Raw genomic sequence first — 230,686 nt, 5'->3', positions numbered from 1 at the left:
GTTGAAGCTTCTGTTGGGCCGTTTGAGGTGCCGGGCCTGTTGAAGTAGGCCATGATGTCAGCAGCCCGGCGGTTGAAGGTTCGGCCCAGACTGATCAGCTCATGCAAGCGATGCGGCACCGCCGGCCGCAGTGAGCCGATCACCGCCTGCAGATGCTCCTTGTACTCATTCTTCGAGGGGTTTCGGTAGGCGGCGACGATCTTTTGATAGATCCTCCAGGTCGCTTCGACCTCGACATGTTCATCCTCTGTGAATGCTTTCTTCAGCCGCTGATGCTGCTTCTCGGTGAGTAGATCAACGCCGGTCCGAAGCGTCCTACGGGTCCCTTAGAGCGGCTCACCAGAACGCCCCGGTGCACCAGAGTGTCCTGCTGGACCCACTGCCGGCACCGATCCAGCGCATCACCGGCCAGAGCGACCGCATGGAACGGGTCCATCACCGCAGTTGCCCGCGGGAGCTTTTCGGCGGCGGCGGTCTTGAACTAAGTAAACCCGTCCATGGCCACCACCTCGATCCCGTTCCGGAACTGCTTGTACTGGGCGTCGAGCCAGATCTTGAACACCTGCTTGGAAACGCCCGGAACCATGTCCCTCAGCCGCGCCGTCCCGTGCCGTTGCGGCACGGGGTCAGGTCGATGATCACGGTCACGAAGTGACTGCCCGGACCGGTGTGGCGCCAACAGTGTTCATCAACGCTGAGCACGGTGAGCCCGTTGGAACGGGCCGAGTCATTGATCAACAGCTTCGCTCCGGCAGCGAAGACCGCGGCGTTGACCCTGTGCCAGGCAGCACCGAGTCCGGCGGCGATCGGGGTGATTGACATGCGGTCGATCACCAATGACTTCAGCGCTCAGAGCACCGCGTGGCGGCTGAGGTTCGCTCGTGGTGCCGCGGCGCGGCTGGTGTCTTGGCGCCAGACTCGGGCGCAGTCAGCGCACCGGTAGCGGCGCACCGGAACCAAGAGGGTGGTGGGCCGCCAGCCCAGCGGCACGTGCGCGAGCCGTCGCGCGACGGTGGCGATCGAGACGCACTCGGCGCCACGGTCCCAGCACCACGGGTCGTGGTGGAGGACCTGGCATACCAGGACGGCTCGGCGTTCTTCGAGGTGCTGGCCGGTGGTGGTGAGTCCGAGCTGGTCGACCAGGCAGAAACTATCAATATCGGGGATGGAAAAAGTAGGCTTGGCTAGGTCGAGGTCTTTCAGATGGGCAGTTTGGGAACTTCCATCTTCGGAAGGCCTCGACGTCTATCTGCGCACCACCACGCCAACGGGTTGTACACCCTAATCTGCGAAGAGCCGAATTCGTGCACTGTGACTACCCGGTGAACTCTGACTTCAGTGTAGTCGGCGTGTCCGCCTGTGCACTCGACAATCCAGTTTCCCGCCGGGTTGGGGCAGGCACGGAGGCGTGTGGCTCTTACTTCAGATTCAGGCCGAAATGCCAACGGAAGAGATTCACTGTGTGTTAAAGAACCCACATGCCCTCAGGTTAACCAGCGAGGCTTTGGAGGTCTTCCTCGCTCTAGTAATTGAATTTACCGCCGTTAAACTTCTACTTCTCGCATTAGATTGGTTTGACTGGTGACGGGAGAGTCAACCAATCACCCCAAACGCGATCCCACTCGGGTGTAGAAAAGGAAACGAATCCGCTGACAGGGTAGAAGGTTAGCTCACCGAAGTAGACTTTTCCGTTCACTTCGTACAAGTCGACCCGGACGTGCGGGTGGCCCCGTGATAAGTCACGCGCCATCCGCAGCATGTCAGCGTAACGCTGGGGCTTTGGGGGTGGAGACGCTAGATTCGAGGGTGACTGAATATGATCGATCGCGGAAAAAGTTTCGTCAAAATAGTCAAATTGAACGTCACCGGTACGTCGTTCTGACGCCAAAAGTACCGCTTTAACGTGACCACCGAAACAAAAAAACTTATAGTCAATAAGCTGCCCGGAGGAGTCATCTACAAGGAATGGTTCAGCGATAATTCTCGGCTGGAGATCTCGGTAATGGGGCTCCCGTCCGATATGATAAAAATTCTGTGACAGCGCTCGCTTGAGCCCCTTTCTGATTTCGGGCCTGTCGATGCGGCTCTTGTCCTCCACGACGACCACGCCCTCAGAATCGTGCGTGCACTTGAGCACGAACGCGTCCGGTAGTGCATCAAAGTCAATGTCGTCTTGTGTGTCATACACCGCCAGGGTCGGGATGATATGTGCTTCGCCGATGACGTCTGCCACACGTCGCTTAACTTCATACTTGTCGACTAAGTCAAAATATTCTGGAACGCGATAGTTGATCTTCATCCATTGAAGCTTTTCATTAAATGTTGACGGCTTTCGGAGATTGGCAAACTTTCGAAACTTCGCAAAATAATAGAGCTGGATGTAGGGCTGGTCTGGCACAAAACGCAGAAGTCGCTTGATGGTCTTCAGGTGCCTATTGCTGGTCATGGGCTGGAGTGTCACCTTCCGGTGGAGATCGGCGTGAAGTGGTCGGAGCAATTAGTCGCTACAGAGTGCCAGATTTTCGCTCCTGCCTGCCTCTGCGAAGCACGGTTGCACCGGCGTCGAGTATGACTGTACGCGTGTCAGGGAAGCAGAGACATACCAGAACGTACAGGACGGAGCAGCCTACGATCCCCAGCGTCGAGAAGCCCCAGTGTCCCTCTGATAGGTGGGCAAACCAGGCCGCCGCAACTCCCATGACGCCTGCACATATCAAGGGCGCGTAAAGGTTTCGCAGCACCCGGATAAATCCAAAACCAGCGATTAAGAAGACCATCCACTGGCTGATCGCGATAGCGACTAGACGGACCAATGCGTTCACAATGACCAGCGTCGCGAAGCCGTCGAGTGCGGCAAAGTAAATGGCTGGAATCATGATCATCATATACAAACATTGCGAAAGCAACGAGATACGCGGTTTACCAAGGGATCTGAAGATTTCACTACAGTAGTGGGAGAGGACGATACTGGAACTTGTGGATAGTGCCCAAGCGCCGAACATGAGACTCGCCTCAGCCCAATCTGGACCGAAGAGAAGATCAGTAAAGAAGTCACGGTAGAAGAATGCTCCAACACCAGCTGGGAATACAACTAAGGAAACCAAAAATTGAAAACGGAAGAAGAATTTTCGATAGGCGTCCGGGTCATTTTGTAAGCGAGATAAGGCTGCAAAAAGGATTGGCGTCGTCGCGCTTGTAATAACCGCGAAGGCGGAGGTGACGACCAGCATTGGCTGGCGGTATAGCCCCAGTTCATGTGGACTTAGAATGGTACCCACGACGAAAGTGCCCGCCCACATAGTCGCCCAGATTGAAATGGCTTCTAGGAGCGTCCAGGCGCTGAAACCAAACATCCTTCTCAGGATGCCAAAGGAGAAGTACAAGCGAGGATTCCATGGTGACACCCACGTCATCGCAACCGCATTCACCAGGTGGGCCGCGAGGACCCCAACGATTAGGGACCAGTAGTCCATCCCGTAGATGGCGAGCGGGACGGACACGACAAGGGGAATGAGTCCAACTCCGACACGGATTGGGAGCAGTGCCCTGTAGACGAACGCACGACGGAACAATGCATTCTGTGTGCTGACGACGACCGACATCGGAAGTGACAATGACGCGATTGCAATCGGGACTCCTAGACCGGGATTTCCGACCAACGTTGCCAATTGGTCACGGAGAAGAACTATTAGTAATAGAAGGACGAGTGAGATCGCCATACTCGACCAGAACGCTACGTTGGCTGCACGATACAGGCTGCGTTTGTCGGGGAATTCGTGCTGGATCAGATACTTTTGAAACCCTGCATCGGCGAGCATTTCGGCGAAGCTCGCCACCATTATTACGATTGCGAGCACGCCGAATACTTCGGGTGCGAGGAGCCTGGCCAGGACTAGTTGCGAGACCGGTAGGGTGATCTTTGCAATAGCCTCTGTTATCAATGACCATTTTGCGGCAGATTTAGTCTTGCCAGCTAGATTCTCGGTCACATCGCACCGTTCCGAATCGCCGTTCGATCCACTCGCCGCAAGTCATGCCTGCCAAAATCCATCAATATTGCTCGACGGCTGACAGGTCTAGGAATTGGCCAAGCTCAAACTCGGCGGATCTCGGCTGGATGGGCATCATTCCTGACACTGGGTGAAAGGTCATCTCGGAGAAGAGGACTTGCCCGAAGTGCTCGAATAGGTCGACGCGAACGAACGGAATGTCTCTGGAGAGTTGACGGGCCATGTCGATCATCTTCGCGAAACCCACGGGCTTTTCGGGTAGATCTATGAAGTGCGTGTAGTCGGGTCGCGCAAAATCAGCGAGTTCCCAGTCAAGGGTGAGAAAATCCATCCTCGCAGTGTCGTGATCGTGCAGACCCTGCGACACGTAGAGGAACTTGGGCTCACCGTGGAAGCAATAGAATTTGTAGTCGATAAGGCCGTTCCGACTCACGGACGAGTCAGATATCTCAATGGATCCGGCTGAGGTTGGCAGTAGAGCGTCTTCGGCAGACGCCGATCCTCTCTCTGGTGTCCAGGTAGGCAAATACACCTCCGCGAGAATGCGCGGGACGACATCTTTGTAGGGCCACTCGCGGCCGGAATGGTAGTAATTGCGGGCCATGGCTCTATTAATCTTCGTACGGGATGTTTCAACGTCGAAAGCGGAGGGGTCATCACAGATCACCAGACCTCCCGAGTCATGCGTGCATTTAAGGACAAACTGCTCAGGCAAGGCGCCAAAGTCGATCTCATCAAATGAGCTCCAGACTCCCAACGTTGGCACCACGTGGGACTCGCCCACAAGATTTGTGACCCACGCTTTGACATCGTGCTTATCGACCAGAGTTGTATAGATGGATTGCCTGTCTCTGAGTTTTAGCCACTGAAGCTTCTGACTGAAGGTCTCGGGGGATCTGAGGTCCAGCCGCCCGCCCGTACGCACGCGGAAGAGTAACCTCAAATATCGCTCATCGTCCCAATGCCGCAAACGCTCATTGAGTCGGAGCCTGTAGAAAATCCCACTCTTGATCTTGCGCAGCGTATATGAGCCCATCATCCCTGCATCCTCTCGCTCGCCTATTCCCGGGAGTATGTCTGGCAGATCTGGAAATAGGGTCTTCCGCGCCCCGTGGTTGCCGCGTCATTTTGGTCAGCCCGTCCATGCCGCATCAACATACTAGATCAGAGGGCCTTCGCAGGATGCACGGCTGTGCGGTCTCGGGCGAAGATGCTGCGAGGTACGCTCTACATGGCCCCAATTGCCCTACGCTCTCCTCGAGTGCCACCAAATAGTGTGTTGAAGGCTTGCGTGTACGCAGGTGGATTGTCTCGAGCGTGCCACCACTTGCGGGCACTGCCCTCTCCCGGATTCTCCCCCTCCATTCGGCTCACCTATCGTTGGTTGCCTCCGCGGGGCGGTGTAGCTGTGATCCTAGCGGCGGTCGTAGGGCGTATTCGTAACGTGAAATTCTCGGTGGACCCGGTGCGGATTGAGGCTGTCGCTGCGACTTGGTTTGCGAAAGTTGTACCCAGTCTCTACGCTCACACCGGACCACGCTGCGTTGACTGATGTAACTCGGGACCGCGATGTCAGTGTCGGACGTGTCTTGCTTCTCCCTAACAGCCAACAGAATGTTCTGTTTCTCTTCTATTTACGCCGTCTTGGAAGGCCCTCATGAAAGTTCTAGTTTTCAGCACGAACGGGGCCATCAGGGATGGCATTACTTCGTGGACGATTCAGAATTTTGGTTTGATGGACCGCGACGGTATCGAGGCGGTAGACACCATCGCGTTCGATGGTGTCCCAGATTCAATACTGGAGCAGCTCAACGCGGCGCAAATCCGCACACATATTTTGCCTTCTCGAAGGAGGCGCCCTATCGCCTATATGCACAGTCTGCACCGCTTAGTCCGACAGAATAAGTATGACGTTGTGCACATAAACGGGAACAGTGGGACCGTTGCCATCGACCTGATCTCCTGTCTCGGGACTGGCGCTCGCGCAAGGATCGTTCATTCTCGAAACACTCAAGGGAGGTACGGAACTCTTGACAAGTTGCTCAGTCCCGTGATGCAGAACCTGTGTACGGATCGTGTGGCATGCGGAAGGGATGCAGGCCACTGGCTGTTTGGGACTCGCACCTTTACAGTGATCCCGAACGGCCGAGACTTCGGAGAGTACTCTTACAATTCGGAGACCCGTCGGCTCGTTCGGTGCGAGCTCGGGCTGTCAGAAGAGAACGTCGCTGTCGGCCACGTTGGGAATTTCAACGAGGCGAAGAACCATAAATTCTTGATCGAGACGTTTGCATTAGCCCTAGGACGGAACCCGGACCTTCGGCTGTTCCTCGTGGGGGATGGGGCGCTTCGGACTGATGCTGAAGCCCAGGCTCGAGCCTTGGGTATAGAGCAGGAAGTGGTGTTTCTCGGCCGCAGCGCGCGGGTGCCGGAGTTTATAAACGCCCTCGACATCGCCCTCTTGCCCTCGTTATACGAGGGTTTTCCGAATGTCGTCATCGAATGGCAAATCAGTGGACTACCGTCACTTGTAAGCACGGCAGTGACCGATGAGTGTGCGGTCACGGGACTGGTAGAGGCGATTCCGGCAGGCGACCTCTACGCTTGGGCGGAAAGGATCGCGTGCGCTGTGCCAGTGGATAGGACCTCAGCCTCCCGAGATGCTCAGCAGCTACTCCAAGCTGCGGGTTACGAGGCAAGAGAAGGGGCCGCGAGGCTCCGAGTGCTGTACAGCGCTATCGCGCTACGGGAGGAACTTGCTGCTTCGCCCTCGTAGGACCGCGCGGTAGAAGTCTGAGTTGCCGGCCCTGTCAACATCCAACAAGGGGCTAGCCCTCAGTATCGTGCATGTGAGTTAGCCTATCTACGAGGGAGTGCGGTTGACTTGTGAGTTACCTGCCGTGCGATCGAGCGTGGAAACCGAAGGGGCGAGACTGTTCGTAATGAAGAAGCTCAAGTGGGAGACAGTGCGGCTTGCGATCAGGAATCGCATGCAAATTCCGAGTGTGCGACGTTTTTTTGAACGTAATTTTATGGTCACCGGTTCCACAATCATATCCAGAAATTGCTGGAGCGGTACTGTCTATGAGACGTACGGTTTGCCGAAGCTGAGTCCAACTCTAGGCGTGTTCTTCATGCCCGGTGACTATCTCCAATTCAAGAGCGACTTGGATCGCCGTCTCGCCACTCCCATGAAGTTTGTCAAGCCCAGGCATTCGAAATCGCGTTCAACCCTCAAAAACAAGGGCAACTCGGGCTCATGGCTAATGGCGCGACTCGGAGAAGTTGAGTTACATATGCTCCGTCAACACGATGAGAAGGTCGCTCGGAAGAAATGGGAGTCTCGAGTCAATAGAGTCAACTGGCAGAGGTTGATCATCAAATTCAACGATAAAAATGGCGCAACGAACGACCAGCTGCGTCAGTTCGATCGTCTGGACTTGGAGCACAAGATCACCTTCACAGTGCGTGATTCGGTTGACATTAAGTCTGCAGTCAATGTCCCCAGGCCGTCGAGTCACGCGTATGGGCGTGCGTCCTATGGACCCGCGAGCGACAGAAAATTCGAAGTAGCGAAGTACGAAAACGCCCGATTCGGACCCGAGAAGTGAGGCGTGCGTTGAACATCTCGATGGAGAACCGCGAGGTGATATTTGTCAGCAACGTGCTAGCGAACGGGGGTGCTGGGCGAGTTCTGTCGCTACTCGTAAATAGCTTCTCGTCTCGAGAAAGACGAGTGGGAGTTCTGTCCTTCTTGCCGCATGAAGGCGAGTATCGTCTCGATGATCGTGTCCTTAAGGAATACGCGGGGCCAGGTAATGGGGTCTGGGCCAAAATACGACGCATCTGGTGGATTCGCGGGATTGCCAAACGAAATCCAGGGGCCTCGATCGTTGCCTTCGAGTACTTCGTCAACATGCAGGTGCTGGTCGCCTGTCTAGGCCTTCCCAATCGAGTGATTGTGTCGGAGAGGAACGACCCAGCGCAGGTGGGCAACGACTTTCCGACTGACTTCTTGAGGAAAATATTGTACCAAACAGCAGAGGCGCTTGTCTGCCAAACTGACGAGGCGGCGTCGTACTTCTCAAAAAGAATCACAAAGACAGTCATTCTAAACCCCATCAGTCCTGAACTTCCGGCGCCTGTGACAACAGTAAGACGTAAGACTGTCGTCAGTTTTTGCCGCCTAGAGCCGCAAAAGAACCTAGAAATGTTGATCCGGGCGTTTGCGGCGTTTCACAAGAGCTGCCCGGAGTACACGTTAGAGATCTATGGCGACGGGAAGGAGCGTTGCGCGCTCATTGCGCTGATTGATTCGCTTTCGCTTGGTAGCGTCGCAAGCGTCCTCCCTGCCCGGAGCGACGTCCATGATGTCGTACGAGACTGTGCCGTCTTCGTTCTACCTTCACACTACGAGGGTTTGTCGAACTCGATGATGGAGGCTATGGCGTTGGGTCTGCCGACTGTCTGTACTGACTGTCCCTGCGGGGGTGCTCGCATGGTTATTGAAGATGGAGTAAACGGGCTTCTTGTGCCTGTCGATGACGTGGACGCTCTAGTCGAAGCTCTAAAAAGGCTCGCGGAGGATCAGGACCTGAGTGCCCGTATCGGACGTGCTGCAGAAGAATTGCGTGACCGTTTGTCCTTGGACGCCATTATGGCCGAATGGGAGACCCTAGTTGCACCCACAATGGTTCAGTGATCCCGGTCTCCTTACCAAGGTGCTGGGATCGAGGGCCCTGGCGCGTTCCTCATGGGCCTTTAAGTCTTCAGCCTCAGGAAAAGAGAACCTGTCATTGAATGAACGCCACCAGAAAACATTTTAGGTTAGTGGAATTGAGTCATCATTTATGATTAATTACACGCGAGGAAAAGTCGACAACCGCAACGGGGTTGGCATCTTCAATGTTGGCCCCGGTGAAATAGCTATTGCTGGTTTCATTTTTACGACCATATTCTTTTCCGACGGGCATGCGTTTCATTCCGTCTCAAGGATCGCCATTGTCGGCGTGTTTTTGATAGAGTTTCTTTCCGGAAAAAAGCTGCACTTTAACCCGTTTCTCTGCACTGCCTTAGTTTTCGTCGCTTTGAGTGCAGCATCGTTGGCGTGGACCGCTGCTCCCGAAAGTTCTTCCGCGCGAGTAGGTACGTTAGCCTATCAACTGATTTCGTATATAGCGCTCATTAACCTCGTCTCTTGGCGCAAGAATCGATTGGATTTGTGTCTGACCTGGATAGTCATATCCGCCTTGGCGGCAGGGTCTTACGTAGTTCTAATCCAGGGGATCACATTTCAGGACGATCGCTCCATGGTTGGCGTAATTTCGGCAGGTCAGTTAGCTTTAGCGTGTGCGGCAGGCGTTATGGTTGCAGTATTTAGGTTTTCGGAAACCCGGCGGAGTCGTTACCTTCTAGCAATTGCGATCCTTAGTGTCTTTCTCCTTTTCACCTCTAGTAGACGCGGTTTACTGCTAATTTTATTCTTTCTCGCCATATTTTACTTCTTTGGCGCAAAGGGTCCAGGCCGCAGATTTTTGTCCTTCATTGGGGGGATAATTATGTTTTCTGTTGCTTATGCGCTGGTCATTCGGGTTCCTGTTTTGTATGAATTCGTGGGGCAAAGGCTTGAGGCCTTTGTGAGTTTTCTTCTGCTCGACGCAACGGGCGATGCTAGCGTACAAGGACGCAGTTCACTGGTTGACTTTAGCTTCCGTCTGTTTCAGGACTCGCCGTACCTAGGTCATGGAGTCGATTCCTTTCGAGTGCTTTTTTCTCAGCGGCATGGCTCGTGGTACACAAGCGCTGACAATAACTACCTCGAACTCCTGGCGGGTCTGGGCATTTTGGGGTTTTTCGCCTACTACATTCCTTACTTGATCTTCGTGATTAAGGGTCTTCATGGTGTCACTACGAAGAGTCGCGCAGTCCACTTCGCGTTAGCCGCCGTGCTGTCCATGGCTGTCATTGATTTCGCTACGGTGTGGATTTATTCCAGGGTTGGCCTGGTTTTTTTGGTCTTGTGTTATCAGGTAGTTTACAGGGAAAGTAGGCTGGTTTCTGAATCACTAGGGACCCCAGCAGTGACCCCTGATTCAGGTTCTGCTATACGTCGAGCTGCCCACTAGTTGGTCCAAGCTCGTCATGGCTGTGCGCCAGATCGAGCATGAAGCCCCTGGCCGCGGGCATTACCTGAAAGAGCTGGCGGTGGGAAGGACCCCTCGCGAGGCTTGTACTGTTGTTGGTCGGTGCGTTGTGGACAGGTGAGATTAGCGAGGACCTCCGGGCAGTATTTGGGCGACCACACTCAGCACCCTGACCACAGAAGTCTTTGTGTCCCACGCGTAGGAACCGCTGACCACTCTGGGTGGCATGGACCCGGCCATTCGCAATGCGGAGGATCACGCTCCGTTGCGCCGCGCTGTCGCACGGTTCAAGGTCTCTCCAGCCCGAGCCCCAGCACCTGCATCGAGACGGGCCTCCCGCTCCCGTCAGCGTGAGTTCATGAATGACCGCTTTAGCAGACCCCGGCACTGCCCCACGCCGATCTGGGCCCGCCTCGAGAGACGCATGATCGCACTGTGCTATATCCGCCGATTGGGACCACGCCGCATTGCTTACCGACTCGGAGCGCCCGGCGACGCGCGGTCGACCGAGTGCTGGAGCCATACCTTAAGCCGCCATCGACCCATCTGGATAATGCCACCGGACTCCCAATACGCAGACCTGTCCCGGTGCCTTACGAGCAGTGTCGACCTGGTGAGCTTTTTCACATCGATATCGAGAAGTTGGTTGGCGTCCCGACCGGCGACGGTTGGCGAGTCCACGGGCGTGGATCCGCTCAAGACCGGAGATCCAACTCTTCCCGCGATCAAGCAGCGCGAACTGGTGCCCCAGGATCAGGGGGTGCCTCTATGAAGCTTCTATATCTGTCAAGCAACGATGGGGGCTGCCGCAGAGGCATTGAGCGTTCGGTAGACGCGGCGGGCCAGGTAACGTTTGAGGCAGCGGCGTTCTTCTCTGCCTCCGCCCTTGCTCGCGTCGCATCTGGACATACTGACGGGTCTCGGCATCGTGGGTCATTCTCGATATAGCGACCAGGTGTAGGGCACTGTTCAGACTTCTGTCGCCGCCACGATTCAGGCGATGCCTGACCATGTTTCCGGAGGACGCGGGAATACGGTCCACTCCAGCGAGGGAAGCGAAGGCGGCTCCGCAGTGGGCTGAGTCCAGCGGCGGCCATCGGCCATTGCCAGTCTGGGAGGGGTCGCATCGGAACAGCACTGTGATGAGTCACGCTCGATGAGGAGCGGACAATCTTCTAATCAAGCTACCGACGCGGGCCAGGCGGGTGCCGGCCGACCACTCCGATGAACAGACAAATCTTCTAGAAGACACACGCAGGTCAGCTAACAGGTGAGTCACATCCCCGGAGTGGAACGGGCCAGTCCCACCTGCCAACCGATCCCAGACCAGCCAGCTCAAGTCTCGCAGCTAACGGGGGCTACCGTACTCCCACCACACGGTGGCTGATCATTTTGGTCGTGCCTACTTCGAGATCCTCGATTACAGGTGCACAGACACCGCGACGGGACTCTAGCGCCGAGCGCAGACCTTCCTCCCGGCCGTCGGAATCAGGATCATCGCAGTCATGACCAATACCGGGGCCCGGTACCTATCTCATCAATGCGGTGAGGCGTTGGGGAGCATCAGGCACCAGTTCGCCCAGCCCTATAGGCTCCAGACCCCCGGCATGGAGGAACGCTTCAACATGACCCTGGTCGTTGAATGAGCCTATAGGCTCGCCTATGACTCAGAAGACAATCGAGCATTGACTCATTGAGCCTGGGTCCACGATTACAATCACCATCGGCCCTCGCTGAACTCGGGGGACTGGCGCTTTCGGCTCGTGTTCCCAACCGCACCGACGACTACATCTAGTGAGGGCTGAATGAATCCATCTGCCACACTATTTTCAAGAATCTCGGTAGAGCTCCATCGCCCATCTCTCGACACTGACGCCCTATCTGCAGCTTGTGCTCCGCCGTGACCCGGCTTTGGATCCCGCCCCGGGATCGTAGGTTGCCTTGGGGGCAAGCGATCATGTGCAGAGACCGGTCTGGCCACCGCCACTCATCCTGAATAGAAGACGGTGCCCCAGGAGCCATAGGGGCACCGTTTTGCAACGCGGCTGGTGTCTGCCGGGTGTATCATCATCCAAGCGTGGGGGAGTATCCCTAACACTGTGGTCGTCAGCACGCGGGGCATCGTCGCTCCGCCGGACACAGAGGCCTGGACTCAGGCGGAGAGACTCGCGAAGACATCGCTGTACCCTTCTTCGCGAAAGGCTCCTTCATGGAGATCTCCCCACTGGTCTGGACCGTCACTCTTGCGCTGATCGTCGGCCTGCTGCTGTTCGACTTTGTCTTCCACGTGCGCAAGGCGCACACCCCCACCATCAAAGAGGCCGCCCTCTGGTCTTCCTTCTACGTGGGCGTCGCGCTGCTCTTCGGACTGGGCTTCTTCGTCCTGGGCCACCCGGAGATGGCCACCGAGTACTACGCCGGCTACGTCACCGAGAAGGCGCTCTCGGTGGACAATCTCTTCGTCTTCTTGGTCATCATCGGCAGCTTCAACGTCCCCCGGGAGTACCAGCAGAAGGTGTTGCTCTTCGGCATTGTCTTCGCGCTGATCGCGCGCAGCGGGTTCATCTTCATCGGCGCCGGGTTGATCAACCTCTGGAGCGACGTCTTCTACCTCTTCGGCATCATCCTGCTGATGACCGCCGGCCAGCTGCTGAAGAAGGAGCTCGCTGGGGACACCGGGGGAGACGAGGCGGACAACTTCTTCATCCGCTTCGCACGCCGGCACCTGAACACCACCGAGGAATACCACGGGGACAAGATCACCACCCGGGTCAACGGCAAGCGCATGTTCACCCCGATGCTGCTGGTGATGCTCGCCATCGGCGGCACCGACCTGCTCTTCGCCGTGGACTCGATCCCGGCCATCTACGGGCTCACCCAGGAACCGTTCATCGTCTTCGCCGCCACGGCCTTCTCGCTGATGGGTCTGCGTCAGCTGTACTTCCTCATCGACGGTTTGCTGGACCGGCTCATCTACCTCTCCTACGGCCTGGCGCTGATCCTGGGCTTCATCGGCGTGAAACTGATGATCCACGCCCTGCACGAGAACAACCTCTTCTTCATCAATAACGGCGAAGACGTCTCCGTGGTCGAGATTGAAACCGGACTCTCGCTGTTGGTCATCGTGGGTGTCCTGATCATCACGGTGACCACCTCGCTGCTGGCACCGAAGGGCCGGGCGCTTCGCGCCATCCAGAACGCCGAGAAGTACTCCCAGCGCTACGTGGATCTCCGAGAAATGGCGCCCGCGGACCGAGAGTTCAACCTGATCCAGACAGCCCAGAAGTACGACTACTGGGCCACCAAGGTGGCGAAGGTGCCCGAGAAGTACCAGGAAGACCTGATCGAACATCGCGGCCAGTATCTCGCGCTGCTGGAGAAGGCTCGAGGTCTGCGCAGCGGCGTGCGCTGACTCCAGTTCGGCCGAGCCAGAGTCAGGTGCGCTTCAGCAGCTCCGCGAAGACTCGGGCGCCGTCGTCGCCCAGCCCGTCATGGTGGAACTCGGAGGTCTCCCAGACGCTGATCCCGCCGATGAGGTCCGCGGTCTCCCAGGAGGGCTCCCGCGCCACATACACGTCATCGGTGTAGAGCGCCGCGGCGGTGGGCACCCGGTTGCGGCGCAGCTGGGCCGGGTCATAGAGCGGCTCCCAGTCTTCGACGGCGGCGAGCAGGTCCGCCGCCTCCACCAGGTCCTTGAGCGTCGGGTCCAGGAGCAGGTGTTCGCGCAGGATCATCTCGCCCAGCAGCAGGGGAGAGGTGCCCTCCGCGTCGAACTCCGGGAACTCGGCGCCCACCCGCTGGGCCGCCCAGCCGGTCGCGGCGCGTCCGTCGGTCAGCTTGGCGGGCTGGCCGTAGATGGATTCATGCATCACCGCGTACATCGGGTTCGCGGCGAAGGAGAGCTGCTGACCCACGCCCGCGAGGAAGGTGTCTGAGAGCTCGGTCCGCTCCGGCCCGGTGAACGCTTCTTCGAGCAGGTAGTGCAGCGAATCGGCGCGGGCGTTGCCACCCAGCAGCATCCCGACCAGCTGGAACCGGGCAGGGGTCAGCGGGGATCCGTCGAGCAGCTGCACCTGGTGGGTGCGCAGGTGGGCGAAGACCGCGTCCAGGATCTCGCGGTCCTGCGGGAACCGGTCGAAGTGCTCGTAGTTCCGGGCCCGCATCTTGGCGTAGGTGGCACGGTAGACCCGGTCCGCGTGACCTGTGAGCGGCGCCAGGCCGCCGGTGATCAGCGCCCGGTCCAGCGACTCCGGGACGAAGGAGAGATAGCTCAGCGTGGCGAACCCGCCGAAGCTCTGCCCCAGTACACTCCAGGACGCCAGCCCCAGCGCCCGTCGGAATGCCTCGGCGTCCTTGACGATCGAATCCGCGCGGAAATGGCGCATATATGCGGCCTGAGCCGCGGCGTCGCCTCTTGCGGCGAGGGAGTGCCGGGTGAGCGGGGTGGAGAGTCCGGTGCCGCGCTGGTCCAGCATCAGGATCCGGAACTTGGCTCCGGCCTCGGACATCCAGCCGCCGAGCTTCGCCGGCCGGGTGCCCTTCCCGCCGGGTCCGCCCTGCAGGAAGAGCAGCCAGGGGAGTGACTCCACATGCTCCCGGCCCTGCGCGGCGGCCTCCGCGGCGATGAACTCCCGGGCGTAGATCCGGACCCGCTCACCGTCGGGCGCCCGGTGGTCCAGCGGCGCTTGGTGGTCTAACGGCACATCGAGCCAGTGATCGGTGATCTGGGTGCCGTCGATCAGCGTGGACGTCGCCCCCGCGGTACTGGCCTCAGGTGTTCCTGAACCGGCGGCGCCCAAACCAGCCCTGGTCATCCCAGTTCGCCGACCCGGTCCATGATCACCACGGGGGCCCCGGTCTCATCCGAGGCGGTGAGATCGATCCAGGCGTGGATGCCCCAGTCGTGGTGGGAGTCCGGGTCATCCAGGACCTGCACGGCCCGCCAGTAGCGGCGCTCCGGGTCCGGGGTGTCCTTCGGAGAGACGTCGATCCGCACCAGGCTCGGCCCGCGGGACTGGGCGTCAGTGTAGAGGTCCTCGTAGATGTTGAAGTAGGCGTCCAGCGCCTGACCCCAGCGGTCCTTGTCCCAGCCGTGCTCGGCGTCGAGCTCGGCGAGCTTCGCCTCCTTCTCCTGGGCGAAGAGCTCCGCGCGCAGGAACAGGGCGTTACGCACCATGACCTTGAAGGCCCGCGCGTTGGAGGTGACCCGGTCCGGGTGATCCAGCGCGGAGATGTCAGCCTCCATGGCGGCGAGCTCGGCCAGCTTCTCCGGGTCATCGCCGGCCTGCAGCCGCTCCCATTCCTCCAGCAGCGAGCTGTCGGTCTGCCGGACCACCTCGCCCAGCCAGGCGAGCAGGTCTTCGAGCTCCTCGGTGAGCCGGTTCTCCGGGACCGTCTGCTTCAGCGCCTTATAGGCGTCGCTGAGGTAGCGCAGCAGCACGCCCTCGGAGCGGGCGATCTGGTAGTGGTTCACCATCGTGGTGAAGTCGAAGGCCCGCTCGAGCATGTCGCGGACCACCGATTTCGGCTGCAGCGCATAGTCGGAGACCCAGGGTGCGCCGGTGCGGTAGATCTCGAACTGCTGGGTCAGCAGCTCGGCGAGCGGCTGCGGGTGGGTGAGCTCGTCGAGGATCCGCATCCGGTCCACATACTCCACGCCATCGGCCTTGAGCTCGCCGATCTTCTCCGACTTCAGCTGCTTCACCTGGGCGCCGGTGATCTGGTGCGGGGTCTCCAGGATCGACTCGATCACGCTGATCACATCGTGGGCATAGGACTCGGACTCGGTGTCGAGCAGCTCCACCGCGGCCACCGCGAAGGGTGCCAGCGGCTGGTTCAGCGCGAAGTTGTCCTGCAGGTCCAGGGTGAGGTCCACGGTGCGGCCGTCCTCATCGGGACGCTCCAGGCGTTCCAGCACCCCGGCGGTGAGCAGCTCGCGCAGGATCTGCAGCCCCTGCCGCTGCAGCTGGGCCTTCCGGGCCGGGGTCTCATCGGCGGCGAGGATCATCCGGCGCATCGCCCGGATCGGGTCCTCGGGCCGCTCCAGCAGGTGCAGCACCATCGAGTAGCTGACCTTCATCCGGGAGACCATCGGCTCCGGGGTGGCGGTGATGATCCGCTCGAAGGTCTTGTCGCTCCAGGAGACGAACCCGTCACGGGGCTTCTTCTTCCCGGCCGAGCGGATCGCCTGGGAGACCTTCTTCTCATCGTCACCGTGCTTGGCGCGGGCCTTCTCGATCGAGGCGTTGTTCTCGATCACGTGCTCCGGCGCCTGGACCACCACGGTGCCGTGGGTGTCGAACCCGGCCCGGCCGGCGCGACCGGCGATCTGATGGAACTCGCGCGCGTTGAGCTGCCGGGTGCGGGTGCCGTCGTATTTGCTAAGCGCGGTCAGCAGCACCGTGCGGATCGGCACGTTGATCCCGACCCCGAGGGTGTCGGTGCCGCAGATGACCTTCAGCAGGCCCTGCTGGGCGAGCTGCTCGACCAGCCGGCGGTATTTGGGCAACATGCCGGCGTGGTGGACCCCGATCCCGGCGCGGAGCAGCCGGTTCAGCGTCTTGCCGAAGCCCTTGGCGAAGCGGAAGGTCTCCAGCTTCACCCGGATCGCCTCACGCTCGCCCTTGGAGACCACGTTGAGCGAGGCCAGGCCGACGGCGCGCTCGGCCGCCTCGCGCTGGGAGAAGTGCACCACGTAGACCGGGGCCTGGTGGGTGGTGACCAGCTCCTCGAGCTTGGTCTGCAGCGCGGTGGTGGAGTACTCATAGCTCAGCGGCACCGGACGTTCGGCGCTGGAGACCGTGACGACGTCGCGCCCGGTCCCTGCACTGAGCCGGGCCTCGAACCGGGAGGTGTCGCCCAGGGTGGCGGACATCAGCAGGAACTGCGCCCGGCTGCCGGCGGCGCCGTGTCCCGGGGTGCCGGGCTCGGCGCGGCCGGTGAGCTCCAGCAGCGGGACCTGCCAGGCCCAGCCGCGCTGCGGATCGGCGTAGAAGTGGAACTCGTCCATGATGACCGGGCCGACGTTGGCGTCGCGGCCGTCGCGCAGCGCCTCATTGGCGAGGATCTCCGCGGTGCAGCACACGATCGGGGCGCCGGCGTTGACCGAGGAGTCACCGGTGACCATCCCGACGTTCTCGGCGCCGAAGATCTCCACCAGGGAGAAGAACTTCTCCGAGACCAGCGCCTTGATCGGGGCGGTGTAGACGCTGCGCTCGCCGCGGGAGAGCGCGAAGAAGTGCGCCGCGGTCGCGACCAGGGACTTGCCGGAGCCGGTGGGGGTGGCCATGATGACGTGCTGGCCGTCGGCCAGCTCGAGGATGGCGTCCTGCTGGGCGGGGTAGAGGGTGAGCCCCTGGGTCTGGGTCCAGGCTTCGAAGGCCGCGTAGAGCTCCTCCGGTCCGGCGGGGCCTTCGCCTTCGGCGGAGGTTTCCAGCTTGTGCAGCCGCTTGGCGGCGGTCACGGCGCTCACCAGCCGCGTTCCCGCCATGCGGGGAGCTGGGCGCGTTCGGCGCCCAACGTCGTGGGGTCGCCGTGGCCGGGGTGGATGATCGTGTCGTCCTCGTAGTCGGCGAAGAGCCGGGCCTCGACGTCGTCGAGCAGCGTGGCGAAGTCTTCGGCCGACCAGGTCTTCCCGACGCCGCCGGGGAAGAGCGAGTCCCCGGTGAAGATGTGGGTGGGGCCGTCTTCGACCCGGTAGACGAAGGCCATGGACCCGGGGGTGTGGCCGCGCAGGTGGATCACGTTCAGGTCGACGCCGTCATAGGAGAGCACCTCGCCGTGGCTGAGCCGCCGGTCGATGGTGACGTTCTTCTCGGCCTCGATGGCGGGCGCGTCCTCGGCGCCGGCCGCGGACTCCGGGCCGGAGGTTGCTGCAGCTCCGGCCCCCGGGGCGTTGAGCAGCTCTTCGAGGGCGCGGATGTGATCCCAGTGCGAGTGCGTGGTGAGCACCGCGGTCAGCTCCAGCGGGCAGGGTGTGTCCTGGGCGGCTTCAGCGAGCAGACCGCGGATGGCCCCGCCGTCGTCGGCGGCATCGATGAGCACCTGGACCCCGGACTTCTTCGCGGTGAGCAGATACACGTTGTTGTTCATCTCGGAGACCGAGATGCGGCGAAGCGTGATCGCAGGGAGATCGTAGAGCAGAGAACTGTCAGAGGCCATAGGGCTCAGTCTAAGGTCTGGCGACCTCGCGGAGTCACGAAGCGGACGTCGCCCGGCGCATAGGCCAGCTGCTTGGCCGGGCTCAGGATCCCGGCCGAGATCAGCGCATCTTCGAGACGCTCCGTGGTGCTCACGATCGGGTACGCCCCGGCTTCTTCCAGCTCTCCGGCGGGGGCGTAGCCCCAGCGGACGCCGATGCAGCGCAGGCCGTGGGCTGCGGCGCCGTCCACGTCGAAGATCCGGTCACCGACCATGATCACCCTGGCGTCGGGGGCCGTCTCATTGAGCGGCCCCGCGGCGGGATCCAGGCCGATCGCTTCCAGCGCGGCGCCGAGGATGGGGCCCTTGCCGTCGTGCGGGACGGACTCGTCCTCGGGGGAGCCGTGCACCGCGGCGAAGTGCTCGCGAATGCCCTGGATGCTCAGCAGCCGCTCGGCCAGTCCGGTGGGCTTCGAGGTCGCCACCGCGCAGACCACACCGGCGGCGTTGAGTGTGCGCAGCAGCTCCTCGATCCCCGGGTAGACCCGGCTCGCCTGCATGCCCTCGGCGAGGTAACGCTGCCGGTACTCCTCCACGATCGAGGGGATCAGCGCCTCGGTGACGCCGGGCAGGCTGGCCAGCGAGGTGGCCAGCGGCGGACCGACGAACGAGTCCAGCACCTCCTGATCGGGGATCTCGATCCCGTGCACGCCCAATGCATGGACGACGCCGAGGGTGATCGCCCCGGCCGGATCGACCAGGGTGCCGTCGAGGTCGAAGAGCACCACCCGGATGTCGGAGGTGTCAGCAGCGTCGGCGGGGGAGTCGACGGTGAGGCGGGCGGTGGCAGGGGCGGCGGGGGAGTCAGAGATCACGGCGCCATTCTGACATGGACCGACGCGGCGCCGTCGTCGGGGTGATGAACGCCACCTCGCGCTGAGCGGCGGAATCTCCGAGCACTTGGGCCCGAAAGCCGGGTCGGATGCGCGGAGAATCCGCCTCTCGACGCAGGGAGCGCCCGGTCCCGAACGCGCGAACCGCCCCACCCCGCCCTGGCTTCGAACGTTTGTTCGAACGGGTCAGGGGTTCTACACTGAATCACGTGTCAGAGCGAGCAGCCGAAACAGCCATCATCGAATCCGTGGACGACTACTACGCCGAGGGTGCGCGACGAAAATCCGCCACCAACGGCACGATCGGTCATGCCGAAGCCGACCGGATCGTGGTCCAGGGTGCGCGCGAGCACAACCTCAAAAACGTCACCGTCGAGCTGCCGCGCAACTCGTTCATCGTGTTCACCGGCCTCTCCGGCTCCGGCAAGTCCTCGCTCGCCTTCGACACCATCTTCGCCGAGGGCCAGCGCCGCTACGTCGAGTCGCTCTCCGCCTACGCCCGGCAGTTCCTCGGCCGGGTGGACAAGCCCGACATCGACTTCATCGAAGGCCTCTCCCCGGCGGTCTCCATCGACCAGAAGTCCACCTCCAAGAACCCCCGCTCCACCGTGGGCACGGTCACCGAGATCCACGACTACCTGCGCCTGCTCTGGGCCCGGATCGGGATCCCGCACTGCCCCACCTGCGGGGAGAAGATCGAACGCCAGACCCCGCAGCAGATCGTCGACCAGGTCCTGGGCTTCCCCGAGAAGACCCGCTTCCAGGTCCTGGCCCCGGTGGTCCGCGGCCGCAAGGGCGAGTTCAAGGACCTCTTCCGCGACCTCGCCAGCGAGGGCTTCTCGCGCGCCATCGTCGACGGCGAGATCATCCAGCTCAGCGAACCGCCCACGCTGGAGAAGACCTATAAGCACCAGATCGAAGTGGTCATCGACCGGCTCGTGATCCGCGAGGGCATGCGCCAGCGGCTCACCGACTCGGTGGAGACCGCGCTGAAGCTCGCCGACGGGCGCCTGGTCATCGACCTGGTCGACCTTGACGAGGACGGCGAACCCACCAACGACAAGGTCCCCGAAGGCCTCACCGGCCCCAAGCAGCGGCCCTTCTCCGAGAACCTGGCCTGCCCGAACGAACACCCGCTGGCGCTGGACGAGATCGAGCCGCGCTCCTTCTCCTTCAACAACCCCTTCGGCGCCTGCGAGGTCTGCTCCGGCATCGGCTCCAGCCTCGAGGTGGACATCGACCTGGTCATCCCCGATGACACCCTCTCCCTCGAAGGCGGCGCCATCGCCCCCTGGGCCCTGGGCAAGGCCTCCAAGGACTACTGGCTCCGGCTGATCACCGCGCTCTCCAATGAGCTCGACTTCTCGGTGCGCACCCCGTGGAAGGACCTGCCCAAGAAGGTGCAGAAGGCGCTGCTGCACGGCCGCAACCACAAGGTCGTCGTGCAGTACCGCAACCGCTTCGGCCGCGAACGCACCTACTCCACCGGGTTCGAAGGCGCGCTCTCCTACATCTCGCGCAAGCACCTCGAGGTGGAGTCCGACAACGCCCGGGACCGCTACGCGCAGTACATGCGCCAGATCCCCTGCCCGGCCTGCAACGGCCAGCGGCTGAACCCCGCCGCGCTCGCGGTCACCGTGCAGGGCGCCTCGATCGCTGAGATCGCCCGGCTGCCGCTGGACAAGTGCGCCGAGTTCTTCTCCACCGTGAAGCTCTCCGCCCGCGACGCCACCATCGCCGACCAGGTGCTCAAAGAGATCCTGGCCCGGCTGAACTTCCTGCTCGACGTGGGCCTGAGCTACCTGAACCTGGAGCGCGCCGCCGGCACGCTCTCCGGCGGCGAGGCCCAGCGGATCCGGCTCGCCACCCAGATCGGCTCCGGCCTGGTCGGGGTGCTCTACGTCCTCGACGAGCCCTCCATCGGGCTGCACCAGCGCGACAACGCCCGGCTGATCCAGACCCTCACCCGGCTGCGCGACCTCGGCAACACCCTGATCGTGGTCGAACACGACGAGGACACCATCGCCGAGGCCGACTGGATCGTGGACATCGGACCCGGCGCCGGTGAGCGCGGCGGCGAGATCGTGCACTCCGGCTCCGTGCAGGGGCTGCGCGACAACACCCACTCCATCACCGGGGACTACCTCTCCGGCCGGCGCAGCATCCCGATCCCGGCGCAGCGCCGCCCGGTGGACAAGACCCGGATGCTCAAGGTCATCGAGGCCCAGGAGAACAACCTGGACAAGGTCTCCGTGGAGATCCCGCTCGGGATCTTCCTCTCCGTCACCGGCGTCTCCGGCTCCGGCAAGTCCACGCTGATCAACGAGATCCTCTACAAATCGCTGGCGAACAAGCTCAACGGCGCCAAGCAGGTCCCCGGCCGACACCGCCGGATCGACGGGATCGACGATCACCTGGACAAGGTGATCCACGTGGACCAGTCACCGATCGGGCGCACCCCGCGGTCCAACCCGGCCACCTACACCGGGGTCTTCGACCACGTCCGCAAGCTCTTCGCCCAGGCGCCGGAGTCCAAGACCCGCGGCTACCAGCCCGGCCGGTTCTCCTTCAACATCAAGGGCGGACGCTGCGAGTCCTGCTCCGGCGACGGCACGCTGAAGATCGAGATGAACTTCCTGCCCGACGTCTACGTGCCCTGCGAGGTCTGCCACGGCGCCCGGTACAACCGCGAGACCCTCGAGGTGAAGTACAAGAACAAGAACATCGCCGAGGTGCTCGACATGCCGATCGAGCAGGCCGCGGAGTTCTTCGCCGCCTTCGCCCCGATCGCCCGGCACCTCAACACCCTGGTCGAGGTCGGGCTGGGCTACGTGAGGCTCGGCCAGTCCGCCACCACGCTCTCCGGCGGCGAGGCCCAGCGGGTGAAGCTCGCCTCGGAGCTGCAGCGCCGCTCCAACGGGCGCAGCGTCTACGTGCTGGACGAGCCCACCACCGGGCTGCACTTCGAAGACATCCGCAAACTCCTGCAGGTCCTGCAGGGGCTGGTGGAGAAGGGCAACAGCGTGATCACCATCGAGCACAACCTCGATGTGATCAAGTCCTCCGACTGGGTCATCGACCTCGGCCCCGAAGGGGGCAGCGGCGGCGGGCTCGTCGTCGCGCAGGGCACTCCGGAGAAGGTCGCCGCCACGGCAGAGAAGACAGGATCCCACACGGGCGCATTCCTTGCCGCACTGCTAAAGTGAGTGGGCCAGTTCACAGAGCGGCACCCACGTCACACAGCAGGACTACGTCGCTGATCAGCGAGTAAGCGGAGGCACCAGGTGAGCACCACCCCCGAGGCGCAGGAGTCTGAGCGCGTCGCCACCAATGATGCGGTCCGCAAGACCTTCGAGATCGCCGTGAAGCTGTCCTGCCGGCCCATCATCACGGGGCTGGAGAACACCCCCGCCGAGGGCGGGTTCATCGTCGCGTCCAACCACCTCTCCTTCCTGGACTCGGTGCTGATCCAGGCGCTCTTCCCGCGCACCGTGAGCTTCTTCGCCAAGGCCGAGTACTTCAATCAGACCGGGGTCAAGGGCCGCGCGATGAAGCTGTTCTTCGAATCCGTCGGCTCCGTCCCGGTGGAGCGCCAGCGCCAGTCCGCCTCGGTGGAGGCGCTCTTCGAGCTGGGCGCCATCGCGCAGGCGGGCCACGGCGTCGGGATATACCCCGAGGGCACCCGCAGCCGTGACGGCCGGCTCTACCGCGGCAAGAACGGGGTCGGCTGGCTCGCCGTGGCCACCGGGCTGCCCGTGATCCCGGTCGGGCTGCGCGGCACTGAGGCGCTGCAGAAGCCGGACTCCAGGATGGTCCGACCGCGCAAGTTCGAGATGCACGTGGGGGAGCCGCTGCAGTTCCCGCAGCTGGGCAAGAAACACCCGCTGCCGGCCCGCCGGGCGGCCACCGAGCAGATCATGGACGCCATCGCCGCGCTCAGCGGCCAGGAGCGGGTAGCCAGCTACAACGCGCCGCCCGCCGAGGCCGATGGCTGACCCCACCTCCTACCGACCTCGCACCGGGGAGATCCCCACCAACCCCGGGGTCTACCGCTTCATCGACCCGCACGGCCGGGTGGTCTACGTGGGCAAGGCCAAGAACCTGCGCGCCCGGCTGAACTCCTACTTCGCCCGGGTCGCCACCCTGCACCCGAAGACCTACGCCATGGTGCATGCCGCCTCCAGCGTGGAATGGACCGTGGTCGGCTCCGAGCTCGAGGCGATCCAGCTCGAATACACCTGGATCAAGCAGCACACCCCGCGGTTCAACATCATGTACCGCGACGACAAGTCCTACCCCTACCTCGCGGTCACCATGAACGAGAAGTACCCGCGGGTCCAGGTGATGCGCGGGGACAAGAAGCCCGGGGTGAAGTACTTCGGACCCTTCTACCCGGCCAAGGCGATCCGCGAGACCGTGGACACCATGCTGCGGGTCTTCCCGGTGCGCAGCTGCTCCGCCGGGGTCTTCAAGCGCGCCAAGGCCTCCGGCCGGCCCTGCCTGCTGGGCTACATCGGCAAGTGCGCCGCGCCCTGCGTGGGGGAGATCAGCGAAGAAGACCACCGCAGGCTCGCCGAGGAGTTCTGCGAGGTGATGGCCGGACGCCCCGGCCCGCAGGTCCGCCGGATCACCAACGAGATGAAGGCCGCCGTGGCCGAGCTGCGCTACGAGGACGCCGGAAGGCACCGCGACGACCTCGAAGCCATCCGCCGGGTCTTCGAACGCAACTCCGTGGTGCTCTCGGAGGACACCGAGGCCGACATCTTTGCCTTCGCCGAGGACGAGCTCGAAGCCGCCGCCCAGGTCTTCCACGTCCGGCAGGGCCGGATCCGCGGTCAGCGCGGCTGGGTCGTGGAGAAGGTCGAGGACACCGACGCCGGCGCGATGGTCGAGCAGCTGCTGATGCAGGTCTACGGCTCCATGGCCGACACCGAACGGATCCCGCCCGAGGTGCTGGTCCCCGCGCTGCCTGACAACGCTGAGGAGATGACCGCCTGGCTGCGCCAGCTGCGCAGCGACTCGGGCGAGGGTAAGGCGCAGATCAGCCTGCGCGTGCCCCAGCGCGGCGACAAGGCCGCCCTGCTGGGCACCGTCCAGGAGAACGCCTCCCAGGCGCTGGCCCTGCACAAGGCCCGGCGCAACTCCGACATCACCACCCGCTCCGCCGCGCTGCGCGACCTGCAGGAGGCGCTCGGCGCCGCCGAGCCGCTGCTGCGCATCGAATGCTTCGACATCTCGCACACCTCCGGCACCAACGTGGTCGCCTCGATGGTGGTGCTCGAGGACGGGCTCGCGAAGAAGCGCGACTACCGGCGCTTCTCGATCAAGGGCGACGCCGCCCGCGACGACACCTCCGCGATGTACGACGTGATCACCCGCCGCTTCGCCCGACACCTGAAGGACCAGGCCCAGTCCGACGCCGCGGTGCCGGTGGCCGAGCTCGCGGAGCCTGTGCCAGCGGAGCCTGTGCCAGCGGAACCCGTGACAGCGGAAGCCGTGACTTCTGATGCTGCGGCGGGGGAGCCTGCTGAAGCCGCCGAGGCCAGGGACTCCACGGTGGTCGAGCGCGAGGCCGAACGCTTCGCCTACCCGCCCAGCCTGGTCGTGGTCGACGGCGGCCAGCCGCAGGTCAACGTGGCCCGGCAGGCGCTCGATGACCTCGGGATCACCGACCTGCCCGTCGTCGGGCTGGCCAAGCGGCTCGAAGAGGTCTGGCTGCCCGGGGACGACTTCCCGCTGGTGCTGCCGCGCTCCTCCGAGGCGCTCTACATGCTCCAGCGGATCCGCGACGAGGCCCACCGGTTCGCCATCGCCTACCACCGCTCCAAGCGGTCCAAGGCGATGACCGCCTCTGCGCTGGATGAGGTGCCGGGCCTGGGGCCGAGCCGCCGCGCCGCCGTCGTCGCGCACTTCGGCTCCGTCGCGAACCTGAAGAAGGCCAGCCTGGAGGAGATCATCGAGGTCCCCGGGCTGGGCCGCGACACCGCGCAGAAGATCCTCGACCACCTCACCGCAGAGGCGCCCGCACCGGCGAAGGACCCGGCCTGACGCAGGGCCTCAACAGTGGCCTGAACCGGGGCTTCACCCGATTCGTGCCAGCCAGATAGGCTCTTCAGCATGGATGTTGGTCTGACCCCGGTGAAGCCTCCCGAGAACGAACTGTTGATCGTCACCGGCATGTCCGGTGCCGGCCGAACCACGGCCGCCCACGCCCTGGAGGATCTCGGCTGGTACGTGGTCGAGGGGCTCCCGCCGGAGCTCATCACCACCATGATCGACATCATCTCCCGGCACCCCGGATCCATGGAGAAGCTCGCCGTGGTCATCGACGTGCGCACCCGCGCGCTGTTCTCCGACATGCTCGGCGCCCTGGAGCAGCTCAAGGCCACCGGCGTGACCTACCGGATGCTCTTCCTGGACTCCTCCGACGCGCTGCTGGTCCGCCGCTTCGAACAGGGCCGCCGCCCGCACCCGCTGCAGGGCTCCGGGCGGATCCTCGACGGGATCACCGCCGAGCGTGACCTGCTCAAGGACGTCAAGTCCGCCGCCGAGATCGTGCTCGACACCACCGACCTCAACGTCCACGGCCTGGCCCGGGAGATCACCGAGATCTTCAACGAGGACGGCCCGGTCCAGCTCCGGCTCAACGTGATGAGCTTCGGCTTCAAATACGGGGTCCCCGCCGACGCCAACTTCATCGCCGACATGCGCTTCATCCCCAACCCGCACTGGGTGCCCGAGCTGCGCGCCTTCACCGGCCTGGACTCCCAGGTCAGCGAGTACGTGCTGGGCAACGAGGGCACCGGCGACTTCCTGGCCAACTACGTCGAATCGCTGCGCCCGGTCATCGAGGGCTACCGGCGGGAGAACAAGCACTACGCCAACATCGCGGTGGGCTGCACCGGCGGCAAGCACCGCTCGGTCGCGGTCTCCGAGGAGCTCGCCCGCCGGCTGGACCAGCTGCCCAACGTCACGGTGAACACCATCCACCGTGATCTGGGACGTGAGTAGGGGTGAGCCAGATCGCCCAGCCGCAGCCGCGCGGCTCCTTCCGCGTCTCCGCCCTCGGCGGAGGCCACGGGCTCTCCGCCACGCTCTCGGCGCTGCGCGTCATCGCCGCTGAGCACCTCACCGCCATCGTCACCGTGGCCGACGACGGCGGCTCCTCCGGCCGGCTCCGCGAAGACATGGACGTGCTGCCCCCCGGGGACCTCCGGATGGCGCTGGCCGCGCTGTGCGACGACACCGAATGGGGCCGCACCTGGGCCCAGGTCATGCAGCACCGGTTCCGCTCCCGCGAGGGCGTCACCGGCAGCCTCGACGACCACGCGATGGGCAACCTGCTCATCGTCGCGCTCTGGGAGCTCATCGGCGACTCCGTGGAGGGCCTGCGCTGGGCCGGGACCCTGCTCGGAGCCCGCGGCCAGGTGCTGCCGATGTCCCGACAGCCGCTGACCATGTCCGGGGTGGTGGAACCCATGGAGGGCGAGTCCGGGTCCGAGCCGCCGTTCAACAACGGCGATCGGCTCTCCTCCCAGGTGGCGCTGGCGACGGCGGGCAGCCTGGGCCGGCTGCGCGATGTCCAGCTGCACCCGGCCGAGGCCTCGGCCTGCGCCGAGGCGCTCACCGCCATCGAGCTCAGTGATTGGGTAGTGTTAGGTCCTGGCTCCTGGTACACCTCGGTGCTGCCGCATCTGCTGCTGCCGGAGCTCCGGGACGCTCTCTATGAGACCGAGGCCCGGCGGTGTATCGTGATGAACCTCACACCTCACACCGACGAGACCGCCGGCATGAGTCCCGCAGAACATCTGCGAGTTCTTCATCACTACGCCCCCGGGCTGCGCGTGCACCGCATCATCGCGGACCCCACGTCGGTTCCCCTCCAGGAGCGCGAGGAGTTCGCCGAAGCAGCGGAGCTGCTCGGCGCGGAGGTGAGGTATCACGACGTCGCCAAGGCGGGTCAGCCGGATGTGCATGACCCGCTGCGGCTGGCCATCGCCTTCAGCGAGGTCTTCGGCGACTGAGCCGGAGCGCCCGTGCCGGAGCGGCCGAGCCGGAGCGACTGTGCCGGAGCGACCGTGGACCGAGCGGGAGCGCCTGTGAATTGAGCAAGGGTGGCTCTGAGCGGATTCCCGCTCAGGGGCATTGGGTACGATGACCGATCTGCATCAGACGAAGACCAGAGGACAACACATATGGCGCTGACCGAGTCGGTCAAAGAAGAGCTTTCCCGCCAGCACGTCAAGACGACATCCGAGCGGAAGGCCGAGGTTTCGGCCATGCTCCGCTTCGCCGGGGGACTGCACATCATCTCTGGTCGGATCGTGATCGAGGCCGAGCTGGACCACGCCGCCACCGCGCGGCGGCTCAAGACCACCGTCACCGAGGTCTACGGGCACAACCCCGAGGTCATCGTGGTCTCCGGCAACGGGCTCAAGCGCGGCTCCCGCTATGTGGTGCGCGTGGTCCGCGACGGCGAGGCGCTGGCCCGGCAGACCGGCCTGCTCGACGCCCGCGGCCGCCCCGTGCGCGGCCTGCCCTCCGTCGTCGTCAACGGCTCCATGGCAGACGCCGTCTCCGCCTGGCGCGGCGCCTTCCTGGCCCACGGCTCGCTCACCGAGCCCGGCCGCTCCTCCTCCCTGGAGGTCACCTGCCCCGGCCCCGAGGCCGCCCTGGCCCTGGTGGGCTCCGCCCGCCGACTCGGCATCCCGGCCAAGGCCCGCGAGGTGCGCAACGTGGACCGGGTGGTGATCCGCGACGGCGACTCCATTGCCAAGCTGCTCACCCTCATGGGCGCCCATCAGACCCTGCTGGTCTGGGAGGAGCGCCGGATGCGCAAAGAGGTCCGCGCCACCGCCAACCGGCTGGCGAACTTCGACGACGCCAACCTTCGCCGCTCGGCCCAGGCCGCCGTCGCCGCCGGCGCCCGGGTGCAGCGCGCCCTGGAGATCCTCGGCGACGAGGCCCCGCACCACCTCAAATACGCCGGAGAGCTGCGGCTGGCGCACAAGCAGGCCTCCCTGGACGAGCTGGGCCGGCTCGCGGACCCGCCGATGACCAAGGACGCCATCGCCGGACGCATCCGCCGGCTGCTGGCCATGGCGGACAAGAAGGCCTCTGAGCTGAAGATCCCGGGCACCGAGTCCAGCGTCACCCCGGACATGCTCGAAGGCTGAGGCCCAGCTCACCGCAGTTACTCCAGTGGTGAACACTTCAGGTCATGGGCGTCATCCCCCTTTCTGGTGATGCGACCACGGCATAGGATGAGGACCGAGCCGAGGTGCAGCTGGCCTCGACGAACCCCCGTGTCTAGGAGGACATTTTGACTGACTTCACACTTCCTGAATTGGACTACGACTACTCCGCGCTGGAGCCGCACATCTCGGCCCGCATCATGGAGCTGCACCACTCCAAGCACCACCAGACCTACGTCACCGGCGCCAACACCGCGCTGGAGAAGCTGGCCGAAGCCCGCGAGAAGGGCGACTACGCCACGACTCCGAAGCTTCTCAAGGACCTGCAGTTCAACCTCGGCGGGCACACCAACCACTCGATCTTCTGGAAGAACCTCTCCCCAGAGGGCCAGGAGCGCCCCGAGGGCGAGCTGGCAGCAGCCATCGACGAGTACTTCGGCTCCTTCGAGGCGTTCCAGGCCCAGTTCACCTCCGCCGCGCTGACCATCCAGGGCTCCGGCTGGGCGATCCTCGCCTACGAGCCCATCGGCGGCAACATCGTCATCGAGCAGTTCTACGACCAGCAGAACGGCGTGCCCGTGGGCACCATCCCGCTGCTGATGCTCGACATGTGGGAGCACGCCTTCTACCTGGACTACCAGAACGTCAAGCCCGACTACGTGAAGGCCTTCTGGAACATCATCAACTGGAGCGACGTCGCCGCACGTCTGGAGGCCGCCCGCTCGGGCGCCTCGAAGCTGCTCACTCCCTGATCGCTTCGGCACCGACGGTGTGACTGTCCGGCACGGACGGTGTGACCGTCCTCCCAGGCAGAACCGGCCCCAGGATGTTGGGGCCAGCCATGTCGACATGGTTGAATGATCTACGAGAAAACTGAAAATCACGTTCTGCAGACAGCCTGATGAACAACGATGTTGTTGGGGGTCAGCGGTTCGACTACGGTCGAGCTGCTGATCCCCAACGTGTGTCTAGGGGCCTTTTCGTCCGGAGTGAGAAGCTCCAGGTCTGCCTCTGCAAGAACGGCCCCAAGGCCCGCAGGAACTGCGGTCCCACTGTCAAGAGAGGAACCTCATGGCGACAAAAATCGCGATCAATGGTTTTGGACGTATCGGACGCACCGTGCTGCGCGTGCTGGAGAACACCGGCCGCACCGACCTCGAGCTCGTGGCGATCAACGATCTCACCGACCCCGCCCAGCTGGTGAACCTGACCAAGTACGACTCCGTCATGGGTCGCTTCCCGGCCGATGTCTCCCTCGACGGTGACACCCTCGTCGCCGGTGACCGCCGGATCAAGATCCTCTCCGACAAGGACCCGGCGAACCTGCCCTGGGCCGATCTCGGCGTCGACGTCGTGCTCGAGTGCACCGGCTTCTTCACCACCAAGGAGTCCGCCAGCAAGCACCTCGATGCCGGCGCCAAGAAGGTCGTCCTCTCGGCACCGGGCAAGGGCGTCGATGCGACCCTGGTCATGGGCATCAACGAGGACACCTATGACTCTCAGAACCACACCGTGGTCTCCAACGCCTCCTGCACCACCAACTGCCTGGCTCCGCTGGTCAAGGTGCTCAACGACGAGTTCGGTCTCGTCGAGGGCCTGATGACCACGGTCCACGCCTACACCGGTGACCAGCGCCTGCACGACGCCCCGCACAAGGATCCCCGCCGTGCACGCGCCGCCGCCGTGAACATGGTCCCCACCTCCACCGGTGCGGCCGCCGCCATCGGTCTGGTCATCCCCGAGGTGGACGGCAAGCTTGACGGCTACGCCCTCCGCGTCCCGGTCATCACCGGGTCGGGCACCGACCTCACCATCGCCATCGAAAAGGAGGGCGTGACGGCTGAAGACGTCAACGCCGCCTTCAAGAAGGCCGCCGAGGGCCCGCTCAAGGGCATCCTGCATTACAGCGAGGATCCGCTGGTCTCCTCCGACATCGTCGGCGATCCGCACTCCACGATCTTCGACGCACCGCTGACCAAGGTCATCGGCAAGACCGTCAAGGTCTTCGGCTGGTACGACAACGAGTACGGCTACTCCGCCCGCCTGGTGGACATGACCGCGCACGTCGGCCGCTGATCCAGCTCGCCTGATCGCATGGGCCCCGGCTCGACGAATCCTCGTCGAGACCGGGGCCTCTGCCGTGCGGCGTCTATGTGTGCGGCGCATCTGCGTGCGGCGCATCTGCGTGCGGTGAGCGCGTCGTCGTCGTCTTCTTCTCGCCGATTCCGGCGCCCGCCGCCTCCCTGTTTCTCCCTTCCAGCGATTGGTACCCTGATCCCATGACTGCAGCCACCCTTGACGCCCTGCTCTCCGAAGGCCTGGACGGCCGCCGCGTGCTCGTCCGCTCCGACCTCAACGTGCCGCTCAAAGACGGTGTCGTCACCGACGACGGCCGGATCCGCGCCTCGCTGCCGGTGCTGGAGAAGCTCGCCGCCGCCGGCGCCCGGGTGCTGGTCACCGCCCACCTGGGACGCCCCAAGGGTGAGCCCGAGCCGAAGTACTCCCTCGCTCCGGTGGCCGCCCGGATGGCCGAGCTCACCGAGGTCACCGTGCTGCGCGCCGATGACCTCGTCGGCCCGAGCGCCCAGGAGCAGGCCGCCGCGGTCGAACCGGGTCAGATCCTGCTGCTGGAGAACGTCCGCTTCGACGCGCGCGAGACCTCCAAGGACGACGCCGAGCGGGCCGGCCTCGCCGCCGAGCTCGCCGCCCTGACCGGCACCGACGGCGCCTACGTCAACGACGCCTTCGGCGCGGTGCACCGCCGGCACGCCTCGGTGGCCGACATCACCGCGAAGCTGCCCGCCTACCAGGGCGACCTGGTCCGCGACGAGCTGCTGGTGCTGCAGCGGCTCACCGAGACCCCGCAGCGCCCCTACACGGTGGTCCTCGGCGGCTCCAAGGTCTCCGACAAGCTCGCCGTGATCGAGAACCTGATGAGCCGCGCCGACACGCTCCTGGTGGGCGGCGGCATGGTCTTCACCTTCCTCAAGGCCCAGGGCCACGGCATCGGCAAGTCCCTCGTCGAGGACGACAAGCTCGACACCGTCAAGGGCTTCCTGGAGGCCGCCGAACGGCAGGACTGCCGGATCGTGCTGCCCACCGACATCGTGATGGCCTCGGCCTTCGCCGCCGACGCCGAGGTCGAGGTGCTCCCCGCCGACGCGCTGGAATCCGGCAAGCACGGCGCCGAGGCGCTCGGCCTGGACATCGGGCCCGACACGTCGAAGGCGTTCGCCGCCGAGATCGCCCAGGCCAAGACGGTCTTCTGGAACGGGCCCATGGGCGTGTTCGAGATGGAGGCCTTCGCCAAGGGCACCGCCGCCGTGGCCGAGGCGCTGACCACCACCGAGGCGTTCACCGTGGTCGGCGGCGGCGACTCGGCGGCCGCCGTGCGCGCGCTGGGCTTCGACGAGGACAGCTTCGGGCACATCTCCACCGGCGGCGGCGCCAGCCTGGAATACCTCGAAGGCAAGGCGCTGCCCGGCATCGACGCGCTCGAGGGCTGAACGCCGCGCCGTGACCCTGTTGCTGCGACTCTCGCTGCTGCGACTCTGTTGCTGTGACTGGGTCACGGCGACTGAACCGCTGATCTCATCACCGTTGAAAGGGAACTCCTCTCCATGACTACTCAGAAGAATGGCGCTTTCGTGCGTCGCCCGCTGATCGCCGGCAACTGGAAGATGAACATCGACCACATGGAGGCGATCGCGCTGGTCCAGAAGCTCGCCTGGACCCTCAACGACGCCGGCCACGACTACGACCGCGTGCAGGTCTCGGTGTTCCCGCCGTTCACCGATCTGCGCGGCGTGCAGACCCTGGTCACCGGGGACAAGCTGGGCATCGACTACGGCGCCCAGGACCTCTCCGACCAGGACTCCGGCGCCTACACCGGGGACATCTCCGGGGCCTTCCTGAAGAAGCTGGGCTGCTCCCAGGTGCTCATCGGGCACTCCGAGCGCCGCGAGGTCCACGGCGAGACCGATGAGCAGCTCAACGCCAAGCTCAGCGCCGCGCTGCGCCACGGACTTGCTCCGGTGCTCTGCGTCGGCGAGGGCCTTGAGGTCCGCGAGGCCGGGAACCACGTGGCTCACACCCTGGCCCAGCTCGAAGGTGCGGTGGCCGGCCGCAGCGCCGAGGAGCTCAGCGAGCTCGTCGTCGCCTACGAGCCCGTCTGGGCCATCGGCACCGGCAAGGTCGCCGGGCCCGAGGACGCGCAGGAGATGTCCGCCGCGATCCGCGCGAAGCTCGCCGAGCTGTACTCCGAAGGGTTCGCCGACACCGTCCGGGTGCTCTACGGCGGTTCGGTGAAGTCCAAGAACGTCGCCTCGATCCTCGCCGGAGCAGACGTGGACGGCGCCCTGGTCGGCGGCGCGAGCCTGGACACCGACGAGTTCAGCAAGATCGCCTCCTTCGAGAAGCACATCGACACCGGCGCGCAGGGCTGAGGCCAGGGTTGAGCCCGTTCCGGGCTATCCTGGTAGCTGATTCGCCCACGTTCCATCACGAAAGGTCGCTGTGTCTGCACTGACCATCACACTTCAGGTCATCCTCGCCGTGATCAGCCTGCTGCTGATCCTGCTCATCCTCCTGCACAAAGGCCGCGGAGGAGGCATGTCTGACATGTTCGGCGGCGGCGTGACCTCATCCCTGGGGTCCTCCGGCGTGGCAGAGCGCAACCTGAACCGGCTGACCATCACCCTGGCGGTGACCTGGGGCCTGATCATCGTCGCCCTGGGACTCATCGTCCCGATGGGCGCCGACATCTGACGCTTCCGTACAGGAGAAAAGCCCAGCTCGACCACCACGGTCGACCTGGGCTTTTCTCATGCCCACCCCTCCCGTGTGGTTGAGTTCTCCGGCGGTTACGTAGTAGCCGGAGAACTCAACCACCCAGGAGGAGGGGTCAGCGGAGTGTGCTGGCGGCTGCCTGATCCAGGTGCCAGATGGTCTCCCGAGCACCGCGGGCGTTGACCGCGGGGATCTCGGTGACCTCGGTGCCCGGGGTGAGCGCCTTCGCGGCGGCCTCGGCCTTGTCCGCGCCGGCCACGACCATCCAGACCCGTTCGGCGGTATGGATCGCCGGGAAGGTCAGCGTGATCCGCTGCAGCGGGGGCTTCGGAGACTCATCCTCACTGGTGGTCACCTGCTCGGTGACGTGCAGCGAGGCCTTGCCCGGGAACAGGCTGGCGACGTGACCGTCGGGGCCGACGCCGAGCAGCAGGACGTCGAAGCGGGGCAGCGCCAGGCCGGAGCGTCCGCCCTCGGCGCTGTGGCCCTGCAGCTCGGAGGCGTACATCTCCGCGCCGATGAAGGGTTCTGCGGCGTCTTCGGAGGTGGCCATCGGGTGGATGTTGCCCTCGGGAAGCCCGTGCTTCTCGATCAGAACCTCGAGCAGCGCCTCGTGGGCCTGCACGGCGTTGCGCTCGGGGTCATCGCTGGGCAGCAGGCGCTCGTCGCCCCACCAGAAGTGCACCTTGTGCCAGGGCGGAGTCTCGGTGCCCGGCGTCACGACCAGCTGTGCCACCTGAGCCAGGACGGCGACGCCGGCGCTGCCGCCGGTGAGCACCGCATGGGCGTCACCGTGGTGGCGTGCGGCGTCGACCAGGACCGCGAGCAGCCGCTCGGCGACCACCGTGACCAGCTGGTCCTTCTCGGCGTAGACCTCGGTGCGCGGGGCGGCCAGCGCCGCCTGGGATGAAGCGGCCTGAGGGGAATCTGTCATGGGAGTGCATCCTTCCGCGGCATCGTCACTGATGCCACGAGCCTAGTATGTCGGTCAGTACAGCGCAGCAGCTCAGTTGAATCCAGGGGAGGCGCCGGAGAGATCGGTGGCCGGCAGCGCCCGGGTGAGCACCTCGCCGTAGACCTCATCGGAATCCAGCCGGCGCAGCTCCTCGGCCAGGCACACCTGAAGGGTGCGCACCGGCAGCGGCACGCCTTGGACGAGTCCGTCGGCGGAGCGCAGCTCGGCGATCTCCTCGCCGCGCGGCCTCGAGAGGCTCACGTCCCCGCTGGGGCGGTGGAAGGTGACCGCGGTCAGGGTCAGCGGCAGCTCGGACTCGACCGGTTGCGCCGTGGAGACCAGGCTGACCGGGATCCGCAGCGCCTGCTGCAGCCAGGCCGCGAGCAGCGCCGCGCTGGGCAGGTCCGCGGCGGCCTCCACGGTCACGCCGGTGAGCTCCGCGGGGTCCAGAGTGTCCAGGATGCTGGCCAGCTGGATCCGCCAGTGTGTCAGCCGGGTCCAGGCCAGATCGGTGTCGCCCGCCGTGTAGTGCGCGGAGATGCGCTGCAGCGCCTCCAGCGGGCGCGGGTCCATCGCCGAATCGGTGATCCGGCGGTGCGCGATCCGCCCGATCGGGGTGGAGCCGACGTTCTCCGGCAGCTCATCGGCCCACCAGGCCACGATCGGGGCATCAGGCAGCAGCAGCGCCGAGACCATCGCCTCGGTCTGCTCGGCGAGCTCGCCGGAGGCTTCCAGCACGATCACCTCGGAGGCGCCTGCGTCGCCGCCGACCCGGATCTGCGCGTCCAGCCGGGTCTCATCCGCGACCTGCCCGGAGGCCAGCACGATGATCCGGCAGGGATGTTCCCGGGAGGCCAGGTTCGCCGCGGCGATGGCGGGCTCGGCATTGTCCTTCGAGGTGAGGATGACCAGGGTCAGCACCCGGGTCAGGGCGACGACGCCGCCGTCCTCGCGCAGCTCACGCAGCTTCTTGGAGACCTTGGAGGTGGTGGTGTTCTCGATGTCGACGATCACGGGATTCTCCTTAGGGCCTGCGCCAGGTGCGGCCGTCGCGGGCCAGCAGGTCATGGGCGGACTGCGGCCCCCAGCCGCCCGGGGCGTAGGGCTCGGGCTGGGCCTTCTGGGCGGCCCAGTGATCCTCGAAGGGGTCCAGGATCTTCCAGGAGAGCTCGACCTCTTCATGGCGCGGGAACAGCGGCGGCTCGCCGAGCAGCACATCGAGGATCAGCCGTTCATAGGCCTCGGGGCTGTCCTCGGTGAAGGCGTGGCCATACCCGAAGTCCATCGTGACGTCGCGGACCTCCATCTGGGTGCCGGGCACCTTGGAGGTGAACCGGATGGTGGCGCCCTCGTCAGGCTGGACCCGGATGACGACGGCGTTCTGACCGAACTCGTGGTCGTCGTGGTCCTGGAAGAGCAGATTCGGGGCGCGCTTATAGATCACCGCGATCTCGGTGACCCGACGGCCCAGGCGTTTCCCGGCGCGCAGGTAGAACGGGGCGCCGGCCCAGCGGCGGGTGTTGATGTCCAGCTTCAGCGCGGCGAAGGTCTCGGTGGTGGAGTCCGGGTTGAAACCCTCTTCGTCCAAGAACCCGACGACCTTCTCCCCGCCCTGCCAGCCGGAGGTGTACTGTCCGCGGGCCGAGGCGGCGCCGAGGTCCTCGGGGAGCCGGACGGCGCCGAGCACCTTCTCCTTCTCGGCGCGCAGATGCTCCGCATCGAAGGAGATGGGCTCCTCCATGGCGGTCAGCGCGAGCAGCTGGAGCAGGTGGTTCTGGATGACGTCGCGGGCCGCGCCCACGCCGTCGTAGTAGCTGGCCCGACCCCCGATGCCGATGTCCTCGGCCATGGTGATCTGCACGTGGTCCACGTACTGGGCGTTCCAGAGCGGCTCGAAGAGCTGGTTCGCGAAGCGCAGCGCCAGCAGGTTCTGCACCGTCTCCTTGCCCAGGTAGTGATCGATCCGGAAGACCGCGTCCGGTGGGAAGACCGACTCCACCACGGCGTTGAGCTCCCTGGCCGAGGCCAGGTCATGGCCGAAGGGCTTCTCGATGACCACCCGGCTCCACGGATCCTCCACGCTGTTCTGCGCGGTGGCGAGGCCGTGGGAGGAGAGCTTCTCGCAGACGATCTCGAAGGAGTTCGGCGGGATCGAGAGGTAGAACGCGTGATTGCCGCGGGTCCCGCGCGATTCCTTTAGCTCATCCAGGGTCTCCCCGAGACGGGCATACGCGGCGTCGTCGTCGAACCCGGTGGTGGTCACGAAGCGCAGCCCGGCGGAGAGCTGGTCCCAGACCTGCTGATCGAAGTGGGTGCGTGCGGAGATCTTGACCTGCTCGAGCACCTCCGCGGCGAACTCCTCATGACTCCACTCCCGCCGGCCGAAGCCGACCAGCGAGAAGCTCGGCGGCAGCAGCCCCCGGTTGGCCAGGTCATAGATGGCCGGGAGCAGCTTCTTGCGCGCCAGGTCCCCGGTGACGCCGAACATCACCATCGCCGAGGGCCCGGCGATCCGGTTCAGCCGGCGGTCACGCGGATCGCGCAGCGGGTTGCCCGGCTTGGCCCGGGAGCTGCTCCGGGAGCTGCTCGTGCGCGACGACCCGGGGCGCGAGGATCCGGGGCGCGAGGATCCGGCACGCGAGGAGTCGCCGGTGCGGGGTGCGTTCACAGGGCGTCCACGGTCTCGATGACCTGGGTCAGGCCCGCGGTGCGGTCATTGAGGTGCACCTGCAGCACCGGCATGTCGTGTCCGGCCAGGACCTGGGCGTCGCCCTCGGCCTGGGCGGAGATCAGCTTCGACAGCGTGAACGGCCGGTCCGGGACCTCGACGTCGGTGCTGGAGCTGGTGGTCAGCTGCAGGAAGGCGCCGATATGGGGCCCGCCCTTGTGGAACTGTCCGGTGGAGTGCAGGAACCGGGGTCCCCAGCCGAAGGTCACCGGGCGTCCGGAGAGCGAGGAGAGCTGGGCGCGGATGGCTTCGAGCTGGGTCTCGGTGGTGCGGTCCAGGTACGCGGTGACCGCCAGGTAGCCGTCCTCCGGGACAGCCTTCACCAGCGCCTGCAGAGCCTCGCTCAGGTTCGACGCGTCGGCGTCGGTCAGCGCGGACCCGCCGAGGGTGCGGAACGCCACGGCGCCGTCGGTCACGGAGTCCCCGGCCTCGGGGGCGGGCGCGTCGAGCAGACCGCGGGCGGCGGTCTTGGCGGATTCCACGTCGGGCTGGTCGAAGGGGTTGATGCTCAGCAGCGCGCCTGCGACCACGGTGGCGACCTCCCAGAGCATGAACTGCGCCCCGAGGCTGCCGCCGGTGCGCACCGCATGGGAGCTGACCACCAGATCGGCGTCGTCGTTGTCCACCGAGGCGCCGTCTTCGACCTCGACATCGATGATCTGGGTGATCAGCACGTCGTCGACGTCGCGGTGCAGCTCGGGCTCGCCGTCGGCGACGATCACCGGCAGCAGACCGGTGCCGTTCTTGCCGGTGGACTCGGCGACCAGCTGTTCGATCCAGTTGCCCAGCCCGATCAGCGGGGAGCCGGCGTCGACGATCACGAGCTTGTTGCGCAGCGGGACGGTGCCGCCGATGGCGGAGCCCAGGCGCAGGCCGGGGTTGTCGGCGTCGTCCTCGGCGAGGATCGCGAGCGAGTCCTCGGCGTCGTCCAGCAGGGATTCCACGTCGGCACCGGCCAGGCCGGAGGGGACCAGACCGAAGGCGGTGAGCGCGGAGTAGCGCCCACCCACGGTGGGGTCGGCCTCGAAGATCGCACGCACTCCGGCCTCGGCGGAGGACTTCGCCAGCGGGGAGCCGGGGTCGGTGACGATCACGGTGCGGGTCACGGCGTCGATCCCGGCCTCGGTCATGGCCTGCTGCACGATCCGGCGCTGCGAGTCGGTCTCCACGGTGGAGCCGGACTTCGAGGAGACCACGAGCACGGTCTTCTCGATGTCGGTGCCGATCACGGCGGCGACATGCTGCGGGTCGGTGGAGTCCAGCACGGTGAGCTCGACCCCGGCGGTGGCGCAGATGACCTCGGGCGCCAGCGAGGACCCGCCCATGCCCGCGAGCACCACCCGGGTGAGGCCTTCGGCGGCGAGCTCCTCGCGCAGCGCGGCGATCTTGGGCAGCAGCGCGCGGGAGTCCTCGAAGAGCGAGACCCAGCCGAGCCGCTTGCTGGCCTCGTCCTCGGCGGCCACACCCCAGAGGGTGCGGTCCTTGGCGGCCAGCCGGGAGGCGAATTCGTGGTCGAGCAGACCTGGAACCTGGTTCTCGGCGGCCTGACGGGCCGCTCCGGTCAGTGTCAGGGAGAGTGAGCTCATGACGTGCTTCCTTTCTCAGCCGAACGCCTCGGTTCAGCCTGGCCAGCATCTGCGCTTATAGGGGGCCGGTGGGATTGACGTGGCTGTTGTCCCTGATCGGCGCCCGGTGGGGGAGTCTCTGCTCCAGTCTTGCTGGATCAAGGCGCCGCCCGGGCCGGGCGCCGTACGGGGTGAACAGTCGAATGATCAGCTCAGCGTGCGAGCCGACCGGCATGCACGGTTCAGCTGTTGCGCTTGAGCCCATCATCGATGGTGCCCAGCAGGCCAGTCCAGGAGACCTCGAACTTCTGCAGACCCTCGGTCTCCAGGGTGTCGACGACCTCGCGGTAGCTGATCCCGGCGGCGGAGATGCCGTCGAGGACCCGGTTGGCCTCCACGTAGGTGTCGGCGAGCGTGTCCTTCTCGACGACGCCGTGGTCGGCCAGCGCCAGCAGGGTCTTCTCCGGCATGGTGTTGACCACGTCGGCGCCGGCCAGCTCGGTCACGTACAGGGTGTCCGAGAGGTTCGGGTCCTTGGTGCCGGTGGAGGCCAGCAGCAGCCGCTGCGGGCGTCCGCCGCGCTCGGCCAGCAGCTGCCAGCGCTCGGAGGAGAAGGTCTCCACCGCGATCTGGTGCGCCAGTCGGGCGTTGGCGACGGCGGCCTGGGACTTCAGCTTCTCGGTGCCGGGCTTGCCCGCTTCGGCGGCGAGCTCCAGGCGCTTGTCGATCTCGGCGTCCACGCGGGAGACGAAGAAGGAGGCCACCGAGTGGATCTTCGAGATGTCGATCCCGTCCGAGTGGGCCTTCTCCAGGCCGAGCATGAATGCGTTGATGACCGCGCGGTAGCGCTCGAGCGAGAAGACCAGGGTCACGTTGACGCTGATCCCCTCGGCGGTCACCGCGGCGATCGCCTCGATGCCCTCGACGGTGGCGGGAATCTTGATCAGCACGTTCTCCCGGTCCACCGCCTTGTAGAGCTCGCGGGCCTGGGCGATGGTGCCGGCGGCGTCGCGGGCCAGCCGGGGGTCGACCTCGATGGAGACCCGGCCGTCGACACCGTCGGTGGCGGCGTAGACCCCGGCGAACACGTCGCAGGCCTCACGCACATCGGCGGTGGTGATGTCGAAGACGGCCTTCTCGGCGTCGGCTCCGGCGGCGGCCAGCTCGGTGAGCTGCGCCTCGTAGGCCTCGCCGTCCTTCAGCGCGGACTCGAAGATGGTCGGGTTGGTGGTGACGCCGACGATGTTGTGGGTCTCGATCAGCTTCGCCAGCGAGCCGGAGTTCAGCCGTTCGCGGGAGAGGTCGTCGAGCCAGATCGAGACGCCGAGGTCGGAGAGCGCCTGAGTGTTCTTGTTTGCAGTCATATCTGTTCTCCTGATGCCAGGTGATGGATGAGTGTTTGCGCGCCGGGTGCCTCCAGGAGGCGGCGGCGATTAGGAGGCGGCGGCGATGGATTCCTGGGCGGCCTCGGTGACGGCGGCGGCGGTGATGCCGAACTGCTCGTAGAGCACCTTGTAGTCGGCGGAGGCGCCGAAGTGATCCAGGCCGATGATCCGGCCTGCGTCACCGACGATGTCGCGCCAGCCCATGGAGGACGCGGCCTCCACCGAGACGCGCGCCCTGACCGCGGCCGGGATGACGCTCTCGCGGTAGGCGGCGTCCTGCTCGAAGAACCACTCGCGGCAGGTCATCGAGACCACCCGGGCGGCGATGTTCTGCTCGGCCAGCGCTTCGCGGGCCTGCACGGCCAGCTGGACCTCGGAGCCGGTGCCGATGAGCACGACGTCGGGGGTCACCACGGCGCCGTCGCGGACGGCCTCGGCGAGCACGTAGGCTCCCTTGGCCGCGCCCTCGACCGCACCGAACTCGGTGGCGGTGGCCGCACCGGCGCCGCGGGCGTAGGTGGGGATGTTCTGTCGGGTCAGCGCCAGGCCGGCGGGACGGTCGTTGCGGCGCAGCACCTCGCGCCAGGCGATGGCCACCTCGTTGGCGTCGCCGGGACGCACCACATCGAGGTTCGGGATGGCGCGCAGGGTGGCGAGCTGCTCCACCGGCTGGTGGGTGGGGCCGTCCTCGCCCAGACCGATGGAGTCATGGGTCCAGACGAAGATCGAGCCCGCGCCCATCAGCGCGGCCAGCCGGATGGCCGGGCGCTGGTAGTCGGAGAAGATCAGGAAGGTACCGTTGTAGGTGCGCAGCGGGGTGGAGAGTGAGATGCCGTTGCTGATCGCGGCCGCGGCGTGCTCACGGATCCCGAAGTGCAGGTTGCGCCCGTAGGGGTTGCCGGTGAACTTCTCGGTGGAGTGGGACTCCGGGATGAAGGAGTCGTAGCCGGCCAGCAGGGTGTTGTTGGACCCGGCGAGGTCGGCGGAGCCGCCCCAGAGCTCTGGCAGCACCTCGGCGATGCCGTTGAGCACCTTGCCCGAGGCCGAGCGGGTGGCGACCTCTTCCCCGGCGGGGAACTCCGGCAGCTGGGATTCCCATCCCTCGGGCAGCTCGCCGGCGGTGAGCCGGTCCAGCAGCTTGGCCTCATCGGCGTGGGCCTCGCGCCAGGCGGCGTACTTGGAGTCCCATTCCTTGCGGGTCTCGACGCTGCGGGTGAGGATCTTGCGGGCGTGGTCGATGACCTCGTCCTCAACGGCGAAGTGGGCTGACGTGTCGAAGCCGAGCAGCTCCTTGAGCGCCACGAGCTCCTCGGTGCCCAGCTTGGCGCCGTGGATCCCGCCGGTGTTCTTCTTCTTCGGCGAGGGGTAGCCGATCATGGTGCGCAGCGCGATGAGTGAGGGCTTGGAGGTCTCGGCCTTGGCCGCCTCCAGCGCGCGGTGCAGCTCGTTGATGTCCTCGTCGTAGTCACCGGTCTGCATCCAGTCCACGCGCTGGACGTGCCAGCCGTAGGCCCGGTAGCGGGCCTGGACGTCCTCGGTGAAGGAGATGTCGGTGTCGTCCTCGATGGAGATCTTGTTGTCGTCCCAGATCACCACGAGGTTGCCGAGCTCCTGGTGCCCGGCGAGCGAGGAGGCCTCGGAGGTCACGCCCTCCTGGAGGTCGCCGTCGGAGGCGATGACCCAGATGGTGTGGTCGAAGGGGGACTCTCCGGCGGGGGCGTCGGGGTCCATCAGTCCGCGCATCCGGCGCTGGCCGTAGGCGAAGCCGACCGAGGAGGCCAGGCCCTGGCCCAGCGGGCCGGTGGTGATCTCCACGCCGGCGGTGTGGCCGTACTCGGGGTGGCCGGGGGTGAGCGAGTCCCAGGTGCGCAGCGCGGCCAGGTCCTCGACCTCGAGGCCGTAGCCGGAGAAGTAGAGCTGCAGGTACAGGGTCAGGGAGGTGTGACCGGGGGAGAGGATGAAGCGGTCGCGGCCGATCCACTTGGGATCGGTCGGATCGTGCTTCATCACCTTCTGGAACAGCAGGTAGGCGGCTGGGGCCAGCGACATCGCGGTGCCGGGGTGGCCGGAGCCGACCTTTTCGACGGCGTCTGCGGCCAGCACGCGCAGCGTGTCGACTGCTCGCTTGTCCAGATCGGTGAATACGGCATTATCGGTCACTATGTTTCCTCCAGATGGTGAGGGACGGTGGACAACGAGGGCCGCGCACATCGTTGTGCCGCGCAGGTTCAACCCTACCGGGGTAGAGGCTATTCCTGGCGGATCATCAGAGCATTGCAGAATGCTCACGCGTAATGATCGCGAGTATGAGGTCTTGGAGCTGCGACGTCTTCGGGCAGCTCAGCCCATCCCCAGGGCCAGGGAGATGAGCTCGAAGGAGCGGTGATCGATCACCAGGTCTGCCTGCTCGGCCAGTGCGGGCTTCGCGCAGAAGGCGATCCCCACTCCGGCGGCTGCCAGCATGTCCAGGTCGTTGGCGCCATCGCCGACGGCGACCACGTTGCGGGGGAGCAGCCCCTGTGATGCCGACCACTGTTCAAGATACTCCCTCTTGGCCGCACGGTCGACGACGGCGCCCCGGACGGTCCCCTCCAGGGTTCCCTGCGCCGAGATGGCCAGGTCATTGGCGTGGTAGCCGGTGAGTCCCAGATCAGCGGCCAGCGGAGCCAGCACCTGGAGGAACCCGCCGGAGACGGCGTAGCTGGGCCAGCCGCGGCGGCGCAGGTCTGCGAGCAGCTCGCGGGCGCCCTGCGTGGGGGTGATCGCGGCGAGGGTGGAATCGATCACGCCCTCGGGCAGTCCGGTGAGCGCCTGGACCCGCTGGTGCAGCGAGGCCGCGAAGTCGATCTCTCCGCGCATCGCGCGCTCGGTGACCTCGGCGACCTCGGCCTCGCGGCCGGCGTCGCGGGCCAGCAGCTCGATGACCTCCTGGTCGATGAGCGTGGAGTCCACGTCCATCAGCAGCATCAGCCGGCCGTCCTCGGCGTGCAGCTGGGCCCGCCGCGGGGCGGGCAGCACCGTCTGGGTGACGGTGCCCTCGAGCTGATGAGCGGCGTCTTCGAGCAGCGAGACCGCCAGCTGCGAGCCGTAGGAGTCATCGGAGTCATCGAGCGTCAGGGACCAGCGCACGGCGGAGACCTCGGTGCCGTCGCCCAGCGGGACCTGGCGCAGCTCCACGCTGTGCACGACGCCGCGCCGGGAGAACTCGTGGGTCAGCGAGCGGATGAGCGGCCCGTCCAGCTCAGCGGCCGCCAACATGGCCACCGTGCCGTCGGGGAGATCAGGGCTGGGCAGATCAGGTGTGCGGAGATCATGGTGAGGGTGCGCAGTCATAGCGTGTTCAGCCTATAGCGCCTCATCGGGTTCGATAGTGTTGGGCCCATGAGCCCTGTCCTCGATATCCAGAATGTCAGCGTGCGCCGCGGGCGCAAGAAACTCCTCGATGACGTCTCCTGGACGGTGAACGAGGACGAGCGCTGGGTGATTCTGGGGCCGAACGGGGCGGGCAAGACCACTCTGCTGCAGATCGCCGCCGCCCGGATGTTCCCGACCACCGGTACGGCCGCGATCCTCGATGAGCAGCTCGGCGCCGTCGACGTCTTCGAGCTGCGCCCGCTGATCGGCTTCAGCTCCAACTCGCTGACCACCACGGTCCCGATGCAGGAGACGGCGCTCAACGTCGTCGTCACCGCCGCCTACGGGGTCACCGGACGCTGGCGCGAGGAGTACGAGCAGCTCGATGAGCGCCGGGCCTTCGCGCTGCTCAACGAGTGGGGCGTGGGCACGGTCTTCGACCGTCCCTTCGGCACCCTCTCCGAGGGGGAGCGCAAGCGGGTCCAGATCGCCCGGGCGCTGATGACCGACCCAGAGCTGCTGCTGCTCGACGAGCCCGGCGCCGGACTGGACCTGGGCGGGCGCGAGGCGCTCGTGGCGCGGACCAGCGAGCTGGTCCGCAGCGAAGAGGCTCCCACCACCGTGCTGGTCACCCACCACCTCGAAGAGATCCCGCCCGGCTTCACCCACGTGCTGCTGCTGCGCGACGGCAAGACCGTCGCCGCGGGACCGATCGAGGAGACCATGACCTCGGCGAACCTCTCCACCACCTTTGACACCGAGCTTGATCTGATCCACCGCGACGGGCGCTATTCGGCCTTCAAGAAGCAGCCCGAGGCGGCTGTGGCCGGCTCTATGGCTGCTCCGGCGGCTGGGCTGTCGCAGGCTCGTGGTTGATGGAGGCGCTCGCTGACTTCTTCCTGAACGAGCTCAGCGTCGCGCAGCTGCTGCTGATCCTGGTGGCCGGGATCTGGGCCGGCGCGATCAACACGGTGGTCGGCTCCGGCACCCTGGTGACCTTCCCGGTGCTGGTGGCCATGGGAGTGCCGCCGGTCTCGGCCACGGTCTCCAATGCGATGGGCCTCATCGCCGGGAACTTCACCGGCGCCTGGGGGTACCGGCGCGAGATCCGGCAGGTGAAGTCGGTGCTGGTGAAGCTGGTGCCGGCCTCGATCCTGGGCGGCGTCATCGGCGCCACGCTGCTGATCACCCTGCCCGAGGAGATCTTCGGGAGGGTCGCCCCGATCCTGATCGTGGTCTCGCTGGGCTTCGTCATCGCCCAGCCCAGACTCTCGGCCTGGGTCCGGGCGCGCGCCGCGGCCCGGGAGTCCGACGCCGGGGCCGCCGGAACTTCCGGGGCTGCCGGAACTTCCCGGCCGGCCGAATCCGGTGCGGGTGACGCGCCCACGGCGGGCAGGCCCTCGATGCCCACGGTGAGCCTGGCGCTGATGCTGCTGGTCTTCGCGGCCGGCATCTACGGCGGCTACTTCGTCGCCGCGCAGGGGATCCTGCTCATGGGCATCCTCGGGATCTTCCTGATGGCCAACATCCAACAGGCCAACGGCGTGAAGAACCTGCTGGTCGCCGTCGTGAACCTCACCGCCGCGATCAGCTACGTGTTCGTGGACTATGTGCTGCGCGAAGCCGGGGACCGCGTGATCCTCTGGGAGGTGGTGGTGGTCATCGCCGTGGGCTCCACGCTGGGCGGCCTCATCGGCGCCTGGGTGGGACGCCGCCTCTCGCCGCTGGTGCTGCGAATGATCATCGTCACCCTGGGCCTGGTGGCGCTGTTCGTGATGCTGCGCAACCTCTTCGTCGCCTGACCCCTCCTCTGACCCTCCCGGGTGGTTGAGTTTTCCGGCTACTACGTAACCGCCGGAAAACTCAACCACCCGGGAGGGTTCGGTTCTCCGCGACCGGCGCCGGACAGGGGCACGGCCGATTTGATATAGTGCTGTGTTGGTCCAAACTCGGCCCACCCTCAGTTCCACGCCTCTGGCAAAATCCAGCGGCAGATGAAAAGGACACACTCCATGAAGTCTGATATCCACCCCAAGTACGAGCCGGTCATCTTCAACGACCTGGCCTCCGGTGAGAAGATCCTCACCCGCTCCACCACCTCCTCGAAGAAGACCATGGAGTGGGAAGACGGCAACACCTACCCGGTCATCGACGTCGAGATCTCCGCCGCTTCGCACCCGTTCTACACGGGCAAGCAGCGCATCATGGACTCCGAGGGTCGCGTCGAGCGCTTCAACGCCCGCTTCAAGGGCTTCGGCGGCAAGAAGTAGGCAGTTCACGCTTCTGGCGTCTCAAGCATCCTCAGCAGGGCCGCAGTCACCTCGACTGCGGCCCTGCTGCTGTCTCAAGGCCCTGGGCAGTGAGGCGCAACGCCGACTAGAATGAGTCATGACCAAGACCGGCCGGAACACCGCCGCGGCGGTGCTGCTCGTGGCAGCGGCAGCGCTGGCGCTGCTGGGGGTGCTGGTCCATCACAGTTTCACGGCTGAGTACGGCATCATCACGCATAGTGCAGTCGAGGGCCTGGTCTGGGGATTTACGGCCGGCCTCTCCGGAGCAGCGCTCGTGGTGGTCGGGCTCGTCGCCGTGTTCGCACTGGTGCTCTCGCCGCGACCGTGGATGCGGTGGACGGCCGTCGCCATCCCGGTCCTCATGCTGCTCGGGATGCTTGCTCTCACCCCCGTGGCGCTCCAGCAGAAGACTGAGGCCCAGTACGACGCCGTTCCGCAATGCGTGACCGAGGGTTCGGGTGAGCCCGCTGCCGCTGCAGAGCGTGAGTCCCAGCGGGCATTCGACTCCATCGAACACATCGGATACTTCGGCGGCGGCGGCGCCAGTGGGGTCGATGGCTGTGACCGCAGCTTGGTGGTCTCCGAAGAGGTCGATGTGCTCGAGCACTATCGTGCAGCGCTGCCCGAGGCGGGCTGGGAGGTGATCGAGGACGACGGACGCCACCTGCGGGCCCAGCGGGAGGGGATGGCGTTCGAAGTGGCGCTCTGCCCCGGAGGCGGCGTCGTGTGGGCTGGAAGCGACGACGGCGCCGGTGCGCAGTGCGAGCCTGGCTGACCCGGAGCTGTCCTGCAGGGTCACCGCTGCGCGGGTGCTCTCAGTCGTCAGCGACCACCGGGTAGATGTAGTTCATGAAGCACAGCGCCGCGATCGCGGTGCCATAGGCCTTGGAGGGGACGATCGACTCCACGATGTAGCGGATGCCGCTCAGCTCGAAGTGCTGGTAGCCGTTGTAGTACAGCTCATCGAGCATGTCGCGAAGATGAGGTTTGACGTCCTCCTCGCCCATCCCCCCGCCGAACTCGCACACCAGGCCGCCCTGCTTCTCCCCGTTCTCATCGTGGAGCAGTCCGTAGATGATCCCTGCGGTGGCCCGCTCGCCGGGGCCGCACGAGAACTCAGCCACGATGGACTCCATCACCTCGCCGTGGGCGATCGCCTTGCGACCGGGATACTGCTTCAGCACCGCAGTCTTCGGCAGGATCGAGCTGTACGTCATGATGTTCGCCATCTCGATCCCGGCGTCGTGGAGTGCCAGGTGGTAGGACCCCGCGTGGATGGTCACATCACTCTCACCCTTCCCCTGCGTCTCGAAGTAATCACAGGGTATGCGGTTGCCAATTTTCATAGATCTACTCCAAACGTGGGGCTCTGTCGATCACGGGGACGGCGCATGCCCGTCGGCTCTGCAGCTCCCCGAGGTCCGACATCGCAGATGTTCAGGGCGCCCCTGGAACGGAGGGGCGCCTGTCACGGTGCACTGACCACGCTAGGTCGGGAGGCCGGCCCTGCATCACAGTGATGGGCGAACCCCCGCGTGGACTACGGGGGAACCCCCGTGATTCCCGGTGGTGAAACATTCCTGGCCCTGCTCGCCCTATCACCGGCAGGAATAGGATTGCCCCATGACGGACACGCATCAGCAGCACGGGGAGTACAAGGTCGTGGGCGGCAAGCTCGTCGTCGTAGACCTCCACACCGACCTTGATCCCCGCACCCACCCGCGCGACGCGCGCATCACCGCCGCCTCGGTCAACGGGGACTTCTTCCTGGAGCCCGATGAGGCGCTGGACTCGCTCAATGCCGCGCTGATCGGGCTGCCGACCCGCGCCACCCGGGAGGAGATCGCCGAATCCGTGCGCGCCGAGCTGCCCGCGGAGGCCCATATGTTCGGCTTCGACGAATACGCCATCGCCACCGCGGTGCGCCGCGCCCTGGGCCATGCCACCCGCTGGGAGGACCACGACTGGGAGGTCATGCCGGCGGTGCAGATGCCCGTGGAGATGCACGTGGCGCTGGATCAGGTCCTCACCGAGGAGGTCGGCCGCGGCACCCGGCCGCCGCTGATGCGGATGTGGGACTACGCCGGCCGGGCCGTGGTGATCGGTTCCTTCCAGTCCCTGGTCAACGAGGTCGACTCCGAGGCCGCCGAGCGGCTCGACGCCACCGTGGTGCGGCGGATCACCGGCGGGGGAGCGATGTACATGGACGAGGGCAGCTTCGTCACCTACTCGCTCTCGGTGCCGCAGTCCCTGGTGGACGGGCTCAGCTTCGCCGACTCCTACCCGTTCCTGGACGCCTGGGCGATGGAGGCGCTGACCTCGATCGGGATCACCGCCTCGTATAAGCCGCTCAACGACATCGTCTCCACCGAGGGCAAGATCGGCGGGGCCGCGCAGAAGCGACTGGCCAGCGGCGGAATGGTGCACCACGTGACCATGAGCTACGACATGAACGCCGACGACATGCTCCAGGTGCTGCGCATCGGGCGGGAGAAGATCTCCGACAAGGGGATCACCTCCGCAGCGAAGCGGGTGGATCCGCTGCGCAGCCAGACCGGGCTGGCCCGAGCGGAGATCCTGGATGCGTTCGTGCAGACCTTCGCCACCAAGTACGGGGCGCGGATCGCCGAGATCCGTCCCGAGGAGCTGGCCCGCGCCGAACAGCTCGTGAAGGAGAAGTTCAGCACTCCCGAATGGACCGCCAGAGTCCCCTGAGCTGGGAGGATACAGAGTTCGACGGCGGGGCTGAGGTCCACGATTCGCGGTCCAGTTCAGCGTCGTGCTAATGTTTCTTGTCGTTGCCTCTGAGGCAAAAACAAGATGCGCGGGTGGCGGAATAGGTAGACGCGCTAGCTTGAGGTGCTAGTCCTCGTAAAGAGGGTAGGGGTTCAAGTCCCCTTCCGCGCACATCTGAGAACGAAGCAAAGACCCCGGTCTGACATGGAGCAATCCATGTCGGCCGGGGTCTTTTGCTTGCCTCCTTCAGAAGGGCACCTGGGTGGCGAGCAGCCCGGCCGCCGGTGCGCGACCGCTGGTGACGCGGCAGAACTCAAACGGGTCCATCGCGAGGTGCTCTCCGCCCCCGCCGTCGTCCCCGCCGTCGCCGAATGCCCAGTGCCCGCCGGCGGGTCCGCTGAGCTCGAGGACGACGGGCCGCCCGTGGCGCAGGGCCCACTCGTGGACGGCGTCGTCGACGATGACGCCCTCATGGTCGGCCGTGGCGAGCATCTCCATGCCGGTGGCCCGGGTGATGTCGATCCGGTGCATGAACGGGTCGCGGGTCAGGATCACGTCGAACAGGTAGCCGAAGGTCCATCGCCCGTCGGTCTCCTCCTCCATGGTCTGGTTTCGCAGGAACGTCGGTGAGCGGCGCCGGTTGCGGAGAGCCTGTGGGCTCAGCCTCCGGTACTGACGGGCGACCTCCTCGGCGGTGAGCGCTGCGTTCTTCTCGACTTGGAGCGCGGTCAGCGCATCGATCTGCAGGCCGCCGCGGCGCCGTGCGCGCAGGGCGGCCGTCGCCTGCTGGCGGATCATCTCGGGCACCGAGGCCGCCATCTGGACCATCCCCAGCATGTGCCCGGCCATCGCGCGCACATCCCACTCGGGGCAGTCGGTCTGGGCGGCCCACTGTTCAGGGGTGAGCTGGTCCAAGAGATCGGCGACGCGCGCGTATTCGGTGGCGGCGAGCTGGGTCGCGAGGGCGCGGTCCAGCTGGGGGAGGCGGGCCTCCCGGGTGAACTCTTGCTGCTTGGTGCTCATGACTGCTCCTTAGGCAGTGGGTGGTTCTGGAGTCAGGGCAGGCCGAGGTCGTCGGCCAGCATGTCGATGGCACGGTCGAGCAGTCGAGCCCAGCGGTCTCCGCCGGGATCGTTGGCGTGTTGAGAATCCACCAGGCCCCCTACCAGCGCGGTGAACAGGTCGAGGTCCTCTTGTGCCGTGATGCCGTGGCGAATGAAGATCTCGCGAGCGAGGTCCAGCGTCGCGACGGCAGGGGCGTAGTTCTGCGCGCTCGGGGTGAAGCCCGGGATCGTCCGCAGATTCATCAATTGATGTCGGGGAAGGTCGCTGACGGCGAAGTCGAAGAAGCTCCGCGCGATGAACCGGAGCGCCTCGCGCGCGTCCTCCGGGACCTGGTCCCGCAGGGACTCGAGCTGGGTGAGACATTCGGCCCAGGCCTGCCCGAACATGGCGTCGTAGATCGCGTGTTTGGATCCGAAGTGCGTATAGAGCGACGGCGCGCGCATGCCGACCCGCTCGGCCACCCCGCGCAGGGTGATCTCCGCGAGCCCCGCCTCACGCGCCATGGACCATGCCGCGTCGAGGATTTCGAGCTGCGTGGCCTCACGCCGTTCGGCCTGCCTATCACGCGTAGTTCCACCTAACATAGTTAGGATTCAAGCACCGGCGCGTATGGCCTGTCCAGGGTTCGGGTCCTCATCCCCGCCCCTCAACGCAGGGGGCGCCGCTCAGCCGTCGTTGGCGTTGCCTCGGTCGGCGTAGTCCTCCGGGTCACCGCCGTCGTGCTGTGCCCACTGCTCCGCGCAGGTGCCCCCGGGGGGATTCGGCTCCCAGTCGGCGCGGGCCTGGGACTGCTGCCACAGGTTCTGGTCGACCTCTTCCTGGGACTGTCCGCCCCGCACGAGCGTCGAGGTCTCGATTCCTTCCCAGCAGGCGAAGTGGGACTCCAGGTGTTCCCACTCATCGATCTGCAGGTAGTCCGGGTGGCACAGCGGGTCCGGCATCGCTCCGCTGCCGTCCCAGTCCTGCGGCCAACCTGCCGGCTGGGCGCCGTCGTTGTGCGCGGCTTTCGCGGCCAGCGCCTCGTCGTCGTTGCAGTGCAGATGGAAGACCTCGCTGCCGTCGTCCTCCTCCGGAGAGATGTAGAAGAACTCCACGCCATCGGGCCCGCCAATGAGCTGCCGGCCTCCGGGGTGCTGCTCAGCGTCATGCTCAGCGTCACCCTCAGCGGCATCCGCGGTGCCCGGTCCGGCGGCATCTGACTCGGCGGGGGCGTCTTCGTCGCTGGTGTCTGCCGCAAGCTCTGCGGTCTCACTGGAACTCGACGCCGGCTCCTCAGCCGCAGCGACGTCGTCGGCAGGATCATTCTCGGCGGGAACATCGGCCGCGCAGGAGGAGAGCAGCAGGGCCGCTCCGACGGTCGAGAATACCGGAATCCAGCGTCTGTCAGGCATGTTTACACCATACATATCGCTGATTCTCAAGTGAATAACAATGAGCAATCATCTTGGCCGAGCCGAGCGGGGAAACCTTGCGATCCTGGCGTGTCGCCCGGCACGCCTGGCCGACGCGCTGCGCGTCATCTCCTTGAGCGCACCTGGTTCCTCCTGGAAAAAGCCCGTGTGCTAGCGTCATACGGTCTCCGGCAGGGGCCTCCACCCGCGCCGGATCTCCCGGTCGCGGTGCAGGTCTCGGCAACTGACTTCAGACCGTTCATCTCGCCGACTTCGCCACGTGTTCAGAGACGGAGCAGCCGATGAAGCACCATGCCGAGGACGCTCCCTCGACGCCTCGGCGAGAACCGTCTGATGTCCGGTCCGCGGAGGAGCAGCACGGCTCGTCGTCGGTGATCGCAGCAGGAACCCCGCGCATCAACTACGCACTGATCCTCGGCTCCATCCTGGCGCTGACCGCTATCGGGCTCACCATGGTGTTCTCCACCACCGCGATCAACGCTTTCGGCGATGCCGAGGGCAGCACCGGCGTGTTCCGGGGTCAGGCAGAGTGGGCGGCGGTCGGGCTGCTGGGGATGATGTTGGTCTCCCGGGTCAGAGTGCAGCTCTTGGGGGCTCTCGGCTGGGTGCTCATGGCGCTGTCCTGCGTGCTGCTGGTGCTGATGGTCGTCACGCCGCTGGGTGTCGAAGCCGGCGGGAGCACCAATTGGATCCGGCTAGGCCCCATCACGGGTCAGCCCTCTGAGGTGGCGAAGCTCGCGCTGGTGCTCTGGGGCTCCGCTGTTCTCACCGGCAGAGCCACCGGCGACCGGAGGCTCCTTGACTGGCTGGTCCCGGTCGTGATGCCGGGTGCGCTCGTGGTGCTCACACTGGTCTGGATGGGCGGCGATCTCGGCACAAGTCTGATCATCATCTTGATCGTCGGGGCCCTGCTGTTCAGCGCTGGCATCGCCAAGCGATACCTCCTCATCACGGCGGGGGCCGCCCTGGCTGCGGTGGTCCTGCTGATGTGGACCACGCCGTACCGGATGATGCGGGTCTCTGCCTGGCTGCGCCTGAACTGTGATCATCCGCTCGGGCCCTGCCGGCAGTGGGAACAAGGCTTCTCTGCACTCACCTCAGGGGGCTTCTGGGGCGTCGGGCTGGGGGAGTCCCGGCACCGGTCTTCCCTCCCGGAGGCAGAGCATGACTTCATCTTCAGCATCCTCGGCGAGGAGCTCGGCCTGCTGGGCGCAGCGGTGGTGCTGGGACTCTTCGCGGTGCTGTTGCTGGGAATCCTCCGGGTGGTCGCCGCATCCCAAGACAGGTTCATCCGCCTCATCGGCACCGGCGTGGCTGTATGGATCGCCGGTCAGGCGTTCCTCAACATCGGCATGGTCACCGGTCTGCTTCCCGTGGTGGGGGTGCCGCTGCCCTTCATCTCTGCCGGTGGTTCCGCGCTGACCTGCGTCCTGCTCGGCGTCGGGGTGCTTCTGAACTTCGCGCAACGCCAACACCTCGACCGGCAGTCCGCACTCCGTTCCGCGCGGTGAGGGGCGCCGTCGGTTCGCCCGCTGGCCCAGCGCGGCCAGGCGTGCCGCCTCAGTGATTCGCCGCTGCCGCGTCGTGGGCCGCTTGGCCTGGGTGGACCGCGTCCTGACCGAGCTCAAGCCGCTCTTCGACTCCCTCGATGAGCTGCCGGCCCCCTTCACCGCCCAGGAGTCGGCAGCGATCAACCGGTATCTCCGCCTCGCGGCCCAGCAGCTGACCGAGTTCGCCGCGGGACTTGGCCATGATGATGACGAGGGTGTCAGACCAGAGCAGCCCAAGGCCCGATCCCGGCGTTGAGTGGCGGATTCTCCGACCATTCGACGCGGATCCTGGGGTGAACTACCCGGAGATTCCGCCCCTCAACGGGAAGGTTCGCCCCTCAACGGGGACGGAAGAGAAGTGTCAGCGCGGGGCGGTGCCTGCGCCGGGGTTGCCGGGGTTGCGGCCTGAACGGCTGCGCACGGTGCGGAAGACTTTGCGGCCGAGCCACATGAGGACTGTTCTGATGATCATCTCCGGAGCATAGCCGAGCCCCCACCCCGCCCAGCACACGCGAGCTGAACAGGGCCTGGGCAAGTCAGACTCGATAGGCTGATGGCAGAAGAATCCCAACCCCAGGAGACGCCCTGTGAGCATCGCCCCCGGCACGAATCCCGCAGATCCCGCCGCAGCAGCCGAGACCGAGGTCATCGACTTCTGCCGCGACCTGATCCGCTTCGACACCTCCAACTGGGGCGAGGGCAGGTCCAACGGGGAGCGCGAGGCCGCAGAATACTGCGCCGCGGTGATGCGTCAGGCTGGGCTGGTGCCGGAGATCTACGAATCCGCTCCGGGGCGCACCTCGGTGGTGGCCCGGATGAAGGGCGCCGACCCGGAGCTCGGCGCGCTGGTGGTGCACGGGCACCTCGACGTCGTCCCCGCCCAGGCGGAGGACTGGCAGGTCGACCCCTTCGCCGCGGAGATCCGTGACGGGATGATCTGGGGCCGCGGCGCTGTGGACATGAAGGACATGAACGCGATGATCCTCGCCGCGATGCTGCGGATGCACCGCGAGGGCCACCAGCCCCAGCGCGACCTGATCTTCGCCTTCTTCGCCGATGAGGAGGACAACGGCAGGTTCGGCGCGAAATGGATGGTCGAGCACCACCCCGAGGTCTTCGACGGGGCCACCGAGGCCATCAGCGAGGTCGGCGGGTTCTCCACCGACGTCGCCGGCCAGCGCGCCTACCTGATCCAGACCGGGGAGAAGGGGCTGCACTGGACCAAGATGACCGCCTCCGGCACCGCCGGGCACGGCTCGGCCGTCCACAGCGACAACGCCGTGGTCCGGCTCGGCGCGGCCGTGGCCGCCATCGGCGAATACGAATGGCCGCTGGACTACACCAAGACCACCCGGGCACTGATGGAGCAGCTCTCCGAGCTCACCGGGATCCCGTTCGACGAGAAGGACCCCTCGAAGCTGCTCGAGGCCACCGGCAGCGCCTCGAAGTTCATTTCCGCCACGCTGCGCAACACCTCCAACCCGACCCTGCTCGAGGGCGGCTACAAGCACAACGTGGTCCCCGGCTCCGCCTCCGCGCTGGTCGACGCGCGCACCCTCCCGGAGCAGGACGACCAGGTCGCCGCGAAGCTCAAGGAGCTGGCCGGGGAGAAGGTCAGCTTCGAGCTGCTCAACGGCGGGCCTTCGCTGGAGGTCCCCTTCTCCGGGCTGCTGGTCGAACAGATGGTCGCTTCGCTGAAGGCCGAGGACCCCGAGGCCGTGGTGCTGCCCTACATGCTCGGCGGCGGCACCGACAACAAGCACCTGGCCTCGCTGGGGATCTCCGGCTATGGCTTCGCCCCGCTGCAGCTCCCCGCCGACTTGGACTTCACCGGCATGTTCCACGGCGTGGACGAACGGGTCCCCACCGAGGCGCTGACCTTCGGCGTCCGCGTGCTGCACCGCTTCCTCGCCGTCCAGTAAGTACCGCAGCAGACGACCCCGGCGGACGGCCCTGAGCTGCGCGCCGGCACATCACCTTCCAAGCAACACCCGAGCCCCCACCGCAGGAGCGCACCATGGACCCCGTCACCACCGTGCTGAGCCCGGAGCTGCTGGCGCGCATCGCCGCCCGCGCCCCCGGATACGACGCCCGCAACGAGTTCTGCCACGAGGACCTCGCCGAGCTCACCGAGGCCGGGTACCTGCGGGCCATGGTCCCGGCGCAGATGGGCGGGCTCGACTGGGACCTGCCGACCCTCGTCGCCGCGCAGCGTCGGCTCGCGGCCGCCGCACCGGCCACGGCGCTCGCGGTGAACATGCACCACATCTGGGTGTCCGTGGCGCGCAGCATGGTCGCCGGCGGGCACGACGCCTTCGAGCAGGTGCTGAAGGAGGCCGCAGCCGGGGAGATCTTCGCCTTCGGCATCTCCGAGGCCGGCAACGACGCGGTGCTCTTCGACTCCACGACCCAGGCAGTCCTTGACGACGACGGCGCGGTCAGCTTCACCGGCACCAAGATCTTCACCACCTTGTCCCCGGTCTGGACCCGGCTGGGCCTCTTCGGCAAGGACACCGCCGCCACCGGGCAGGAGGGGGAGACCCCGCTGATCTTCGGGTTCCTCGAGCGCGAGGCCCCGGGCTGGCGCACCATCGAGAACTGGGACACCCTCGGGATGCGCGCCACCCAGTCCCACGCCACCGCCCTGGAAGGGGCCAGGATCCCGGCGGAGCGGATCGTGCGACGGCTCCCGGTGGGACCGAACCCGGACCCGCTGGTCTTCGCGATCTTCTCCTCGTTCCTGACCCTGCTCGCCGCGGTCTACACCGGGATCGGGGACCGCGCGCTGACCCTGGGCGCGGAGCTGGTGGCCCAGCGCCGCTCGCTGCTCAGCGGGGAGACCATGGACCGGGACCCCGACGCCCGGTACAAGCTGGCCGAGGCTCAGCTGGCCCAGCTGTCCCTGGATTCTCAGCTGCGCGGACTCGCCGCGGAGATCGAAGCCGGAGCCGAGCACGGCGCCTCCTGGTCGCCCCGGCTGGCGGCGCTACGCACCAGCGCCACGCGGACCGCGCGGAAGGTGCTGGACCTGGTCCTGGGAGTCAGCGGGGGAGCGCAGTACCACCGCGAGTCCGAGCTCAGCCGGCTCTACCGCGACGTGCTCGCCGGGATCCACCACCCCTCCGACGACGAATCGGCGCACCGGACGCTGGCGAACTACACCCTCGGCCCGCTCTGAGCCGCCCCCTCTGGCAGGCCTGTGCTGACCGGCCCGCGGAGACCGTCCTGCGCTGAGCCGACCTCCGGGCCGCGTCACCACCTGCCTGCCCTACAGCGTGCGCTGGACCCGCATCACCCGGCGGCGCAGCCAGTATCGACGCATTCCGCCGGTATAGATCATGGAGCGGCGCAGCTCCCATTTGCCGTACTCCGCGTGGTCGGTGACCCGGCGGCGACCCTCTTTCAGCGACTCCTGCGGCTGGCAGGTGATGACCATGTATTCCCAGGTGGGGCCGGCGTCGTCGGTCGTGGTGTAGAGCTCGGCCATGGGCTGGGACCACCAGTTCTGCTGGGTCATCAGAGGTTCACCGTCACTTTCGTGGAGGAGCTTCAGCCTACGTCGGACAGAGTCTCGATCCGAGGTCTCAACCAGGACTTACCGAAGTGGTGTCTCGTTGGTACGGTGAGCATATGACTATGGATCCTCGCGTGGCACTCAACGCGCTGACGAACGCTCTCGAAGAGCACCTCTCCGCCTCGCTGAACCGCCGTGGGAATGAGGATCCGGCAGTGGAGTCCGCGTTCTACGAGATCTCCGACGCCTTCGAAGCCTACGAAGACGCGCTCTTCGCCGCCAGCGGCGAGGTCACCCCGCTGGACCTCTACGACGAGGACGACAGCGACGATGACGGCGACGATGACAGCGACGACGAGCTCGAAGAAGAAGAAGACGACGATGAGGACGACGACGGCGAGGCAGAGGTCTACGAGGAGGACGAGGAGCGCTAGGCGCTCAGCGACTCCAGCAGACCCAGCACCCCCCGTCCTCTCCCAGAGCATCTCCAGAGGTCTTTCAGCGGGTTCACAGCCCCGCGTGATCTTCGCCACTGTGGTCGGTCACCGGCAAGCAGACTCCGATGCTCTAAGCTCGGCCTGTGCAGTGGATAGAAGCAATCATTCTTGGCCTGGTGCAGGGCCTCACCGAGTTCCTCCCCATCTCATCCTCCGCGCACCTGCGGATCGTGGGGGAGTTCCTGCCTGGCGCCGCTGACCCCGGCGCGGCGTTCACCGCGATCACCCAGCTCGGCACCGAATTCGCGGTGCTGGTCTATTTCTGGCGTGACATCGTGCGGATCGTGAAGGCCTGGTTCGCCGCCCTGATGGGCAAGCTGCCCCATTCCGACGCCGATGTGCGGATGGGCTGGCTCATCATCGTGGGCACCATCCCGATCGTCGTGCTCGGGCTGCTCCTCGAGGACATGATCGAATCGGTCTTCCGCACGCTCTGGCTCACTGCGACGATGCTGGTGATCTTCGGCGTGCTCCTGGCCTTCGCCGACGCCTACGGCAAGCAGCGCAAACCGCTGGATCAGCTCAGCATCCGGGACGGTATCATCTTCGGCTTCGCCCAGGCCATGGCGCTGATCCCCGGGGTCTCCCGCTCCGGCGGCACGATCACCGCGGGTCTGCTGATGGGCTACACCCGTGAGGCCGCCGCCCGGTATTCCTTCCTGCTGGCGATCCCGGCGGTCTTCGGCTCCGGGTTCTACAAGCTCTTCGGCTCGCTGGGGGAGCAGACCGGCCCCTACACGATGGGTCAGACCATGGTCGCGACGGTCGTCGGGTTCTTCGTGGCCTATCTGATCATCGGCTGGTTCCTCAAATACGTCTCCACGAACTCTTACACCTTGTTCGTGAACTACCGGATTCTGCTGGGCCTGTTCGTGTACGTCATGCTGGGCCTCGGAATCATCAACGCCTGATCGGCGTTCAGTCAATAACGACTCTCTTCCCGGCAGCGGGTTCCGCGGCGGCTCAACGCTGCCGATCACCTGCCGGGCTGCCCCACTGGTGAAAGGACCTCTGCGTGAAATCGTGGACCTCCCCGGACGTGCCCACCCTGCCTGCGCTGCCGGAGACCCTGCAGCTGCACGACACCTCGGCGGACGCTCTGGTCCCGGTGGAGTCCACCGACGGCGTGGGGTCCCTCTACGTCTGCGGCATCACCCCCTATGACGCCACGCACCTGGGCCACGCGAATACCTACGTCCAGTTCGACCTGCTGGTGCGCTATTGGCGCGCCGCCGGACTGCGCGTGAACTATGTGCAGAACGTCACCGACATCGACGACCCGCTGCTGGAGCGCGCCACCGCCACCGGCGTGGACTGGTTCGAACTCGCCAAGGAGCAGACCGAGCTCTTCCGTGAGGACATGGCCGCCCTGGGCGTGATCGCCCCCGACACCTATCTGGGCGCGGTGGAGACCATCCCGGTGGTCGCCCACGACGTGGCCCAGCTGGTCGAGCTCGGCATGGGCTACCCGGTGCCGGTGCCGCTGGAGGAGCTGGCCGACGGCGTGACTCCCGGTGAGCCGGAATCCTTCGACATCTACTTCGACACCACGGCGGCCCAGGCCACCACCCCGTGGACGCTGGGCAGCATCGGCCACTACGACCGCGCCGAGATGGAAGAGCTCTTCCCGCAGCGCGGCGGAGACCCCGAACGGGTCGGCAAGCGCGACCCGCTGGATCCGCTGCTGTGGCGTGCGCGCCGCAACGCCGAGCCGCACTGGGACGGTCAGAGCCTCGGCCAGGGCCGCCCCGGCTGGCACATCGAATGCTCGGTGATCGCCCGCCGCCACCTGCCCGCGCCGTTCATGGTCCAGGGCGGCGGCTCCGACCTGCGCTTCCCGCACCACGAGTTCAGCGCCGCCCACGCCACCGCCGCCGACGGCGTGGCGCTGGCCCAGACCTACCTGCACGCCGGGATGGTCGGCCTCGACGGAGAGAAGATGTCGAAGTCCAAGGGCAACCTGGTGCTCTCCTCCCGGATGCGCGCCGAAGGGGTCGACCCGCAGGTGATCCGCACGCTGCTGCTCAGCCACCACTACCGCGCGGAGTGGAACTACACGCCCGACCTGCTCGACGCCGCGGCGCAGCGCTGGGAGCGCTGGAACGCCGCGCTGGACGCGGCTCCGGAGACCGACGGCTACGGCGAGCTCGGCACCGCCGGCGCCGTGCCCGAGGATCTGCAGCACGCGCTGCACTCGGCCCTCTCACAGAACCTCAACGCTCCGGCGGCCCTGGACACCCTCGACATGTGGGCCACCGGCCAGCTCGCCGGCCGCACCAGCCGGGCGCGGGTCATCGCGGTGGTCAAGGCGCTGCTGGGCATCGAGCTCCAGGAAGCGACTCCCGCGCACAGCGGACATGCCACCAAGGCCAAGACCGCCGGCTGACGACGCCGGCCAAGCCGGTAGGCGCCGGCCAAGCCGGTAGGCGCCGGCCAAGACCGCCGGCTGAAGCGTCTGACGCGATCAGCCCTCGGGGCGCTTGCGGCGGCGCAGGTAGCGTTCGAACTCCTGCGCGATGGCCTCGCCGCTGGCCTCAGGCAGATTCGTGGTGTCGGTGGCCTCTTCAAGACGCTTGACGTAGTCAGCGATCTCGGCGTCCTCCTCGGCCAGATCATCGACCCCGCGCTCCCAGGCCTCGGCATCCTCGACGACCTCGCTCTCATCGAGGGTCAGCCCGAGCAGATCCTCGAGCTCCCGCATGATCGCCAGCTGCGCCTTCGGTGAGGGCGCCTGACCCACATAGTGCGGAATCGCCGCCCAGAGCGAGACGGCGGGAAGCCCGGCCTGAGCCGCCGTGTGCGCGAGCACCCCGACGATCCCGGTGGGACCCTCATAGGTGGGCTCATCGATGTCCAGGATCTCCTGCAGCGCGACGTCCTCGCTGGAGAGCGAGGCCGGGATCGGGCGGGTGTGCGGCACATCGGCCAGCAGCGCGCCGACCAGGATGATCCCGGAGACGTCGTTCTCCGCGGCGCGGGTCAGCAGATCTGCGGTGAAGGCCTGCCAGCGGAAGCTCGGCTCCACGCCGTGGACCAGCAGCAGATCCACCGCCGCCCGGGCCGGTCTGGCCCGGTAGATCTTGGTGGAGGGCCAGATGATCTCCCGGTGCCCCCCGGAGCTGCGCACCTTGGGCCGGGAGAACTGGTAGTCGTAGTACCCCTCGTCGTCGACCTTGCCGACCAGTTCGGCGCCGCAGGCCTGTCCCACCGCGCGCACCGCGGAGGAGGCGGCCGCGCCGGCGTCGTTCCACCCCTCGAAGGCCATCACCATCACGGTGGGCCGCGAGCGGGGAGCTTCACCTTCGCCGGTGACCGCGGCGGTCTGGTTGGCGCGCAGGTGCTCGGCGAAGCGCTGCGCGAAGCCTTCGGGCAGCGCGGATTCTCCGGCCGCCTGGGGTTCGCCGGAGTCCTCGGGGGAGGAGTCCTGAGGCGCTGTCTCGTCGCTCACGCTTCTCACACTATCCCCCTGGTGATCCCACGGGAAGCGTACGATTGAGCCCATGCCTTCGACCTCTTCTGCCACTGTTCAGCACCAGACCTCCGGTGCTTCCGCCGCCCCTGAGGCGCTCTCCGGGGAGCTTCAGGCCGTGTTCTGGGACATGGACGGCACGCTGGTGGACACCGAGCCGTATTGGATCTGGGAGCAGCGCGCCCTGGTCGAGGCCCACGGCGGCACCTGGTCCCAGGAACAGGCGCACGGGCTGGTCGGGCAGGCGCTGAGCTACAGCGCCCTGATGCTGCGCGAGGCCGGGGTGGACATGACGGTGCGCGAGATCATCGACCACCTCATCACCCGGGTCGCGGAGCGCGCCGTCGCCGAGATGCCCTGGCGTCCCGGAGCCCGCGAGCTGCTCGCGGAACTCAGCGCCGCCGGAGTGCGCTGCGCCCTGGTCACGATGAGCGAGAAGCCGCTGGCCGAGGCGATCGTCGCCGCGCTTCCGGCGGGGCAGCTGGAGTTCATCGTCAGCGGGGACATGGTCAGCCGCGGCAAGCCGGATCCGGAGGCCTATCAGCAGGCGTTCACCAGGATGTCCGGCGACCACGGACAGCGCAGCGGGGAGCCGCTGCAGATGAGCCGCTGCATCGCGATCGAGGACTCGGTCCCCGGGGTCACCGCCGCCTCTGACTCCGGACTGGTCACCATCGCGGTCCCGCACTACACCCCGATCCCCGCGGATGCGCGCTGGCAGACCCTTGACGGGCTGGCGGGCGTGAGCGCGGCAGACCTCGAACGGCTCCTGGCCCGATGACCGCAAGCCCCGGCAGACGGCGCAAGAAGGCGACGACCCGGGTGCGGATCGCCGGCATCCCGGTGCGGTTCCGCGCCTCCTGGTTCCTGGTCAGCGCCGTCATCGTGGTGCTCTTCGGACCCCAGGTGCAGCGGATCTTCCCTGAGCTGGGCGTCCTGGCCTACCTGGTGGCGCTGGGCTACGCGGTGCTGCTGATGTTCTCGGTGCTGGCCCATGAGCTCGCCCACGCGCTGGCCGCGCGCTCCTTCGGCTGGCCCGCCACCGAGATCGAGCTCAACCTCTGGGGCGGACACACCGAGTTCCTGGCCCACCGCGCCACACCGTCGAAGTCTCTCGCGGTCTCCCTGGCCGGCCCCGCCGCCAACCTGGTCATCGCCGGACTCGGCTTCTACCTCTCCGGCGCGCTCGAGCTCACCGGGGTCACCGCCATGCTGGTCCAGGTCACCGTGCTGGTGAACTTCTTCGTCGGGATCTTCAACCTGCTCCCCGGGCTGCCGCTGGACGGCGGACGGATCGTGGAGTCCGCAGTCTGGGCCGCCACCGGCGACCAGGACCGCGGCATGCGCGCCGCCGGATGGGCCGGGCGCCTCGTCGTCGTCGCGCTGCTTGTCGGACTGGCCGTCGTGGTGATCACCGGGGTGCGCGAGGTGAGCCTGGTCGTCGTCGTGGTGGCGGTGATGGTCAGCTTCTTCATCTGGCAGGGCGCCTCGGAGAACGTGCGGGTGGCCAATGCGCGGCTGAAACGGCCGCGCTGAGCTTCAGCTCCGCTGGCGCCGACCACGACTGCTGCCTCCGGGTCCGATGGGGGATCGCTCCGCGCTGATGGCCAGGCCGTGACAGGGATAGGCTGAACGCAGACGATACGTCCGCCCGGACCGGATCATGGTCGGCGGAGCCGCAGCACCTCAGAGAGCGAGATTCAGTGACCACGAGCACCTCCGGCGAGTCCCCGGCGACGACCCCCTCCGGTCCCATCGGGGCCCATATGCGCTCGGGTCCGCTGCGCGCGGGCCAGCGCGTGCAGCTCACCGACCGCAAGGGCCGGCCCAGCACCATCACGCTGCAGCCCGGCGGGGAATGGCACACCCACCAGGGCGTGCTGCGCCACGATCTGCTCATCGGCGCCAGCGAAGGCATCCTGGTGGCCAACGACGCCGGCCACGAGTACCAGGTGCTGCGCCCGCTGCTCAACGACTTCGTGCTCTCGATGCCGCGCGGCGCCACCGTGGTCTACCCCAAGGACTCCGCCCAGATCGTCCAGGTCGCCGACATCTTCCCCGGCGCCCGCGTGGTCGAGGCCGGCGTGGGCTCCGGCGCCCTGTCCATCTCGCTGCTGCGCGCGGTGGGGGAGAGCGGGGTGCTGCACTCGTTCGAGCGGCGCGAGGACTTCAAGGACATCGCCGTGGGCAACGTCGAGGCGTTCTTCGGTGAATCCCACCCCGGCTGGGAGGTCTACCTCGGCGACATGCAGGAGGAGGTCCTCACCGTGGAGGAGCCCGGAAGCGTGGACCGGGTGGTGCTGGACATGCTCGCCCCCTGGGAGTGCCTGGACGCGGTGAAGACCGTGCTAGCGCCCGGCGGCGTCTGGGTCAGCTACGTCGCCTCGGTGACCCAGCTGTCCCGGCTGGCCGAAGAGATCCGCTCCTCAGAAGGCTTCACCGAGCCCGAGGCGCACGAGACCATGCTGCGCACCTGGCACCTCGACGGCCTCGCCGTGCGCCCCGATCACCGGATGGTCGCCCACACCGGCTTCCTGCTCTCGGCCCGTCGGCTCGCCGACGACCAGACCCCGCTCCAGCTGAAGAAGCGCGAGAAGGTCTCCGTGGTCAGCGAGGAGGACCACGCCGCCTGGCCGGCCAACGACCCCGACGTCGTCTGGGACGAGGCCAGCCTGAAGACCCGGACCGTCTCCGGGAAGAAGGCCCGCAAGGCTGCGGCCTATTCACAGAAGATCGCCGCCCAGGCCAAGGAGGTGTTCACCCGTGAGTGAGCAGACAGGCAACGAGCGAAACACCGAGCACAGCACCGAGCGCCACCCGGCACGGACCCCTGACCCGGAGCCCGCGCAGAACCCGGCGCAGACCCGAGAGGCGCAGCTGCAGCAGGAGCGGCTCGCCCAGGCGCACCGCCAGCTGGACACGCTGCGCAGCCGCTCCAAGCAGCTCGAGGCGCAGCTGCAGAGCGCCGGGCGGAACAACCAGCGGATGACCGACCTGCTGGAGACCACCCGCAACGAGATCTCCCAGCTGCGCAACGCGCTGCAGGCCGACGGTCAGGCGCCGTTCACCTTCGGCACGGTCATCGGCTACCGCCCCGAACACCCCCAGGCCGAGGGCCGCGAGATCCAGGCCACCACGGTGGCCGGGGTCGACATCCTCCAGGCCGGACGCAAGCTCCGGGTCAGCCTGTCCCCGCTGATCAGCCCGGACCAGCTGCAGGCCGGCGACGAGGTGCTGCTGAACGAGAACTTCACCATCGTGGCGATCCTCGGCGCCGAGCGCACCGGAGAGCTCGCGAGGGTCAAAGAGGTGCTGCCCGATGCGCGGCTGGTGATCATCTCCCGCGGCGAGGACGAGCGGGTGGTCACCCTCACCGAGGCCGCCACCGCCCAGGCCCAGCGCGAAGGCCTGCACGGCGCCCGGGTCGGCGACGCCGTGATGGTGGACCTGCGCACCGGCACCGCCACCGAGATCGTGCCGCTCTCCGAGGTCGAAGACGTGGTGCTCGAAGAGTCACCGGACGTCTCCTACTCCGACATCGGCGGCCTCTCCGAGCAGATCGAAGCGATCCGCGACGCCGTGGAGCTGCCCTTCCTGCACGCCGACCTCTATCAGGAGCACGGGCTGCGCGCACCGAAGGGGATCCTGCTCTACGGGCCTCCCGGCTGCGGCAAGACCATGATCGCCAAGGCCGTGGCCAGCTCGCTGGCCGAGACCGGACAGGCGGCAGCCGACGACGCCGGCCAGCCCAGCCCCGGTCCGAGCAGGGGCGCGTTCTTCCTCAACATCAAGGGCCCCGAGCTGCTGAACAAGTACGTGGGCGAGACCGAGCGGCACATCCGGGTGATCTTCGCCCGGGCCCGCGAACGGGCCTCCGCCGGGCAGCCGGTGGTGGTGTTCTTCGATGAGATGGAGGCGCTCTTCCGCACCCGCGGCTCAGGGGTCTCCTCCGACGTGGAGACCACCATCGTCCCGCAGCTCCTCGCCGAGATCGACGGGGTGGAATCGTTGGAGAACGTCATCGTCATCGGCGCCTCCAACCGCGAAGACATGATCGACCCGGCCATCCTGCGCCCCGGACGCCTCGACGTGAAGATCCGGGTCCAGCGCCCCGGCCGGGAGGGTGCCGGGGAGATCCTGGGCATCCACCTCGGCGGAGCAGTCCCGCTGCACGCCGACCTGCTCGCCGCCCACGGTGACCGCGGCGCCGCCGTCGCCGCCCTGGTCGACGCGCTGCTGGACCGGCTGTTCCCCCGGACGCGCAAGGCCCGGCTGCGCCTGATCCACGCGGACGGCACCCACACCGCGTTCCAGGCGGCGGACTTCATGTCCGGGGCGGTGCTCAGCAACATCGTTGACCGGGCGAAGAAGGCCGCGATCAAGGACTTCCTGCGCGCCGGCACCGACCCGGCGCAGAAGGGCCTCACCCTGGAACATCTGCTCGCCGCCGCCGAGGAGGAGCTGCGCGACCAGGAGGACCTGGTCAACACCGCAGATCCGCAGGCCTGGGCTCGGGTGGTCGGCGCCTCGACCTCCCCGGTGGTCCGGATCGAACGGCCCGGCGAGGCGGCAGCCGCCGCACACACCGGAGCCCCCGAGGTGCAGGGATGACCGTGCGCCGGCTGATCGGGATGGAGACCGAATACGGGATCCACGCCCCGGCCAACCCGCGCGCCAGCCACATCGCGCTGTCCATCGAACTGGTCAACGCCTACGCCGCCCACATCACCGAGTCCGGCGGTGCGGTGGCCGGCACCGAATGGGACTACCAGTCCGAATCCCCGCTGGTCGACGCCCGCGGCTGGGTGCTCCCGCGCTCCGCCGCGCACCCCTCCCAGCTCACCGACACCGGGGAGGCGCTGGCCCATGCCAGCCACGACGACGCGCTCACCCACGCCACCGAGCAGGAAGCGGGCCAGGGCCCGGTGCGCGATGCGCTGGGCAACGTCAGTGGAGGAGACCCCAGCCCGGCCGACCTCGCCGGGTCCTTCCACGCCCCCGGCTCACCGCACTGGCGAGGCGAGTTCTTCCAGGCCGATGAGGGCGCCCCGAAGCTGCTGATGAACCTGGTCCTGGGCAACGGGGCCCGGTTCTACGTGGACCACGCCCACCCCGAATACTCCTCACCCGAGGCCATCGGCGCCCGCCGGGCGGTGCTCTACGACGTGGCCGGAGACCGGGTGGCGCTCGCCGCCGCCCGCCGGCTGAGCCAGGAGCAGCACGCCCCGCAGGTGCTGCTGTATAAGAACAACACCGACAACAAGTCCGTGTCCTACGGCGCCCACGAGAACTACCTGGTGCCGCGCAGCGTGGACTTCGACGCCCTCGTGGCAGGGCTGCTGCCGTTCTTCGCGACCCGGCAGGTCCTCTGCGGCGCCGGGCGGGTGGGGATCGGACAGACCAGCGCTCAGGCCGGCTATCAGATCTCCCAGCGTGCCGACTTCTTCGAGGAGCAGGTCGGACTCGAGACCACGGTCCGCCGCCCGATCATCAACACCCGCGACGAGCCCCACGCCGATCACGACCGGTTCCGCCGGCTCCATGTGATCATCGGCGACGCGAACATGAGCGAGTACTCCGCCTGGATGCGGGTGGGCAGCACCGCGCTGGTGCTGGACCTGATCGAATCCGGCCGAGCCCCGGAGCTGACGCTCACCGACCCGGTGGCCGCGCTGAAGACGATCTCCCATGACCCCAGCCTCACCGTCACGGTGCCGACCTCCCGCGGGGAGCTGACCGCGGTGCAGATCCAGCAGCTCTATCTGCAGGCCGCTCTGGACTGGGAGCGGGAGAAGACCCCGCCGCCTGGCACCCACACGGTCCCGGACACCGAGACCGCCGAGGTGCTCGAGGCCTGGGAAGAGCTGCTGCAGGACCTGGGCACCGATCTCTACTCCGCCGCGGACCGGGTGGACTGGATCGCGAAGCTGACCCTGCTGGAGTCCTACCGCCGCCGCGATGGCCTGGCCTGGGACGCCCCGCTGCTGGGCATGGTGGATCTGCAGTATGCCGATCTGCGCCCGGAGAAGGGCCTCTATTACAAGCTGGCCCGCGCCGGCCGGATGCGCCGTCTCTTCACCGACCACCAGATCGCCTGGGCCTCAGAGCACCCGCCCGAGGAGACCCGCGCCTGGCTGCGCGGCCAGCTGGTGAGCGACCACGCCGACGTCGTCGTCGGTGCCAGCTGGGACCAGATCCTGCTGCGCGCTGATGACGTCTCCCCGGTGGTGCGCCTGGGACTGCCGGACCCCTATGCCGGGACCCGCGCGGCGGCGGAGAATACACTTGTCAGCGCGGCGACCCCTGAGGACCTCATCACTGGACTCCAGCGGCTGCTGGGTCAATAAAGGAGACACCATGTCCACACAACCGCAGAAGCGCCCGCAGGGCGGCAACGACGACGGCGCAGCGCCCGAGGCCGCAGCCACGGCCGGCGCCAACGCGCAGGCGCAGAAACGCGCAGGCGAGCTCGACAGCCTGCTCGACGAGATCGATTCGGTGCTGGAGTCCAACGCCGAGGAGTTCGTCAAGGGCTTCGTGCAGAAGGGCGGCGAGTAGGCCTCCATGGATCGGCGCGTCATCGGGGTCGAGACCGAGTTCGGCATCACCCACACCGGCGGCACCCACCGCGGCCTGCCCCCGGACGAGGTGGCCCGCTACCTCTTCCGCCCGGTGCTGCGCTGGGGGAGAAGCTCCAACGTCTTCATCCCCAACGCCTCCCGGCTCTACCTCGACGTCGGCTCACACCCGGAATATGCCACCGCCGAATGTGATGACCTGCTGGATCTGATCGCCTCCGACCGCGCCGGCGAGCTGATCATGCATGACCTGGCCCAGCGCGCCGAAGCGGCGATGGCCCAGGACGGCTTCGACGGCAGCGTCTACCTGCTGAAGAACAACGTGGACTCCCAGGGCAACTCCTATGGCAGCCACGAGAACTACCTGATCCCGCGCACCACTCACTTCCGTCGGCTCTCCACCATCCTGCTGCCCTTCCTGGTCACCCGGCAGATCATGGTCGGCGCCGGACGGCTGGCTCCGGCCACCGACGAGAGCGACCCCCATTACGCGTTCTCCCAGCGCGCAGACCACATGTGGGAGGGCATCTCCTCGGCCACCACCCGGTCCCGGCCGATCATCAACACCCGCGACGAGCCGCACTCCGACGCCGCCGTGCACCGCCGGCTGCACGTGATCGTGGGCGACTCCAACATGTCCGAGACCACCAGCCTGCTCCGCTACGGCGCCACCGACCTGGTGCTGCGCATGGTCGAGTCCGGGGTCCCGGTGGGGGACTTCGAGCTGGAGAACCCGATCAGCGCGATCCGGCACATCAGTCACGACATCACCGGTCAGGCCGCCGTGAAGATCCGCAACGGAGGCGAGCAGACCGCGGTGGACATCCAGGCCCGGCTGCTGGACCGGGCGCGGCGCTTCGTCCGGGAGAACGGCGCCCATCACGAGCGGGTCGAGCAGATCTTCGAACTCTGGGAACGCACCCTGCAGGCGGTGGCCAGCGGTCAGCACGCGCCGATCGAGCGCGACATCGACTGGGCGATCAAGAAGCGGCTGCTCACCGACGTCGCCGAACGCGGCAGCCTCCCGATGAGCCACCCGAAGCTGGAACAGCTCGACATGGCCTATCACGACGTCCACCCCACGCGCGGGGTGTTCAACCTGCTCGCCGCCCACGGGCGAGCCAGCACCCAGCTTCAGCCGGAGCGGATCCAGCGCGCCATCGTGGACCCCCCGGCCACCACTCGCGCCGCGCTGCGCGGACGCTTCCTCTCCACCGCCCGGGCCATGGGCGCCGAACACACCGTGGACTGGGTGCACCACAAGCTGGTGGACCGCCCGCTGGACGCGCTGATGCTCAAAGACCCGCTCAGCGCAGAGGATCCCCGGCTGGACACCCTGCTCGGTCGGCTCGGTGAACGGGTCGCGACATTGAGCGAGCAGACCCTGGATCAGCGCCGCGCCCAGGAGGTCCCGCTGGCCCTGAGCGAGCGCTACAAGCTGGGGCATCCCCAGGAGCTTGCTGAGCCTCCGCTGATCTGACGAACCAGGTGTCCGGCCTGTACAGTGCTGGGCAGGCCCAGACCTTGTCAGGTCGCCGTTCAAGCTGAAGGAAACACCGTGCATTCTTCGTTCCGCCGCACCAGCGTGGCTCTGTCCATCCCGGCAGTCCTGCTGCTCACGTCTTGCTCCGACGACGGTCTGGGTGACACCGACGCACTCTCCGGCGTGGACCTGCATTTCACCGATGAAGGCACCCCCGAGGTCATCCTGCGCAGCCCGCTGGAGCTCGAGGAGGAAGCCTCCCGGGTGCTCGACCGCGGCGACGGCGAAGACCTCGACGAGGAACAGATCCTGGAGGTCTCCCATGCTGTGGCCGACCCCAGCTCCGGAGAGATCCAGGAGGAGAGCTTCAGCGAGGGCAGCCCCTCGATGATCTACCTGCCGCAGATGCAGGAGCAGAGCGAGTTCATCTACGACTCGCTCACCGACACCGACCTCACCGTCGGCTCTGAGATCGCGCTCTTCGAACCGGCCAACGCCGAGACCGGCGCCCAGGCCACGCTGCTGGTGTTGCGTGTGGAGGGCCAGTCCCCGGCCTTCGCCGAGGGCGAGGTCCAGGAGCAGGACGGCGAGCTGCCCGAGATCGAGAACGAAGAAGGCGTGCTCCCGGAGCTGAACGGCGGCAACGACGGCGAGGAGCCCGAGGAGGTCAGCACCGAGGTGCTCATCCAGGGCGACGGCGACGAGGTGGCCGCCGACGACCAGGTCGTCGTGCGCTACTCCGGCTGGAAGTGGTCCGACGGCGAGCTCTTCGACTCGAACTGGCCCCAGGACGACGAAGAGCCCGACGCAGGTCCGGCAGGCTTCCCGCTGAGCAGCCTGGTCCCCGGCTGGGCCGAGGGTCTCGAGGGCGAGCAGGTCGGCTCCCGCGTGCTGCTGGTCATCCCGCCGGAGTCCGGCTACGGAGAGAGCGACGAGGACGCCGAAGAGGGCGCCGAGCACGAGCTCGCCGGCGAGACCCTGATCTTCGTGGTCGACCTGATCGCCTCCGCCGAAGCACCCCAGGCGGCACCCGCTCCCGAGGGGGGCCAGCCCGAGCTCTCCGAGGAAGACATCGAAGAGATGATCGAGCAGATGGAGGCCGAGCAGGGCGGTGCCGACGGCGCTGAAGGCGACGACGCCGGCAGCGACGATGCAGGCAACGATGATGACGCGAACACTGATGCAGAGAACGAAGAGGAGACCGACTGATGTCTTTCGGCCAGCGCAGCTATGACCGCACCCGCCCCGAGATCGACTTCCCCGGAGAGACCCCGCCCGAGGACCTCGTCATCGAGGAGCTCATCGCCGGCGGCGGACACCCCGTGGAGCCCGGCGATTCCATCTCCTGCCACTACGTGGGCGTCTCCTGGTCCACCGGCGAGGAGTTCGACGCCTCCTGGAACCGTGGCGAGACCCTCGACTTCACCGCCGGCATCGGCCAGGTCATCCAGGGCTGGGACCAGGGCCTGATCGGGATGAAGGAGGGCGCACGGCGCCGCTTCGAGATCCCGCCGCACCTGGCCTACGGCGAGCAGGGCGCCGGCGCCGCCATCGGCGCGAACGAGACCCTGATCTTCGTGGTGGACCTGGTCAGCGTCCGCAAGGCCTCCTGATCCGCCACGGTGACTGAGAAGATCGACGGCGAGACGGCGCCGCCCGCGACGGATGCGCAAGATCTCCAGGCGGGCGGGGAGGAGCAGGACGTCTACGCCGACTATGGCGTGGCGCGCGCCTTCTCGCTGGCCGCGAGCATCCTCGACGCCGGTCAGGGCGGACTGACCAAGGCGGAGATCCGCGACCGGGTCGAGCACTACCGCAGCCAGTCCGAGGAGCAGTCTCAGGACGCCTGGGAACGGCTCTTCAGCCGTGACAAGGACCATCTGCGCAGCTGCGGCATCGCCATCGAAGAGCCCGCCGCGGACCGCGAGGACTACCGCTACCGGATCGACCCGGCCGACTACGGCCTGCCGCCGCTGCCGCTGAGCGAGACCGAGACCCTGGTGCTCTCCCGCGCCACCCAGCTCTGGGCCGGCAGCCGCACCCGCTCCTGGCTGGAGCAGGCCAGCTGGGCGCTTGCCGGACCAGGCGAGCCCCCGCCGTCGTCGTCCGCCTCGCCGAGCGTGACGCCCAGCTCGTCGTCGCCCGCGGCTGCACCAGCGCAGGCCTCCACCGCACTGAGCTTCAACCTGGGCAGCGACGAGGAGTTCGAACGGCTCACCGAGCTCGCCGCGCTCGAGCCGCGACAGCCGATCTGCTTCGACTACACCGGCAGGGGCGCTCAGCAGCCCGAGCCGCGCCGGGTGGTGCTGCTGGACTTCGCCGCCCGCGGCCACTGGTACCTGATCGGGCATGATCTCGACCGGGGCGCCCGCAGGACCTTCCGGCTGGACCGGGTGCACGGGCCCATCGGCCCGCTGCGCCCCGCACCGCAGCTGACCGAGCCGGACCGCGCCGCCATCGACGCGGCCGACGTCGGCGCCGCGCTGGACGGACTCGCCGGGGAAGAGGATCCGGCGCGGCTGCTGCGCGGAGCCCTCGAGGCCCATGAGGGCCCCGCCCCGAAGCCGCCCCGATTGGCGCCGGCCGCCGCGCCGCGCCGGGCCGATCCCGCCCACCGCAAGGTGGAGCGTGTGCTGGCCATGGCCGCCTATCTGCTCAGCGCCGACGGGGTGCGTCCGTCTGAGCTGCTGACACGACACCAGATCACGCCCAAGCAGCTGCTCAAGGACCTGCTCTCCATCCAGCAGTCCGGCAGCTTCGGCCCCGGACAGTACGGCGAGTTCATCGACATCCACCCCGCGCCGCCGCTGAACCTGGACGCCTTCACCCAGGACTACCTGGTGACCGACGCGCCGATCACCCTGGCGATGCCCTCCGCGCGCACCGGCGACGTCCTGGCACGCCCGCTGACGCTGACCAAGCCCGGCGCGCTCTCGCTGCTGATCGCGCTCAACACCATGATCAGCGCCGCGGACTCCGCGGCCGACGACACGGCCGCTGACGACACGGCCGCTGACGACACGGCCGCCGACGACACGGCCGCCGACGACACGGCCGCCACGGCCGCGGCCGACGCCGCCGCCGAGAGCTGGGTCTCCGCGGCCGAGTCCCTGCGCGGGAAGATCGCCCGCGTGCTCCCCGCGGGTCTGCAGGAGGCCGCGACCAAGGTGGCCGCCGGCGCCCAGGCGCGCGATGAATCCACCGCCGAACTGCGCGCCGCGGTGACGGGCGGCTGCTGCGTCGAGCTGCGCTATGAGGACGCCTCCGGGACCATCACCGAGCGGGTGGTCGAGCCGACGCACGTCTACATCGACGGCCCCCGCACCTATCTGCAGGCCTGGTGCCGCCTGGCGCAGGGACCACGGAACTTCCTCGGCTCACGCATCCGGGCGCAGCGCCCGCTGCCCGAGGAGCCGATCAGCGAGACCGCACGTCTGCTCGCCCAGTCCCCGGCGGAGCCGCCACGACCGCCGCAGGGCAGCGGAGCGTTCGACGTCGTCCTGCGCTTCTCCCCGGCCGCCGCCGCGCTGGCCGATCGCTATGCGCCGCAGCGTCAGCGCATCCAGCCCGACGGCGTCCGGATCATCAGCACCTGGTTCCAGAGCCGCGAGGCTCTGATCAGGCTCTGCCTGCAGCTCGGGGGAGATCTCACCGTCCTGGTCCCTGCCGAGATTCGCGAGAAGGTGACTATGCGGGCACGCGAGGAGCTGTCGGTCCTGTCTGAGTGATTGGCGTACGATTGGGCTCGAGGAAAGGAAGTCACTATGGGTATCCAAGGCTGGCAGTTCGCGATCATCGCACTGCTCATCATCCTGCTCTTCGGCGCCCCGAAGCTGCCGAAGCTGGCCAAGTCAGTGGGCCAGTCGATGCGCATCTTCAAGTCTGAGGTGCGCACCATGAGCGACGAATCCAAGCGGAACTCCTCTGATTCTGATTCCGAATCCCCGGACGTCTCCGCTGCGCCCAGCAGGGACCCGCGTGAAGATGAGCGCGCCCCCGTCGAGGGCCGGGTGCTCAACCCCAATGACCCCACCGCCGAGCAGGCCCGCCGCAATGAGCGGGAGCAGCGGGGAGACCACCGCTAAGCCGCATGGCCACATCGAAGAAGCGGCGGCGCGATCCCGAGCGCACGATGGCTCTGAAGGATCACCTCAGGGAACTGCGCAATCGCCTCATCAAGGCCGGCATCGGCATTCTGCTCGGGGCCATCGCCGGATTCTTCCTCTACGACTGGCTCTTCCGTCTGCTGGCTGAGCCTATCGTCGGCTATGAGGGGGAGGGCCGGCTCGCGGAGATCGCCTTCAACACCGTGGGCGGCCCGCTGGATCTGATGATCAGGCTCTCGCTCTTCGTGGGCGTCGTGATCTCCTCACCCATCTGGCTCTACCAGATCTGGGCCTTCATCATGCCGGGGCTGAAGAAGACCGAGAAGCGCTACGCCATCGGCTTCATCGCCGCCTCGGTGCCGCTCTTCCTCGGCGGGATCGTCGGCGCCTACAGCGTGCTGCCCCAGGCCATCGACTTCTTCTTCGCGCTGAACCCCGAAGGCACGTCGAACCTGATCAACCCCGACGTCTACTTCACCTTCGTGCTGCATCTGTTCCTGGCCTTCGGGCTGGCCATGGTGATCCCGGTGGTGCTGGTCGGGATCAACATGATGGGCCTGGTCACCGGCAGACAGGTGCTCAAGGCCTGGCGCGGGGTGGTGATGCTCATCGCGGTGGTCTCCGCGCTGGCAGCCCCGGGCGGCGACGCGGTGAGCATGTTCTTCATCGCCCTGCCGCTGACCGTGCTCTTCGGCGTCGCGATCCTGCTCTGCATGCTCAACGACCGCCGGCGCCGCAGACGCGAGGCCGCCGCCGAGTCCGAGATCGACGAGCTGCTGCTCGACTGAGCCGGGCCGCACGCCGCCCGCACCCCGCCCGAACGCCGCCCGCGCGCCCGCCCGCACCCCGCCCGAACACCGCCCGCGCGCCCGCCCCGCACCCCGCCCGCCGGGCTCAGCCCTGGGCCGCCGCCTGGGCGCGGAGTCCGCGCAGCAGCTGATCCTGCTCCTCGATGAGCAGCCGGCGCAGCGCCGCGGGGGCATCCGCGTTCTCAGCGAGCCAGCGCTGCGTGCGCAGCGCCAGCGGGTGCTCGGTCGGCTCCGCTCCGGCGTCGAGGTCCTGAGCCCCGGGGTAGAGCCCGGAGACCACCCGGGTGGCCTGTCCCTGGCTCATCCGCTCCCACACGTCGGTCAGCGCGTCGAAGTACGCCTCGGTCTGCCGCTCGATCACCGCCGCGGTCTCCGGGTCACCTGCCACGGTGAAGCCGTCCACGGTGGCGGTGAGGTGATCGTTGGAGAGCTCCTCGCCGGAGTCATCCGTCCCGGCGAGCGCCTGCCCGAAGGCCGCCTGCTTGACCCGACGGTCGGGCCTCGCGGCGGCGGCGAGCCGGTGCGCGATCCGGGCCCGGGCCGTGGTCTTGGCGGCCAGCTCCGCATCGAGCTGATCCAGGCTCACCCGACCGTGCGCGGCCAGGGCCTGCAGGAACGCCCAGCGCAGCTCCTCATCGATGCGCAGCCCCGAGATCCCATGGTCTGCGGCGCCGCCGTCGAGCAGCGCCTCGAGCAGCTCCAGCTGTGAGCCCTCTCGGCGGGAGAGTGTGGCCAGGGTTCGAGCGGTGGCGCGCTGATGGTCCCCGCCGGTGCGGCGGGTCAGCTCCGCGGCGAGCCGGGCGGCGAGGTCGCGCTGCAGCGCCGGCCGCTCGTCGGCTGGGGTGTAGCGCTCCAGTGCGGTCAGCGACTGCCGCAGCAGCCCCTGGACGACGACGATCTCGTCGATGCCCAGGCCCAGCTGCTGCACGGCCGCCAGGAAGCGGCGGGCGGGCAGCTCGCCGTCGCGCACCATGGACCACAGCGCAGCCCACACGGTGGCGCGCGCCAGCGGATCGGCCACCGGGTAGGTCAGCACCGCGGCCAGCGACTCCGGGTCGAGGCTGAGCTTGGCGTAGGTCAGGTCATCTTCATTGGGCAGCAGCAGCCGCGGCCGGTCCGCCGGCACGCTCAGCTCCGGCACCGGGGTGAGCCCCTCCGGGGCGGCCGGGTCCAGGAAGACCTCCTGGGCGGCGTGCAGTGCCAGCGTCTCGCCTGCGGCATCCAGCACATGGACCCCGACGCGGATCTTGTGCGGCCGGGACACCGACTCCCCGGTGGCCGGGTCGACGCCCTGCTCGCGGACCAGCACCCGGCCCGCACCGCCACCGGCGGCGTCGAGCTCGGCGGAGAGCACCGGGACCCCGGCGGTCTGCAGCCAGGCCCGGGCCCAGTCGTCCATGTTCGCCCCGGTGACCTCTTCGAGCACGGCGAGGAAGTCGCCCAGCGAGGCGTTGCCGAAGGCGTGGCGGCTGAAGTAGCGCCGCGCGGCCTCGCGGAAGGCCTCACGTCCGGCGTAGGCGGCGAGCTGCTTGAGCACCGAGGCGCCCTTGGCGTAGGTGATCCCGTCGAAGTTCTGATCCGCGGCCTCGAGGTCGGGGATGTCCGCGACGATCGGGTGGGTGGTGGGCAGCTGGTCCTGCACGTAGGCCCACGCCTTGCGCCCGTTGGCGAAGGAGATCCAGGAGGTGGTCCAGTCGGTGGCCTCGTCCACGGCCAGGGATCCCATGTAGTCGGCGAAGGACTCCTTGAGCCACAGGTCATCCCACCAGTGCATGGTCACCAGGTCGCCGAACCACATGTGAGCCATCTCGTGCATGAGGGTGTTGGCCCGGGTCTCGTACTGGGCGTCGGTGGCGGCGGTGTCGAAGACGTATGTCTCGGTGAAGGTCACCAGCCCCGGGTTCTCCATCGCCCCGAGGTTGTACTCCGGGACGAAGACCTGGTCGTACTTGCCCCAGGGGTAGGGGTAGGCGAACTCGGCGTGGAAGAAGTCCAGCCCGCGCTGGGTGAGCTCCAGCAGCGCGTCGGCGTCGAAGTGCTCCGCCAGCGACGCCCGGCAGAGCACGCTCAGCGGGATCTGGACGGTCTCGCCGCCGGGCACTCCGCCGCGGTAATGGCCCTCCACGTGGTGATAGGGACCCGCCAGCAGCGCGGTGATGTAGGAGGACATCCGCGGGGTCTCGGCGAACTCCACCCGGACCAGCGGGCCGACGACGGCGGCACCGGCAGCCTCCGCGGCATCGTCCGCCCCAGCGGGCTCACCCTTCGCAGCCCCTGCGGCCTCACCGCTCTCCAGCGGCATCCGCGAGATCGCGGGGCTGTTGGAGCGCAGCTGCCAGTGCTGGGGGCCGATGATCGAGAAGCTGAACCGGGCCTTCAGATCCGGCTGCTCGAAGACCGGGAACACCCGGCGGGAGTCGGCCGGCTCGTACTGGGTGTAGAGGTAGACCTGCTCGTCCGACGGGTCCACGAACCGGTGCAGCCCCTCACCGGAGCGGGAGTACCGCGAGGTGGACCGGATCTCCACGGTGTTCTCCGCCCGCAGCCCGGGCAGCAGGATCCGAGCCGGACCCACATGGGCGTCCACATCCAGGGTCTCCCCGTTGAGCACCAGGGACTCCACCGAGGCGCCCAGGTGGTCCAAGAAGGTGCTCACACCGACCTCGGAGGACGCAAAGTCGATCCTGGTCCGCACCGGGTAGGTCTCGGCCTTAGGAGCGGGCGCGCCGCGCAGATCCACCTCGACGCGGTAGTGGGTGACCTCGAGCAGGGCGCCGCGCTGGGCGGCCTCCTCGCGGGTCAGATTCTCGACGTCGGCACGGGGGAAGGGCAGCTGAGCAGTCATCCTGCTATTCAAGCAGACGCCTGCTCAGCCGCCCATCACCCGAGAATCGCCAGCCCGTCGACCGCTCAGCTCAGCGGCTGATCAGCTGAGCGGCCCGAGCGGCCCAGCTCACTTCCGGCGCGAGTGCAGCAGCTTCTCATCCACCGGCGCGGTGGGAGAGGCCCGCAGCGTCCGGTAGTACTCCATGGACTCGTCCTGGCGTCGCTGCTCGGAGCCGGAGGTGATCTCCATGCGCACGTGCTCGGGGGAGTAGCCGAAGGAGTCCACGATGTCCTGGGCGTGCGGGCGCAGCCGCTGCAGCAGCCGGTTCACATACGGGCTCAGCGTGCGGGCGCGCTGGGAGGAGATCCGCCCGTTGAGCAGGTACCAGTCCAGCGTGTCCTCGATCTTGGTCAGCGCGTAGAGGTCACGCAGCCAGGTCATGATCTGCCTGGTCCCCGGATCGTCGACCTTCTCGAGGGCTTCGGTGAAGGATTCCCAGAGCAGCAGGTCCGCGTGGGCCTTGGCGGCGTTGATGATCTCGTACTGGTGGTCGTTGAAGATCGCCGCCTGCTTGGCCGCGGGCAGCTTCGACGCCGAGCGCAGCTCTGAAGCCACGTCGATGACCATCTGCCGGGAGCGTTCGGTGAGCAGCTGGCGCTGCACGTCGGGCTGCTTGAACCAGTTGGCGCTGCGGCGTTCATCCCCGGTGTCCTGCACCGACTGGAACGCCCGGCGCAGACCGAAGCGGTTCATCACCGTGGACTGCGCCTGGGTGGCCACATAGCGGGAGAGCACCCCGAAGTCGGCATCCTTGAACTCTGCGGCGTAGTCGCTGAGCAGACGCTTGGCCACCAGCTGGAGCAGCACGTTGTTGTCGCCTTCGAAGGTGACGTAGACGTCGAGGTCCGCGCGCAGCGAGACCAGCCGGTTCTCGGAGATGAAGCCGGCGCCGCCGCAGGCCTCGCGGGCCTCCTGCAGCGTGTCCAGCGCGTGCCAGGTGGTCACGGACTTGATCGCCGCGGCCAGAGTCTCCAGCTCCTGCCGGTTCTCATCGGAGTCGTCCTTGCCGGAGAACACGTCGTCGAGCTTGACCAGCAGGTTCTCATGGGCGAAGTTCGCCGCGAAGGTGGTGGCCAGGCGCGGGAGCAGTCGGCGCTGGTGCAGCCGGTAGTCCAGCAGCACCTCTTCCTCGATGGTGGAGGAGGCGTTGAACTGGCGCCGCTGGTTGCCGTAGGTTACCGCGCCGATCAGCGCGAGCTTCGAGGCCGCCACCGAGGCGCCGGTGAGCGAGACCCGGCCCTGCACCAGGGTGCCGAGCATCGTGAAGAACCGGCGACCGGGGGAGTCGATCGGGGAGCTGTAGGTGCCGTCGGCGGCGACGTCGCCATAGCGGTTGAGCAGGTTGGTCCGCGGGACCCGGATGTTGTCGAAGGTGAAGCAGCCGTTGTCCACCCCGTTGAGGCCGCCCTTCTGCCCCTCATCGGTGATGGTGATCCCCGCCAGCGGCTGGCCGTCATCGCCACGGATGTTGGTGTAGATGCAGTGCACCCCGTGGTTGACCCCGTTGGTGATCAGCTGGGCGAAGACGACGGCGTCCTTGGCGTCGTTCGCCGCATTGCCCAGGTAGCGCTTGGTGGCCGCGGGGAAGGGGGTGTTGAGGATGAACTCCTCGGTGGCCGGATCGTAGGTCGCGGTGGTGCCGATGGAGGCGACGTCGGAGCCGTGGCCGAACTCGGTCATCGCGAACGCGCCGGGAGCCCGGAGGTCCATGGTCGCGGGAAGGAACCTGCGGTGGTGATCCTCGGAGCCCAGGTGCAGCACCGCGGCGGCGAAGAGGCCCCACTGGACCCCGGCCTTGATCTGCAGCGAGGGGTCGGCGGTGACCAGCTCCTCGAAGGCGGCGATGTTCGCGCCGTGTGCATCGGAGCCGCCGAACTCCTTGGGGAAGGCGCGGTGCACGGCGCCGTCCTCGGCGAGCTTCGCCATCTGCTCGAAGACCCGCTCGCGGTGATCCTCCTTCGACATGCCCTCGACCTTGTGGAAGGCGGAGTCCTTGAGCAGCTCGCGGGCCTGACGCCGGGTGTCGGCCCAGTGTCCGAGCAGCACGTCCTCCATCACCTTCTTGTCCACGCGAGCGGAGTCGGCGGAATCGATGGCCTCGATCGGGTCGGTGACCGGGTGGGTGACCGGGTGGTGTGACATGAGGTCTCCTCAGACTGGGGGTTGAGCGTCAGGCGCACGGGATGATCTGCGCCGGTTCCTCGGCGCGGGGCTGATCAGTGATCCTGCACACAAAATAGTCTATGATACTGACCAGTAACAAATGCAAGACCTGCCGGACCCGCTGACCCAGCGGACGTTCCGTCGGGTGCCTGCACCCCTCGACCCAGGAGTCAGTTCCATGAGTGCACAGAACATCCGAGACGCCGTCATCATCGGTGGAAATCGCATCCCCTTCGCGCGGGCCCACACCGCCTACGCCACCGCGGGCAACCAGGACATGCTCACCTCGACGCTGAACGGCCTGGTGGCCCGCTTCGGGCTGCAGGGCGAACAGATCGGCACCGTCGCCGCCGGTGCGGTGATGAAGCACTCGAAGAACTTCAACCTCACCCGCGAGTCCGTGCTGGGCACCCCGCTGGACCCCAAGACCCCGGCCTTCGACGTGCAGATGGCGTGCGCCACCGGCATGGAGGCCATCGGTTCGATGGCGAACAAGATCAAGCTGGGCCAGATCGATTCCGCCATCGCCGGGGGAGTGGACTCCATCTCCGACGCCCCGATCGTGGTCACCGATGAGCTGCGCGGGATCCTGATGGAGGCCAACCGGGCCAAGTCGGTGCCCCAGCGGCTCAAGGCGCTGGCGAAGATCCGCCCCGGCCACCTGTCCCCGCAGGCCCCCGGCGTCAACGAGCCCCGCACCGGCATGTCCATGGGCGAGCACATGGCGATCACCGCCCACGCCTGGGGGATCACCCGGGCGGAGCAGGACGAGCTTGCCCTGGCCAGCCACAAGAACCTCGCCGCCGCCTACGATCGCGGCTTCTTCGACGACCTGGTCACCCCCTTCAAGGGCGTCGGACGTGACACCAACATGCGCGCCGACTCCACGCTGGAGAAGCTGGGCAAGCTCTCCCCAGCGTTCGGGCGTGACCTCGGCGCCGAGGCCACCATGACCGCGGCGAACTCCACCGCCCTGACCGACGGCGCCTCCGCGGTGCTGCTGGGCTCCGAGGAATGGGCCGATCAGCACGATCTGCCCAAGCTGGCGAACTTCATCGACTACGAAGAAGGCGCAGTGGACTTCGTCGACGGCGCCGAGGGCCTGCTGATGGCTCCGGCCTACGCCGCGGCCCGGATGCTCAAGCGCAACAACCTGAGCTTCTCGGACTTCGAATACCTCGAGATCCACGAGGCCTTCGCCTCCACGGTGCTGGCCCAGATCAAGGCCTGGGAGTCCGAGGAGTTCTGCAAGAACAAGCTCGGCCTGGACTCCGCGCTGGGAACCATCGACCGCAGCCGGCTCAACGTCAACGGCTCCTCGCTCGCCGCCGGGCACCCCTTCGCCGCCACCGGCGGACGGATCGTCGCCTCGCTGGCCAAGGCGCTGCACGGCAAGCCCGGCAAGCTCGGCTTCATCTCGGTCTGCGCCGCCGGCGGCCAGGGCATCACCGCGATCATCGAAGGACGGTAACCGCTTCATGGCTAGAGACACCTACACCGAATTCGCCAATACCAGCTTCGGCCGCACCCTGACCAAGAACCTCGGTCTCCCGCAGCCGGCGAAGCTGCGCCGCCACCGGCCAGGACGCCCGCTCATCGAAGGCCCCGTGGTCGTGCTGGGCAGCTCCGAGGCCGCCTCGGCGCTCGCGGACCGGCTGCTCGGCTGGGACCTCGATGTCCGCCGCAACGTCGGGCCCAAGGAGAAGGTGGCCGGCGTCGTCGCCTGCTTCGACTCCGCCTCCAGCCCCGCGGACCTCAGCAGCACCGTGCTGGAGATCGGGATGCTGCTCAAGCAGCTCAAGCCCTCCGGCCGGGTCATCACCGTCTCGCGCGATCCGCAGGGCACCTCGGATCCGGCCGTGCGCGCCGCCCGCAGCGCGGTCCAGGGCCTGACCCGCTCGACGGCGCACGAGATGCGCGCCGGCGGCACCGCCAACGGCATCGTGCTCGCCGACGACCTGGACCCCTCAGCGCCCGGTGCGGCCGGAGCGCTGCGCTTCCTGCTCTCCGGACGCTCGGCCTTCGTCTCGGGACAGTTCATCTCGGTGGACAGCGTCAACGGGGCGCTGCCGGGCAACTGGGACCGCCCGCTGCAGGGCCAGGTCGCAGTGGTCACCGGGGCCGCCCGCGGCATCGGCGCGTCCATCGCCCGGGTGCTGCACCGCGACGGCGCCACACTGATCCTGGTGGACATCCCCGCCGCAGGCGAGCAGCTCGCCGGCGTCGCCAACGAGGTCTCCGGCACCGCGCTGCAATTGGACATCACCGCACCCGACGCCGGGGACCGGATCCTCGCCCACGCGGAGCAGCACCACGGACGGCTCGACATCGTGGTGCACAACGCCGGGATCACCCGGGACAAGCTGCTCGCCAACATGGACGAGTCCCGCTGGAACTCGGTCATCGCAGTCAACATCGAGTCGCAGCTGCGGATGAACCGGGCCTTCCTGGCCTCGGAGCTCTTCAACGCCGACGCCCGCGGCGCGATGGGTCCGCGGATCATCTCGCTGGCCTCGACCTCCGGGATCGCCGGCAACCGCGGCCAGACCAACTACGCGGCCTCCAAGGCCGGGGTCATGGGGATGGTCTCCGCGACCGCCGCCCAGCTGGCCGCCCGGCACGGCACCATCAACGCCGTCGCACCGGGCTTCATCGAGACCGAGATGACGGCGAAGATCCCCTTCGCCACCCGGGAGGTCGCCCGGCGGCTGAACTCGCTGAACCAGGGCGGACTGCCCGTGGACGTGGCCGAGACGATCGCGTTCCTGGCCTCGCCGCAGGCCGGGGGCACCTCCGGGCTGACCCTGCGGGTCTGCGGACAGAACCTCGTGGGGGCCTGAGCCATGGTCACTGAAATCGAGATGCCCTCGCTGAGCAGCCTCTACGGCCGCGCCGCCTTGGGCGCCGCGCGCTCGAAGCTGCGCCCCGGCGCTGGCGCCCGCACCCTGCCGGGCAGGTCCGTGCTGGCCCAGCACCCAGGGGTCAGCGTCGAGCAGGCGGAGAGCTACCGCCGGCTCTTCGGCGGAGAATCCTTCGACGGCGCCCACCGCGCCGCGCTGCCCTCGGTGCTGGTCCACATCATCGGGTTCCCGATGCAGATGGCTCTGATGAGCGACGGCGAGTTCCCGCTGCCGCTGATGGGTCTTGTGCATGTGGCCAACGAGGTTGAGCACCTGCGCCCGGTCCGGGTGGGCCAGCCGGTGCAGATCCTGGTGGCCGCGGAGAACCTTCGCCCGCACCGCCGCGGCACCCAGGTCGACATCAAGGTCACCGTGCTCGAGCAGGGGGCAGACCCGGCGAACGCTGACTCGGAGAATGCAGCGGAGACCTCGGTGCTGTGGCGCTCGGTCTCGACCTATCTCAGCAAGGGCACCCAGCTGGGCACAGAGATCTCGGCAGACTCGGGGTCCACGGACGTGACCCGCTCCGACGCCGAGCTGAAGTCCTTCGTCCCGCCGGTCAAGACCGCCTCCTGGCGGCTGGGCTCGGAGGCGGGCAGGGCGTATGCCGCCGTGTCGGGGGACTACAACCCGATCCACGTCTCCCAGCTCGCCGCCAAGGCGCTGGGCATGCCCGCCGCGATCGTGCACGGCATGTACTGCGCGGGCAGGATGCTGGAAGGGCGGGAGCCCGAGGGCGCCGGACACCGCTGGTGGATCCGCTTCGAGGCGCCGGTGACCCTGCCCGGGACCGTGGCGTTCGCCGCGGAGCCGCATGGGCCCAAGGCGGTGCGCTTCATCGGCTGGAACCCGCGCAAGGCCCGGCGGCATTTCAGCGCCGAGCTGCAGCTGCCCTGATCCGGCTGCCCTGATTCGGTGCCGGAGGAGTCTGCACAGGATTCTGACCTGCAGCACCACGGCCGGTCTTTCCACCCCAGGATCCGCGTGGGATCCGGGCCGCTAGGATGAGCCCCATGGCTTCTCAGCGGACCGGGTCCTCGCGGACCGGCACACAGCGCGGCGGCGGTGCGGGCCGCGGTGCGAACAAGGCCGAGGGCCTTGACTTTCGCAGCGTGGAACCCGCCCCGCTGATCCTGCTCAAGGGCAACGAGGACTACCTCGCCGGCCGGGCGCTGGACAAGATCAAGCGGGCACTCCGGGCGCAGCACCCGGACCTGGAGTTCACCCGGCTCGACGTCGCAGACGCCGGGCCGGGAGAGCTGTTCACGGTCACCTCGCCCTCGCTCTTCGGCGAGGCGCGCCTGGTCCTGGCCGAGGACCTCGCCTCGATGAACGACACCTTCCTCACCGACGCCCTGGCCTACCTCGAGGAGAAGCCCGAGGACGTGACCCTGGTGCTGCGGCACAGCGGCGGCAACCGGGGCAAGAAGCTGCTGGACGCGCTGGCCAGGCGCGCCGTCGTCGTCGACTGTGCAGGGACCCGCAACGACAACGAGAAGCTCGACTTCGTGCGCCGTGAGTTCCGCGCCGCCGGACGTGAGATCCACGCCGACGGCGCCCGCGCGCTGGTGGCCGCCGCCGGCTCCACGCTCTCGGACCTCGGCGGGGCCTGCCAGCAGCTCATGGCCGACGTCGCCGGGGACATCACCGAGGAACACGTGGACCGCTATCACGGGGGCCGGGTCGAGGCCAGCGCCTTCAAGGTGGCCGACGCCGCCTTCGAGGGTCGCCGCGAGGCCGCCACCCGGCTCTACCGCCACGCCATCGCCACCGGGGTCTCGCCCATCGCCGTCACCGCCGCGCTGGCCCGCAAGGGCCGGCACATCGCAGCGCTGGTGGACCATCGCGGCAGCCCCGCCGCGCTGGCCGCCACCCTCGGTGCTCCACCCTGGCAGCTGCAGCAGGTCGCCGAGACCGCGCGGCGCTGGCACCCGCTGCGCGCGGCCGAGGCCATCGAGGCGATCGCCCGCGCCGACGCCGAGGCCAAGGGCGCCTCGCGGACCCCGGAATACGCGGTGGAACGCGCCATCACCGTGATCGCCTCCTCGGCGGGCCGCTGAGCCCGACGCCGAGCCCGACACCGGACCTGACACACACCCTGACACCGCCCTGCTCGGTGGCTGGAGTGCGGCTTCTCTGCTATCGTCTATAGGCAGTGTCTGGGGTTCGAAAGAGCCCCAAAACCCTGCGGCAGCAAGTCTCGCGCAGTCCTGGGCCCTCTACCTCAATGGGCTGCGCAATCGCTATGGCAACCCCACGCCACTGAAGTTTGTCTGCTGCCGGCCGACAGGGATGTATCCTCACGTCCAGTGACCTCAGACAGAAAGACAACTCGTGGCAAACATCAAGTCTCAGAAGAAGCGCATTCTCACCAACGAGAAGGCGCGCCAGCGCAACCAGGGCGTCAAGTCCCAGCTGCGGACCGCCATCAAGAAGGTCCGCAACGCTGTTGCCGCCGGCGACAAGGACGCAGCGATCGCAGCCAACCGCGAGGCAGCTCGCAGGCTCGACAAGGCCGTCTCCAAGGGCGTTCTGCACAAGAACAACGCCGCCAACCGCAAGTCCGGTCTGGCCGCCACCGTCAACGCTCTGTGAGCTTGACTCTCTAGAACGTCCGCTCACACGCGAGCGAGCAACGGGGCCCTGCGCGCTGCGCGGGGCCCCGTTCGTGTAAGACCTGACCGCGCCGTCGGCAGCGTCCCAGCGCAGCCACCGCCGCAGTCATGGAACAATGAAGTGCCAGGTGCAGCACAATGCCCGGCGTCTCGACGAAGCAAAGGACTCCCACCACCGTGTCACCGAAGGCCCGCAGCTCGCAGGTGCCCGCCGCCACTGACCCCAGTGTCATCAGGAACTTCTGCATCATTGCGCACATCGACCACGGCAAGTCCACGCTTGCGGACCGCATGCTGCAGCTGACCGGGGTGGTGCAGGCCCGCGACATGAAGGCCCAGTATCTCGACCGGATGGCCATCGAGCGCGACCGCGGCATCACCATCAAGTCCCAGGCCGTGCGGATGCCCTGGGAGCTCGACGGGCAGACCTACGCCTTCCACATGATCGACACCCCGGGCCACGTGGACTTCTCCTACGAGGTGTCCCGCTCCCTCGCCGCCTGCGAAGGCGCGCTGCTCCTGGTCGACGCCGCCCAGGGCATCGAGGCGCAGACCCTGGCCAACCTCTACCTGGCCATGGAGCACGACCTCAAGATCATCCCGGTGCTGAACAAGATCGACCTGCCCTCGGCCCAGCCGGAGAAGTACGCCGAGGAGATCGCCTACCTGATCGGCTGCGAGCCTGAGGACGTGCTGCGCGTCTCCGGCAAGACCGGCGACGGCGTCGAGGAGCTGCTGGACAAGATCGTCGCCGAGATCCCCGCCCCGCAGGGCGACGCCGACGCTCCGGCCCGCGCGATGATCTTCGACTCCGTCTATGACACCTACCGCGGCGTGGTCACCTTCGTGCGCGTGGTCGACGGCAAGCTCTCGCACCGCGAGAAGATCAAGATGATGTCCACCGGCGCCACCCACGAGCTGCTCGAGATCGGGGTCTCCTCCCCGGAGCCCGAGGCCACCAAGGGTCTCGGCGTCGGCGAGGTCGGCTACCTGATCACCGGTGTGAAGGACGTCCGCCTCTCCAAGGTCGGTGACACCGTCACCGCCCAGAACCGGCCCGCCGCGGAGATCATCGGCGGCTACGACGACCCCAGCCCGATGGTCTTCTCCGGGCTCTTCCCGCTTGACGGCTCCGACTTCCCGGTGCTGCGCGAGGCCCTGGAGAAGCTGCAGCTCAACGATGCCGCACTGAACTTCGAGCCGGAGACCTCCACCGCGCTGGGCTTCGGCTTCCGCGTGGGCTTCCTGGGCCTGCTCCACCTGGAGATCACCCGGGAACGGCTCGAGACCGAGTACAACCTGGATCTGATCTCCACCGCTCCCAACGTGGTCTACGAGGTCACCGCCGAGGACGGCGAGATCCATCGGGTGACCAACCCCTCGGAGTTCCCCGAGGGCAAGGTCAGCGAGATCCGCGAACCGATCGTGGACGCCACGGTCATCGTCCCCGCCGAGTTCATCGGCCCGGTCATGGAGCTCTGCCAGTCCCGGCGCGGCACCATGGAAGGCATGGACTACCTCTCCGCCGAACGCGTGGAGATCCGCTACAAGATGCCGCTGGCCGAGATCGTCTTCGACTTCTTCGACCAGCTGAAGTCCCGCACCAAGGGCTACGCCTCGCTGAACTGGCAGGGCACCGGTCAGCAGGCCGCCGACCTGGTCAAGGTCGACATCCTGCTCCAGGGTGATCAGGTCGACGCGTTCTCCGCGATCACCCACCGCGACTCCGCCTACGCCTACGGGGTCAAGATGGCCTCCCGGCTGAAGGACCTGATCCCGCGCCAGCAGTTCGAGGTCCCGATCCAGGCCGCCATCGGCTCGCGGATCATCGCCCGCGAGAACATCCGCGCGATCCGCAAGGACGTGCTCTCCAAGTGCTACGGCGGCGACATCAGCCGCAAGCGCAAGCTGCTGGAGAAGCAGAAGGAGGGCAAGAAGCGGATGAAGATGGTCGGCACCGTGGAGGTGCCGCAGGAGGCCTTCATCGCCGCGCTGTCCTCGGACGAGGACGCCGGCAAGGACAAGGCCGGCAAAGAGAAGGCCGGGAAGAAGTAGGCGTTGCCCTCCACCCTTCCCCTCGGCGACCCGGTCCCCGCCGACGGCGGCTTTCCCGCCGCCGTGCAGCGGGCCCTGCCCGCCCGTGCCGAGGTGCCCCTCGGCCTCTACGTGCACATCCCGTTCTGCAGCGTGCGCTGCGGCTACTGCGACTTCAACACCTACACCGCCGAGGACCTCGGCCCCGGCGCCTCCCAGGTGTCCTACCCGGACACGCTGATCTCCGAGCTGGTCTTCGCCCGCTCAGTGCTCGACGCCATGGGTGCCCCGGAGCGCCCGTTCTCCACGGTGTTCTTCGGCGGCGGCACCCCGACGCTGCTGCCGCCCGAGGAGCTCGCCCGGATCCTCACCCGGGCCCGTGAGCTCTTTGGCTTCCGTCCGGACGCCGAGATCACCACCGAGGCCAATCCCGACACCATCACCGCTGCCACCGCGCAGGTCCTCGCCGAGGCCGGGTTCACCCGGCTGAGCCTGGGCATGCAGTCCGCCGTGCCGGAGGTGCTCCGCACCCTGGACCGCACCCATGACCCGGCCAACGTGGAGCGCGCGGTCCAAGCCGCCCGCACCGCCGGCCTGCAGGTCAGCCTGGATCTGATCTCCGGCACGCCGGGGGAGAGCCTCGAAGACTGGCGCACCAGCCTGGACCACGCGGTCGCGCTGCGGCCGGACCACATCTCGGCCTATTCGCTGATCATCGAAGAGGGCACGGCGATGGCCGCCAAGATCAAGCGCGGCGTGCTGCCCGACATCGACCCCGATGATCAGGCAGACAAGTACCTGCTCACCGATCAGGTGCTCGGCGCCGCCGGGATGAGCTGGTACGAGGTCTCCAACTTCTCCACCAGTGCCGCGACCCGCTCGGAGCACAACCTGAACTACTGGGTGGACTCCGACTGGTGGGGCGCCGGGCCTGGCGCACACTCCCATGTGGCCGGACTGCGCTGGTGGAACGTGAAGCACCCCGCGGCCTATGCACAGCGGCTCTCCAGCGGCACCACCCCGGGCCACGGCCGGGAGCTGCTGGCGGATCAGGACAAGACCCTGGAGCACCTGATGCTGCGGGTGCGTCTGGCCGACGGGCTCGACGTCGCCGGGTACAACGCGCTGCCGGAGCTGCGCCGCAGCCAGGGCGAGAAGATCTCGCGGAAGAGCCTGCAGTCACTGGTGCATGACGGGCTGATCGACGACGACGCCGCGGAGCCCAGCACCGCTCATCCGCAGGGCCGAGCGGTGCTCACCCTGCGCGGACGGCTGCTGGCCGATGCCGTGACCCGCCGACTGGCGCCCTGACCGAAGGCCGGGTGCTCGGTTGAGCAGGCGGCGATGCCCAGCGGATCAGCTGAGGATTCTCAGTGGATCAGGCGAAGGTTCAAGGGGTACCGGTAGGGGCGGCCCTTGTTGCACTGGATGCCGGCCACGAGCCCAGAGATGGTCATCGTGACCCAGATCAGCACCGCGAGGAGGCCGAAGACCCAACCGATGGCCGGGATCAGGGCAAGGATGTAGCAGGCCAGCATCACTGCGGTCAGCGGAAGCGTGAAGTTCAGCGCCTCTTTGGACTCCTGGGCGGTGAACGGGCCGCGGTCGCGGTAGACCAGATACACCGCGAGGGCGGGGAAGCAGCCGATGAGCGCGCCGAAGTGCGACAACGTGGCCCAGCGTCGATCCTCTGCCGGGGTCAGCGCCGCGGCGGCAGCGGAGGAACCCTTCAGGCGTGCAGAAGAATCCGTTCGAGCATCCTGCCCCGACCGGTCACCCTGGGGTTTCTGATTATGCTCCACTGCACCTCCGTGTCTGCGATGCCACCCTTGCGGCACCTGGCCGTTCCCGATTCGAATTCTACCCAATCGCCCTGGACATCGACTGGCCGACGGAGGCGTGTCGGAGTCCGGATTCTGCGCGCTGCGCCTGTGTGCCCGGACCCGGTGGTCTCGCTCGGTTCCTAAGTTCAGTGCTCCACCGTGACGAAGTCGATCAGCTCCTCCACCCGACCGAGCAGCGAGGGCTCGAGATCCGCGTAGCTGCTGACCTGGCCGAGGATCCGTTTCCACCCGTGCGCGATGTCACGCTGGTTCGCATGCGGCCAGCCCAGCGCCTGCAGCGTGCCGACCTTGATGTCCTGACTGCGCGGGATGTCCGGCCAGCGCTTCAGCCCGAAGAGATGCGGCTTCACGGCCTGCCAGACATCCACATAGGGATGGCCCAGGACAGCGATGTTGCCCTGTGCGCCGCGCTGCTGCATGACCTCGCGGGCGATGCGCGACTCCTTGGAGCCGGGGACCAGGTGATCCAGCAGCACTCCGACCCGACGCCGGGGTCCCGGCCCGAACGCGCGGATCGCGCCGAGCAGGTCATCGGCGCCGTGCAGAGGCTCCACGACGATGCCTTCGATCCGCAGGTCCTCGCCCCAGACCTTCTCCACCAGCTCGGCGTCGTGGGTGCCCTCGACCCAGATCCGTGAGGCCCGGGCGACCCGCGCCGGCGCGTTCGCCACCGCCACCGAACCCGAGGCGGTGCGGGTGGGCTTCGCCGCGGCGGCCCGCGGGGTGGGGGGAGTCAGCTCCACCGGCTGGCCCTCATACAGGAAGCCGTGGCCCAGCGGGAAGGAGCGGACCTTGCCGCGCCGGTCCTCGAGACTCACCACATGGACACCGCCGGAGGCCTCCACCGAGATGATGGCGCCGACCCAGCCGGACTCCACCTCCTCGATCACGGCGCCGTAGTCGGCGGGCATCGCGGAGACCTTGCGGAGCTGGCTCTGACGGAGCCGGGAGAGGTCCTGGGCACCCCAGTTCGGGGTGGAGGAGGGACGCCAGTCGGGGAAGTGCGGAGCGCTCATGATCACCCATTGTAGAATTGGCACTTGTACTCGAAGAGTGCCAGAAGTTCAGGAGGCGCCAAGCTTACATGTCAGACACCCGTCGTCTGCAGGTTCTGCGTGCCATCGTGGAGGACTACGTCCAGACCCGGGAGCCGGTCGGATCCCGGGCCCTGGTGGAGCGCCATGACCTGGAGGTCTCGCCCGCCACGATCCGCAACGATATGGCCCACCTCGAGGAGGAGGGTCTGATCGCCGCCCCGCACACCTCTGCCGGGCGGATCCCCACCGACCTCGGCTACCGACGCTTCGTGGACAAGATCACCGAGGTCCGTCCGCTCTCGGCCGCCGAGCGGCGCGCCATGGACACCCTGCTCGAGACCGCCGATGACCACGACGCGATGCTCGAGCACACCGTGCGGCTGCTCGCGATGCTCACCAACCAGGTCGCCGTGATCCAGCATCCGCAGCGCTCCACCGCGAAGATCCGACATATCGACATCGTCTCGATGTCCTCGCACAAGGCGCTGGCCATCGTGATCCTCTCCTCCGGGAAGGTCGAGCAGCGCATGGTCACCCTCGCCGACGCGATCGGCGACGACTCGCTGCACCGGATCGCCCAGGTGCTCTCCACCGAACTGCATCAGCGCTCCATCTCTGCCCTGCCGCTGCCCACCGACACCCTGATCAGCCGGGTGGAGCCGGTGCTGCGGCCGTCCATGGCGATCATCGCCCAGGCGGTGGAGACGATCCTCGAGTCTTCCCGCGTGGATCGCATCATCATGGCCGGGACTGCTAACCTCGCCAGGTCGGGCCGCGACCTCGGTCCCTCCATCGGTCCCATTCTTGAGGCGCTCGAGGAACAAGTAGTGCTGCTTCGACTGTTGACAGAGATGGAGCAGGACCGACGCGGTCTCTCCATCCGCATCGGTCACGAGACCAGTCATGATTCGCTGATCGAGACCGCTGTCGTCGCAGCAGAGTATGGCTCCCAGGCGGGAGCCGAAGGTGCCAAGCTCGGCGTCGTCGGTCCGACCCGCATGGATTACGGCTCCACCATGTCCGCGGTGCGCGCAATGGCGCGCTACCTGTCCCGAATTCTCTCCGAAGGGTGAACGTCCTTGAAGATGACGACTGACTATTACGAAGCGCTCGGCGTCAGCCGCTCGGCGTCCACCGAAGAGATCAAGAAGGCCTACCGCAAACAGGCCCGCAAGCTTCACCCCGATGTGAACCCCTCCGAGGATGCCGCCGAGCAGTTCAAGGCGCTCGGCCGCGCCTACGAGGTGCTCTCCGACCCGCAGAAGCGGCAGAACTACGACGCCACCGGCGATGAGAACGGCCGCTCCGGATTCCCCGGCGGCGGAGCAGGCGGCGCCGGCTTCGGCGGCTTCGGCGACATCTTCGAGACCTTCTTCGGCGGGGGAGGCGGAGGCCCCGCCTCACGCACCCGCCGTGGCCAGGATTCGCTGATCCGGGTCCGCATCGACCTGCGCGACGCCGTGTTCGGCACCACCAAGGAGGTGGAGCTGGAGACCGCCGTGACCTGCACGGTCTGCGACGGCTCCTGCACCCGCAAGGGCACCTCGCCCACCACCTGCCCTGACTGTCACGGCCAGGGCCAGGTCCAGCGGCCGATGCGCTCGATCCTGGGCACCGTCATCCAGACCCAGACCTGCGCCCGCTGCGCCGGCTTCGGCAACATCATCGAGGACCCCTGCCAGGAGTGCGACGGCCAGGGTCGGGTGCGCGAGCGCAAGTCCCTGAAGGTCAAGGTCCCGGCAGGCGTGGACCGGGGCAACCGGATCCACCTGGCCGGCGAGGGCGAGGCCGGACTGGCCGGCGGCCCCTCCGGAGACCTGTTCATCGAGGTCGAGGTCAAGCAGCACGAGGTCTTCACCCGCCGCGGCAACGACCTGCACGCCACGGTCTCGATCCCGATGACCGCGGCCGCCCTGGGCACCACGGTCGACCTGGACACCTTCGACGGCGCCGAGGAGCTCACCGTGAAGCCGGGCACCCAGTCCGGTGAGGTGCTCACGCTCAAGGAGCGCGGGGTGACCCACCTGCGCGGCGGCGGTCGCGGCGCGCTGAAGGTGCACCTGAAGGTCGAGACCCCCACCAAGGTCTCCGACCGCGAGGCCCAGCTGCTGCGCGAACTCGCCCTCGAGCGCGGTGAGGAGCGCGGGGAGTCCACCACCGAACACCGTGGCGTCTTCGCCAAGCTTCGCGAACGCTGGGACGCGCTCTAGAGATGCGCGATCTGAGATGACGGCACCGCTGTTCCACCTCGACCCGGGTGCGCTGGACGACGCGGCCGTGGCCGAGGTGGTCACGCTCACCGGCGCGGAGGGCCACCATGCCGCCACCGTGATGCGGCTGCAGCCCGGCGAGCCGGTGCTGCTCTCCGACACGGTGGGGCGGCGCGCCGAAGGCCGCGTCCGCTCCGCCGGAGGCGGGCAGCTCGAGGTGGAGATCCTCGCCGTGATCGAGGAGCCGGTGCCGCTGCCCCGGCTGGTGCTGGTCCAGGCGCTTGCCAAGGACCGCCGCGACCTGCAGGGCGTGGAGTCCGCCACCGAGCTCGGCGTGGACGCGGTGATCCCCTGGCAGGCCGAACGCTCAGTGGCCCGCTGGAAGGCCGGCCGCGAGACCAAGAAGCACGCCGAGTGGGTCGCCCTGGTGACGACCGCGGCCAAACAGACCCGACGCACCACCATCCCCGAGGTGCGCCCGCTGCAGAGCACCGCCGGCTACCTCACGGCGATCCGGTCCGCGGGCGCCGAGGTCGGCGTCGTCGTGCTGCATGAGACCGACGAGACCTCGCTGGCCCAGGCCATCGCCGCGCTGCAGAAGCCCGCACGCAAGGATCCGACGCTGAAGGATCCGACGCTGAAGGATCCGATGCAGCAGGATTCCACGCACCAGCTGCAGGAGCTGCACCTGGTCGTCGGTCCGGAGGGCGGGATCAGCGACCGCGAGATCGAGCTGCTCACCGGCGCCGGAGCGCAGGTCGCCCGGCTCGGCCCCACCGTGCTGCGCTCCTCCACCGCCGGTCCCGCGGCGCTGGCCGCCGCGCAGCTGCTGCTGGGCCGCTGGGACTGGGGTGCTGAGACTGGTCAGCCTGAGCAGACCGCATAGACTGGGGACCAATGACTGAGACTTCGCAGAACCCGAGCACATCGCCCATCTCCGGAGCGGCCCGCGGCGCCACCGCCGCCGCGCTGGGCAACATCGAGCGTCAGGTCCACTTCGCCGACGCCGAGACCATGTTCCGCAGCCTCGGCGCCGGGGACCTCGCGCTGCGCATCCTGCAGGGCATCTACCCGGCGTCCTCCATCGGGCTGCGTGATCAGCTGGTCACCGTGGGCGGGCCCGCCGGGGAGATCACCGGGATCGTGGAGATCCTCACCCAGCTCAAGACCCTGGCCGCCTCCGGGACCACGGTCACCGAGGAGATCATCGAACAGGTCGCCACCATGGTGCGCGCCGACGCCGCGCAGGACTCCGCGCGGATCGTGACCACCAACATCCTCTCCCACCGCGGGCGCACCATCCGGCCCAAGACCAAGAACCAGCAGACCTATGTGGACACCATCGACGAGTCCACCGTGGTCTTCGGCATCGGCCCCGCCGGCACCGGCAAGACCTACCTGGCCATGGCCAAGGCGGTCCAGGCGCTGCAGGCCCGCGAGGTCAACCGGATCATCCTGACCCGCCCCGCCGTGGAGGCCGGCGAGAAGCTCGGGTTCCTGCCCGGCAGCCTCAACGAGAAGATCGACCCCTACCTGCGCCCGCTCTATGACGCGCTGCACGACATGATCGACCCGGACTCGATACCGCGGCTCATGGAGTCAGGCATCATCGAGGTCGCCCCGCTGGCTTACATGCGCGGACGCACGCTCAACGACTCCTTCATCATCCTCGACGAGGCGCAGAACACCACCGCCGAGCAGATGAAGATGTTCCTGACCCGGCTGGGGTTCAATTCCAAGATCGTGGTCACCGGTGACATCACCCAGGTGGACCTGCCGCGCGGCACCGACTCCGGACTGCGCACCGTGATCGAGATCCTCGACGGCGTCGAGGGCATCGAGATCTCCCGCTTCGGCTCCGAGGACGTGGTCCGCCACGAACTGGTGGGCCGCATCGTGGACGCCTATGAACGCCACCAGGACCGGGCTCCCGCCCCCGCGACCCGACGCGGAGGACGGCGATGACCGAGGTCCAGGTCACGGTCGAGGACAGCTCCGGCTCCGATCAGATCTCCGGAGCGCACCTTGCCGAGCTGCTGGACCTCACCGGATTCCTCTACGCCAAGCTCCACCTGGCACCTGCCGTGACGCTGTCGATCACGCTGGTGGACGAAGAGGCCATCGAGCAGCTTCACCTGGACTGGATGAACCTGCCCGGGGCCACCGATGTGATGAGCTTCCCGATGGACGAGCTCACCGCCGGCACCGCCGAGGACCCGGTCACCGAGGGCGTGCTCGGCGACATCGTGATCTGCCCCGGCGTCGCCGCCGCGCAGGCGAAGGCCAACGGGCACCCGCTCAGCGCGGAGCTCGCGCTGCTGGCCACCCACGGGGTGCTGCACCTGCTCGGACATGACCACGCCGAGGCGGCTGACCGTGAAGAGATGTTCACCCTGCAGCGAGTGCTCCTGGAGGAGTACCTCGGTCACGCTGCCCCGACGCCGACGGTCTGATCCATGGCCCTCGGCATCCTCATCATCCTTGCGCTGGTCTGCGCCGTGCTGGCCTTCGCGCTCTCTGCGGCCGACTCCGCGTTCCTGCGGCTGAGCCGCCGTGAGGCCGAGGAGATCGCCGAGCAGCGCGGCTCCACCGCCGTGGAGAAGATCCTCGCCCAGCCCGTGGCGCACACGCTCGCGCTGCAGACCTGGCGCTGGTTCTTCACCACCGCCGTCGTCGTGCTGGTCATCGTGGCCTCCGCACTGGCCCTCGACGGGCTTGCCGCCGGCGCCGTGGCAGGCTCCGCGGTCCTGCTCATCGGCGGAGTCATCGCCGCGGCGATCTCCCCGCGGCGGGTCGGCCGGGGCCACCACCTGCTGGTCGCGGCCTCCACAGCGCAGCTGGTGCGCACCCTGCGGGTCGTGCTCGGGCCCTTCCCCGAGGCGCTGAGCAGCATCGGCGCGCGCACCGTCCCGGGCACCGCACACACCGACCAGGGCTTCTTCGACGACGAAGAGTTCCGCGAATTCGTGGCCCGCGCCTCGGAGAAGGACATCATCGAGCACGCCGAGGCCGAGCTGATCCAGTCCGTCTTCGACCTCTCCGCCACCCGGGTCCGCGCCGTGATGGTCCCGCGCACCGACATGGTCACCGTGGAGTCCGGGACCAGCCTCGCCGAGGTCATGACGCTGTTCTTCCGCTCCGGATACTCGCGGATCCCGGTGGTGCGCGGCTCAGCCGATGACATCACCGGCATGATCTACCTCAAGGATGCCGCGTTCCTGCACCACCGGCTGCGCAGCGGGGAGCTGCTCAGCGCCTACACCGACCGCGACCCGGACTCGATCCTCATCGACGAGCTCCAGCGCGACGTCCGCTATGTGCCCGAGTCCAAACCGGTCTCCGAGTTCCTCTCCGAGCTGCAGCGCGAGTCCACCCACGTGGCCATCGTGGTCGACGAATACGGCGGCACCGCCGGGATGGTCACCCTGGAGGACCTGATCGAGGAGATCGTGGGGGAGATCGTGGACGAATACGACACCGAGTCCGCCGAGATCGAAGACCTCGACGACTCACGACGCCGGCTCTCGGCCCGCATGTCGGTCGACGACTTCGCCGAGCTCTACGAGCTCGACCTCGACGACGAGGAAGAGGTCGACACCGTCGGCGGTCTGCTCGCCAAGGCCCTGGGCCGGGTGGCGATCGCCGGATCCGAGGTCGAGATTCCGCGCCGCCACGGCCCCGGAGTGGTGCTGCGCGCCGACCGGCTTGAGGGGCGACGCAACCGGGTGAGCCACGTGCTCGCCTGGGAGGCCGAGGACCGGCGAGGCGCCAGAGCGGGGTTGGGCACCGACGCCGAGCCCGACGCTCTGCACCTCGACCCGACAGAGACGGCAGCACAGACAGCACCACAGACAGCGGCCCAGACCGCAGTCCAGACAGCAGCCCAGCAGGACGACCGGGCCGCAGCCGCGGCCTCGGCGCAGGAGAGGATCGGAACACCACGATGAGCCCAATACAGATGCCGCCGCAGCAGGAGGGCTTCGCCGCGTTCGACGAGAACTTCCGCGCCGGATTCGCCAGCCTGGTCGGGCGCCCCAACGCCGGGAAGTCCACGCTGACCAACGCGCTGGTCGGGGACAAGGTGGCGATCACCTCCTCGAAGCCGCAGACCACCCGGCACACCATCCGCGGGATCGTGCACCGCAGCGACTTCCAGCTGGTCCTGGTCGACACTCCGGGGCTGCACCGCCCGCGGACCCTGCTCGGCAAGCGGCTCAACGGCCTGGTCATCGACACCCTCTCCGAGGTCGACGTCGTCGGGTTCTGCATCCCGGCCGACGAGAAGGTCGGGCCCGGTGACCGCTTCATCGCCGCCCAGCTGACCAAGCTCCCGCACAAGCGGGTCATCGCACTGGTCACCAAGGTGGACAAGGTCTCCCGCGAGGACCTCGCCGAGCAGCTCATGGCTGTGGACCAGCTCGGCCGCGAACACCTCGCCCAGGAGGGCAACCAGGCCGGCGGCTTCGCCGAGATCATCCCGGTCTCCGCCCTCGAAGGCGACCAGACCGAGGTGGTGATCGAACAGCTCGCCGCGATGATGCCACAGTCCCCGCCGCTCTACCCCGAGGGGGAGCTCACCGACGAGCCCGAGGCCATCATGGTCGCCGAGCTGGTCCGTGAAGCGGCCCTCGAAGACGTCCGCGATGAGCTGCCGCACTCGATCGCCGTGGTCGTCGAGGAGATGGTGCCCCGCGAAGATCGGCCCGCCGACAAGCCGCTGCTCGACGTCCGGGTCTCGATCCACGTGGAGCGCGACTCGCAGAAGGCGATCATCATCGGCAAGCGGGGCGCCCGGCTCAAGGCCATCGGCACCGACGCGCGGGCCGGGATCGTCAAGCTGCTGGGCACCCCGGTCTACCTCGATCTCCACGTCAAGGTGACCAAGGAATGGCAGCGCGACCCGAAGAAGCTCGGCCGGCTCGGCTTCTAGCCCCGGACAGCGGGGGTCGTCCACATGATGAGAATCAGGGTGACCCACTGCACACGCCCGCGCTGCGTGCTAGTTTGAAAGATGTGCAGACGATACGCCAGCGCGTCCTACGACTAGAGCTTCTCCGCCGCAGCGGGGAAGAGCTCGCGCACGTCTGATCCCAGCTCACCTCACCGGTCCAGCTCGTAGATCCAGCACAGCGCAGCACTTCCAGGTCGAATCCCCGCTGCGGAGCTCCTCCGCCTCGACCGCTCGCCCTCAGCTCGTTCACAGCAAGGAAGCTCTCATGCGCAAACTTCAGAAGACCTCACCCATGCCGTTCCAGCGGTATGTGCCCTTCGAGGAGCAGATCACCGTCTCGCTGCCCGACCGCACCTGGCCGGACAAGACCATCCGCACCGCCCCGCGCTGGTGCGCGGTGGACCTGCGCGACGGCAATCAGGCGCTGATCGACCCGATGACCCCGGATCGCAAGCACCGGATGTTCGAGCTGCTGGTGAGCATGGGGTTCAAGGAGATCGAGGTCGGGTTCCCCTCGGCCTCGCAGACCGACTACGACTTCGTCCGCCAGCTCATCGAGCAGGACAAGATCCCCGACGACGTCTACATCCAGGTGCTCACCCAGGCGCGCGAAGCCCTGATCGAGCGCACCTTCGAGGCCATCGCCGGGGCGCCGCGCGCCATCGTGCACCTGTACAACTCCACCTCGGTGCTGCAGCGCGAGGTGGTCTTCAAGGCTGACCGCGACGGGATCGTCGACATCGCCACCCAGGGCGCCCGGCTGTGCAAGAAGTACGAGGAGGCGATGCACGCCGCGGCCTCCACGCCCACCGAGATCGTCTACCAGTACTCCCCGGAGTCCTTCACCGGCACCGAGCTCGACTTCGCCGCCCACATCTCCGATTCCGTGGTCGACGTCTTCGGCGCCACCCCGGAGAAGCCGGTCATCATCAACCTGCCGGCCACGGTGGAGATGGCCACCCCGAACGTCTACGCCGACTCCATCGAATGGATGCACCGGAACCTGCGCAACCGCGAGTCGATCGTGCTCTCGCTGCACCCGCACAACGACCGCGGCACCGGCGTCGCCGCCGCCGAGCTGGGCTACATGGCCGGCGCCGACCGGATCGAAGGCTGCCTCTTCGGCAACGGAGAGCGCACCGGCAACGTCGACCTGGTGACCTTAGGCATGAACCTGTTCAGCCAGGGCATCGACCCGGAGCTCGACTTCCGCGATATGAGCACCATCCGCAGCACCGTGGAGCACTGCAACCAGATGGGAGTCCCGGAGCGCTCACCCTACGGCGGCGACCTGGTCTTCACCGCCTTCTCCGGCTCGCACCAGGACGCGATCAAGAAGGGCTTCGAGCACATGGACGCCCGCGCCGATGCGGCCGGGGCCTCCCGCGACGAGATCACCTGGGCCGTGCCGTATCTGCCCATCGACCCCAAGGACATCGGCCGCAGCTACGAGGCGGTCATCCGGGTCAACTCGCAGTCCGGCAAGGGCGGGGTCTCCTACCTGCTCAAGGCCGAACGCGGGATCGATCTTCCGCGCCGCGCCCAGGTCGAGTTCTCCGGGGTCATCCAGCGTCGAGCCGACGACGGCGGCGGCGAGGTCTCCGGCGAGGAGATCTGGCAGATCTTCCAGGACGAGTACCTGCCGGTGGACACCGCGCACCACCAGTGGGGCCACTACCGGCTGGACGAGGTCAACACCTCCTCCAACGCCGAAGGAGTGTTCCACATGGAGGTGGAGCTGCAGGCCGGTGGTCACGCCACCTCGCAGTCCGCCCACGCCAACGGTCCGATCGCTGCGCTGCTGCAGATCCTGGCCGACGACGGGGTAGACGTGCGGCTGCTGGACTACACCGAGCACGCCATGAGCCAGGGCGGGGACGCCCAGGCGGCATCCTTCGTGGAGCTGGCGATCGGGGAGCGGGTGCTGTGGGGAGTGGGGCTGGATCACAACACCACCCTGGCCTCGCTGCAGGCAGTGATCTCGGCGGTGAACCGCGCGCTGCGCGACGCCGCCCCGGTCCGCTGACCGGCACCCCGGCAGCCCAGGGCCTGCGCCCATGCCGCTGTAGTACTCTGCCACCATGGCCGGCTCCACCTTCGCGTCCCGCTCCTACCGGGACGCCGCGATCATCCTGCGCACCCAGAACCTGGGTGAGGCGGACCGCATCATAACCGCGCTGACCTCAGCGAACGGGCTGGTGCGCGCGGTTGCGAAGGGGGTGCGCCGCACCTCCTCGAAGTTCGGCGCCACCGTGGAGCCGTTCATGGTGGCAGATGTGCAGTTCGTGCACGGGCGCTCCCTGGACATCGTCACCCAGGCCACGTCGAAGAACACCTACGGTCCGCCGATCGTCGCGGACTATGACAAGTACATGGCGGCGAGCACCATGGCCGAGACCGCCGAGCGGCTGATGGACGTCGAGTCGGATCCGGCCTTCGGCGGCGCCCAGTTCCGGCTGCTCCACGGCGGATACTCGGCCCTGGCCCGCGGAGTCCACCCGGCCGACGTCGTGCTGAACTCCTACCTGCTGCGCGCTTTGTCCTCCGCCGGCTGGGCGGTCACCTGGACCGCCTGCGTGTCCTGCGGCAAGCCCGGCGCCCACACCGGCTTCCACCCCGCCGCCAGCGGGCCGGTCTGCACCGACTGCCGGCCACCGGGCACCCGGACCCTGGATCCGGCCACGGTGGAGCTGCTGCACGCGCTGCAGCACGGCCACTGGGAGCACACCCGATCCTTCCGCAGCGACATCCGGCATGAGGCCACGAACGTGGTGATCAGCTACGCCCAACACCACCTGGATCGCCGACTGAGCTCGCTGGGACTCTGAGCCGAGCGGGCAGAGGCTGGAGCCGCCGCGGCCGCGCCGGTGAGAGCAGATCCGGGGAGTGTCGCACGGTCGGGGTGCCGGCTGCGCCGGCGCGACATGGAAGAATGGACGCCATGTCCCTGCCCATCCATCAGGATCCCGCCCCCCGCCCCGACCGCGTCTCGGCACCGCAGCTGCCCCCGGAACTGGTGCCGGCCCATGTCGGGATCGTGATGGACGGCAACGGGCGCTGGGCGAACCAGCGCGGACTCCCGCGCACCGAAGGGCACCGGGCCGGTGAGGCCGCGCTGATGGACGTCATCGCCGGCGCGATCGAGATCGGCGTCAAACACATCAGCGTCTACGCGTTCTCCACCGAGAACTGGAAACGCTCACCCGATGAGGTGCGCTTCCTGATGGGCTACTCGCGCGAAGTGCTGCGCCGGCAGCGCGACGTGCTGAACTCCTGGGGCGTGCGGATCCGCTGGAACGGGCAGCCCGGACGCCTGTGGCGCTCGGTGATCAAGGAGCTCGAGACCTCCGAGGAGCTGACCGCACAGAACACCCGCTTCACGCTGACCATGTGCGTGAACTACGGCGGCCGCGCCGAGATCACCGACGCGGTCAAGCTGATCGCCGCCGAGGTCGCCGCCGGTCGGATGGACCCGCGCAAGATCACCGAGAAGACCGTGGCCGCCCATCTGGACGAGCCCGACCTCCCCGACGTCGACCTCTTCCTGCGCAGCTCCGGGGAGCAGCGCATCTCGAACTTCCTGCTCTGGCAGTCCGCCTACGCCGAGCTGGTCTTCATGGACGTGCTCTGGCCCGACGTGGACCGCACCACTCTGTGGGAGGCCGTGGAGATCTACGCCCGTCGTGATCGCCGCTACGGCGCGGCGGTGGACAGGTTCTCCGCAGGACGCTCAGCCTCGGGCGCGTAGGCCCGCAGCCAGCGCTGCACCTCGTCCAGCGCCCGGGTGCGCACCGCATCTTCTGAGGCGAAGACGTCATGGATCGCCCCGTGCACCCGCACCACGGTGACCTGATCGCCGAGCTTGACCGCCCGGCGGGCCAGCAGCTCCACGTCGAGCACCGAGTCGGACTCCTGCAGCTCCTCGGTCCAGTGCCGCCGGTAGGCGGTCACACCCGAGAGCAGCACCAGGATCGGCAGCTGCAGCCCCAGCCCCTCGTAGACCTTGCGCTGACCGGTCAGCACTGCACGCATCCAGCCCACCCGGATCGGGAAGGACGTGCGCGGGCGCCACCGAGGATGCAGCGTCCATTCGCCCTGCGCCTGATCCGAGAGCGTCTGCCAGTAGTTGTCGACGGCCGGCAGCTTCAGCGCGCGCGTGGGGGAGAACTGCCCCAGCGGTGCCAAGAAGCCCTCGGTGGCGGTGCGCGCGGCGACGTCGCCGGAGAGCTCCAGCCATGGACTGTTCAGCACCAGCGCGCTGATCGCTCCAGGGTTGCGCTGCGCCCACAGCACGGCGATGAGACCACCGGTGGAGTGGGCTTCGATGATCGGGGCCGGAGCGTCGGGGTGCAGCGAGTGGATCTCGCTGAGCGCGGCCTCGATGTCGGCGTCGTAGGTGCTCAAGTCATCGACATAGCCCGGCGTCTGCCAGCTGCGCAGGCTCCGGCCGTATTTGCGCAGATCCAGCGCGTAGAAGGGACGCCCCCAGCTCTGCCAGCGACGAGCCATCGGAATGTTGTAGAAGTAGTCTGCCCAGCCGTGCAGGTGCAGCACCGGGGCCAGCTGCGCTGGGCGGTCCGGCTCGGCCGGGGTCTGCCCGGCCGCCGACTCGGCCCCAGCCTCTGCCGGGCGCTCATCCTGGACCGCCTGCTGTTCGGGATCGGGGGAGTAGCTGACCAGAGTCGCGCTGACCGGCCCCTCCTCGTCCTCACCGAGCGGCAGCGTGAGCCGCTTGCAGCCCTGGAGATGATCAGGAGACCAGAGGCCCACAGGGGAGTCTTCGAGCAGTTGATCCATGCTCACCATCCTAGGAGGCAACACCGGGCCGACCGGCATCCTAGGATGGGAGCCATGTACCGCTTCGTCTTCAAGACCGTCTTCACCCGGCTCGATCCCGAGAAGGCCCACCACCTGGTCGTCTCCGGGCTGCGGCTGAGCAGGCGACTCGGGGGCGGCAGGGTGCTGGAGCGGCTGTGCCGTCCGGATGAGTCGCTGCAGATCCGTGCGCTGGGCCTGGTCTGGCCCTCACCCTTCGGCCTCGCCGCCGGCTTCGACAAGGGCGCCACCTCGGTGCTGCCGCTGGCGCACCTGGGATTCGGACATATCGAGATCGGCACCGTGACCGCCGCCGCGCAGCCGGGAAACCCGACGCCGCGGCTCTTCCGACTCGTCGAGGACCGCGCGCTGATCAACCGCATGGGCTTCAACAACGACGGCGCGGAGGAGGTGCGTCCGCGACTGGTTCAGATCCGCGAGCAGATCTCCCGGCTCAAGCGGGCAGGTCGGCACGCGCCGGTGATCGGCGTGAACATCGGCAAGACCAAGGTGACCCCGCTTGAACACGCCACCGAGGACTACCTCGTCTCCGCCCGGATGCTGGCTCCGGTGGCGGACTATCTGGTGGTCAACGTGTCCTCACCGAACACTCCGGGGCTGCGTCAGCTCCAGGAGATCACCGCGCTGCGGCCGCTGCTCGCCGCGGTGGGTGCGGAGGCCGACGACGCCGCGCAGCGCCACGTGCCGCTGCTGGTGAAGATCGCGCCCGATCTGGCCGACTCCGACGTCGACGCCGTGGCCGAGCTGGTCAGCGACCTGGGGCTGGACGGTGTGATCGCCACGAACACGACGATCTCCCGCGAGGATCTGCACAGCGACCCGGAACAGGTGCAGGCCGCGGGGGCCGGCGGACTCAGCGGCCCGGTGCTCGCCGAACGCTCCAAGCAGGTGCTGACCCGGCTGCGCGCCGCGCTGCCGCGCACCACCGCGATCATCTCCGTCGGGGGAGTGACCTCAGGGGCCGACGTGGCCGAGCGGCTCGCGCTCGGCGCCGACCTGGTGCAGGGCTACACGGCCTTCGTCTATGAGGGTCCGTTCTGGGTGCGCCGGATCAACCGCGACCTGAGGTCGCTGCTGCGAAGCGGCTGAGGCCCCGCCGCTCGGGCGGGGCTCATGCTCAGGCGGGGAAGTGTCCTCGGGCCACCAGCGGCTTGGGAAGCCGCAGTCGGCGGATCTGCAGCGATCGCATCGCGGCGTAGAAGGGGAGTCCGCGTTCACGGTTCTCGATGCCGAACTTGGCATCGATCTTCTTGCGCACGGTGCGCCCGACCCACACGGCCTCGACGAGGACGGCGAGCACGAAGAGCCAGAGGATCTGGCTGACGATGATGCGCATCCCCTCGTTCATGACGAAGGATGCGAAGAGGAAGACCAGCACCAGGACCAGCATCCACTCACCGATGCCGAAGCGCGCGTCGACGTAGTCCCGGACATAGCGTCGCTGGGGACCGCGATCGCGAGCAGGAAGATACTTCTCCTCGCCGGTCTCCATCGCCCGGCGCATCTTCACCCGCTGATCGGCCATCTGCTGGCGCTGGGCGGCGCGGGCGACCTTGCGATCGTTCTGCACCAGCGGGCGCTTTCGTGCCGCCTGCTGCTGGCTGCGCTTCGGTGTGGGCACGCCCTTCTTCTCAGGCTGACGCCTGGTGTTCTGGGCCTGCTCGCGAGCTTGCGCGGCTTCAGCCTCGGCGATCTGGTCGGCAGTGTTTTTCTTACGTCCTAGCACCCCGCCAGTGTAGCGGGAATAATGGATTCGATCCCTGCACCGTGATCGACCGGCGGGAATGAACCTCGTGGCCCTCGGCGTTGTTACCGTAGAGCACAGGCCTGCCGCTACAACCAGAGAGGTGTATGCCATGAGCACCACCACCCAGGACACCGCCGCCGGATCCGCCGCTGAGACCGAATCAGCCGAGATCACCGGATCCGCCGTCGATGGCTTCAAGACCCACCAGGTCGAACTCAGTGAGACCGCCGCCGAGAAGGTCTCCTCGCTGCTTCAGCAGGAGGGCCGCGAAGATCTGCGGCTGCGCGTGGCCGTGCAGCCCGGCGGCTGCTCCGGCCTGATCTACCAGCTCTACTTCGACGAGCGCGTCCTCGACGGGGATGCACTGCGCGACTTCAGCGGTGTCGAGGTCGTCGTGGACAAGATGAGCGTGCCCTACCTCGAGGGCGCGAAGATCGACTTCGAGGACTCCATCTCGAAGCAGGGGTTCACCATCGACAACCCCAATGCCGGCGGCTCCTGCGCCTGCGGCGACTCCTTCCACTGACCGAATCCACCAGGGCTCATCGGTCCGCTCCGTCGGGTTCCGACGCCGGGCCCTGACCCGGTCCGCTGAGTCACAGCGTCATAAAGCAGACACATCGGCAGCGGATTCAGCCGCTGCCCAGCACGAGCGAAACTCCGCTTCTCCCGTTTTCTACACGGGGTAGAAGCGGAGTTTTCTCGTATCCGGGGTTCGGAGGCAGGGCCGAAGGAGCAGATCAGATGCGTCGGGCGCGGGTGTCCGTCCTCCCGGTCCTCTACAGGACGTAGTAGTCTGGAGCGCGAAGCGTTCATGGTGGTTCGAACTCTGCGCACAGCGCGGTCAACGGGTCACGGAGAACGCACATTCGCACACCGAGATAGAGGAAGGGCCGTCTGTGAGTTCGCATAATCGAACCGGCAGCCGAGGCCGTGCATTGAAGTCAGTTGCACTGGCCAGCGCGGCGGCACTGGTGCTCAGCGCCTGCTCGGAAGAGCAGCCTGCACAACGAGGATGGCTTCCGGGCAGCCGGGACACCACCAGCAACACTGCGGAGTTGACCGACCTGTGGGTCAACTCCTGGATCGCCGCGCTGATCGTGGGCCTCATCACCTGGGCACTGATGCTCTGGTGCATGGTCGCCTACCGTCGCCGCAAGGGGGAGACCGGCTACCCGCGCCAGATCGCGTACAACGTGCCGCTGGAGATCATGTACACCATCGTCCCGCTGGTCATGGTGGGCGTGCTGTTCTTCTACACCAACCAGGTGCAGCGCTCAGTCGATGAGCCCTACACCGACCCTGATCTGGTCGTCGACGTCCGAGGCAAGCAGTGGGCCTGGGACTTCAACTACAACTACGACGGCGACGAGCGCTACTTCGCCGGCGTCCAGGCCGAGCTCACCGGTGAAGAGGGCGTGCGCGAGACGCTGCCCACCCTCTACCTGCCGGTGGATCAGCCCGTCACCTTCGAGCTCAACGCCCGCGACGTCATCCACTCCTTCTGGATCCCGGCCTTCCTGCAGAAGCGCGACATGATCCCGGGTCGCACCAACGAGATCCACCTGACCCCGCAGGAGCTTGGCAGCTTCGACGGCAAGTGTGCAGAACTCTGCGGCGAGTACCACTCGGAGATGCTCTTCAATGTGGAGGTCGTCACCGAGGACGAGTTCCGTGACTACCTCGAGACCCTGCCCGAGGGTCAGCTCGGCGACGAGTATGACCGCAATCCAAACCTCCACGAAAACGTGGCCGGAACTGAAGGGGACGACTGACTGTGGCGACCCTCGAATACACCGCCGACGAAGCGCGTGAGGTCTCGCGCGTCGTCCCCCGCTCCAAGGGGAAGATCGTCGTCAACTGGCTGACGACCACCGATCACAAGGTGATCGGCTACATGTACCTGATCACCTCCTTCCTGTTCTTCTGCGTCGGCGGCGTCATGGCGCTGCTGATCCGTGCGGAGCTCTTCGAGCCCGGCATGCAGCTGCTGCAGACCAAGGAGCAGTACAACCAGCTCTTCACCATGCACGGCACGGTGATGCTGCTGATGTTCGCGACTCCGCTGTTCGCCGGCTTCGCCAATGTCATCATGCCGCTGCAGATCGGCGCCCCGGACGTGGCCTTCCCCCGGCTGAACGCGCTGGCGTTCTGGTTCTTCCTCTTCGGCGCCCTGGTCGCCATGGCAGGCTTCCTCACCCCCCAGGGTGCGGCCTCCTTCGGCTGGTTCGCCTACGCTCCGCTGTCTGACACCACGTATTCACCGGGAGTCGGTGGTGACCTATGGGTGTTCGGCCTGGCCTTGACCGGCTTCGGCACGATCATGGGCGGGGTCAACTTCATCACCACGATCCTGTGCATGCGCGCTCCAGGCATGACCATGTGGCGGATGCCGATCTTCGTGTGGAACACGCTGATCACCTCGATCCTGGTCCTGATGGCCTTCCCGCCGCTCGCGGCCGCGCTGTTCGGACTCGGTCTCGACCGGAGGTTCGGCGGGCACATCTTCGATCCGGAGGCAGGCGGTGCGGTCCTCTGGCAGCACCTGTTCTGGTTCTTCGGACACCCGGAGGTCTACATCATCGCGCTGCCGTTCTTCGGCATCGTCTCCGAGATCCTGCCGGTCTTCAGCCGCAAACCGATCTTCGGCTATAAGGGCCTGGTCTACGCGACGATCGCGATCGCCGCGCTGTCGGTGACCGTGTGGGCCCACCACATGTATGTCACCGGAGCCGTGCTGCTGCCGTTCTTCGCGCTGATGACCATGCTGATCGCGGTGCCCACAGGGGTGAAGTTCTTCAACTGGATAGGCACGATGTGGCGAGGGTCGCTGACCTTCGAGACGCCGATGCTCTGGAGCCTCGGCTTCCTGGTGACGTTCCTCTTCGGCGGACTCACCGGCATCATCCTGGCCGCGCCGCCGCTGAACTTCCACCTCTCGGACACCTACTTCGTGGTCGCCCACTTCCACTACGTGGTCTTCGGCACCGTGGTCTTCGCGATGTTCGCCGGATTCCACTTCTGGTGGCCCAAGTGGACCGGCAAGATGCTCAACGAGCGCCTGGGCAAGATCAGCTTCTGGATGCTCTTCGTCGGCTTCCACGGCACCTTCATGATCCAGCACTGGCTCGGCGTCATGGGCATGCCGCGTCGTTACGCGGACTACATGGTCGAGGACGGGTTCACCACCATGAACCAGTTCTCCACGGTGTTCTCGATGCTGCTGGGCGCCTCGCTGATCCCGTTCTTCTGGAACGTCTGGATCACCGCACGCAAGGGCAAGAAGGTGCTGGTGGATGACCCGTGGGGCTTCGGCGGCTCGCTCGAATGGGCGACCTCCTGCCCACCGCCGCGGCACAACTTCTACTCGCTGCCGCGCATCCGCTCCGAGCGTCCCGCGCTGGATCTGCACCACCCTGAGCTCGCTGACCGGCACACCCTGCAGACACCTGCGGGCAAGATCTTCGGTCCAGCGGATCAGCAGGACAAGGAAGGCGTCTGATGAAGGCAAATATCGGGTTGTTCCTAGGCCTGGGCGTCTTCGTCCTCATCGTGGCCTTCATCTACGGCTTCTGGAGCGGATGGTCAGACATGGCCGGGTTCCCGCTGCTCCTGCTCACCGCAGGCATGGCGTTCATGCTCTGGTTCTACCTGCGGATGGTCGCGAAGAACCACGACGTGCTCGACGGGGACAACCCGGCGGGCGAGATCGAGCACATGGCCGGCAACTACGGCGAGTTCGCTCCCTGGAGCTGGTGGCCGCTGGGCCTCGGCTTCTCCGCAGCGTTCGCGTTCTTCGGCCTGGCCATCGACTGGTGGGTGTTCTTCATCGCGCTGATCCCCGGTCTGTTCTTCATCACCGGCTGGGTGCTGGAGTTCAACCGCAAGCGCTACGCGCACTGATCCGGCCCGCCCCACCGCTGGTTATGGCCCGCCGTGAGCATCGACTCACGGCGGGCCTTCTCGTCCCCGGACGCCCCGCGCGGTGCGTAGAATCCTTGCTATGACGATCCGCCCCATCACGATCCACGGTGAACCGGTGCTGCACCGACGCGCACAGGAGGTCGAGACCATCGACGACTCCATCCGCGAGCTGGTGGCCGACATGTTCGAGACCCAGGACGCCGCCCACGGGGTGGGACTGGCGGCCCCGCAGATCGGCGTCGGGCTGCGCATCTTCACCTACAGCTTCGCCGATTCAGGCGATCAGCCCTCCCGTGGAGTGATCATCAACCCGCGGCTCCGCCTGATCGGCAAGGTCTCCAAGGAGTCCGCCGACCCCGAGGAGGAATCCGAGGGCTGCCTGTCCGCGCCGGGGTACAACTACCCGCTCAAGCGCAGCGAGCACGTGGAGATCACCGGGCTCGACGTCGCGGGGGAGCCGCTGCAGTTCGAGGCCACCGGATGGTTCGCCCGAATCCTGCAGCACGAGTACGACCACCTTGACGGCTACCTCTATGTCAATCGGCTGGACCCCAGATGGGCGCGGCGCTGGAAGAAGGTCGTGAAGAAGGAGGGCTGGAACCAGCCCGGCCTCACCTGGCTCCCCGGAGTCGACCCTGATCCATTCGGCCACGACGAGCCCGAAGACCCGGCTCGTGCCGAAGACCCAGCGTCAAGGGACGCCGGTCACTCCGACGACGCCGGTCAGGCCGAGCGGGGCGTCAGCTCACACTCTGGCTGAACGCCACCCAGCGGCGCAGCACATCAGCCGCGGCGCCAGAGTCGATGGACTCTTCGGCCCGGCGCATGTTGGCCGTCAGCCGGTCCACCAGCGGCCCCTGGGCCAGTTCATCGAGGCTGGTCAGTCCGGCCGCGGCATTGAGCACGACGGCGTCTCGCACGGGCCCAGGCTCCCCGGAGAGCATCTGCCGCACGATCTGTGCGTTCTCCGTGCCGGAACCACCGCGCAGGTCCTCCACGGACACGCGGGGGAGTCCGACATCCTCAGGCTCCAGGGCGGTGTGTGAGACCTCGCCGGAGCGGATCTCCCAGATGTCGGTGGCGGCGGAGGTGGTGATCTTGTCCCGCCCGTCCCTCCCGCGGAACACCAGGCCGCGGGTGCCGCGCATGGCGAGCACCTCAGCCATCTTCGGTGCCAGCGTGGGGCTGGCGCAGCCCAGCGCCTGGGCGGTCACACGTGCCGGGTTCGACAGGGGCCCCAGGAAGTTGAAGACCGTGCGGATGCCGAGCTGACGCCGCACCGGCCCGACGTGGCGCATCGAGGGATGGAAGCTCTGCGCGAAGAGGAAGGTGATCCCGACCTCCTCCGCGGCGCGGGCCACCTGCTCGGCGCCCATGCTGAGGTCCACTCCCAGTGCCTCGATGACATCGGCCGCGCCGGCAGTGGTGGAGGCGCCGCGGTTGCCGTGCTTGACCACGCGTGCCCCGGCTCCCACGGCGGTCAGTGAGGCCATCGTGGAGATGTTCACGGTGCCCAGCATGTCTCCACCGGTGCCCACGATGTCCAGGGTGGGTCCGGGGATGCTCAGCGGGACGGCCTTGTCCATCATCGTGGCGCTGAGCCCGACGAGCTCCTCGGCGACCTCGCCCTTGGCGCGCAGCGCGACCAGGAAGGCGGCGATCTGCCCATCACCGAGGGCCCCGCTCATGAGCCTCTCCATCGCCCAGGCTGAGGTGGCTGCGCTGAGGTGCTCTCCGGCCAGGAGCGTCTCCAGCAGCTCGGACCAGCTTGCGGGCACCGGGGTCGCGCGGAGCAGCGGATCGGGTGAGTGTGGAAGTTTCACAGCCCCAGACTATCGGCCGATCACGGTCCGGCTCCGACCAATTTCGACACGCTGTAGAAATATTGTCGACTTTTTTGACCGGCTCCACCTTGGCGGATCCTGGGAATGGCGCGGAATCCGCCCCCTGACAAGGATCTGGAACCACGCCATAGTGACCGTCGGTGTCGCAAACTGCTGGGCTTTCAGGACATAATGAATGCGTGACGACTGCAACCCAAGCCCCAATCGCTCCGGCGCGAACACTGCCGAACCGCCCGAACATGGTGTCCGTGGGCACCATGGTCTGGCTCACCAGTGAGCTCATGTTCTTCGCCGGCCTGTTCGCCATGTTCTTCACACTGCGTTCCACGCAGTCTGAGATGTTCGCCGAGGGTGCCAGTGAACTGGACATCCCGTTGGCCACCACGATCACGGTGATCCTGGTTGCAAGCTCGGTGACGGCTCAGTTCGGTGTCTTCGCTGCTGAGCGGCACCAGCCGCGCCGCACCGGCGGCACATTCCAGATCAAGCACTGGGGCATGGTCGAGTGGTACATCCTCTCGTTCATCATGGGCGCCATCTTCATCGGCGGTCAGACCTACGAGTTCGCAGTGATGGTCTCCCATGGGATCACCGTCTCATCGAACGCGTTCGGCTCCGCCTTCTACATCACCACCGGCTTCCACGGGCTGCACGTCATCGGTGGTCTCGTGGCCTTCCTCTATGTGATTGCGCGGGCGTACTTCAGCGTGAAGTTCACCCACAAGGAGGCTCACGCCGCCGTCGTCGTGTCGTATTACTGGCACTTCGTCGACGTCGTGTGGATCGCACTGTTCGGCATCGTCTACCTGCTGCCGCTGTTCGCCTGATCAACGCGCCCAGCCGAAGCACACCAGCTTGTATCGCATCGAAAAGTTAGGAACCGGCACGTGAAGGCACTCTCACAGAAGCGTCGCCACCCGCTCGCGGCAGTGGCGCTGCTCCTCCTGGGCCTCTTGCTCACCGGAGGGCTCTACGCCGCGGCGACCTCCATCAACGAGGCTCAGGCATCGAACGCCGCTGACGTCTACTCCGCCTCCGACGTGGAGGAGGGCGAGCGGCTCTTCGTGGCCAACTGCGCCACCTGCCACGGCATCAACGCAGAAGGCTCCGACGCCGGCCCCTCGCTGATCGGCTCCGGCGCCGCCGCGGTCGACTTCCAGGTCGGCACCGGACGCATGCCGATGCAGATGTCAGGTCCGCAGGCGCAGAAGAAGCCGGCACAGTTCAACGATGAACAGACCATGCAGCTCTCGGCCTACGTCGCCTCGCTGGGCTCCGGCCCCGCGGTGCCCGCGGCCGAGTACCTCGATGTCGAAGAGGGCAACATCGCCCGCGGCGGAGAGCTCTTCCGGATCAACTGCGCCATGTGCCACAACGCCGCCGCCGCCGGCGGCGCGCTGACCGAAGGCAAGTACGCCCCCGGGCTGGACGGCGTGGAGTCAGTGCACATCTACGAGGCCATGGTCACCGGCCCGCAGAACATGCCGGAGTTCACCGACGCCAACATCCCTCCCGAGGACAAGCGCGACATCATCGCCTTCCTGAAGAACAACGAATCTCAAAGCGCTCCGGGCGGCTTCGCCCTGGGCTCGCTGGGACCGGTCTCGGAAGGTCTGCTGATCTGGACCCTCGGACTGGCCCTGCTGATCGGCTCGATGGTCTGGCTGACCTCACGGTCCTCCTGAGCATCCGCCGCAGCACCTAAGCACCCGCACACGTAAACACTGAAGCAAAGGACGAGAACCATATGGGCGAGCACGGTAACGGTGATCCGAGCACGGGCGCCGTCATCAAAGCAGGTGAGGGAAGGTCGAGCGGCTATGCCATCGACAACCCGGGCCTGCCCCCGCACCGCCCGCGGTTGGCAGACGCGGACGAGAAGGCCGCCAAGCGCGCCGAGCGGCAGGTCTCTGCGCTCTTCCTGATCTCGATCATCGGTACCGTGATGTTCTTCGTCGGCTACTTCGCCGTCGGCGTCACCGCCGGGGATCTGAACATGCTCCGGCTGCAGAACACGCTGCTCGGAGTCGGCGTGGCCTTTGCCATGCTGGGCATCGGACTCGGAGTCGTCCAGTGGGCCCGCGCACTGATGCCGGACCACGAGGTCGTCGAAGACCGCAAGCCGCTGCGCAAGGAAGAGGACCGCGCCGAGGCTGCCCAGACGGTCGACGAGATCCTCGACGAGACCCAGATCAAGCGGCGTCCGCTGCTGCGCAACACGCTCATCGGCGCCGCCCTGCTGGCCCCGCTGCCCGCCGTCGTCGTCTTCCGCGATCTTGATCGCTCCGAGGACTTCGGGCCCGAGCGGATGCGGCACACGCTGTGGACCGAGGGGGTGCGCCTGGTGCGCGACCCCACCGGCACCCCGATCCGCGCCTCCGACCTCACGGTCGGCTCGGCGGTGCACGCCATCCCGGAGACCCTCCGCGAGGTCTCCGGGCACGGCGATCGCCTGGCCGAGAAGGCCAAAGCCGTCGTCCTGCTGATCCGGATGAATCCCGATGACTTCGAGGCCGTGACCCCAGGTCGCGAGGACTGGAAGCACGAGGGAATCATCGCCTGTTCCAAGGTCTGCACGCATGTCGGCTGCCCGGTGGCGCTCTACGAGCGTCACACGCATCACCTGCTGTGTCCCTGTCACCAGTCGACCTTTGACGCCGCTGCGGAGTTCAAGGTCACCTTCGGTCCGGCAGGCCGGCCGCTGCCCCAGCTGCCCATCACCGTCGACGATGAGGGCTTCCTCATCGCTCGCAGCGACTTCACCGAACCCGTCGGCCCCACCTACTGGGAGCGTGGCTAAAACTCATGAGCAGTCAGTCTCTAGAATCCAAGTACACCGAGGAGCAGTACTCCGAGGTGGACCAGTACCAGCCGGCGACCCGCACCGGCAAGATCGCGAACTACGTCGATCAGCGCGTGGGCGGTACCGGCATGGTCCGCGAGTTCGGCCGCAAGGTCTTCCCGGACCACTGGACCTTCATGTTCGGCGAGGTCGCGCTCTACAGCTTCGTCATCACCGTGATCTCAGGTGCGTTCCTGACCTTCTGGTTCGATCCCTCCATGGCCAGCACGCGCTACGACGGGGCCTACGTCCCGCTGCAGGGCGTGGAGATGTCCACCGCCTACGCCACTTCGCTGGAGCTCTCCTTCGATGTGCGCGGCGGCCTGTTCATGCGCCAGCTCCACCATTGGGCCGCCTTGATGTTCATCATGGCGATGGCGATCCACATGCTGCGCGTCTTCTTCACCGGCGCGTTCCGCAAGCCGCGCGAGCTGAACTGGGTCGTCGGCTGCACCCTGCTGCTGGCAGGCCTGGGCGCCGGCTTCACCGGCTACTCGCTGCCCGATGAGGTGCTCTCCGGCAACGGTCTGCGCATCATCGACGGCATGCTCAAGGCGATTCCCGTGGTCGGCACCTACATCTCCTTCTTCCTCTTCGGCGGGGAGTTCCCCGGCGACGAGGTCATCCCGCGGCTCTACTCGCTGCACATCTTCATCATCCCTGCGGTGATCCTGATCCTTATCGCGGTCCACCTGTTCATGGTGGTCACCCACAAGCACACCCAGTACCCCGGCCCAGGCCGCACCGAGCGCAACGTGGTCGGCTACCCGATCGGACCCGTCTACGCGGCCAAGGCCGGCGGCTTCTTCTTCGTGGTCTTCGGTGTCCTGGCCCTGCTGGCAGGCACCTTCCAGATCAACGCACTGTGGAACTACGGGCCCTATGACCCGTCTCCGGTGCAGGCAGGCACCCAGCCTGACTGGTACATCGGCTGGTTCGACGGCTTGCTGCGCCTGATGCCGGGCTACATCGGCGACATACCGCTGGAGTTCGTGCTGCCGACGCCTTGGGGCGGCAACAGCGTGGCCACGCCTGTGCTGGTCACGTTCATCCCGATCACCGCTCTGCTGCTCGGTCTGTTCGTCTGGCCCTGGATCGAGGCCTGGATCACCGGTGACAAGAGGGAACACCACATCCTGGACCGCCCGCGAAACGTCCCCGGACGCACCGCCTTCGGCATGGCCATGATGATCTGGTACTTCGTGATGTGGGCTGCCGCATCCTCCGACCTGATCGCGACCCACTTCTCGCTCTCGTTCAACGACGTGCTCATCTGGCTCCGGGTGCTGTTCTTCGCCGGACCGATCCTCACGTTCATCATCACCAAGCGGATCTGTCTGGCCCTGCAGCGCAAGGATCGCGAGATCGTGCTGCACGGCAACGAGGCGGGCGTCATCGAGATGCTTCCGCACGGTGAGTTCCGTGAGAAGCACACCCGGGTCAGCGACTACGAGCTCTACACGCTGGTCTCCTACGAGTCTCCCGAGGTCACCGCGGCCCGCCCCAACTCCCGGGGCAAGGTCGGACTGCTCGAGAAGTCACGGGTGACGCTCAACCGGACCTTCTTCGAGGACCGGGTCGCACCGGTCAGCCGCGAGGAGTACATCGAGGCGCTCTCCCACGATGACCATGGGACTGCCGCAGAGCTGCCCGCCGGTTCGGTCGGAGCCATCGAGTCCAAGAAGAACTGAGCATCGTGAGGCGCTGATCATCCGGCGCTGGACGCAGAGAAGCGGCCGTCTCCCTCTCGGGAGGCGGCCGCTTCGTCGTCTGCGGCGTCAGCGGGTTCTGTCGGTGCCGCGGGCGAGCTGTCGCTTGCCCGTCATCTCGTGCCCGTCACCTGTTGTCCGTGCCCCGGATGATCGAGCGCAGCTTCTCCAGCCGCTCCGAGACGGCGCGTTCGGCGCCGTTGCCGGTGGGCTTGTAGTAGTCCACCCCGATCAGCTCATCGGGCACGTACTGCTGGGTCGCGACGTGATGCGGCTGGTCATGGGCGTAGATGTAGCCCTTGCCATGGCCCATCCGGTGTGCCCCGGAATAGTGTGCGTCACGCAGATGCGGCGGGACCGCGCCGGACTTCCCGGCGCGCACGTCGGCTATGGCGGCGTCGAGGGCCTTATAGGAGGCGTTGGACTTCGGCGCGGTGGCGATGTGCACCGTGGCCTGGGCGAGCAGGATCCGTCCCTCCGGCATGCCGATGAGCTGCACGGCATCTGCCGCCGCCATGGCGGTCTGCAGCGCCGTGGGGTCGGCCATGCCGACTTCTTCTCCGGCGGCGATGACCAGCCGGCGGGCGATGAAGCGCGGGTCCTCTCCGGCGACCACCATCCGCGCCAGGTAGTGCAGCGCGGCGTCGGGGTCCGAGCCGCGCAGCGACTTGATGAAGGCGGAGACGATGTCGTAGTGCTGGTCCCCGTCTCGGTCGTACCGCTGCACGGCGAAGTCCATCGCCTGTTCGGCGTCCCGGGCGGTGATCAGCACCGGGGCGTCCGACGCCGGCTCATCGGCCGAGGCTCCTTCAGACACATCCGAAGCGTCCTCGGGGGAGCGGCCCATGGCCACGGCGGCGGCGGCCTCCAGGGTGGTCAGCACCCGGCGCGCATCACCTCCGGCCATGCGCAGAATATGATCCCTGGCCGTGTCTTCGAGCTCGAAGGCCGAGTCGAGGCCGCGGGTGTCCTGCAGCGCCCGGGTGATCAGTCCGGAGAGGTCATCCTGGGTCAGTGAGCGCAGGGTGAGCATCAGTGACCGGGAGAGCAGCGGGGCGATGATCGAGAAGGACGGGTTCTCCGTGGTCGCGGCGACCAGGATGACCCAGCCGTTCTCCACTCCCGGCAGCAGGGCATCCTGCTGGGCCTTGTTGAACCGATGGATCTCATCGAGGAACAGCACGGTGGTCTGCCCGCGGAGATCTCGATCCTCCAGCGCACGGTCCATGACCTGTCGGACGTCCTTCACACCGGCCCGGATGGCGGAGAGCTCCACGAACTTCCGCGAGGCGCCACGGGCGAGCACATGGGCCAGCGTGGTCTTGCCGGTGCCGGGAGGGCCGTAGAGGATCACCGAGGAGGCGCCGGCGGGTCCGCGGGACCCTTCAGCCAGGACGCGCAGCGGGGACCCCTGCTCGAGCAGATGCTGCTGGCCGAGCACCTCCGCGAGGGTGCGCGGTCGCATCCGCACCGCCAGCGGAGTATGCCGACGACGCGCGCCCGCCTCCGCCGTGGAGGCCGGGGCGGGCGCGTCGTCGTCGCCGAAGTCATCGGAGGCGAAGAGGTCCCCCGTGATGGGATCGGCCACTGCGCCTCCTAGAGCTGGGTTCGTAGATAGATTCGATAAGAATCCGTTCCAGGCTACCCGGTGCGGCTCAGGCCTGGGACTCAGGCTCAGCCCTTGGTGCCGGTCCTGCCCTCTGCCTTGGCGTCGGTGCCGGCCTCAGCCTTCGGCTCGGGCTTGGCGTCGACGCCGGCCTCCTTGCGCTGCTGCGCGGTGATCGGGGCGGGCGCCGCGGTGAGCGGGTCGTAGCCGCCGCCGGACTTGGGGAAGGCGATGACCTCGCGGATGGAGTCCTCACCGGCGAGCAGCGAGACCACGCGGTCCCAGCCGAAGGCGATGCCGCCGTGCGGGGGAGCGCCGAACTTGAAGGCGTCGAGCAGGAACCCGAACTTCTCCTGCGCCTCGTCCTCGGGAATGCCCATGACCTTGAAGATCCGCTCCTGGACGTCGCGGCGGTACACGCGCAGCGAGCCGCCGGCGATCTCGTTGCCGTTGCAGACCAGGTCGTAGGCGTTGGCCAGCGCCGAGGCCGGATCGGTGTCGAAGCTCTCGGCGAACTCCGGCTTGGGGGCGGTGAACGCGTGGTGCACGGCGGTCCAGGCACCGGATCCCACGGCCACATCGCCGGCGGCCTGGGCCAGGGCTGCGGGCTCGAACATCGGGGCGTCGACCACCCAGACGAAGGACCACGCGTCCTGATCGATGAGTCCCACACGGGCGGCGATCTCGTTGCGCGCGGCGCCGAGGAGTCCGCGGGAGGGAGAGACCTCACCGGCGGCGAAGAAGACGCAGTCCCCGGGGGAGGCCCCGGTGGCGGCTGCCAGTCCGGCCTTCTCCGGCTCGGAGAGGTTCTTGGCCACGGGGCCGCCGAGCTCGCCGTCCTCACCGATGAGCACATACGCCAGGCCCTTGGCGCCGCGCTGCTTGGCCCATTCCTGCCAGGCGTCGAGGGTGCGGCGGGGCTGCGAGGCTCCGCCGGGCATCACCACGGCACCGACATAGGGAGCCTTGAAGACCCTGAAGGGGGTGTCCTTGAAGTAGTCGGTGAGCTCGGTGAGCTCCAGCTCGAAGCGCAGATCAGGCTTGTCCGAGCCGTAGCGGGCCATCGCCTCGTGGTAGGTGATGTGCGGGATCTCGGCGGGCAGGTCCACGTCGATGAGCTTCCAGAGCCTGCGCACGAGCTCCTCGCCGAGGGAGAGGATGTCCTCCTGCTCCACGAAGCTGGCTTCGATGTCGAGCTGGGTGAACTCGGGCTGGCGGTCCGCGCGGAAGTCCTCGTCGCGGTAGCAGCGGGCGAGCTGGTAGTACTTCTCGAAGCCACCGACCTGGAGCAGCTGCTTGAACAGCTGGGGGGACTGCGGCAGCGCGTACCAGGCGCCCGGTGCCAGGCGCGCCGGGACCAGGAAGTCGCGGGCACCCTCGGGGGTGGAGCGGGTCAGCGTCGGCGTCTCGATCTCGGTGAAGGACTCGTGGTGCAGCAGGTCGCGGGCGACCCGGTTGGCCTCGGAGCGCAGCCGCAGCGCGCGCTGCGGCCCTTCCCGGCGCATATCGAGGTAGCGGTGGCGCAGCCGCGCCTCCTCGCCGACCTCGACGTGCTCATCGATCTGGAAGGGCAGCGGTGCCGCGGTGTTGAGCACCGTGACGGTCTCGGCCAGCACCTCGACCTCGCCCGAGGGCAGGTTGGGGTTCTCGTTGCCCGCGGGACGGCGCTCCACCGAACCGGTCACCTGCAGCACGAACTCGTTGCGCAGCGGATCGAAGTCGGCCTCCTCGCGCACCACGACCTGGGCCACGCCCGAGGAGTCACGCAGATCGAGGAAGGCCACTCCGCCGTGATCTCGGCGCCGCGCCACCCATCCGGTGAGGGTGACGGTCTGGCCTATGTTCTCGGCGGTGAGTGAGCCGGAGGTGTGTGTGCGGAGCACGGTGTCCTTCCTGAGGGATCAGTTGCTGGTGCGGGCCTGCGGCCCGGGGAGTCAGTCGGTGGCCGATTCTACTATCCGCGGGAGCGCGTCCTCGGCCGGGGGCGTCCAGCTGGCCGGATCCGCGGGGCTCTGGGCACCGGTGCGGATGTCCTTGACCTCATGGGCGCCGTCGTCGTCGGTGAACCAGACATAAGGGATGCCGCGGCGGTCAGCGTGGCGGATCTGCTTGCCGAACTTCTCAGCCTTCAGCGCGACCTCCACATTGATCCCCCGGAGGCGCAGCGCGTCGGCCACGTCCTGGGCGGCCCCCCAGTCCTCGTCGGAGCGCAGCGCCACGAAGACTGCGGTGGGGACCTTACGGCTGGCGGAGAGCCCGCCCTCGGCCAGGATCCGGGAGATCAGTCGGGTGACCCCGATGGAGAGCCCGACGCCGGGGAAGGTGCGCCTGCCCTTGGAGGCCAGAGATTCATAGCGGCCGCCGGAGCAGACCGAGCCCAGCGATTCGTGACCGATCAGCACGGTCTCGTAGACGGTGCCGGTGTAGTAGTCGAGGCCGCGGGCGATGGAGAGATCAGCGGTGACCCGACCGGGGACCCGCTTGTTCAGCTCCGCGACGACCTCTTCAAGCTCGGCCAGCCCGGCGTCGAGCAGCTCATCGGCCTCCACGGTGCCCAGCAGGGCGCGCACCGCGGTGACGAAGGAGGTGTCGGTGGCGCGGATCTGGGCGAGCTCGAGCGCCTGCTGCGCCTGCTGCGGGGTGGCGGCACCGGTGGAGACCAGCTCCTCGCTGACCTTCTCGGCGCCGATCTTCTCCAGCTTGTCGATCGCGCGCAGCACCGCGGTGGTGTCGCTGAGACCGATGGAGCGGTAGAACCCCTCGGAGAGCTTGCGGTTGTTGACCCGGAGCATGAAGTCGCCGATCGGCAGCGCCTCGAGCGCCTTGGCCATGACCACGCCGATCTCCACGTCGCTGCGGAAGGGGAGCGCGCCGTCGCCCACCAGGTCGATGTCGGCCTGGGTGAACTCGCGGTAGCGCCCGTCCTGGGGGCGTTCACCGCGCCAGACCTTCTGGATCTGGTACCGCCGGAAAGGGAAGTCCAGGTGCCCGGCGTTCTCCACCACGTAGCGGGCGAAGGGCACGGTGAGGTCGAAGTGCAGGGCCAGTCGGGCCTCGCGGCCCTCTTCCTCCTGCAGCCGGGAGACGGCGTAGATCTCCTTGTCGATCTCGCCCTTCTGCAGCAGCGTGTCGATGGTCTCCACCGCCCGGGACTCGATGGAGGCGAAGCCGTGGCGTTCGAACACCTCGCGAAGCGTGTCCAGCACGTGCAGCTCCACCAGACGCTCCTCGGGGAGCCATTCGATGAAGCCGGAGAGAGAGGTGGTTCGTGCCATGAGTGTGCGCGCAGTCCTTGGGTCGTCGGGGGAGCCTGGAATCGGGCCCGTTCAGCATAACGGCTCCGGTACGCTGGTGGGCATGAGTCCTGCAGTCAAGCCCGACCACCATGAGACCTCCCTCGCCGACGCCCACCGATTCGCCCGGGTGGACGAGGAAGGCCATGTCTATGCACTGGCCCCCGCCCCCGCGCAGACCGAGACAGCCGACGGCGCCGCTCCGGAGGCCGTCCATGTCACAGCGCCGGAGGCCGACGGCGTCGCGGCGGCGCACCCTGAGACCGCCGAGGCCGCCGAGGCCGCCGAGGCCGCCGAGACCGCCGAGGCCGCCGAGACCCCCGGGCCGAAGGCCGCCGAGAGCTATGTGGGGCAGTTCTCCGGAGCCAGCGCCGATGAGGCCCTGCACTACTTCACCCGGAAGTTCGATGAGCTCTACAACCGTGCGCTGCTGCTGAGGGCTCGCGCCGCGGCCGGCGCCGACTCCGCCAAGGCGCTGCACGAGTCTTTGAGACACATTCGCCAGGAGCTCACCGACGGCACCTGGGTCGGCGACGTCGCGGCCCTGAGCTCGCTGCTTGGGGAGATCTCCACGGAGATCGATCAGCGCGCAGCGGTCGAGGCGCAGGAGGCTGAAGCGGTGCTCGCCGAGCACCTGGCGGTCCGTGAGCAGATCGTGGCCGAGGTGGAGCTGCTGGCCGAGGCCGATCCGACCACACAGCACTGGAAGAGCGCCCAGGCGCGGATGAACGAGCTCTTCGAGGCCTGGAAGGCCGAGCAGAAGAAGCCGCCGCGGCTGACCAAGTCCCAGGAAGACCCCTATTGGAAGCGTTTCCGCGCCGCGCGGAATCTCTTCGAGAAGAACCGGCGCGCGTTCTTCGCCTCCCGGGACAAGGAGCACGGTGATATCAAGGCCGCGAAGGAGGCGCTGATCGTCGAGGCGGAGCAGCTCAAGGACTCCGACGACTATGGCGCGACCACCAAGGCCTATCACCGGCTGATGGATGACTGGAAGGCCCTGGGCCGCGGCGCCCGCAAGACCGACGACGCGCAGTGGGCCCGCTTCCGCGCCGCCCAGGACGTGTTCTTCGGCGCCCGGGACAAGATCAACGCAGAGACCGACGCGGAGTACGCCGAGAACCTCACGGTGAAGCTGGCGCTCCTCGAGGACTTCGAGGCCCTGATGCCGATCGAGAACCCCGAGGCGGTCCGGGAGCAGTACCAGGCGCTGCTGAACCGCTGGGACGCCGCCGGTCGGGTGCCTCGTGGGGACATGAAGTCCATCGAGAGTCGGCTCAAGCGCGTCCAGGATGCGTTCCACGACGCCGAGAAGTCCCATTGGCGAAAGACCGACCCCGAGACGATCGCGCGACAGAATTCGATGCTCACCCAGCTCGACGACGCCATCGCTGAACTTGAAGAGGCACTCGAGGCCGCCCAGGTCAGCGGAGACACCCAGGCGATTGCAGAAGCTAAAGAGGCATTGGACGCGCGAAGAAGCTGGCGGGATATGTTGAAGTAACGAATAGATTACACTCGTCAAAGATCTGGTGACCCATTTGCTATTCCCTGTGGGTCACTGGACTTGTGCCGTCGACATCCAGTGAGGACCCCGCGTGAGCGATCAACAGCCGCATGAGTCGGGCTCCCAGCGCAGCCGCCGCGAGATTCGCGAGGCTCGGGAGCTCGAACTTGCTGAGCAGCGTGCTCTGGAGGAGACGCTGCGCACTCCGCGCGCCCGCTCGGCGGCCTCGGCGGGGCCCGCGGTAGAGCGCGAGGAGCCCACCGCGGCGGATCCCGGCGCGGCACCGTCCCCGGCGTCCCTGCCCTCGCCTGTATCGGCAGCCTCCCCGGAACCCGCCACGGACTCCGTCCCACTGACTATCCCCAGTCCGTCCAGGACGCCGCTGCCCAGCATTGCGCCGGTGCAGGGCTCGGTGATCTTCAACCAGGAATACGTCAGCGAAGGCAAGCTGGAGCGCGAAGACACCCAGCACGCCGACCCGCACCACCCTGACCTGCACCCCGTCGTCCCCGCCACGGGCGACGACCCTGACTCTGAGCCCACTGCTCCCTCCGCCGTGACCCCCTTCGACCAGGTCCTCTCCCCGGACGAGGCTGACTATGACGTCGACTACGAGTCCGACGTCGACTACGAGTCCGACGTCGACTACGACGCGGATTACGAGTACGCGCTGGCGGAGGAGTCGGACTTCCCCCTCGAGGACGACCTCGAGGACGACTATTACGAAGGTACCCGCATCGCTCACGACGACGACGGCACTCCGCTGCTGATCTCATCCTCAAGCCACGGCCGCAGCTACCAGACGGTCTCCGGCGTCGAGGGGGGCGCGACCCAGGCGGTGTTGGAGAAGCGGCGCACCCGACGGCGGCGCCGCAACCTCACCCTGAGCGTGGCCTTCGGACTGTTCGCGGCGCTGCTCGTGGGATTCGTGGTCGTGCTGCAGTCGCTGTTCGGCGGCGGCGGCCCGGAAGACTTCGAGACCCAGGCCGGGGAGGTCGTGGAGTTCACCGTTGAAGAAGGAGACGGGCCCGCGCTGGTGCGCAACCGCCTCCTGGAAGCCGGGATCATCGCCAGCGACGACGCGTTCGACGACGCCTTCGCGGCGCTCGACGGAGCACCTGAGCTGCAGCCGGGGGAGTTCCAGCTGCGCGAACAGATGCCGGCCGCGGATGCGCTGGCGGTGATCTTCGAGGAGGGCGAGGCGCTGCACTACATCTCGCTCCAGGACAACACCCGCATCGACGCGGCGCTGAGCTCCATCGCGGCGCAGACCGGAATCCCCGCGAGCGACATCGGCCGAGCGGCGGCTGACCCCGGCGCCTATGGACTGCCCGACGAGGCCGAGACGCTCGAAGGCTATCTCGCCGCCGGGGAGTACCAGCCGAGCCTGGAGGCGACCCCCGAGGAGATCCTCCAGCAGATGGTGGACACCACCTTCGAACGGCTCGAGGAGCTCGGCATCACCGAGGAGGATGAGCAGTGGCGCACGGTGATCGTCGCCTCCCTGCTCACCGCGGAGGGCCTGCCCGGCGACTACGAAGAGATCGCCGGGATCATCGAGAACCGGCTGGCCCCGAACAACTCCGAGACCGACGGGCTGCTGCAGATCGATGCCACCGTGATCTACGGACTCGGGACGCAGAGCGTGCACTTCACCGAGGAGGAGCGAGCCGACGCCTCCAACGAGTACAACACCTACCAGAACCCGGGCCTGCCCCCCGGACCTGTCGCCGCACCCAACATGGCGACCCTCGAGGCCGCCGCGAACCCGGAGGAGAACGACTACTTCTACTGGGTCACCGTGGACCTCGAGACCGGTGAGACGAAGTTCGCCGAAGACTATGAGGAGCACCTCGGCTACGTGGAGGAGTTCAACGCGTACTGCGAGGACAACGCCGAGATCTGCGACGGAGAACCGACCCAGGAGAACGCCGGACCGTGACTCGTCAGGCCGCTGTGCTGGGCCACCCGATCGCCCACTCGCTCTCCCCGCTGCTGCACGCCGCGGCCTATGAGCACCTGGGGCTCGACGCCGACTACCGGCGGATCGACGTCGAAGAGTCTTCGCTGCAGGAGTTCCTGCGCGGAGAGGGCGCGGCGCCGGGCTGGCTGGGCTGGTCGGTCACGATGCCGCTGAAGGCCGCCATGGTGAGCGCCGTGGACCACCCGTCGGCGCGGGTCACCGCGCTCGGCGTGCTCAACACCGTCGTCCACGGTCCCGCCGGCACATCGGAGGGCGCGCGCATGCTCTCCGGTGAGAACACCGACGTGGACGGCATCGTCGCGGCCCTGGGCGAGGCCGGGCTGCACCAGGCGTCGTCGTCGGGCCGGGGCAGCTTCGGCATCATCGGTGCCGGCGCCACCGCCACCGCCGCGCTGGCCGCCGCCTCCGAGCTCGGCTACACCCAGGTGCGCAGCTACGCCCGCTCCGTCCAGCGCGGGCTGGAGCTGGAACCGGTGGCCGCCGCGCTGGGTCTTCGGCTCAGCGTGGCCCAGCTGTCCGCGCTGCCGCATGACCTCTCTGGCACCGACGAGCTTCCGGCAGCCCACGACCTCTCGGCAATCCACGACCTGGAAACGGGCCGGGGGAACTCCGGGCAGCTCGACGCCGTGGTGTCGACCCTTCCACCGCGCGCCGCCGATGAGATCGCCGCCACGCTGCCCAGACTGGACCGCCCGATTCCGCTGCTCGACGTCGCCTACGACCCCTGGCCCTCGCTCCTGGCCGGCTCCTGGGAGGCGGGCGGCGGCCGGGTGGTCAGCGGTCTGGTGATGCTGCTGCACCAGGCGGTGAAACAGGTGGAGCTGTTCAGCGCGGCCACCTCGACCCCGGCCGGTGAGCTCTCCGCGGAGTCCCACGCCCAGATGGTGGCCAAGATGAGGCGCGCGATCGGTTTATGATGGACCCCATGTTGCGCTGGCTCACTTCCGGAGAATCACACGGCAAATCCCTCGTCGGAATCCTGGAAGGGCTTCCCGCCGGCGTCACGCTGAGCACCGACGCGGTGCAGGAGAAGCTCGCCCGCCGCCGTCTCGGCTACGGCCGCGGAGCCCGGATGAAGTTCGAACAGGACCAGGTCGCGCTGCTGGCCGGCGTGCGCCACGGCGTCACCATCGGCGGACCGCTGACCATCGAGGTCGGCAACACCGAGTGGCCCAAGTGGGAGAAGGTCATGTCAGCCGACCCGGTGGACCCCGCCGAGCTGGAGCACCTCGCCCGCAACGCCCCGCTGACCCGCCCCCGCCCAGGTCACGCCGACTACACCGGCATGCAGAAGTACGGCTTCAGCGAGGCCCGCCCGGTCCTGGAACGCGCCTCGGCGCGGGAGACCGCCACCCGCGTCGCCCTCGGTGCGGCCGCCCAGTCCTTCCTGAGCGAGCTCGGGATCACCACGGTCTCGCACACCACCGCCATCGGCCCGGTGCAGATCCCCGCCGACGCCCCGCTGCCCCGCGCCGCCGATGCACAAGCCCTGGACGCCGACCCGCTGCGCTGCTTCGACGCGGAGACCTCCGAACGGATGGTCGCCGAGGTCGACGACGCCCACCGCGCGGGGGAGACCCTCGGCGGCGTCGTCGAAGTGGTCGTGGAGGGACTTCCCCCGGGCCTGGGCAGCTATGTGCACTGGGACCGACGGCTGGATTCACGCCTGGCCGGAGCGCTCATGGGCATCCAGGCCATCAAAGGCGTGGAGGTCGGCGACGGCTTCGAGACCACCCGACGCCGCGGCTCGGCCGCCCACGACGAGATCACCCTGGACGAGCACGGGCAGATCGCGCGCACCTCCAACCGCGCCGGCGGCATCGAAGGCGGCATGAGCATCGGCGGCCCGCTGCGGGTCCGCGCCGGGATGAAACCCATCGCCACCGTGCCGCGCGCGCTGCGCACCGTGGACACCGCCACCGGCGAGCAGACCACCGCCCACCACCAGCGCTCCGACGTCTGCGCCGTCCCGGCGGCCGGCGTCGTGGCGGAGGCCATGGTGGCCCTGGTCATCGCCGAAGCCGTGCTGGAGAAGTTCGGCGGGGACTCGGTGAGCGAGGTGCAGCGCAACCTGCGCAGCTATCTCGACCACCTCCCCGAGCTCGGCGGCGACCCCTCGGGCGCCGGTGCGGACGGAGACCCGCTCCAGGCCCCCGCCGCGATGCAAGACTGATGCGCCAACCCGCAGCCGCCGAGCAGCGAGGCGACGGCCGCAACATCGTGCTGATCGGGCCGATGGGCTCCGGGAAGTCCACCGTCGGTGCCGCCCTGGCCCGCCGGCTGCACCGGCCGCACGTGGACAGCGACCACTTCTTCGTCGCCCGCCACGGATCCATCCCGGAGTACTTCTCGCTGCACGGGGAGGACGCCTTTCGGGCCGAGGAGCGCAGCATCGTGGCCGAGCTGCTCGACTCCCCACGCCCCTCGGTGATCAGCCTCGGCGGGGGAGCGGTGCTCAGCGACGACACCCGCGGACTCCTCCGCGACCAGCTGGTGATCATGCTGGATCTCACCGAGGACCAGGCCGCGCTGCGCCTGGGGGACGGCTCCAGCCGGCCGATCCTCGGCGCGCACCCGGTGCAGGCCTGGAAGCGCATCTATGCCGAACGCGAGCAGATCTACCGAGACTGCGCTGATATCGTCATGAGCCCGGACGATGCGCACATCGACGTGCGAGTCGACCACATCGTGCGAGCCCTCAACACCACCTCCAGGAGAGATCCAAGCGTATGAGCCACCAGGCCGAGACCGAGGCTTCCGCCCCTGAACCCACCATCATCACCGTCGGGGAGGGCGCGGGCACCGGCGGTCAAGAGCTGGGCTACGACGTCATCATCGGCAACGGGCTGCTCTCCCGGCTGCCCGGGCTCGTCGGCCCACAGGCCGAACGGGTGCTGGTGATCCACCCCCGGGCGCTGCGCGCCACCGGCGACGTGGTCCGCGAGGACCTCGAGAAGGCCGGGTATCAGGCGCTGGTCGCCGAGATCCCGGACGCCGAGGAGGGCAAGCACATCCAGGTCGCCGCGTTCTGCTGGCAGGTCCTGGGGCAGAACGACTTCACCCGCTCCGACGCGATCGTCGCCGTCGGCGGGGGTGCGGTGACCGATGCCGCCGGCTTCGTGGCCGCGACCTGGCTGCGCGGCATCCGCGTGGTCCACATGCCCACCACGCTGCTGGGCATGGTCGATGCCGCTGTGGGCGGGAAGACCGGGATCAACACCTCCGAGGGCAAGAACCTGGTCGGCTCCTTCCACCAGCCCGCCGGAGTGCTCGCCGATCTGGACACGCTGCTCACCCTGCCCCGCAACGAGCTGGTCGCCGGACTCGCCGAGGTCGTGAAATGTGGATTCATCGCCGACGAGCGGATCCTCGACATCATCGAAGCCAGCCCGGAACAGGCGCAGAACCCACACTCCTGGCAGATCCGCGAGCTCATCGAGCGCGCCGTAGCGGTCAAGGCCAAGGTGGTGGGTGCGGACATGCTCGAATCCGGCGTCCGCGAGTCGCTGAACTATGGCCACACCCTGGGCCACGCCATCGAACTCGCCGAGCGCTACCAGTGGCGCCACGGCGCGGCCATCTCGGTGGGCATGATCTTCGCCGCCGAGCTCGGGCGCAGCCTGGGCCGACTCGATGACGCCACTGCGGACCGTCACCACGCCGTGCTGAACCTGCTCGGGCTGCCCACCACCTACCGCGATGACCGCTGGAGCCAGCTGCTCGAAGGCATCCGCCGGGACAAGAAGAACCGCGGCGATCAGCTGCGGTTCGTGCTGCTCAATGGTCAGGGACAGCCGGTCACCGTGGAGATCCCGGACGCCTCGATCCTCTTCGCCACCTACCAGGAGATCGCCCAGCCGGAGACGGGCAGCATGATCTCGCTCTGAAGCCAGCGCTCGAGCCTGTAGAATCGTTTGGCGCCGCGTGGAGCGACCATGGCGTCCAGCATTCGCTGTGCACAACACTCCATGCCCCCACGACCCAGGAAAGGCAGATTGTGGCCAGCTCGAACGACATCAAGAACGGCTCCGTCCTCAAGATGGAGGGACAGCTGTGGAACACGCTCGAGTTCCAGCACGTCAAGCCGGGCAAGGGCGGTGCGTTCGTGCGCACCAAGCTGAAGAACATCCGCACCGGCAAGGCCGTGGACAAGACGTTCAACGCCGGCGCCAAGGTGGAGTTCGCCACAGTCGACCGCTCCAACTACCAGTACCTCTACCAGGACGGTGAGGACTTCGTCTTCATGGACCTGCGCGACTACGACCAGATCACCGTGCCCGCCACGGTGGTCGGCGACGCCGCGAACTTTCTGCTGGAGTCCCACGAGGTGACCATCGCCCTGCATGACGGCACCCCGCTCTACCTCGACCTGCCCCCCTCGGTCGTCCTGGAGATCACCTACACCGAGCCGGGCCTGCAGGGTGACCGCTCCAACGCCGGCACCAAGTCCGCCACGCTGGAGACCGGACACGAGATCCAGGTCCCGCTGTTCGTGGACCAGGGCACCCGCGTGAAGGTCGACACCCGCACCTCCGCATACCTCGGCCGAGTCACGGACTGATCCCTCCAGTGGCAAAGCGAAGCAAAGCCCGCCGCCGGGCCCTTGAGATCCTCTTCGAGGCCGAACAGCGAGACATGGACCCCTTCGAGGTCCTGCGGGTCCGCCGCGAGCGCGCGGACCTGATCGTCAACGAATACGTCCTCGAGCTCATCGACGGTGTGAAGTCCGAACAGGAGCACATCGACGAGATCCTGGCCACCTACGCGCGCGGCTGGACGCTTGAACGGATGCCGCGGGTGGACCTGATGGCGCTGCGCATCGGCGCCTGGGAGCTGCTGTGCAACAACGAGATCCCCGACAACGTGGCGGTCTCCGAGGCCGTGACGCTGGTCAAGGAGCTCTCCACCGATGACTCGCCCAGCTTCGTCAACGGACTGCTCGGCAGGATCCAGGTGCTCAAGCCCACGCTGGTCGAGGTCGATGACGTAGAGTGAACGCGGCGCTTCAGCTCAGCGCCGCAGCACGGCTCGAGCAGCTGCACCGCGGTGCGGCGGCGCCGGCCATAACTGAAGATTCAGACTTCCTTTAAACATCGTCCAGTGAGGCGAGGAAGGAGTCATACGGTGACACGCTCACCCGAGACCTCTCACGTGATGTCCGCCTCCGACATGGACCGGGCGCTCACGCGCATAGCCCACGAGATCGTCGAATCCCACCGCGGAGTCGAAGGTCTCCTGCTGCTCGGCATCCCACGCCGCGGAACCATCCTGGCCCGCCGCCTGGGTGAACGGCTGGCCCGGATCGATCCCGCCTTCGATCCCGAACAGGCCATCGGCTCCCTGGACATCACGCTCTACCGCGATGACCTGCGCGCCCACGGGGCCCGCACCCCCGAACCCACCAAGATCCCCGGCGCCGGGATCGACGGCGCCACAGTGGTCCTGGTCGATGACGTGCTCTACTCCGGACGGACCGTGCGCGCCGCCCTGGACGCCCTGCAGGCGCTCGGCCGCCCCGCCGTCGTCCGGCTCGCCGTGCTGGTGGACCGCGGCCACCGCGAACTGCCGATCCGCTCGGACCATGTCGGCAAGAACCTCCCGACCTCCCGCGACGAACGCGTCTCGGTGCTCCTCGACGAGGTCGATCGTGTGCCCCGCAGCGAGGAGGCCGTGGTCATCCAGCGCGGCCGCGCGTCCCAGGCGGGCGAGCGCTGATGCGACATCTGCTCTCCACCGCCGATCTCAGCCACGCGCAGGCGCTGAGCATCCTCGACACCGCCGAGGAGATGGCCACCGTCTCCACCCGCGAGGTCAAGAAGCTGCCCACCCTGCGCGGTCGCACCGTGGTGAACCTCTTCTTCGAGGACTCCACCCGCACCCGGATCTCCTTCGAGGCCGCCGCCAAACGGCTCTCCGCAGACGTCATGAACTTCTCCGCCAAGGGCTCCTCGGTCTCGAAGGGGGAGTCGCTGAAGGACACCGTGCAGACCCTGGAGGCCATCGGCGCAGACGCGATCGTGATGCGGCACTGGGCCTCCGGCGCTGCCGCGCAGCTCGCCGCCTCGGACTGGACCGACTGCGCGGTCATCAACGCCGGCGACGGCACCCACGAACACCCCACCCAGGCGCTGCTCGACGCGCTGACCCTGCGCCGCGGCTGGTCCGCTGCCCAGGGCCAGGACCCGCGCGGCACCGACCTGACCGGGATGCGGGTATTGATCGTCGGAGACATCCTGCACTCCCGGGTGGCCCGCTCCAACATCTGGCTGCTGCGCACCTTGGGCGCCGACGTCGGCCTGGTCGCCCCGGCCACGCTGCTGCCGGTGGGCGTGGAGAAATGGCCGGTGAACGTGTACTACAGCCTCGACGAGGCGCTGGGCTCCGGCCCGGAGGCCGGCCCCGACGCGATCATGATGCTGCGGGTCCAGGCCGAGCGGATGGGCGGCGCCTACTTCCCGACCGCCGCCGAGTACACCCGCCGCTGGGGCCTCACCGATGAGCGGCTGGCCCGGCTCGAAGCCCACCGCGGAGCCGCCGGGCAGCGACCTATGATCCTGCACCCGGGACCGATGAACCGCGGAGTCGAGATCTCCGCCGCCGCCGCCGACTCCCCGATGAACCAGGTCCTGGACCAGGTCTCCCACGGAGTCTCCGTCCGCATGGCCGTGCTGCACCTGCTGCTGAGCAGCTCAGAGAGGAACACCGCATGAGAAGCACCCCCACCGCCGCCACCCTGATCCTGGGGGCCCTGCCCTACGGCGAGGCGCCCGAGGACGTGCTCATCGCGGAAGGCCGGATCGCCGCCGTCGGACCCGACGCCCGGATTCAGGCCGAGCAGCTGCAGGAGGTCACCACCATCGAGGCGGCGGGACTGATCATGCTTCCGGGCATGGTGGACCTGCACACCCATCTGCGCGAGCCCGGCCGGGAGGACGCCGAGACCGTGGAGACCGGCAGCCGCGCCGCCGCCAAGGGCGGCTTCACCGCGGTCCACGCGATGGCGAACTCCTCCCCGGTGGCGGACTCCGCCGGCGTCGTCGAGCAGGTGCACCGGCTCGGCCGAGCCTCCGGCTGGACCGAGGTCTACCCGGTCGGCGCCGTCACGGTCGGACTCGCCGGCGAACGACTCGCCGAGCTCGGCGCCATGGCGGAGTCCTCCGCGCAGGTGAGGATGTTCTCCGACGACGGGATGTGCGTGCACAACCCGGTGCTGATGCGCCGGGCGCTGGAGTACGTGAAGACCGTGGACGGGTTCATCGCCCAGCACGCCCAGGAGCCGCTGCTCACCGAGGGCGCACAGATGAACGAGGGCGACGTCTCCGCGGTCCTGGGACTGCCCGGCTGGCCCGCCGTGGCCGAGGAGTCCATCATCGCCCGCGACGTGCTGCTGGCCCAGCATGTGGGCTCGAGGCTGCACATCTGCCACGTCTCCACCGCCGGCTCGGTGGAGATCATCCGCTGGGCCAAGGAGCGCGGCATCGACGTCACCGCGGAGGTCACCCCGCACCACCTGCTGCTCACCGACGAGCTGGTCCGCGGCTATGACCCGGTGTACAAGGTCAACCCGCCGCTGCGCACCGGCGCCGACGTCGAGGCGCTGCGCGCGGGCCTCGCCGACGGCACCATCGACATCATCGGCACCGACCACGCCCCGCATCCCACCCAGGCCAAGGAATGTGAATGGTCCGCCGCGGCCATGGGCATGACCGGGCTGGAGACCGCGCTGCCGGTGGTCATCAAGACGATGATCTCCACCGGGCTCATGGGCTGGCGACGCTTCGCCGAGGTCACCTCGATCAAGCCGGCGCAGATCTACCGCCACGCCCACCAGGGGCGACCGCTGAAGCCCGGCGAGCCCGCCAACCTGATCCTGGTGGACGCGGGCGCGACCCAGACCGTGGACCCCGCCGGCCACGCCAGCAAGGGTCGGAACTCGCCCTTCCGCGGGATGGAGCTGCCCGGCGCGGTGCGCGCGACCTTCCTGCAGGGGCACCCGGTGGTGCTCAACGGCGAGCTCAACAGCCCGCTGAGCGAGGCCGCGGCGCGCGCGGCGGAAGAGTCGCAGGTGCAGTCATGACGGTGCAGCTTCCCATGATCCCGCCCACGACCCTCGCCACGACCGCCGCGGACATGACCGGCACCTACCTGTCCTATCTGTGGATCGCGCTGGGCATCATCGCGGTGCTGCTGGGCCTTCTCTGGCTCGGCTGGCGCGGACGCAAACGCCGCCAGCGCGGGCTCCCGGTGCCGGACCAGGTCCCCGCCGAGCTGTTCGAGGCCCAGCCGCGCGCCGCCGCGGAGGGCATGGTCATCGGCACCGTGAAGGCCGGTGACTACCTCGACCGGGTCGCCGTCCACGGACTCGGCGTGCGCACCAACGGACGCGTCGAGGTCCACGAGCAGGGCATCGCCGTCTTCCGCTCCGGGGCGCCGAACTTCCTGATCTCCGCCACGGCGCTGGACCACGTGCGCACCGACCGGGGAGTGGTGGGCAAGTTCGTCGAACGCGACGGCGCCATCATCATCGGCTGGCGGCTCGGCGAGGAGCCCGTGGAGACCGCCTTCAGAGCCCGGCACGCAGAAGCCCACCAGGAGCTCCTCGACGAGCTCACATCCGTCATCCGTCCCTCCGACGAGGAGTCAACACCTTCATGACACACCACAACTCCGCCACACAGGCCCCGACCCGGGCGCCGGCGTCCACACCGACACAGTCACCGGCCTCGACGCCGACCTCGGCGCCCGCGCTGCTGGTCCTCGAGGACGGCACCGTGCACCACGGCTCCGCCTACGGCGCCCAGGGCGCACGCCTGGGTGAGGCGGTCTTCGCCACCGGGATGACCGGCTACCAGGAGACGCTCACCGACCCCTCCTACGCCCGCCAGATCGTGGTGCAGACCGCCCCGCACATCGGCAACACCGGGATCAACGACGAGGACGCCGAGTCCCGCAAGATCTGGGTCGCCGGCTATGTGGTGCGCGACGCCGCCCGCCGCCCCTCGAACTGGCGCTCCCGGCGCACCCTGGACGAGGAGCTCAGCTCCCAGGAGATCATCGGGATCAAGGACGTCGACACCCGGGCGATCACCCGGCACCTGCGCAGCGCAGGATCGATGAAGGCCGGGATCTTCTCCGGCGACCAGGCCGCCCGGCCGGTCGCCGAGCTGGTCGCCGAGGTGAAGTCCCAGCCCTCGATGGCCGGCGCACGCCTGGCCGAAGAGGTCTCCACCGACACGGCCTATGTGATCGAGCCCCGCGACCACGGCTGGACCCAGGAAATCGTCGCCACCGTGGCCGCCATCGACCTCGGCATCAAGACCATGACCCCGGTGCGGATGGCCGAACGCGGACTGCGGGTGCATGTGCTCCCCGCCGCCAGCAGCTTCGCCGAGATCGAGGCGCTGGACCCCGACGGGGTCTTCCTCTCCAACGGGCCCGGAGATCCCGCCACCGCGGCGAACCAGATCGGGCTGCTGCGCGAGGTGCTCGACGCCAGGACCCCGTTCTTCGGGATCTGCTTCGGCAACCAGATCCTGGGCCGGGCGCTGGGCTTCGGCACGTACAAGCTGCCCTTCGGCCACCGCGGGATCAACCAGCCGGTGATGGACCACGCCACCGGCAAGGTGGAGATCACCTCGCAGAACCACGGCTTCGCCGTGGACGCGCCCGTGGGCGAGGTGGTCACCGCCCCGCAGGACCGCTTCGGCCGGGTCGAGGTGAGCCACTCCAGCCTCAACGACGGCGTCGTGGAGGGCCTGCGCTGCCTCGACATCCCAGCATTCAGCGTCCAGTACCATCCCGAGGCCGCCGCCGGCCCGCATGACTCGGCCTACCTCTTCGACCGCTTCGTCGAGCTGATGACCGACGCGCGCACCAAGACCGGTGCCGACACCGTCACTGCCGCCGACACTGAGACCACCACCCACACCGTGACCACCACCGACACTGAGACCCGTGGAGGGAACCCACTCAATGCCTAAGCGTCAAGACCTCAAGTCCGTCATGGTCATCGGCTCCGGCCCGATCGTGATCGGCCAGGCCGCCGAGTTCGACTACTCCGGCACCCAGGCCCTGCGAGTGCTCAAGGAGGAGGGCCTGCGGGTCATCCTGGTCAACTCCAACCCGGCCACCATCATGACCGACCCGGAGTTCGCCGACGCCACCTACGTGGAGCCGATCAGCCCCGAGGTGGTCGCGAAGATCATCGAGAAGGAGCGCCCCGACGCGCTGCTGCCCACCCTCGGCGGGCAGACCGCGCTGAACACCGCGATCGCGCTGGACAAGGACGGTGTGCTGGAGAAGTTCGGCGTCGAGCTGATCGGGGCGAACATCGCCGCCATCGAGCTCGGCGAGGACCGGCAGAAGTTCAAGGGCGTGGTGGAGCGCTCCGGCGCCGAGTCCGCCAAATCGCTGATCGTGCACTCCATGACGGAGGCGCTGGCCGCCGCCGAGGAGCTGGGCTACCCGATGGTGGTGCGACCCTCCTTCACCATGGGCGGTCTGGGCTCCGGGATGGCGTACAACGAGACGGACCTGCACCGGATCGCCGGCGCCGGGCTGCAGTACTCACCGACCACCGAGGTGCTCCTGGAGGAGTCCATCCTGGGCTGGAAGGAGTACGAGCTGGAGATGATGCGCGACTCCAAGGACAACGTGGTCGTGGTCTGCTCCATCGAGAACTTCGACCCGGTGGGGGTCCACACCGGCGACTCCATCACGGTGGCTCCGGCCATGACGCTGACCGACCGCGAATACCAGCGGCTGCGCGACATCTCCATCAACGTGATCCGCGAGGTCGGGGTGGCCACCGGTGGCTGCAACATCCAGTTCGCCATCGAGCCCGGGACCGGCCGCGTCGTCGTCATCGAGATGAATCCGCGGGTCTCGCGCTCCTCGGCGCTGGCCTCGAAGGCCACTGGCTTCGCGATCGCCAAGATCGCCACCAAGCTGGCCCTGGGCTACACCTTGGACGAGATCCCCAATGACATCACCAAGAAGACCCCGGCCAGCTTCGAGCCGGTGCTCGACTATGTCGTGGTGAAGGTCCCGCGCTTCGCCTTCGAGAAGTTCCCTGCGGCGGACCCCACGCTGACCACCACGATGAAGTCTGTGGGCGAGGCGATGGCCTTCGGGCGCAACTTCACCGAGGCCATGCAGAAGGCGCTGCGCTCCCTGGAACAGCGCGGCAGCGAGTTCGACTTCACCGTCGCCGACCCGGAAGAGCTCGAAGAGCTGCTCGAGAAGATGGCCACGGCGACCACCGAGCGGCTCCACCAGGTCCAGCGGGCGCTGCTCTCCGGGGCTTCGATCGAGGCGGTCCATGAGATCACCTGGATCGACCCCTGGTACCTGGATCAGCTCCAGCTGATCAACGAGACAGCGATGGCGGTGGCAGCTGCGCCTGAGCTCGACGTCGCCGCGCTGCGCCTGGCCAAGCGGCACGGCTTCTCCGACGAACAGATCGGCGCGCTGCGGCACATGGACGCCGCGGTGGTCCGCGGAGTCCGTCACGCGCTGGGGATCCGCCCCGTCTACAAGACCGTGGACACCTGCGCCGCCGAGTTCGAAGCCTTCACCCCGTACCACTACTCCTCCTATGACCTCGAGGACGAGATCGTGCACCACGATCAGCCCTCGGTGATCATCCTGGGCTCCGGGCCCAACCGGATCGGACAGGGCATCGAGTTCGACTACTCCTGCGTGCACGCCACCATGGCGCTGCGCGAGGCCGGCTATGAGACCGTGATGGTCAACTGCAATCCCGAGACCGTCTCCACCGACTACGACGTCTCCACCCGGCTCTACTTCGAGCCGCTCACGCTGGAAGACGTGCTCGAGGTCATCGCGGCCGAGGAGCGCAGCGGGGGAGTGGCCGGGGTCTTCGTCCAGCTCGGCGGGCAGACCCCGCTGAAGCTCGCCCAGCAGCTCGCCGACGCCGGGGTGACCATCCTGGGCACCTCCCCGGAGGCGATCGACCTCGCCGAGGACCGTGGAGAGTTCGACCAGGTGCTCCAGCGCGGCGGGCTGATCGCGCCGAAGAACGGCACCGCAGTGAGCTTCGAGGATGCCAAGAAGGTCGCCGACAGCATCGGCTACCCGGTGCTGGTCCGGCCCAGCTACGTGCTCGGCGGACGCGGCATGGAGATCGTCTACGACGAGCCCGGCCTGGAGCGCTACATCGCCAACGCCACCGAGGTCACCCCGGAGCACCCGGTGCTGGTGGACCGGTTCCTCGAGGACGCGATCGAGGTCGACGTGGACGCCCTCTACGACGGCGAACAGCTCTACGTGGGCGGGATCATGGAACACATCGAGGAGGCAGGGATCCACTCCGGCGACTCCGCCTGCGTGCTGCCCCCGATCACCCTGGGCCCTGACGTGCTCGAACGCGTCCGGGTCGCCACCCGGGTCATCGCCGAGGGGGTGGGGGTGAAGGGGCTGATCAACATCCAGTTCGCCCTGGCCTCCGACATCCTCTACGTGATCGAGGCCAACCCGCGCGCCTCCCGCACCGTGCCGTTCGTCTCCAAGGCCACCGGGGTGCAGATGGCCAAGGCCGCGGCGCACATCGGCACCGGTGTGGCCATCGCGCAGCTGCGCGCAGGCTCGGGCCACAGGCTCTCCGGCCTGCTGCCGGCCACCGGGGACGGCTCCGAGCTGCCCCCGGGCGCGCCGGTCTCGGTGAAGGAGGCGGTGCTGCCCTTCGCCCGCTTCCGCACCCCCGAGGGACGCGTGGTCGATTCCCTGCTCGGCCCGGAGATGCGCTCCACCGGCGAGGTGATGGGCATCGACAAGCACTTCGACACCGCCTTCGCCAAGGCCCAGCAGGCGGCGAACAACCCGCTGCCCACCTCCGGCAACGTCTTCGTCTCGGTGGCCAATCGGGACAAGCGAGCGATCATCATGCCGGTCAAGCGCCTGGCCGACCTGGGCTTCTCCATCGTCTCCACAGGAGGCACCGCCGATGTGCTGCGCCGCAACGGGGTCGAGACCACCACGGTGGCGAAGATCGCCGACGCCGAGACGCAGGGCGGCACCATCCTGGAACGGGTGGAGAGCGGGGAGATCGCGCTGATCATCAACACCCCCTCCGGCGGGGACGCCCGCAGCGACGGTTACGAGATCCGCGCCGCCGCCACCTCGGTGGGCACCCCGGTCATCACCACCGTGGCCGAGTTCGGTGCGGCCGTGCAGGCCATCGAGGCGCTGGGCCAGTTCAGCTGGTCGGTGGCCTCGCTGCAGGAGCACGCCGAGCGACTGAAGCAGGCCGAGCGGCTGAACCAGGCCGAACTGGCCAGACAGGCGGACCAGCGCACGCAGGATGTCCAGCGCAAGCCGGCGGGGCAGGCCGGGGCATGACCTCCAGCCTCGCGAGCCAGTCCGCCGGGATGCCCTTCGGCGGACGGCTCGCCGCGGCGATGAGCGCCCACGGCAGGCTCTGCGTGGGTCTGGACCCACATCCGCAGCTCCTCACAGACTGGGGGCTCACCCAGGACGCCGCCGGGCTGCGCGAGTTCAGCGCCCGGGTGCTGGAGGCCTGCGCCGGTCGGGTCGGGGTGCTCAAGCCCCAGGTGGCGTTCTTCGAACGCTTCGGGGTCTCCGGCATGCAGGTGCTCAGCGAGGTCCAGCACCAGGCCCGCGCCGCGGGGCTGCTGGTGATCGCCGACGCCAAGCGCGGAGACATCGGCTCCACCATGGCCGGCTACGCCGAGGCCTGGCTGGACCCGGAGGCGGACTTCGGGGCCGATGCGCTCACCGTGAGCCCCTACCTGGGCTTCGGCTCGCTGCAGCCAGCGATCGACGCCGCCGCCCGGCACCGGGCCGGACTCTTCGTGCTGGCGCTGACCTCGAACCCGGAGGGCCAGCAGGTTCAGCTCGCGCGCGACGCCCGGGGCGTCACCGTGGCCGGGCAGATCGCCGCCGAGGCGGCGGCCGCCTCCGCGGCGCTGGCCCAGACCGCACCCGCAGCCGGAGCAGCCGGAGAGACCCGCTCCGGGGTGGGCGCTGAGGTCGGCGCAGCCGTTGGGCTGGGCAGCATCGGGCTCGTCGTCGGAGCGACGACGGCGGGGCTCGCCGTCGAACACGGGATCGACCTCGGGGCTGGCCGGATGCCGCTGCTGGCACCGGGCTACGGGGCGCAGGGTGCCGACGCCGAGGCGCTGCGCGCAGGCTTCGGTGAGCGCTACGCCGAACAGGTCCTGGTGAACTCCTCCCGCGGGATCCTGGGTCAGGGGCCGGACCCGGATTCTCTGACCAGGGCCATTGAGCTGGCGAAGGCGGATCTGGGCTGAGAACTCGCCAGGCCGTTCTCTATTGATGTTCGACCGCCCAGCCACTAGATTCTGCTCAATATCACCTGGTGCTGTCGGCTGACAACCGTCCCGAGCGACTGCACCACGGACGTTGGGGGAGAATCGTGGCACTGCGAGAACTGACCAAGGAAGAGCGGGACACCGCCCGTCGCAAGGCACTGGCCGCCCGCGTCGAACGGGCCCAGCTCAAGAAGGAGTTCGGCAACGGGGGCATCGGCTTCGATGAGGTCCTCGAACGCGCTTCCAGCTCCGAGGCGGTGGCTCGGCTGAAGACGCTCGAGCTGCTGGAGTCCCTCCCCGGGGTCGGTCGCGTCACCGCCACCAAGGCGCTGGAGGACCTGGGGATCTCGGTGAACCGCCGACTCGGCGGACTCGGGGTCAAGCAGCGACGAGCCTTGAAGGAGTATCTGGCAGAATTGGGCTGACCATCCCAGCCCAAGGAGCCAGTGCATTGTCAGCAGTCCCCGGCAGTCCCGCCGTCACCGTGCTCGCCGGACCGACCTCCGTCGGCAAGTCGACGCTGAGCCGATTCATCCGCACCCACTATCCCGAGGTGCACTTCTCGGTCTCCGCGACCACCCGCGAGCCGCGCCCGAGCGAGGTGGACGGTGTCGACTATCACTTCATCGACCCGGAACGCTTCGACGAGCTCATCGAGCACGGCGAGTTCCTGGAATGGGCCACCGTGCACGGGAAGCACCGCTACGGCACCCTGCGCTCCACCGTGGACGCCGCGCTGACGGACGGGAGGCTGGTCCTGCTTGAGATCGATCTGCAGGGAGCCCGCCAGGTCAGGGCCACGATGCCCGAGGCGCAGTTCGTGTTCCTGGCACCCCCCTCGTGGGAGGACCTGGTCTCCCGGCTGGTCGGACGCGGCACCGAATCCGAGGAGGAACAGCGGCGCAGGCTGGAAACGGCTAAGATAGAGCTTGCCGCAGAGCAGGAATTCGATGTTTCGATCATCAATGACGAGCTCGACCGTGCCGCAGCCGAACTTGTAGCCCGCATGGGCTTCACCCATGCATCACCCCAATCTGAAGGACATCTCCCCAAGTGACTGAGCAGACCGAAGGCATCATCTACCCGTCGATCGACTCCCTCCTGGAGAAGAGCGCCTCGAAGTACTCGCTGGTCCTCTTCGCCTCGAAGCGGGCCCGCCAGATCAACGCGTACTACGCCCAGCTGCACGAGGGCCTCTTCGAGTACGTGGGACCGCTGGTGGACACCAAGCTCAACGAGAAGTCGATGTCCATCGCCCTGCGCGAGATCAACGAAGACCTGCTGGTCAACCACCCCGCGGTCAACCCCGCCTCCTGATCAGGATCTGCTGCGCAGCGGCACTGCCGGCTCAGCGGCCCGACCCCGCAGTCACCCTCGACAGGGCCTGCGGGGTAATCTGGGCGGATGCGCATCGTTCTTGGAGTCAGTGCCGGCATCGCCGCCTATAAGGCGGTCCACCTCCTGCGACTCATGCGAGAAGCCGGCCACCAGGTCGACGTGATCCCCACCCCCGCGTCGGAGAAGTTCGTCGGGCGCGCCACCTGGGAGGCGATCAGCGGCCGTCCGGTGACCACCTCCGTGTTCTCCGGAGTCGACGAGGTCCGCCACGTCAGGCTCGGCCAGGAGGCCGACCTGGTCGTCGTCGCCCCGGCCACCGCTGACCTCCTGGCCCGGGCCCGCGCCGGAATGGCCGATGACCTGCTCACCACCACGCTGCTGGCCTCCGAGGCCCCCACGCTGCTGGTCCCCGCGATGCACACCGAGATGTGGAACAGCGCGGCCACCACCGAGAACGTCGAGGTGCTGCGGACCCGCGGCATCGAGGTCATGGAACCCGCCGTCGGCCGGCTCACCGGCAAGGACACCGGGCCCGGACGGCTCCCCGAACCCGAGGAGATCTACGCCCGGGTCACCGAACTTCTCCACGAGATCGACGGTGCGGCCGGACAGGGCACGCCGGAAGCCTCAGCCTCAGCTCCGGACCAGGCTCTGGACCAGGCGTCAGCCGCAGCTCCGACCCCAGGGCGCCTGCGGGGCCGGACCGTCGTCATCACCGCCGGCGGCACCCGCGAACCCCTCGACCCGGTGCGCTACCTGGGGAACCGCTCCTCGGGCAAACAGGGCATGGCCCTGGCCGAGACCGCCGCGGCCGCAGGCGCGAAGGTGCACCTGATCGCCGGGACCATGGACGTCCGGCCCCCCGCACAGCTTCCCAACATCACCGTGGAGCACATCGAGACCGCCGCTCAGCTGCAGGCGGCGGTGCAGCGCGCCGCACCGGCTGCCGACATGCTGATCATGGCCGCCGCCGTCGCCGACTTCCGCCCGGCCGCCTACGCCGCGCAGAAGATCAAGAAGACCGAGGACGGCGAGAACCCGGTCATCACGCTGGAGCGGACCCCCGACATCCTCGCCGAGACGGTCCAGCACCGCCGGTCCGCAGGAACCGGGCCGGCCGTCATCGTCGGCTTCGCGGCGGAGACCGGCAGTGCAGAGGCTGACCCGCTGGAACTGGCCCGGGCGAAGCTGCTGCGCAAGGGCTGTGACCTGCTGGTGCTCAACCAGGTGGGGGAGACGCTGGTCTTCGGACGCGACGAGACCGAGATCCACATCCTCACCCCACCGAGGCTCACCGTCGAAGGCTCCGCGGTGGTGACCCTGCGCGGTACCAAGCATGAGGCCGCCGAGGCGATCATCGCCGCGGCCGCGGCTTACGTCGTGTGAAGCACGCAGATCAGCCGCGGATCGGCCTGCCGTAGGATGACCGAGTGACGAATTCCAACACCCCCGCGGCTGCGTCCTCGCTGCGCCTCTTCAGCTCCGAATCCGTGACCATCGGTCACCCGGACAAGATCTGTGACCAGATCTCCGACGCCATCCTCGACGCGCTGCTCGCCGTGGACAAGAACTCCCGCGTGGCGGTGGAGACGCTGACCACCACCGGTCTGGTGCATGTCGCCGGCGAGGTGACCACCTCGGGCTACGTGGAGATCCCGCAGATCGTGCGCAACACGCTGCTCGACATCGGCTATGACTCCTCCGCCAACGGGTTCGACGGTGCCCGCTGCGGCGTCTCGATCTCCATCGGCCAGCAGTCCCCGGAGATCTTCGCCGGGGTCTTCAACTCGATGGAGGCCCGTGGCGGTGCCGAGGACCGCCGGGACGCCCAGGGCGCGGGTGACCAGGGCATCATGTTCGGCTACGCCACCAACGAGACCCCGTCCTACATGCCCAGCGCCATCTCGCTGGCCCACCAGCTCTCCGCGCAGCTGACCAGGGTCCGCCAGGACGGCCAGCTGGCCTACCTGCGTCCCGACGGCAAGACCCAGGTCACCATCGGCTATGACGGCGACCGTCCGGTCAGCCTCGACACCGTGGTGGTCTCCACCCAGCACACCGCTGAGATCTCCCAGGAGCAGCTCCAGGGCGACATCAGCGCCCAGGTGATCGCCCCGGTGCTGGAGCACACCGGGCTGGACCTCGGCACGCTCTCCGAGATCATCAACCCGTCGGGCCCCTTCGTGGTCGGCGGACCCGTCGGCGACGCCGGGCTGACCGGACGCAAGATCATCGTCGACACCTACGGCGGGTTCTCGCGCCACGGCGGCGGCGCCTTCTCCGGCAAGGACCCTTCAAAGGTGGACCGCTCCGCCGCCTACGCGATGCGCTGGGTGGCCAAGAACGTGGTGGCCGCCGGACTCGCCGACCGCGCCGAGATCCAGATCGCCTACGCGATCGGTCGCGCCCACCCGGTGGGCATCTACGTGGAGACCTTCGGCACCGAGAAGGTGGATCCGATGCAGATCTCGGCCGCGATCGACGCGATCTTCGACCTGCGTCCGCTGGGCATCATCGAGGATCTGGACCTGCTGCGTCCGATCTACCGCGAGACCTCCAAGAACGGGCACTTCGGCCGGGAGGGGGAGAACTTCCCCTGGGAGCGCCTGGACCGGGTCGAGCAGCTGAAGTCCTTCTTCAACGCCTGACCCACGAGCAGGAGCAGCCGCAGGCCGGTCGCGGCTTCCGGCTCTCCTGCGGCTGCCGGCTCAGGCGCCGGGGAGGCGGTGGCTCGAGGTTCCGCGCCAGCTGCGGTAGGCCCAGATCGTCAGCGCCACCACGATGGCCCAGGACACGCCGATCACCACGCCGTTGACGATGGTGCGATCGGCGATGAACGCCCCCAGCGCCACCAGCGAGACCTGTCCGGGCACGGTGGAGATCGCGCTGGCCACCAAGAAGTCGCGCTGCGAGACACCGAACGCACCACTGCCGTAGTTCACCGGCCAATAGGGAACCCCAGGCATGAGCCGCAGGGCGAAGACGGCCTCGAAGCCGGCACCCCGCAAGTGCGCCTCGACCTTCTCTGCGTAGGATCCCAGCAGCTTCCGCACGGCCTGTGTGCCCAGGAAGCGGGCCAGATGGTAGGCGGCGAAACAGCCGATCAGCACACCGACCACCGAGAGCAGGCTGCCCAGCAGGGTGCCGAAGATCAGTCCGCCGCTGACGGCCATGATGGTGACCGGGATCGGGGTCATGGCTACCGCCGCGTAGAGCAGGATGAACACGAACCATGCGGCCCAGCCGAAGTCCTCGATGCGCTGCTGCAGCTCATCCAAGGGGGGAAGCCGCAGATTGAAGGCGGCGTAGATCATGCCCAGGAGCACGGCCACGAGCAGTGCGTTGCGGATGAAGGAGCCCCAGGCGGGACCGAGGGCTTTTTCGCTCATTGGGTCAACTCTACGCATCGGTCTGTGTCCATGGTGAGAGATACGATCGCAGGGCAGCGGAATTCTCGGTAGGGGGTGAACCAGCATGGCGGAAGAGCCGGCATCACAGGCGCAGCAGCAGTCGAACCAGCCTGCCCTGCTGGACTCGCTGGCGCCGCAGCCCGCCCCGCAGCTGCCCGCCGGGGCCACCGATGACCTCCCCGTGGCGGAGGTGCTGCTGGAATCAGCCGTGCCGCATCTGGATCGCCCCTTCGACTATGTGGTGCCCATCGATCTGGCCGAGAAGATCGTTCCGGGGTGCCGGGTGAAGCTGCGCTTCTCGGGACGGGAGATGACCGGCTACGTTCTGCGTCGCAAGCAGGAGCCCTCCACCGCCTCTCGGCTCTCCCTGATCACCAAGCTCGTCACCGCCCTGCCGGTGCTCGGTGAAGACATCCTGCAGCTCTCCCAGCAGGTCGCCGAACGCGGCGCGGGGGTCACCGCCGACGTGCTGCGCGCCGCCATCCCCCCGCGCGCAGCCCGGGTGGAGAAGGACTACGCCGGTCTGCGCGTTCCGGCCACAATGCTTGACCCAGAGAATCCCCGACCGCGCAGCGCCGCGCTGGCACTGAAGTCCTATGGCGAGCAGTCCTGGACGCGGCAGGTGCTGCACCGGGTGCAGGAGTGTCTGGCAGGGGAGGGTGACGCCGTCGTCGTGGTCCCGGACCAGCGCGACGTCGAGGCACTGATGGAGGTGCTCACCGGCACGCTGGGCAGTGGGGTGGCGGTCCAGCTCACCGCGGAGATGGGCCCCTCCGCGAGGTACCGATCGTTTCTGCAGCTGCGCTACGGGCAGGCCCGGGTGGCGGTCGGCACCCGGTCGGCGGTCTTCGCCCCGGTGCCCCGACTGCGGCTGCTGATGGTCTTCGAAGACGGCGAGCAGACCCACGCCGCGCCTCGGGCTCCGTATCACCACGTGCGCGAGGTGGCGCTGCTGCGCACGGTGCAGACCGGAGCTGAGCTGGTGATGCTCTCCACCTCACGCAGCCTCGAGGTCCAGCGGCTCATCGAGCGCGGCTGGCTCACCGAGGCCGCCCCTGACCGGGAAGAGCGCCGCGCCGCCGCGCCCCGGATGATCGCCACCGCGGACTCCTACGAGCAGGAGCGCGAACCGGCGTTCCGGCAGGCCCGGCTGCCCGCGGCCGCGTACAAGGCGGCCCGGGACGGGCTGCAGGAAGGACCGGTGCTGATCCAGGTCGCGCGCAGCGGGTTCATCCCGGCGGTCCTCTGTGAACGCTGCCGCAGCCGCCAGCAGTGCCCGCAGTGCCACGGACCGTTGAGCCTGCCCGCCCACCACGGGCAGTCGCGGACGCTGAAGTGCCGCTGGTGCGGGCTGCACCACCGCAACCACCGCTGCACCGAGTGCGGTTCCACCACCTTCCGGGCCGGCACCCGCGGAGCCGATCGCACCGCCCAGGAGCTCGGCCGCGCCTTCCCCAACACCCCGGTCATCTCCTCCACCGCGGATCACCCGATCGCCGAGGTGGGCCAGGAGCCCGCCCTGGTGGTCAGCACCCCCGGGGTGGAGCCGGTGGCGGAAGCCGGGTACGCGACCGCGCTGCTGCTCGATGGGGACACCCAGCTCAGCCGCGAGGGCCTGGACGTGCCGCGCCAGGTGCTCTCACGCTGGTTCCGTGCGGCCTCCCTGGTCCGCCCGCACAAGACCCACGGCGGCACCGTGGTCATCACCGCCGACGCCGAGGAGCTCACCGCCGCCCTGGTGCGCTGGGACCCGGTGACGTATGCCCGTCGGGAGCTCTACAACCGGCTGGAACTGGGGCTGCCGCCGGCGCAGCGGATGCTCAGCCTCACCGGTGACCCGGCCGAGGCGGAGGCCTTCCTCGGCCAGGTGCAGCTGCCCGCGGGCCGAAGCTGGATCGGGCCGGCCCCGCTGGAGGACGGGCGGCACCGCTATCTGCTGTTCTTCGGCTACGCGGAGGCCGCCGCGGTGGTCACCGAGATCCGCCGGATCCGCCGCACCCACAGCGCCGCGCCTCCGGGAGCCGCGCGCGGCGGCCGTGGCCTGCGGATCGCGATGGACGACATCGCCAGCCTGCAGTTCTGAGCCTGTGGCTCTTCGCCTGCAGATCTGAGCTCAGGGTTCCGACTCGATCGGCGGCGCTCAGTCCAAGGTGGCGATGAAGCGGCGCAGCGCACGGGCCGCCTGGGCGGGCTTCTCATAGTGCAGCAGGTGTCCGGTGCCGCACAGCACCTCCGAGTGAGCCTGCGGGATCATCCGGTGCAGCGCCCGCTGTCCGGCGGGGGTGCTCAACTGGTCCTGCGCCCCCGGGACCAGGAGCACCGGCAGGTCGAGCAGCTCTGCGAATTCGGTGACGGTGTGCCGGCTGGAGGCCCAATAGGCCTGCAGCAGCGAGTGCGGATCTGCGAAGCCGCTGAAGTGCCGGCGGTGCTGATCCCGGATATACGCCACCTGCTCCGGCACCCTGGTGACGATCATAGAGACGTTCGTGACCGCCTGCGCCAGCGGCGACCGCAGCAGTGCCTGCGCCCATCGTTCGGGCAGCCACTGGCTGGACCGGTAGTAGAGGTCGACGGCGGCGGCGCCGGGCAGCAGGCTGCCGGTGAAGATGTCATTGCTGATCGGGGCGAACAGCGCGAGCCCTGCCCAGCGCCGCGGCTTGGTCGAGTGGGCGGCTGGTCTGCTCTGCGCGGCGTGGACCGCTGGGTTTCTCTGCGCGGCGTGGGCCGCTGGGTTTCTCTGCGCGGCGTGGGCCGCGACCACGATCGAGCCGAAGGAGTGGCCCACCAGCACATCGTCGGGCCCCAGCTGAAGTGTCTCGGCCAAGGCCTCCACGCAGGCCGCATAGGTCGCCAGGCTGTGTTCAGCGGGACCGTCGGGCCCGCGCTGCAGCGGCGGTGTGGCGCCGAAACCGGGGAGATCCGGGACGAAGACCTCGAACTCCGGCAGTGCGTCCACGATCAGCGCCATCCCGTGATGGTCCCCGCGGAAGCCGTGGATCAGCAGCAGCCGGCGCGCATGACCCGGCGAAGCCGCCGGGACGGCGGTCGCGGCGGGCGAGGGCACCTGGGCGGGGTAGTGCCAGACCGCCGCAGAGGTGCTCAGCCGCTCCGCGCCGTCGTCGGTCTTGTCGCTTATCCCGGTGTCCATCTCGGCCTTGGGGGAGGCGAAGTCCAGCGAGACGTCTCGTCTGATTCCTGTCCGGGCTGGGTGCTCGGTCCACGTGCGGCTCACTGGCCCAGCCTACCGGTGAACTCAATTAGACTGGCGGGGTCCAAGATACGACCCGACGACGACGAGGTGCCCCCCAGGTGAGCCACGCGAGCGAAACCGCTGCAGCCGATACCACTGCGACTCAGCCCAGCAGCCCTTCGACTGACTCCCAGGGCGGCGAGAAGAAGCAGTACTCCTTCCAGGAGATGGAGGCCCGCTGGCTGCCCCTCTGGGAGGAACAGGGCACCTTCGTGGTGGATCCGGCCGACACTCGGGAGAAGAAGTACGTGCTGGACATGTTCCCGTACCCCTCCGGCGATCTGCACATGGGTCACGCCGAGGCCTTCGCCATCGGTGACATCCCCGCCCGGTACGCCCGGCTGCGCGGCTACAACGTGCTGCACCCGATCGGCTGGGACTCCTTCGGCCTGCCCGCCGAGAACGCCGCGATCAAGAACGACGCCCACCCCGCGGACTGGACCTACGCCAACATCGAGACCCAGGCGGCCTCCTTCAAGCGCTACGGGATCAGCACCGACTGGACCCGCCGGCTGCACACCTCGGATGAGTCCTACTACCGCTGGACCCAGTGGCTGTTCCTGCAGTTCTACAACAAGGGCCTGGCGTACAAGAAGGACTCCCCGGTCAACTGGTGCCCGAAGGACCAGACCGTGCTGGCCAACGAGCAGGTCGTCGACGGCGCCTGCGAACGCTGCGGCACCGCGGTCATCAAGAAGTCGCTGAACCAGTGGTACTTCAAGATCACCGACTACGCCGACCGGCTCCTCGAAGACATGGACGAGCTCAAGGGCCACTGGCCTGACCGGGTGCTCTCCATGCAGCGCAACTGGATCGGCCGCTCCACCGGCGCCTCGGTGCGCTTCGACATCACCTCCGCTCAGGGCGCCGCCGAGCACCCGCCGGTGGAGGTCTTCACCACCCGCCCCGACACCCTCTACGGGGTCACCTTCATGGTGGTCGCCGCCGATGCCGACCTGGCCATGGAGCTGGTCACCGAGGAGAAGCGGGCAGAGCTGGAGGCCTACCGGCAGGCGCTGGGCAGCGTCTCCGACATCGAGCGCCAGTCCGCCGAGCGGGAACGCACCGGCGTCTTCCTGGGCCGCCACGCGATCCACCCGGTCACCGGTGAAGAGCTGCCGCTGTGGGCCTCTGACTACGTGCTCGCCGACTACGGCACCGGCGCCGTGATGGGCGTGCCCGCCCACGACCAGCGCGACCTGGAGTTCGCCCGCACCATGGGGCTCAAGGTCCGCGTGGTGGTCGACACCGGCGCGGAGGACCCGGCCGAGACCGGGGTCGCCACCGCCGGTGAGGGCACCGCGATCAACTCCCCGGCATGGGAGGGCCTGAACAAGGACGCCGCGATCGCCCGTGCCATCGAGGTGCTCGCGGAGAAGTCCGTGGGCGAGGCCAAGGTCAACTACCGACTGCGCGACTGGCTGCTCTCGCGGCAGCGCTTCTGGGGCGCCCCGATCCCGATCATCCACTGCGCCGGCTGCGGCGAGGTCCCGGTCCCGGAGGACCAGCTGCCGGTGAAGCTGCCGACCGGCATGCGCGGCGAGCAGCTGGCGCCCAAGGGCAAGTCCCCGCTGGCCGGTGCCACCGACTGGGTCAACGTGGACTGCCCGTCCTGCGGCGGCGCCGCCACCCGGGACACCGACACCATGGACACCTTCGTGGACTCCTCCTGGTACTACCTGCGCTATATCGACCCGAACAACGACGCCGAGATCTTCCCCAGCGAAGAGATCAACAAGTGGCTGCCGGTCGATCAGTATGTGGGCGGCGTCGAACACGCCATCCTGCACCTGCTCTACTCCCGGTTCTTCACCAAGGTGCTCTTCGACCTGAACCTGGTGAACTTCACGGAGCCGTTCAAGGCGCTGCTGAACCAGGGCCAGGTGCTCAACGGGGGCAGGGCCATGTCGAAGTCCCTGGGCAACGGGGTGAACCTCGGCGAGCAGCTCGACATCTACGGGGTCGACGCCATTCGGCTGACCATGGTCTTCGCCTCCCCGCCGGAGGACGACGTGGACTGGGCCGACGTGTCACCCTTCGGCTCGGCGAAGTTCCTGGCCCGCGCCTGGCGGCTCGCCCAGGATGTCAGCTCCGACGCCGGGTCTGACCCTGCGAGCGGGACCAAGGCGCTGCGTACGATCACCCACCGGACCATCCAGGACGCCGCGCAGCTGATCGAGGACAAGAAGTTCAACGTGGTGATCGCCCGGACCATGGAGCTGGTCAACGCCGCCCGCAAGGAGATCGACGCGGGCGCCGGCGCGGCTGATCCTGCCGTGCGCGAGGCCGCAGAGGTCACCGCGCAGATCCTCTCCCTGGTCGCGCCCTACACCGCCGAGGACATGTGGGCGATGCTCGGCCACGCTCCCTCGGTGGCGAACTCCGCCTGGCCCGCCGTGGATGAATCGCTGCTGGTCCAGGACACCGTCACCGCGGTGGTCCAGGTCAAGGGCAAGCTGCGCGACAAGCTGGAGGTCGCCGCAGACATCACCGAGTCGGATCTCGAGGCGCAGGCGCTCGCGCTGCCCCGGATCCAGAAGTACATCGCCGACGGCGGCGGGGTGCGCAAGGTGATCGTGCGCGCACCGAAGCTGGTCAACGTCGTGACCGGCTGATGACCGACCGGCCCGCGGAACGCTGCCAGCAGAGTCTGGCCCGATGGCGCAGCGCCATCGAGGCCGACCTGCTCGCGCGGCGCGCCGCGGTGCCGGGGCGCAAGCCGAATCTGCGCCGCAAGAAGGGGCGCATCGCGGTGGTCACCGACTCCTCCTGTTCGCTTCCGGTGGACCGCCGGACCCAGGAGGTGCTGCTGGGCCAGATCGGGGCGAACATCATCTCGGTGCCGATCCCGGTGATGATCGGTGAGCAGATCTACCCGGAGACCAGCGAGGAGCTGGACCGGGACCTCCCGCTTGCCCTGGCTCAGGGGACCACGGTGCGGACCTCACGGCCCTCGCCGGGACGACTGCTGGAGTCCTATCAGTCGCTGCAGGACCAGGGCTACGCCGGGGTGGTGTCCATCCACCTCTCCGCGAAGCTCTCCGGCACCGTGGAGGCCGCCCGGCTGGCCGCCGGTCAGTTGGACTTCCCGGTCACGGTCGTCGATTCCCGCCAGGCCGGGCTGGGCCTCGGGCACAGCGTGATCGACGCGGCGATGACCGCGCAGCTCGGCGGCTCGCTGGCGAGGGTGGCCGCAGCCGCGACGACCAGCGCCGAGCGGGCAGAATCGTTGTTCGTGCTGCCCAACCTGGACCAGCTGCGCCGCGGCGGCCGGATCAACGCGATGTCCACGCTGATCGGGGGACTGCTCTGGGTGAAACCGCTGCTGCAGCTCATCGAGGGCGAGATCCAGCCGGTGGAGCGCCCACGCACCATGCCGCGCGCCCTGGAGCGACTCCATGCCCGGGTCGCGCAGCACGCCCACGGCATGGACGCCCCGCGGCTGGGGGTCCACGGATTCGGCAATCCAGCACAGGCCCTGGAGCTCGCCGAAGCTCTGGCCCCGCTCTCGGCGGCCCCGGTGCCGGTGGTGGATCTTCCTCCCGCCCTGGGCGCCCACCTCGGGCTCGGAGCGCTTGCGGTGTCGTTGAATCCCGCCCTGCCCGCCGGCTCCTGACGCTGCGGAGGGGACCGTTCCGCAGAACGGTTTTCCCCAACTCCTGCCTGACGACGACGCCGCGGCCCGCTGCGCACAGCAGGTTCTCCACCGCGCAGCAGAGCTGAGAACGGCTCTAGCGTGGCCTCATGGAGGTCTGGGCCGAGGATCAGCTGACACGGCGCGAGCGGCTGCGCGCGGAGCGCGAACTTGAGCACGCCGCCCCGGCACGGATCCGGCTGAAGCTCGCCGGAGTGCTGGTGATCGTCATCGCGCTGCTGACCTGGCTGGCCGTGTCCTGGCTCAGCAGCACCAGCCCGGCGGGGGCGCCCGTGCCGGAACCTCCACCGCTGCAGGGGGTGGCGCAGACCGGAGGCGGCCCCACGGAGATGTCAGGGCAGGCCGAGGGGCCAGCGCCCCCGAACCCCTCCGGTGCCCCCGCCGACCCAGGGTCGGCAGATACGCAGCAGGGTGCCGCGGAATCGATTCCAGTCGTGGTCCATGTGGGCGGAGCGGTCGCGTCCCCGGGCGTGGTGGAGCTCCCCTCCGGTGCGCGCGTGCATGAGGCGATCGAGGCCGCAGGTGGGATGACCTCGAAGGCGGATCCGGGTGGTCTGAATCTGGCCGCTCCGGTCCAGGACGGCACGGTGATCTGGGTGCCGACGCCGGAGGAGCTCGAGGCCGGGACGGGTCCACCGACCGCCGGGCAGGACCCCGCCGGCCCGCCAGGGACGGCACCCGGCGCCGAAGCGGGCACAGGAGCGGGCGCGGCACCTGGATCGGCGGCCGGAGCAGCGCCTGGGTCGGGCACCGGAGACCTGATCAACCTCAACACCGCCGATGCCACGGCTCTCCAGGAGCTGCCCGGAATCGGTCCGGCGCTCTCGGAGCGGATCATCAGCCACCGCGAGACCAACGGCCCCTTCGGCTCGTTGGAGGAGCTCGCCGGAGTCAGCGGCATCGGGCCGGTGATTCTGGCGGATGTAGAAGGTCTGGTGACCTGGTGACCACCGCGAGACCGCTGGATCTGCGGCTGCTTCCCGCCGCGCTGACGGCCTGGGCCGCAGCCCTGCTGGCGGTGCATCTTCCCTGGCAACCAACGTTGCAGCTGGGATGGTGCTTGCTCGGCGCAGGAGTGCTGCTGACCATGATCGCCTCGCTGCTGAATCGACTCGTGACCGCTCCAGTAGCGCTGCATGTGCTGCTCTGCTGCGTCCTGGCGGGAGTCGTCGTTCTCCAGGCCGGGACAGATGCCCGAGCGCACCAGATGAGCGGATGGGCGCAGGCGGTGGCGGGTGACACACCGGTGATGGTGACGCTGCGGATCTCTGGGCAGCCCGAGATCCTGGCCACCCCGGGGTTCGACGGTGCCGACCGGGTCATGGCCCACGCGATGGTGGAGGCGGCGACCATGCCGGGGGAGCAGCGCCCGGTCCCCGTGGACGCCCCGGTGGTGATCATCCAGGACGCCGCAGCGCAGTCGGATCCTGAGACCGGAGAAGAAGCTGCGGGGGAGTCCGGTGAACGCCCTGCCCGGGGGTCCGGCGCGAGGTCCGCAGCGGAGGTGCTGCCCCTGATCACGGGTCAGCGCTACCAGGGACTGGTGAAGCTCAACCCGACCGACCCAGGTCAGCGCGAGACCGCAGTGGCCTTCCCCTTCGGTGGGGCCCTGGAGCGGCTTCGCGCAGATGGTCGCGCCGAGTTCACACAGATCTTCAACGGGCTGCGCTCTGCCACGGCGGACGCATCGTCACACGCCGTCGGCGACGCCCCCGGGCTGCTGCCGGGGCTGATCCTCGGTGACCGGACACACCAGGAAGAGGAGCTCAGCGAGGCGATGCGCGCCGCCGGACTGAGCCACTTGACCGCGGTGAGCGGCGCCAACTGCGCTTTGGTCATGGGTGCGCTGATGGGGCTCGTGCGTCTGGTGCGGGCTCCGCGATGGACGACTGTTCCGGTCGCGGTCATCGGACTGGTGCTCTTCGTGCTGCTGGTGCACCCCGAACCCAGTGTGATCCGTGCCGGGGTGATGGGCAGCATCGCGGCGGTGTCGCTCTTCGCCGGGCGCGGACGGGCGGCGTTTTCGCTGCTCTGCCTCTGCGTGCTCGGCCTGCTGGTCTTTGATCCGTTCTACGCGACAGAGCCGGCGTTCCAGCTTTCCGCGGCCGCCACGGCGGGGATCGTGGTGATCGGGACCCGGATCCGGGAGCGGCTGGAAACGTTCCTGCCGGCGATTCTCGCGGCACCGCTGGCCCTGGCGTTCTCCGCGCAGCTCTTCGTCACCCCCGTGCTGCTGCCGCTCTCGGCCGCAGTCAACACCTACGCGGTGCCCGCCAATGTGCTGGCCGCCCCGTTCGTGCCGTTCATCACCGTGCCGGGTACCTTAGCTGCGGTGATCTCCACGACCCTGCCCTGGGTCGCGGTGCCGATCCTGTGGTGCTGCGGGTTGGCGGCGGCCTGTCTCGGGATGATCGGCAGGGTCGCGGCGGGGCTTCCGCAGGCCGCTGCTCCGTGGCCGGAGGGTTGGGTGGGCTGGGGTCTGGTGGTGCTCTATATCTTCGCCGCACTTGTGCTGGCCTGGGGGCTGGTGGATCGGTTCCGCCGTTGGCATGTGGTCCTCTTGGCGGTAGCTGCGGCGGCGATGCTGGCCCTGGTGCTGCCGGTGACGGCGCTGGTGCCTTCACGTGGGGTTGATCAGTGGCGGGTGGCGTTGTGTGATGTGGGGCAGGGCGACATGCTGGTGGTCCGCACCCAAGAGTCCGCCGGCGTGGTGGTGGATACGGGGGAGGACCCGCTGCTGGCAGATGAGTGCCTCAGGAAGCTGGGGGTGGAGACGGTCGAGGCGCTGCTGCTCACTCATGAACACCGCGACCATTACGGCGGGACCCCAGGGGTCATTGAGGACCGTGCGCCGGGGCTGATCCTGCATGCCGGCAGCACCGGCTGGGACGTGGAAGCCGAAGTGGAATCGGTCGGGGAGCTGCCCCCGAGCATCCCGGTGCATCGGCCCCAGGTCGGGGAGAGCTTCGAGTTCACCCGGGGGCTCAGTGTGCGGCTGACCATATGGGCCGCCGAGGCGCATCACGCCGAGGCCAATGACAACTCGCTCGTGGCGCTCATCGAAACCGTGGACCCTGATCTGCCGGAAGGGACGGTCGGGTCCGTCGATGAGCCGCTGCGGGTGTTGACACTGGGGGATCTCGAGGAGGAGGTGGCTGCCTCGTGGCTGCGCCGGACGGGAGCCCCTGAAGGTGTTCATCTGCTCAAGGTCGCTCATCATGGGGCGGCCAACGGCGGCACCGAGGTGCTGGAGGCGACCCGGCCGGCGCTGGCGCTGATCGGGGTGGGGGAAGAGAACACCTATGGACACCCCTCCGCTGAGATCATCGCCAAGTTGGAGGCACTTGGCGCCGCGGTCTACCGCACTGATCTGCACGGGACGGTGGTGTTCACCTTGGATGCTGGTGGCTTGGACGCGACTGCTGTTCCTTGATTCGAGCCGAGATCGGATGGGCTTGGGAAGGATTCTGATCTTCCCCTTCTTTTCACCCTATGATCCTGTGGTCCGCGCATTCTGAACGAGTAATCTTCAGTTGTGAGCGCTACCGCTGACAGACCAAACATGGGTCTGCTGTAGGTCACGTCACTAGGTCAACTAAACCGTCAGCAGACCCGTTCTCGAAATCACCGGGGCCAATGTCCCGAATGCCATCCACGCGGCGAGCGGCACCTGGATCCTGCACGAGTCAGATCTGGCTCGGGAGTTGTGACGAGTGCGTCACCTCGGTGGAAATCGACATATCACCATGTTTGGAGTTCTACAGAACTAGCGGCGGTAGCCCTCGACCTGCCGCGGAGCGGCACTCTTGCCATTACTAGGAGTAGGCACAGGGCTACCGAGCGAGACCGCGTCGTAGTCGATCAGTTAACCCCGCCCACGGGTGCATCCCCTACCATCGGGATCATGGTCTGGAACCCTCGCCACTGCGTGCCAGGTACTCGGATTGGTCCTCGCCAAACTGGCTGTGCACCACGAGGGCCCCAGCGCCATTGAGTGAAGTGGTACAGGGCCATCTCGCCGTTCGGGTAGATGCCTGCGATGAACCCCGAGTTCAGGGCGAAGACACGTTCGAAGACGTTCCACCCATTACCGATTTTGTGTGGGCCTTCGAGAGCCGTGCCCGGATTGGGCCAGGACGTGTGGCGGTGCCAGAAGAGGTCGCCGCTCTCATCGATGCCGTAGAGCACGCCCTCTCCGCCGCCAAAGAACTTGGGGTAATACCGCCACTGTGAAACGATCATGGAGCTCTTGCCCAACGAGCCTGTGCCATTGGATGCATCCCGGTGCCTGATCAACTCGAGCGAACGCTTGATGCGGAAGTCACGGGGATCATGGAAGGTTCGTACAAGCATGAAGCTGCCGCCCCCAGCGTTGACGTGCCATTGTCCTTCCCCTAGCAGCGGGAATTCGTATGGGGCTCGGATTCGTCGGGGGCCCGACCACCCGGCTGGACCTCTGCCGACGTCGTCGTGCCGATACCAGTTCACTGCACGGTCACCAGAGAACGCATACATGATCTTGTCGTACGTTCCGTGGACCTCGGTGAAGTTGTGCCAGCCGGTACCAACTACCCCACCTATCGGGGTGACTTTCGGAGGATCGGTGAGTGCAGTCGTAGTCTCGAGCTGGAAGCGGTGGAGATCGCCGTTGGGCCGGATCCCATACAACGTCAATCTGTGCGCTGTCCAGTTCGGAAACTGACCTATAAATGGGTCGACGAGGGTGCCCCGAGTCTTGATTCTAGTGACAGCATCCTCCAGCATGCGCAAGGTCATAAGTTGGGGGAACTCGTCTTCAAGGATTGCCTCGTCACCTTCGGCGATCCGCGGGTCGGCTGTGCAGAACGTACTGGTCGTGGGGCGACCGACGTGCATCGAGACTCCGCGCAGGCCCTTTCGCGTCCGTTCGATGTCGTTGACGGCGACGAAACTGTAGTCGCAGCGTCCGGTGGGGGTGACGTATCTGGTGCTTATGATGATTTCGACGCGTACCGCGTGCCGGAAGCGCTCCGCCAGCGATTGGGGGGGAGTCTGGTACTCGACGTACTCGGCGCGTGTGGCAACCCACGTGAGTACTTCGTCGGCGCCCTTGCGGTAAGTCGCGCGATCGCCGCTTGCGCGAATGGCTTCCTGCGCTGAGAACACCCATATCATCGCCCCGTACGCGAAGATTGGGAGGGGGAGTCCCTTGAATCGCGTCGGCGCCGGGCGCCAACTGCTCGGAGCGTCATCTGGCTTCTTAATCGCGTCGCTCCAGAGCCATAGATCGTTGTCTCGGTACATCGCGCGCAACCGGTCTAAAGCGTTGGCCGCAACGACTGCCGCATCCTGGGGTCGATTCGTGAGGTCGCGCCCAAGCTCACTGAAGGAGAGTTGGTGCTCTCGCATCGTGCGGACGCGAGCTCGATTCTCACCTTGGGCGACCTTCGCCTCCAGCTCGCTCAAGCGTTCATCAAGATCGGTGACGAACTGCTCTAACCGAGTAAGCCGCTCGTCCAACTCTCGAAGCGCCTTCTCGACCTTGCTCTCGCGACCGAAGTTGTAGATGGCCTCCAGGGCTTTATAGGCCGTCACGACGTAGTTCACGTACGGGACCATCTGCGCCACGGTGACGTAGACCTCGTCACCTTCGAGATCGGGCATCACTGCCTCCTTCACTGGTTCCCACGACGGACCACCAGCTACATGTGATATAGGATACTCGCCCAGGTTTCTCGCGACTAGGGCAAGACGAGCCTCATCTGCAGCGCACTCGGAAACAGAAGTCCAGCTGCCAGCGCGATGAAGGGAGTGTCCCGCAGAAGCCGACGCGTCGGTCGTAAAACCCCTATCCGAGACATACGAATCGGCAACTGGAAGCGGCGCCAACTGCGCTTTGGTCATGGGTGCGCTGATGGGGCTCGTGCGTCTTGTGCGGGCTCCGCGATGGACGACTGTTCCGGTCGCGGTCATCGGACTGGTGCTCTTCGTGCTGCTGGTGCACCCGGAGCCCAGTGTGATCCGTGCCGGGGTGATGGGCAGCATCGCGGCGGTGTCGCTCTTCGCCGGGCGCGGACGGGCGGCGTTTTCGCTGCTCTGTGTCTGTGTGCTGGGCCTGTTGGTCTTTGATCCGTTCTACGCGACTGAGCCGGCGTTCCAGCTTTCCGCGGCCGCCACGGCGGGGATCGTGGTGATCGGGACCCGGATCCGGGAGCGGCTGGAGACGTTCCTGCCGGCGATTCTCGCGGCGCCGCTGGCCCTGGCGTTCTCCGCGCAGCTCTTCGTCACCCCGGTGCTGCTGCCGCTCTCGGCCGCAGTCAACACCTACGCGGTGCCCGCCAGGTGCATCGGCCCCAGGTCGGGGAGAGCTTCGAGTTCACCCGGGGGCTCAGTGTGCGGCTGACCATATGGGCCGCCGAGGCGCATCACGCTGAGGCCAATGACAACTCTCTGGTGGCGCTCTTCGAGATCGCGGATCCTCAGCTGGATGAGGGGGCGGTGGGCTCCGCGGGTCAGCCGCTGCGTCTTCTGGCCCTCGGGGATCTGGAGGAGGAGGTGGCTGCCTCGTGGCTGCGCCGGACGGGAGCCCCTGAAGGTGTTCATCTGCTCAAGGTCGCTCATCATGGGGCGGCCAACGGCGGCACCGAGGTGCTGGAGGCGACCCGGCCGGCGCTGGCGTTGATCGGGGTGGGGGAGGACAACACCTATGGGCACCCCTCCGCGGAGATCATCGCCACGTTGGAGGACCTGGGTGCCGCGGTCTACCGCACTGATCTCCACGGGACGGTGGTGTTCACCTTGGATGCTGGTGGCTTGGAGGCGACTGCTGTTCCTTGATTCGAGCCGAGATCGGATGGGCTTGGGAAGCCTTCGGATCTGCACCTTCCTGCGCCCGGTGATCCCGTTGAGCTGAATCCCCAGTGGTCCTGCGGACGAATCGATGTTTGATGCCCCCACCAATCTTGGGGTCTGCTCAGCCTTGTCTGCAGCGCTTCCCGAATGGGTGAGGGTCTGTGAGCCGGGGCCGATCACGGACGTTTCCGCAGTGGGCCGAGTTCAGCGCCGGACACCGGCCAGGTGGGTGCCGGCCGGCCTCTCTGATGAATGGACAAGTCTTCTGAAAGACACACGAAGCCGAGGGTCATTGGGTGTACGAGTAGCACGCGGTGGACGCTTGCGACGTCATGAGTCTCGGCTTGGCCTCGCGGCGGGCAGGCCGCCCTGTGGGCTGAGTCGCTGACGCCGGCGATGACCGGCCCCGCCATTGGAAGGAAGGTTGCTCACCTCGCCTTCGGGCGCGTCTGCTCCGACGTCCTAGGGGACTCAGATCCGGCGGCCCCCGCGGCCATCAACCTGGGTACCAGCACGGGGAGTACAACGTCCAGGGACTCGGTAAAAATCAGGTGCTCGTCGCTGTCGATGACGAGCAACTCTTTGTTCGGGGCCTCGATCCGTTGGAACACCTGGCGGGTATAGGAGATGTCGAACAACGGGTCGCCGGTCGCGGCGATGACGACGACAGGGCAGCGCGCCGGGCCGGGCAGCTCGCTGGTCATCATCTCGGCCAGCAGGCTGAGGGGGTAGGAGCGCAGACCGAGGGGGTCGGTGTAGAACCGTTTGATGACCTCGGGGTTGCCACAGACCCGACGCGCGTCAAGGTAGGCGTCGAACGGCACGGGTGCCCCGGGAGCGACCCGGCCCAGGACGCCGATGCCCCGCCTTAGGGCGCCGTTCACCGGGGACAACCAGGTCGGTGCCCGGGTGACCCCGAGAGTGGCGGGCAGAGCCGGGTCCAGGACGTTGTGAGCGAACACAGCTGCCACGCCGGGTGCGCGAGCTGCCACTGCCAGAGCCAGCACTCCGCCTTGAGAGGATCCGAGCACCATGACGGGTGCACCCGCGTACTGGCTGTGCATCCATGTGATGGCGTCCACAGCGTTCATAATGAGGTCACCGAAGGTCAGGTGTCGGCGGTGAAGCCGGGGGCTCTTCCCGTGCCCGGCCGGGTGAAGCCCAACGACGGTGACACCGGCGCGGTTCACTGCGTCCAGGAACTCCTCGTAGAACAGCGGGTGAGTCATCGTCCCAGGAAGGAAGAGAACCGCGGGCGCACCGGGCCCTGCGTCCCAGACCGACAGCGCGACCGGGAGCCCACCGGAGTCGATGAGGACTTCGCGGTACGCCTCAGTGCGCTGAACTGCATTCAGGTTGCGTTGTTCTGCTGTGCGCATCTGACACCTTTTCCACATTGGCGCTCCGCCCCTTCGGGTCGACGCGAGCCACCAGCGGCGCTACCCACTGCAGCGCCTCCTCGTACCGACCTTGGAGTGAGCTGCGTTGCCGAGGTGTCAGGCCGAGCAAGCCCGTGAGCAGGCGCCGTTCATCGGCCGTGCCGACCCGCCAACCACTTCCGGAGCCGAGGCTACCAAGTCAGCAAGGCGCCCGGCTAGAACCCACGGGAAGGTGACCTCCACCGAAGTCAACCGGCCTCGGTTCCCTGCAACAGCCTCGGACCGGTGCCGGATACCGGCCGGGTCTCTGACCGACGGGCTCACCGGATGTCCGTCGGCGGGCACGAGGTCCACGTCCTGAGTCAGTACCGCTCCGGCACGTCGTAATTGACATCGGTGATCGTCAGCCGGATGTAGGAGAAGTCACCGTTCTCGCGGGAGTAGGCCGCCTCGCCTTCGGTTGGTACGCGGACGCCGTCGAACTCTCCATAAGCATTCATCGGCGTCGACCACGGCAACACCGCCCCGTAGTCACGGTCGTACCGATCAGCGATCATGTTCGTGGGCCGACCCTCCCGGTCGAAGAAGAAGGTGGCCGTGCCACTGACGCCGCAGTAGGACATGGTGGCCCGGGCGGCGCCGTCGTCGATGGGGTCCCAGGTGATCTCGGGGATCAAGGAGCCGGCTGGGAACCACAGGATCTCGTTCAGGTACCGAAGCAGGTCGCCCTCGTCCATCTCGGGCCCGGCATCACGGGCCACCGGAACCAGACCCAGCACGCGCATCTCCAGCGCGCCGCGACCGTCGAGATAACTGTCCTTCCCGATCACCGGTAAGCCCGGTGCGATGCGGGTGTTGGCCTTCCAGACGAAGGCCGGCGGCTGCGTCGAGTAGTACTCCTCGGCGGTGAACGGGAGCCAGCCGAGGTCACCCACGAGCAGCTCGCCTTCCTGCTGCAGCCGGACCGTGGAGGGGATCGGCTTGCCGACCACCCCGGACCACCGCAGCCAGCGTTGAACAGGCCCGGGGAGGCCCACGAGGTCTTCCTGGCACACTGGATCGAAGGTGACCGCAGCACCGGACTCCAGCACCTCGTCGATCTGGCCGTTGATCCGTCGCTCGAAGGTGTACCTGCCGAGGCCGATGACCGATGCCCCCACCAGGACGACAAGGGTCAGGCCGCCGTAGACCATCAGCGTGCGGTTGTGGATTCTGGCCACCCGTCTCACCTCTCATCGAGCCAGTGCGGGACGGACCCAGGACCTCCGTCACTGACGGTACTCAAGTTACCGCGCGAGACGCGCTTGGGGCGATCCGCTGCACTCTTGACCCTGCGATGAGATGCGGTGGGCGACCGGGCCAGCGGGGCCGGGGAGACGGTGGTGATCAGGGCGTCCAGGTGGGTCGATGTCACGAACTGGGAACCGTGCGGTCCGTCAGGGTGCGCCCACCCATGTCGTCTGTGCGCGGTCTGACCAAAGGCCCTTCACGGCGCGAGGAGAGATCCTTATGATCCAGAGCCAAGGGCTCGCGCCTGGCGCTGAGGATTCGACCGCGGAAGGGGTTGTCATGAAGGGAGCGTGGTGGTGGGTGACCGCGGCGATCATTGGGTTCCATGGCCTGATCCACCTTCTCGGCGCGGTCAAGGGATTCGGTTGGGCCGACGTAGAGGCGCTGAGCTCCTCCATCTCAGTCTTGGCTGCAGCGTTCTGGTTGCTCGCGGCCACACTTGTCATTGCGTCGGCCGTGACGCTCGCCCTTGGTCCACCTCGCTGGTGGGCGGCGCTTGCGGCGCCCGCTGCGATCGTTTCGCAAGTCATGGTCATCTCTTCCTGGTCGGACGCCAAGGCAGGCACCGCCGCCAACGTCGTCCTCCTTGGTGCCGCCATCTGGACAACTGCCTCGCAGGGGTCACGCGGCCTGGGGGCAGGAGGCCGGCCCCGCACTCGGCGCGTCACAAGAACAGGTGCTCCCAAAAGCTGAATCCGTGCCGGTCGTCAAGTAACACACACGGCCGTTCAGTGTGTTTGCGAGCAGCGCCGCGGCGGGCCGATGCCAGGTTGTGGCGGGTCGCCGGTCGGAACGCTCTGGGCTAGGTCCCAGCCCGTACGTGGGTTACCCGTCGCCGGCCGTCGTTCACTCTCAGTACGCCACGGCCCCGGACGTGCTGAGGTAAGCACTCGTGCCCGCGATGGCGCTCGCCGTCGCACCGGCGGTCAGGGGCAGCTGTGGCGCGCCCCGATGGAAGGGGTGCGCGGGGCTGGTCAGCATGTGCCACCCCTTAGACGGGTGATCTCGCCGTGGACCCATCTTGGGGACCAGGTCTCGTGCCGTCGGCTCGTAGGGTGCGGCCTTGGAGGAAAGCGAGCGTGGCGATCGGTAGCGACATCACGGCGCTGGTGAGGCTGACGATGCCCGCGAGGGGGCCCGTCCCTGCGGCGTACAGCACGAATGCCGCGATGGAGAGCGCACCCATCCCCGTGAGCCAACCAGCCAACCAGCGTCGACCGTGTTCGGCCAGGAGGCTGGCCAGGAGCAGTGCGGCGGCACCAAGGAGTGCGTAGCCGGCGAGGTCGATTGCGTAGGGGATGGACTCGACGTCGTGGAAGTACCATTGCGCGGCGGTTGTGGGGTCGCGGTCGACGAGGTCGGGGAAGAACGTGTACTGGGAGGTGTAGGCCAGCGTCGCGAACGCGACGTAGGCGCCCAGGAGCACACCGGCTGTCGACCGGCGCACCGAGGACGGGGGTACGCCCGCCGCGGCTGCCAGAAGCAGCACGATGGAGACGAACGCGGGTGCGAGCAGCGAGGCACCGACGAACCCCCACTGGTATAGCGCGCGGCCCTGCTCGAAGTCGTACATTCCCTCGAGCAGCCGCGGCGGTGGGGAAGAGGCGAACACCAGGCCCATCATCGAGGCTGCAACCACATAGACGGCGCTCGCTACGACCAGGCCCGTGCCGACCCGGCGCCCCCAGGCAGCGCCTTCGTGCTGCTCGCGGGCCGAAGTTGTGTGCGGTGGGTTCATGGTTCCTCCCTGGTCCTGTGTCCGGACCGCACGTTCACGAGTTCCGGAACCTTCGCGATGTCCACCCGGAGCTCGTGGGTGCGGCGCGATCCAGCGTCGCCAGCCAGCGGTGGCTCATCGGCCACCGGCGGAATATCGGTAACCGGAACAGCGCCGTGAGCAGCGGGCGGCGTTGCCGTGTGCGCCACGCTCCGACCCGATCGAGCGTGAGCGTCACCCGGTCCTCGGTACGTTCGAGTTCGCAGCGTCCGCGCAGTTCGGGGCTGCCGTCGGCGTGCAGCGCGATGGTCCCCTTGAAGCACGCAGGCGGGGACCGACGGCGAGGGGCCGCGCAGTGGCGGATCCAGCCGAACCCCGGCAGCCAACAGTCCGGCGGTGGCCGGTACGAGCACGGCCATGACGACCGACACAGCGGTCGACGGCTGGCCGTCCCGGACACCATGAGCTGGCGGCGTGGAAGCGCCTACGACTGAGGCGACGTGGGGCTTGCGCTGCCGTTTCGGCCCCTCAGTGACCCACATATCAGTCATGGCAATCCTCCATCTTCGCGCCCCGCATCCTGGGCGACTTCGACTGACACGACCACCGTACGACGGCGCACAGACGACCACTAGTGGCGAAGGCCCGACCAGAAGTGACCAAAGGCCCTGTCGTGCGGACCGGGACGAGGCGCATGCTGAGATCGGCTGCAGGGGACCCGCCGCTGCAAACCCATGGCGCCCTCTGGAGGTCCCGTGTTCGCAGTTCCCGCTCACCCGCAACGCGTGCGACAGGTCGCTGTCGGCGGTTCACTCATGGTCGCTGCGGTCTATGGGGAGCGCCTCCGTTCAGGTCCTGCGCCCGTGTTGCTCCACTTGGTCCCCGGTTCCAGAGTTGTCGAGAGGCAACGGGGGTGACGCAGATCATCGCCGTCACACCGTCTGCTCCGTGTCGTCGTCGAGCGGTTGGAAGCACCCTGGGAATCAATGCCGTGCAAGTCCGGTACAGAGTGGCGGCGCCGAACTTGGGAGCAGCGGACCGTCTGGAGCCTCCACGAGGCGGAGCCTCGATGTACTGCGTCGTCATATGCCGCTACAGCTCTCGCACTATCAGGAGCCGTGACACGAGCACCACCGGTATCGGGCATGAGGGGATCCCTTCCCGGACGGCAGGACTCAGTGCCTCCTCTCACGCGACCGACGTTCGCGTGCCCGTCTGCTCCTCGCCGGCCCGGTTCGCAACCTCGTCTGCGATCAGGCACGATCCAGGTCAGAACAGGCCAGATGGTCGTGGGACGCCATGAAGCGGCTCCCGCGTGCCTTCACGGTTCGACCGCGCAGCCCTGAACGATCCCCCGTCGCAGGGGACTGGATGTGGGACGTCCGACGAGGACTCAGAAGGACAGTGGTCGTGATGCTGGTTCCGACACTGGCCGTCACGGGGCTCTTGGCGTGGTGGAGCCCAGGAACTACCGAGGCGTTCCTAGACGCCGACGGCCGCACGGTCCCCGGCAGCATCTCCGAGAAGCGTGCCGTGCCCATCAACGGTGTGCACCAGGGCATGGTCATCCGCGGCCAGGACGCCACCAATCCGGTGCTGCTCTGGGTGCACGGCGGGCCAGGCATGCCCGACTACCCCCTCACTCAGCAGTACCCGACGGGCCTGGAGGACTTGTTCACCATCGTGTGGTGGGACCAGCGCGGCGCAGCCCTCTCATACGACCCCCGCATCCCGCCCGAGTCCATGACCATCGAGCAGTTCATCGACGACACGATCGCGGTGACCGACTACTTGCGCGGCCGGTTCGAACAGGACCGGATCTACCTGCTCGGACACTCTTGGGGCAGTCACATCGCCCTGCAAGCCGCCGCACGATCACCAGAGCGGTATGCGGCCTACCTCGGCATGGCGCAGATGGTCCACCAGCTTGAGTCCGAGAAGATCGCCTACGACTACATGCTGACCGAGTACCGTCGACGTGGAGATACGGGCATGGTGCGCGCGCTTGAGGCGAGCCCGGTCACCTTGACCGAAGGAACGCCGACCCCTTACCTGAAGGTCCGCGACACCGCCATGCACAGCCTCGGGATCGGCACCACTCACGACATGAGGTCGGTCATCTCCGGCATCTTTCTGGCCTCTTGGCGCTTCCGCGGCTACACACCGAAGGAGAAACTGAACCTGTGGCGCGGCCGAGGGTTCTCGCGGGGCTTCGGACTGTGGGACCAGTTCATCAGGACCGACTTACGCAGCACCGTCCCAGCACTGCAGATCCCGGTGTACTTCCTCGAAGGCAAATACGACTACACCTGTGCCACCTCTCTGGCGAGGGACTACTTCGAGCAGCTGCAAGCCCCTGTCAAGGGCTTCTACGTCTTCGACGACTCGGCACACAGCCCTCTTCTGGAGGAGCCCCGCAAAGCCCATCGCGTCGTCGAGCACGACGTACTCACCGGCACAACGGCCCTCGCAGATGGCAACGGTGCCTGAAGAGATTACTCTCGGCCGAGATGGGGCCATGCCCCTGTGGGGAGTTGCCGACGGCCGGGTCCATGGTGACGAGCCAGAAGGTCGCGGGGCCGATGCCGGTCCAGCTACCGGTCATCACCGCTGCGATCGGTCACGGGGAAAGAGTCTTGCGCGGCCGACCAACCGAGTGCTTGACTAGTTTCACAAGCCGCTAGAGAGTGAGGCGTCGTGTACGCCCGCATGGTCCTCCGAGATTACCGTCGCAACCGCGGGGTCACCCTGATCCTCGTTCTGCTGATGATGCTCGCAGTGGTGCTGGCGACCGCGAGCGCCGGGACCCTGGTCCGGCTGGTCGGAGCGTCGGACAGTCTGATGACCCAGGCCGATGCTCCCCACGTGGCGCAGCTACATGCGGGCCTCCACGACCAGGAGCAGCTTGACGCCTGGGTGGTCGGCCGGGAAGAGGTGGCCGACCACCAGACCATGCTGCTGCTGGGCATCGGTGGGTCGGACCTGTTCTTCGACGGGGTGGCCCAGACCGACAACATCCAGCAGAACTCGCTGGTGGTGCCGAACCAGGAGCGGGACCTGCTGCTCGACCTGGACAACGAGCCGATCCTCGAGGTGGAGCCGGGCACTATCGTGCTGCCGGTCATCTACCAGGTGGAGGCGGGGCTGGATGTGGGAGACCCCGTGCGGATCACCGGTTCGGACGGCTTCGCCACCGAGCTGGTGATCGCCGGCTTCGCCCGCGACTCGATCATGAACCCTGCGGTGACCAGCTCCAAGCGGCTGGCGGTGTCACCGTCAGACCTGGAGGAGGTGCGTGCGCACACCGGGCAGGTGGAGCAGCTCATCGAATTCTGGCTGCACGACCCCGAGAGCCAGAGTGCGACCTTCCAGAAGGCCTACCAGGACTCGGGGATGCCGGCGGCGGGTCAGATGGTGGACGCCGCAGCGTTCCGCATGTTCACCATGGTCGGTGACGGGATGGTGGCTGCTGTCATCATCCTCGTGGCTGCGCTGCTTCTGGTCGTGGGGATGCTGTGCCTGCGGTTCTCGTTCCTGACCGCGGCCGAACAGGACTACCGCGAGATCGGGGTCCTGAAGGCCATCGGTGCCCCCGGGCGCGGGATCAAACGGATCTACCTGACCAAGTACGCCCTCCTGGCGGGGGTCGCCACGGTGCTGGGCCTGCCCGTCGGGTTGGTGCTGACGCCTGTGCTCACCCGCAACATCACCCGCTACATGGGCTCGGTCCCCAGCGTCTGGAACTGGGTGGTCCCCGTATTGGCCGCACTGGCGGTGCTGACCCTGCTCGTGCTGTTCGTGGTCCTGCTGCTGCGCCGCTTCGACAAGATCAGCGCCGTGGCCGCGCTCAGCGCGGGGTCCGCCGGCGGGCGGTCCAGGTCGAGTATGCGGCTGCACCGCTCGAGGATGCCGGTGCAGCTCCGCCTCGGTGTGATGGACGTCGTGAGCCGCGCGCCGACCTACCTGCTGCTCTTCCTCGTCTTCGCCGTGAGCACCTTCATCATCATCGTGCCTATCAGTTCGGCCGCGACGGCCAGTGCCCCCGGTTTCGTCAACTACATGGGTACCGGCCAGGTCGACATGCGCATTGAGCTGCGGCAGGCGGACCCCGCCTCGGCGGAGCAGTTCGCACGGATCGTCGAGCGGCTGGAGTCCGACCCCGAGGTGAGCGCCGTCGCCCCGATGGTCACCACCCGCAACGACACCATCGACAAGGACGGGAACACAGCGAGCCTCTACGTGGAGAACGGGAACCACACCCTGCTCCCGCTGACGTATGCCGAGGGTCGGGCACCGGTCGACGGCACCGAGATCGCGCTGTCACTGCTCGCGATGAACCAGACCGGGCGCCAGGTCGGTGACACCCTCCCGGTCCAGGTAGGAACCCAGGAACGGGAGCTGGCGGTCGTCGGGAGCTACCAGGACATCACCAACGGGGGGACGACGTCGAAGTCCGTGCTGCCCACCGGTGAGGGCGAGGTCATGTGGTACATGGCCGGTGTCGAGCTGGTGCCAGGCGCCGATGCCGGTGACAAGGCCGCCGCCTTCGCCGACGAGTTCGCCCCGGCCACGGTCGCGGACATCGAGCAATGGCGGATCCAGACCCTGGGCCCGATCGCCGAGCAGATCACCATCACTGCGCTCGTCTCCGCCGCCGTGGCGCTGGCCCTGGCCGCTCTGATGACCGCCCTGTTCGTGCGGATGCTCCTGGCCCGCGACGCCGGCCAGATCGCCGTGCAGCGCGCGGTCGGTGCCGACGACGCCGGTCTGCGGCGGCAGTACCTCACCCGGATGCTGCTGGTGCTCCTGATCGGCGTCGTCGTCGGGACCGTGGCGGCCAACACCCTGGGCCAGAGGATGTTCAACCTCATGTTCGAGTTCGTCTACGGCGGCATCGAGTCGCTCGGACAGGGCACCAGCCGCATCGACTTCATGGTCAACCCCCTCCTCACCTACCTGGCCCTGCCCGCCGCCCTGCTCGCGACCGTGGCCCTCACCACCAGCGCCAGCTCCCGCTCCATCTCCGAGGCCAGCATCTCCACCCTCACCACCGAATAGGCGACCGCGATGAACACCGACACCCCCCTCCTGCAGGCGACCGGACTGACCAGGTCCTTCTCCGGACGGACCGTGCTGCACAGCGTGGACCTGCAGGTCCGCGCCGGCGAGTACCTGTCCGTGATGGGACCCTCGGGGTCGGGCAAGTCCACCCTGCTCTACACCATCAGTGGCATGGACACCATGAGCGCCGGCACCGTCACCTTCTCCGGTCAGGACCTGGCCTCGATGAAGCAGAAGGAGCTGGCCCGCCTGCGGTTGACCAGCATGGGGTTCATCTTCCAGCACGTCCACCTGCTGAAGAATCTGTGCCTGCTCGACAACATCATCCTGCCGGCCTACCTTGCCGGACTTGCACCACGCACCGAGCTCAACGACCGCGCACTGGCGCTCATGCACCGGACCGGTGTCGCGGACCTGGCCGACCGCGACGTCTCGCAGGCCTCCGGCGGACAGCTGCAGCGCATCGGCATCTGCCGCGCCCTGATCAACTCCCCCACCATCCTGTTCGGCGACGAACCCACCGGCGCGCTCGACTCCGCGGCCGCCACCGAGATCATGGACATCCTCACCGAGCTCAACGACGACGGCATGACCCTCATGATCGTGACCCACGACCCCCGGGTCGCCGCCCGCACCGAGCGCGTCCTGTCCATGGTCGACGGCCGGATCATCGGTGACCGACGGCAGGGGCGGTACGACGGCACCCACCTCGACAAGCGGCAGACCGACCTGAGCCAATGGCTGATGGCCGGCGAACCGGTCCGCGCCCGATGAGACAGATCTCGACAACCGACAGGGAGTCCGCGGGAAGAGCTGTGAGGGTCGCGGCCAGACCTGGGGCACTGTTCGCCGGGGTGGGGAGGTCATGACCGTCCGAGTGTCTCGGTTCTGGCTGAGGGTGCTGACCCCGGTCGCCGCCGCGCTGCTGTTGATGGTGCCAGCGCCGACATCTGTCGCCGTGTCGCAGGGAGGGGTGCGTGACACTGTGGATGAGGCTGCGCGCTCGATCGAGCGCGCCGAGGACGTCCTGGGCGAACAGCTGGAGGAGGTCGGCATCCCCGGAGGTGCTGTGGCGGTTGTCTCTGGTGGACGGGTGCAGGCTCGGGGTGTGGGCGATGCCGGTGCGGGTCGTGCGGCGACTGGGGCCACCCCGTTCGTGATCGGGTCGGCGAGCAAGTCGTTCACCGCGTTGGCGGTTCTGCAGCTGGTCGACTCTGGTGAGGTCGAGCTCGACGCGCCGGTTCGTGAGTATGTGCCAGAGTTCGAGCTGGCGCCGGGGGAGCCCGTCGACGAGATCACGGTGCGTCACTTGCTGCAGCAGACCAGCGGTCTGGACGACCTGACGGGTGGGCCGTTGCTGGCGTCTGCCGCGGACGGGACGCCGGAGGAGGCGGTCGCCGAAGTGTCCGGGGCGGTGCTGGTGTCATCGCCGGGGGAGCGGTGGGCGTACGCCAACGTCAACTTTGTGCTTGCCGGGCTTGTGGTCGAGCGGGTTTCCGGTCTGACCTATGGGGACTACGTCCAACTGCGAATCTTCGACCCGCTGGAGATGACTCACAGCCACGTCGCCTCCGCGCCGGCGGCGGCCGACGGGTTGAGCAGCGGGCACCGATTCTGGTTCGGACTGCCGGTGGCGACCGACCCCACCCAGCGGCAGGCGACCCTGGCGGCCGGTTATCTCATCTCGTCGGCCGAGGACCTCGGCCGGTACCTTGCGATGTACCTCGCCGGTGGGCTCGCTGCGGACGGCACCCGGATCGTGTCCGCCGAGGCACTGGAGACCATGCTCGCGCCGGCCATGGACGCCCACCTCGGCCCGTGGGCCGACGGGCAGGCCTCGCAGTACGCGATGGGTTGGTTCCGTGGCGGCCCGTGGGGAGACGACGTGGTCTTCCACCCCGGGAACACCCCGGACACTTCGACTCTGCTGCTCTTCTCACCGGCCGAGGACGTCGCGGTCGCGACCGTGGTCAACGCCTCCAACGAGAGCCCCGTGCCCGGGAACCCGTTCATCTCCGACCGTGTGACGCGCAACGTCGCCCACGCCGCCCTGGGCCAGCCTGTCCTGGAGCTGCCGTCCTTTCAGCGCTTCTACCTGTTGTTCGACCTCGCGGTGCTCATTCCCCTCGGTCTCGCCCTGTGGGGGCTGCTGCGAGCCTCCCGGGCCGTGGGCACCTCCAGCCGTGAACGACGCCGGGTATGGCGGGGAGTCGGGGTCGCGACCAGGACGGTGACGGCTGCGGCCCTGGTGCTCCTACTGATGACCCTCGGCTGGGCCAGCGCGTGGACCTGGGCCCCCGACCTCGCTCTCGTGGTTGCTGCCCTGGCGGTCATCCTCTTCCTCACGGCCGTGCTGCGGCTCCTCCCACTCCTCCGACGCCGTGATGACGCGCACGCAGCGGCCGGACCGGCTTCACGGGATCGACTGCCTGCCCGCCAAGGACCTCGCTCATGACGATGGCGTGCGATCACGCTCCTGGCGGCGAGTTCCAGACGTGGGGCGAAGAGCCGACAAGACTCCGCTACGAGCACGAGAACGACCCCGCGCGCCAGGCAGGTCGGCGAGATGAGCACGTCCCGGCGTCCAGCGTGTCAGTCGACGATCACCTCCCGAGGTGGACGGCGAAGGCTGTACGGCGCCCTGGAACCGTGTCCGAACCGGACCAGGAGCTGTGGCTCCTCAGTGATGTGAAGGAGGGCCCTGAGTTCGTCGCGCAGCGCAGGCACCTCGATTGGCTGGTTCAGGAACGCCGAGCGGATGTCGAGGAGCTCGGCCTGCAGGGCGAACCGCTCGTAAGCGCGACCGGTCTCGACCCATGCCTCCTTGGTGTCGGTGGAGGCGAGGAATATCGCCACCCCTGCGGAGGACGCCAGCCGGGCGCTGTCAGCCTTGGCTTGCGCGGCCGCGTTGATCAGCACAGGAGCCATGGTCTTGCCGATCGCCGTGGGCAGCGGTGGTTGCCGGTTCACCCGGCCCGTCAGACCATCACGTTGCCTCAGGGCCGCCGCTGGGTTGAACCTGAGCCAGCTGAGCAGCTCTTCGCGGAAGGCCCCGTCAGTCAGTTGCGCAAGGTTTCCCCGCTCGACCAGTTCAGACACGGCGGAGATCTCGGCTGTCTCGGTGAGAATCAGGCAACGCACCTCTCGACCGGTGCCGGCTCCCATAAGGAGGGCGATATGCTCGGGAATGACCGGAGTCCCGTCATACATCCCCCTGTTGCATTGGCGGGTGACCAACGCCCTCGACAGCTCCGTCGCCGGTACACCAGGCGCCGCATCTATCGAAACCACCACCGCGTCGGCTACGTCGTCGTAGTTCACCGTCGCGGCATAGCCCTGGAGCGAAGCGGCATGTACCAGGTTTTCTGCGGCACAGCCCAGGCTTCGGTACAGGTGTGCGTCTGCTGGATCCACCACTGGGCATCGGCGGGTGCGGTCGGGTTGGATCGAGATGAATTGCTCACCGACGCGGAAACGCCATGGTTGAGTGTTATGGCTGGAGGCGGCGAGCGTGGCCAGGCGGACCAGCTCCAGATTGTCACGGTTTCCAACGCGACCAGGTTGCCGCGACATGGCCGCGACGCGATCATAGGTAACGGACTTGAACATCGCGGCCCACCCTTCGCCGTAAACGTGACCGAGCCTGCGGTTCCATCCTGCCTAGACCGGTGGGAGCGTCGCAAGGGCGGACAAGCTGGTCTCAGCCACGAGCTTGTTGACACCGCGCGATGGGCAACCGCCGCGGTCACCGGGCCTGTACCAGCCTGGTCCAGCAGTGCAGCGGCCTTGCTGCAATGAGAGGCAAGGGTTCTCGCAAAGGTTCTCCAGCGGATGAACCAGAGAACCCTGCCACTGCTAGTGCGCAGAACTAGGAGGAGTATGAGGAGCGTCTAGGCATGACCAGGTCAGAATTTCTCGGCATCTGAATCACTCAGGGAGCGTTGGCTCTGGGAGCCCTCATCGCGCAAGTCATCGTGGTTCCACGCATCGCCGCGGGCCTCGCCGAGGAGTACCCGCAGGTGGCACACCTGGAATCCCCTTGTTTGGCTGCCGTGACGGTTGCAATCGTGGGATTCGAGGTTGCACTGCTGGCGGGCTGGATGCTGGTCACGGGAGCCGTGGCGCAAGAACGCTTCGGCGGGTCGAGTGCGGTGGTGGGCGAACGGCATGACGGCGTCGCTGGGCATTGCGTTCCCTTTCCACGACGGTCCACGAACCTGTCTCGTGAGCAGTATGAGCTTCACCGCCATCTGGGGTGTGTAGCGCACCCCGCAAGTCTCCGTCGGGGACCAAACCGTCATGGACCCCATGCAATGGCGATTGCTACGGACCGGAGACCGTATAGGACAGGGATCCGTCGAGACCGTCTTTCGTCCAGCGGGGGCGACATCCAGCGATGCGAACAGACCACCGTTTACCGCTGTGATGATGCGCCAGACCGATGTGGCCGCCGGCAGATTGAGCAGACTAGGGTGAGGCCATGTCTGCACCTCAATCCGGTTCGTGGCAACGCCTGAGGGCGATGTCGGTCCATGCCTATACCGCGCTGGGTGTGGTCCTTGCGCTGCTGATGGTGCACATGTCCTATGCCGGTGAAGTCGAGGTCGTGCTGTGGCTCTTCCTCGCCGCAATGATCATCGACGGCTCTGACGGTTTTCTGGCACGCCGATTCCGCGTCAAGGAGGTGGTGCCGGGCTTCGACGGTGCGCTGCTGGACAACATCATCGACTACATCACCTACGCCTTTGCACCGATGGTGCTTCTGTGGAGCGCAGGCTATCTGCCGGGCGGCTGGCTCGGCGGCGTTGTGGCCTCCGTGCCTCTGCTCGCGTCCTGCTATCAGTTCTGCCGCAGCGACGCGAAGACCGACGACCACTTCTTCGTCGGGTTCCCCAGCTACTGGAACATTGCGGCGTTCTACCTCATCGTGCTCGGCGCCAGCACTGCCGCGACCACCACCGCGCTGCTTGTCCTGACAGTGCTCGTCTTCGTTCCGATCAAATACGTCTACCCCTCCCGAACCGAGACCGCGTGGTGGTTGACCATGACGCTCACCATGCTGTGGCTGGGCCTGTACGCGCTGATTCTTGTGCAGTACCCCTCACCGAGCCTGTGGCTGATCGCCTTGTCCGGCGGCTACATGCTCTACTACGTAGCCCTGAGCCTGCGCCTGACGCTGAATCGACGAAATCAGATCGGGGGCGCGGCGGACTCAGCCAGTGCGGCGGACAGCTCCTCAGCTGTGGGTGGCGATGTGGCTGTTCGGCACTGCACGCACTGTGCTGCAGAACTCTGATCAATCGGGGGCGTACCGCGGCACTTGCATGAACTGGTAGACGTAGGCCGGGCGTTCCATCGTCGGGCTGCTGACATCCTGGCCTACTTCGAGAGGCCGGGGACTTCCAACCGGCCCACAGTCATCAACGGCAGGCTCGAGTACCTGCGGGCACGGGCTCTGCGGATCCGGAATCTCGCCCGACGCATCACCAGATCGCTGCTGGATACTGAACGATTCAGGCCGTTGCTACACCCTGACCTGAGCTGGGATCGGCCGTCCTGCTGCACGGAGGGTTCTGGAAGGCACATGTAGACCGTCAGCACGCCAGTCACATGGCACACGCTCTGGCCGCCGACGGCTGGAAGGTGATCTCAGCGGAGGACCCGCGCGTACCGGGGCAGCCAGATCAGACGCATGACGCAGTAGAGCATGCACTGAGTGAGCTGATGAACCACCACATTGCGGATGCCCCCAGGTGGCACTGGCTCCGATAACGTCACTTCGTCGAGCCGAAGAACTCCGTCTGGGCGAAGGAGCCGTCCAGAGTTTCTTGGGCGGCCCAGCGTGGTTGAGGCCCGATTTGGACCAGAGCACCCACTGGCCAGTGGTCCAGGACGTGATTCGGCGGGCCGGAACCCCCGATAAGAGAATCCTCGACACCGTGACGTGACCTGACAAGCCTTCGACGCAATACCCAACCTGCCACAGATAGTGCTCGGAAGGCGTCTTGTGCACCGGTAGCCAGCTAAGGTACACCGGTGATTCCAACGTTTTAGGAGAGCAGATGATGACCGTCGCAGAACAGGTCGGCGCCTACCTGGCGCGCCTCGGTGTCGGCCATGCCTTCGGTGTAGTTGGCAGTGGCAATTTCGTCGTCACCAACGCTTTGCGTGACGCGGGGGTTCCGTTCACCGCTTCGAGGCATGAGGGCGGTGCGGCGACGATGGCGGATGCTTATTCACGAATGAGCGGACAGGTCAGCGTCTTGAGCCTCCATCAGGGGTGCGGCCTGACCAATGCCGGCACCGGAATCAGTGAGGCCGCCAAGTCACGCACTCCCATGATCGTGCTGGCAGCTGAGACCGCCGCTGCCCAGGTCCATTCCAATTTCGCAATGGACCAGAGGGACTTCGCCCGCGCTCTGCTCGCAGAACCCGACCGGGTCCATTCAGCAGAATCCGCTCTCACCGACACCCTGCGGGCCTATCGGACAGCCGTGAGGGACCGTCGCACGGTGGTCTTGAACCTGCCCCTGGATGTCCAGGCATCCGAGGCGATCGGAGAGATTCCCCACCTCACCGTTGAGCCACGACCCGAGACCGCGCCTTCCGAGGGGGACCTCGAGAAACTCATCGAGGCGATATCTCACAGCGAGCGGCCGGTATTCGTGGCAGGGCGCGGCGGACGCGGCGCGAAGAGGGACATCGCAGCGCTGGCCCGGGCGACTGGAGCCCTGCTGGCCACCAGTGCCGTGGCGAAAGGGCTGTTCCATGGGGACGACTTCGACCTCGGCATCTCTGGCGGCTTCTCCTCGCCCTTGACCGCAGAGTTGATCAGTGATGCCGACCTGATAGTAGCGTTCGGCTGCGCGCTCAACATGTGGACGATGCGCCATGGGAAGCTCATCGGTCGTGACACCGTGGTTGCTCAGATTGACGTGGAAGACTCCGCACTCGGTGCACAGCGTCCTGTCGACATACCGGTCCTTGGGAGTGCTGCCGGCGTCGCCCAGGCACTGTTGGGAGCGTTCGATGGTCGGGAGAGGACCCGCTACCGCACCACTGAAGTGCGACAACGCATTGCGACTCTCTCGCGTTGGGATCAGACGCCGACCGAGGTCTTGGGCACTCCAGGACAGAGTGTCGATCCGCGCGAGCTCTCCAAGGAGATCAATCGGATTCTTCCTGCTGAGCGCATCGTCAGCATCGACTCCGGCAACTTCATGGGTTACCCAAGCCAATATTTCGACGTCCCCGACGAGTTCGGTTTCTGCTTCACGCAGGCTTTCCAATCGATCGGGCTGGGCTTATACACCGCTATTGGTTCAGCACTGGCGCAACCTCACCGGATGCCAGTTCTGGGAACAGGTGACGGTGGGTTCCTTATGGCCGTCCAGGAATTGGAAACTGCCGTGCGCCTTCAACTGCCACTGGTGGTGGTGGTCTACAACGATGCTGCCTACTCAGCTGAGGTACACCACTTCGGAGAAGACCAGGACCTGACAACGGTGACTTTTCCAGACACAGACATTGCTGCCATTGCGCGAGGATTCGGCGCCACAGGTATCACCGTACGCTCCACAGAAGACCTCGAACCCCTGCGTGAATGGGTTTCGTCTGACCCCAATTGTCCGGTGGTAATCGACGCGAAAATCGCAGACGATGGAGGTTCATGGTGGCTGGCAGAAGCTTTCAAGGGGCACTGAAGCTCCGATACACTCACCGCAGATCAACTCTCGAGAATAAGGTATAGCCAAGTGACTGCAGTCAATGCTCTGATCGCCGGTTTGTTCGACAAATCCGTCAGCATCGTCGATCTCACAAATCCGCTGTCCGCCTCAACTCCTACCTTGAAGCTGCCTGAACCCTTCGTCAACCTGATCGACTTCCGCTTGGACAAGGTCGCTGAGTACGACGCACAGGGGCCGTTCTGGAAACACCACAACATTCACACTGGTGAGCATGTCGGCACCCATATCGATGCCCCGGTTCACTGGGTGTCAGGACGAGGAGGTCACGATGTATCCTCTATCCCGCCTGAACGGTTGATCGGCCCTGCCGCGGTGCTGGATGTCAGGGCGCAGGTCGAAGATGACCCGGACTTCCTGCTCCAGATCAACGATATTCGTGTCTGGGAGACCGAGAATGGACCGTTGCCACATAACGGTTGGCTGCTCCTGCGCACCGGGTGGGACCGATTCTCTCAAGATCAGGAGTCGTTCCTCAACGCCGACGACACCGGCTCACACACTCCTGGGATCTCGGCAGAGGCGGCCCTTTGGATCGCAGAGGAGACTTCGCTCTCCGGCATCGGAGTAGAAACGGTCGGAATCGATGCCGGTCGCGGTGCGGAACTGGACCCGCCATTTCCTGTCCACTATCACTTGCTGGGCAATGACAAGTATGGAATCACCTCGCTGCAGAACTTGGACAAACTTCCAACCGTAGGAGCGATGCTGGTGGTAGCTCCTTTGCCCATCGTGGACGGCACAGCGAGCCCGTCACGGGTCTACGCGCTCATCTGATCACCGTCTAGTGGTTCAAGGTCGGCGCGACTAGCCGAATGCGCAGGTGTGGCCAGACGACGTCTACAAAGGACCGTCCAGGCGAGGATCTCGCCGCGCCACCGACAGTGCTCCCGAAGTCAATGAGGCTCACTTCAAGGGCAACAGGGACGCCCCGTTCGACGAGGCACACCGGGCTTGGTGCACCGAGCTGGTATCAAGCATTCCGCGCAAGTCGGACGGTTCCTACTGCACGCGCCAGGCTGCCGCCGTCCACCCGTCCTTCCCCATGGTGGCAGTCCCAAGATTCTGAATTCTGAAGTTCAGGAGAACACCTATGGGCATCCCGCTGCGGAGATCATCTGCACGTTGGAGGGCCTCGGTGCCGCGGTCTACCGCACTGATCTCCACGGCACCGTGGTCTTCACCTTGGATGAAGACGGTTTGGAGGCGACCGCTGTTCCTTGATTCGAGCGACATCGGATGGGCTTGGGAAGCATTCGGATCTGCGCCGGGAACCTTCGCGGCGTCAGATTCGGCCGGTCTCGTGGGCCCACATGGCGACCTCGACGCGGTTTCGGGCGCCGATTTTTCGCATGAGGCTGGCGAGGTGGGCTTTGACGGTGCTTGGGGTGATGTAAAGCTCGCTGGCGATCTCGTTGTTGGTGTGACCTTGGGCTACAGGCACGAGGACCTCCTCCTCGCGGGCGGTGAGCGGTTCTATCGGCTGCCTCGGTGGTGAGGTCTGTGCGTGCGCGAATGCTGCGAGCAGTCGGACGGTCACGCTGGGAGCGATCAGTGCGTCTCCGTCGGCGGCGGCGTGGATGGCCTGGGTCAGCAGGGCGGGTCCGGCGTCCTTGAGCAGGAACCCGCGGGCGCCGGCTTTGAGCGCCCCGTGGACATACTCGTCGAGGTCGAAGGTGGTGATGACCACGATCGGCAGGGGGTCGGTGACGTCGGGGCCGGCGAGGCGTCGAGTGGCTTCGATGCCGTCCATCAGCGGCATGCGGATGTCGAACAGGCCGACGTCGGGGCGCAGCTGGAGGGCCAGGCGGACTGCCTCGCGCCCGTCGGCGGCCGCGCCGACCACTTCGATGTCGGGTTGGGCGTCGAGCAGCATCGTCAGCCCGGTGCGCACGATCGGCTGGTCGTCGGCGATGAGGACCCTGATGCTCATCGTGGCGTCCCGGTTCGGGGCAGGACCACTTCTACCCGCCAGCCCCGCTCGGCGGCGGGGCCTGCGTGGAAGGTGCCGCCGAGCAGTGAAGCGCGTTCCCGCATGCCCACCAGGCCGAAGCCCGCTGGGGCGCGGCCGCCCGCGGCGGAGCCGTCGTCGTCGATGGTCAGCCGTACCTGGTCGGCGTCGCCTGTGATGGCGACGGTGACCTGGGTCGCGTGGCGCGCGTGCCGTCGTGCGTTGGTGATGGACTCCTGGGCCAGGCGGTAGATCGCGGCCCCGACTGCCGGGCTGAGGTCATCGAACTCGCCGGAGAGCGTCACCTTGACGCAGGGACGAGTCTGGCCATCGGTGGCGAGCTGCTCGACCTCGGCCACGCCGGGCTGCGGCGCGAACTCGGTGTCCTGTGAGGCGCGGAGCACGCCGACGATGGCGCGCAACTCGGTGAGGGTGCGGGTCGCTGCGTCTTCGATGGTAGCCAGGGCCTCGATGGCACGCTCGGGGTGGGAGGCCGCGTTGGCACGTCCTGCTTGGGCCTGGATGGTGATGCCCGAGACGTGGTGGGCGACGGTGTCGTGGAGCTCACGAGCGAGCTGTTCGCGTTCGCGGGACTTGGCTTGGTCGATGTCGCGGATGTGGATCTTCGTGCGATAGCGGATCGCGGCGCCGAGCGCGGCGGCGAACAGGAAGAACGCATACCCTGCGACCGTCTCCGCCAGGCTCATGGGGTCGGCGAGGTAGGTGATGGCCAGCCAGAGCAGGATGACGCCGAGGCCGCGCGCGGCTTCCCGGCCGGAGCCCCACCGGAACAGGGCGTAGGCCAGGATCAGCACCGCCGACATGCTGTTCAGCAGGCCACCTTGAGACCCGGTGAGGATTCTGACGATGTCGACGATCGTCAACGTGCCGAAGGAGATTGCAACCGCGACGAGCGGGTGCGTGCGTCGCCACAGCAGGGGGCCGAGGACCGCGAGCACCGCGAGCAGCAGCAGCGGGAGCGGCGCCAGGTCCTGGCGAAGCACGACTTCCAACAGGGACCAGCAGATCAGTACAGCGACCAAGGCCCAGTCCCGCGGCCCTCGGTCCGGGGCATTCGCGGGTCGAGGTTCGGCCCAAAGCGAGCGAAGTGCGTTGGTGGCCATCTGATCAGCCTAGGCAGCCCGCGTGCTCGGTGCATCCGCCGAAAGTACAGGAGCTCGGCTGTACCAACGGCCAGGTCGAATCAGGCTCCGGGGCTGATGTGCCCGCCGCCGGCATCCGTGAAGGTGGAAACACCCACCCAATCTAACCAAGGAGCATCGTGATGAGAACGCCTCAATCCCACATCCCACGAGAGAATCCGCCGTCCCGGAGCAGGTTGGAAGATCTGCGCATGCCCGTGCAGGCCAAACTCGCAGCAGCATGGACGAGCTTCATGTTCCTCTACATCTACGTCGACTACCTCGCCCTGTACAAGCCCGGCGTCGTCGATGACATCCTGGCCGGCATCGTCTACGAGTTCGACATCGGCCCAACCTTTGTCGCAATTTCGCTCACGCTCATGGCGATCCCGATCCTCATGATCCTGGTTTCGACGACACTGCCTGCCCGTCTCAGCCGCACCATCAACCTCGTCGTGGCAGCGCTCTACATCCCCGTCTCGATAGTCAACGCAGCAGGGGAGTCCTGGACCTACTTCTACTTCTACGGCCTCTCCATCGGACTCGAGGTGCTGCTCCTGGTCTTCATCCTGCGTTCCGCCTGGACCTGGCCCCGCCGCACCGCATCACCGGCGACCCTGGCTGCCAGCCTCGACAGCGAGCCGCTCCGCACACCCCGGCAGGCATGACTGCCCGCCCCGCGCACGAGCTCACTAGGCGCTGCGGCGAGACCGCCGCCGTGCACTCCTTCACCTTCACGATCGCGCCCGGGACCGGCCGACGTCGGGCACCGTCACTCACTACATCAAGGCCTCACGGGTCAGCGAGTTCATTGAGATGACCGGCCTGGCCGGGGTAGCGACGACGCACGTCGGAGGGTTCTCCCTCGGCCCTCCAAGCCCAGCACGGGGATGCCCACGCCGATAGTCAGACGGCTGCCGAAGGGAATCCATGCTGGAGACCATCCCCCCGGTGATTTTCTGGGCGGTCCTGCCCCGGGCTGGGGTCGCAGCCATGCGCTCAGGTCGCGGCAGGCTAGGTCCAGGTCCCTTTCGGTCACTGCGCAATCCAGTGAAGGAGCGGTCAGGCGCCCCCGAGCCCATTGAGCAGGAACCAGAAGGTGAGTAGGCCGACCATGCCCGCGAGCAAGCCCCATCCGGCACCGATGAGCGCCCGTACAGCAGTGAAGGCGCCGGTCGGCGCCAGGGCTGGCAGGGCAAGGCCACACGCCGCACCGATAACTGCCATGAGACTCGCCTGCACTGGGAGAATCCAGTTCTCAGTCCCCGGACCGTCCAGGAACGATGCCGTCACCGGGAGACTCAAGGCCCCCGCGCCGAGCAGAATGACGACACCGATGACGCGTTGGAAGGTCTTGGACATGACGTGCCTCCGAATGAAGAAGGAACTCACGAGCGTCACGCCGTTGACGCCTAGGTGGCGCCAACACTACCGTGCCGGAAGCGGCATCTCAGTGCATCACGCCCGGCCTCGGCCATTCCAGCACTCGCCGCGGTCTTTCTTGGTCGAGGACAGCGACCCTTCCGTGGAAAGGTCCCAGGAGAGTCCTGACTGGTTCTCAAGGTGAGGCGGTGAGGGCGCGGCCGCTGACCCCGAGCTCTCTGGCGAGCAGCTGGACACGCCGGTCGACGTCGTCTCGGACCAGGCGCATGCGCTCCGGCCTGGTGGGAACGTGGATGGGCCCGAACGCTGCGGGTGACCTATGACCTCACGGGCGACGCTGCCTGCGCTTTCCTGGGCCCCGAGATGGAAGTGGGCGGTGTGGCTCGAACCGTTCCCGTGGACGGCGATGACGACCCGTGAACGGTGAACCTCGATGCAGCCAGGGTTGGTCCGATCATCGGCATAGAAATGCCTGATACGAGCAAGAGGCTGCCCATCGAGCTACTCGGGGACCTGACCTGGTGCGGCATGACCGCGAGTTTCAAGGCTGCCCGGTCCATGCGACGAGGTGCTTGACCTGACCCGCCGTGATGGGTGGCCAGGGGGTAGGTAGTCGGGTTTCAGCACGTCGGTTTCGGGGCTCATCACAATGCATGGTGTGTACCTCGACGACGAGCAGGGCTCGCATCTTCACGACCTGGTGTCGCCGACCGCTGGCCCTCGGGAGGACCCGTGCAGAATCAGCGCCACGCCGCTGAGCAGTGACACCGCGGCGGTGAGGACGAGCAGGGCACCCAGGCCCAGGCCGGGGATCACCGCACCAGCCACAGCCGGTGCTGCGACAGAGCTGAGGGCTCCTACGACCAGGCAGGCCGTGAACGCCGCGCCGGCGCGCTCGGGCACCAGCTCGGCGGTCCAAACTGCGAGCACCGCCGATCCTGTCATGTACCCCACGCCGAAGATGCACGCCGAGACCGCCGTTGCGATCAGGGAGTCGCTGGCCAACCCCAGCAACGCCAGCGCCACACCGACCGTTGCCAGGCACAACGCGGCGACCCGCACGCTGCCGATCCGCCGCGCGAAGGTCCCGGTGGCCACGCCCACCATGCCGCAGAAGCCGATGGCGGCGTAGAGCGCCGGGACGGCTGCCGCCGGAAGGGTGCCGTGCTCGAGGACGTCGGAGGCGTAGGTGAAGTAAATGACGATGACCGCGAAGTAGACCACGGAGTAGGCGCCCGGGACGCGCAGCGCCCGGACCAGCGAGGAGGCACCGCCGCGTGCGACCGGGCGCGAATCCGGCCTGGTTTTCGGCACCAGGCTGAGGTTCACGAGTGCGGCGGCCACCGCAGCCAGAGCGATGCCGACCCAGACCAGGCGCCAGGAGCCCAGCAGTGCCAGGGCGGCGAGCCCGCCCAGCAGTACGAGTCCGCCGCTGGTGCCGGTCGTGATGATCGCCAGCGCTCTGGGCTGCTGCCGCAAGGGCACCGAACGGGTCACGATGTCGGAGTAGGGCGCCCAGACCCAACCGCCGGCACTGCCAGCCAGGACGACACCGACGGCGAGCAGCCAAGGCGACGGCGCGAGTGTCACGATCACCGCCCCCAGAACGCCGCAGACCCCGCCCACGGTCGTCGGGGCACGCGACCCGTGCCGCGCGGCGAGCCGTCCCGCGAGCAGCAGGCCCGCCAGGTAGCCCGCGAAGGTTGCGCTGGCGATGAGGCCGAGCACCAGCTCGGAGAGCCCCAGGTCCTCCCGGATGCTGGGCAGCGTCAGGCCGTAGGCGTAGCGGGCCATGCCGAAGGCGACCCCGACCACCGCCGCACCGGCCAGACCGATCCGGCCACCCGCGGAGAGCGTCATGAATTACTCCTTATCCTGTGACATGCACAGGCGTCGTTGCCGGCCTCAGCGGGATCGGCATCAAGATGCGCTCAGCCCGACTGCCAATCGGTGGGCTGCGGCGCGAGAACTGACGGAGCCGCTTGTACCCTCGGCCCGAGCGTGGGGCCACATCGATGGCCCATCAGAGCCCGGGGCTGCAGCGCACGAGTCCGGCGGTGGTCGCGATCAGCTGCCATGTCGCGGAGCACCTGAGTTCGCATCGCACCTCTCCCCGAGAACCACTAGAACGGTCGTAATGTTACACCACAACGCCCGTTCTGAACCGGTGGTCCCTACACTGGTGTGATGACCACGGCCCAGCGAATCCCTGCGCGCACCCGGTTGCTGGAGGCGGCCGATCGCGTGCTGTTCGAGCGCGGCATCCGGGACACGCCTGTCGATGAGCTGCTGCGTCAAGCGGAGGTCTCGGCGGCCACCTTGTACACGCACTTCGGAAGTAAGGATGCCTTGGTTGCCGAGGCGCTGAGGGTTCGACTGGCGGACTGGCGGGCGGTCTGGGACCAGTACATCGTTGCGGCCGACAATGACCTGGATCGGTTGCTCGCGGTCTTCGACGCCCTCGCCTCCTACCGGGGGGACCGGCGTCATCCGTCACGGTGGTGCGCCTTCCTGGCCGCGGCCAGCGAGCTCCCCGAGGCCGCGGAGGAGATCAGCGACGTGCTGGCCGGGGACACCGCCCTGCTCGCCGACCGACTCCTGCACCTGTCTCGTCCGCTTGCCGGGGGACATGCTCAGGACCTGGCCGATGAAGTGCTCCTGGCCTACAGCGGGGCCCTGGCCGGATTCCTCCGCGGCTCCCCCCGGTCACCGATTGATGTCGGCCGCCGTCTGGCCCACGCAGCAGCTCGAGCCCACAGCCGCGACTGAGGCTCTCAGCTGCGGCCTGCGGCACCGGGCAGTCCCGGGAGACAGGACGGCCGTCCACGGAGGTGAACCAGCTCATCACAGGTGAGGATGCAGTCGGGAGCCGCGCGTCGGACGAGCTCTGCCTGGAGGCCGTTGGGCAGCGTATCGAACCTGACCATGCGGTACTGGCCTGCCGGATCGTGGATCCGGATCAGTGGTGCCGTCGCTGCGGAAGTGAGGGGACACCCCGGAAGACGGTGGTGCGGCGGTTGGCGCACGAGCCACTGGGCTGGCGTCCCATGAGGTTGGAGATCGGCTCTTAGAGTCTTTCTGAAAGCATCCGGAGTCTATTTCGGTCCGCAACTATAGCGGTCCATCACCTCGCACGAGTAAGGTTTGCAAGCGGCGCTCATCGGGCAATTACACCCTCCCGAAAGAAGAGTCATGAGCAGCGGGATGATGGTCGGCAAGACCGCGCTGGTCACAGGCGCAACGGCTGGAATCGTCAAGGCGACCGCAGTGGGTCGGGCCAGAATGGGTGCGCATCTCGCGATCACCGGACGGGACCACGGGCGCACCGAGAGTCCGGCGTGCGAGATCCGGGTGGCAGGTAGGGAAACGGTCGATACCTTGCTCGCGGATCTGTCTTCGCAGCGAGAAGTGCGGTGCTTGGCTGAGGAAGTACTCCAGAGCCCTACTCGGAATGATGTGCTGATCAACTATGTCGGCGGTTATCGGGACACTCGGGATGTCACCGTTGACGGGTTCGCGCACACCACAGGGCCTATCGGCTTCAACGGCCTGCAGTGCGAACGGTCCTACTCCGGATCGCGGGCCTACAGTCAATCCAAGCTCGCTGATTTCCTGTTCACCTATGAGTCTGCCAGGAAGCTGCAAGGCACGTTGGTCACTGCCAACGCACTGCATCCTGGCGTGGCGAGCACGTCCGCCACATCGATCTATGTGGCTTCGGTTCCCGATCTTGAGCAGGTCACGAGCCGCTTCTTCGCCCACCGCAAACCCAAGAGATCATCACAGCTCAGCTACGACGAAGCCACCGCCGATCAACTAGGGAGGGTGAGTGCCAATTTCGTCGGATTGCCACAGTGATTGCCCCAGTATCAGCGTTAGGAAAACATCATGTCATCTCAAAAAGACCACGCCACGACGGGCGGCGCACCACACGGTTCGCACAGGGAAGAGGTCTTGATGCAAGCCATCGTGCAGAACGGGTACGGCTCCACCAACGTCTTCAACCTCGCGAAGATCCCCCGCCCCAAGATCGCCGAGAATGAAGTGCTTGTGCGCGTCCGCGCAGCGGGCCTCGACCGCGGAACCTGGCACATGATGGCTGGCCGACCTTATCTGCTGCGGGTCATCGGCTTCGGCTTCCGCAGACCGAAGAACTCGGTGCCGGGAATCGATGTCGCCGGAACGGTCGCCGAAGTCGGTTCCGCTGTGACCAAGTTCGCCGTCGGAGAGCCGGTGTACGGGATGTCCCGAGGCTCCTTCGCCGAGTACGCTCCGGTTTTAGAGGCCAAGTTGGCCGACAAACCGGCGAACCTCACCTTCGAGCAGGCCGCGGTCGTCCCCATCTCCGCCGGTACCGCCCTCCAGGCGCTGTGTGACTCAGGCCATGTGGAGCAGGGGCAGAAGGTGCTGGTACTCGGTGCCTCCGGCGGTGTCGGCAGTTTTGCCGTGCAATTGGCCAAGGCACTCGGCGCGGAGGTGACAGGCGTCTGCAGCCCCGGAAAGCAGGGCTTCGTGCGATCCCTCGGCGCCGACCACGTCATCGACTACACACGGGACGACTTCGCCGACGGTTCACACCGCTACGACCTGATCCTCGACATCGGAGGCAATCCCACTCTCGCCCGGTTGCGGCGCGCCCTGGCTCCTACGGGGACAGCCGTCGTCGTCGGCGGTGAGGAAGGCGGTGACTGGACCGGTGGGTTGGGGAGAAGTCTGCGGGCGCCGCTGCTGTCCCGGTTCGTGAGCCAGCGACTCACGATGCTCGCCTCCAAGGAACGCGGAAGCGACCTGGAACGGCTTTCCGGACACTTCCAGAGTGGGACGGTCACGCCGAGTCTGGACCGGACCTTTTCGCTGGCGGAGGTTCCAGAGGCGATACGGTACCTTGCAGCCGGAGACGTGCGCGGCAAGGTCGCGATTACCGTTTCCACCGCAGAAGGACGCTCATGATCACTTCCGGCACAGAACAGAAGCGAGCGATATCGGCAACTACGAATCATGATCGGGTCTCTCGCACAGCTGGGGCAGGTGCAGTTGCGCGCCGCGAGAGCGGCGCCGCTGTTCATGATTGCTTCGTAATCCACTGGGGTTCTCCCAACAGCCACTTCTGCCTGCGAACTCAGAAAAGTGCAGGGCAGTCGGTGGGCGGGTCATGATCGGCATCCACGTGAGAAAACAAGCACTCAGAACCGTTGACGGCGCTGGGGCGTCCTGTGTCTATTAACGATCCATGCTCCGCCGCGACCAGTCCTCGGGTGACAACATCACTCATCCTGCCGGAGAAACGGTCTCCTTAGAAGCTAGCGGGGGAGCCGTCATCGACGTGACCAGTGACCGCCACCGGAATCGACTTCTGACTCGGGGCATCGCACCTTGGGCCCTCGACCAACAAGGTGCTGCTGGCCGTCGAGTCTATGGGGTCTCCGGCATCGCTTATGGGCCGAAGCGACTCCCGCTGCGCCGCTCTGAGCTGAGCGAGGCACGTCGTGCGTCAGATCGCGTTTGGTGTCGATAGTGCCGGGCCTGATGCGGTTGACACGTCCAGGCTCCGGGCGCCGCGGATGAGCAGGTAGCCAACAAACCAGAATTCGCCCAGGACCGCGGGGATCGTCAGAGCGTCAGCAGCGGCGCCGACGTCGGGCAGGAGAAGTGTCACGAACGCGCTGAGGATGTACCCGACGCCGCCGACGATCAGGAGCCAGCCCAGGGGTCGGGGCATCCACCCCGAGTGCAGCACCAGCAGGCCCATCGGGATGAGCCAGAGACCGAAGAAGATCGCCGCCGCGCCCCACAGGTTCGCGCTGATGGCGTAGGCGAACTGGACTGTTGCCTCGGCATCGCCTCCCGGTGCCAAGCTGGGGTCGCCAGCGACAGTCTGCGCCGTCGCCAGCATCGCCGCGCTCGTGAGGATCGCAACGGCGTTCACGAGTCCGAAGGCCAGGACGGCTCCCGCTGCGACAACGTCGACGGAGCGGAAGAGCCGGAACAGCCACAGCGCGACGAGAGCCTGGCTGAGGGCGATCCCGAGCTCCAGCGCGATGCCGACGCGAGCCAGGGAGTCGTTGGCGATCAGCTGGCTGAGGGTCGCAACGGGGTCGGTGACGTCGTACAGGTGCGGGCGGATCAAGAGGAATCCGCACACACCGATGAGGACGAAGATCAAGTACAGGGCGCCGGTGGCGCGGGCGACGCGGCGGTCGGGCGCAGGCGCGGTACGACGGTCCAACATGACAGCTCCCTCTCGAATCTTACAGGGTAAGGGTACCTTATCGTGTAAGGTTGGTGCGGTGCAAGGGAATACAGAGGACAAGATCGGAACGCCAGAGACGACAGCGCGGCGCGCGCGTGGCGGCCTAGACCGTGGTGTGATTCTCAACGCAGCGGTGGCCCTGGCGGACGCCGAGGGCCTGTCGGCCGTGACCATGCGCCGAGTCGCCAGTTCGCTCGGCGTAGAGGCGATGTCGTTGTACCACCATGTCCCCAGCAAGGCCGCCCTGCTCGAGGGGATCGTGGAGGCAGTCTTGGCCGAGGCCGAGGCCGAGGGCGAGCTCGGCAGGCTGGAGGGGACCGGTCCAGACGAGTGGCGGTTCCTGGTGCGTGAACGCTGCCTGGTCTCGCGCGAGGTCATGATGCGACATCCGTGGGCCCCGAGCCTGATGGTTTCGGGTTTGAGCGTTCCGTTAGGCGCCCTCGCCCGATACGAGGCCGTTCTGGCAGTGTTCGTCGGGGGTGGCCTCAGTTATCACTTGGCCCACCGCGCCCTGCATGCGCTGGGAAGCATGATCCTCGGTTTCGTGCAGGAGCCTTTCAGCCCTTCAGCGGGCCAGGCCGACGGTGCGGACAACCCTGGGCAGTCGGACAGTTTCGCGACGCTGATGCCCCACCTCGCGGCGATGGTGGAGGCAGAGGTCCATACGTCGCACGACCCGACCCTGGGCTGGTGCGATAGTCAGGCGGAGTTCGAATTCACACTCGACCTGCTGCTGGACGGGCTGGCTCGGTTAAACGCTGCCGAACAGCATGCAGAGACTTTGAGTGAGACAGCACCATGAGGTCGTCGGCGTATGGCATGGACCGCGTGTGCAACCGGCAGTTCAACGAGCACCGCCCTTCTCGCCTGCCTGTCCATAACCGCTGTGCTGACGAGGACAAGACGAGCTGAACCCTGATGTGCACCCGCCGCTCCAGCACTTCGGCCCGAATCCTGGTCAACCCGTTAGTCGCAGCCTCACATCCATTTCGTGCCGTTACGCCTTGATGCTCATTGCCGCTACAGCCTGCTGCAGGTTCAGCTAGCCTCGTACACGGACCTGCCGCATGTCGCCCTCGAAACCGGTGCCTCCGTCGCTGGATGGACCGCGGCGGGCTCCACTAACTCGGTGAGGGGCGCTCCGGCTCCAGCATGCTTCCAAGCTGCTGCATGACAGCCAGGTTGTCATACAGGTCCCACAGCTCAGCCAGTTTGCCGTCCTTGAAGTGATAGAGGGTGATGCCCTGGATCACCACCTCCCTGCCAGTGGGAGGACCGTACTCATCCGTGACTCCCTTGTGCGTGCCGCGAACCGTGTAGCGGCTGACCACCTTGTCCCCTTCGGCGACGACGTCCTCGATCGTCACACTCCTGTCCGGAAAGGCAGCGAGGTACGTCGTGAGGTACTGCTTGAAGTCTTCGGCACCGCGGACGTCTCCGTCGGGTTCGTGGGCGACCACGTCATCCAGGACGAGCTCCCCGATCGAGTCCACACAGCCCTTGCCGTAGACCTCGTCCCACGCACGACGCAACAGGGCCACGTTCGCTTCTGTAGACATCGGTTGCCTCCATCGTCTCTGTGCTCAATCCCTCGATCTGGCGTGCAGAAAGATGCCTCGTGGCGCTTGACGCAGACCCGCAGAACAGCCACGGCGATTTTGCCTATCCGTCACGGCCGCAGCGCGTGCGGTGCCTTTGAGCCCCCGAATTAATCGACGCCTTCCGGCCAGCGTCCTGACTCCTGACTCCTGAAGAATGGCCATGTATTGCCTAGCGCTCATGCGACTCTGCGCAGCACCAATGTGTGCCCTCGGCGGCGGGAAAAGTGACCTGGATGGTCCTGGTCCGACCAGGTTCCATGCTCATGTACACCGTGAGGTCTGTCATTGGGCTAAGCGGGACTTCATGCTGCGCTCCTTCGCTGGCCCTTCCAGGTATGACACGACTCAGACGCGCATGTCTAGTTGTACTGATCTGACAGGTTAACCAATCTGGTGATGGGAGCCTTGTTCCTGCAAGCGGTGTGAGGCCGGCGATGATTATATTCGTGAAGCCATCCCGCCAAAGCGTCACGGTGCTGTGTCTCACTGGCGTAACAGCGGGCGTAACTGACCGATCTCGACTCCGACTGTCACCGAGATGCTTCCAGCAGGACCTGGGCGCGAGAGGATCGACGCGTGGTTCGACCACGGCGATGACGCTGGCGGTGACCACATGTGCGACGCGCAACTCTTTCCCACCATGAGAACTACGCGCAAAGCCTTCGGCGCGTCATCTGGATGCACCGCGGAATGATGGCTGCCGTGGGCGGTCTCATGTTTGAGTCCACCGCCCTCGTTCTGGGACTCGTGGTTTGAGGCTGCGTATGGGAGTGGATACTCAGCCATCGCAGCGCCCCGCGCCGCCGAAACCGCACGCTAAGCAGCAAAGACTGACACGGTCCCGGCTGGCGAGAACCCGTGCCGAGGCTCGCCGTCTGACGCACGCTCCTGCCGCATCTCGCGCAGGTCCAACCCCGTGCGGGGGAGGTGGCCGGACTAGACTGCGGGTATGAGCCTCCTCGAGGTCAACGGTATCGAGCTGGAAGTCAGCGACGTGGGGTCAGGGGATCCGGTCGTGCTGGTGCAGACAGCGCTGACCAGTGACGAACTGGTGCCACTGGCCGAGCACCTCAGTGGCCTTGGGGCGTATCGAATCATCGTCTACCACCGGCGCGGTTACGCGGGCAGCCACCCGGTGCAAGGACCGGGGTCAATGGTCCGTGATGCCGCGGACTGCCGGAACCTCATCGACGCGCTGCAGCTGGGACAGGTCCACATCGTCGGCTACTCCTACAGCGGCGCCGTCGCGCTGCAGCTTGCCTACGACGCCACGGAGCACGTCCACACCCTGACCCTGATCGAACCCCCTCCGGTGCACGTGCCCAGCGCGGGTTCGTTCCGGTCGGCGAACGCCCGACTCCAGGAGGTCAGACGGGTGCGTGGGCCTGATGCGGCGCTTGGTGACTTCATGACCACGCTGATCGGGCCGGACTGGCGAACGGAGGTCGAGCAACGCCTTCCCGGGGCGGTCGCCCAGATGCACCGCGACGCCACGACGTTCTTCGACACTGACTTGCCGGCGTTGTTGTCCTGGCGCTTCGACGCCGAGGACGCCCGGCACATCGCCTGCCCGGTGCTGCACGTCGGCGGTCTCGAAAGCGGACCTTGGTTCGCTGAAGTGCGGGAGCTGATCCTCACGTGGTTCCCCCACGCCGAGGACGTCCTGCTCACCGGGGCCGATCACTCGCTGGCCTTGACGCACGCCCGCCAGATCGCTGGCGTGCTCGCGGACTTTCTCGACCGCCACACGACCCCGACCCGTGGTTGCTGAAGCGCATCGGGCATCGAGAACACGGGGAACTGCCGCGAGCCTCGTGCTTGGTTGGTGCCGTTGGGTCAGGGAGCGAGCAGCAACCTGTTGGTCGGTGTGACCGCTGGCGACGGCGACGACCAGGTCGTAGGCGTCGTCCGGTGTCTGGAGGTCGACGTTGTTCAGTCTGTAGAAGACGACGACCGCAAGCCACACCACTCGCTCGTTGCCATCGATTCTTCTGGGTCAGCGTGCACATGGGGACGTAATCGCAGTCCTGAGTCCGAGCAAAGGGTCCGCGCTGTGATCGGTGGCTGATCAGAGATCAGACGGTCTCAGGCATGTCCTCTTGTTTGTTCTCCTCACTGCTGCCGCCGGCGGGACCGTCCGCCGCACGCTCCAACCGGATGATCACACCCTTCGATACCGGAGTATTGCTGCCCTGGACGGTGTCATCGAGCGGCACCAGAACGTTGCCCTCGGGATAATACACAGCGGCAGAGCCCCGGGCCGTAGGGTACGACACCGCACGGAACTTCCGCAGCACACGGTCTTTGCCGTCTATGTACTCGCCGTGCACGTCCACCAGGTCACCATCACTGAAGCCAAGCTGCGCGAGATCCTGTGGATTGACAAGGATGACGTGTCGGCCCTTCTTGATACCGCGATACCGGTCGTTGTAGCCGTAGATGGTGGTGTTGAACTGGTCGTGTGAGCGCATGGTCTGCAGAATCAGTCGATCAGGCGGGCAATTCATCGGGTCCAGCTCATTCACAGTCATCATGGCTTTGCCGCTGGGGGTGTCGAAGGTACGGGAATCGCGTGGCCCGTTCGCCAGCAGGAATCCATCCTTCTCCCGAATGCGACGGTTGTAGTTCCCGCAGTCGGGCACAACACGCGAGATGTGGTCACGGATGAGATCGTAGTCAGCCTCAAAGCCTTTCCAATCAGCTGCGACGCGGCTGTCCAGGGTCGCTCGTGCAAGTCGGCTGACGATGGCGATCTCGGAAAGCAGGTTCGGCGCTACCGGCCGCACCCTGCCTTCGGAGGAATGGACAGCGCTGACGGTGTCCTCGACCGAAACGAACTGCGGACCAGACGCCTGCATGTCGATCTCGGTGCGGCCCAAAGTCGGCAGTATGAGCGCTTCCTGGCCGACCACGGTGTGGGATCGATTCAGTTTCGTGGAGATCTGCACGTTCATCTCGAGCTTCTGCATCGCCGCCTCGGTTGCTGCGGTGTCAGACATCGCGGCCACGAAGTTTCCTCCCAGGGCGAGGAAGAACTTGATGCCGCCGTCGCGCATTCCCCGCACAGCCGCGACCGCGTCGACACCGTGCTCACGCGGAGGTTCGAACGAGAACTCTTTGCCGAGCGCATCCAGGAACGACGCCGGCATCTGCTCCCAGATTCCCATCGTTCGGTCCCCCTGCACATTGGAGTGCCCGCGAATCGGTGACGCACCCGCTCCCGGTCGGCCAAAGTTTCCACGCAGGAGGAGTAGATTGATGATTTCCTTGATCGTCCCTACACCATTCTTCTGCTGCGTGACACCCATCGCCCAGGTGATGATGACCGATTCAGCGTTGATATAACGGTCGGCGAGTTCGTCAATCTCGTCCGAACGCAGCCCCGTCGCCTCCAACACTGTCTGCTCATCCAAGTGAGACAGGTGCTCGCGCAGCTCGACCAGCCCCTCACAGTGTTGATCGATGAATTCATGGTCGAGCACGCTGCCAGGGCTTCTGTCCTCCGCTTCAAGCACACGCTTGGATACTGCCTGAAGCAGCGCCATGTCTCCGCCCGCACGGATTTTCAGGAACTGATCGGCGAGTTCCGTTCCACGGCCAACAACGCCCTTCGGCTTCTGCGGGTTCTTGAACCGGCGCAGTCCAGCCTCGGGCAAGGGATTGACCGCGACAATCTGGCCGCCATTCTCCTTCTGCTTCTCCATTGCGCTCAGCATGCGCGGATGGTTGGTGCCAGGGTTCTGGCCTATCACGATCATCAGATCGCAGTTGAGGAAGTCGTCGTAGGCGACCGTCGCTTTGCCGACCCCGATCGTCTCGCCCATCGCCACGCCGGATGATTCGTGGCACATGTTCGAGCAGTCGGGCAGGTTGTTGGTTCCGAACCCGCGGATGAACAGCTGGTAGATGAACGCTGCCTCGTTCGAAGCACGGCCGCTGGTATAGAAAGCCGCTTCATCGGGGGAAGAGAGGCTCTTGAGCTTCTCCGACACGATTTTGATTGCCGTGTCCCAGTCAACGGGTCGGTAGTGTTCGTCACCCGCAGCCTTGTAGACGGGTTCTGTGAGTCTGCCCTGCATCCCGAGCCAGTACTCGGAGCGTCCACGCAGATCGCTGATCGGGTGTTCGGCCCAGAAGTCAGACGCCACCGTGACCGGTGTGGCTTCCCATGTGACCGCCTTGGCCCCGTTTTCGCAGTACTCGAACTTGCTCCGGTGACCGGAAGGGTCCGGCCACGCGCAGCTCATACAGTCGAATCCCTGTTTCTGGTTCATCGCGAGCAACGTACGTGCACTCCGCTCGATGCCCATGTGCTTCAGCGCCGGCTGCATGGAGTGATACACGCCTTGCATTCCGGCAGCCCAATCCTTGGGCTTGTCGACTTCGAGATCGTTCTCGTCGGCTTCCTCGACGGATGGGTTGGAGCGAGTCATCGGGCATCCCTTCTAGGCTGCGTCTCGATATTCAGTGGTCCTGCTCGTGCCATTGTGACTCAAGAGCCACGTCAGGGTCCCTGGGTGCCGTCCCCTTCTAGGCCGAACTTGGTGCCTGGAATAGATCCCGCCCTGAAGAAGCGCACTGTCTGATTCATGTAGAACCTCCAGTCAAGATACTCCGCCCGCACCGAGGGGATGTGATCACCCCCTCCGCCCGGGTCGGACCAGAGTCTCCTTCAAACCCAGTCGCCGGCAATGAGATGCTCCCGACGCATCGCGTGATCCCTCGCAGGCGTCGACCTACGTGAGTCGCGGTGGCACTGGTGGCTTCGGCCCGTGGTTCAGGAACACTGCATCGAGACCTGTGCTTCACCAGATGGTAGCGGGTTGACCGCCGGCGGGTGTCCCCTCCGCCGCCGCCTGCGCCTCGGCTGTCCTAGAGGTGATCCGGACACCACAACGGATCAACACTTCACGTGCACTGCCCCGGGCAGTGTCACGGTTCGCGGGCCTTCCTGCATGAGCACCCAGATCGTTCGGGTGCGCGACCGCGTCATGGCGTTCAGCGTCTCGTCCTCATCTGGGTGCCGTGGATCTCGAGGTTCACCACGTCGGTGCTGGGCGCTCTCGTGCGGCTCGTCCACCCTTGCGTGAGGGAGATCAGCGGGTCACGATGGATTCAGATTGCAGACTTGGATGCCGGTGCAGTGACTCTCGTCAGGTTGCCCCAGTCGTGTCTAGGAGGATCGTATGCCTGAGTTCCATTCAAAAGTGACCATTGACCTACCGCGTGAGGAGGTGTTCACGTATATCGTGAACTCTGAGACTCAGGTGATTTGGCAGTCAGGACTGCAGGAGTTCGATGCGGACTGGAGTGGTGAACCCACGGTGGGTGATCGCTCAAGAGGAACCGTCAAGGTTGCGGGTAAGAAGCTGCAGTGGGAGACGGAAGTCGTGGAGATCAAGCGACCGGAAACATTCGTCTTCCGCAGCGTCAAAGCACCTTTCCCGTTCCATATATCCTTCTCGCTTCTGCAGGTCGGCGACTCCACGGAGGTTCGCTACGACGGGTCCACAGAGGCGATGGGTGGCTTCTTCGGTAAATTGGCCGATCCTCTGGTGGCGCACATGTACCAACGCGATATGAACAGCAACCTCGCCAACCTGAAAGCTATTCTCGAAGAGACATGATGGCTGTGCCTGAATCAGCATGGGTCGGGCTTATTGCCGAGGCTTCTGATCTCCCGGAATCCGAAATGAATGCCCGAAGGGGCGCGAGGGATCGCCGCGGAAGGTCCTCAACCGCCGGGTGGGGGACTGCTGCGCACGGTCGGCGCGATTCCTGCGGAGGAAACCAGGAGGTCCGCGGTTCCGAAGTCCTAGTCCACGACTTCGGTGAGGATTCTGCCGGCGGTCCTGACTCCGATTGAAGGGCATCGAGGTCAGGACCTCGTAAAGGGCGTGGACCTCGATCGGGGCCAGGACCCGGCCCGCTGGCGGCTCAGGGCTTGCTGTTGCTCCAGCGGTCTTCAGTCGCTGCGGTGTGGGTCAGGTGGCCAGCGCGTCGAGAACCCCGATCTGGTGCAGGAGCGGGCCGCGGTCGCGTTGGACTGACGTGGTCCCCTTGTCAAGGCGTCAAGGCGTCAAGGCGTCAGGGTGAGGGACAGCGGCGAGCATCTCCGGACCCGGTCAGCAGATGACCGAGGCGACGGACGCCGGCGACCATCTCCTCCTGCTGCACGCTGGCGTAGCTGAACCGGGCGTAGTGCGCGGCCTGGGTCATGGGGAAGAACGTCCCGCCTGGGACGTAGGCGACCCTGGCCTGAGGCAGCGAGTATTCGGCCATGAACCGTGCTGAGTCGAAGTCTTCTGGGAAGGTGACCCAGGTGAACAGACCGCCTTGGGGCCGGGTGTATTCCACGTCGGCGGGGAAGGTTTCAGCCATGGTGCTGAGCATCGCGTCGCGCTTGGCGCGATAGACCGGACGGACGGCCTCGAGGTGGGCGTCCAGGTCGAACTCGGTCAAGAACCGGGCCGTAGCCGTCATGTTCAGGGTGGACGATTGGGTGTCGGCGGCCAGTTTGAGCAGCTCGAGCTTCGTCAGAATTGTAGGGCTGGCCACGGCATAACCCATGCGCACGCCCGGGGCGAGTGTCTTGGAGAAGCTGCCCAGGTGAATGACTCGACCCTCGGTGTCAAGGGATTTCAGGGTCGGGAGCTGCTCGCCTTCGAACCGGAGCTCGCGGTAGGGGGTGTCTTCCAGGACGATGATGTCGTGCTGGTTGGCCAACTCGAGCAGACGGTGGCGTCGCTCCAGGCTGAGTGTGACTCCGGTGGGATTCTGGAAGTCCGGGATCACGTAGATGAATTTCGCCCGCGGGGTGTTCGCCAACACCCATTCGAGCGAATCCGCATCCATGCCGTCCTTGTCCATGGTCACCGGGGCGTAGTCCGGCTCGTAGGGGGCGAAGGCGACGAGGGCGCCCAGGAATGTGGGGTTCTCTGTGATGATCACGTCGCCGGAATTGATCAGCAGCTTGGCCACCAGGTCGAGACCCTGTTGAGCGCCCTGGAGCACCAAGACGTCTTCGGCGCTGCAGTCCACGCCGTCGCGGCCCATTCGATCTGCGATCCTCTCGCGCAGTTCGGGGATTCCGGCGGTGGCCGTGTATTGCAGAGCGGTGCGCCCCTGCTCGCGGAGAACATGTTCGTAGACGCTGCGAAGCTGGTCGAGGGGGAAGAGGGTGGGGTCCGGGTAGCCGCCCCCGAATGACGTGATCGAAGGGTCATCGCCCAGCTGCAGCAACTGGCGGATGGCCGAGGGTCGGACTCTTCCGATCCGCTGCGCGAAGTGGTGTTCCATGGTGTCCTTTCGAAAGCAGAGCCGAAGGTTGAAATCAAAGAGAGGAAGTGTCTTGTCCCGTTGAAGCGCTGCAGTCATGCGGCGTTCGGCGGCTGCCTTTGGCTCCTTGTCCGAGGCGTCATCCTCGGCACGGGGCGTACTGCGCCAGGTTCCCGTGGGGCCTGACTCACGAGGTTGCGGGATAGGCAAGATCCTGATCGCTGATTCTACGGAGCAGACCCGCTGTTCACTCGAATGAAATCGACCATGCCGCCGCCGCTTCCTGACTCACCCGGTTCGGTTGACGTCCTCGGCCTGGGCGACCCACTCGGCGAGATCGCCGCGGAAGGCGTTGGCGATCTCCTGGTCGGTGCTCACCGACCAGCGAACAATGCGGGCGACCTCGGGTTCGTCCTTGTCCCAGTTGAACCAGTTGATCAGGCGCAGCTGCGGGAACTCCGAGCGAAGATCTTCGTTGAAGATCTGCTGCCACCATCGCCGCTTGATCTGCAGGGACAGCTCGGGGTCCGCGTCCGCGGTGACGAACGCCGCGGTCTCCGGGATGGCCAGCGGCTTGTCGCGGTTCGCCGCATAGAGCTCATAGAAGTCTGGAAGCATGCTTTCGTCGCCGGCGAGTCCGGAGTAGGTCCCGCGCAGCTGCTCGGCGAACTTCGCGGGCTCGGGCAGGTCGTTGCTTCCCCATGGATACGAATCTCCCCAGTGGTGGAGCGACATCCCGACCCAGTCCACGACGTCGTCACCGGGATAGAAGGGGGCGTAAGGGTCATTCATCTGCGTGAGCTCGCCATCGGCGTCAGTGTCCAGCAGCTCGAACGCTTCCGTTCCGGGATCTGGGGCATACTGACCGCCGACGAAGGGATATCCGCCGCCGTAGTTCGGGGCCCAGATCATCTCGGTGGCCGTGGTCTGCTCGCGCACGGCGGCGGCGACCTGCCGGAAGGCCTGCACATAGGCCTGGGGCTGCCATGCCCAGGGATACCAGGAGCCGTTCATCTCGTGGGCGAAGCGCAGCAGTACCGGGACCTCGGAGGCGTTGACTTCCCCCAGGAGATCCGTCAGCTCGGCGATTGACTCCTCGGTGACGGCGCCGAGTCCTTTGTGCGGTTCCAGGGTGAGCATGAGCACCCCGCCCATGCCGGCCACCTGTTCCGCGGCGGCGAGCACATTCCGTGCGTCGGTGGAGGAGAACGGCATGTCTATGAAGGACACGGCTGCACCGGGGGAGACCCCGGTGGTGGTCGCGAACTGCTCCAGCGCCTTCACGCCCCAGTCTGGGCTGAGTCCGATGGTGGGACGGTCCATGGGAAGGGCCTGAGTCGGACCGGCGAGACGCTGATGGGCGACCGGGGAATCCTCTGCGTCGGTCTCCGCCCCGGCAGGGACCGAGCATCCAAGCGTCAGCGGGCAGGCGGTGGCAGTGGCCAGCAGGGGAGACAGGCGGTCGGATCGCAGACGTGGACGCACGGGTCTCCTGCGCTCGGGTGGACAGACAGCTAGGGGGGCGTCAGCTAAACGCTGACGCCCCCCTAGTGGTGTGCCTGGCGGCACAAGTTGAATCAGCCCGCGGCGGGCAGCTTCAGCTGATCGCCGACGAAGATCAGGTTGGGATCCTGGACGGTATCGGTGTTGGCGTTCCAGATGTCGTTCCAGTCGAGACCCAGAGCATTGGCGATGCTGGACAGCGAATCGCCGGCCTGCACGGTGTAGGTCTCACCGGAGACCTGGACCTCGGCCTGCTGTGGTGCCTGCTCCACTGGAGCCTGCTCCACGGGTGCCTGCTCGACAGGTGCTGGCTCGGGAGCGGGAGCGGGTGCTGGCTCGGGAGCGGGAGCGGGTGCTGGCTCAGGTGCCGGTGCTGGCTCGGGAGCCGGCGCGGGGGCCTCCTGCTCAGGAGCGGACTGCTGAGGGGCCGACGCAACGGCAGGAGCGGAGGAGCCGCCGCCGCTGCTCGGGGTGCCGGAAAGGCCGAGCTGTGAGGTGCAGGAAGGCCATGCGCCCCAGCCCTGGATCTCCCAGAGAGCGTGGGCGCGGTTGATCTGCTCAGACTTGCTGGCATCGCTGGGGAGACCGGAGCCGCCCACTGCCTGCCAGGACTGCTGCGAGAACTGCAGGCCACCGTAGTAGCCGTTGCCGGTGTTGATCGACCAGTTGCCATTGGACTCGCACTCTGCGAGCTGGTCCCACTGGCCGGAGGCGCTTGCGGCAGGAGCCTGGGCGACGACGGCTGCGCCGGCGAGCGTGGCAGCAGCGAGTCCGCCGCCGAGAACCTTCTTGAAAGTCTGCTTGGTCTGCATGAGAGTTTGAATCCCGAAGTCCCTGCACTCGTGACCCTCCCGGGCCGTCCTCGTGTCACCGTCCGCCTTCATTTTGTGTGGCGGTCAAATTTCACCCGAACCGGCATGGACGGTGGTGGGTAGCCGGTTCCGGTGCTTCTGGATGCTGTGTGCGGGGCCTGGGAACGGAGGCCCAGTCGTTACAGCGGCATCACAGAAGATGTCCGTTAACCAGTAAAAGGTCTCGGTTTGATTGCGTCAACCGGGGTTTCAGCGCCGTCGCGCACCCAAAAACCCCGGAATCACGGCGTTGACACAGCGTTACCCTCTCGTTATCAATGTTCCTGTGAATAACATGTGAGTACCAGATTCTGGTTGAGTCGCCGTCGCATCGCCGTGATGTCGCTCCGGGGCACCGCTTCCACATTGTGGGAATTTTGAGGCCGGAACCGGCATCGAGTCAGATCTGGTGCAAGAATCAGATGATGGACGGTGTGGATCGCGCAATTATTTCCGCGCTGCGTGAAGATGGACGAATCTCTAACGCGGCGTTGGCCCAGAAGGTCGGACTCACCGCGGGACCTTGTCTGCGCCGAGTCCAGCGGCTCGAGGCTGAAGGCGTCATCCTCGGGTACACCGCAGACATCAACCCCGCATCGCTGGGACAGTCCTTCGAGGTGGGTCTGGACATCGAGCTCAAATGGGGAGACCGGGAGACCGTCGAACGCTTCGAGGACACGATGGCTGGTTACGAGGAGGTCCTCGAGCTGCTTCGACTCTTCGGCTCACCGGATTACTTCGCCCGCGTCGCGGTGGCTGACCTTCATGCCTATGAGCGGTTCCTGACCAAGAAGGTGCTGACCATCCCCGGGGTGCAGGGCACGGACTCCGCCTTCCCGATGAAGATCATCAAGAGCCAGCGTCCGCATCTGGACACCGGGAAGTCCTTCGACGAGTGAGTCGCGCATGAGCGCGGCGCCCGCGTCTCCTCCGGGGCGTCATCCACAGCTGCTGATGATCGTCACCGTGCTGATCGTGGCGGCCAATCTGCGTCCCGCGATCACCGCGGTAGGTCCGCTCATCGAGCGGATCGGCGAGGACACCGGGCTCGGTCCGGCCGCACTGGGGCTCCTCGGCGCCATTCCAGCCCTCGGCTTCGGCGTCGTCGCACTCTTCGTCGCCGCGCTCGGGCGCCGATGGGGCTTGGAGCGGACCATCTTCGTCTCGCTGCTGCTGCTCGGACTCGGCACGCTGCTGCGGTCCCTTCCGCTGGGAACCTTCTCGCTCTTCGCCGGCACGGTGATCCTCAGTGCCGCCATCGGGGTGGGCAACGTCCTGGTTCCCGCGGTGGTCAAACGCGACTTCCCGGCCCGGGTCCCGGTCATGACCGGGCTCTACACCGCGGTGCTGGTCGGCTGCGCGGCGGTGGCCTCAGGCACGGCGGTGCCCTTGGCGGCGGCCAAGGGGTGGGAGTTCACTCTCGGCGTCACGGCAGTCTTCGCCCTGGTCTCCGCCGCCCTGTGGGGGGTCCGGTTCAAAGACCCGCGTGCCGGCCGCGCCGAGTCAGCCCCCACGCCGGCCGGGGCAGACCTCGCAGCCTCAGAGGTATCGGCCTCAGAGGCATCAGCCCCGGAGGTGCCGGCGCTGGGGGCTGCGCCTGCGCCGGGGTCTGCGGGTGGGACGATGTGGCACTCCGCGGTGGCGTGGCAGGTCACCGCCTACTTCGCCCTGCAGTCGGGGATCTTCTACCTGATGCTGACCTGGTTCCCTGCCATCCAGACCTCCCACGGCGTCACCGAGGCGGCCGCCGGCTTCTGGCTGGGGGCCTATCAGGCCATCGGGATCGTCGCGAGCCTGGTGGTGGGCCCGATCATGCAGCGCGCACAGGACCAGCGCGCGGTCGTCGTGGCCCTGGCGGGCATCATGCTCGTCGGAGTGCTCGGGATCCTGTTCCTGCCTGAGGCGATGCCGGCCTGGGCGCTGATCGTAGGCTTCGCCTCCGGCGGGAACCTCCTTGCGGGGCTCACGTTGATCAGCATGCGCGCCCGCACCTCGGGGGAAGCAAGCCGCCTCTCCGGCATGGCCCAGGGCGTGGGGTATCTGCTCGCCGCCGTGGGTCCGCTGCTCGCCGGCACGCTGTTCGAGCTCACCGGCTCCTGGTCCCCGGTGCTGTGGATCATCGTGGCCGCCATCGTCGTGATGGCGGTGGTGGGACTCTTCGCCGGGCGCAGGGTGGACGTGCTCTGACGCTGACCTCGACTTGGGCGCGCAGACCTCAGTCCGAGCGGGTCTCACGGCTGCGGTTCACGTGGCTGCGGGCGTGTTCAACCGCGGGCCCCAGCTCGGCGAACAGGTGCTTGTGGTGCCGCAGGGACTCGAGGACCCCGACCCGAGTGACCAGGGCCAGGTGTCGCTCCTGGATCCCCTTCACCAGCACAGTGATGCCACGCCGCTCCAGCGCCGTGATCATCTCGGACACCACACGGGCTCCGGTGGCGTCCAGAACCTGAAGCTGAGACATCCGGATGATCACCACATCGACGTTCTGGATCTCGGTGACCTTCTCCAGGACGCGTTCAGCGGCGCCGAAGAACAGCGCCCCGTCGAGGCGGAAGACCGCGATATGGGCATCCCCGGAGTGCGCCGGCCCAGGAATCACCTCGCGATGCACTCCGCTGGTGGCGACCATGGAGCGCAGCGCGAAGAAGGCAGCGATGACGACGCCGATCTGTACGGCCTCGATCAGGTCCAGCGACACGGTGATCACCGCGGTGACGAGAAAGACCAGAGTGTCCGCGCGGGTGGAGCCCACGATCGCGCGGACGGTGGCGATCGAGACCATGCGCGCCGCGGTGACCATCAGCACCCCGGCCAGGGCGGCCAGCGGGATCTGTGAGACCGGGCCGGTGGCGAGATAGACGACGCCGAGCAGCACCGCCGCGTGGATGATCGCGGCCAGCCTGGTGCGGGCGCCGGAGCGGATGTTCACCGCCGTCCGGGCGATCGCCCCGGTGGCAGGCATGCCGCCGAAGAAGCCCGACGCCACCGAGGCCAGACCCTGGCCGACCAGCTCGCGGTCGGCGTCGTAGGGGCCGGTGTCGGAGATGGAGGTCGCCACCCGAGCCGAGAGCAGCGACTCGATCGCCGCGAGAGCTGCGATGGTGGCTGCCGGGGCGGCCAGCGCCATGAGCATGGCGCCGTCAAAGGCTGGCAGCACCGGAGCGGGGAGGGAGTCGGGCAGGGCCCCGATCCGGGCCGTGGGCAGGTCCAGCATGGTGGCCAGGACGGTGGCGGCGATGATCGCCAGGATCGAACCGGGCATCTGCGGGTGGATGCGAGGGGCGCCGATCATGATCACCGCGACCAGCACGACGAGCCCCACGGGTGCTGCGATCTCCTGCCAGGGCACGGTGGCCAGGCTCTGCGCGGCGGACACCGCGGCGTTGGCGCTGGGACCAGCGAGCACGCCGAAGGCGGCGGGCACCTGTTGCAGGAAGATGATGACTGCGATGCCGAGGGTGAAGCCCTCGATCACCGGCCAGGGCAGGAAGGAGACCACCCGGCCCAGCTTCAGCGCCCCGGCCGCGATCACCATCAGCCCGGCCAGGACGGTGACCACGGCCAGGGCGACGACGCCCTGGGAGGCGATCACCGGGCCCAGGACGACCACCATGGCTCCCGTGGGGCCCGAGACCTGCACGTTGGATCCGCCGAACACCGCGGCGACGAATCCGGCCACCACTGCGGTGATCAGGCCGCTCGCCGCCCCGGCGCCGGAGCTGACCCCGAAGGCCAGCGCGAGCGGCAGGGCGACGATGCCCACGGTGACCCCGGCGACGAGATCCCCCTTCCAGGTGCGGGGGACTTCCGTGTAGTCGCCGCGCCTGGGCAACAGCGCCCTGATGGACGCCACGGCCTTCATCGGGTTCCGCTGATGGTGGCGGAGGCCGCGGATGAATCTGTGACAGTCGCCGGTGACGCTGTGGCGGCTGCTGATGGTTCCGCGGACAGCGCGCTGGCCAGGTCCCGCTCGGTGGTGCGAAGAATCTCCTGGAGGAGCTCCTTCGCCACGGCGAGCAGCTCCGCCACCTGGGGGTGTGCCAGCGAGTAGAACATCTGCAGGCCGCGCCGCTGGGAGACCACCAGATCGTAGCGCCGCAGCACCGCCAGGTGCTGGGACAGGTGTGAGGCCTCCAGTGTGGTCTCGGCGAGCAGCTCGGTCACCGAGACCTCTGCCTGCACGGAGAGCAGCTCCAGCACCCGGATGCGCACGGGATGGGAGAGCCCCTTGAAGAGGTTCGCCTTGACCTTGTTCAGCGGGCCCCGTCCATTGACATGATCGTCCACGATCGTCTCCTTGCAACGGCCAGATAGTTTACTGAATTATAAATCCATCATATAGCGCTGGGGTGACGAGAGGGAACGGCCGGTCTCCCTTGACCCGAGACGGCCCGACTCGCAGTCTGGCCTGGAACCCAACTCCCTCGAATTCGACACTGCCTCGGACACAGACACGGAGCGGACCATGGCCAAGCTGATCTATTCGATGATCACCTCACTCGACGGCTACGCCGAGGCCGCAGAGGGGGATCTGGGCACCGGAGCGGAGAGCCCGGAGGTGCACACCTTCATCGGGGACCTCTTCCGCCCGGTGCGCACGTTCCTCTACGGCCGCCGGGTCTACGAGACGATGCTCTTCTGGGAGACCGCCCACACGTTGCCCGACATCCCGCCGCACATCCGCCAGTACGCCCTCGACTGGCAGGCGGCCGAGAAGATCGTGTATTCGACCACGCTCGAGTCGGTCTCCAGTGCGACGACCCGACTCGAGCGCAGCTTCGACCCCGAGGCGGTGCGCCGGCTCAAGGCCGAGTCAGATCACGACCTCAGCGTGGACGGCCCGAACCTCGCCGCCCAGGCGATCAAGGCGGGCCTGGTCGATGAGTACCACCTGTTCATCACCTCCAGCGTGGTGGGCGGAGGCAAGCGGTTCTTCCCCGACGGCATCCGCCTGGACCTGGAGCTGGTGGAGCAGCGCAGCTTCGACGTCGGGCTCATCTACGCTCGCTACCGGACCCGCTGACCTGCCCCGCTGCCGGACCTGCTGGCCTGCCCCGCGGACCCGGTCAGCTCCAGGGGATCAGGCCGAGCACCAGGGCGAGCACCAGGGCGACCACCGAGAAGATCCACATCGGCACGAAGGAGTAACGGATGTGCTTGCCGATGTCGCAGCCTGCCAGCCCGAGCGCCAGCCACAGCGCGGCAGAGAACGGGCTGATGAAGGTGCCGATGATGTTGCCCACCAGCACCGCATAGACCACTGCGATGGTGCTCACGCCGGCCTGGGTGGAGACGCCCTCCACCACCGGCAGCAGTGCGAAGTAATGGGCGTCGGTGCTGAGCAGCAGCTCCAGCGGCAGGCCGAAGACTCCGACGATCAGATGCAGGTAGGGGACCAGGGCGGCGGGAAGGATCGCGACGGCGTCGGTGGCGAGGGATTCCAACATGCCCGACTCCTCGAGGATGCCCAGGAAGCAGCCGGCGGCGAGCACGATCGCGCCGGTGGTGACGGCGGCCCCGCCGTTGACCTTCAGCGCCTCCATCTGGTCGCTGACCTTGGGGTGGTTGATCACCAGGGCGGCGCTGAGGCCGAGCATGAAGGCCAGCGGGGCCGGCAGCAGGTCCGAGACCAGCAGGGCGAGCATGCCCAGGACCAGGACCGTGTTCACGATCATGCGCCACCGCGGGGTCGTCACGCCGGTCTCGTTCCCGCCCCAGAGGTCATCGGCCTCGCCGCTGTACTGATCGGCGGCCGTGCCGGCCGGTGGGGTGTTGCTCGTGCGGCCCGAGGTCGTGCCCCGAGGGGTTCCACCGGCGGTGCTGCTGGTGCTGGAGGTCGACGCGGAGACGAGCTCGCGCTCCTCGACCCGGTCCTCGCTCTGTCCGCCGGAGCGGGTCTCGGCGTCAACCGGGGCTCCGCCGCGGGCGGCGATCCGGCGCTGCTCGCGCAGACCCAGCAGGACCGCGGTCACCACGAGCATCACCAGGCAGAGGATCTGCACCGGGATCAGGCCGCGCCAGAGTTCGATCGGATCCATGTCGACGACGGCGGCGGAACGCGCCACAGGTCCGCCCCAGGGGAGCATGTTCAGCACACCCATGCTCATCCCGGCCAGCAGCAGCAGCAGGTAGGGGCTCATGCCCAAGTGCCGGTAGAGCGGCAGCAGGGCCGGGATCACGATCAGGAAGGTCGAGGCGCCAGCACCGTCGAGGTGGCAGACCGCTGCAAGCAGGACCGTGCCCACGCAGATGGCGATCACGTTGCCGCGGGTCAGGCGCACGGTGAGCCGCACCAGCGGGTCGAAGAGCCCGGCCTGGTTCATGATGCCGAAGAACAAGATCGCGAAGATCAGCATCACCGCGACGTCGAGCACCGAGCCGATGCCTTCGCCGAAGAAGTCACCGATCTCGGTGAAGGTGAAGCCGGCCAGGAGCGCGCCCGCAAAGGGGATCACGGTCAGTCCGACGATCGGGGCGATGCGCCCCATGATCAGCAGCGTCGTCATGGTGACGATCACTGCCAGGCCGATTAGGCTGAGCATGATTTTTCTCCTCGATGCGGGTGTGGGGATCGATCAGCGGCAGAGATGTGAGCCACGTGACAGCATGGAACGGATGTGATCGGGCCCACAGTTTTGTGCATGTCCACGCAATATTGGTCATATTGGTCTCATGGATCGGTGTTGCGCGGCACCATCAGCGCAACGATCAACACAGACCCGCAGCGCCAGGAGGGAGCAGTGCCCATGGAGTCATCGCCCGCGCCCGCTGCCACCCGTGAGGTCTCCCTGGCCCACCGGCTCTTCCGCTGGAACATCATGCTGCTCGTCGGCGCGGTGACCCTGGTCAGCCTGCTCTGGGGGATCAACCAGTACCTGGAGGTCCGCGCGCAGTACGAGGAGCGGGTGCTCACCATGGCCGAATCTGTGGCAGTCATGGCCACGGTTCAGGACGCGCTGCAGACCGAAGACCCCGCGGAGATCCTGGCGCCCGGGGCGGAGACGCTGCGGGTCGCCAGCGGGTATGAATACATCATGATCGCTGACGCCGACGGCATCCGGCAGTCCCACCCGGACCCTGAGGCGATCGGCGGACGCCCAGAGCTGGATCCCACCCCCGTGCTGGCCGGGCAGACCTGGACCGGTGTGGAGCACGGCCACGCCGGGCTCACCATGCGCGCCCGGGTGCCGATCACCAACGACGCGGAAGAGGTCATCGGCTTCGTCTCGGTGGGCGTGCTCGCCTCCGAGGTGCGGCTCGCCTCCATCCAGGAGCTCCCGCTGATCCTCGGGGCCGCGGCGCTCGCCGTCGGCATCGGCGCGGTCGGCGCCCGAATGCTCGCCCGACGGCTTCGCGCCGACACCCATGGCCTGGAGCCGCGTGAGATCACGGCGCTGCTCGACGGCCGGGAGGCGCTGCTGCATGCCATCGGCGAAGGTGTGATCGGCCTGGACCGCGACGGACGCGTGGTGCTGGCCAACACCCCGGCCCGCGAGCTGCTTCGCCTGCCCCCCGATCACCTCGGCCGCACCCCCGCGCAGCTGGGCCTCAGCGCCGAGGCCCAGGTGGTGCTGACCGGTCCGGAGCCGGGGGAGGACCTGCTGCTGAGCGTGGACGGGCTGATCCTGGTCTGCAACCGCAGGCCGGTGCGGGTGCGCGAGGACGACGGCGGCGTCGTCGTCACCCTGCGCGACCGCACCGAGCTCACCCGGCTCAGCGACCAGCTCGACGGCGCCCGCACCGTCACCGACGGGCTGCGCGCCCAGCGGCACGAATTCGCCAACAGGCTGCACACCGTCGCAGGGATGCTCGAGCTGGGCGGCGTGGACCAGGCCCAGGAATACCTCTCCGAGCTCTCTCTGGCCACCTCCGGCGCCGACGCGGAGATCGCCGCCCGGATCGAGGACATGACCGTGGCGGCGCTGGTGCTTGCCAAATCGGTCCAGGCCGCTGAACGCGGAGTGCAGTTCAGCCTCTCTGAGCTTTCCCAGCTGCCCTCGGATCAGCCCCAGGATCTGCGTGATGACCTGCTGCTGGTGATCGGCAACCTGATCGACAATGCCATGGACGCGGCCGGCGCGGACGCTCGTGCGGATGCTCGGGTGGAGCTGATGGTCCGGCGCCACGGCGGGGTCGCCGACGGGCTCGTGGAGGTCAGGGTCATCGACTCAGGTCCCGGCCTGGCCCCTGAGATCGCCGAAGAGGTCTTCAGCATCGGACGTTCTACCAAGGACCCCTCCGGACGGCGCGGCCTGGGCCTGGCGCTGGTGCACCAGGCCTGCATGCGACGCGGCGGGTCGGTGACGGTGGAACACGAGGACGAGACCACCTTCTGCGCCTACCTGCCGGTGCGAGCGGAGGTGATCAGCGCATGAGCACCTCCACCGGCATGACCTCCGGCGGGCCTGGGTCAGCCGCCCCGATTCCGGTGCTGATCGTCGATGACGACGTGCGCGTGGCCCGGAACCACCGCGACCTGGTCGACTCGATGCCCGGGTTCACCGTGGTGGCCACCGCGCACACCGCCGCGGAAGCGCTGGAAGCGGTGCGTCGGCACCGGCCAGGCCTGGTGCTGCTCGACCTCTTCCTGCCCGATCGCACAGGGCTGACGGTGCTCGAGGAGCTCAGGAGCTCCGCATGGCTGCGCGAGGTGGGCGTCGTCGACGTCGTGCTGATCACTGCGCTGCGCGACGTCGAGCATGTGCGCACGGCCATGGCGCTGGGTGCGCTGCATTACCTGATCAAGCCCTTCCCGCTGCGCCAGCTGCGTGATCAGCTCGAACGATACGCCGCCGCGCGCAAGCGGATGGCGGCGATGTCCACCGTCACCCAGAACGACGTCGACGCGCTCTTCGGGATGACACGGCCCATGGCCTCACGGTCCATGGCCAAAGGCCTGACTCCCGCCACCGCCGAGCGGGTGGCGGAGGCGCTGCGCTCGCGAGACGGCGACGTCTCTGCCGTCGAGGTCTCCGAGATCACCGGGATCGCCCGGGTCACCGCCCGCCGGTACCTGGAGCATCTGTGCGCGGAAGGCCGGGCGGAGCTCGCCCTGCGCTACGGCCAGGCCGGGCGGCCGGAGCACCGCTATACGTGGGTGCCCTGAGGGTGTCGCTGCTCCGAGGTGTCTGAGTTGATCCCGGGCTGACTAGGCTCAAGCCATGGACATGCAGAGCTGGACCGCGGCAGACCTTCCGGTGCTTCACGGGCGCACGGCAGTCGTGACCGGTGCCACCAGCGGGGTCGGGTTCGCGACGGCGACCGCCCTGGCCCAGGCCGGGGCCCATGTGGTGCTGGGGGTGCGTGACACTCAGCGCGGGCGCACGGCTGCGGCGACCATGTCCGGCAGCACCGAGGTTCGCCATCTCGATCTGGCCGACCTGTCTTCCGTGCGGGCCTTCGCTCGATCCTGGAACGGCCCGCTGGACCTGCTGATCAACAATGCGGGGGTCGCGGGAGGTCGAGGTGCGGTGACCAAGGACGGCTTTGACCTGCAGTTCGGCACGAATCATCTGGGGCATTTCGCGCTGACGAATCTACTGCTGCCGCATCTGCGCGACCGGGTCGTCACCCTCGCCTCCGGGGCGCACCGGGCCGGCGACATCTACTTCGAGGACCTCGCGCTGCGCACCCGCCGATACTCGCTCGCCGAGACCTACGGTCAGTCGAAGCTTGCGAACCTGCTCTTCACCCTTGAGTTGGAGCGTAGGCTGAGCCGGTCCGGGTCCGCGGTGCAGTCGCAGGCCTCGCATCCCGGGTATTCCGACACGAATCTCGGCATACAGGGGCGCAGCAGGCCGCTGGTGGCCACGGTCAATCTCGCCGGACGGCTCTTGGCGCAGACCAGTGAACAAGGTGCTGTGCCCACGTTGTTTGCCGCGACTCAGGACCTGCCAGGGGCCAGCTACGTCGGTCCCGACGGGCGATGGGAGCTGCACGGCAGTCCTTGCCTGGTCGGGCGCTCATCGAAGGCCAGCGACCCCGCTTTGGCGCACAGGCTCTGGGAGGCCTCAGAGGAGCTCACCGGCGTCGGCTTCGGTCTGGACCCGGAGTAGCGGATCAGAGCACCGGCCGCAGCGGGATCAGCGCCCACTCCGTCGCGCGCGCCATCGGGTGGCGTTCCCGCCAGGTATCAGCACTCACGACCTCGCAGTGCTCGCTGTCGCTCTGGAAGACCTTCTCCATCTCGGCGGCGAACCCTGGGTCGATGACTTCGACGTTGGACTCGTAGTTGAAGGACAGCGACAATCTGTCGATGTTGGCCGTGCCGATCGTTGACCACTCGCCGTCGATCGTCGCGGTCTTCGAATGCATCATGCTGCTCGCGTAGAGCAGGATCGAGATGCCGGAATCGAGCATCTCCCCGAAGAAGCCTCGGGACACCCAGTCCGCGAGCACGTGGTTCGAATCCTTGGGCACCATGACCTGCACGTCCACGCCGCGCTCCGCGGCGAGCTTCAATGCTCGCAGGATCTGCTGGTCCGGGATGAAGTAGGGGGTCGAGATCCAGATTCGCTCGTTGGCTCGCTCGATGGCCTTCAGGTACATGTTGCGGATCGGGTACACCAGGTCCACCGGCAGATTGGCGACGACGCGGACCGACGGATCCCAGCTGTCCGGGGCGATCCAAGAAATCCGCTCCGCCGCGGGTCGATCCTCGTTCCACAGTCGCGCGATGGTCTGGCGGAGCCCCCAGACGGCGGGGCCCACCTCGCGGAGGTGGGTGTCGCGCCATTTCTTCGCGTAGAGAGAGCCGATGTTGTATCCGCCGACGAAACCGACCGCGTCGTCCACGACGAGGATCTTGGAGTGATTGAAGCCTGTGGACCGAATGGGAGCCTTCCAGAAGCTTCGTCCCGCCGCCGGCATGCGATAGACCCGGATGTCCTCATCGAGCTGCGCGTAGAAGGAACGCGGCACCACGAGGTTCGCGAATCCGTCATAGATGATGAACACCTCCACTCCGCGACGAGCCGCCGCGTTGAAGGCGTCGATGAACTGCTGGCCGACCTCATCGTTCTTCCAGATATAGGTCTTCATCAGAACCGAATCTTCTGCCGCGCCGATGGCCTCGAGCATGTCCCCATAGAGCGCTTCACCATCGGTGTAGATGCGCATCGGGGACTCTTCGACCTCGGTGTGGAACGTTCCTGGGCGGGGAGCGTCCCGATCCTTGCGCTGGCCGTGCTTGAAGAGATCCACCGCCACCACCGAGAGTGCCGCCACCGTCGGAACCGCCAGGGCGGAGGCCGCGACCGCAAGCGGAAGAGTCTTGCGCGGAGACCGACGGCTGACGAGGTGTCGCTTGTGCATCAGGAAGCTCATGGAGCCACTCTAATTGGCCGGAGCATTCACACACGTGGTGGACGCGTCACACTGGATGCCCCGCCAGCCGACACCTCTTGACCTGGTGGCCGCCAGGGTCTCTCATGGAGTCATCGACTGGGTCCGTGTCACCTTCTACACAGGGTTCCGGCCAGTTGGACCCAGCCGGCCGCACCCGGAAGAGAGCCTGTCATGGTGCGCATGTTGCTTCAGGCCGCGATCAATGTGGTGATGGCCGCCGTCGCAATGCTGGTGGCCGGAACCTTGATCGATGGTGTGACCCTCCAGCCGGCGGGATTCGTCACCGCCGTCGTCGTCTTCGTCCTGGCGCAGGCCATCCTGGGTCCGTTCGTGTTCAACATGGCCCGCCAGTACGCCTCCGCAATCCTCGGCGCGGTCGGCCTGGTCTCAACCCTTCTGGCCGTATGGGTTGCGACCCTCGTGACGGACGGTCTCACGCTCTCCACGCCGATGGCGTGGATCTTGACGCCTCTGGTGGTCTGGATCATCACGGCTCTGGGCACATGGATACTCGGGTACCTCGTGCTCAAGCGCTGGTGGGACAAGCGCGCTGAGGAGAAGAACATCCGCCAAGCCCTCGCATGAGCCCAGCGGCCGGTGGCACCGGTGGTCCTGAACAGAAGGAGCCCGGAGCGATGCCCGGTGTGAACAGCCAGGCGACGCCGACCGCGACCACGCTGCTGAGACTGTCGGTCCCGGCGATCCTCATCGGTGTCGTCTCGGCGCTGGGGCTGTTCCTCGTGGAGGGAACAGCTCACCTGCTTGAACACGTCCTATGGGTGGACCTCCCCGGCCTGTTCAACCTTGATCCCGACTCGGGTTGGTGGATCTTTGCGGTCCTGAGCGGGGTGGGTCTGGCGGTCGGGGTCGTCTGTACCTTCGCCCCTGGTCGCGGCGGACGTGACTCTGCCACCGTGGAGCTGCTGGCGCCGCCGCTGCCGCTCGCCGCCGTGCCGGGACTCATCCTCGTGAGCCTGCTGGTGCTGGCCGGAGGCGTCAGCCTCGGTCCAGAATCGCCCATCATCGCGATCAACACGGCCATACTGGTGGCGCTGATCGTGAGATTCTGGCCGCGCATCGACGTGAAGCTCGTGATGCTGATGACGGCTGCGGGAACCATCGGGGCCCTGTTTGGAACGCCGGTGGCCGCCGCGCTGGTATTGACCGGAGTAGTGGCGGCTGCCAACACCGGGGGCGCGCTCTGGGACAGACTCTTCCTGCCGCTCCTCGCCGCGGCGACCGGCTCCCTGACGGTGCGCATGCTCGACGGCCCCCAGTTCGGGGCCACGGACATGCCGCCCCTCGGGGCGCCGCATCCGTCGGATCTCCTGACCGGCGCGCTCGTCGCCTGTGCCGCCGCGCTGGTGATTCTCGCAGGGGCCTCCGTCTTCAGGGCGCTGCATGAGAGTTTTCGCAGGCTGCGGAGCCCGCTGCTCTACACCACGTTGGGCGGAGTCATCCTCGGGGGACTCGGCGCGCTCGGCGGGCCGGTGACGCTGTTCAAGGGCGGCCAGCAGATGGCAGATCTCATCCGAGGTGCCGAGGACCTGACCACCGCAGAGCTGCTGCTCATCGTTGCGGTCAAGCTGACGGCGCTGCTCGTGGCAGCCACGGCCGGATTCCGCGGAGGCCGCATCTTCCCTGCGGTCTTCATCGGAGCAGCGGTGGGCCTCGTGGCTCAGTCGCTCATGCCCGAGGTCCCGCTGGGTCTGGCGCTCGCCTGCGGGATCCTCGGGGCCGTGCTCGCCGAATCCCGCGACGGGTGGATCGCGCTGTTCATCGCCGTCGTCGTGGTCGGGGACATCTCGGTTCTGGCCGTCCTGTGCGTGGTGGTCCTGCCCGTGTGGCTCCTCGTCATGGGCGCACCGAAGATGCTGGTTCCCACGGCGGATCATCAGGTATCCGAGTGACTCCGGTCTCGTCTGGTGAGTTCCGTTGGTCGGAACTACTCACGGGGCAATAAGGTAGTGCTCCGTGAGCACTCAGACCCCCGCCTCCCAGACTTCCGCGCCCCGGCAGCTCGGGACCCTCGACCGGTATTTCCACATCACCGCCCGCGGCTCGAGCATCGGTCGGGAGGTGCGCGGCGGACTGGCCACCTTCTTCGCGATGTCCTACATCATCGTGCTGAACCCGCTGATCATCGGTGCCTCAGCCGACTCCACCGGGAACTTCCTCGGCGGCGGCTCGGAACCGAACCTGCCCGCCGTCGCCGCCGCGACCTCACTGATCTCTGGTCTGATGACCATCCTGATGGGCGTGATCGGCAAGTTCCCGATGGCCGTCTCCTCCTCGCTGGGGCTCTCGGCCTTCATCACCTACGGCATCGTCGTGCTCCCGGGCATGACCTGGGCCGATGCCATGGGACTGGTGGTCATCGAAGGTGTGATCCTGCTGGTCCTGGTGCTCACCGGCTTCCGCTCCGCCATCTTCAACGCCGTCCCCGGCGCGCTGAAGATCGCGATCAGCGTGGGCATCGGGCTCTTCATCGCCCTGATCGGCATGGTCAACGCCGGCTTCATCCAGAACAATCAGGGCACCGGACTGGAGCTCGGCGTCGGCGGCTCCCTCTTCGGCTGGCCCATCTTCATCTTCCTCATCGCGATGTTCGCCCTGTTCGCCATGTGGGCCGCGAAGGTTCGCGGCGCGATCCTCTACTCGATCGTGGGCGCCACGGTGCTCGCGATCACCCTGGAATCGGTGTTCCGCATCGGTCCGCAGACTGCCGCAGACGGCACCGAGAACCCCTACGGCTGGGGCCTGACCGTCCCGACGCTGAACCAGGACTGGCTGACCATGCCGGACCTGAGCCTGATCGGTGACTTCAACCTGCTGGGCTCCTGGCAGAGCATCGGCGTGGTCGCGGCCACCCTCGCGATCTTCACCCTGCTGCTGGCCAACTTCTTCGACCTGCTGGGCACGATGGTGGGCGTCTCCAACGCCGGCGGGATCAAGGACGCCGATGGCGAGATCCCGCACTCCCGCCGGATCATGGTCGCCGACGCGGTGGGCACCATCGGTGGCGGCGTGGGCTCCACCTCGGTGAACTCAGGGTTCATCGAGTCCACCGTTGGCGTGGGCGACGGCGCGCGGACCGGTCTGGCCAACGTGGTCACCGGCGTGCTCTTCCTGGCCACCATCGTGCTGGCCCCGCTGGCCGCCGTGATCCCCACCGAGGCGGCCTCAGCCACCCTGGTGCTGGTCGGCTTCCTGATGATGCAGCAGATCGTGCGGATCGACTGGACCGATGTGGAGATGGCGATCCCCGCCTTCATGACCATCGTGGTCATGCCCTTCTCCTACTCGATCACCAACGGCATCGGCGCAGGATTCATCAGCTACGTGGCGATCAAGGTCTTCCGCGGCAAATGGCGTGAGGTGCACCCGCTGATGTACGTCACCGCGGCGCTGTTCGTGCTCTATTTCATCTCCGGGCCCATCCAGGAGGCTCTGGGAGTCGGCTGACCCCGCTGCAGAACGGGCCTGCGTGCAACGTGGTCCTGCGGCGTGCGGCTCGACTGGCATGTGAGCGTGGCACACGGGTCACGGGAAGCATCCGGATCAACGCGTCGGTGGATCGCGTCTTCGACACGGTCGCTGAGGCTCCGTCACCAGATCCGAGCCTCCCGAAGTCCCGACCGGGCACAGCGCCGCGTATCCGCAGCTGTCACGGAACATGGGACTTAAGGTCCTGGTGCCCTCCTGAGCGGCGGCGAGAAGATGGGCCCTGAAGGGAGAACGACATCATGGATGCTGTCATCGTCTACGAGTCCGCGTGGGGAAACACCAAGATCATCGCCGAGGCGGTGGCGGAGGGACTGGCCGCCACCATTGATATCGGGATGGTCCTCGATGTCAGCTTTGCCCCGCCTGCCGACATGGTCAAAGCCGACCTGCTCGTCGTCGGCGCCCCGACCCATGCCTTCGGGCTGAGCCGACCACAGACTCGCGAGGAGGCCGCTAGGCGTGGCGGACACCCCGGGGATACGGGACTTCGGGAGTGGATCAGCGCCGCCGGCGACGTCCACCTGCCGGTCGCGGTGTTCGACACCCATGTCCGCCATCCGAACCTCCCAGGTGCGGCCAGCAAGAAGGCCGCGAAGCTGCTGCGCAGCCGCGGCGCCTCGCTGCTTGCGAAACCAGAGAGCTTCTACGTCGAGGGCTATGAGGGCCCCGTCCTGCCCGGGGAGATCGACCGAGCCACGAAATGGGGTGCCGAGCTGGCTCAGCGGTTGCCGGAGAGCTCCCGTGTGGCCTGATCGGAGCGTCCCTCGCGCTTCTGGTCCCGGTGAAGCCTGAGGTCTATTCGATGCTCGGGACCTGGCTCGCGGACCTCTCGCCCTGGAGGTTCGGCGTGCTTCACGATCTGTGGGACCGCACCTTTGGTGCGCACCCGCAGGTCTGGGGCGCTGTGCTGGGCGTGGGTTATGAAGCCGTGATCGGAGTATTGGCGCTGTCACGGAACCCACGCCGCAGGCTCTCCTCGGCCTCAGCGGGGTCGTACTCTTCAAACTGGGACTGCTGGCCCTGGGTCTGTGGTGGTGGGCCCTGCCGTGGCTGGCCGTGCTCATCCCGACGATCGTCTTCACCGCTGGTTCGCCAGCTCGCCTGCTCGCGGGCCCGGTGAGTGGCTCAGGCCAGGTCCATGCCGGGACGATGACGTCAATACCAGGCGGCTGAGAACTCTGCGTGGTGCTTCTCCGGGGCGGAGGCCCGCATGAGGAGGACCAGCACCACGAACCATCCGACGATGGGAATGAACCCGAGGAAGAACATCGACCCGGGGAGCCCGGAGTCGTGGAGTCGGCGCCAGGTGACAGCGAGCAGCGGGGGGATGGTGAGCGCCGCGATGAGCAGATGCAGGCAGAGGATGGCGGCTGCGAAGACCGCGCCGAAGCCTTCGAGCCAGACGCTGGGGGAGAAGCCAGCGATCCCGAAGAGGTTCTGCGCGTCGGTCACTATATCTTGGGCGAACAGTGTGCTGATGGTGATGATGGCCGTCATCCCGATGGCGGCGTGGACGAGGATCAGGAACAGGAAGGGCCACCAGAACTCCGGGCGGGTGGAGTAGCCCCTGAACTGGACGTAGTTCTCGAAGAAGGACGAGAGTGTCGCGTCTGGCCCGTAGACATCGCCCACTGGCCACGTGGTCTGACCGGCGTATGACTGCATTGCACCTCCTCGATCTGCTCATGCGGAGAAAGGGTCGAGAGACCGTCTCGATTGAGCACACTCTGATCGTTTTTTGTCATGAAATAAAGAGTCTTTGGTCCTATTGACTTTTTTGGCCGATCTCATGCGGGACGGCTGCCGTGCAGTGACCCGTGTCCGTGCCCGGTCCTAGGCTCACCTCTGTTGCTATCGAATGTATGTTCGAATACGATGAGGCTTCCGGGCTTCCCATCGGCTTCGTCATACCTCTTGGAGACATGAAAGAGGGAGCATGCCCATGTCCACTGTTATTCGTCCCGAAGCCGACCGAGCACCCCGCCGCGGAGCGGTGACGCTCACCGAATCCATCGATGTTGAATGCGACGAGCAGTTCCTGCCCCATCGGGTGATCTGGAAAGAGCGGAGGCACCTCGTGGTCGAAGCCCCTGTCCGCTGGTATCAGCGGCGCAGCTGGTGGCTGGAGGAGCCCCGTGCCGAGCGAGGTCGCCCCGGACTGGTGGCTCATGAGATCTGGCGGCTGCAGGTCCAGCTTGAAGCCACATCCCGCACCGAGGCCGCCGAGGTGCACACCATTGATGTCAGCCGGCATCTGGCCTCCGGGCGCTGGCGTCTGGTGCGGGTCCATTGACCTTCACCCACCTGAATGTGGCCAGCTCCTTCAGCAGCCACTACGGCACCAATCGGCCTGAGGAACTGGTGGCCGCCGCCGCGGCGGATGAGATGACGGCGCTGGCCATCACCGATCGTGACGGGCTCTACGGGGCGGTCAAGCACCTCGGCGCCTGCATCGACCTGGGCATCGCACCGATCCTCGGGGTCAGCCTTGCCGTGGAGGACCGCGGCCGGGCCGTGGTCCTCGCCAGCAATGCCTCCGGAGGGTATGCGGCGCTGTGTCAGCTGATCTCCCGCGCCCACGAACGCCCGCAGGGCGAGGCCGCCCGGGTGACCCTGCAGGATCTGGCCGAGTGCGGGTCACCCGGGGAGGGCCAGGTGCGCCGTCGGCTGTTCGTCCTGGCCGGGCCGGAGAGCGAGATCGGTGCCGCCGCGGCTTCACGGGATTACCGCAGCGCCCGGGCACTGCTGCGCCAATGGCGTGAGGTGCTCGGCGAGGCGCTGCGGGTGGAGGTCGTCTCCCATCTGGCGCCTCCGGGGGAGCCGCTGTCCACCGCCCATGCGGTCCGGATGCTCAGCGCGGCCCAGGTCAGCCGGGTCACCCCGGTGCTGACCAATGCGGTGCGGCTGCTGAGCACCGATGAGGCCGCCACCGCTGATGTGTTGGACGCCGTGCGGGTGCTCTCGGACCTGCACAGCACCTCGGCGCTGCAGCCCACCGATCAGGGCTGGCTGAAACCGGCCGCGGAGATGAAGGCACTGGCCGCAGAGATCTGCGCGGCCAGCAGCACCCCGATCCCGGCCGATGAGCTGCTGATCAACACCGAGGCGCTGGGGCGCCAGTGCCAGCTGGATCCGGTCACGGACATGGGCTGGGGCCAGCCCAAGGTGCCCGAGACCTCCGTGATCGGGATCGAGGGAGATCCGGATGAGGAGCTGCGCGCCCGCTGCGAAGCAGGCCTGGCGGAGATGCTCGCCCAGGAGAGCGCGGCCGAAGCGAGCGCTGGCCAGAGAAGCGCGGGTGTGGCCCGGGCGCGGCTGGAGCACGAGCTGAGCATCATCGCCGACCTCGGCTTCGCCCCCTATTTCTTGACCGTGGCCGAGGTGGCCCGGCTGATCCGCGAGATGGGGGTCCGTGCCGCGGCCCGCGGCTCGGCGGTCTCCTCGCTGGTGGTCCACGCGCTGGGGATCAGCCCCATCGATCCGCTGCAGCACGGACTGATCTTCGAACGCTTCCTCTCCCGCCGGCGCTCCACCCTTCCCGATATCGACATCGACGTGGAGTCCTCCGAGCGGCACCGGATCTACCGAGCCGTGTTCAGACGCTTCGGCGCCCAGCGGGTCACCCTGATGAGCATGCAGAACGCCTACCGGATCCGCGGCGCGGTCCGGGACGCCGGGCTCGCACTGGGGCTCCCCGAGGAGGAGATCGACCAGCTGGCGGAGATCATGTGGCGCTTCCCCGCCCGGGAGTTTCGCCGCGCCCTTCAGGAGAAGCCCGAGCTGCAGAGCCTCGCCGAGCGGATCGAGACCGAACGCAGCTCCGGACGCCAGCAGCTGGACCTGCTGGTGGACCTCTCCGAACGCCTGGACCGGCTGCCTCGGCACATCTCCACCCACCCCTGCGGCGTGATCCTGGGCAACGACAACCTGCTCAAGCTCACCCCGGTGGAGCGCTCGGGCGTCAACGGGCTGCCGATGAGCCAGTTCGACAAGGACGATATGGACCCGATGGGGTTCATCAAGCTCGACATCCTCGGGGTGCGGATGCAGTCGGCGATCGCCTATGCCCTCACCGAGCTCGAACGCACCACCGGGGAGGTGATCGACATGGTCAAAGACGTGGACTATGCCGATCCCGCGACCTTCGCGATGATCCAATCCACCCATACCCTGGGCTGCTTCCAGATCGAGAGCCCCGGGCAGCGCGAGCTGATCGGCAAGCTGGTGCCCAAGACGCTCAATGACCTGGTGGTGGACATCTCGCTGTTCCGCCCCGGGCCCATGGGCTCTGGCATGGTCAAGCCCTACCTGGAACGCCGCCACGGCTACGAGACGGTGGGCTACCCGCACCCCGATCTGGCCGAGATCCTCGACGAGACCTACGGGGTGGTGGTCTTCCACGAACAGGTGCTGCGGATCTTCGACACCATGACCGGCTGCGGCCTGGACGTGGCCGATGAGCTGCGCCGCGCGATGAGCAAGGACAAGTCAGGACCCGTGGAGATCTTCTTCCGCGAGGAGACGGTCAAGCGCGGCTACTCCGCCGCGGTGATCGACCGGGTCTGGGAGATCCTGCTCAGCTTCGGCAGCTTCGGATTCTGCAAGGCCCACGGGGCGGCCTTCGCCGTGCCCACCTACCAGTCGGCCTGGCTGAAGACCCATCACCCCGCGCACTTCCTCTGTGGACTCTTCGAACATGACCCGGGCATGTACCCGCTGCGGCTGCTGGTCTCCGAGGCCCGCCGGCTGAAGATCCCGCTGCTGCCGATGGACGTCAACCGCTCCACCAGCAGCTACCACGTGGAGGCGACCTCGGTGGCGGGGCTGCCGGTGTGGGGTATCCGGATGTCGCTGATCGGGCTGAAGGGGATCTCCAAGGCCGAGCTGCGCCGGATCGAGGCGGAGCAGCCCTTCGCCTCGCTGGCGGACCTGCGCGACCGGTCCCGGTTGAAACGCTCCACGCTGCGCGATCTGGCCAAGGTGGGCGCCCTGGACTGCCTGCTGCCGGAGGGTCGGAAGAACCGCAAGGACCTCATCCAGTGGGTGGAGTCAACCAACCTGGAGTACGCCAAGAAGCTGCCGGTGCGCCAGGTCCAGGGTCAGCTGTCGCTGCCCATCGGGGACGTGGAGATCGCGAACATGCCCACCGGTGCGGGGGAGCTGGAGGCCCGGGAGATCGTCACCACCGAGCTGGACCTGACCTCGCTGGACACCAGCGGGCACGTGATGGACTTCCATCACCCGGTGCTGCAGGCCGCCGGGGTCACCTTCGCCGAAGACCTGCTGTCCCTGCGCAACGGCGCCACCGTCCGGGTCGCCGGGATCCGGGTGGCCACCCAGACCCCGCCGATGGCCTCGGGCAAACGGGTCGTGTTCATCACCCTCGACGACGGCACCGGCTGCGTGGACCTGAGCTTCTTCGAGGAGGCCCAGCGCAACACCGGGGAGTGTCTCTTCGCGGCGAAGATGCTGATCGCCGAGGGCACCATTCGGCGCACCGGACCGCGGGCGGTCACCGTGCAGGCGACCCGCGCCTGGGATCTGCGTGGGGAGACCGTGCCGGGGCGGCTTCCCGCTGCAGCAGGCTCTGCTTGATCTGCACCCCGTAGCGGAAGCCGCCGAGCCCGCCGTCGGTGCGGATGACCCGATGGCAGGGCACGAACAGCGCCGCCGCGTTCATCGCGCAGGCCCCGGCCGCCGCTCGGACCGCCGCAGGACGTCCCGCTCGCTGGGCGTACCCGGCGTAGGTCAGCGGGGCTCCCGGCGCCACCTGGCGCAGCACCTCCCAGGCGTGTTCACGGAAGGGTCCCGAGCGCTGCTGCACCGGGACGCTGTCCACGGCGGAGGTGTCACCGGCGTAATAGGCCTCCACCGCCTCGACCGCCTGGTCCAGCACCGAAGGACCAGGTGGCTGCGGAGTCTCAGCATCCGGTGCGGGATCCCTATGGCCGGTGCGTTCCCGCAGCTCGGGATGGATCAGCTCAACCAGGGAGGTGATATCACAGGTCCATCCGGAGGCCAGGACGTGACTGTCATCAGCCACCAAACTGAAAGGTCCATCAGGAGTTGTGAGACTGACATGCTGCAATCTTGTGTCAAGGATTCTCATACTGAAGAGTCCTTTCAGGTATGACGTGGTGGGTGTGAGCTGGTGGGGTGGCTGCCGTCTGCCACAGGTGCATCGCGGCGTAGGACCGCCAGGGCGACCAGCGCCGGGCATGAGACTCCAGAGTTCGATGCGCGGCAGCCTTGTTCAGCCCCGGCTCCAGCAGGCCGAGCTTCTTGGCGCCGGTGAGCAGGACGACGTCGCCGGTCATCCAGACATCAGGGTCGCCCAGCACGCGCAGCATCAGGTAGGAGGCGGTCCACTGCCCGATGCCCGGCATGGCGGTGAGCTGATCATGCAGCTCCCGGGTGTCTGCCCCCTGGTGCACGCCGAGCGCTCCGCTGGTCAGGGCCGCCGCCGCGGTGCGCACGGTGGTGATGGAGCGGGCGGGCAGTCGCAGCGGCCGTTCCGGGTCCAGGGCTGGCGGGGCGGCGCGCGACGGCGGCGCCGGGACCCCGGCGGAGATCTGCTCCGCGGTGGGGAACAGCCGGGACAGCCCCGCGAAGGACGACGCGTGCTCGGTGCCCAGCGCGTCGACGAGCCGGCTCAGATGCGTGCGGGCGGCCGCCACCGAGATCTGTTGGCCCACGATGGCGCGGATCAGGTATTCCGGGCCATCGGCGGTGCCAGGGATCCGCAGCCCGGGGGAGCGGGCGACCAGGGGAGCCAGCGCGGGGTCGGTGGAGAGTGCGGCGCCGACGGCGAGCGGGTCGGCGTCGAGGTCGAAGAGCCGACGCGCCACGGCGACGGCGGCGGGAATATCCGCCCAGGCGCTGAGTTCACACTCCAGGTGCAGTCGCCAGTGCAGGCATGAGGGTGCAGGGTCGTCCCGGGCTTGGCCTGGGCTGGCCGGGGTTGCGGTGACCTGGATCGCGGCCGGTCCGTGGGCCAGCCGCAGGGTGCGCGCGTAGACCAGCGCCTCGCCGTCGAGCTGGGTGAACTCCACACCGGGGATCGCACGTTCAGCCAGGAAGGTGAAGAGCGCCACCGCGTTGAAGGGGTCCCGCACCGGCAGGGCGAGGCGCAGGGCAAGGCGCTGAGCAGGAGGCGAATCGGCGCCGAACGGGCGGACCAGACTCGATTCGGTGAACCCGCTGGACCCGCCGGCTTCTGCGGACTCCCGGGCGATGCCGGCGGACCGGTGGGCTCGCTGGCGGATCTCCCGGGGCGCCGCGCCGAGGACACTTCGCGCCGTGTCGTTGAACTGGCGCACCGAGGAGAACCCGGAAGCGAAGGCGATCTCGGTGATCGGCAGGGACGTGCCGACCAGCAGACTGCGAGCCAGGTGGATCCGGTGGGCCCGGGCCAGCGCCAGTGGTCCCGCCCCCAGTTCGGCGCTCAGGGTTCGGTGCAGGTGACGGCTGCTGTAACCGAGCCGTGCACTGAGGGCCTCCACTCCGCCGTCGTTCATCGTGCCTTCGCGGATCAGCCGCATGGCGCGGCCGGCCAGGTCTTGGCGAGTGTTCCACTCCGGGGTGCCCGGGGCCGCCTCGGGCAGGCACCGTTTGCAGGCCCGGTAGCCGTGCTCGTGCGCGGCGGCGGAGGTGGAGTAGAAGGTGATGTTCTCAGGCTTCGGGGTCTGCGCCGGGCAGGAGGGGCGGCAGTAGATCCTCGTGGAGGAGACCGCGGTGTAGAACTGCCCGTCGAAGCGGCGATCCCGGGACCTCACGGCCCGGTAGCGGCGCTCGAATACTTCCTCCTGGTCCATGTCTTCCATTCCACCTCTCGCGCACGCGGAAAGCTAGCGGGAATCGGACCTGGCCGTGGCCTTGCCCGATCCTGCGCGGAGGAACACGCGGGGCAGCGCCGCGAGGGCCAGGCAGCTCACCGCATCGACGAAGGGACTGACCTCGAGACACCCCTCGGAGAGCACCGCTGGAATGAACTGCATGACCTAGAAGACGGTGAAGAATATGCCCACCACTGCGCCTGTCGGAGCGTCGCCTCTGTCCCTGCCCCGCCCCAGCTCCCGCGCGACGCAAAGGCACAGGCTCGCTGGAAGCCTTGGGCGAGGCCAGCTGCAGCGGCGACTTCGGAGCCGTTTCGGAGAAGGTCCGATCATCTCTGCGGTCGCTGTTGGTCATGCTTGCTCCTCTGGTGGTCTGAAGGTTTCACGCAGTCCCTCGCGGCTGCTGGGATGCGCCAGTCTGTGAGTCCGGCTCCGCGAAAGGGGTGGGCGCCTGCCCGCCCGGGTGGTGATGAAGACCCCCAGAACGACGACGAGCGCACCGGTGATCTTGGGCAGCGTCAGCTGGGCGTCGAGCCACAGCACCGCGCCGGCCATCGTGGCGACCGGAAGGAAGTTCAAGAAGATGGAGGCGCGGGAGGCACCGAGCTGCTGGACCGCGCGGTTGTAGAAGAACAGGGCGAGCAGGCCGGGAAAGACTCCCAGGTAGATCAGACCCGGAAGGTGTTCGGCCGCGCTGAAGGCCGGCACCCCGAGCACCGCCCATTCGATGACGACCAACGGCGCCAGGATCACCGCGGCGAGCCCGGTCATCACCAGAAGCACGCTGAAGGTGGGAAACAGACTGAGGTAGCGCGTGACGGCCAGCGAATAGACCGCCCAGGACGCGACCGCCCCGATCATGATTCCGTCACCGATGTTCCACTCCAGCTGTGCCAGGGCGAAGATCTGACCATCGGTGATCACCCACAGCGCCCCGAGGATCGACAGCGCCAACCCCGACCATTGCAGCGCATACAGCCTTTCCCGCAGCACCAGGGCGCTCAGCGCCAGAGTCAGCGCGGGAATCAGGGTCTCCAGCACCGAGACATTCGTCGAGGAGGTGAACTGGAGAGCGGCGTAGATGAAGGTGTTGAAGAACGCGACGCCGGTCAGGGTGAGCAGCAGCAGCGGCTTCCACTCGTGGAGGAACAGGCCTCTGGATCGCCACGCCGTCCTGGCCGCCAGAGGCACGAGGCAGAGAAAAGCGACGGCCAGTCGTGAAAACGCGATGGTCAGCGGCGGCAGATCGTTGAGCGCCTCTCCGACCAGAATGTTTCCCGCGTAGAAGATCACGACCATGACCATCAACAGGTAGGGGAGCATCAGAGTGGTTCCTGGTCGATGATCGAGGGCGGAGGCGTGGTCCGGTGTCGGAACACCGGCGAGGTCAGGTACTCAGACTATCGCCGTGGTGACCTTCAGCTCGCTGTCACGAGGCGCCGGCGAATCTCCTCCGCCACGGCCCCAGAGTCATGGGCGCTCAACAGACAGGTCTTGCGCGCATCGCGGACTTCGATGAATGGCGCACCGACGAGGAGCCCTGCTTTCCCATCTGCGAGAACGCGATACCCGGCTCCCTCGGCGAATCCTGTCTCAAGACCCTCTTCGACCGAGAGGATCTCGACCCAGACAATGCTCACACGGGAGATCTCCATGCAGCGGGCGGTCAGTCCCTCATCACGGGCTGTGATCGTGACCCGCCAGCTGAGCTACCGGCGGAGCCTTCTATAGACTTTTCCGACGATCTTCCGAAGTCCTGGCGGAAGTTGTGGACGGCGCGCTAAGGCCCGCCGTCCGGCGGAGCTGTGTGCCTCGGACAGGTAGTCATTGATCGCCTTGTCTCCACCGTCTTCCATCAAGCTCTTCTGCGCCTGTGCCAGCCGGAATCCTCCCAGGCTGCCTCGGTGATAGAGAAACTTGGCGAAGCGCTGGTACTGCTGAAGGCTGATCCGTGGATGTGCAGCCAGGACCTCAGCGTTGGTGGACTGCAGCAGAGTGCTCCAGCTTCGCCGGGGTTCGACGGCCTCCCCCTTCAGGGTCTTCTCCGCATCGGCGAACAGCGCATCGAAGTAGTCGAGCACCTCTTGGCTGTAGGTGATCGTGCGTTTGAACTCCGCCCCTGATGAGAACGTGAATTCGCCGAAGTACGGGCCGTCGTCGGTGTCGTAGAGGTCGACTCTGACGAACGGGGCATCGGTCATCTTTGCGAGCTCGATGGCCCACCGGGAGAGCATCACCGCAGAGCGCGGGACCACCGGAACTCCTGGCTGCAGGTCCTTCGGCTTGAAGATGTAGTCCCGCCCTGCGACGAGTGGCTTCAGATCTCCGTCCAGCTTGACCATGCGGGGCGGTGAGTAGTTCCGGTCGATCTGCGCGACCATGCCGATCTGTCCCTGGAACATGTAGAACTTGTAGTCGAAGGGCACCGCACCGGGCTGGGCTCCGCGAAGGAGCTCCTCCACGATCCATTCGGCCTTCTTGCCTGGGAATGCTGTCGCTACCGAATCCTGCTTCTCCCGAATTCCCTCAAGCGTCCATTCGCGCAGAGCCATATGGTCGTAGTACCGATCCGCGTCGATGCGTTCGAGCAGCATGACTCCCTTGGCTGACCAGCCATTCGCGAATTTGAGCGCCACCCGGTCCCCGAGGACGTCTGAGGTGATCTGATCCGTGGAGGTGAGGACCGCGTGCTGCTTGGGCAATCCGATTCGTTCCCCGCCGAGAGTCTTCTCCGCGAGAAGCTGATGAACGTAGGTCTTGTTCGATAGGTCACGACGATGCTGGGAGCCGCGGTTCCAAAACTCGGCCGTCACGAAATTCAAAAAGGGTGATTTCGTATCGGTTATGGCGGATGTCATGTAGGGGTACCGGTTCTTTGCGCGTCGTGATGAGTCAGCCCTGAGAGCTGCTGGTCGATTTCCACCACCGAAGTGGTGCATGGGCCGCGATCCTGCCCGCGCGTGATCTGAGGATCAGGTTGTCAGGGGTTCTAGGATGCAGCTCCCGCTTTTCTGCGGTTTCAACCGTATATGTGAGTGGGCTCATCTGCATTTCTGTGACGCCGAAGTACACGTTGTGGTCGCGATTAGTGATCCCGTAGTGGGGTCATTTCCAACAGCGAGTCCTGTTCCGTGCTTCAGAAGTCTAGATCGGCTTCTGCGGCTGCTTGTTCATTGCGGTCCCGACGGCGTCGAAGCTCAGAAGGGCAGACGCGCAATCTCAATCTGGGACTGAGCGGCCAGCCGCTTGGTGGTTCGTGTCTGAGTGTCTGGGCGCAGTCGTCAGGAGACCAGCCTTGCAGCCCATCTGGCTGGGCCTGCGCGCCCCGCGAGCCGGCCCCCTCCTCCGACAGGTTCCGGTCACCGACGGGGTAGACCACATGTTCGTGGATCTACCGGACGGGCGCATGCACTTCGCCGCAATCACCCGGACCCGCCGCGGCCAAGACATCTTGGCGCGGCTCGACGCTCTCGAGCCTGAGGTCCTTGCGCTTTACGTGGCACTGTCGCGCGATGCAGAGCTCTCGAAGGCTGCGGCGCCGCGGGCGTCGGATTTCCTCCCCACGAGACCCGCCGGCTCTTCGCAGACCCCATCGCCATCGGTGCGGACGCGAGGTCGGCGGTGGTCGAGGGCGTGGGTCCCTTCAACGTCGGTGAAGACCCGGAGGCCACGACAATTGCCCTCCGAACCCCCCATCTGGAAAGCTCAGAGCATGTGTGGACGCTACGTCATGGCGAAGGACACCGGTGATCTGGCCGATGATCTGAACCGGGCGCGGCTCGGGCCGGTGCAGCCGCCGGCTTTCGAGATCGCGCCGAATTGGAACGTCGCCCCGACCTCCACGGTGCCCATCCTGGTGGAGCGCTATGACGACGCCGGGGAGCTCTTGCGTGAACTCCACCCTGCTCGCTGGGGACTGCTTCCGGTCTGGGCCAAGGACATGACATTCAGCTCCCGGACCTTCAATGCCCGTTCCGAGACTGTCGCTTCCAAACCCAGCTTCCGCTCGGCGGTGAAATCTCGGCGCTGTGCGGTCCCCGCCGAGGCCTACTACGAGTGGAAGGCGCAGGGAGCGAAGAAGCGACCGCATGCGATCCGCTCCGCTGACGGCTCACCTCTGGTCTTCGCCGGACTCTACGAATGGTGGAAGGACAAGAACGCCGAGGCCCTCGGCGAGTCCGACCCCTGGATCCTCTCCTGCACCATCCTCACCGGGCCCTCCCCGGAGACCACCGACGACGGTGTGCTCAGCGAGCTCGCCGCGCTGCATGACCGCATCCCCCTGGCGATGACCGAGGAGTTCGCCGCTCAGTGGATCCACCCGGGGGAGAAGACGCCTGAGGAGCTCGAGGTGCTGCTTGAGCAGCTGCGCGGGGAGGTCCCCGAGGCCGCCTCGGGCTGGGAGATCTACGAGGTGGACCCGGCGGTGGGCAACGTGCGCAACAACGGACCCCAACTCTTGGAACCTACACCGACTCTGTGGAGATGAACGTGCGGTGATCCGCCTTGGCGTCACCACGGCTCCGCCGCAGCGACAAGCACCCCCGGGAACAGCAGGAGCAGACCATGATTGCGTTGGACCTCACCGGCAAGACAGCCTTCGTGAGTGGTTCCACTCAGGGCATCGGCTTCGCAATAGCGAAGCGGCTCGCCGAGGCCGGAGCCCGCGTGGGGATCAACGGCCGCAGCGCCCACAAGGTGGAGGCCGCCATCCTCATTCTCGCCAAGGACGGTCTGCCCGAAGAGCTTCTCATCGGCGCACCCGGGGATGTGACCACGGATGAGGGGTTGACCGAAGCCCTCGGGGCCGTCGGCGAGGTAGACATTCTGGTCAACAACCTCGGCATCTTCGGCGCCCAGCCGGCCCTGGAGATCCCCGATGCCGACTGGCAGCGGTTCTGGGAGGTCAACGTCCTCTCCGCGGTTCGGCTGATCCGCGCCACACTGCCGAAGATGATGGCCCGCGGCTGGGGCCGAGTCGTGAACATCGCCAGTGATTCCGCCGTCGTGATCCCCGCCGAGATGATCCACTACGGAGCCACCAAATCGGCGCTGCTTGCCGTCTCGCGCGGTTTCGCAAAAGAAGCTGCCGGATCTGGTGTGACGGTGAACTCGGTGTTGGCAGGGCCCACCCTCACTGCAGGCATCGAAGACCTCGTCTACCAGCTGGTGGATTCGTCCAAGTCCTGGGCCGAAGCGCAGCGAGAGTTCATGCAGGAACACCGCGCGCAGTCGCTGCTGCACCGACTCATCGAACCCGAGGAGATCGGGAACATGGTCGCCTATCTCGCCTCACCGCTGGCCTCGGCCACCACCGGTGGCGCGCTGCGGGTCGACGGTGGTTACGTCGATTCGATCCTGCCGTGACCGGGGCGGAAGGCGGTGGCACCAGCACCCCTGGAGGAGTCGCCCAAGGTTTCGCGCAGGCGTGGAACGCTGCTGACGCCGACGCCCTGGCCGCGCTCCTCGTCGAGGATGCGAACTTCGTCGACGTGGTCGGTCTCTGGTGGAACAGCCGGAAGCGGATCCGGGCCGCGCATGACTACGGATGCCGGCACCCGGCAGGGTGTCATCTGCTTCACCTTCCAGCGGCAGCCTGGGACAGCAGAGGACGACGACGACGCCTGGCTCGCCGTCATCGCGCAGAACACCGATCGGGTCCCGGGTGCGGAGACGATGACCGCCGATAGCGAGTCACTCCAGGCCACGGCCGATCAGGACCTCAGCGGAAATCTGCGCAGTTGAGATGGGCGCGCCAGCCCAGCTGACTCTCACCCGGGTGCTCAGCCTCGGCGGGGAGCTCCCGATACCGCTAGGCCCCTATCTCGCACAAAGACACCCAGATTCTGACGTTTGACCTGGAACAGTTCTGTCGCCTCGATCAGATCGCTCAGTTTTCGATAGCCGTAGTTTCTCGGGTCCAGCGATGCCTGGTTGCTGATCTGTTGCCCCACGGCAGCGAGATTCGCCCAACCGTCGTCGCCGCGGGCAGCTTCGACAGCATTGCGCATCAGGAGGACAAGGCCGGCATCACCGCCCACGGACTTCGCGACGCTTGGACCACCCGTCGAGGCGCGTGTGCTGCCGGAGAGCTGCCTCAGGCTTTCCACGTAGGTGAACTGAGAACAGGCATTGACGAACGGCTTGGGAGTCTTATTCTCGCCGAAGCCGTACACTTTCAGGCCGTCCGCCAGTATCCGCATCACCAGCGGCGTGAAGTCCGCGTCGCTCGACAGGAGGGCGAACGCGTCGATCGAGCCCGCACGAAGCAGATCCATCGCATCAATCACCATCGCCATATCGGCAGAATTCTTCCCGGTGCTGTAGGCAAATTGCTGCATCGGTCGGATCGCGTATGGATGGAGGGCGGCCTCCCACTGCTGGAGCCGGGGACTCTTCCAGTTGCCGTACGCTCGTCGGACGGTGGCAACGCCATGGCGCGCGACTTCTGCAAGCACAACGTCAACCTTTGAGGCTGGCGCGTTTTCGACATCTATGAGCAACGCGATTCGCTTCTTGTCACTATTCACTTGTTGATCATGGAGCTCCACCTTCTGGTGGTCAACTTCTCACACGAGTTAACATGCTTTCAGGATGGAAGAAACTAACCATCTTCACTCTCTTGAACCACCGGATCCTCCCCGCGCAGGAAATACGCGCCGACGGACCCGGCAAGTGTCGCGAAGACGCCCACGGAGTACACCGCCAGCACCAGGTGTACCACTTTGGAGAACGGGTCCTCGGTGGTTATTCCGGTGCCGGTCACGGTGGCCAGCGCCGCCTCGTAGAGCGCGGTGGTGTAGTCGGTGTGGGATTCGAAGGCGTAGAGCAGCTGACTCGCCGCCAGGATGACGACGGCGGTCACCGCGGCGAGCCAGCCGATGCGGCTGGAGAGCAGCCTCCCGGCTGACCGGGAACCGCGCACCCCGGCGGAGAGGATCCCTCCCACCCGGGCGACGCGCGTCACGCGCAGCACCCGCACTGCCTGCAGCGCGCGGACGAAGCGCAGGAACGGCACCAGCAGGAAGATCACCTGCCACCAGTTCCGCCGCCAGAACGCCCTCTGGAACCCGGCAACATACGCGCGCAGAAGGAATTCCGCGACGAAGACGGCCCAGAACACCCAGCCGGCGACGCTCAGCGCCCGGCTCCATCCGGGCTCGGTGACGAGCATCTGGCCCAGAAAGACGAACAGGAACAAGATGCCGAGCATGCCCATGGGTCGGTCCAGCTGTGCCGCGAGGCGTTCGGCGGCATTCTCCCGCTCGGCCTGCTGCGCCGGTGCGCGCGTGGATCGGCTTCTCACGGTCTGCTGACCTCCATAGGTGATGCGGTGGGTTCCCTCCCGCCACTCTACGAGGGCGGCCGGAGCTGTTCTGGCCGCGAGGAAGATTGACGGGAGCAGGCCTGGGCGATGGAATGATCCGATGGAGCTATTCGCGATCATCCTCTGGGTTCTGGCAGCGGTGCTCTTCACCGCGTCCTTCGACATGCTCCGGAGAGTGAATCCCGACTCCCGGCTGCCGTTCTTCTTCGGCAAACCGCCGATCAATCCACCACAGGTCGCTGTGGTGCGGCTCCTGGCGTTCGTCTGCTTCCTCGCAAGTGCCTGGATCTTCAGTGACGTCTACGGTCGCTCGGCCGGTCCGATCCTGATCCTGCTGGGCACGCTGCCGGGCTGTCTGCGGAACCTCTTGCACAACCGCCGGGTCACTGCAGCGGCCGCCGAAGGTGCTTCATGATCGAGATCCTCAGCGCCACCGGACTTGCCCGCGCGCGAGTCACCGGCGCACTGGTCGCCGACATTCTGCAGACCATGAAGCGCCGCGCGACGGTGGGCACGAACCTGCTGGAGATCGACGACTGGACCCGGGAGATGATCTTCGAGGCCCGCGCCACCTCCTGCTACGTGGCCTATGAGCCATCCTTCGGGCGCGGACCCTTCGGCCACTACATCTGCACCTCGGTGAACGACGCGGTGCTCCACGGCAAGCCGCATGACCACACGCTGGCCGACGGTGACCTGCTCACCCTCGACCTCGCAGTGTCGCTGGACGGGGTGGTCGCGGACTCGGCGATCAGCTTCATCGTCGGGAACTCTGCGCCGCCCGAGGACGTGGCGATGATAGAGGCCACCGAACGGGCGCTGGCTGCGGGGATCGCCGCCGCCGGCCCGGGAGCCCGGATCGGGGACCTCTCCCACGCCATCGGCATGGTTCTCACAGAGGCTGGGTATCCGATCAACACTCAGTTCGGCGGACACGGCCTGGGATCGACCATGCACCAGGACCCGCACGTCGTGAACACCGGCCGCCCAGGACGCGGATATCAGCTCCAGCCCGGCCTGCTGCTCGCGCTGGAGCCCTGGATCATGGCCGACACCGATGAACTGCGCACCGACGCCGACGGGTGGACGCTGCGCAGCGCCACCGGAGCCCGCACTGCCCACAGCGAGCACACCATCGCGATCACCGAGGACGGAGCCGAGATCCTCACCCTGCCGACACCTGGCAGGTTCGACTAGTTGCACTCAGCCACGGGTCACTGCCACCAGAGTGGTTGGGCTCCAGGCTCCCGTTCAATGGTCGAAGGTCAGTCCGGCATTCACCTGTGATGGCGCGATGGTGAGTCGCGGCTGTCTGCTCTCAGGGCAGAGCCGTCGGGCGGTTCTGGGAACTCCACTCGTTCATCCCACCTTGCATGCTTGCAACGGTGAACCCTGCGTCTTCCAGCGTCTGGGCGGCGGTCAGGCTTCGCTTGCCGCTGCGACAGACGGTGATCGTCTCACGCGCCGGATCAAGTTCGGCCAGACGCGCACCCAGCTGTCCGAGCGGAATATGGAAGGCCCCAGGGATCATGCCGCTCGTGACTTCCGAGTCTTCTCGCACGTCAACAAACTGGGCTGTTCCCAGACGATCGAAGGCCGCCGAGGGTGCAACTTCCTGCATAGTGAACTCCTAAGTTCCAAGTATGGCTCGTCGTGGGTCTACATCCGGATCTGAGAGGTACTCAGCCCAGAGCCAGTGATCTGTTACAACTTCCTCGCCACGATGACCAGGTCTTCAAGCATCGCGTCTTCACCGTGCGGTCCGACCACGTTTCGGTGGCGAACCTCGCCCACCTCTACTTCCCAGGCCTTCCGCGGCTCCAGTGCGGCCAGGTCACCGCCGAGGGTCGGCATCTCCGCGGGTCCGTGGCCGTGCTCTGCCCACGGGGGCGCTGTGGCGTGGGAGACCAGGACGAGGTGCCCGCCGACCGAGACCCGGTCGGCGGCGGCACGAAGAATCTTCCGCCGGTCGAGTGCCACCGGGGACTGCAGGAAGGAGGCGGTGATCAGATCGAAAGGCCCCTCCGGCATACCCTCGGGCAGATTCGCGGCCAGGAACTCCGCGCTGCCGCCCCCGAGCCCTTCTTGCTCCGCGTGTGTCCGCGCCCGCAGGACGGCGGTCTCCGAGATGTCGACGCCGAAGGCCTGCCAACCCTGTTTCGCGAGCCAGAGGACATCGCCGCCCTCTCCACAGCCCAGGTCCAAGGCGCGTCCGGCAGGCAGATCAGCGACCAACGAGCTCATGGTCGCATTGACGCGACCGGACCAGACCCGGTCCGAGTCGGCATAGCGGGTCTCCCAGAAGTCTCTCGGGTTGTCATCACTCACAGTAGGACCTCTCGTCTGTCGACATCGTCACGGTCGGTCTTCAAATGGATCCCCCTCGCCCGCATAGTCTTCCGCAGAACCTGGCACTTCGGTGACCAGCAGGATCTGCGTCCCCGTGTCGACGACGCTGGCGCCAGTCTCCGTGAACGCGAGCGGAATGGCAGTTGCACCATCCTCAAGCGGATCGTAGACCCGGGCGGTGTTGCCGGTGACCACGTTGTAGATGTCCAGGTCCTCTCCGTCTGCAAGGAGATAGGCCATCACTCCGCCCACGCCGAGAAGTGTGGGTTCTGCTTCGAGGTCCACGGACCAGAGTTCCCCGCCTGCGGAGTCGAATCCGGCGAGTTCATCCTCGCGGATCGCGACCCAGGTCTCGGACATCGCATCGAACATCGCGTCATCCAGGCCGCCGCTGAGGGGCTCGCCGTCGGTGAGGTCCCATAGGTCAAAACCATCCTCCGATGAGCCGATGAGGGCGCTGCCAGGGGGAAGCCGGTTCGTCGCCGGACTGACCGGGACTTCCCCTTCAGCGGCGGTCGCGGCGCTCGGTGACGCCGCGCGCCACAGCTCGCCGGAACGTCCGCTGGCGAAGGCGGCGAGCTCTCCATCGTCGGCGATGACCGTCGTTCCGAAGAACTCCCCGATGACCTCGGCGCCCTCCGGGCTGCGTTCTCCGGTGGCGGCGTCCAGGGCGACTCGCTGTCCGGTGCCGCCCAGTGGTTCGTCACCGCGTTCGGCAAAGACCAGCCCAGGGCCTTGATGCGGTCCGGGGACCTCCACTGGACCCCAGACTTCCTCCCCGGTGTTCAAGTCATAGGCCGTCGCGGTGGTGGTCCCGAATGAATCACCAGACCCGGTCGGGTCGGCGAGATCGGTGAGCACCGCGAGAGACCGGTCACCCGCGCTCGTCAGGGCGAAGCCGGAGCAGCTCAACGGGCGTTCTGCGGTCCACAGCACGGTCCCATCGGCGGACACGGCGCTGAACACCAGTCTGCCGTCCTGCTCGCCGGGGGCGAGAAAGACGCCGTCGTGAACCTGCGGGGGAGTGTCCCACTGGGGATCCACACTGACGAGACCTGTCAGGCTCACTGGGAGGTGGATGGCGTCAAGGTCAGCTTCCTCGGCCGATGACTGCACCTGGACTGGGTCTGCATCGATGTCGACCGGCGGCGCCGCTGGTTCATGCTCCACGGAGGCTTCCTGGTTCGGTTCAGTCGAACAGGCTCCCAGGGTCAGTGCGAGGACACCGAGGAGTGCAGCTGCCCGAGGCTGTGGGCGACCACGGTGACCGGCGCTCATCGCAGTGTCTCCTTCCGGGTGTCTGGAGCGCGCTCCTGAGCGCGGACGCTGGAGCGACGGTTCACCGCCCAGACGAGAAGGATGGCTGCTGAGATCCCGAGGATCAGAAGGATGTCTGCCACCGGCCCGGAGACCGAGGAGCTCATCGCCTGCAGCCACCCCTGGGTTTCACTGGGGACCAGGGAGGGCGCGGTCACCAGGCCGTTGGTGGTCCAGAACAGGACTCCGACGCCGGCGATCAGGGCACCTGCGATCACGGAGGTGGTGTGGAGCTGACGCCCGAGCACGGTGAAGCCACGTCCGCGGATGAACCTCATCGAACGGGTGCCGATGCGTCCCCAGAGTGCGGCAAGAATGATCAAGGGCACCACCATTCCGGCGCCGTAGACGGCGAGCATGAGACCCGCCAGCGGGACGCTTCCCTGAGCCACAGCCAGGGTGAGGATCGCTCCCAGGATCGGTCCGGCGCAGAAGCCTGCCACGCCGCTCGCAGCGCCGAGCAGGAAGGTGCGGACCAGACCTTTTCTGGTGTGGGCCTGCTGCTGCAGCCGCTGAGTCCCTGGCAGCGCCTTGGAGAAGTCGAAGCCCAGGCCGACCATCTGGGCCAGACCCAGGAGGATGAGGATCACCGAGGTCCCCACGATCAGCGCCTGACGGTGGTCGATGAACAGGGTGCCGACCGCGCCCAGTCCCAGTCCCAGCGGGACCAGCGTGAGGATGAGGCCCAGGTAGAAGATAGACCCGTGGACCAGCAGCTTGAGTCGTGCTCCGACGGTGGAGGCGAAGAACGCTGGCAGCAACAAGGCGCTGCACGGGCTCAACAGCGCCAGCATTCCTCCGAGGAATGCGGTGACCAGGCTGATCTCCATCAGCGGTCCTGTGCCAGTGCGTCATCGACGGCGGTGACGAAGACCTCGGTGGGCTGGGCGCCGATGATCGGTTCCCCCGCCACGATGAAGGCCGGTGTGGAGTACGCTCCGATGTCGAGGCCCTCCTGCGCATTGGCGGCGATCTGCTCGGTGACCTCAGGGGAGTTCATGTCCTCTTGGAACTGCGCGGTATCGAGTCCCGCCTGCTCGGCGAGATCCAGCAGACCCTCATCGGTGAGCCCGGACTCGGGAAGCGTCTCCCCATCTGCGAAGAGCAGCCCGTGGTATTCGGTGAATGCGTCCTGCATCGCCGCTGCGTAGGTGGCCCGGGCCGCGCGTTCGGAGGCTTCGCCGAAGACGTTGACGTCGCGCCACTCGATGCGCAGATCGCCCTCCTCGACGTACTCCATCATCGTGGGCAGCGTCTGGTCGTGCCAGGCCGCGCAGAAGGGGCACTGGGCGTCGGTGAACATCACGATCGCCACTGGAGCGTCCGCGGGACCGACCGCCAGAAGGTCCTCGGGATCTCGGCGTTCGATGTCGCTCATATCTGACTGCTCAGGCTGGGCGCCTTCCTCAGGCACGGCGACCGGCCCCTGACCTTGGGACTCGCCTTCCACACCACTCTGTTCCGTGCCATCCTGCGTCGACTCAGGAGTGTCGTCGCCGATGCTCTGCCAGATCACGAAGCCGATGAGCGCGGCGGCGATGATGATCACGAACAGCGGCAGCAGGGTGTTCTTTCTTGAGCGGGTTTTCGGTTCTGCGGGCAAGGGGTGGGACATCGTGGCCTTTCAAGGACGGACAATCTACTACGGACCATAGTAACTACGAAACATAGTAACTATGCAAGATAGTCGATCTGCGGCATAGTGGTCCCATGACTTCCCTCTCGATCCGACTTGCCCGCTGGAAGGCGTCCACCGCGCTCGCGGTCCAGGCCCTGCGCTCCTGGACGCCCCGGCAGATCATCATTGCCGCGATCGCCGCCGTCGTCGTCGGCCTGCTGGTGGGAGTCGCGACCGTGCTGATTCCCAACTCGTTCTTCGCCCGGGAGATCCCGCCGGTGTGGTGGAACTACCCGGTGTGGATTCTGACCTCGGTGCTCAGCGGCATGCTCATGGCCACCTATGTGCGGACGTCGAGTCCGGTGGAGTCCGGGTCGGAGGATGATCCGGCGACCGCCGAGGCGCAGGACGGCATCTCGCCCGCCGAGGATCGGCGCAGCAGCCGTTTCGGAATGATCGGCATGGTGCTGGCCTGGTTCGCAGTGGGCTGCCCGGTCTGCAACAAGATCGCACTCGTCGCCCTCGGATACTCTGGAGCCATCACCTACTTCACACCGCTCCAGCCGATTCTCGCGCTCGGCGCCATGCTGCTCACCGGCGTCGCGCTGATCTGGCGACTCAAGGGGCAGGTCGCCTGCACCGTGCGCCCGCGGAAGGACCTGGTCAACACATGAGCGAAGAACGCCCGCCCGGGACGCCCGCCGAACGACTCGGCCCCTTGGAGCAGCAGGTCATGGACCTGCTCTGGGACCACTCCGGGCACACCGTCCGTGAGGTCATGGACCAGCTGCCCAGCCGCCCGGCCTACACCACCATCGCCACCGTGATGGGCAACCTCGAACGCAAAGCTCTGGTGGCGCCGACCCGCGTGGGACGCTCCGTGCGCTACCTCCCGCAGCGGACCCGCGAGGAACACACCGCAGGCCTGATGCGCCACGCACTGGGCGTCAGCAGAGACAGAACCGCCTCCATCCTGCATTTCGTGGACACCATGCCGGACGAGGAGCGAGATCTGCTGCGCGCCTATCTCGCTGGTGAGAATTCCCAGGACTCACCGTGAACCCCCTGCTGCTCTCCCTGCTCATGGTCTTCGCGGTGCTCGCCGCAGCCGTGCTGGGTCGTCCGCTGATCCGCGCCGCGGCACCGGCGCTGATCCGGTTCCCACGCCTGGCTGTGCTGGGTCTCGGGGCGAGCCTGGTGCTCTGGCTGACATCGGTGATGGCGGCTGGACTGTTCCTGGCCTGGGCGCTGACCGGACCCAGCCCGCTGCCCGCCCCGGTTGCGGAGGTCTGCCAGCGCTGCCTGGAGGCGTCGAACCCCTTCTCCACCGGCTTTGCGATGGAGACCGGCATCCCCACAGCCGCGTTCCTCTTCGCGCCCGCTGCTGCGGTGCTGCTCGTCGCGGCACTGGGTCTGCGGGCTGCGGCCAAGCGGAAGTCCTTGCTGCGCGAGACCTGCCGCTCCCTGCTGCCAGTGGGACGACGCCAGGTCATCGACGGTCATCTGGTCACCGTGGTCGAAGATCCCCACCCCTCGGCGTTCGCGCTGGGCAGGGACCGCTGGGGCATCGTCGTCTCCACGGGCCTGCTCGCGGCGCTGAACGATCAGCAGCTGCGCGCTGTCCTCGCCCACGAGGCGGCGCATCTGCGTGAACGCCACCACCTGGTCCTGGACTTCATCGGCAGCATCACCGGACCCCTGCGCTGGGTGCCCTTCGCGGGCGCCATCGCGGACGCGGTGCCGCACTACCTGGAGGTCTCGGCGGACAACGCGGCCCAGCGCCGCGCAGGCACCCGGGCGCTCGCCTCGGCCCTGCTGGTCATGGGGGAGGCGAGCAGCGCCCAGCGCACCGCCAGCAGCCAGACAGGAGCGCAGCGCATGATGCTGGCAGCGGGACCGGAGCGCGTGCGCCAGCTGATCTCCCCGGTGAGCCCCCGCCAGGGGATACTGGGGGCGGTCGCGATGACCGCGATCATGGCGGTGCTGATCGTCACCAGCGCCACCGCCCACGGCGCCGCGCTGGCCGCCGTCGTCTCGGGATGCGTCATCTGAGAACCGAGAACGTGCCGACCCCGCCAGGGGTCGGTGAACTGTGAGTCGAAGGAGCAGGCCATGAGCTACACCCACACCACGACAGTCCCGATGCCCTATACCCAGGCGGTGGAGGCCACCCGCGCGGCACTGGCCGAGCAGGGCTTCGGGATCCTCACCGAGATCGACGTCAAAGCCACCTTCACCAAGAAGCTCGGCGCCGAGTCCGGTGAGGCGGTCGGAGACTACATCATCCTGGGCGCCTGCAACCCCACGCTGGCCAGCAAGGCGCTGGCGGCAGAGCCCGAGCTCGGGGCGCTGCTGCCCTGCAACGTGGTGGTCCGCCGCGGCGCCACCGAGGACCACGCGACCATCGACGCGATCGACCCGCAGACCATGGTCCAGCTCAGCGACTCAGCCGCGGTCCGAGAGGTGGCCGAGGACGCTGAGCAGCGCCTGCGCGCAGCCTTGGACGCGATCAGCGCCGCCGCGAAGGACTGAACGCAGAAACTGACCGCAGGAGTGGTCGCAGGGCTCAGCCTCGCCGTGGGCTGAGCTCCGCGCCCTGACTGCTGCGAGGACGCGTGGTGGAATACCAGCCGGCAAAGAGCAGCACCAGCAGGCTGATGTCCACGGCGTCTCCGCCGTAGTACATCAGCTGCGCACCGGCCTGCGCGTCACCGGGTGCCACACCCTCGGGCGGGTGCGCATAGAGCCACTTGGCCAGGATGGAATGCGCCGCGATGAACAGGATCAGCACTGTCGACCGCATCGGCATCGACGCCCGGTGCGGGTCCGGATCGACGCCCACCAGC

At 67.0% G+C, this 230,686-nt stretch carries 196 protein-coding genes, 1 tRNA gene and 6 pseudogenes (2 of these 203 cut by a window edge); 133 read left to right on the top strand and 70 right to left on the bottom strand.

Annotated features, from left to right (window positions below):
- The 4 genes and pseudogenes from LTI14_RS08710 to LTI14_RS08695 all read right to left on the bottom strand — a co-directional run.
- Positions 1–1,203, bottom strand: a pseudogene (locus LTI14_RS08710) (ISL3 family transposase); it reaches 120 nt to the left of the window's first position.
- A gap of 361 nt (positions 1,204–1,564) precedes the next feature.
- Positions 1,565–2,446 (bottom strand): ATP-grasp fold amidoligase family protein, encoded by an 882-nt coding sequence (locus tag LTI14_RS08705; RefSeq protein WP_241476273.1) that lies wholly within the window; start codon positions 2,444–2,446, stop codon positions 1,565–1,567.
- 58 nt (positions 2,447–2,504) lie between these two features.
- Positions 2,505–3,989 carry a lipopolysaccharide biosynthesis protein gene (locus tag LTI14_RS08700; RefSeq protein ID WP_241476272.1) on the bottom strand — a complete coding sequence of 495 codons (1,485 nt, stop codon included), beginning with the start codon at positions 3,987–3,989 and terminating at the stop codon, positions 2,505–2,507.
- Between the two features lie 61 nt (positions 3,990–4,050).
- On the bottom strand, positions 4,051–5,049 hold the full coding sequence (locus LTI14_RS08695; protein ID WP_241476271.1) for an ATP-grasp fold amidoligase family protein: 999 nt from the start codon (positions 5,047–5,049) through the stop codon (positions 4,051–4,053).
- A 696-nt stretch (positions 5,050–5,745) separates the two neighbouring features.
- Here LTI14_RS08695 and LTI14_RS08690 point away from each other — a divergent pair.
- The 4 genes from LTI14_RS08690 to LTI14_RS08675 all read left to right on the top strand — a co-directional run bounded on the left by LTI14_RS08690 (position 5,746) and on the right by LTI14_RS08675 (position 10,135).
- On the top strand, positions 5,746–6,786 hold the full coding sequence (locus tag LTI14_RS08690; RefSeq protein ID WP_241476270.1) for a glycosyltransferase: 1,041 nt from the start codon (positions 5,746–5,748) through the stop codon (positions 6,784–6,786).
- A gap of 166 nt (positions 6,787–6,952) precedes the next feature.
- Positions 6,953–7,621, top strand: coding sequence for a DUF1919 domain-containing protein (locus tag LTI14_RS08685; protein ID WP_241476269.1), 669 nt, complete (start codon positions 6,953–6,955; stop codon positions 7,619–7,621).
- A 20-nt stretch (positions 7,622–7,641) separates the two neighbouring features.
- Entirely contained in the window at positions 7,642–8,712 is a 1,071-nt protein-coding gene (locus tag LTI14_RS08680) for a glycosyltransferase (RefSeq protein ID WP_241476268.1), read from the top strand.
- Between the two features lie 148 nt (positions 8,713–8,860).
- Complete coding sequence (locus LTI14_RS08675; RefSeq protein ID WP_241476267.1) at positions 8,861–10,135, top strand: O-antigen ligase family protein; 1,275 nt, start codon at positions 8,861–8,863, stop codon at positions 10,133–10,135.
- 804 nt (positions 10,136–10,939) lie between these two features.
- On the opposite strand, the pseudogene LTI14_RS08665 reads toward LTI14_RS08675, so the two are convergent.
- Positions 10,940–11,249 (bottom strand): annotated as a pseudogene (locus LTI14_RS08665) (transposase); the annotation flags it as partial.
- A gap of 1,113 nt (positions 11,250–12,362) precedes the next feature.
- Between LTI14_RS08665 and LTI14_RS08660 the strand changes: the two are divergent.
- Positions 12,363–13,565: a TerC family protein gene (locus LTI14_RS08660; RefSeq protein ID WP_241464482.1), complete on the top strand. Its 1,203-nt coding sequence runs from the start codon at positions 12,363–12,365 to the stop codon at positions 13,563–13,565.
- A 22-nt stretch (positions 13,566–13,587) separates the two neighbouring features.
- On the opposite strand, the gene LTI14_RS08655 is transcribed toward LTI14_RS08660, so the two are convergent.
- Genes LTI14_RS08655 through LTI14_RS08640 form a run of 4 tightly spaced genes read right to left on the bottom strand, consistent with a single transcriptional unit; the run spans position 13,588 to position 19,167 of the window.
- Positions 13,588–14,967: an alpha/beta fold hydrolase gene (locus tag LTI14_RS08655; protein ID WP_241476266.1), complete on the bottom strand. Its 1,380-nt coding sequence runs from the start codon at positions 14,965–14,967 to the stop codon at positions 13,588–13,590.
- Positions 14,964–17,642, bottom strand: a complete 2,679-nt coding sequence (locus tag LTI14_RS08650) for a DEAD/DEAH box helicase (protein ID WP_370642624.1) — start codon at positions 17,640–17,642, stop codon at positions 14,964–14,966. The genes LTI14_RS08655 and LTI14_RS08650 overlap by 4 nt, the downstream gene beginning before the upstream one ends.
- Complete coding sequence (locus LTI14_RS08645) at positions 17,621–18,313, bottom strand: MBL fold metallo-hydrolase (protein WP_241476265.1); 693 nt, start codon at positions 18,311–18,313, stop codon at positions 17,621–17,623. Before LTI14_RS08645 ends, LTI14_RS08650 begins: the two co-directional genes overlap by 22 nt.
- A gap of 5 nt (positions 18,314–18,318) precedes the next feature.
- Positions 18,319–19,167: an HAD hydrolase-like protein gene (locus LTI14_RS08640; RefSeq protein ID WP_241476264.1), complete on the bottom strand. Its 849-nt coding sequence runs from the start codon at positions 19,165–19,167 to the stop codon at positions 18,319–18,321.
- A gap of 320 nt (positions 19,168–19,487) precedes the next feature.
- On the opposite strand from LTI14_RS08640, the gene uvrA reads away from it, so the two are divergent.
- The 11 genes from uvrA (at position 19,488) to secG (ending at position 33,146) form a co-directional block, all read left to right on the top strand.
- Positions 19,488–22,391, top strand: a complete 2,904-nt coding sequence (gene uvrA, locus LTI14_RS08635) for an excinuclease ABC subunit UvrA (protein ID WP_241476294.1) — start codon at positions 19,488–19,490, stop codon at positions 22,389–22,391.
- Between the two features lie 78 nt (positions 22,392–22,469).
- Positions 22,470–23,180: a lysophospholipid acyltransferase family protein gene (locus tag LTI14_RS08630; protein WP_370642623.1), complete on the top strand. Its 711-nt coding sequence runs from the start codon at positions 22,470–22,472 to the stop codon at positions 23,178–23,180.
- Positions 23,173–25,233: an excinuclease ABC subunit UvrC gene (uvrC, locus tag LTI14_RS08625; RefSeq protein ID WP_241476263.1), complete on the top strand. Its 2,061-nt coding sequence runs from the start codon at positions 23,173–23,175 to the stop codon at positions 25,231–25,233. Before LTI14_RS08630 ends, uvrC begins: the two co-directional genes overlap by 8 nt.
- Positions 25,234–25,302: 69 nt before the next feature.
- On the top strand, positions 25,303–26,196 hold the full coding sequence (gene rapZ, locus LTI14_RS08620; protein ID WP_241464487.1) for an RNase adapter RapZ: 894 nt from the start codon (positions 25,303–25,305) through the stop codon (positions 26,194–26,196).
- Positions 26,197–26,198: 2 nt separating this feature from the next.
- The gene (locus tag LTI14_RS08615; RefSeq protein WP_241469784.1) at positions 26,199–27,209 is read left to right on the top strand and encodes a gluconeogenesis factor YvcK family protein; all 1,011 of its coding nucleotides are present in this window, start codon (positions 26,199–26,201) and stop codon (positions 27,207–27,209) included.
- Positions 27,210–27,380: 171 nt separating this feature from the next.
- Positions 27,381–28,361, top strand: coding sequence for a DNA-binding protein WhiA (gene whiA, locus LTI14_RS08610; RefSeq protein ID WP_241464489.1), 981 nt, complete (start codon positions 27,381–27,383; stop codon positions 28,359–28,361).
- Between the two features lie 146 nt (positions 28,362–28,507).
- The gene (locus LTI14_RS08605) at positions 28,508–29,131 is read left to right on the top strand and encodes a superoxide dismutase (protein ID WP_241464490.1); all 624 of its coding nucleotides are present in this window, start codon (positions 28,508–28,510) and stop codon (positions 29,129–29,131) included.
- A gap of 319 nt (positions 29,132–29,450) precedes the next feature.
- On the top strand, positions 29,451–30,455 hold the full coding sequence (gene gap, locus LTI14_RS08600) for a type I glyceraldehyde-3-phosphate dehydrogenase (protein ID WP_241469782.1): 1,005 nt from the start codon (positions 29,451–29,453) through the stop codon (positions 30,453–30,455).
- A gap of 203 nt (positions 30,456–30,658) precedes the next feature.
- Positions 30,659–31,885, top strand: coding sequence for a phosphoglycerate kinase (locus LTI14_RS08595; protein ID WP_241476262.1), 1,227 nt, complete (start codon positions 30,659–30,661; stop codon positions 31,883–31,885).
- A gap of 114 nt (positions 31,886–31,999) precedes the next feature.
- Positions 32,000–32,824, top strand: coding sequence for a triose-phosphate isomerase (tpiA, locus tag LTI14_RS08590; RefSeq protein WP_241476261.1), 825 nt, complete (start codon positions 32,000–32,002; stop codon positions 32,822–32,824).
- Positions 32,825–32,894: 70 nt separating this feature from the next.
- A complete protein-coding gene (gene secG / locus LTI14_RS08585) occupies positions 32,895–33,146 on the top strand; it encodes a preprotein translocase subunit SecG (RefSeq protein ID WP_241464494.1) in 252 nt (83 codons plus the stop codon).
- Positions 33,147–33,282: 136 nt separating this feature from the next.
- Here secG and pgl read toward each other — a convergent pair whose 3' ends face one another.
- The 7 genes from pgl to serB form a co-directional block, all read right to left on the bottom strand.
- Positions 33,283–34,101 carry a 6-phosphogluconolactonase gene (pgl, locus tag LTI14_RS08580; RefSeq protein ID WP_241476260.1) on the bottom strand — a complete coding sequence of 273 codons (819 nt, stop codon included), beginning with the start codon at positions 34,099–34,101 and terminating at the stop codon, positions 33,283–33,285.
- A gap of 72 nt (positions 34,102–34,173) precedes the next feature.
- On the bottom strand, positions 34,174–35,136 hold the full coding sequence (locus LTI14_RS08575; protein WP_241469767.1) for a glucose-6-phosphate dehydrogenase assembly protein OpcA: 963 nt from the start codon (positions 35,134–35,136) through the stop codon (positions 34,174–34,176).
- Positions 35,137–35,146: 10 nt separating this feature from the next.
- Positions 35,147–36,616: a glucose-6-phosphate dehydrogenase gene (gene zwf, locus LTI14_RS08570; RefSeq protein WP_241465072.1), complete on the bottom strand. Its 1,470-nt coding sequence runs from the start codon at positions 36,614–36,616 to the stop codon at positions 35,147–35,149.
- Positions 36,617–36,786: 170 nt separating this feature from the next.
- Positions 36,787–38,436, bottom strand: coding sequence for a glucose-6-phosphate isomerase (locus LTI14_RS08565; protein WP_241476259.1), 1,650 nt, complete (start codon positions 38,434–38,436; stop codon positions 36,787–36,789).
- Positions 38,437–38,657: 221 nt separating this feature from the next.
- Positions 38,658–39,779: a transaldolase gene (tal, locus tag LTI14_RS08560; protein WP_241464498.1), complete on the bottom strand. Its 1,122-nt coding sequence runs from the start codon at positions 39,777–39,779 to the stop codon at positions 38,658–38,660.
- A 69-nt stretch (positions 39,780–39,848) separates the two neighbouring features.
- On the bottom strand, positions 39,849–42,011 hold the full coding sequence (tkt, locus tag LTI14_RS08555; protein WP_446740383.1) for a transketolase: 2,163 nt from the start codon (positions 42,009–42,011) through the stop codon (positions 39,849–39,851).
- 129 nt (positions 42,012–42,140) lie between these two features.
- Positions 42,141–43,133 (bottom strand): phosphoserine phosphatase SerB, encoded by a 993-nt coding sequence (gene serB / locus LTI14_RS08550; protein WP_241476257.1) that lies wholly within the window; start codon positions 43,131–43,133, stop codon positions 42,141–42,143.
- A gap of 48 nt (positions 43,134–43,181) precedes the next feature.
- Between serB and LTI14_RS08545 the strand changes: the two genes are divergently transcribed.
- The 4 genes from LTI14_RS08545 (at position 43,182) to LTI14_RS08530 (ending at position 46,220) form a co-directional block, all read left to right on the top strand.
- The gene (locus LTI14_RS08545; RefSeq protein ID WP_241464501.1) at positions 43,182–44,030 is read left to right on the top strand and encodes an ABC transporter ATP-binding protein; all 849 of its coding nucleotides are present in this window, start codon (positions 43,182–43,184) and stop codon (positions 44,028–44,030) included.
- Positions 44,030–44,956 carry a sulfite exporter TauE/SafE family protein gene (locus LTI14_RS08540; RefSeq protein WP_241476256.1) on the top strand — a complete coding sequence of 309 codons (927 nt, stop codon included), beginning with the start codon at positions 44,030–44,032 and terminating at the stop codon, positions 44,954–44,956. Before LTI14_RS08545 ends, LTI14_RS08540 begins: the two co-directional genes overlap by 1 nt.
- A 210-nt stretch (positions 44,957–45,166) precedes the next feature.
- Complete coding sequence (locus LTI14_RS08535; protein WP_036474713.1) at positions 45,167–45,424, top strand: type B 50S ribosomal protein L31; 258 nt, start codon at positions 45,167–45,169, stop codon at positions 45,422–45,424.
- Between the two features lie 118 nt (positions 45,425–45,542).
- Positions 45,543–46,220 (top strand): hypothetical protein, encoded by a 678-nt coding sequence (locus LTI14_RS08530; RefSeq protein ID WP_241476255.1) that lies wholly within the window; start codon positions 45,543–45,545, stop codon positions 46,218–46,220.
- A 40-nt stretch (positions 46,221–46,260) separates the two neighbouring features.
- Here the strand turns inward: LTI14_RS08530 and LTI14_RS08525 are convergent, their stop codons facing one another.
- Positions 46,261–46,791, bottom strand: a complete 531-nt coding sequence (locus tag LTI14_RS08525; protein ID WP_274616041.1) for a pyruvoyl-dependent arginine decarboxylase — start codon at positions 46,789–46,791, stop codon at positions 46,261–46,263.
- Between the two features lie 277 nt (positions 46,792–47,068).
- Between LTI14_RS08525 and LTI14_RS08520 the strand changes: the two genes are divergently transcribed.
- Positions 47,069–48,160 (top strand): lipoate--protein ligase family protein, encoded by a 1,092-nt coding sequence (locus LTI14_RS08520; protein WP_241469761.1) that lies wholly within the window; start codon positions 47,069–47,071, stop codon positions 48,158–48,160.
- A 107-nt stretch (positions 48,161–48,267) separates the two neighbouring features.
- Positions 48,268–48,352 (top strand) — tRNA-Leu (locus LTI14_RS08515).
- A gap of 75 nt (positions 48,353–48,427) precedes the next feature.
- Here LTI14_RS08515 and LTI14_RS08510 read toward each other — a convergent pair.
- From LTI14_RS08510 to LTI14_RS08500, 3 genes are all read right to left on the bottom strand, one after another.
- Positions 48,428–49,204 (bottom strand): maleylpyruvate isomerase family mycothiol-dependent enzyme, encoded by a 777-nt coding sequence (locus tag LTI14_RS08510; RefSeq protein WP_241476253.1) that lies wholly within the window; start codon positions 49,202–49,204, stop codon positions 48,428–48,430.
- Between the two features lie 32 nt (positions 49,205–49,236).
- On the bottom strand, positions 49,237–49,830 hold the full coding sequence (locus LTI14_RS08505; protein ID WP_241476252.1) for a TetR/AcrR family transcriptional regulator: 594 nt from the start codon (positions 49,828–49,830) through the stop codon (positions 49,237–49,239).
- 81 nt (positions 49,831–49,911) lie between these two features.
- Positions 49,912–50,637 (bottom strand): hypothetical protein, encoded by a 726-nt coding sequence (locus LTI14_RS08500; RefSeq protein WP_241476251.1) that lies wholly within the window; start codon positions 50,635–50,637, stop codon positions 49,912–49,914.
- 302 nt (positions 50,638–50,939) lie between these two features.
- Between LTI14_RS08500 and LTI14_RS08495 the strand changes: the two genes are divergently transcribed.
- The 4 genes from LTI14_RS08495 (at position 50,940) to LTI14_RS08480 (ending at position 55,386) form a co-directional block, all read left to right on the top strand.
- Positions 50,940–52,169: an FtsW/RodA/SpoVE family cell cycle protein gene (locus tag LTI14_RS08495; RefSeq protein ID WP_241476250.1), complete on the top strand. Its 1,230-nt coding sequence runs from the start codon at positions 50,940–50,942 to the stop codon at positions 52,167–52,169.
- 91 nt (positions 52,170–52,260) lie between these two features.
- Positions 52,261–52,464: a hypothetical protein gene (locus LTI14_RS08490; protein WP_241476249.1), complete on the top strand. Its 204-nt coding sequence runs from the start codon at positions 52,261–52,263 to the stop codon at positions 52,462–52,464.
- A 331-nt stretch (positions 52,465–52,795) separates the two neighbouring features.
- Positions 52,796–54,130, top strand: coding sequence for a M20/M25/M40 family metallo-hydrolase (locus tag LTI14_RS08485; protein WP_446740382.1), 1,335 nt, complete (start codon positions 52,796–52,798; stop codon positions 54,128–54,130).
- 95 nt (positions 54,131–54,225) lie between these two features.
- Positions 54,226–55,386 carry an acyl-CoA dehydrogenase family protein gene (locus tag LTI14_RS08480; RefSeq protein WP_241464512.1) on the top strand — a complete coding sequence of 387 codons (1,161 nt, stop codon included), beginning with the start codon at positions 54,226–54,228 and terminating at the stop codon, positions 55,384–55,386.
- A gap of 90 nt (positions 55,387–55,476) precedes the next feature.
- On the opposite strand, the gene LTI14_RS08475 is transcribed toward LTI14_RS08480, so the two are convergent.
- A complete protein-coding gene (locus tag LTI14_RS08475) occupies positions 55,477–55,695 on the bottom strand; it encodes a DUF5703 family protein (RefSeq protein ID WP_241476292.1) in 219 nt (72 codons plus the stop codon).
- A 143-nt stretch (positions 55,696–55,838) separates the two neighbouring features.
- Between LTI14_RS08475 and LTI14_RS08470 the strand changes: the two genes are divergently transcribed.
- The 3 genes from LTI14_RS08470 to mshC all read left to right on the top strand — a co-directional run bounded on the left by LTI14_RS08470 (position 55,839) and on the right by mshC (position 58,605).
- Positions 55,839–56,156: a primosomal protein gene (locus tag LTI14_RS08470; protein ID WP_241464513.1), complete on the top strand. Its 318-nt coding sequence runs from the start codon at positions 55,839–55,841 to the stop codon at positions 56,154–56,156.
- A 146-nt stretch (positions 56,157–56,302) separates the two neighbouring features.
- Positions 56,303–57,130 carry an undecaprenyl-diphosphate phosphatase gene (locus LTI14_RS08465; protein WP_241476248.1) on the top strand — a complete coding sequence of 276 codons (828 nt, stop codon included), beginning with the start codon at positions 56,303–56,305 and terminating at the stop codon, positions 57,128–57,130.
- Between the two features lie 104 nt (positions 57,131–57,234).
- Positions 57,235–58,605, top strand: a complete 1,371-nt coding sequence (mshC, locus tag LTI14_RS08460) for a cysteine--1-D-myo-inosityl 2-amino-2-deoxy-alpha-D-glucopyranoside ligase (RefSeq protein WP_241476247.1) — start codon at positions 57,235–57,237, stop codon at positions 58,603–58,605.
- Between the two features lie 78 nt (positions 58,606–58,683).
- Here mshC and LTI14_RS08455 read toward each other — a convergent pair whose 3' ends face one another.
- Positions 58,684–59,667 carry a PAC2 family protein gene (locus LTI14_RS08455; protein ID WP_241469738.1) on the bottom strand — a complete coding sequence of 328 codons (984 nt, stop codon included), beginning with the start codon at positions 59,665–59,667 and terminating at the stop codon, positions 58,684–58,686.
- Positions 59,668–59,719: 52 nt separating this feature from the next.
- Between LTI14_RS08455 and LTI14_RS08450 the strand changes: the two genes are divergently transcribed.
- The 12 genes from LTI14_RS08450 (at position 59,720) to tatC (ending at position 72,643) form a co-directional block, all read left to right on the top strand.
- On the top strand, positions 59,720–60,469 hold the full coding sequence (locus tag LTI14_RS08450; RefSeq protein ID WP_241464517.1) for an HAD family hydrolase: 750 nt from the start codon (positions 59,720–59,722) through the stop codon (positions 60,467–60,469).
- Positions 60,466–61,224, top strand: a complete 759-nt coding sequence (locus tag LTI14_RS08445) for a site-2 protease family protein (RefSeq protein ID WP_241469734.1) — start codon at positions 60,466–60,468, stop codon at positions 61,222–61,224. The genes LTI14_RS08450 and LTI14_RS08445 overlap by 4 nt, the downstream gene beginning before the upstream one ends.
- A gap of 230 nt (positions 61,225–61,454) precedes the next feature.
- A complete protein-coding gene (locus LTI14_RS08440; RefSeq protein WP_241465074.1) occupies positions 61,455–62,459 on the top strand; it encodes a tRNA (adenine-N1)-methyltransferase in 1,005 nt (334 codons plus the stop codon).
- Positions 62,452–64,299: a proteasome ATPase gene (gene arc / locus LTI14_RS08435; RefSeq protein WP_241476246.1), complete on the top strand. Its 1,848-nt coding sequence runs from the start codon at positions 62,452–62,454 to the stop codon at positions 64,297–64,299. The genes LTI14_RS08440 and arc overlap by 8 nt, the downstream gene beginning before the upstream one ends.
- A complete protein-coding gene (dop, locus tag LTI14_RS08430) occupies positions 64,296–66,035 on the top strand; it encodes a depupylase/deamidase Dop (protein WP_241476245.1) in 1,740 nt (579 codons plus the stop codon). The genes arc and dop overlap by 4 nt, the downstream gene beginning before the upstream one ends.
- Positions 66,036–66,045: 10 nt before the next feature.
- A complete protein-coding gene (locus LTI14_RS08425) occupies positions 66,046–66,246 on the top strand; it encodes a ubiquitin-like protein Pup (RefSeq protein WP_241464521.1) in 201 nt (66 codons plus the stop codon).
- A gap of 6 nt (positions 66,247–66,252) precedes the next feature.
- Positions 66,253–67,746 carry a Pup--protein ligase gene (gene pafA / locus LTI14_RS08420; protein WP_241476244.1) on the top strand — a complete coding sequence of 498 codons (1,494 nt, stop codon included), beginning with the start codon at positions 66,253–66,255 and terminating at the stop codon, positions 67,744–67,746.
- A 78-nt stretch (positions 67,747–67,824) separates the two neighbouring features.
- Positions 67,825–68,958, top strand: coding sequence for an FKBP-type peptidyl-prolyl cis-trans isomerase (locus LTI14_RS08415; protein ID WP_241476243.1), 1,134 nt, complete (start codon positions 67,825–67,827; stop codon positions 68,956–68,958).
- Positions 68,958–69,362, top strand: coding sequence for an FKBP-type peptidyl-prolyl cis-trans isomerase (locus LTI14_RS08410; RefSeq protein ID WP_241476242.1), 405 nt, complete (start codon positions 68,958–68,960; stop codon positions 69,360–69,362). Before LTI14_RS08415 ends, LTI14_RS08410 begins: the two co-directional genes overlap by 1 nt.
- A gap of 9 nt (positions 69,363–69,371) precedes the next feature.
- The gene (locus LTI14_RS08405) at positions 69,372–71,477 is read left to right on the top strand and encodes a helix-turn-helix transcriptional regulator (protein ID WP_241476241.1); all 2,106 of its coding nucleotides are present in this window, start codon (positions 69,372–69,374) and stop codon (positions 71,475–71,477) included.
- Between the two features lie 36 nt (positions 71,478–71,513).
- The gene (gene tatA / locus LTI14_RS08400; RefSeq protein ID WP_241464526.1) at positions 71,514–71,834 is read left to right on the top strand and encodes a Sec-independent protein translocase subunit TatA; all 321 of its coding nucleotides are present in this window, start codon (positions 71,514–71,516) and stop codon (positions 71,832–71,834) included.
- Positions 71,835–71,839: 5 nt separating this feature from the next.
- Positions 71,840–72,643 (top strand): twin-arginine translocase subunit TatC, encoded by an 804-nt coding sequence (gene tatC, locus LTI14_RS08395; protein ID WP_241464527.1) that lies wholly within the window; start codon positions 71,840–71,842, stop codon positions 72,641–72,643.
- Positions 72,644–72,749: 106 nt separating this feature from the next.
- Here the strand turns inward: tatC and pepN are convergent, their stop codons facing one another.
- Positions 72,750–75,509, bottom strand: a complete 2,760-nt coding sequence (pepN, locus tag LTI14_RS08390; protein WP_241476240.1) for an aminopeptidase N — start codon at positions 75,507–75,509, stop codon at positions 72,750–72,752.
- A gap of 108 nt (positions 75,510–75,617) precedes the next feature.
- On the bottom strand, positions 75,618–77,693 hold the full coding sequence (locus tag LTI14_RS08385) for an acyl-CoA dehydrogenase family protein (RefSeq protein WP_241469719.1): 2,076 nt from the start codon (positions 77,691–77,693) through the stop codon (positions 75,618–75,620).
- 199 nt (positions 77,694–77,892) lie between these two features.
- On the opposite strand from LTI14_RS08385, the gene LTI14_RS08380 reads away from it, so the two are divergent.
- The 7 genes from LTI14_RS08380 (at position 77,893) to hemW (ending at position 86,574) form a co-directional block, all read left to right on the top strand.
- A complete protein-coding gene (locus LTI14_RS08380; RefSeq protein ID WP_241464530.1) occupies positions 77,893–79,185 on the top strand; it encodes an acetyl-CoA C-acetyltransferase in 1,293 nt (430 codons plus the stop codon).
- A 7-nt stretch (positions 79,186–79,192) separates the two neighbouring features.
- Entirely contained in the window at positions 79,193–80,554 is a 1,362-nt protein-coding gene (locus LTI14_RS08375; protein WP_241469717.1) for a 3-oxoacyl-ACP reductase, read from the top strand.
- A gap of 3 nt (positions 80,555–80,557) precedes the next feature.
- Positions 80,558–81,511, top strand: a complete 954-nt coding sequence (locus tag LTI14_RS08370) for a MaoC/PaaZ C-terminal domain-containing protein (RefSeq protein WP_241469715.1) — start codon at positions 80,558–80,560, stop codon at positions 81,509–81,511.
- 116 nt (positions 81,512–81,627) lie between these two features.
- Positions 81,628–82,674: a DNA polymerase III subunit delta gene (holA, locus tag LTI14_RS08365; protein ID WP_342357741.1), complete on the top strand. Its 1,047-nt coding sequence runs from the start codon at positions 81,628–81,630 to the stop codon at positions 82,672–82,674.
- Positions 82,675–82,948: 274 nt separating this feature from the next.
- Positions 82,949–83,209 carry a 30S ribosomal protein S20 gene (gene rpsT, locus LTI14_RS08360; protein ID WP_241464534.1) on the top strand — a complete coding sequence of 87 codons (261 nt, stop codon included), beginning with the start codon at positions 82,949–82,951 and terminating at the stop codon, positions 83,207–83,209.
- 197 nt (positions 83,210–83,406) lie between these two features.
- A complete protein-coding gene (lepA, locus tag LTI14_RS08355) occupies positions 83,407–85,284 on the top strand; it encodes a translation elongation factor 4 (RefSeq protein ID WP_241464535.1) in 1,878 nt (625 codons plus the stop codon).
- 3 nt (positions 85,285–85,287) lie between these two features.
- Positions 85,288–86,574, top strand: coding sequence for a radical SAM family heme chaperone HemW (gene hemW, locus LTI14_RS08350; protein ID WP_241469712.1), 1,287 nt, complete (start codon positions 85,288–85,290; stop codon positions 86,572–86,574).
- A gap of 59 nt (positions 86,575–86,633) precedes the next feature.
- Here the strand turns inward: hemW and LTI14_RS08345 are convergent, their stop codons facing one another.
- On the bottom strand, positions 86,634–87,065 hold the full coding sequence (locus LTI14_RS08345) for a DUF4870 domain-containing protein (protein WP_241464537.1): 432 nt from the start codon (positions 87,063–87,065) through the stop codon (positions 86,634–86,636).
- A 167-nt stretch (positions 87,066–87,232) separates the two neighbouring features.
- Positions 87,233–88,123 (bottom strand): DUF3097 domain-containing protein, encoded by an 891-nt coding sequence (locus tag LTI14_RS08340; RefSeq protein ID WP_241464538.1) that lies wholly within the window; start codon positions 88,121–88,123, stop codon positions 87,233–87,235.
- 68 nt (positions 88,124–88,191) lie between these two features.
- On the opposite strand from LTI14_RS08340, the gene hrcA reads away from it, so the two are divergent.
- The 10 genes from hrcA (at position 88,192) to LTI14_RS08290 (ending at position 99,053) form a co-directional block, all read left to right on the top strand.
- Complete coding sequence (hrcA, locus tag LTI14_RS08335; protein WP_241464539.1) at positions 88,192–89,217, top strand: heat-inducible transcriptional repressor HrcA; 1,026 nt, start codon at positions 88,192–88,194, stop codon at positions 89,215–89,217.
- Between the two features lie 12 nt (positions 89,218–89,229).
- The gene (gene dnaJ, locus LTI14_RS08330; RefSeq protein ID WP_241464540.1) at positions 89,230–90,354 is read left to right on the top strand and encodes a molecular chaperone DnaJ; all 1,125 of its coding nucleotides are present in this window, start codon (positions 89,230–89,232) and stop codon (positions 90,352–90,354) included.
- Positions 90,355–90,370: 16 nt separating this feature from the next.
- The gene (locus tag LTI14_RS08325; protein WP_241476239.1) at positions 90,371–91,240 is read left to right on the top strand and encodes a 16S rRNA (uracil(1498)-N(3))-methyltransferase; all 870 of its coding nucleotides are present in this window, start codon (positions 90,371–90,373) and stop codon (positions 91,238–91,240) included.
- Positions 91,241–91,251: 11 nt separating this feature from the next.
- Positions 91,252–92,319, top strand: a complete 1,068-nt coding sequence (locus LTI14_RS08320; protein ID WP_241469709.1) for a PhoH family protein — start codon at positions 91,252–91,254, stop codon at positions 92,317–92,319.
- Positions 92,316–92,807, top strand: a complete 492-nt coding sequence (gene ybeY / locus LTI14_RS08315) for an rRNA maturation RNase YbeY (RefSeq protein WP_241469708.1) — start codon at positions 92,316–92,318, stop codon at positions 92,805–92,807. The genes LTI14_RS08320 and ybeY overlap by 4 nt, the downstream gene beginning before the upstream one ends.
- A 3-nt stretch (positions 92,808–92,810) precedes the next feature.
- Positions 92,811–94,301, top strand: a complete 1,491-nt coding sequence (locus LTI14_RS08310) for a hemolysin family protein (protein WP_241469706.1) — start codon at positions 92,811–92,813, stop codon at positions 94,299–94,301.
- On the top strand, positions 94,298–95,284 hold the full coding sequence (gene era, locus LTI14_RS08305) for a GTPase Era (RefSeq protein WP_370642616.1): 987 nt from the start codon (positions 94,298–94,300) through the stop codon (positions 95,282–95,284). Before LTI14_RS08310 ends, era begins: the two co-directional genes overlap by 4 nt.
- Before the next feature lie 286 nt (positions 95,285–95,570).
- On the top strand, positions 95,571–97,331 hold the full coding sequence (gene leuA / locus LTI14_RS08300) for a 2-isopropylmalate synthase (RefSeq protein ID WP_241469705.1): 1,761 nt from the start codon (positions 95,571–95,573) through the stop codon (positions 97,329–97,331).
- Between the two features lie 55 nt (positions 97,332–97,386).
- Positions 97,387–98,133 carry a DNA repair protein RecO gene (gene recO, locus LTI14_RS08295; RefSeq protein ID WP_241464546.1) on the top strand — a complete coding sequence of 249 codons (747 nt, stop codon included), beginning with the start codon at positions 97,387–97,389 and terminating at the stop codon, positions 98,131–98,133.
- Positions 98,134–98,246: 113 nt separating this feature from the next.
- Entirely contained in the window at positions 98,247–99,053 is an 807-nt protein-coding gene (locus LTI14_RS08290; protein WP_241464547.1) for an isoprenyl transferase, read from the top strand.
- On the opposite strand, the gene LTI14_RS08285 is transcribed toward LTI14_RS08290, so the two are convergent.
- A complete protein-coding gene (locus LTI14_RS08285) occupies positions 98,999–100,102 on the bottom strand; it encodes an alpha/beta hydrolase (RefSeq protein WP_241476238.1) in 1,104 nt (367 codons plus the stop codon). The two genes, LTI14_RS08290 and LTI14_RS08285, sit on opposite strands and share 55 nt — an antisense overlap.
- 54 nt (positions 100,103–100,156) lie before the next feature.
- Here LTI14_RS08285 and LTI14_RS08280 point away from each other — a divergent pair, with 54 nt between their 5' ends.
- Positions 100,157–101,230, top strand: coding sequence for a quinone-dependent dihydroorotate dehydrogenase (locus LTI14_RS08280; RefSeq protein ID WP_241476237.1), 1,074 nt, complete (start codon positions 100,157–100,159; stop codon positions 101,228–101,230).
- Positions 101,231–101,258: 28 nt separating this feature from the next.
- On the opposite strand, the gene LTI14_RS08275 is transcribed toward LTI14_RS08280, so the two are convergent.
- On the bottom strand, positions 101,259–101,867 hold the full coding sequence (locus tag LTI14_RS08275) for a DUF3043 domain-containing protein (RefSeq protein ID WP_241464550.1): 609 nt from the start codon (positions 101,865–101,867) through the stop codon (positions 101,259–101,261).
- A 130-nt stretch (positions 101,868–101,997) separates the two neighbouring features.
- On the opposite strand from LTI14_RS08275, the gene LTI14_RS08270 reads away from it, so the two are divergent.
- From LTI14_RS08270 to def, 5 genes are all read left to right on the top strand, one after another.
- Positions 101,998–102,414, top strand: coding sequence for a HesB/IscA family protein (locus LTI14_RS08270; protein WP_241464551.1), 417 nt, complete (start codon positions 101,998–102,000; stop codon positions 102,412–102,414).
- A 373-nt stretch (positions 102,415–102,787) separates the two neighbouring features.
- Positions 102,788–103,663 carry an aa3-type cytochrome oxidase subunit II gene (gene ctaC, locus LTI14_RS08265; protein ID WP_241464552.1) on the top strand — a complete coding sequence of 292 codons (876 nt, stop codon included), beginning with the start codon at positions 102,788–102,790 and terminating at the stop codon, positions 103,661–103,663.
- 2 nt (positions 103,664–103,665) lie between these two features.
- Complete coding sequence (gene ctaD, locus LTI14_RS08260; protein ID WP_241476236.1) at positions 103,666–105,390, top strand: aa3-type cytochrome oxidase subunit I; 1,725 nt, start codon at positions 103,666–103,668, stop codon at positions 105,388–105,390.
- Complete coding sequence (locus LTI14_RS08255) at positions 105,390–105,791, top strand: cytochrome c oxidase subunit 4 (RefSeq protein WP_241464554.1); 402 nt, start codon at positions 105,390–105,392, stop codon at positions 105,789–105,791. The genes ctaD and LTI14_RS08255 overlap by 1 nt, the downstream gene beginning before the upstream one ends.
- Before the next feature lie 100 nt (positions 105,792–105,891).
- Positions 105,892–106,572 carry a peptide deformylase gene (gene def, locus LTI14_RS08250; protein WP_241476235.1) on the top strand — a complete coding sequence of 227 codons (681 nt, stop codon included), beginning with the start codon at positions 105,892–105,894 and terminating at the stop codon, positions 106,570–106,572.
- On the opposite strand, the gene trpD is transcribed toward def, so the two are convergent.
- On the bottom strand, positions 106,553–107,635 hold the full coding sequence (trpD, locus tag LTI14_RS08245) for an anthranilate phosphoribosyltransferase (RefSeq protein WP_241469694.1): 1,083 nt from the start codon (positions 107,633–107,635) through the stop codon (positions 106,553–106,555). The two genes, def and trpD, sit on opposite strands and share 20 nt — an antisense overlap.
- A 200-nt stretch (positions 107,636–107,835) precedes the next feature.
- Here trpD and ctaE point away from each other — a divergent pair, with 200 nt between their 5' ends.
- The 4 genes from ctaE to qcrB all read left to right on the top strand — a co-directional run bounded on the left by ctaE (position 107,836) and on the right by qcrB (position 112,189).
- Positions 107,836–108,483 (top strand): aa3-type cytochrome oxidase subunit III, encoded by a 648-nt coding sequence (gene ctaE, locus LTI14_RS08240; protein WP_370642613.1) that lies wholly within the window; start codon positions 107,836–107,838, stop codon positions 108,481–108,483.
- 60 nt (positions 108,484–108,543) lie between these two features.
- A complete protein-coding gene (gene qcrC, locus LTI14_RS08235) occupies positions 108,544–109,341 on the top strand; it encodes a cytochrome bc1 complex diheme cytochrome c subunit (RefSeq protein ID WP_241464555.1) in 798 nt (265 codons plus the stop codon).
- A gap of 62 nt (positions 109,342–109,403) precedes the next feature.
- On the top strand, positions 109,404–110,456 hold the full coding sequence (qcrA, locus tag LTI14_RS08230) for a cytochrome bc1 complex Rieske iron-sulfur subunit (RefSeq protein ID WP_241464556.1): 1,053 nt from the start codon (positions 109,404–109,406) through the stop codon (positions 110,454–110,456).
- A gap of 5 nt (positions 110,457–110,461) precedes the next feature.
- Complete coding sequence (gene qcrB / locus LTI14_RS08225) at positions 110,462–112,189, top strand: cytochrome bc1 complex cytochrome b subunit (RefSeq protein ID WP_241469692.1); 1,728 nt, start codon at positions 110,462–110,464, stop codon at positions 112,187–112,189.
- A gap of 145 nt (positions 112,190–112,334) precedes the next feature.
- Here qcrB and LTI14_RS08220 read toward each other — a convergent pair whose 3' ends face one another.
- The 3 genes from LTI14_RS08220 to hisS all read right to left on the bottom strand — a co-directional run bounded on the left by LTI14_RS08220 (position 112,335) and on the right by hisS (position 117,088).
- Positions 112,335–113,795, bottom strand: a complete 1,461-nt coding sequence (locus LTI14_RS08220) for a replication-associated recombination protein A (RefSeq protein ID WP_241469690.1) — start codon at positions 113,793–113,795, stop codon at positions 112,335–112,337.
- Between the two features lie 86 nt (positions 113,796–113,881).
- Positions 113,882–115,696 (bottom strand): aspartate--tRNA ligase, encoded by a 1,815-nt coding sequence (gene aspS / locus LTI14_RS08215; RefSeq protein ID WP_241476234.1) that lies wholly within the window; start codon positions 115,694–115,696, stop codon positions 113,882–113,884.
- Between the two features lie 51 nt (positions 115,697–115,747).
- Positions 115,748–117,088: a histidine--tRNA ligase gene (hisS, locus tag LTI14_RS08210; protein WP_241476233.1), complete on the bottom strand. Its 1,341-nt coding sequence runs from the start codon at positions 117,086–117,088 to the stop codon at positions 115,748–115,750.
- 82 nt (positions 117,089–117,170) lie between these two features.
- Between hisS and LTI14_RS08205 the strand changes: the two genes are divergently transcribed.
- The 20 genes from LTI14_RS08205 to metK all read left to right on the top strand — a co-directional run bounded on the left by LTI14_RS08205 (position 117,171) and on the right by metK (position 138,892).
- Entirely contained in the window at positions 117,171–118,607 is a 1,437-nt protein-coding gene (locus LTI14_RS08205) for a DUF349 domain-containing protein (protein ID WP_241476232.1), read from the top strand.
- Positions 118,608–118,701: 94 nt separating this feature from the next.
- Positions 118,702–120,552, top strand: a complete 1,851-nt coding sequence (locus LTI14_RS13245) for an endolytic transglycosylase MltG (protein WP_241476231.1) — start codon at positions 118,702–118,704, stop codon at positions 120,550–120,552.
- Positions 120,549–121,511 (top strand): shikimate dehydrogenase family protein, encoded by a 963-nt coding sequence (locus tag LTI14_RS08195; protein WP_241476230.1) that lies wholly within the window; start codon positions 120,549–120,551, stop codon positions 121,509–121,511. The genes LTI14_RS13245 and LTI14_RS08195 overlap by 4 nt, the downstream gene beginning before the upstream one ends.
- An 8-nt stretch (positions 121,512–121,519) precedes the next feature.
- Complete coding sequence (aroC, locus tag LTI14_RS08190) at positions 121,520–122,767, top strand: chorismate synthase (RefSeq protein WP_241476229.1); 1,248 nt, start codon at positions 121,520–121,522, stop codon at positions 122,765–122,767.
- Positions 122,767–123,327, top strand: a complete 561-nt coding sequence (locus LTI14_RS08185) for a shikimate kinase (RefSeq protein ID WP_241476228.1) — start codon at positions 122,767–122,769, stop codon at positions 123,325–123,327. Before aroC ends, LTI14_RS08185 begins: the two co-directional genes overlap by 1 nt.
- A complete protein-coding gene (gene aroB / locus LTI14_RS08180) occupies positions 123,324–124,481 on the top strand; it encodes a 3-dehydroquinate synthase (protein WP_241464566.1) in 1,158 nt (385 codons plus the stop codon). Before LTI14_RS08185 ends, aroB begins: the two co-directional genes overlap by 4 nt.
- A gap of 110 nt (positions 124,482–124,591) precedes the next feature.
- The gene (gene efp, locus LTI14_RS08175; protein WP_207172284.1) at positions 124,592–125,155 is read left to right on the top strand and encodes an elongation factor P; all 564 of its coding nucleotides are present in this window, start codon (positions 124,592–124,594) and stop codon (positions 125,153–125,155) included.
- 8 nt (positions 125,156–125,163) lie between these two features.
- Positions 125,164–125,589, top strand: coding sequence for a transcription antitermination factor NusB (gene nusB, locus LTI14_RS08170; RefSeq protein ID WP_241464567.1), 426 nt, complete (start codon positions 125,164–125,166; stop codon positions 125,587–125,589).
- 129 nt (positions 125,590–125,718) lie between these two features.
- The gene (gene pyrR / locus LTI14_RS08165) at positions 125,719–126,309 is read left to right on the top strand and encodes a bifunctional pyr operon transcriptional regulator/uracil phosphoribosyltransferase PyrR (protein ID WP_342357740.1); all 591 of its coding nucleotides are present in this window, start codon (positions 125,719–125,721) and stop codon (positions 126,307–126,309) included.
- On the top strand, positions 126,309–127,304 hold the full coding sequence (locus LTI14_RS08160) for an aspartate carbamoyltransferase catalytic subunit (RefSeq protein ID WP_241469667.1): 996 nt from the start codon (positions 126,309–126,311) through the stop codon (positions 127,302–127,304). The genes pyrR and LTI14_RS08160 overlap by 1 nt, the downstream gene beginning before the upstream one ends.
- Positions 127,301–128,671: a dihydroorotase gene (locus tag LTI14_RS08155; protein ID WP_241476227.1), complete on the top strand. Its 1,371-nt coding sequence runs from the start codon at positions 127,301–127,303 to the stop codon at positions 128,669–128,671. The genes LTI14_RS08160 and LTI14_RS08155 overlap by 4 nt, the downstream gene beginning before the upstream one ends.
- A complete protein-coding gene (locus LTI14_RS08150; protein WP_241476226.1) occupies positions 128,668–129,249 on the top strand; it encodes a PH-like domain-containing protein in 582 nt (193 codons plus the stop codon). Before LTI14_RS08155 ends, LTI14_RS08150 begins: the two co-directional genes overlap by 4 nt.
- A complete protein-coding gene (gene carA / locus LTI14_RS08145) occupies positions 129,246–130,574 on the top strand; it encodes a glutamine-hydrolyzing carbamoyl-phosphate synthase small subunit (RefSeq protein ID WP_241476225.1) in 1,329 nt (442 codons plus the stop codon). The genes LTI14_RS08150 and carA overlap by 4 nt, the downstream gene beginning before the upstream one ends.
- Positions 130,567–133,953: a carbamoyl-phosphate synthase large subunit gene (gene carB, locus LTI14_RS08140; protein WP_241476224.1), complete on the top strand. Its 3,387-nt coding sequence runs from the start codon at positions 130,567–130,569 to the stop codon at positions 133,951–133,953. Before carA ends, carB begins: the two co-directional genes overlap by 8 nt.
- Entirely contained in the window at positions 133,950–134,885 is a 936-nt protein-coding gene (gene pyrF, locus LTI14_RS08135) for an orotidine-5'-phosphate decarboxylase (RefSeq protein ID WP_241476223.1), read from the top strand. Before carB ends, pyrF begins: the two co-directional genes overlap by 4 nt.
- A gap of 125 nt (positions 134,886–135,010) precedes the next feature.
- The gene (gene mihF, locus LTI14_RS08130; RefSeq protein ID WP_241464574.1) at positions 135,011–135,331 is read left to right on the top strand and encodes an integration host factor, actinobacterial type; all 321 of its coding nucleotides are present in this window, start codon (positions 135,011–135,013) and stop codon (positions 135,329–135,331) included.
- Between the two features lie 26 nt (positions 135,332–135,357).
- Entirely contained in the window at positions 135,358–135,963 is a 606-nt protein-coding gene (gmk, locus tag LTI14_RS08125; protein ID WP_241464575.1) for a guanylate kinase, read from the top strand.
- A complete protein-coding gene (rpoZ, locus tag LTI14_RS08120; RefSeq protein WP_036476028.1) occupies positions 135,960–136,223 on the top strand; it encodes a DNA-directed RNA polymerase subunit omega in 264 nt (87 codons plus the stop codon). The genes gmk and rpoZ overlap by 4 nt, the downstream gene beginning before the upstream one ends.
- Before the next feature lie 87 nt (positions 136,224–136,310).
- Entirely contained in the window at positions 136,311–137,630 is a 1,320-nt protein-coding gene (locus LTI14_RS08115; protein WP_241464576.1) for a bifunctional phosphopantothenoylcysteine decarboxylase/phosphopantothenate synthase, read from the top strand.
- 44 nt (positions 137,631–137,674) lie between these two features.
- Entirely contained in the window at positions 137,675–138,892 is a 1,218-nt protein-coding gene (metK, locus tag LTI14_RS08110; protein WP_241464577.1) for a methionine adenosyltransferase, read from the top strand.
- A gap of 60 nt (positions 138,893–138,952) precedes the next feature.
- On the opposite strand, the gene LTI14_RS08105 is transcribed toward metK, so the two are convergent.
- Complete coding sequence (locus LTI14_RS08105; RefSeq protein WP_241476222.1) at positions 138,953–139,633, bottom strand: TVP38/TMEM64 family protein; 681 nt, start codon at positions 139,631–139,633, stop codon at positions 138,953–138,955.
- A gap of 85 nt (positions 139,634–139,718) precedes the next feature.
- Between LTI14_RS08105 and LTI14_RS08100 the strand changes: the two genes are divergently transcribed.
- A complete protein-coding gene (locus LTI14_RS08100) occupies positions 139,719–141,737 on the top strand; it encodes a primosomal protein N' family DNA-binding protein (RefSeq protein ID WP_241476221.1) in 2,019 nt (672 codons plus the stop codon).
- A gap of 57 nt (positions 141,738–141,794) precedes the next feature.
- Here the strand turns inward: LTI14_RS08100 and LTI14_RS08095 are convergent, their stop codons facing one another.
- Positions 141,795–142,886: an alpha/beta fold hydrolase gene (locus LTI14_RS08095; RefSeq protein WP_241476220.1), complete on the bottom strand. Its 1,092-nt coding sequence runs from the start codon at positions 142,884–142,886 to the stop codon at positions 141,795–141,797.
- A gap of 77 nt (positions 142,887–142,963) precedes the next feature.
- Here LTI14_RS08095 and leuS point away from each other — a divergent pair, with 77 nt between their 5' ends.
- From leuS to LTI14_RS08075, 4 genes are all read left to right on the top strand, one after another.
- Complete coding sequence (gene leuS, locus LTI14_RS08090) at positions 142,964–145,519, top strand: leucine--tRNA ligase (protein WP_342357739.1); 2,556 nt, start codon at positions 142,964–142,966, stop codon at positions 145,517–145,519.
- The gene (locus LTI14_RS08085; protein WP_241469650.1) at positions 145,519–146,520 is read left to right on the top strand and encodes a DegV family protein; all 1,002 of its coding nucleotides are present in this window, start codon (positions 145,519–145,521) and stop codon (positions 146,518–146,520) included. The genes leuS and LTI14_RS08085 overlap by 1 nt, the downstream gene beginning before the upstream one ends.
- 128 nt (positions 146,521–146,648) lie before the next feature.
- Positions 146,649–147,506: a ComEA family DNA-binding protein gene (locus LTI14_RS08080; protein ID WP_241476219.1), complete on the top strand. Its 858-nt coding sequence runs from the start codon at positions 146,649–146,651 to the stop codon at positions 147,504–147,506.
- The gene (locus LTI14_RS08075; RefSeq protein ID WP_241469646.1) at positions 147,503–149,992 is read left to right on the top strand and encodes a ComEC/Rec2 family competence protein; all 2,490 of its coding nucleotides are present in this window, start codon (positions 147,503–147,505) and stop codon (positions 149,990–149,992) included. Before LTI14_RS08080 ends, LTI14_RS08075 begins: the two co-directional genes overlap by 4 nt.
- A 428-nt stretch (positions 149,993–150,420) precedes the next feature.
- Here the strand turns inward: LTI14_RS08075 and LTI14_RS08070 are convergent, their stop codons facing one another.
- Positions 150,421–152,202, bottom strand: a complete 1,782-nt coding sequence (locus tag LTI14_RS08070) for a tachylectin-related carbohydrate-binding protein (RefSeq protein WP_241476218.1) — start codon at positions 152,200–152,202, stop codon at positions 150,421–150,423.
- 226 nt (positions 152,203–152,428) lie between these two features.
- Here LTI14_RS08070 and LTI14_RS08065 point away from each other — a divergent pair.
- A pseudogene (locus LTI14_RS08065) lies at positions 152,429–152,941 on the top strand (ComEC/Rec2 family competence protein); the annotation flags it as partial.
- On the top strand, positions 152,932–153,375 hold the full coding sequence (locus tag LTI14_RS08060; protein WP_241476216.1) for a ComEC/Rec2 family competence protein: 444 nt from the start codon (positions 152,932–152,934) through the stop codon (positions 153,373–153,375). The pseudogene LTI14_RS08065 and the gene LTI14_RS08060, both read left to right, overlap by 10 nt.
- A 443-nt stretch (positions 153,376–153,818) precedes the next feature.
- Here LTI14_RS08060 and LTI14_RS08055 read toward each other — a convergent pair whose 3' ends face one another.
- Both LTI14_RS08055 and LTI14_RS08050 read right to left on the bottom strand, forming a co-directional pair.
- Positions 153,819–154,769 (bottom strand): alpha/beta fold hydrolase, encoded by a 951-nt coding sequence (locus tag LTI14_RS08055; RefSeq protein WP_241476215.1) that lies wholly within the window; start codon positions 154,767–154,769, stop codon positions 153,819–153,821.
- Between the two features lie 362 nt (positions 154,770–155,131).
- Complete coding sequence (locus LTI14_RS08050) at positions 155,132–155,989, bottom strand: DUF6544 family protein (protein WP_241476214.1); 858 nt, start codon at positions 155,987–155,989, stop codon at positions 155,132–155,134.
- Between the two features lie 289 nt (positions 155,990–156,278).
- On the opposite strand from LTI14_RS08050, the gene LTI14_RS08045 reads away from it, so the two are divergent.
- The gene (locus LTI14_RS08045) at positions 156,279–156,752 is read left to right on the top strand and encodes a hypothetical protein (RefSeq protein WP_241464586.1); all 474 of its coding nucleotides are present in this window, start codon (positions 156,279–156,281) and stop codon (positions 156,750–156,752) included.
- A 298-nt stretch (positions 156,753–157,050) separates the two neighbouring features.
- Here the strand turns inward: LTI14_RS08045 and LTI14_RS08040 are convergent, their stop codons facing one another.
- Positions 157,051–157,797: a hypothetical protein gene (locus LTI14_RS08040; RefSeq protein WP_241464587.1), complete on the bottom strand. Its 747-nt coding sequence runs from the start codon at positions 157,795–157,797 to the stop codon at positions 157,051–157,053.
- A 1,392-nt stretch (positions 157,798–159,189) separates the two neighbouring features.
- Between LTI14_RS08040 and LTI14_RS08035 the strand changes: the two genes are divergently transcribed.
- The 4 genes from LTI14_RS08035 (at position 159,190) to LTI14_RS08020 (ending at position 165,292) form a co-directional block, all read left to right on the top strand.
- Complete coding sequence (locus tag LTI14_RS08035; protein WP_241476213.1) at positions 159,190–160,266, top strand: alpha/beta fold hydrolase; 1,077 nt, start codon at positions 159,190–159,192, stop codon at positions 160,264–160,266.
- A gap of 219 nt (positions 160,267–160,485) precedes the next feature.
- Entirely contained in the window at positions 160,486–162,834 is a 2,349-nt protein-coding gene (locus LTI14_RS08030; RefSeq protein WP_241476212.1) for an ABC transporter permease, read from the top strand.
- A gap of 9 nt (positions 162,835–162,843) precedes the next feature.
- On the top strand, positions 162,844–163,611 hold the full coding sequence (locus LTI14_RS08025; RefSeq protein WP_241476211.1) for an ABC transporter ATP-binding protein: 768 nt from the start codon (positions 162,844–162,846) through the stop codon (positions 163,609–163,611).
- A 91-nt stretch (positions 163,612–163,702) separates the two neighbouring features.
- Positions 163,703–165,292, top strand: a complete 1,590-nt coding sequence (locus LTI14_RS08020) for a serine hydrolase domain-containing protein (protein ID WP_241476210.1) — start codon at positions 163,703–163,705, stop codon at positions 165,290–165,292.
- Between the two features lie 137 nt (positions 165,293–165,429).
- On the opposite strand, the gene LTI14_RS08015 is transcribed toward LTI14_RS08020, so the two are convergent.
- Together LTI14_RS08015 and LTI14_RS08010 are read right to left on the bottom strand one after the other, a co-directional pair.
- On the bottom strand, positions 165,430–166,446 hold the full coding sequence (locus LTI14_RS08015) for an Acg family FMN-binding oxidoreductase (RefSeq protein WP_241464592.1): 1,017 nt from the start codon (positions 166,444–166,446) through the stop codon (positions 165,430–165,432).
- Between the two features lie 296 nt (positions 166,447–166,742).
- Positions 166,743–167,105, bottom strand: coding sequence for a hypothetical protein (locus LTI14_RS08010; protein ID WP_241476209.1), 363 nt, complete (start codon positions 167,103–167,105; stop codon positions 166,743–166,745).
- Between the two features lie 212 nt (positions 167,106–167,317).
- Here LTI14_RS08010 and LTI14_RS08005 point away from each other — a divergent pair, with 212 nt between their 5' ends.
- The 4 genes and pseudogenes from LTI14_RS08005 to LTI14_RS07990 all read left to right on the top strand — a co-directional run bounded on the left by LTI14_RS08005 (position 167,318) and on the right by LTI14_RS07990 (position 171,359).
- A complete protein-coding gene (locus LTI14_RS08005; protein ID WP_241476208.1) occupies positions 167,318–168,133 on the top strand; it encodes a CDP-alcohol phosphatidyltransferase family protein in 816 nt (271 codons plus the stop codon).
- A 9-nt stretch (positions 168,134–168,142) separates the two neighbouring features.
- Positions 168,143–168,427 (top strand): annotated as a pseudogene (locus LTI14_RS08000) (hypothetical protein); the annotation flags it as partial.
- Positions 168,428–168,902: 475 nt separating this feature from the next.
- Positions 168,903–170,540: a thiamine pyrophosphate-binding protein gene (locus tag LTI14_RS07995; protein WP_241470341.1), complete on the top strand. Its 1,638-nt coding sequence runs from the start codon at positions 168,903–168,905 to the stop codon at positions 170,538–170,540.
- A gap of 51 nt (positions 170,541–170,591) precedes the next feature.
- Positions 170,592–171,359, top strand: coding sequence for a cyclase family protein (locus tag LTI14_RS07990; protein ID WP_241476207.1), 768 nt, complete (start codon positions 170,592–170,594; stop codon positions 171,357–171,359).
- Between the two features lie 508 nt (positions 171,360–171,867).
- Here the strand turns inward: LTI14_RS07990 and LTI14_RS07985 are convergent.
- Both LTI14_RS07985 and LTI14_RS07980 read right to left on the bottom strand, forming a co-directional pair.
- Positions 171,868–172,515, bottom strand: coding sequence for a response regulator (locus tag LTI14_RS07985; RefSeq protein ID WP_241464595.1), 648 nt, complete (start codon positions 172,513–172,515; stop codon positions 171,868–171,870).
- Complete coding sequence (locus LTI14_RS07980; RefSeq protein ID WP_241476206.1) at positions 172,512–173,657, bottom strand: sensor histidine kinase; 1,146 nt, start codon at positions 173,655–173,657, stop codon at positions 172,512–172,514. Before LTI14_RS07980 ends, LTI14_RS07985 begins: the two co-directional genes overlap by 4 nt.
- A 230-nt stretch (positions 173,658–173,887) precedes the next feature.
- On the opposite strand from LTI14_RS07980, the gene LTI14_RS07975 reads away from it, so the two are divergent.
- Complete coding sequence (locus LTI14_RS07975; protein WP_241464597.1) at positions 173,888–174,343, top strand: DUF6326 family protein; 456 nt, start codon at positions 173,888–173,890, stop codon at positions 174,341–174,343.
- Between the two features lie 394 nt (positions 174,344–174,737).
- Here LTI14_RS07975 and LTI14_RS07970 read toward each other — a convergent pair whose 3' ends face one another.
- The gene (locus LTI14_RS07970; RefSeq protein ID WP_241476205.1) at positions 174,738–175,037 is read right to left on the bottom strand and encodes a hypothetical protein; all 300 of its coding nucleotides are present in this window, start codon (positions 175,035–175,037) and stop codon (positions 174,738–174,740) included.
- A 711-nt stretch (positions 175,038–175,748) separates the two neighbouring features.
- A complete protein-coding gene (locus LTI14_RS07965; RefSeq protein ID WP_241464599.1) occupies positions 175,749–176,918 on the bottom strand; it encodes an MFS transporter in 1,170 nt (389 codons plus the stop codon).
- A gap of 327 nt (positions 176,919–177,245) precedes the next feature.
- On the opposite strand from LTI14_RS07965, the gene LTI14_RS07960 reads away from it, so the two are divergent.
- The 4 genes and pseudogenes from LTI14_RS07960 to LTI14_RS07945 all read left to right on the top strand — a co-directional run bounded on the left by LTI14_RS07960 (position 177,246) and on the right by LTI14_RS07945 (position 180,008).
- Entirely contained in the window at positions 177,246–177,827 is a 582-nt protein-coding gene (locus tag LTI14_RS07960; RefSeq protein WP_241464600.1) for a TetR/AcrR family transcriptional regulator, read from the top strand.
- Positions 177,828–177,889: 62 nt separating this feature from the next.
- A pseudogene (locus LTI14_RS07955) lies at positions 177,890–178,120 on the top strand (hypothetical protein); the annotation flags it as partial.
- Between the two features lie 130 nt (positions 178,121–178,250).
- Positions 178,251–178,916 carry an SDR family NAD(P)-dependent oxidoreductase gene (locus LTI14_RS07950; protein WP_241476204.1) on the top strand — a complete coding sequence of 222 codons (666 nt, stop codon included), beginning with the start codon at positions 178,251–178,253 and terminating at the stop codon, positions 178,914–178,916.
- Between the two features lie 30 nt (positions 178,917–178,946).
- Positions 178,947–180,008: an NAD(P)-dependent alcohol dehydrogenase gene (locus LTI14_RS07945; RefSeq protein ID WP_241476203.1), complete on the top strand. Its 1,062-nt coding sequence runs from the start codon at positions 178,947–178,949 to the stop codon at positions 180,006–180,008.
- A 541-nt stretch (positions 180,009–180,549) separates the two neighbouring features.
- Here LTI14_RS07945 and LTI14_RS07940 read toward each other — a convergent pair.
- Complete coding sequence (locus LTI14_RS07940; protein ID WP_241476202.1) at positions 180,550–181,287, bottom strand: DUF4386 domain-containing protein; 738 nt, start codon at positions 181,285–181,287, stop codon at positions 180,550–180,552.
- A gap of 136 nt (positions 181,288–181,423) precedes the next feature.
- On the opposite strand from LTI14_RS07940, the gene LTI14_RS07935 reads away from it, so the two are divergent.
- A complete protein-coding gene (locus LTI14_RS07935; protein WP_241476201.1) occupies positions 181,424–182,110 on the top strand; it encodes a TetR/AcrR family transcriptional regulator in 687 nt (228 codons plus the stop codon).
- 319 nt (positions 182,111–182,429) lie between these two features.
- Here the strand turns inward: LTI14_RS07935 and LTI14_RS07930 are convergent, their stop codons facing one another.
- Entirely contained in the window at positions 182,430–182,867 is a 438-nt protein-coding gene (locus LTI14_RS07930; RefSeq protein WP_241476200.1) for an ester cyclase, read from the bottom strand.
- Positions 182,868–183,268: 401 nt separating this feature from the next.
- Positions 183,269–183,415, bottom strand: a pseudogene (locus LTI14_RS07925) (integrase core domain-containing protein); the annotation flags it as partial.
- Between the two features lie 443 nt (positions 183,416–183,858).
- On the opposite strand from LTI14_RS07925, the gene LTI14_RS07920 reads away from it, so the two are divergent.
- Positions 183,859–184,680 (top strand): alpha/beta fold hydrolase, encoded by an 822-nt coding sequence (locus LTI14_RS07920; RefSeq protein ID WP_241476199.1) that lies wholly within the window; start codon positions 183,859–183,861, stop codon positions 184,678–184,680.
- A 304-nt stretch (positions 184,681–184,984) separates the two neighbouring features.
- On the opposite strand, the gene LTI14_RS07915 is transcribed toward LTI14_RS07920, so the two are convergent.
- Entirely contained in the window at positions 184,985–187,342 is a 2,358-nt protein-coding gene (locus LTI14_RS07915; protein WP_241476198.1) for an FdhF/YdeP family oxidoreductase, read from the bottom strand.
- Positions 187,343–188,095: 753 nt separating this feature from the next.
- Between LTI14_RS07915 and LTI14_RS07910 the strand changes: the two genes are divergently transcribed.
- On the top strand, positions 188,096–188,536 hold the full coding sequence (locus LTI14_RS07910; protein ID WP_241464608.1) for an SRPBCC family protein: 441 nt from the start codon (positions 188,096–188,098) through the stop codon (positions 188,534–188,536).
- Between the two features lie 460 nt (positions 188,537–188,996).
- Here LTI14_RS07910 and LTI14_RS07905 read toward each other — a convergent pair whose 3' ends face one another.
- From LTI14_RS07905 to LTI14_RS07895, 3 genes are all read right to left on the bottom strand, one after another.
- A complete protein-coding gene (locus LTI14_RS07905; protein ID WP_241464609.1) occupies positions 188,997–190,208 on the bottom strand; it encodes an aminotransferase-like domain-containing protein in 1,212 nt (403 codons plus the stop codon).
- A gap of 267 nt (positions 190,209–190,475) precedes the next feature.
- Positions 190,476–191,672: a glycoside hydrolase family 26 protein gene (locus tag LTI14_RS07900; RefSeq protein WP_241476197.1), complete on the bottom strand. Its 1,197-nt coding sequence runs from the start codon at positions 191,670–191,672 to the stop codon at positions 190,476–190,478.
- 92 nt (positions 191,673–191,764) lie between these two features.
- Positions 191,765–192,502: a LysM peptidoglycan-binding domain-containing protein gene (locus LTI14_RS07895; protein ID WP_241476196.1), complete on the bottom strand. Its 738-nt coding sequence runs from the start codon at positions 192,500–192,502 to the stop codon at positions 191,765–191,767.
- A 464-nt stretch (positions 192,503–192,966) separates the two neighbouring features.
- Here LTI14_RS07895 and LTI14_RS07890 point away from each other — a divergent pair, with 464 nt between their 5' ends.
- A complete protein-coding gene (locus LTI14_RS07890) occupies positions 192,967–193,440 on the top strand; it encodes an Lrp/AsnC family transcriptional regulator (protein WP_241464613.1) in 474 nt (157 codons plus the stop codon).
- Between the two features lie 7 nt (positions 193,441–193,447).
- On the top strand, positions 193,448–194,728 hold the full coding sequence (locus LTI14_RS07885) for an MFS transporter (protein ID WP_241476195.1): 1,281 nt from the start codon (positions 193,448–193,450) through the stop codon (positions 194,726–194,728).
- 28 nt (positions 194,729–194,756) lie between these two features.
- On the opposite strand, the gene LTI14_RS07880 is transcribed toward LTI14_RS07885, so the two are convergent.
- Entirely contained in the window at positions 194,757–196,403 is a 1,647-nt protein-coding gene (locus LTI14_RS07880) for a SulP family inorganic anion transporter (RefSeq protein ID WP_241476194.1), read from the bottom strand.
- The gene (locus LTI14_RS07875; protein ID WP_241476193.1) at positions 196,400–196,828 is read right to left on the bottom strand and encodes an ArsR/SmtB family transcription factor; all 429 of its coding nucleotides are present in this window, start codon (positions 196,826–196,828) and stop codon (positions 196,400–196,402) included. Before LTI14_RS07875 ends, LTI14_RS07880 begins: the two co-directional genes overlap by 4 nt.
- Before the next feature lie 178 nt (positions 196,829–197,006).
- Between LTI14_RS07875 and LTI14_RS07870 the strand changes: the two genes are divergently transcribed.
- Positions 197,007–197,564: a dihydrofolate reductase family protein gene (locus tag LTI14_RS07870; RefSeq protein WP_241476192.1), complete on the top strand. Its 558-nt coding sequence runs from the start codon at positions 197,007–197,009 to the stop codon at positions 197,562–197,564.
- A gap of 43 nt (positions 197,565–197,607) precedes the next feature.
- On the opposite strand, the gene LTI14_RS07865 is transcribed toward LTI14_RS07870, so the two are convergent.
- Positions 197,608–199,083, bottom strand: a complete 1,476-nt coding sequence (locus LTI14_RS07865; protein WP_241476191.1) for a CitMHS family transporter — start codon at positions 199,081–199,083, stop codon at positions 197,608–197,610.
- A 204-nt stretch (positions 199,084–199,287) separates the two neighbouring features.
- On the opposite strand from LTI14_RS07865, the gene LTI14_RS07860 reads away from it, so the two are divergent.
- The 3 genes from LTI14_RS07860 to LTI14_RS07850 are packed head-to-tail and all read left to right on the top strand — an operon-like array spanning position 199,288 to position 202,596.
- A complete protein-coding gene (locus tag LTI14_RS07860) occupies positions 199,288–200,916 on the top strand; it encodes an ATP-binding protein (protein ID WP_241476190.1) in 1,629 nt (542 codons plus the stop codon).
- Entirely contained in the window at positions 200,913–201,647 is a 735-nt protein-coding gene (locus LTI14_RS07855; protein ID WP_241464620.1) for a response regulator, read from the top strand. The genes LTI14_RS07860 and LTI14_RS07855 overlap by 4 nt, the downstream gene beginning before the upstream one ends.
- A 55-nt stretch (positions 201,648–201,702) precedes the next feature.
- Positions 201,703–202,596 (top strand): oxidoreductase, encoded by an 894-nt coding sequence (locus tag LTI14_RS07850; RefSeq protein WP_241476189.1) that lies wholly within the window; start codon positions 201,703–201,705, stop codon positions 202,594–202,596.
- 4 nt (positions 202,597–202,600) lie between these two features.
- On the opposite strand, the gene LTI14_RS07845 is transcribed toward LTI14_RS07850, so the two are convergent.
- Positions 202,601–203,866: a phospholipase D-like domain-containing protein gene (locus LTI14_RS07845; RefSeq protein WP_241464622.1), complete on the bottom strand. Its 1,266-nt coding sequence runs from the start codon at positions 203,864–203,866 to the stop codon at positions 202,601–202,603.
- 201 nt (positions 203,867–204,067) lie between these two features.
- Here LTI14_RS07845 and LTI14_RS07840 point away from each other — a divergent pair, with 201 nt between their 5' ends.
- The 4 genes from LTI14_RS07840 to LTI14_RS07825 all read left to right on the top strand — a co-directional run bounded on the left by LTI14_RS07840 (position 204,068) and on the right by LTI14_RS07825 (position 208,146).
- The gene (locus LTI14_RS07840; RefSeq protein WP_241476188.1) at positions 204,068–204,472 is read left to right on the top strand and encodes a phage holin family protein; all 405 of its coding nucleotides are present in this window, start codon (positions 204,068–204,070) and stop codon (positions 204,470–204,472) included.
- 50 nt (positions 204,473–204,522) lie between these two features.
- Entirely contained in the window at positions 204,523–205,797 is a 1,275-nt protein-coding gene (locus tag LTI14_RS07835) for an ion channel protein (RefSeq protein WP_241469531.1), read from the top strand.
- A 64-nt stretch (positions 205,798–205,861) separates the two neighbouring features.
- A complete protein-coding gene (locus tag LTI14_RS07830; RefSeq protein ID WP_241464625.1) occupies positions 205,862–207,352 on the top strand; it encodes an NCS2 family permease in 1,491 nt (496 codons plus the stop codon).
- Between the two features lie 281 nt (positions 207,353–207,633).
- Positions 207,634–208,146 carry a flavodoxin family protein gene (locus tag LTI14_RS07825; RefSeq protein WP_241476187.1) on the top strand — a complete coding sequence of 171 codons (513 nt, stop codon included), beginning with the start codon at positions 207,634–207,636 and terminating at the stop codon, positions 208,144–208,146.
- Positions 208,147–208,549: 403 nt separating this feature from the next.
- Here LTI14_RS07825 and LTI14_RS07820 read toward each other — a convergent pair whose 3' ends face one another.
- Complete coding sequence (locus tag LTI14_RS07820; RefSeq protein WP_241464627.1) at positions 208,550–209,059, bottom strand: DUF805 domain-containing protein; 510 nt, start codon at positions 209,057–209,059, stop codon at positions 208,550–208,552.
- 277 nt (positions 209,060–209,336) lie between these two features.
- On the opposite strand from LTI14_RS07820, the gene LTI14_RS07815 reads away from it, so the two are divergent.
- Both LTI14_RS07815 and LTI14_RS07810 read left to right on the top strand, forming a co-directional pair.
- Positions 209,337–209,687 (top strand): hypothetical protein, encoded by a 351-nt coding sequence (locus LTI14_RS07815; RefSeq protein WP_241464628.1) that lies wholly within the window; start codon positions 209,337–209,339, stop codon positions 209,685–209,687.
- The gene (locus tag LTI14_RS07810) at positions 209,684–212,989 is read left to right on the top strand and encodes a DNA polymerase III subunit alpha (RefSeq protein ID WP_274616023.1); all 3,306 of its coding nucleotides are present in this window, start codon (positions 209,684–209,686) and stop codon (positions 212,987–212,989) included. The genes LTI14_RS07815 and LTI14_RS07810 overlap by 4 nt, the downstream gene beginning before the upstream one ends.
- Here LTI14_RS07810 and LTI14_RS07805 read toward each other — a convergent pair.
- The 6 genes from LTI14_RS07805 to LTI14_RS07780 form a co-directional block, all read right to left on the bottom strand.
- A complete protein-coding gene (locus tag LTI14_RS07805) occupies positions 212,907–213,503 on the bottom strand; it encodes a methylated-DNA--[protein]-cysteine S-methyltransferase (protein WP_241476185.1) in 597 nt (198 codons plus the stop codon). The genes LTI14_RS07810 and LTI14_RS07805 overlap by 83 nt on opposite strands.
- A complete protein-coding gene (locus LTI14_RS07800; protein WP_241476184.1) occupies positions 213,490–215,208 on the bottom strand; it encodes a DNA-3-methyladenine glycosylase 2 family protein in 1,719 nt (572 codons plus the stop codon). The genes LTI14_RS07805 and LTI14_RS07800 overlap by 14 nt, the downstream gene beginning before the upstream one ends.
- Positions 215,209–215,241: 33 nt before the next feature.
- Positions 215,242–215,391 (bottom strand): hypothetical protein, encoded by a 150-nt coding sequence (locus LTI14_RS07795; RefSeq protein ID WP_241476183.1) that lies wholly within the window; start codon positions 215,389–215,391, stop codon positions 215,242–215,244.
- A 189-nt stretch (positions 215,392–215,580) separates the two neighbouring features.
- Positions 215,581–216,552: a DMT family transporter gene (locus LTI14_RS07790; protein WP_241476182.1), complete on the bottom strand. Its 972-nt coding sequence runs from the start codon at positions 216,550–216,552 to the stop codon at positions 215,581–215,583.
- 95 nt (positions 216,553–216,647) lie between these two features.
- Complete coding sequence (locus tag LTI14_RS07785) at positions 216,648–216,884, bottom strand: hypothetical protein (RefSeq protein WP_241476181.1); 237 nt, start codon at positions 216,882–216,884, stop codon at positions 216,648–216,650.
- Positions 216,885–216,938: 54 nt separating this feature from the next.
- Complete coding sequence (locus LTI14_RS07780; protein ID WP_241476180.1) at positions 216,939–218,042, bottom strand: ATP-grasp fold amidoligase family protein; 1,104 nt, start codon at positions 218,040–218,042, stop codon at positions 216,939–216,941.
- 899 nt (positions 218,043–218,941) lie between these two features.
- On the opposite strand from LTI14_RS07780, the gene LTI14_RS07775 reads away from it, so the two are divergent.
- The 3 genes from LTI14_RS07775 (at position 218,942) to LTI14_RS07765 (ending at position 220,974) form a co-directional block, all read left to right on the top strand.
- Complete coding sequence (locus tag LTI14_RS07775; protein ID WP_274616019.1) at positions 218,942–219,718, top strand: SOS response-associated peptidase; 777 nt, start codon at positions 218,942–218,944, stop codon at positions 219,716–219,718.
- A gap of 80 nt (positions 219,719–219,798) precedes the next feature.
- Positions 219,799–220,596, top strand: a complete 798-nt coding sequence (locus tag LTI14_RS07770) for an SDR family NAD(P)-dependent oxidoreductase (protein WP_241476290.1) — start codon at positions 219,799–219,801, stop codon at positions 220,594–220,596.
- A gap of 171 nt (positions 220,597–220,767) precedes the next feature.
- Positions 220,768–220,974, top strand: coding sequence for a hypothetical protein (locus LTI14_RS07765; RefSeq protein WP_241476178.1), 207 nt, complete (start codon positions 220,768–220,770; stop codon positions 220,972–220,974).
- Between the two features lie 38 nt (positions 220,975–221,012).
- Here LTI14_RS07765 and LTI14_RS07760 read toward each other — a convergent pair whose 3' ends face one another.
- Together LTI14_RS07760 and LTI14_RS07755 are read right to left on the bottom strand one after the other, a co-directional pair.
- On the bottom strand, positions 221,013–221,780 hold the full coding sequence (locus LTI14_RS07760) for an NYN domain-containing protein (RefSeq protein ID WP_241476177.1): 768 nt from the start codon (positions 221,778–221,780) through the stop codon (positions 221,013–221,015).
- Between the two features lie 53 nt (positions 221,781–221,833).
- Positions 221,834–222,535 carry an ion transporter gene (locus tag LTI14_RS07755; protein WP_241476176.1) on the bottom strand — a complete coding sequence of 234 codons (702 nt, stop codon included), beginning with the start codon at positions 222,533–222,535 and terminating at the stop codon, positions 221,834–221,836.
- Between the two features lie 121 nt (positions 222,536–222,656).
- Between LTI14_RS07755 and LTI14_RS07750 the strand changes: the two genes are divergently transcribed.
- Positions 222,657–222,971, top strand: a complete 315-nt coding sequence (locus LTI14_RS07750; RefSeq protein WP_241464640.1) for a hypothetical protein — start codon at positions 222,657–222,659, stop codon at positions 222,969–222,971.
- Positions 222,968–223,753 (top strand): type I methionyl aminopeptidase, encoded by a 786-nt coding sequence (gene map, locus LTI14_RS07745; RefSeq protein WP_241464641.1) that lies wholly within the window; start codon positions 222,968–222,970, stop codon positions 223,751–223,753. The genes LTI14_RS07750 and map overlap by 4 nt, the downstream gene beginning before the upstream one ends.
- 121 nt (positions 223,754–223,874) lie before the next feature.
- On the opposite strand, the gene LTI14_RS07740 is transcribed toward map, so the two are convergent.
- From LTI14_RS07740 to LTI14_RS07720, 5 genes are all read right to left on the bottom strand, one after another.
- On the bottom strand, positions 223,875–224,177 hold the full coding sequence (locus LTI14_RS07740) for a rhodanese-like domain-containing protein (protein WP_241476175.1): 303 nt from the start codon (positions 224,175–224,177) through the stop codon (positions 223,875–223,877).
- An 83-nt stretch (positions 224,178–224,260) separates the two neighbouring features.
- Positions 224,261–224,884 carry a class I SAM-dependent methyltransferase gene (locus LTI14_RS07735; protein ID WP_241464643.1) on the bottom strand — a complete coding sequence of 208 codons (624 nt, stop codon included), beginning with the start codon at positions 224,882–224,884 and terminating at the stop codon, positions 224,261–224,263.
- Between the two features lie 27 nt (positions 224,885–224,911).
- A complete protein-coding gene (locus tag LTI14_RS07730) occupies positions 224,912–226,183 on the bottom strand; it encodes a hypothetical protein (protein WP_241464644.1) in 1,272 nt (423 codons plus the stop codon).
- Positions 226,180–227,052 (bottom strand): cytochrome c biogenesis CcdA family protein, encoded by an 873-nt coding sequence (locus LTI14_RS07725; protein WP_241464645.1) that lies wholly within the window; start codon positions 227,050–227,052, stop codon positions 226,180–226,182. Before LTI14_RS07725 ends, LTI14_RS07730 begins: the two co-directional genes overlap by 4 nt.
- Positions 227,052–227,837, bottom strand: coding sequence for a DsbA family protein (locus LTI14_RS07720; RefSeq protein WP_241476174.1), 786 nt, complete (start codon positions 227,835–227,837; stop codon positions 227,052–227,054). The genes LTI14_RS07725 and LTI14_RS07720 overlap by 1 nt, the downstream gene beginning before the upstream one ends.
- A 95-nt stretch (positions 227,838–227,932) precedes the next feature.
- Between LTI14_RS07720 and LTI14_RS07715 the strand changes: the two genes are divergently transcribed.
- The 4 genes from LTI14_RS07715 to LTI14_RS07700 are packed head-to-tail and all read left to right on the top strand — an operon-like array spanning position 227,933 to position 230,372.
- Positions 227,933–228,514 (top strand): hypothetical protein, encoded by a 582-nt coding sequence (locus LTI14_RS07715; RefSeq protein ID WP_241464647.1) that lies wholly within the window; start codon positions 227,933–227,935, stop codon positions 228,512–228,514.
- Positions 228,511–228,900: a BlaI/MecI/CopY family transcriptional regulator gene (locus LTI14_RS07710; protein ID WP_241464648.1), complete on the top strand. Its 390-nt coding sequence runs from the start codon at positions 228,511–228,513 to the stop codon at positions 228,898–228,900. Before LTI14_RS07715 ends, LTI14_RS07710 begins: the two co-directional genes overlap by 4 nt.
- Positions 228,897–229,892, top strand: coding sequence for a M56 family metallopeptidase (locus tag LTI14_RS07705; RefSeq protein WP_241476173.1), 996 nt, complete (start codon positions 228,897–228,899; stop codon positions 229,890–229,892). The genes LTI14_RS07710 and LTI14_RS07705 overlap by 4 nt, the downstream gene beginning before the upstream one ends.
- Before the next feature lie 60 nt (positions 229,893–229,952).
- A complete protein-coding gene (locus LTI14_RS07700) occupies positions 229,953–230,372 on the top strand; it encodes a DUF302 domain-containing protein (RefSeq protein WP_241469486.1) in 420 nt (139 codons plus the stop codon).
- Positions 230,373–230,406: 34 nt separating this feature from the next.
- On the opposite strand, the gene LTI14_RS07695 is transcribed toward LTI14_RS07700, so the two are convergent.
- Positions 230,407–230,686 carry the end of a cytochrome c oxidase assembly protein gene (locus tag LTI14_RS07695; protein ID WP_241476172.1) on the bottom strand. 554 nt of this gene lie beyond the right edge of the window, so the window shows 280 of its 834 coding nt (coding positions 555–834); the start codon falls outside the window, past its right edge — the gene reads right to left on this strand; it ends in the stop codon at positions 230,407–230,409.

It is taken from the genome of Nesterenkonia sp. YGD6 (assembly GCF_022565895.1).
In the GTDB taxonomy this organism is placed as follows: Bacteria; Actinomycetota; Actinomycetes; order Actinomycetales; family Micrococcaceae; genus Nesterenkonia.
This window is presented reverse-complemented; position numbering and strand designations above follow the sequence as displayed.

Bases quoted from the DNA above. Each gene is read 5' to 3' on its own strand.
- LTI14_RS08495 (WP_241476250.1), top strand. From the start codon at position 50,940: ATGAAGCACCATGCCGAGGACGCTCCCTCGACGCCTCGGCGAGAACCG.
- LTI14_RS08510 (WP_241476253.1), bottom strand. From the start codon at position 49,204: ATGAGCACCAAGCAGCAAGAGTTCACCCGGGAGGCCCGCCTCCCCCAG.
- LTI14_RS07815 (WP_241464628.1), top strand. From the start codon at position 209,337: ATGTCCACTGTTATTCGTCCCGAAGCCGACCGAGCACCCCGCCGCGGA.
- LTI14_RS08425 (WP_241464521.1), top strand. From the start codon at position 66,046: ATGTCCACACAACCGCAGAAGCGCCCGCAGGGCGGCAACGACGACGGC.
- LTI14_RS07960 (WP_241464600.1), top strand. From the start codon at position 177,246: ATGACCACGGCCCAGCGAATCCCTGCGCGCACCCGGTTGCTGGAGGCG.
- LTI14_RS08655 (WP_241476266.1), bottom strand. From the start codon at position 14,967: ATGACCAGGGCTGGTTTGGGCGCCGCCGGTTCAGGAACACCTGAGGCC.
- LTI14_RS08045 (WP_241464586.1), top strand. From the start codon at position 156,279: ATGATCCAGAGCCAAGGGCTCGCGCCTGGCGCTGAGGATTCGACCGCG.
- LTI14_RS08470 (WP_241464513.1), top strand. From the start codon at position 55,839: ATGACTATGGATCCTCGCGTGGCACTCAACGCGCTGACGAACGCTCTC.
- LTI14_RS08450 (WP_241464517.1), top strand. From the start codon at position 59,720: ATGCCTTCGACCTCTTCTGCCACTGTTCAGCACCAGACCTCCGGTGCT.
- LTI14_RS07790 (WP_241476182.1), bottom strand. From the start codon at position 216,552: ATGCTCCCCTACCTGTTGATGGTCATGGTCGTGATCTTCTACGCGGGA.
- LTI14_RS07965 (WP_241464599.1), bottom strand. From the start codon at position 176,918: ATGACGCTCTCCGCGGGTGGCCGGATCGGTCTGGCCGGTGCGGCGGTG.
- LTI14_RS08280 (WP_241476237.1), top strand. From the start codon at position 100,157: ATGTACCGCTTCGTCTTCAAGACCGTCTTCACCCGGCTCGATCCCGAG.
- LTI14_RS07985 (WP_241464595.1), bottom strand. From the start codon at position 172,515: ATGAGCATCAGGGTCCTCATCGCCGACGACCAGCCGATCGTGCGCACC.
- LTI14_RS07720 (WP_241476174.1), bottom strand. From the start codon at position 227,837: ATGTCCCACCCCTTGCCCGCAGAACCGAAAACCCGCTCAAGAAAGAAC.
- carA (WP_241476225.1), top strand. From the start codon at position 129,246: ATGACACACCACAACTCCGCCACACAGGCCCCGACCCGGGCGCCGGCG.
- whiA (WP_241464489.1), top strand. From the start codon at position 27,381: ATGGCGCTGACCGAGTCGGTCAAAGAAGAGCTTTCCCGCCAGCACGTC.
- LTI14_RS07950 (WP_241476204.1), top strand. From the start codon at position 178,251: ATGAGCAGCGGGATGATGGTCGGCAAGACCGCGCTGGTCACAGGCGCA.
- LTI14_RS07715 (WP_241464647.1), top strand. From the start codon at position 227,933: ATGACTTCCCTCTCGATCCGACTTGCCCGCTGGAAGGCGTCCACCGCG.
- LTI14_RS08520 (WP_241469761.1), top strand. From the start codon at position 47,069: ATGACGGACACGCATCAGCAGCACGGGGAGTACAAGGTCGTGGGCGGC.
- LTI14_RS07740 (WP_241476175.1), bottom strand. From the start codon at position 224,177: ATGCAGGAAGTTGCACCCTCGGCGGCCTTCGATCGTCTGGGAACAGCC.
- LTI14_RS08015 (WP_241464592.1), bottom strand. From the start codon at position 166,446: ATGTTCAAGTCCGTTACCTATGATCGCGTCGCGGCCATGTCGCGGCAA.
- LTI14_RS08035 (WP_241476213.1), top strand. From the start codon at position 159,190: ATGCTGGTTCCGACACTGGCCGTCACGGGGCTCTTGGCGTGGTGGAGC.
- LTI14_RS07940 (WP_241476202.1), bottom strand. From the start codon at position 181,287: ATGTTGGACCGTCGTACCGCGCCTGCGCCCGACCGCCGCGTCGCCCGC.
- LTI14_RS08105 (WP_241476222.1), bottom strand. From the start codon at position 139,633: ATGAGCGAAAAAGCCCTCGGTCCCGCCTGGGGCTCCTTCATCCGCAAC.
- LTI14_RS08155 (WP_241476227.1), top strand. From the start codon at position 127,301: ATGAGAAGCACCCCCACCGCCGCCACCCTGATCCTGGGGGCCCTGCCC.
- LTI14_RS08080 (WP_241476219.1), top strand. From the start codon at position 146,649: ATGGAGGTCTGGGCCGAGGATCAGCTGACACGGCGCGAGCGGCTGCGC.
- LTI14_RS07765 (WP_241476178.1), top strand. From the start codon at position 220,768: ATGACTACGGATGCCGGCACCCGGCAGGGTGTCATCTGCTTCACCTTC.
- LTI14_RS07750 (WP_241464640.1), top strand. From the start codon at position 222,657: ATGGAGCTATTCGCGATCATCCTCTGGGTTCTGGCAGCGGTGCTCTTC.
- map (WP_241464641.1), top strand. From the start codon at position 222,968: ATGATCGAGATCCTCAGCGCCACCGGACTTGCCCGCGCGCGAGTCACC.
- aroB (WP_241464566.1), top strand. From the start codon at position 123,324: ATGAGCCACCAGGCCGAGACCGAGGCTTCCGCCCCTGAACCCACCATC.
- LTI14_RS08385 (WP_241469719.1), bottom strand. From the start codon at position 77,693: ATGTCACACCACCCGGTCACCCACCCGGTCACCGACCCGATCGAGGCC.
- hisS (WP_241476233.1), bottom strand. From the start codon at position 117,088: ATGGCACGAACCACCTCTCTCTCCGGCTTCATCGAATGGCTCCCCGAG.
- LTI14_RS08680 (WP_241476268.1), top strand. From the start codon at position 7,642: ATGGAGAACCGCGAGGTGATATTTGTCAGCAACGTGCTAGCGAACGGG.
- LTI14_RS08410 (WP_241476242.1), top strand. From the start codon at position 68,958: ATGTCTTTCGGCCAGCGCAGCTATGACCGCACCCGCCCCGAGATCGAC.
- LTI14_RS07845 (WP_241464622.1), bottom strand. From the start codon at position 203,866: ATGAGCTTCCTGATGCACAAGCGACACCTCGTCAGCCGTCGGTCTCCG.
- qcrA (WP_241464556.1), top strand. From the start codon at position 109,404: ATGGGCGAGCACGGTAACGGTGATCCGAGCACGGGCGCCGTCATCAAA.
- LTI14_RS07930 (WP_241476200.1), bottom strand. From the start codon at position 182,867: ATGTCTACAGAAGCGAACGTGGCCCTGTTGCGTCGTGCGTGGGACGAG.
- LTI14_RS07710 (WP_241464648.1), top strand. From the start codon at position 228,511: ATGAGCGAAGAACGCCCGCCCGGGACGCCCGCCGAACGACTCGGCCCC.
- LTI14_RS07700 (WP_241469486.1), top strand. From the start codon at position 229,953: ATGAGCTACACCCACACCACGACAGTCCCGATGCCCTATACCCAGGCG.
- LTI14_RS08150 (WP_241476226.1), top strand. From the start codon at position 128,668: ATGACGGTGCAGCTTCCCATGATCCCGCCCACGACCCTCGCCACGACC.
- LTI14_RS07730 (WP_241464644.1), bottom strand. From the start codon at position 226,183: ATGAGCGCCGGTCACCGTGGTCGCCCACAGCCTCGGGCAGCTGCACTC.
- LTI14_RS08290 (WP_241464547.1), top strand. From the start codon at position 98,247: ATGTCCCTGCCCATCCATCAGGATCCCGCCCCCCGCCCCGACCGCGTC.
- LTI14_RS07785 (WP_241476181.1), bottom strand. From the start codon at position 216,884: ATGGAGATCTCCCGTGTGAGCATTGTCTGGGTCGAGATCCTCTCGGTC.
- gap (WP_241469782.1), top strand. From the start codon at position 29,451: ATGGCGACAAAAATCGCGATCAATGGTTTTGGACGTATCGGACGCACC.
- LTI14_RS07915 (WP_241476198.1), bottom strand. From the start codon at position 187,342: ATGACTCGCTCCAACCCATCCGTCGAGGAAGCCGACGAGAACGATCTC.
- era (WP_370642616.1), top strand. From the start codon at position 94,298: ATGAGCCCAATACAGATGCCGCCGCAGCAGGAGGGCTTCGCCGCGTTC.
- LTI14_RS07795 (WP_241476183.1), bottom strand. From the start codon at position 215,391: ATGCAGTTCATTCCAGCGGTGCTCTCCGAGGGGTGTCTCGAGGTCAGT.
- LTI14_RS08540 (WP_241476256.1), top strand. From the start codon at position 44,030: ATGGAGGCGCTCGCTGACTTCTTCCTGAACGAGCTCAGCGTCGCGCAG.
- LTI14_RS08545 (WP_241464501.1), top strand. From the start codon at position 43,182: ATGAGCCCTGTCCTCGATATCCAGAATGTCAGCGTGCGCCGCGGGCGC.
- LTI14_RS08205 (WP_241476232.1), top strand. From the start codon at position 117,171: ATGAGTCCTGCAGTCAAGCCCGACCACCATGAGACCTCCCTCGCCGAC.
- LTI14_RS08645 (WP_241476265.1), bottom strand. From the start codon at position 18,313: ATGGCCTCTGACAGTTCTCTGCTCTACGATCTCCCTGCGATCACGCTT.
- LTI14_RS08475 (WP_241476292.1), bottom strand. From the start codon at position 55,695: ATGGCCGAGCTCTACACCACGACCGACGACGCCGGCCCCACCTGGGAA.
- LTI14_RS08525 (WP_274616041.1), bottom strand. From the start codon at position 46,791: ATGAAAATTGGCAACCGCATACCCTGTGATTACTTCGAGACGCAGGGG.
- pgl (WP_241476260.1), bottom strand. From the start codon at position 34,101: ATGACAGATTCCCCTCAGGCCGCTTCATCCCAGGCGGCGCTGGCCGCC.
- carB (WP_241476224.1), top strand. From the start codon at position 130,567: ATGCCTAAGCGTCAAGACCTCAAGTCCGTCATGGTCATCGGCTCCGGC.
- LTI14_RS07895 (WP_241476196.1), bottom strand. From the start codon at position 192,502: ATGCAGACCAAGCAGACTTTCAAGAAGGTTCTCGGCGGCGGACTCGCT.
- recO (WP_241464546.1), top strand. From the start codon at position 97,387: ATGGCCGGCTCCACCTTCGCGTCCCGCTCCTACCGGGACGCCGCGATC.
- LTI14_RS08660 (WP_241464482.1), top strand. From the start codon at position 12,363: ATGGAGATCTCCCCACTGGTCTGGACCGTCACTCTTGCGCTGATCGTC.
- LTI14_RS07870 (WP_241476192.1), top strand. From the start codon at position 197,007: ATGGCCAAGCTGATCTATTCGATGATCACCTCACTCGACGGCTACGCC.
- rapZ (WP_241464487.1), top strand. From the start codon at position 25,303: ATGGATGTTGGTCTGACCCCGGTGAAGCCTCCCGAGAACGAACTGTTG.
- LTI14_RS07945 (WP_241476203.1), top strand. From the start codon at position 178,947: ATGTCATCTCAAAAAGACCACGCCACGACGGGCGGCGCACCACACGGT.
- tatC (WP_241464527.1), top strand. From the start codon at position 71,840: ATGGCCACATCGAAGAAGCGGCGGCGCGATCCCGAGCGCACGATGGCT.
- pafA (WP_241476244.1), top strand. From the start codon at position 66,253: ATGGATCGGCGCGTCATCGGGGTCGAGACCGAGTTCGGCATCACCCAC.
- qcrB (WP_241469692.1), top strand. From the start codon at position 110,462: ATGAGCAGTCAGTCTCTAGAATCCAAGTACACCGAGGAGCAGTACTCC.
- LTI14_RS08115 (WP_241464576.1), top strand. From the start codon at position 136,311: ATGCGCATCGTTCTTGGAGTCAGTGCCGGCATCGCCGCCTATAAGGCG.
- leuA (WP_241469705.1), top strand. From the start codon at position 95,571: ATGCGCAAACTTCAGAAGACCTCACCCATGCCGTTCCAGCGGTATGTG.
- dop (WP_241476245.1), top strand. From the start codon at position 64,296: ATGACCGTGCGCCGGCTGATCGGGATGGAGACCGAATACGGGATCCAC.
- LTI14_RS08505 (WP_241476252.1), bottom strand. From the start codon at position 49,830: ATGTTAGGTGGAACTACGCGTGATAGGCAGGCCGAACGGCGTGAGGCC.
- LTI14_RS08535 (WP_036474713.1), top strand. From the start codon at position 45,167: ATGAAGTCTGATATCCACCCCAAGTACGAGCCGGTCATCTTCAACGAC.
- LTI14_RS07975 (WP_241464597.1), top strand. From the start codon at position 173,888: ATGCCCGTGCAGGCCAAACTCGCAGCAGCATGGACGAGCTTCATGTTC.
- LTI14_RS07855 (WP_241464620.1), top strand. From the start codon at position 200,913: ATGAGCACCTCCACCGGCATGACCTCCGGCGGGCCTGGGTCAGCCGCC.
- def (WP_241476235.1), top strand. From the start codon at position 105,892: ATGACGATCCGCCCCATCACGATCCACGGTGAACCGGTGCTGCACCGA.
- ybeY (WP_241469708.1), top strand. From the start codon at position 92,316: ATGACCGAGGTCCAGGTCACGGTCGAGGACAGCTCCGGCTCCGATCAG.
- LTI14_RS07825 (WP_241476187.1), top strand. From the start codon at position 207,634: ATGGATGCTGTCATCGTCTACGAGTCCGCGTGGGGAAACACCAAGATC.
- serB (WP_241476257.1), bottom strand. From the start codon at position 43,133: ATGACTGCGCACCCTCACCATGATCTCCGCACACCTGATCTGCCCAGC.
- LTI14_RS07865 (WP_241476191.1), bottom strand. From the start codon at position 199,083: ATGCTCAGCCTAATCGGCCTGGCAGTGATCGTCACCATGACGACGCTG.
- LTI14_RS07850 (WP_241476189.1), top strand. From the start codon at position 201,703: ATGGACATGCAGAGCTGGACCGCGGCAGACCTTCCGGTGCTTCACGGG.
- LTI14_RS07880 (WP_241476194.1), bottom strand. From the start codon at position 196,403: ATGAAGGCCGTGGCGTCCATCAGGGCGCTGTTGCCCAGGCGCGGCGAC.
- LTI14_RS08705 (WP_241476273.1), bottom strand. From the start codon at position 2,446: ATGACCAGCAATAGGCACCTGAAGACCATCAAGCGACTTCTGCGTTTT.
- tal (WP_241464498.1), bottom strand. From the start codon at position 39,779: ATGACTGCAAACAAGAACACTCAGGCGCTCTCCGACCTCGGCGTCTCG.
- LTI14_RS08480 (WP_241464512.1), top strand. From the start codon at position 54,226: ATGGACCCCGTCACCACCGTGCTGAGCCCGGAGCTGCTGGCGCGCATC.
- LTI14_RS07835 (WP_241469531.1), top strand. From the start codon at position 204,523: ATGCCCGGTGTGAACAGCCAGGCGACGCCGACCGCGACCACGCTGCTG.
- LTI14_RS08070 (WP_241476218.1), bottom strand. From the start codon at position 152,202: ATGCCCGATCTCGAAGGTGACGAGGTCTACGTCACCGTGGCGCAGATG.
- LTI14_RS07885 (WP_241476195.1), top strand. From the start codon at position 193,448: ATGAGCGCGGCGCCCGCGTCTCCTCCGGGGCGTCATCCACAGCTGCTG.
- tkt (WP_446740383.1), bottom strand. From the start codon at position 42,011: ATGTGCGCGGCCCTCGTTGTCCACCGTCCCTCACCATCTGGAGGAAAC.
- hrcA (WP_241464539.1), top strand. From the start codon at position 88,192: ATGTCAGACACCCGTCGTCTGCAGGTTCTGCGTGCCATCGTGGAGGAC.
- LTI14_RS07995 (WP_241470341.1), top strand. From the start codon at position 168,903: ATGACCGTCGCAGAACAGGTCGGCGCCTACCTGGCGCGCCTCGGTGTC.
- LTI14_RS07775 (WP_274616019.1), top strand. From the start codon at position 218,942: ATGTGTGGACGCTACGTCATGGCGAAGGACACCGGTGATCTGGCCGAT.
- tatA (WP_241464526.1), top strand. From the start codon at position 71,514: ATGGGTATCCAAGGCTGGCAGTTCGCGATCATCGCACTGCTCATCATC.
- aroC (WP_241476229.1), top strand. From the start codon at position 121,520: ATGTTGCGCTGGCTCACTTCCGGAGAATCACACGGCAAATCCCTCGTC.
- LTI14_RS08375 (WP_241469717.1), top strand. From the start codon at position 79,193: ATGGCTAGAGACACCTACACCGAATTCGCCAATACCAGCTTCGGCCGC.
- LTI14_RS07805 (WP_241476185.1), bottom strand. From the start codon at position 213,503: ATGAGAATCCTTGACACAAGATTGCAGCATGTCAGTCTCACAACTCCT.
- pyrF (WP_241476223.1), top strand. From the start codon at position 133,950: ATGACCTCCAGCCTCGCGAGCCAGTCCGCCGGGATGCCCTTCGGCGGA.
- holA (WP_342357741.1), top strand. From the start codon at position 81,628: ATGGCTTCTCAGCGGACCGGGTCCTCGCGGACCGGCACACAGCGCGGC.
- LTI14_RS08445 (WP_241469734.1), top strand. From the start codon at position 60,466: ATGACCGCAAGCCCCGGCAGACGGCGCAAGAAGGCGACGACCCGGGTG.
- LTI14_RS08440 (WP_241465074.1), top strand. From the start codon at position 61,455: ATGCGCTCGGGTCCGCTGCGCGCGGGCCAGCGCGTGCAGCTCACCGAC.
- LTI14_RS08020 (WP_241476210.1), top strand. From the start codon at position 163,703: ATGACCGTCCGAGTGTCTCGGTTCTGGCTGAGGGTGCTGACCCCGGTC.
- LTI14_RS07820 (WP_241464627.1), bottom strand. From the start codon at position 209,059: ATGCAGTCATACGCCGGTCAGACCACGTGGCCAGTGGGCGATGTCTAC.
- tpiA (WP_241476261.1), top strand. From the start codon at position 32,000: ATGACTACTCAGAAGAATGGCGCTTTCGTGCGTCGCCCGCTGATCGCC.
- LTI14_RS08310 (WP_241469706.1), top strand. From the start codon at position 92,811: ATGGCCCTCGGCATCCTCATCATCCTTGCGCTGGTCTGCGCCGTGCTG.
- LTI14_RS07970 (WP_241476205.1), bottom strand. From the start codon at position 175,037: ATGTCCAAGACCTTCCAACGCGTCATCGGTGTCGTCATTCTGCTCGGC.
- LTI14_RS08370 (WP_241469715.1), top strand. From the start codon at position 80,558: ATGGTCACTGAAATCGAGATGCCCTCGCTGAGCAGCCTCTACGGCCGC.
- LTI14_RS08675 (WP_241476267.1), top strand. From the start codon at position 8,861: ATGATTAATTACACGCGAGGAAAAGTCGACAACCGCAACGGGGTTGGC.
- LTI14_RS08565 (WP_241476259.1), bottom strand. From the start codon at position 38,436: ATGAGCTCACTCTCCCTGACACTGACCGGAGCGGCCCGTCAGGCCGCC.
- pepN (WP_241476240.1), bottom strand. From the start codon at position 75,509: ATGACTGCTCAGCTGCCCTTCCCCCGTGCCGACGTCGAGAATCTGACC.
- LTI14_RS07840 (WP_241476188.1), top strand. From the start codon at position 204,068: ATGTTGCTTCAGGCCGCGATCAATGTGGTGATGGCCGCCGTCGCAATG.
- LTI14_RS08055 (WP_241476215.1), bottom strand. From the start codon at position 154,769: ATGCGCACAGCAGAACAACGCAACCTGAATGCAGTTCAGCGCACTGAG.
- LTI14_RS08685 (WP_241476269.1), top strand. From the start codon at position 6,953: ATGAAGAAGCTCAAGTGGGAGACAGTGCGGCTTGCGATCAGGAATCGC.
- LTI14_RS08380 (WP_241464530.1), top strand. From the start codon at position 77,893: ATGAGTGCACAGAACATCCGAGACGCCGTCATCATCGGTGGAAATCGC.
- LTI14_RS08530 (WP_241476255.1), top strand. From the start codon at position 45,543: ATGACCAAGACCGGCCGGAACACCGCCGCGGCGGTGCTGCTCGTGGCA.
- LTI14_RS08595 (WP_241476262.1), top strand. From the start codon at position 30,659: ATGACTGCAGCCACCCTTGACGCCCTGCTCTCCGAAGGCCTGGACGGC.
- LTI14_RS07980 (WP_241476206.1), bottom strand. From the start codon at position 173,657: ATGGCCACCAACGCACTTCGCTCGCTTTGGGCCGAACCTCGACCCGCG.
- LTI14_RS07860 (WP_241476190.1), top strand. From the start codon at position 199,288: ATGGAGTCATCGCCCGCGCCCGCTGCCACCCGTGAGGTCTCCCTGGCC.
- LTI14_RS08320 (WP_241469709.1), top strand. From the start codon at position 91,252: ATGACTGAGACTTCGCAGAACCCGAGCACATCGCCCATCTCCGGAGCG.
- LTI14_RS07905 (WP_241464609.1), bottom strand. From the start codon at position 190,208: ATGGAACACCACTTCGCGCAGCGGATCGGAAGAGTCCGACCCTCGGCC.
- LTI14_RS07725 (WP_241464645.1), bottom strand. From the start codon at position 227,052: ATGGAGATCAGCCTGGTCACCGCATTCCTCGGAGGAATGCTGGCGCTG.
- LTI14_RS08085 (WP_241469650.1), top strand. From the start codon at position 145,519: ATGACCGACCGGCCCGCGGAACGCTGCCAGCAGAGTCTGGCCCGATGG.
- LTI14_RS08270 (WP_241464551.1), top strand. From the start codon at position 101,998: ATGAGCACCACCACCCAGGACACCGCCGCCGGATCCGCCGCTGAGACC.
- LTI14_RS07910 (WP_241464608.1), top strand. From the start codon at position 188,096: ATGCCTGAGTTCCATTCAAAAGTGACCATTGACCTACCGCGTGAGGAG.
- LTI14_RS08340 (WP_241464538.1), bottom strand. From the start codon at position 88,123: ATGAGCGCTCCGCACTTCCCCGACTGGCGTCCCTCCTCCACCCCGAAC.
- LTI14_RS08160 (WP_241469667.1), top strand. From the start codon at position 126,309: ATGCGACATCTGCTCTCCACCGCCGATCTCAGCCACGCGCAGGCGCTG.
- uvrC (WP_241476263.1), top strand. From the start codon at position 23,173: ATGGCTGACCCCACCTCCTACCGACCTCGCACCGGGGAGATCCCCACC.
- LTI14_RS08030 (WP_241476212.1), top strand. From the start codon at position 160,486: ATGGTCCTCCGAGATTACCGTCGCAACCGCGGGGTCACCCTGATCCTC.
- dnaJ (WP_241464540.1), top strand. From the start codon at position 89,230: ATGACGACTGACTATTACGAAGCGCTCGGCGTCAGCCGCTCGGCGTCC.
- LTI14_RS08500 (WP_241476251.1), bottom strand. From the start codon at position 50,637: ATGCCTGACAGACGCTGGATTCCGGTATTCTCGACCGTCGGAGCGGCC.
- LTI14_RS07890 (WP_241464613.1), top strand. From the start codon at position 192,967: ATGGACGGTGTGGATCGCGCAATTATTTCCGCGCTGCGTGAAGATGGA.
- LTI14_RS08650 (WP_370642624.1), bottom strand. From the start codon at position 17,642: ATGGCGGGAACGCGGCTGGTGAGCGCCGTGACCGCCGCCAAGCGGCTG.
- zwf (WP_241465072.1), bottom strand. From the start codon at position 36,616: ATGGTGATGTTCGGCGTCACCGGGGACCTGGCGCGCAAGAAGCTGCTC.
- LTI14_RS08005 (WP_241476208.1), top strand. From the start codon at position 167,318: ATGTCTGCACCTCAATCCGGTTCGTGGCAACGCCTGAGGGCGATGTCG.
- LTI14_RS08255 (WP_241464554.1), top strand. From the start codon at position 105,390: ATGAAGGCAAATATCGGGTTGTTCCTAGGCCTGGGCGTCTTCGTCCTC.
- LTI14_RS08695 (WP_241476271.1), bottom strand. From the start codon at position 5,049: ATGATGGGCTCATATACGCTGCGCAAGATCAAGAGTGGGATTTTCTAC.
- LTI14_RS08100 (WP_241476221.1), top strand. From the start codon at position 139,719: ATGGCGGAAGAGCCGGCATCACAGGCGCAGCAGCAGTCGAACCAGCCT.
- LTI14_RS08285 (WP_241476238.1), bottom strand. From the start codon at position 100,102: ATGGATCAACTGCTCGAAGACTCCCCTGTGGGCCTCTGGTCTCCTGAT.
- LTI14_RS08325 (WP_241476239.1), top strand. From the start codon at position 90,371: ATGACGGCACCGCTGTTCCACCTCGACCCGGGTGCGCTGGACGACGCG.
- LTI14_RS07920 (WP_241476199.1), top strand. From the start codon at position 183,859: ATGAGCCTCCTCGAGGTCAACGGTATCGAGCTGGAAGTCAGCGACGTG.
- LTI14_RS08185 (WP_241476228.1), top strand. From the start codon at position 122,767: ATGCGCCAACCCGCAGCCGCCGAGCAGCGAGGCGACGGCCGCAACATC.
- LTI14_RS07800 (WP_241476184.1), bottom strand. From the start codon at position 215,208: ATGGACCAGGAGGAAGTATTCGAGCGCCGCTACCGGGCCGTGAGGTCC.
- LTI14_RS08690 (WP_241476270.1), top strand. From the start codon at position 5,746: ATGGACCGCGACGGTATCGAGGCGGTAGACACCATCGCGTTCGATGGT.
- LTI14_RS08040 (WP_241464587.1), bottom strand. From the start codon at position 157,797: ATGAACCCACCGCACACAACTTCGGCCCGCGAGCAGCACGAAGGCGCT.
- LTI14_RS08025 (WP_241476211.1), top strand. From the start codon at position 162,844: ATGAACACCGACACCCCCCTCCTGCAGGCGACCGGACTGACCAGGTCC.